The organism is Streptomyces sp. NPDC090108, from assembly GCF_044747185.1.
Lineage (GTDB): Bacteria > Actinomycetota > Actinomycetes > Streptomycetales > Streptomycetaceae > Streptomyces.
The window spans coordinates 342,868-537,911 of sequence record NZ_JBIVDQ010000006.1 but is presented as its reverse complement, the minus strand read 5'-3'; the positions used below and the strand labels follow the sequence as shown (position 1 = coordinate 537,911).

Annotated in this window: 183 protein-coding genes, 1 tRNA gene, 1 pseudogene and 1 riboswitch; of the genes and pseudogenes, 98 read left to right on the top strand and 87 right to left on the bottom strand. The window is 71.9% G+C overall.

The window, feature by feature from the left end:
- Nucleotides 1–106: 106 nt before the first annotated feature.
- Nucleotides 107–655: a cysteine hydrolase family protein gene (locus tag ACIPRD_RS24045; RefSeq protein WP_401565778.1), complete on the bottom strand. Its 549-nt coding sequence runs from the start codon at nt 653–655 to the stop codon at nt 107–109.
- 86 nt (nt 656–741) lie between these two features.
- On the opposite strand from ACIPRD_RS24045, the gene ACIPRD_RS24040 reads away from it, so the two are divergent.
- Nucleotides 742–1,302, top strand: a complete 561-nt coding sequence (locus tag ACIPRD_RS24040) for a GNAT family N-acetyltransferase (RefSeq protein WP_356411941.1) — start codon at nt 742–744, stop codon at nt 1,300–1,302.
- 12 nt (nt 1,303–1,314) lie between these two features.
- Here ACIPRD_RS24040 and ACIPRD_RS24035 read toward each other — a convergent pair whose 3' ends face one another.
- From ACIPRD_RS24035 to ACIPRD_RS24005, 7 genes are all read right to left on the bottom strand, one after another.
- The gene (locus ACIPRD_RS24035; RefSeq protein WP_401565776.1) at nt 1,315–2,925 is read right to left on the bottom strand and encodes a TraM recognition domain-containing protein; all 1,611 of its coding nucleotides are present in this window, start codon (nt 2,923–2,925) and stop codon (nt 1,315–1,317) included.
- A 48-nt stretch (nt 2,926–2,973) separates the two neighbouring features.
- Nucleotides 2,974–4,389 (bottom strand): ATP-binding protein, encoded by a 1,416-nt coding sequence (locus tag ACIPRD_RS24030; protein ID WP_356411946.1) that lies wholly within the window; start codon nt 4,387–4,389, stop codon nt 2,974–2,976.
- Nucleotides 4,390–4,398: 9 nt separating this feature from the next.
- Entirely contained in the window at nt 4,399–5,958 is a 1,560-nt protein-coding gene (locus ACIPRD_RS24025; RefSeq protein ID WP_356411949.1) for an SCO6880 family protein, read from the bottom strand.
- On the bottom strand, nt 5,955–7,283 hold the full coding sequence (locus tag ACIPRD_RS24020) for a hypothetical protein (RefSeq protein ID WP_356411952.1): 1,329 nt from the start codon (nt 7,281–7,283) through the stop codon (nt 5,955–5,957). Before ACIPRD_RS24020 ends, ACIPRD_RS24025 begins: the two co-directional genes overlap by 4 nt.
- On the bottom strand, nt 7,273–8,094 hold the full coding sequence (locus ACIPRD_RS24015; protein ID WP_401565774.1) for a hypothetical protein: 822 nt from the start codon (nt 8,092–8,094) through the stop codon (nt 7,273–7,275). Before ACIPRD_RS24015 ends, ACIPRD_RS24020 begins: the two co-directional genes overlap by 11 nt.
- A gap of 172 nt (nt 8,095–8,266) precedes the next feature.
- Nucleotides 8,267–8,575 (bottom strand): hypothetical protein, encoded by a 309-nt coding sequence (locus ACIPRD_RS24010; RefSeq protein WP_014673544.1) that lies wholly within the window; start codon nt 8,573–8,575, stop codon nt 8,267–8,269.
- Between the two features lie 294 nt (nt 8,576–8,869).
- Nucleotides 8,870–9,487, bottom strand: coding sequence for a TetR/AcrR family transcriptional regulator (locus tag ACIPRD_RS24005; RefSeq protein WP_401565773.1), 618 nt, complete (start codon nt 9,485–9,487; stop codon nt 8,870–8,872).
- Between the two features lie 80 nt (nt 9,488–9,567).
- Between ACIPRD_RS24005 and ACIPRD_RS24000 the strand changes: the two genes are divergently transcribed.
- The 5 genes from ACIPRD_RS24000 (at nt 9,568) to ACIPRD_RS23980 (ending at nt 14,243) form a co-directional block, all read left to right on the top strand.
- Nucleotides 9,568–10,485: an oxidoreductase gene (locus tag ACIPRD_RS24000; protein WP_356411960.1), complete on the top strand. Its 918-nt coding sequence runs from the start codon at nt 9,568–9,570 to the stop codon at nt 10,483–10,485.
- A 176-nt stretch (nt 10,486–10,661) separates the two neighbouring features.
- Nucleotides 10,662–11,066 carry a VOC family protein gene (locus ACIPRD_RS23995; protein ID WP_356411963.1) on the top strand — a complete coding sequence of 135 codons (405 nt, stop codon included), beginning with the start codon at nt 10,662–10,664 and terminating at the stop codon, nt 11,064–11,066.
- A gap of 275 nt (nt 11,067–11,341) precedes the next feature.
- Nucleotides 11,342–12,118 (top strand): trypsin-like peptidase domain-containing protein, encoded by a 777-nt coding sequence (locus tag ACIPRD_RS23990; protein WP_356404377.1) that lies wholly within the window; start codon nt 11,342–11,344, stop codon nt 12,116–12,118.
- Between the two features lie 183 nt (nt 12,119–12,301).
- Entirely contained in the window at nt 12,302–13,309 is a 1,008-nt protein-coding gene (locus tag ACIPRD_RS23985; protein ID WP_356404379.1) for a bifunctional lytic transglycosylase/C40 family peptidase, read from the top strand.
- A gap of 232 nt (nt 13,310–13,541) precedes the next feature.
- Entirely contained in the window at nt 13,542–14,243 is a 702-nt protein-coding gene (locus ACIPRD_RS23980) for a phosphatase PAP2 family protein (protein ID WP_401565770.1), read from the top strand.
- A 63-nt stretch (nt 14,244–14,306) separates the two neighbouring features.
- On the opposite strand, the gene ACIPRD_RS23975 is transcribed toward ACIPRD_RS23980, so the two are convergent.
- Nucleotides 14,307–15,887, bottom strand: coding sequence for an FAD-binding oxidoreductase (locus tag ACIPRD_RS23975; protein WP_401565767.1), 1,581 nt, complete (start codon nt 15,885–15,887; stop codon nt 14,307–14,309).
- 414 nt (nt 15,888–16,301) lie between these two features.
- Between ACIPRD_RS23975 and pstS the strand changes: the two genes are divergently transcribed.
- From pstS to pstB, 4 genes are all read left to right on the top strand, one after another.
- Nucleotides 16,302–17,426, top strand: coding sequence for a phosphate ABC transporter substrate-binding protein PstS (gene pstS / locus ACIPRD_RS23970; protein WP_356404841.1), 1,125 nt, complete (start codon nt 16,302–16,304; stop codon nt 17,424–17,426).
- 146 nt (nt 17,427–17,572) lie between these two features.
- The gene (pstC, locus tag ACIPRD_RS23965) at nt 17,573–18,580 is read left to right on the top strand and encodes a phosphate ABC transporter permease subunit PstC (protein ID WP_356404385.1); all 1,008 of its coding nucleotides are present in this window, start codon (nt 17,573–17,575) and stop codon (nt 18,578–18,580) included.
- Entirely contained in the window at nt 18,577–19,632 is a 1,056-nt protein-coding gene (pstA, locus tag ACIPRD_RS23960; RefSeq protein ID WP_401565765.1) for a phosphate ABC transporter permease PstA, read from the top strand. Before pstC ends, pstA begins: the two co-directional genes overlap by 4 nt.
- Nucleotides 19,633–19,678: 46 nt before the next feature.
- Entirely contained in the window at nt 19,679–20,455 is a 777-nt protein-coding gene (pstB, locus tag ACIPRD_RS23955) for a phosphate ABC transporter ATP-binding protein PstB (RefSeq protein ID WP_356404389.1), read from the top strand.
- Between the two features lie 162 nt (nt 20,456–20,617).
- On the opposite strand, the gene ACIPRD_RS23950 is transcribed toward pstB, so the two are convergent.
- Nucleotides 20,618–21,616, bottom strand: coding sequence for an inorganic phosphate transporter (locus ACIPRD_RS23950; protein ID WP_356404391.1), 999 nt, complete (start codon nt 21,614–21,616; stop codon nt 20,618–20,620).
- A 7-nt stretch (nt 21,617–21,623) separates the two neighbouring features.
- Complete coding sequence (locus ACIPRD_RS23945) at nt 21,624–22,244, bottom strand: DUF47 family protein (RefSeq protein WP_351927054.1); 621 nt, start codon at nt 22,242–22,244, stop codon at nt 21,624–21,626.
- 204 nt (nt 22,245–22,448) lie between these two features.
- Here ACIPRD_RS23945 and ACIPRD_RS23940 point away from each other — a divergent pair, with 204 nt between their 5' ends.
- Nucleotides 22,449–22,754: a metal-sensitive transcriptional regulator gene (locus ACIPRD_RS23940; protein WP_356404394.1), complete on the top strand. Its 306-nt coding sequence runs from the start codon at nt 22,449–22,451 to the stop codon at nt 22,752–22,754.
- A gap of 21 nt (nt 22,755–22,775) precedes the next feature.
- Here the strand turns inward: ACIPRD_RS23940 and ACIPRD_RS23935 are convergent, their stop codons facing one another.
- Nucleotides 22,776–22,943, bottom strand: a complete 168-nt coding sequence (locus ACIPRD_RS23935) for a hypothetical protein (RefSeq protein WP_356404864.1) — start codon at nt 22,941–22,943, stop codon at nt 22,776–22,778.
- Between the two features lie 110 nt (nt 22,944–23,053).
- Complete coding sequence (locus ACIPRD_RS23930) at nt 23,054–23,968, bottom strand: hypothetical protein (RefSeq protein WP_401565762.1); 915 nt, start codon at nt 23,966–23,968, stop codon at nt 23,054–23,056.
- A 220-nt stretch (nt 23,969–24,188) separates the two neighbouring features.
- On the opposite strand from ACIPRD_RS23930, the gene ACIPRD_RS23925 reads away from it, so the two are divergent.
- Nucleotides 24,189–24,362: a hypothetical protein gene (locus ACIPRD_RS23925; RefSeq protein WP_356404398.1), complete on the top strand. Its 174-nt coding sequence runs from the start codon at nt 24,189–24,191 to the stop codon at nt 24,360–24,362.
- A gap of 27 nt (nt 24,363–24,389) precedes the next feature.
- Here the strand turns inward: ACIPRD_RS23925 and ACIPRD_RS23920 are convergent, their stop codons facing one another.
- From ACIPRD_RS23920 to ACIPRD_RS23870, 11 genes are all read right to left on the bottom strand, one after another.
- Nucleotides 24,390–24,803 (bottom strand): NUDIX hydrolase, encoded by a 414-nt coding sequence (locus ACIPRD_RS23920; protein WP_401565759.1) that lies wholly within the window; start codon nt 24,801–24,803, stop codon nt 24,390–24,392.
- Between the two features lie 20 nt (nt 24,804–24,823).
- Nucleotides 24,824–25,975 carry a CHAD domain-containing protein gene (locus tag ACIPRD_RS23915; RefSeq protein WP_401565758.1) on the bottom strand — a complete coding sequence of 384 codons (1,152 nt, stop codon included), beginning with the start codon at nt 25,973–25,975 and terminating at the stop codon, nt 24,824–24,826.
- Nucleotides 25,956–28,310 (bottom strand): RNA degradosome polyphosphate kinase, encoded by a 2,355-nt coding sequence (locus ACIPRD_RS23910; RefSeq protein ID WP_401565756.1) that lies wholly within the window; start codon nt 28,308–28,310, stop codon nt 25,956–25,958. Before ACIPRD_RS23910 ends, ACIPRD_RS23915 begins: the two co-directional genes overlap by 20 nt.
- A gap of 318 nt (nt 28,311–28,628) precedes the next feature.
- A complete protein-coding gene (gene mshD, locus ACIPRD_RS23905; protein ID WP_401565755.1) occupies nt 28,629–29,555 on the bottom strand; it encodes a mycothiol synthase in 927 nt (308 codons plus the stop codon).
- A gap of 194 nt (nt 29,556–29,749) precedes the next feature.
- Nucleotides 29,750–30,523: a PH domain-containing protein gene (locus tag ACIPRD_RS23900; protein WP_401565752.1), complete on the bottom strand. Its 774-nt coding sequence runs from the start codon at nt 30,521–30,523 to the stop codon at nt 29,750–29,752.
- A gap of 241 nt (nt 30,524–30,764) precedes the next feature.
- The gene (locus tag ACIPRD_RS23895) at nt 30,765–32,162 is read right to left on the bottom strand and encodes a sensor histidine kinase (RefSeq protein ID WP_401565815.1); all 1,398 of its coding nucleotides are present in this window, start codon (nt 32,160–32,162) and stop codon (nt 30,765–30,767) included.
- Nucleotides 32,163–32,212: 50 nt separating this feature from the next.
- A complete protein-coding gene (locus ACIPRD_RS23890) occupies nt 32,213–32,947 on the bottom strand; it encodes a response regulator transcription factor (protein WP_401565750.1) in 735 nt (244 codons plus the stop codon).
- An 88-nt stretch (nt 32,948–33,035) separates the two neighbouring features.
- Nucleotides 33,036–33,272 carry a hypothetical protein gene (locus ACIPRD_RS23885; RefSeq protein ID WP_356404412.1) on the bottom strand — a complete coding sequence of 79 codons (237 nt, stop codon included), beginning with the start codon at nt 33,270–33,272 and terminating at the stop codon, nt 33,036–33,038.
- A 122-nt stretch (nt 33,273–33,394) separates the two neighbouring features.
- The gene (locus tag ACIPRD_RS23880) at nt 33,395–34,333 is read right to left on the bottom strand and encodes a S1C family serine protease (protein WP_401565747.1); all 939 of its coding nucleotides are present in this window, start codon (nt 34,331–34,333) and stop codon (nt 33,395–33,397) included.
- A 328-nt stretch (nt 34,334–34,661) separates the two neighbouring features.
- Nucleotides 34,662–35,687, bottom strand: a complete 1,026-nt coding sequence (locus ACIPRD_RS23875) for a LacI family DNA-binding transcriptional regulator (RefSeq protein WP_356404416.1) — start codon at nt 35,685–35,687, stop codon at nt 34,662–34,664.
- Nucleotides 35,688–35,771: 84 nt separating this feature from the next.
- Nucleotides 35,772–36,551 carry a response regulator transcription factor gene (locus ACIPRD_RS23870; protein WP_356404418.1) on the bottom strand — a complete coding sequence of 260 codons (780 nt, stop codon included), beginning with the start codon at nt 36,549–36,551 and terminating at the stop codon, nt 35,772–35,774.
- A gap of 177 nt (nt 36,552–36,728) precedes the next feature.
- On the opposite strand from ACIPRD_RS23870, the gene ACIPRD_RS23865 reads away from it, so the two are divergent.
- The 8 genes from ACIPRD_RS23865 (at nt 36,729) to ACIPRD_RS23830 (ending at nt 42,351) form a co-directional block, all read left to right on the top strand.
- Nucleotides 36,729–37,601: an alpha/beta hydrolase gene (locus ACIPRD_RS23865; RefSeq protein WP_401565743.1), complete on the top strand. Its 873-nt coding sequence runs from the start codon at nt 36,729–36,731 to the stop codon at nt 37,599–37,601.
- A 51-nt stretch (nt 37,602–37,652) separates the two neighbouring features.
- A complete protein-coding gene (locus ACIPRD_RS23860) occupies nt 37,653–37,907 on the top strand; it encodes a MoaD/ThiS family protein (RefSeq protein WP_330458578.1) in 255 nt (84 codons plus the stop codon).
- A 4-nt stretch (nt 37,908–37,911) separates the two neighbouring features.
- A complete protein-coding gene (locus ACIPRD_RS23855; protein ID WP_401565741.1) occupies nt 37,912–39,291 on the top strand; it encodes a hypothetical protein in 1,380 nt (459 codons plus the stop codon).
- Between the two features lie 299 nt (nt 39,292–39,590).
- A complete protein-coding gene (locus tag ACIPRD_RS23850) occupies nt 39,591–40,328 on the top strand; it encodes a DUF2993 domain-containing protein (protein ID WP_356404425.1) in 738 nt (245 codons plus the stop codon).
- Nucleotides 40,329–40,583: 255 nt separating this feature from the next.
- A complete protein-coding gene (locus tag ACIPRD_RS23845; protein ID WP_356404427.1) occupies nt 40,584–40,691 on the top strand; it encodes an Ms5788A family Cys-rich leader peptide in 108 nt (35 codons plus the stop codon).
- A gap of 128 nt (nt 40,692–40,819) precedes the next feature.
- A complete protein-coding gene (locus tag ACIPRD_RS23840) occupies nt 40,820–41,665 on the top strand; it encodes a sulfurtransferase (RefSeq protein WP_356404429.1) in 846 nt (281 codons plus the stop codon).
- A 44-nt stretch (nt 41,666–41,709) separates the two neighbouring features.
- The gene (locus ACIPRD_RS23835; protein WP_004986406.1) at nt 41,710–41,997 is read left to right on the top strand and encodes a DUF1416 domain-containing protein; all 288 of its coding nucleotides are present in this window, start codon (nt 41,710–41,712) and stop codon (nt 41,995–41,997) included.
- Nucleotides 41,998–42,036: 39 nt separating this feature from the next.
- Nucleotides 42,037–42,351, top strand: coding sequence for a DUF3099 domain-containing protein (locus tag ACIPRD_RS23830; RefSeq protein WP_356404845.1), 315 nt, complete (start codon nt 42,037–42,039; stop codon nt 42,349–42,351).
- 31 nt (nt 42,352–42,382) lie between these two features.
- On the opposite strand, the gene ACIPRD_RS23825 is transcribed toward ACIPRD_RS23830, so the two are convergent.
- Complete coding sequence (locus ACIPRD_RS23825) at nt 42,383–42,745, bottom strand: DsrE family protein (protein WP_356404431.1); 363 nt, start codon at nt 42,743–42,745, stop codon at nt 42,383–42,385.
- Between the two features lie 257 nt (nt 42,746–43,002).
- On the opposite strand from ACIPRD_RS23825, the gene ACIPRD_RS23820 reads away from it, so the two are divergent.
- The 3 genes from ACIPRD_RS23820 (at nt 43,003) to ACIPRD_RS23810 (ending at nt 45,063) form a co-directional block, all read left to right on the top strand.
- A complete protein-coding gene (locus ACIPRD_RS23820) occupies nt 43,003–43,578 on the top strand; it encodes an FABP family protein (RefSeq protein WP_356404437.1) in 576 nt (191 codons plus the stop codon).
- Between the two features lie 71 nt (nt 43,579–43,649).
- Complete coding sequence (locus tag ACIPRD_RS23815; protein WP_356404439.1) at nt 43,650–44,087, top strand: transcriptional repressor; 438 nt, start codon at nt 43,650–43,652, stop codon at nt 44,085–44,087.
- A 10-nt stretch (nt 44,088–44,097) separates the two neighbouring features.
- Nucleotides 44,098–45,063, top strand: a complete 966-nt coding sequence (locus tag ACIPRD_RS23810) for a folate-binding protein (RefSeq protein WP_356404441.1) — start codon at nt 44,098–44,100, stop codon at nt 45,061–45,063.
- 358 nt (nt 45,064–45,421) lie between these two features.
- Here the strand turns inward: ACIPRD_RS23810 and dtd are convergent, their stop codons facing one another.
- Entirely contained in the window at nt 45,422–45,847 is a 426-nt protein-coding gene (gene dtd / locus ACIPRD_RS23805; RefSeq protein WP_356404443.1) for a D-aminoacyl-tRNA deacylase, read from the bottom strand.
- 159 nt (nt 45,848–46,006) lie between these two features.
- On the opposite strand from dtd, the gene ACIPRD_RS23800 reads away from it, so the two are divergent.
- The 7 genes from ACIPRD_RS23800 to ACIPRD_RS23770 all read left to right on the top strand — a co-directional run bounded on the left by ACIPRD_RS23800 (nt 46,007) and on the right by ACIPRD_RS23770 (nt 54,106).
- A complete protein-coding gene (locus ACIPRD_RS23800) occupies nt 46,007–46,642 on the top strand; it encodes an aerial mycelium formation protein (RefSeq protein WP_356404445.1) in 636 nt (211 codons plus the stop codon).
- Between the two features lie 65 nt (nt 46,643–46,707).
- Entirely contained in the window at nt 46,708–47,946 is a 1,239-nt protein-coding gene (locus tag ACIPRD_RS23795) for a GNAT family N-acetyltransferase (RefSeq protein WP_401565736.1), read from the top strand.
- Nucleotides 47,947–48,318: 372 nt separating this feature from the next.
- Nucleotides 48,319–49,227, top strand: coding sequence for a GntR family transcriptional regulator (locus tag ACIPRD_RS23790; protein ID WP_401565734.1), 909 nt, complete (start codon nt 48,319–48,321; stop codon nt 49,225–49,227).
- Nucleotides 49,228–49,386: 159 nt separating this feature from the next.
- Nucleotides 49,387–50,268: a winged helix-turn-helix domain-containing protein gene (locus tag ACIPRD_RS23785; RefSeq protein ID WP_356404847.1), complete on the top strand. Its 882-nt coding sequence runs from the start codon at nt 49,387–49,389 to the stop codon at nt 50,266–50,268.
- On the top strand, nt 50,268–50,987 hold the full coding sequence (locus ACIPRD_RS23780) for an HAD-IA family hydrolase (RefSeq protein WP_356404452.1): 720 nt from the start codon (nt 50,268–50,270) through the stop codon (nt 50,985–50,987). The genes ACIPRD_RS23785 and ACIPRD_RS23780 overlap by 1 nt, the downstream gene beginning before the upstream one ends.
- A 219-nt stretch (nt 50,988–51,206) precedes the next feature.
- Nucleotides 51,207–53,495: a phosphotransferase gene (locus ACIPRD_RS23775; RefSeq protein ID WP_401565731.1), complete on the top strand. Its 2,289-nt coding sequence runs from the start codon at nt 51,207–51,209 to the stop codon at nt 53,493–53,495.
- Between the two features lie 122 nt (nt 53,496–53,617).
- Nucleotides 53,618–54,106: an HAD domain-containing protein gene (locus ACIPRD_RS23770; protein ID WP_401565729.1), complete on the top strand. Its 489-nt coding sequence runs from the start codon at nt 53,618–53,620 to the stop codon at nt 54,104–54,106.
- Nucleotides 54,107–54,307: 201 nt separating this feature from the next.
- Here ACIPRD_RS23770 and ACIPRD_RS23765 read toward each other — a convergent pair whose 3' ends face one another.
- Nucleotides 54,308–55,375: an RNA polymerase sigma-70 factor gene (locus ACIPRD_RS23765; RefSeq protein ID WP_356404458.1), complete on the bottom strand. Its 1,068-nt coding sequence runs from the start codon at nt 55,373–55,375 to the stop codon at nt 54,308–54,310.
- A 269-nt stretch (nt 55,376–55,644) separates the two neighbouring features.
- Here ACIPRD_RS23765 and ACIPRD_RS23760 point away from each other — a divergent pair, with 269 nt between their 5' ends.
- The gene (locus ACIPRD_RS23760; protein WP_356404460.1) at nt 55,645–56,523 is read left to right on the top strand and encodes a peptidase S1; all 879 of its coding nucleotides are present in this window, start codon (nt 55,645–55,647) and stop codon (nt 56,521–56,523) included.
- An 865-nt stretch (nt 56,524–57,388) separates the two neighbouring features.
- Here the strand turns inward: ACIPRD_RS23760 and ACIPRD_RS23755 are convergent.
- Both ACIPRD_RS23755 and ACIPRD_RS23750 read right to left on the bottom strand, forming a co-directional pair.
- Nucleotides 57,389–58,501, bottom strand: a complete 1,113-nt coding sequence (locus ACIPRD_RS23755; protein WP_401565726.1) for a DUF262 domain-containing protein — start codon at nt 58,499–58,501, stop codon at nt 57,389–57,391.
- Entirely contained in the window at nt 58,494–59,093 is a 600-nt protein-coding gene (locus tag ACIPRD_RS23750) for a hypothetical protein (protein ID WP_388512221.1), read from the bottom strand. The genes ACIPRD_RS23755 and ACIPRD_RS23750 overlap by 8 nt, the downstream gene beginning before the upstream one ends.
- Nucleotides 59,094–59,815: 722 nt before the next feature.
- Between ACIPRD_RS23750 and ACIPRD_RS23745 the strand changes: the two genes are divergently transcribed.
- Nucleotides 59,816–61,147 (top strand): hypothetical protein, encoded by a 1,332-nt coding sequence (locus ACIPRD_RS23745; protein WP_401565723.1) that lies wholly within the window; start codon nt 59,816–59,818, stop codon nt 61,145–61,147.
- A 128-nt stretch (nt 61,148–61,275) separates the two neighbouring features.
- Here ACIPRD_RS23745 and ACIPRD_RS23740 read toward each other — a convergent pair whose 3' ends face one another.
- From ACIPRD_RS23740 to ACIPRD_RS23720, 5 genes are all read right to left on the bottom strand, one after another.
- Nucleotides 61,276–62,256, bottom strand: a complete 981-nt coding sequence (locus tag ACIPRD_RS23740; protein ID WP_401565720.1) for a TniQ family protein — start codon at nt 62,254–62,256, stop codon at nt 61,276–61,278.
- A 3-nt stretch (nt 62,257–62,259) separates the two neighbouring features.
- Entirely contained in the window at nt 62,260–63,312 is a 1,053-nt protein-coding gene (locus tag ACIPRD_RS23735; RefSeq protein WP_401565719.1) for an AAA family ATPase, read from the bottom strand.
- Nucleotides 63,309–65,312, bottom strand: a complete 2,004-nt coding sequence (locus ACIPRD_RS23730) for a Mu transposase C-terminal domain-containing protein (protein WP_401565717.1) — start codon at nt 65,310–65,312, stop codon at nt 63,309–63,311. Before ACIPRD_RS23730 ends, ACIPRD_RS23735 begins: the two co-directional genes overlap by 4 nt.
- Nucleotides 65,313–65,356: 44 nt before the next feature.
- A complete protein-coding gene (locus ACIPRD_RS23725; RefSeq protein WP_401565714.1) occupies nt 65,357–66,109 on the bottom strand; it encodes a TnsA-like heteromeric transposase endonuclease subunit in 753 nt (250 codons plus the stop codon).
- Nucleotides 66,110–66,506: 397 nt separating this feature from the next.
- Nucleotides 66,507–70,163: a hypothetical protein gene (locus ACIPRD_RS23720; RefSeq protein ID WP_401565712.1), complete on the bottom strand. Its 3,657-nt coding sequence runs from the start codon at nt 70,161–70,163 to the stop codon at nt 66,507–66,509.
- A gap of 776 nt (nt 70,164–70,939) precedes the next feature.
- Here ACIPRD_RS23720 and ACIPRD_RS23715 point away from each other — a divergent pair.
- From ACIPRD_RS23715 to ACIPRD_RS23705, 3 genes are all read left to right on the top strand, one after another.
- The gene (locus tag ACIPRD_RS23715; protein ID WP_356404462.1) at nt 70,940–71,476 is read left to right on the top strand and encodes a helix-turn-helix transcriptional regulator; all 537 of its coding nucleotides are present in this window, start codon (nt 70,940–70,942) and stop codon (nt 71,474–71,476) included.
- A gap of 84 nt (nt 71,477–71,560) precedes the next feature.
- Nucleotides 71,561–72,166 carry a hypothetical protein gene (locus ACIPRD_RS23710; protein ID WP_356404464.1) on the top strand — a complete coding sequence of 202 codons (606 nt, stop codon included), beginning with the start codon at nt 71,561–71,563 and terminating at the stop codon, nt 72,164–72,166.
- 110 nt (nt 72,167–72,276) lie between these two features.
- Nucleotides 72,277–72,603, top strand: a complete 327-nt coding sequence (locus ACIPRD_RS23705; protein WP_401565811.1) for a DUF2516 family protein — start codon at nt 72,277–72,279, stop codon at nt 72,601–72,603.
- A 29-nt stretch (nt 72,604–72,632) separates the two neighbouring features.
- On the opposite strand, the gene ACIPRD_RS23700 is transcribed toward ACIPRD_RS23705, so the two are convergent.
- The 3 genes from ACIPRD_RS23700 to ACIPRD_RS23690 all read right to left on the bottom strand — a co-directional run bounded on the left by ACIPRD_RS23700 (nt 72,633) and on the right by ACIPRD_RS23690 (nt 76,645).
- Nucleotides 72,633–73,937 carry a fused response regulator/phosphatase gene (locus ACIPRD_RS23700; protein ID WP_356404466.1) on the bottom strand — a complete coding sequence of 435 codons (1,305 nt, stop codon included), beginning with the start codon at nt 73,935–73,937 and terminating at the stop codon, nt 72,633–72,635.
- 430 nt (nt 73,938–74,367) lie between these two features.
- Nucleotides 74,368–75,498 carry an NlpC/P60 family protein gene (locus ACIPRD_RS23695; protein WP_401565709.1) on the bottom strand — a complete coding sequence of 377 codons (1,131 nt, stop codon included), beginning with the start codon at nt 75,496–75,498 and terminating at the stop codon, nt 74,368–74,370.
- 358 nt (nt 75,499–75,856) lie between these two features.
- Nucleotides 75,857–76,645: a class I SAM-dependent methyltransferase gene (locus ACIPRD_RS23690; RefSeq protein ID WP_401565809.1), complete on the bottom strand. Its 789-nt coding sequence runs from the start codon at nt 76,643–76,645 to the stop codon at nt 75,857–75,859.
- Between the two features lie 339 nt (nt 76,646–76,984).
- Here ACIPRD_RS23690 and mshA point away from each other — a divergent pair, with 339 nt between their 5' ends.
- The 3 genes from mshA (at nt 76,985) to ACIPRD_RS23675 (ending at nt 79,794) form a co-directional block, all read left to right on the top strand.
- Entirely contained in the window at nt 76,985–78,361 is a 1,377-nt protein-coding gene (gene mshA, locus ACIPRD_RS23685) for a D-inositol-3-phosphate glycosyltransferase (RefSeq protein ID WP_401565706.1), read from the top strand.
- Nucleotides 78,354–78,854 (top strand): YbjN domain-containing protein, encoded by a 501-nt coding sequence (locus ACIPRD_RS23680; RefSeq protein ID WP_401565703.1) that lies wholly within the window; start codon nt 78,354–78,356, stop codon nt 78,852–78,854. The genes mshA and ACIPRD_RS23680 overlap by 8 nt, the downstream gene beginning before the upstream one ends.
- A 139-nt stretch (nt 78,855–78,993) precedes the next feature.
- Nucleotides 78,994–79,794 (top strand): hypothetical protein, encoded by an 801-nt coding sequence (locus ACIPRD_RS23675; protein ID WP_401565700.1) that lies wholly within the window; start codon nt 78,994–78,996, stop codon nt 79,792–79,794.
- A 164-nt stretch (nt 79,795–79,958) separates the two neighbouring features.
- On the opposite strand, the gene ACIPRD_RS23670 is transcribed toward ACIPRD_RS23675, so the two are convergent.
- Nucleotides 79,959–80,831, bottom strand: coding sequence for a helix-turn-helix domain-containing protein (locus ACIPRD_RS23670; RefSeq protein ID WP_401565699.1), 873 nt, complete (start codon nt 80,829–80,831; stop codon nt 79,959–79,961).
- Between ACIPRD_RS23670 and ACIPRD_RS23665 the strand changes: the two genes are divergently transcribed.
- The gene (locus ACIPRD_RS23665) at nt 80,830–81,255 is read left to right on the top strand and encodes a DUF2000 family protein (RefSeq protein WP_401565696.1); all 426 of its coding nucleotides are present in this window, start codon (nt 80,830–80,832) and stop codon (nt 81,253–81,255) included. The two genes, ACIPRD_RS23670 and ACIPRD_RS23665, sit on opposite strands and share 2 nt — an antisense overlap.
- Nucleotides 81,256–81,329: 74 nt before the next feature.
- Here ACIPRD_RS23665 and ACIPRD_RS23660 read toward each other — a convergent pair whose 3' ends face one another.
- Nucleotides 81,330–82,757, bottom strand: coding sequence for an MDR family MFS transporter (locus tag ACIPRD_RS23660; protein ID WP_401565806.1), 1,428 nt, complete (start codon nt 82,755–82,757; stop codon nt 81,330–81,332).
- Between the two features lie 350 nt (nt 82,758–83,107).
- Here ACIPRD_RS23660 and ACIPRD_RS23655 point away from each other — a divergent pair, with 350 nt between their 5' ends.
- Nucleotides 83,108–83,869, top strand: coding sequence for a phosphoglyceromutase (locus tag ACIPRD_RS23655; protein WP_401565694.1), 762 nt, complete (start codon nt 83,108–83,110; stop codon nt 83,867–83,869).
- Between the two features lie 394 nt (nt 83,870–84,263).
- Nucleotides 84,264–84,371 (top strand): annotated as a pseudogene (locus tag ACIPRD_RS23650) (ATP-binding protein); the annotation flags it as partial.
- Here ACIPRD_RS23650 and ACIPRD_RS23645 read toward each other — a convergent pair.
- Together ACIPRD_RS23645 and ACIPRD_RS23640 are read right to left on the bottom strand one after the other, a co-directional pair.
- Nucleotides 84,337–84,531, bottom strand: a complete 195-nt coding sequence (locus ACIPRD_RS23645; protein WP_401565691.1) for a hypothetical protein — start codon at nt 84,529–84,531, stop codon at nt 84,337–84,339. The pseudogene ACIPRD_RS23650 and the gene ACIPRD_RS23645 sit on opposite strands and share 35 nt — an antisense overlap.
- Nucleotides 84,532–84,902: 371 nt before the next feature.
- The gene (locus ACIPRD_RS23640; protein ID WP_401565688.1) at nt 84,903–85,082 is read right to left on the bottom strand and encodes a transposase; all 180 of its coding nucleotides are present in this window, start codon (nt 85,080–85,082) and stop codon (nt 84,903–84,905) included.
- 199 nt (nt 85,083–85,281) lie between these two features.
- Here ACIPRD_RS23640 and ACIPRD_RS23635 point away from each other — a divergent pair, with 199 nt between their 5' ends.
- Together ACIPRD_RS23635 and ACIPRD_RS23630 are read left to right on the top strand one after the other, a co-directional pair.
- Complete coding sequence (locus tag ACIPRD_RS23635; RefSeq protein ID WP_401565685.1) at nt 85,282–85,767, top strand: DUF4265 domain-containing protein; 486 nt, start codon at nt 85,282–85,284, stop codon at nt 85,765–85,767.
- A gap of 542 nt (nt 85,768–86,309) precedes the next feature.
- On the top strand, nt 86,310–86,993 hold the full coding sequence (locus ACIPRD_RS23630) for a calcium-binding protein (RefSeq protein WP_356404492.1): 684 nt from the start codon (nt 86,310–86,312) through the stop codon (nt 86,991–86,993).
- Nucleotides 86,994–87,071: 78 nt separating this feature from the next.
- On the opposite strand, the gene ACIPRD_RS23625 is transcribed toward ACIPRD_RS23630, so the two are convergent.
- On the bottom strand, nt 87,072–87,542 hold the full coding sequence (locus ACIPRD_RS23625) for an SMI1/KNR4 family protein (protein ID WP_401565683.1): 471 nt from the start codon (nt 87,540–87,542) through the stop codon (nt 87,072–87,074).
- A gap of 124 nt (nt 87,543–87,666) precedes the next feature.
- Between ACIPRD_RS23625 and ACIPRD_RS23620 the strand changes: the two genes are divergently transcribed.
- Together ACIPRD_RS23620 and ACIPRD_RS23615 are read left to right on the top strand one after the other, a co-directional pair.
- Entirely contained in the window at nt 87,667–88,263 is a 597-nt protein-coding gene (locus ACIPRD_RS23620) for a hypothetical protein (protein WP_401565680.1), read from the top strand.
- A gap of 75 nt (nt 88,264–88,338) precedes the next feature.
- The gene (locus ACIPRD_RS23615) at nt 88,339–89,193 is read left to right on the top strand and encodes a hypothetical protein (protein ID WP_401565678.1); all 855 of its coding nucleotides are present in this window, start codon (nt 88,339–88,341) and stop codon (nt 89,191–89,193) included.
- A 261-nt stretch (nt 89,194–89,454) separates the two neighbouring features.
- On the opposite strand, the gene ACIPRD_RS23610 is transcribed toward ACIPRD_RS23615, so the two are convergent.
- Complete coding sequence (locus tag ACIPRD_RS23610; RefSeq protein ID WP_356404501.1) at nt 89,455–89,610, bottom strand: hypothetical protein; 156 nt, start codon at nt 89,608–89,610, stop codon at nt 89,455–89,457.
- 313 nt (nt 89,611–89,923) lie between these two features.
- Nucleotides 89,924–90,613, bottom strand: coding sequence for a phosphate signaling complex protein PhoU (phoU, locus tag ACIPRD_RS23605; protein ID WP_356404503.1), 690 nt, complete (start codon nt 90,611–90,613; stop codon nt 89,924–89,926).
- 233 nt (nt 90,614–90,846) lie between these two features.
- On the opposite strand from phoU, the gene ACIPRD_RS23600 reads away from it, so the two are divergent.
- Nucleotides 90,847–92,094 carry an ATP-binding protein gene (locus tag ACIPRD_RS23600; RefSeq protein WP_356404506.1) on the top strand — a complete coding sequence of 416 codons (1,248 nt, stop codon included), beginning with the start codon at nt 90,847–90,849 and terminating at the stop codon, nt 92,092–92,094.
- Complete coding sequence (locus ACIPRD_RS23595) at nt 92,091–92,771, top strand: response regulator transcription factor (RefSeq protein ID WP_046419660.1); 681 nt, start codon at nt 92,091–92,093, stop codon at nt 92,769–92,771. The genes ACIPRD_RS23600 and ACIPRD_RS23595 overlap by 4 nt, the downstream gene beginning before the upstream one ends.
- A 76-nt stretch (nt 92,772–92,847) precedes the next feature.
- On the opposite strand, the gene ACIPRD_RS23590 is transcribed toward ACIPRD_RS23595, so the two are convergent.
- Nucleotides 92,848–93,534, bottom strand: a complete 687-nt coding sequence (locus tag ACIPRD_RS23590; RefSeq protein ID WP_356404508.1) for a DUF461 domain-containing protein — start codon at nt 93,532–93,534, stop codon at nt 92,848–92,850.
- Nucleotides 93,535–94,198: 664 nt separating this feature from the next.
- Here ACIPRD_RS23590 and ACIPRD_RS23585 point away from each other — a divergent pair.
- The 7 genes from ACIPRD_RS23585 (at nt 94,199) to ACIPRD_RS23555 (ending at nt 101,182) form a co-directional block, all read left to right on the top strand.
- On the top strand, nt 94,199–94,681 hold the full coding sequence (locus tag ACIPRD_RS23585; RefSeq protein WP_003953493.1) for a CarD family transcriptional regulator: 483 nt from the start codon (nt 94,199–94,201) through the stop codon (nt 94,679–94,681).
- A gap of 407 nt (nt 94,682–95,088) precedes the next feature.
- Nucleotides 95,089–95,853: a 2-C-methyl-D-erythritol 4-phosphate cytidylyltransferase gene (gene ispD, locus ACIPRD_RS23580; RefSeq protein ID WP_356404510.1), complete on the top strand. Its 765-nt coding sequence runs from the start codon at nt 95,089–95,091 to the stop codon at nt 95,851–95,853.
- Nucleotides 95,843–96,337 (top strand): 2-C-methyl-D-erythritol 2,4-cyclodiphosphate synthase, encoded by a 495-nt coding sequence (gene ispF / locus ACIPRD_RS23575; RefSeq protein WP_401565673.1) that lies wholly within the window; start codon nt 95,843–95,845, stop codon nt 96,335–96,337. Before ispD ends, ispF begins: the two co-directional genes overlap by 11 nt.
- 52 nt (nt 96,338–96,389) lie before the next feature.
- The gene (locus ACIPRD_RS23570; protein WP_356404515.1) at nt 96,390–96,794 is read left to right on the top strand and encodes a PPOX class F420-dependent oxidoreductase; all 405 of its coding nucleotides are present in this window, start codon (nt 96,390–96,392) and stop codon (nt 96,792–96,794) included.
- A 103-nt stretch (nt 96,795–96,897) separates the two neighbouring features.
- Nucleotides 96,898–98,301 (top strand): cysteine--tRNA ligase, encoded by a 1,404-nt coding sequence (gene cysS / locus ACIPRD_RS23565; RefSeq protein WP_356404517.1) that lies wholly within the window; start codon nt 96,898–96,900, stop codon nt 98,299–98,301.
- Nucleotides 98,302–98,387: 86 nt separating this feature from the next.
- Nucleotides 98,388–99,329: a 23S rRNA (guanosine(2251)-2'-O)-methyltransferase RlmB gene (rlmB, locus tag ACIPRD_RS23560; protein WP_356404519.1), complete on the top strand. Its 942-nt coding sequence runs from the start codon at nt 98,388–98,390 to the stop codon at nt 99,327–99,329.
- A 128-nt stretch (nt 99,330–99,457) separates the two neighbouring features.
- Nucleotides 99,458–101,182: a DoxX family protein gene (locus tag ACIPRD_RS23555; protein WP_401565669.1), complete on the top strand. Its 1,725-nt coding sequence runs from the start codon at nt 99,458–99,460 to the stop codon at nt 101,180–101,182.
- Between the two features lie 329 nt (nt 101,183–101,511).
- Here ACIPRD_RS23555 and ACIPRD_RS23550 read toward each other — a convergent pair whose 3' ends face one another.
- The 4 genes from ACIPRD_RS23550 to ACIPRD_RS23535 form a co-directional block, all read right to left on the bottom strand.
- Nucleotides 101,512–102,243: a nucleotidyltransferase family protein gene (locus ACIPRD_RS23550; protein ID WP_356404523.1), complete on the bottom strand. Its 732-nt coding sequence runs from the start codon at nt 102,241–102,243 to the stop codon at nt 101,512–101,514.
- Nucleotides 102,244–102,328: 85 nt separating this feature from the next.
- Nucleotides 102,329–102,790 (bottom strand): hypothetical protein, encoded by a 462-nt coding sequence (locus ACIPRD_RS23545; RefSeq protein ID WP_356404525.1) that lies wholly within the window; start codon nt 102,788–102,790, stop codon nt 102,329–102,331.
- Nucleotides 102,791–102,943: 153 nt separating this feature from the next.
- Nucleotides 102,944–104,083 carry a sn-glycerol-3-phosphate ABC transporter ATP-binding protein UgpC gene (locus ACIPRD_RS23540; protein WP_356404527.1) on the bottom strand — a complete coding sequence of 380 codons (1,140 nt, stop codon included), beginning with the start codon at nt 104,081–104,083 and terminating at the stop codon, nt 102,944–102,946.
- 354 nt (nt 104,084–104,437) lie between these two features.
- Nucleotides 104,438–105,823 (bottom strand): RNA-guided endonuclease InsQ/TnpB family protein, encoded by a 1,386-nt coding sequence (locus ACIPRD_RS23535; protein WP_401565665.1) that lies wholly within the window; start codon nt 105,821–105,823, stop codon nt 104,438–104,440.
- 193 nt (nt 105,824–106,016) lie between these two features.
- On the opposite strand from ACIPRD_RS23535, the gene ACIPRD_RS23530 reads away from it, so the two are divergent.
- Nucleotides 106,017–106,092 (top strand) — tRNA-Thr (locus ACIPRD_RS23530).
- Nucleotides 106,093–106,152: 60 nt separating this feature from the next.
- Here ACIPRD_RS23530 and ACIPRD_RS23525 read toward each other — a convergent pair.
- Nucleotides 106,153–107,802, bottom strand: coding sequence for an FAD-dependent oxidoreductase (locus tag ACIPRD_RS23525; protein WP_401565662.1), 1,650 nt, complete (start codon nt 107,800–107,802; stop codon nt 106,153–106,155).
- 201 nt (nt 107,803–108,003) lie between these two features.
- On the opposite strand from ACIPRD_RS23525, the gene ACIPRD_RS23520 reads away from it, so the two are divergent.
- From ACIPRD_RS23520 to ACIPRD_RS23490, 7 genes are all read left to right on the top strand, one after another.
- Nucleotides 108,004–109,086 (top strand): SchA/CurD-like domain-containing protein, encoded by a 1,083-nt coding sequence (locus ACIPRD_RS23520; RefSeq protein WP_356404534.1) that lies wholly within the window; start codon nt 108,004–108,006, stop codon nt 109,084–109,086.
- 73 nt (nt 109,087–109,159) lie between these two features.
- Nucleotides 109,160–109,633, top strand: a complete 474-nt coding sequence (locus ACIPRD_RS23515) for a cupin domain-containing protein (protein WP_356404536.1) — start codon at nt 109,160–109,162, stop codon at nt 109,631–109,633.
- Nucleotides 109,630–110,889 carry a beta-ketoacyl-[acyl-carrier-protein] synthase family protein gene (locus ACIPRD_RS23510; RefSeq protein ID WP_356404538.1) on the top strand — a complete coding sequence of 420 codons (1,260 nt, stop codon included), beginning with the start codon at nt 109,630–109,632 and terminating at the stop codon, nt 110,887–110,889. Before ACIPRD_RS23515 ends, ACIPRD_RS23510 begins: the two co-directional genes overlap by 4 nt.
- A gap of 8 nt (nt 110,890–110,897) precedes the next feature.
- The gene (locus ACIPRD_RS23505) at nt 110,898–112,163 is read left to right on the top strand and encodes a ketosynthase chain-length factor (protein ID WP_356404540.1); all 1,266 of its coding nucleotides are present in this window, start codon (nt 110,898–110,900) and stop codon (nt 112,161–112,163) included.
- A complete protein-coding gene (locus ACIPRD_RS23500) occupies nt 112,160–112,411 on the top strand; it encodes an acyl carrier protein (protein ID WP_356404542.1) in 252 nt (83 codons plus the stop codon). The genes ACIPRD_RS23505 and ACIPRD_RS23500 overlap by 4 nt, the downstream gene beginning before the upstream one ends.
- A gap of 1 nt (nt 112,412) precedes the next feature.
- The gene (locus ACIPRD_RS23495) at nt 112,413–112,892 is read left to right on the top strand and encodes an SRPBCC family protein (protein WP_356404544.1); all 480 of its coding nucleotides are present in this window, start codon (nt 112,413–112,415) and stop codon (nt 112,890–112,892) included.
- Nucleotides 112,893–112,927: 35 nt separating this feature from the next.
- Nucleotides 112,928–113,251, top strand: a complete 324-nt coding sequence (locus ACIPRD_RS23490) for a TcmI family type II polyketide cyclase (protein WP_356404546.1) — start codon at nt 112,928–112,930, stop codon at nt 113,249–113,251.
- Between the two features lie 85 nt (nt 113,252–113,336).
- On the opposite strand, the gene ACIPRD_RS23485 is transcribed toward ACIPRD_RS23490, so the two are convergent.
- Nucleotides 113,337–114,365, bottom strand: coding sequence for a methyltransferase (locus tag ACIPRD_RS23485; protein ID WP_356404548.1), 1,029 nt, complete (start codon nt 114,363–114,365; stop codon nt 113,337–113,339).
- A gap of 59 nt (nt 114,366–114,424) precedes the next feature.
- Nucleotides 114,425–115,501 carry a right-handed parallel beta-helix repeat-containing protein gene (locus ACIPRD_RS23480; protein WP_356404550.1) on the bottom strand — a complete coding sequence of 359 codons (1,077 nt, stop codon included), beginning with the start codon at nt 115,499–115,501 and terminating at the stop codon, nt 114,425–114,427.
- Nucleotides 115,502–115,957: 456 nt separating this feature from the next.
- Here ACIPRD_RS23480 and ACIPRD_RS23475 point away from each other — a divergent pair, with 456 nt between their 5' ends.
- Together ACIPRD_RS23475 and ACIPRD_RS23470 are read left to right on the top strand one after the other, a co-directional pair.
- Nucleotides 115,958–116,623: a rhomboid-like protein gene (locus ACIPRD_RS23475; RefSeq protein ID WP_356404552.1), complete on the top strand. Its 666-nt coding sequence runs from the start codon at nt 115,958–115,960 to the stop codon at nt 116,621–116,623.
- Nucleotides 116,624–116,633: 10 nt separating this feature from the next.
- Nucleotides 116,634–118,040 carry an FAD-dependent oxidoreductase gene (locus tag ACIPRD_RS23470; RefSeq protein WP_356404554.1) on the top strand — a complete coding sequence of 469 codons (1,407 nt, stop codon included), beginning with the start codon at nt 116,634–116,636 and terminating at the stop codon, nt 118,038–118,040.
- Nucleotides 118,041–118,095: 55 nt separating this feature from the next.
- Here the strand turns inward: ACIPRD_RS23470 and ACIPRD_RS23465 are convergent, their stop codons facing one another.
- Complete coding sequence (locus ACIPRD_RS23465; protein WP_401565654.1) at nt 118,096–119,610, bottom strand: MFS transporter; 1,515 nt, start codon at nt 119,608–119,610, stop codon at nt 118,096–118,098.
- A 362-nt stretch (nt 119,611–119,972) separates the two neighbouring features.
- Here ACIPRD_RS23465 and ACIPRD_RS23460 point away from each other — a divergent pair, with 362 nt between their 5' ends.
- The gene (locus ACIPRD_RS23460; RefSeq protein ID WP_401565652.1) at nt 119,973–120,713 is read left to right on the top strand and encodes a pentapeptide repeat-containing protein; all 741 of its coding nucleotides are present in this window, start codon (nt 119,973–119,975) and stop codon (nt 120,711–120,713) included.
- 19 nt (nt 120,714–120,732) lie between these two features.
- On the opposite strand, the gene ACIPRD_RS23455 is transcribed toward ACIPRD_RS23460, so the two are convergent.
- Entirely contained in the window at nt 120,733–121,233 is a 501-nt protein-coding gene (locus ACIPRD_RS23455; RefSeq protein ID WP_356404563.1) for a hypothetical protein, read from the bottom strand.
- 108 nt (nt 121,234–121,341) lie between these two features.
- Between ACIPRD_RS23455 and ACIPRD_RS23450 the strand changes: the two genes are divergently transcribed.
- On the top strand, nt 121,342–122,763 hold the full coding sequence (locus tag ACIPRD_RS23450) for a M1 family metallopeptidase (protein ID WP_401565648.1): 1,422 nt from the start codon (nt 121,342–121,344) through the stop codon (nt 122,761–122,763).
- A 128-nt stretch (nt 122,764–122,891) separates the two neighbouring features.
- Here ACIPRD_RS23450 and ACIPRD_RS23445 read toward each other — a convergent pair whose 3' ends face one another.
- Together ACIPRD_RS23445 and ACIPRD_RS23440 are read right to left on the bottom strand one after the other, a co-directional pair.
- Complete coding sequence (locus ACIPRD_RS23445) at nt 122,892–123,458, bottom strand: GNAT family N-acetyltransferase (RefSeq protein WP_401565645.1); 567 nt, start codon at nt 123,456–123,458, stop codon at nt 122,892–122,894.
- Between the two features lie 161 nt (nt 123,459–123,619).
- On the bottom strand, nt 123,620–124,195 hold the full coding sequence (locus ACIPRD_RS23440) for a TerD family protein (RefSeq protein ID WP_356404569.1): 576 nt from the start codon (nt 124,193–124,195) through the stop codon (nt 123,620–123,622).
- 150 nt (nt 124,196–124,345) lie between these two features.
- On the opposite strand from ACIPRD_RS23440, the gene arfB reads away from it, so the two are divergent.
- Nucleotides 124,346–124,783, top strand: a complete 438-nt coding sequence (gene arfB, locus ACIPRD_RS23435; protein WP_356404571.1) for an alternative ribosome rescue aminoacyl-tRNA hydrolase ArfB — start codon at nt 124,346–124,348, stop codon at nt 124,781–124,783.
- 177 nt (nt 124,784–124,960) lie between these two features.
- Here arfB and ACIPRD_RS23430 read toward each other — a convergent pair whose 3' ends face one another.
- Nucleotides 124,961–125,533 (bottom strand): flavin reductase family protein, encoded by a 573-nt coding sequence (locus ACIPRD_RS23430; RefSeq protein WP_356404573.1) that lies wholly within the window; start codon nt 125,531–125,533, stop codon nt 124,961–124,963.
- Between the two features lie 310 nt (nt 125,534–125,843).
- On the opposite strand from ACIPRD_RS23430, the gene cdgB reads away from it, so the two are divergent.
- Together cdgB and ACIPRD_RS23420 are read left to right on the top strand one after the other, a co-directional pair.
- Nucleotides 125,844–127,502, top strand: coding sequence for a diguanylate cyclase CdgB (cdgB, locus tag ACIPRD_RS23425; RefSeq protein WP_356404575.1), 1,659 nt, complete (start codon nt 125,844–125,846; stop codon nt 127,500–127,502).
- A 117-nt stretch (nt 127,503–127,619) separates the two neighbouring features.
- Nucleotides 127,620–128,522 (top strand): carbohydrate-binding protein, encoded by a 903-nt coding sequence (locus ACIPRD_RS23420; RefSeq protein ID WP_401565642.1) that lies wholly within the window; start codon nt 127,620–127,622, stop codon nt 128,520–128,522.
- 114 nt (nt 128,523–128,636) lie between these two features.
- On the opposite strand, the gene ACIPRD_RS23415 is transcribed toward ACIPRD_RS23420, so the two are convergent.
- From ACIPRD_RS23415 to ACIPRD_RS23400, 4 genes are all read right to left on the bottom strand, one after another.
- On the bottom strand, nt 128,637–128,984 hold the full coding sequence (locus tag ACIPRD_RS23415; RefSeq protein WP_401565639.1) for a peptidase inhibitor family I36 protein: 348 nt from the start codon (nt 128,982–128,984) through the stop codon (nt 128,637–128,639).
- A gap of 143 nt (nt 128,985–129,127) precedes the next feature.
- A complete protein-coding gene (locus ACIPRD_RS23410; protein ID WP_401565637.1) occupies nt 129,128–130,045 on the bottom strand; it encodes a 1-phosphofructokinase family hexose kinase in 918 nt (305 codons plus the stop codon).
- 115 nt (nt 130,046–130,160) lie between these two features.
- Nucleotides 130,161–131,288, bottom strand: a complete 1,128-nt coding sequence (nagA, locus tag ACIPRD_RS23405) for an N-acetylglucosamine-6-phosphate deacetylase (protein WP_401565635.1) — start codon at nt 131,286–131,288, stop codon at nt 130,161–130,163.
- Nucleotides 131,289–131,416: 128 nt separating this feature from the next.
- Nucleotides 131,417–132,361, bottom strand: coding sequence for an ROK family protein (locus ACIPRD_RS23400; RefSeq protein ID WP_401565632.1), 945 nt, complete (start codon nt 132,359–132,361; stop codon nt 131,417–131,419).
- Between the two features lie 145 nt (nt 132,362–132,506).
- On the opposite strand from ACIPRD_RS23400, the gene ACIPRD_RS23395 reads away from it, so the two are divergent.
- Genes ACIPRD_RS23395 through otsB form a run of 3 tightly spaced genes read left to right on the top strand, consistent with a single transcriptional unit; the run spans nt 132,507 to nt 134,932 of the window.
- A complete protein-coding gene (locus ACIPRD_RS23395; RefSeq protein ID WP_401565629.1) occupies nt 132,507–133,751 on the top strand; it encodes an ABC transporter substrate-binding protein in 1,245 nt (414 codons plus the stop codon).
- 35 nt (nt 133,752–133,786) lie between these two features.
- The gene (locus tag ACIPRD_RS23390; protein ID WP_356404588.1) at nt 133,787–134,011 is read left to right on the top strand and encodes a DUF3263 domain-containing protein; all 225 of its coding nucleotides are present in this window, start codon (nt 133,787–133,789) and stop codon (nt 134,009–134,011) included.
- Nucleotides 134,012–134,065: 54 nt separating this feature from the next.
- Complete coding sequence (otsB, locus tag ACIPRD_RS23385; RefSeq protein ID WP_356404590.1) at nt 134,066–134,932, top strand: trehalose-phosphatase; 867 nt, start codon at nt 134,066–134,068, stop codon at nt 134,930–134,932.
- Nucleotides 134,933–135,008: 76 nt separating this feature from the next.
- Here otsB and ACIPRD_RS23380 read toward each other — a convergent pair whose 3' ends face one another.
- On the bottom strand, nt 135,009–136,436 hold the full coding sequence (locus ACIPRD_RS23380) for a trehalose-6-phosphate synthase (RefSeq protein ID WP_401565625.1): 1,428 nt from the start codon (nt 136,434–136,436) through the stop codon (nt 135,009–135,011).
- Nucleotides 136,437–136,596: 160 nt separating this feature from the next.
- Nucleotides 136,597–137,541 (bottom strand): glucosyl-3-phosphoglycerate synthase, encoded by a 945-nt coding sequence (locus tag ACIPRD_RS23375; protein WP_356404595.1) that lies wholly within the window; start codon nt 137,539–137,541, stop codon nt 136,597–136,599.
- A 209-nt stretch (nt 137,542–137,750) separates the two neighbouring features.
- Nucleotides 137,751–137,894: riboswitch (SAM riboswitch) on the top strand.
- Between the two features lie 17 nt (nt 137,895–137,911).
- On the opposite strand from ACIPRD_RS23375, the gene thrC reads away from it, so the two are divergent.
- The 5 genes from thrC to ACIPRD_RS23350 all read left to right on the top strand — a co-directional run bounded on the left by thrC (nt 137,912) and on the right by ACIPRD_RS23350 (nt 143,393).
- The gene (gene thrC / locus ACIPRD_RS23370) at nt 137,912–139,195 is read left to right on the top strand and encodes a threonine synthase (RefSeq protein WP_356404597.1); all 1,284 of its coding nucleotides are present in this window, start codon (nt 137,912–137,914) and stop codon (nt 139,193–139,195) included.
- Nucleotides 139,192–139,467, top strand: a complete 276-nt coding sequence (locus tag ACIPRD_RS23365; protein WP_356404599.1) for a MoaD/ThiS family protein — start codon at nt 139,192–139,194, stop codon at nt 139,465–139,467. Before thrC ends, ACIPRD_RS23365 begins: the two co-directional genes overlap by 4 nt.
- Nucleotides 139,468–139,907: 440 nt before the next feature.
- Entirely contained in the window at nt 139,908–140,111 is a 204-nt protein-coding gene (locus ACIPRD_RS23360; RefSeq protein WP_009189266.1) for a cold-shock protein, read from the top strand.
- A gap of 305 nt (nt 140,112–140,416) precedes the next feature.
- Nucleotides 140,417–142,039, top strand: coding sequence for a chaperonin GroEL (gene groL, locus ACIPRD_RS23355; RefSeq protein WP_356404602.1), 1,623 nt, complete (start codon nt 140,417–140,419; stop codon nt 142,037–142,039).
- Between the two features lie 226 nt (nt 142,040–142,265).
- Nucleotides 142,266–143,393: an NADH:flavin oxidoreductase gene (locus ACIPRD_RS23350; protein ID WP_356404604.1), complete on the top strand. Its 1,128-nt coding sequence runs from the start codon at nt 142,266–142,268 to the stop codon at nt 143,391–143,393.
- Between the two features lie 76 nt (nt 143,394–143,469).
- On the opposite strand, the gene ACIPRD_RS23345 is transcribed toward ACIPRD_RS23350, so the two are convergent.
- The 5 genes from ACIPRD_RS23345 to ACIPRD_RS23325 form a co-directional block, all read right to left on the bottom strand.
- A complete protein-coding gene (locus tag ACIPRD_RS23345; protein ID WP_401565619.1) occupies nt 143,470–144,057 on the bottom strand; it encodes a hypothetical protein in 588 nt (195 codons plus the stop codon).
- A 177-nt stretch (nt 144,058–144,234) separates the two neighbouring features.
- Nucleotides 144,235–144,459 (bottom strand): hypothetical protein, encoded by a 225-nt coding sequence (locus ACIPRD_RS23340; protein WP_401565617.1) that lies wholly within the window; start codon nt 144,457–144,459, stop codon nt 144,235–144,237.
- 94 nt (nt 144,460–144,553) lie between these two features.
- Nucleotides 144,554–146,101: a PTS transporter subunit EIIC gene (locus ACIPRD_RS23335; protein WP_401565614.1), complete on the bottom strand. Its 1,548-nt coding sequence runs from the start codon at nt 146,099–146,101 to the stop codon at nt 144,554–144,556.
- A 15-nt stretch (nt 146,102–146,116) separates the two neighbouring features.
- Nucleotides 146,117–147,046 carry an N-acetylmuramic acid 6-phosphate etherase gene (gene murQ, locus ACIPRD_RS23330; RefSeq protein WP_356404613.1) on the bottom strand — a complete coding sequence of 310 codons (930 nt, stop codon included), beginning with the start codon at nt 147,044–147,046 and terminating at the stop codon, nt 146,117–146,119.
- Between the two features lie 166 nt (nt 147,047–147,212).
- On the bottom strand, nt 147,213–148,121 hold the full coding sequence (locus ACIPRD_RS23325) for a MurR/RpiR family transcriptional regulator (protein ID WP_356404615.1): 909 nt from the start codon (nt 148,119–148,121) through the stop codon (nt 147,213–147,215).
- 55 nt (nt 148,122–148,176) lie between these two features.
- On the opposite strand from ACIPRD_RS23325, the gene ACIPRD_RS23320 reads away from it, so the two are divergent.
- Both ACIPRD_RS23320 and ACIPRD_RS23315 read left to right on the top strand, forming a co-directional pair.
- Nucleotides 148,177–148,572 (top strand): hypothetical protein, encoded by a 396-nt coding sequence (locus ACIPRD_RS23320; RefSeq protein ID WP_356404617.1) that lies wholly within the window; start codon nt 148,177–148,179, stop codon nt 148,570–148,572.
- A 7-nt stretch (nt 148,573–148,579) separates the two neighbouring features.
- The gene (locus ACIPRD_RS23315) at nt 148,580–148,858 is read left to right on the top strand and encodes a DUF4031 domain-containing protein (protein ID WP_356404619.1); all 279 of its coding nucleotides are present in this window, start codon (nt 148,580–148,582) and stop codon (nt 148,856–148,858) included.
- Here the strand turns inward: ACIPRD_RS23315 and ACIPRD_RS23310 are convergent.
- Together ACIPRD_RS23310 and ACIPRD_RS23305 are read right to left on the bottom strand one after the other, a co-directional pair.
- On the bottom strand, nt 148,840–149,916 hold the full coding sequence (locus ACIPRD_RS23310) for a GNAT family N-acetyltransferase (RefSeq protein ID WP_401565610.1): 1,077 nt from the start codon (nt 149,914–149,916) through the stop codon (nt 148,840–148,842). The two genes, ACIPRD_RS23315 and ACIPRD_RS23310, sit on opposite strands and share 19 nt — an antisense overlap.
- 27 nt (nt 149,917–149,943) lie before the next feature.
- Nucleotides 149,944–150,594: a hypothetical protein gene (locus ACIPRD_RS23305; protein WP_401565608.1), complete on the bottom strand. Its 651-nt coding sequence runs from the start codon at nt 150,592–150,594 to the stop codon at nt 149,944–149,946.
- Between the two features lie 177 nt (nt 150,595–150,771).
- Between ACIPRD_RS23305 and ACIPRD_RS23300 the strand changes: the two genes are divergently transcribed.
- Nucleotides 150,772–151,464 carry a copper homeostasis protein CutC gene (locus ACIPRD_RS23300; protein ID WP_356404625.1) on the top strand — a complete coding sequence of 231 codons (693 nt, stop codon included), beginning with the start codon at nt 150,772–150,774 and terminating at the stop codon, nt 151,462–151,464.
- An 11-nt stretch (nt 151,465–151,475) separates the two neighbouring features.
- Here ACIPRD_RS23300 and ACIPRD_RS23295 read toward each other — a convergent pair whose 3' ends face one another.
- Nucleotides 151,476–153,527: a HelD family protein gene (locus ACIPRD_RS23295; protein WP_401565606.1), complete on the bottom strand. Its 2,052-nt coding sequence runs from the start codon at nt 153,525–153,527 to the stop codon at nt 151,476–151,478.
- Nucleotides 153,528–153,806: 279 nt separating this feature from the next.
- On the opposite strand from ACIPRD_RS23295, the gene ACIPRD_RS23290 reads away from it, so the two are divergent.
- Complete coding sequence (locus ACIPRD_RS23290) at nt 153,807–153,989, top strand: hypothetical protein (RefSeq protein WP_401565604.1); 183 nt, start codon at nt 153,807–153,809, stop codon at nt 153,987–153,989.
- Between the two features lie 43 nt (nt 153,990–154,032).
- Here the strand turns inward: ACIPRD_RS23290 and ACIPRD_RS23285 are convergent, their stop codons facing one another.
- Both ACIPRD_RS23285 and ACIPRD_RS23280 read right to left on the bottom strand, forming a co-directional pair.
- Complete coding sequence (locus ACIPRD_RS23285; protein ID WP_356404631.1) at nt 154,033–155,676, bottom strand: DNA repair helicase XPB; 1,644 nt, start codon at nt 155,674–155,676, stop codon at nt 154,033–154,035.
- Between the two features lie 135 nt (nt 155,677–155,811).
- Nucleotides 155,812–158,607 carry a helicase-associated domain-containing protein gene (locus ACIPRD_RS23280; protein ID WP_401565600.1) on the bottom strand — a complete coding sequence of 932 codons (2,796 nt, stop codon included), beginning with the start codon at nt 158,605–158,607 and terminating at the stop codon, nt 155,812–155,814.
- 157 nt (nt 158,608–158,764) lie between these two features.
- On the opposite strand from ACIPRD_RS23280, the gene ACIPRD_RS23275 reads away from it, so the two are divergent.
- On the top strand, nt 158,765–159,847 hold the full coding sequence (locus ACIPRD_RS23275) for a hypothetical protein (RefSeq protein WP_401565597.1): 1,083 nt from the start codon (nt 158,765–158,767) through the stop codon (nt 159,845–159,847).
- A 321-nt stretch (nt 159,848–160,168) separates the two neighbouring features.
- Nucleotides 160,169–160,795, top strand: coding sequence for a haloacid dehalogenase-like hydrolase (locus tag ACIPRD_RS23270; RefSeq protein ID WP_356404637.1), 627 nt, complete (start codon nt 160,169–160,171; stop codon nt 160,793–160,795).
- Here the strand turns inward: ACIPRD_RS23270 and ACIPRD_RS23265 are convergent.
- A complete protein-coding gene (locus ACIPRD_RS23265; protein WP_356404639.1) occupies nt 160,771–161,022 on the bottom strand; it encodes a hypothetical protein in 252 nt (83 codons plus the stop codon). The genes ACIPRD_RS23270 and ACIPRD_RS23265 overlap by 25 nt on opposite strands.
- Before the next feature lie 163 nt (nt 161,023–161,185).
- On the opposite strand from ACIPRD_RS23265, the gene ACIPRD_RS23260 reads away from it, so the two are divergent.
- Complete coding sequence (locus ACIPRD_RS23260) at nt 161,186–161,569, top strand: cold-shock protein (protein ID WP_356404641.1); 384 nt, start codon at nt 161,186–161,188, stop codon at nt 161,567–161,569.
- Between the two features lie 58 nt (nt 161,570–161,627).
- Here ACIPRD_RS23260 and ACIPRD_RS23255 read toward each other — a convergent pair whose 3' ends face one another.
- The 4 genes from ACIPRD_RS23255 to ACIPRD_RS23240 form a co-directional block, all read right to left on the bottom strand.
- Nucleotides 161,628–162,476, bottom strand: a complete 849-nt coding sequence (locus ACIPRD_RS23255; RefSeq protein WP_401565593.1) for a 1,4-dihydroxy-6-naphthoate synthase — start codon at nt 162,474–162,476, stop codon at nt 161,628–161,630.
- Nucleotides 162,466–163,185, bottom strand: a complete 720-nt coding sequence (locus tag ACIPRD_RS23250) for a futalosine hydrolase (RefSeq protein WP_401565590.1) — start codon at nt 163,183–163,185, stop codon at nt 162,466–162,468. Before ACIPRD_RS23250 ends, ACIPRD_RS23255 begins: the two co-directional genes overlap by 11 nt.
- Before the next feature lie 17 nt (nt 163,186–163,202).
- Nucleotides 163,203–163,685 carry a DUF2771 domain-containing protein gene (locus tag ACIPRD_RS23245; RefSeq protein ID WP_356404647.1) on the bottom strand — a complete coding sequence of 161 codons (483 nt, stop codon included), beginning with the start codon at nt 163,683–163,685 and terminating at the stop codon, nt 163,203–163,205.
- A 62-nt stretch (nt 163,686–163,747) separates the two neighbouring features.
- Nucleotides 163,748–165,139 (bottom strand): MFS transporter, encoded by a 1,392-nt coding sequence (locus tag ACIPRD_RS23240; RefSeq protein ID WP_356404649.1) that lies wholly within the window; start codon nt 165,137–165,139, stop codon nt 163,748–163,750.
- Nucleotides 165,140–165,561: 422 nt separating this feature from the next.
- Here ACIPRD_RS23240 and ACIPRD_RS23235 point away from each other — a divergent pair, with 422 nt between their 5' ends.
- The 5 genes from ACIPRD_RS23235 (at nt 165,562) to ACIPRD_RS23215 (ending at nt 173,177) form a co-directional block, all read left to right on the top strand.
- Nucleotides 165,562–166,488 (top strand): DUF3027 domain-containing protein, encoded by a 927-nt coding sequence (locus tag ACIPRD_RS23235; protein ID WP_356404651.1) that lies wholly within the window; start codon nt 165,562–165,564, stop codon nt 166,486–166,488.
- Nucleotides 166,489–166,980: 492 nt separating this feature from the next.
- A complete protein-coding gene (locus ACIPRD_RS23230) occupies nt 166,981–170,199 on the top strand; it encodes a sacsin N-terminal ATP-binding-like domain-containing protein (RefSeq protein ID WP_401565586.1) in 3,219 nt (1,072 codons plus the stop codon).
- 148 nt (nt 170,200–170,347) lie between these two features.
- Nucleotides 170,348–171,127 (top strand): DUF5707 domain-containing protein, encoded by a 780-nt coding sequence (locus ACIPRD_RS23225; RefSeq protein ID WP_356404655.1) that lies wholly within the window; start codon nt 170,348–170,350, stop codon nt 171,125–171,127.
- Nucleotides 171,128–171,265: 138 nt separating this feature from the next.
- Nucleotides 171,266–172,174 (top strand): hypothetical protein, encoded by a 909-nt coding sequence (locus tag ACIPRD_RS23220; RefSeq protein ID WP_356404657.1) that lies wholly within the window; start codon nt 171,266–171,268, stop codon nt 172,172–172,174.
- Between the two features lie 220 nt (nt 172,175–172,394).
- Nucleotides 172,395–173,177 (top strand): hypothetical protein, encoded by a 783-nt coding sequence (locus ACIPRD_RS23215; RefSeq protein ID WP_356404659.1) that lies wholly within the window; start codon nt 172,395–172,397, stop codon nt 173,175–173,177.
- Between the two features lie 34 nt (nt 173,178–173,211).
- Here ACIPRD_RS23215 and ACIPRD_RS23210 read toward each other — a convergent pair whose 3' ends face one another.
- From ACIPRD_RS23210 to ACIPRD_RS23200, 3 genes are all read right to left on the bottom strand, one after another.
- Nucleotides 173,212–175,608 carry an HAD-IC family P-type ATPase gene (locus ACIPRD_RS23210; RefSeq protein ID WP_401565582.1) on the bottom strand — a complete coding sequence of 799 codons (2,397 nt, stop codon included), beginning with the start codon at nt 175,606–175,608 and terminating at the stop codon, nt 173,212–173,214.
- A 142-nt stretch (nt 175,609–175,750) separates the two neighbouring features.
- A complete protein-coding gene (locus ACIPRD_RS23205) occupies nt 175,751–178,093 on the bottom strand; it encodes a GH92 family glycosyl hydrolase (protein WP_401565580.1) in 2,343 nt (780 codons plus the stop codon).
- Between the two features lie 170 nt (nt 178,094–178,263).
- Complete coding sequence (locus tag ACIPRD_RS23200) at nt 178,264–178,539, bottom strand: DUF2530 domain-containing protein (RefSeq protein ID WP_356404665.1); 276 nt, start codon at nt 178,537–178,539, stop codon at nt 178,264–178,266.
- A 333-nt stretch (nt 178,540–178,872) separates the two neighbouring features.
- Here ACIPRD_RS23200 and ACIPRD_RS23195 point away from each other — a divergent pair, with 333 nt between their 5' ends.
- Nucleotides 178,873–180,324 carry an NCS2 family permease gene (locus ACIPRD_RS23195; protein WP_356404667.1) on the top strand — a complete coding sequence of 484 codons (1,452 nt, stop codon included), beginning with the start codon at nt 178,873–178,875 and terminating at the stop codon, nt 180,322–180,324.
- A 79-nt stretch (nt 180,325–180,403) separates the two neighbouring features.
- On the opposite strand, the gene ACIPRD_RS23190 is transcribed toward ACIPRD_RS23195, so the two are convergent.
- Nucleotides 180,404–180,586 (bottom strand): ribbon-helix-helix protein, CopG family, encoded by a 183-nt coding sequence (locus ACIPRD_RS23190; protein ID WP_015659639.1) that lies wholly within the window; start codon nt 180,584–180,586, stop codon nt 180,404–180,406.
- Between the two features lie 153 nt (nt 180,587–180,739).
- Here ACIPRD_RS23190 and ACIPRD_RS23185 point away from each other — a divergent pair, with 153 nt between their 5' ends.
- Nucleotides 180,740–181,177, top strand: coding sequence for a MarR family transcriptional regulator (locus tag ACIPRD_RS23185; protein WP_356404669.1), 438 nt, complete (start codon nt 180,740–180,742; stop codon nt 181,175–181,177).
- Between the two features lie 25 nt (nt 181,178–181,202).
- Nucleotides 181,203–182,564 (top strand): MFS transporter, encoded by a 1,362-nt coding sequence (locus tag ACIPRD_RS23180; RefSeq protein ID WP_356404671.1) that lies wholly within the window; start codon nt 181,203–181,205, stop codon nt 182,562–182,564.
- A gap of 36 nt (nt 182,565–182,600) precedes the next feature.
- Here ACIPRD_RS23180 and ACIPRD_RS23175 read toward each other — a convergent pair whose 3' ends face one another.
- Entirely contained in the window at nt 182,601–183,116 is a 516-nt protein-coding gene (locus ACIPRD_RS23175; protein ID WP_356404673.1) for a GNAT family N-acetyltransferase, read from the bottom strand.
- Nucleotides 183,117–183,156: 40 nt separating this feature from the next.
- Between ACIPRD_RS23175 and thpR the strand changes: the two genes are divergently transcribed.
- A complete protein-coding gene (thpR, locus tag ACIPRD_RS23170; protein WP_401565575.1) occupies nt 183,157–183,729 on the top strand; it encodes an RNA 2',3'-cyclic phosphodiesterase in 573 nt (190 codons plus the stop codon).
- 210 nt (nt 183,730–183,939) lie between these two features.
- Here the strand turns inward: thpR and ACIPRD_RS23165 are convergent, their stop codons facing one another.
- Nucleotides 183,940–184,935: an aldo/keto reductase gene (locus tag ACIPRD_RS23165; RefSeq protein ID WP_401565572.1), complete on the bottom strand. Its 996-nt coding sequence runs from the start codon at nt 184,933–184,935 to the stop codon at nt 183,940–183,942.
- A 106-nt stretch (nt 184,936–185,041) separates the two neighbouring features.
- On the opposite strand from ACIPRD_RS23165, the gene ACIPRD_RS23160 reads away from it, so the two are divergent.
- Nucleotides 185,042–186,160, top strand: coding sequence for a hypothetical protein (locus ACIPRD_RS23160; protein ID WP_401565569.1), 1,119 nt, complete (start codon nt 185,042–185,044; stop codon nt 186,158–186,160).
- Between the two features lie 133 nt (nt 186,161–186,293).
- On the opposite strand, the gene ACIPRD_RS23155 is transcribed toward ACIPRD_RS23160, so the two are convergent.
- On the bottom strand, nt 186,294–186,977 hold the full coding sequence (locus tag ACIPRD_RS23155; protein WP_401565567.1) for an SGNH/GDSL hydrolase family protein: 684 nt from the start codon (nt 186,975–186,977) through the stop codon (nt 186,294–186,296).
- Between the two features lie 117 nt (nt 186,978–187,094).
- Here ACIPRD_RS23155 and ACIPRD_RS23150 point away from each other — a divergent pair, with 117 nt between their 5' ends.
- Nucleotides 187,095–188,093, top strand: coding sequence for a WD40 repeat domain-containing protein (locus ACIPRD_RS23150; protein ID WP_401565564.1), 999 nt, complete (start codon nt 187,095–187,097; stop codon nt 188,091–188,093).
- Between the two features lie 66 nt (nt 188,094–188,159).
- On the opposite strand, the gene serC is transcribed toward ACIPRD_RS23150, so the two are convergent.
- Entirely contained in the window at nt 188,160–189,278 is a 1,119-nt protein-coding gene (gene serC, locus ACIPRD_RS23145) for a phosphoserine transaminase (protein WP_356404685.1), read from the bottom strand.
- Nucleotides 189,279–189,434: 156 nt separating this feature from the next.
- Here serC and ACIPRD_RS23140 point away from each other — a divergent pair, with 156 nt between their 5' ends.
- The 3 genes from ACIPRD_RS23140 (at nt 189,435) to ACIPRD_RS23130 (ending at nt 194,687) form a co-directional block, all read left to right on the top strand.
- A complete protein-coding gene (locus tag ACIPRD_RS23140) occupies nt 189,435–192,587 on the top strand; it encodes an FAD-binding and (Fe-S)-binding domain-containing protein (RefSeq protein ID WP_401565562.1) in 3,153 nt (1,050 codons plus the stop codon).
- Nucleotides 192,588–192,628: 41 nt separating this feature from the next.
- Nucleotides 192,629–193,426, top strand: coding sequence for a metallophosphoesterase family protein (locus tag ACIPRD_RS23135; RefSeq protein WP_401565803.1), 798 nt, complete (start codon nt 192,629–192,631; stop codon nt 193,424–193,426).
- A 139-nt stretch (nt 193,427–193,565) separates the two neighbouring features.
- A complete protein-coding gene (locus ACIPRD_RS23130) occupies nt 193,566–194,687 on the top strand; it encodes a lipid II:glycine glycyltransferase FemX (RefSeq protein ID WP_401565559.1) in 1,122 nt (373 codons plus the stop codon).
- Between the two features lie 88 nt (nt 194,688–194,775).
- Here ACIPRD_RS23130 and ACIPRD_RS23125 read toward each other — a convergent pair whose 3' ends face one another.
- A complete protein-coding gene (locus tag ACIPRD_RS23125; protein WP_356404694.1) occupies nt 194,776–195,021 on the bottom strand; it encodes a helix-turn-helix transcriptional regulator in 246 nt (81 codons plus the stop codon).
- Nucleotides 195,022–195,044: the final 23 nt, after the last annotated feature.

The following is a 195,044-nucleotide window of genomic DNA, read 5'->3' as shown; positions in this document are numbered from 1 at the left end:
TGCAGGGGGGACCCTGTGGGAGAGTAGGACGCCGCCGAACAAATTTTAGGGAAAACCCCCGCATCGTTGATGCGGGGGTTTTCTGCGTTACGGACTCATTCGGGAATCAGAAAGCGACCTCGGCCGTCGTGACCGTGCCGCCCCGCCGGCCGGGAGCGGTCTGTCCGCTCCAGTACAGGTTGGTGTGGGCGATGACCTGCTCCGGTGCCGGCGCTCCGTACGCCGTGAGGTCCTCCGTGGTGTGGGCGTCGGCCACCAGCACCGCGTCGTACCCGCGGACCAGCGCGCCGTTCAGGGTCGAGCGGACACAGAAGTCGCTCTGGGCTCCCGCGACGATCAGCCGGCCCACCCTGTGCTCGGCCAGGACGTCCTCCAGGTCGGTGTCCTCGAAGGAGTCCCGGTAGGTCTTGTGGACGAGCGGCTCGGCATCCTCCCGCGTCAGTTCCGGTACGTACGCCCAGGGTTCGCTGTCACGCTTCAGTTCGTCGTCGTGGTGCTGCACCCAGATCACGGGCACGCCCTCCCGGCGGGCCTTGTCGACGAGGGTGCTGATGTTGGCGATCACGCCGTCACGGTCGTGGTTGTCCTCCACCACGCCGTTCTGGACGTCGATGACGAGCAGCGCGGTGGTGGGACGGTCGGTGAGTGTGGTCATGCGGTCACCGTAGGACATGTCAGTGACAAGGAGGAGCGCGCCCTAATCCGGGTGAGAGACGGGGCGAACGGGGCTACGGTGCCGTCATGAGCACCCTGACCGGCGACTCCTACGTCGTCCGCGCCATACGCCCCGACGAGTGGGCCGCCGTACGGCAGCTCCGTCTGGACGCGCTGCGGGATCCTGTCGCGTCCATCGCCTTCCTGGACACCTACGAGGCCGCCGTGGAGCGGCCCGACTCCTTCTACCGGGAACGCGCCGTCGGCTCCGGTGAAGGATCCACCACCGCCCAGCAGTTCATCGCCGAGGCTCCGGACGGCACCTGGGCGGGCACGCTCACCGTGCTCAAGGAGGAAGCCGGCGCGAAGGACTGGAGCGGGCGGTCCGTCGAGCGGCACCAGGCCCATGTCGTCGGGGTGTTCGTGCGGCCCGAGCACCGCGGGAAGGGGCTGATCGAGGCCCTGTTCCGCTCCGGTGTGGCCTGGGCGTGGGAGCAAGGGGCCGAGCGGGTGCGCCTGTTCGTCCACGTCGACAACCCGCGGGCCCAGGGCGCCTACCGCAAGGCCGGGTTCGGGCCCAGCGGGCTCATGGTGTCGTTCTCCGAGGGTGAGCCCGAGAACGAGCTGGAGTTCGTCCTGGACCGGTGACCCGCGTGCCACCTACGGGCGAGGTCGGACGGGAAGTTCCTGGTGCGGCCAGCGGGCCCTGGCCTGCTCCCGGGAGCGGAGCAGGGCCACGGCGGTGAGGCCCTGACGGGCTCCGGTGGCGAGCAGCTCGGGCAGCTGCGGGAGAGGGGCCACCGCCGCGACGTCGTCGAGGACCAGGGTGAGTGGTGGGTCGAGCCGACCGGAGGATGACCGTTCGGCCATGCGCCGGCCGTGCTCGACCACGTGTGAGACGAGGGCCGTCAGCAGGGGCATCGCGCCCGGGCTGGTCCTGGGGTCCTCGATGGATTCACCGACCACATAAAGCGTGCCCCCTTCATGGACGAAGGAATCCAAGGCGAGTGCATCAGTTCGGTTCGGGGTGCACGCCTCGCGGATGTTGACCGTGGAGAGGGCGGCCAGGGCCCGGCTCGTCAACTCCTGGGCCATGTCACGGCGTTCGGGATGCGCGGTGAGGGCCGCCTCCAGCTCGCCCGCGGCGCCGGGAGCGGCCTGCGCATGGGTGCGCAGGGTCCGTACCGCGTCCTGGATCTGGCTGCCCTGCGCCCAGCGGTGGACATGGCGGACGGTCCGCGCGTCCAGGGCCGCCGCGTGCAGGTAGCTGCGCAGCAGGGTCGTGGCGGTGTCGGCGACGGCCTGGTCCAGCCTGGCGGCGGGCCGGACGGGGCCGAGGAGTGCCGTCGCGCGGCTCAGCGCGGTCTCCCGGTCCTCGCAGCCGGCGGTGGGGGACCAGTGCAGCCGGGCGGGAGTGTCGCAGCGGTGGGTGGGGTCGTAGAGGAGGACGGGGCCCAGCTTGGCCCTGGCGTCCTTCGTCTCCGCCCACAGCGCCGGGTTCGAGGTGAGGACCAGGACGGGTCCCGGGGCGTCCCGTACGGCGCCGGCCGCGACGGCCTTGCGGGCCGCGGGCGCGTCGTAGCGCACCGCACGGGCGGTGCCGGCGGCGTGGTCCGCCGTACGTCCGTCCACGCGCTCGGCGGCGCCTGGGAGGCCCTCCAGGGGCTCCTGCGGGGCGATTCCCTCGGCCGGCCCGACACGTGGCTCGGGGACGGGTACGGGGTCCGGGACCGGCACCTCGTGACGCGCCGGTGCGGAGGCGGGCGCCGCCGCGGGCACGCGCCCCGCACGCGCCTGCCGCGGCTCCGTGTCTCCCGTGTCCTCCCTGTCCCCCGCGTATCCCGTGGTCCCGGTGTTCTCCGCGGCTCGCGCCGCCTGTGCCGCTCGTGCCTTCTGCCGCGCACGTCCCGTCCGCCAGCGCGCCAGCGTGCCCATGGCGAACACGGTGAGCACGAAGAGGATCATCAGCTGGCCGATGAACAGCCCCCAGAACAGCCCCCATCCGGGCAGCCGGCCCGCCGGGGTGTCCGGCCAGGCGCCGGCGATGTCGTGCGGCCGGCCGATGAGGTGGCGCATGGCCAGCGGGGTGCGGACGAAGGTGACGGCGTCGGGCCAGGCGCCCCGGGAGAAGAGCGCGGCCAGCCCGGTGGCCGTCCACACCAGCAGGGTCATGCCGAGGAGGAAGGCGAGTATGCCGATCAGCAGACCGTCAGGGATGCCGCCCTGCCCCTCCCGCCGGCCGTCCCGGCGGTCGTGATCGTCCGGTCTCACGCTGCCTCGCTCTCTCCCGTGCCCGCTGCCGCTCCCGGCGCCCCGCCCCTACGCGACCGTCGACTCGGAGTCGCCGAGGTGCTGCTCCATGAAGGCCGCGGCCCGCTGCTCGGCCTCCAGCTCGGCGGCGCGCAGCACGTCGTCGGCGGCCAGGTGGTCGCTGGAGGATTCGGTCATCGCGCGGTCGGTGAAGACCAGAGGGCGTTCCGTCTCGGTGATCAGGTGCTTGACGACCTGCACGTTGCCGTTGACGTCCCAGACGGCGATGCCCGGGGTGAGGGTCGGGATGATCTCCACGGCCCACCTCGGCAGGCCCAGAACCCGGCCCGTGGCCCGTGCCTCGTCGGCCTTCTGGGCGTAGACGGTCCGTGTCGACGCCATCTTCAGGATCGCCGCGGCCTCCTTGGCCGCCGCCCCGTCGACGACGTCCGAGAGGTGGTGGACGACCGCCACGAACGACAGGCCGAGCCGCCGCCCGAACTTCAGCAGCCGCTGGAACAGCTGCGCCACGAACGGGCTGTTGATGATGTGCCAGGCCTCTTCCACCAGGAAGATGCGCTTCTTGCGGTCGGGGCGGATCCAGGTGTGCTCCAGCCACACGCCGACGATCGCCATGAGGATGGGCATGGCGATGGAGTTGCGGTCGATGTGGGACAGGTCGAAGACGATCAGCGGGGCGTCGAGGTCGATGCCGACCGTCGTCGGGCCGTCGAACATGCCCCGCAGGTCACCGTCGACCAGCCGGTCCAGCACGAGGGCGACGTCCAGGCCCCAGGCCCGTACGTCGTCTATGGCGACGTTCATCGCCTCGGCCGACTCCGGTTCCGGGTGGCGCAGTTGCTCCACGATGTCGGTGAGGACGGGCTGGCGGTCGACGATCGTCTCGTTGACGTAGGAGTGCGCGACCTTCAGGGCGAAGCCGGACCGCTCGTCCAGGCCGTGGCCCAGCGCGACCTCGATGATCGTGCGGAGCAGCGCGAGCTGGCCCGTCGTGGTGATCGCGGGGTCGAGCGGGTTGAGGCGGATGCCGTGGTTCAGGGCCGCCGTCGGGTCGAGCCGGATGGGAGTTATCCCCAGCTCCTCCGCGATCAGGTTCCATTCGCCGACGCCGTCCTCGCCCTGCGCGTCCAGGACGACGACCTGGCGGTCCTTGAAGCGCAGCTGACGCAGCACGTACGTCTTCTCCAGCGCGGACTTGCCGTTGCCGGACTCGCCGAGGACCAGCCAGTGCGGGGCCGGGAGCTGCTGGCCGTAGAGCTGGAAGGGGTCGTAGATGTAGCCCTTCCCGGAGTACACCTCACGGCCGATGATGACGCCGGAGTCGCCGAGACCGGGCGCGGCGGTCGGCAGATAGACCGCCTGGGCCTGGCCCGTGGAGGTGCGCACCGGCAGCCGGGTCGTCTCGACCTTGCCGAACAGGAAGGACGTGAAGGCTTCGGTGAGGACGGTCAGCGGATCCCGCATGTGGAGCCCCTACCTTCGGATGCCGGTGGCGAACGGGAGGGTGTTCACGAACGCGCGGTGGTGCTCTCTGTCGCACCACTCCAGCTTCAGGTACGACTTTCCTGCCGAGGCCCTTATCGTCCGCTTGTCGCGGTTGAGGGCCTCCGGTGAGCGGGAGGAGACGGTGATGTAGCCGACCAGGTTGACGCCGGCCGCGCCGCTGGCGAGGTCCTCGCCGCGCTGGTCGAGCCGGGAGTGGGCGGCCACGTCCCGCGGGTCGACCGTGCGGTTCATCTTGGCGGCGCGGGAGGCGTCGGCCTCGTCGTTGGTCTTCTCGGTGAGCATGCGCTCGATGGCGATCTCGGTGGGTTCGAGGTCCATCGCCACGGAGACCGTGCGGATGACGTCCGGGGTGTGGACGAGGAGCGGGGCGAGGAAGTTGACGCCGACCGGGGTCATCGGCCACTCCTTCACCCAGGCGGTGGCGTGGCACCAGGGGGCGCGGGTGGAGGACTCGCGGGTCTTGGCCTGGAGGTAGGTGGGCTCCATGGCGTCCAGCTCGGCCGGCCAGGCGTTCCGTTTCGTCATCGCCTGGATGTGGTCGATCGGGTGGTCGGGGTCGTACATGGAGTGGATGAGGGAGGCGAGCCTGCCCTGCCCGAGGGGCTGGCGGACCCGGATGTCGGCCTCCTGCAGGCGCGAGCAGATGTCGGTGAGCTCGCGGGCCATGACGACGGCGAGTCCGGCGTCCCGGTCCAGCTTGCGCCCGGACCGCGGCCGCGCGGCGCGTGCCATGGCGTTGGCCTCGGCGGCCAGGTCGCGGTTGAAGTGCATGCAGGCGACCAGGTAGGCGCGGTGCTGCTCGCTGCTGGTCGACACCATCGACTGGAGCTGGTCGTAGGAGCGCTGGAGCCACTCGGGGGAGCGGCCGTCGCCGCGCAGGACGACGTCCTTGGCGTGCGCGTCCGGGTCGGCCGGGAGGGTGCGGGCGAGCATCTGGAGCCGGGTGACGAAGCCGTCGCCGTTGGCCACGTGCTTGAGCAGCGTGCCGAAGCGGTCGACGAGGGCCTCCTGGTCCTCGGAGTCGCGCAGGCCGACGCCCGGTCCCTCGATCTCGATCGCGGCCGTGACCGTCTTGCGGTCGGCGTGCAGCAGGACGGCGATCTCGTCGGGGCCGAAGGGCGCGGCGAGCCAGCTGATCCGGCCGATGCCCGGCGGCGGCCCGATCTCGACCTCGCGCCCGTCCAGCCGGGTGCCGGCCTCCACGGCGGTGGAGCGGTACACGGCGTTGCGCTTGACCGTGCGCCGGTACGAGCGGTTGATCTCGAACCACTTGTAGAAGGTGCGGCGTTTGTACGGCACGTACACCGCGGCCAGCGCGAGCATCGGGAAGCCGGTGAGCAGCACGATCCTGAGGGAGAGGGTGGGGACGAGGAGCCCGCACATCATGCCGAGGAAGGCGCCGACGACGATCAGCGCGATCTCTCCGGACTCACGGTTCCTGCCGATGATCGCGTTCGGCCGCGCACGGCCGATGAGATACGTACGGCGGGGCGTGACCGGATGGGACAGGTGGGACTCGGTCGTCAACGCCCTTCACCTCCAGAGCGGTTGCTGTTGCGTGTGTTGCTGGCGTGCGGGGTGTTGGCCGGGCTGGGCGCGCGCGGCGCGGGCGTGGCGGAGGGGACTGCTCCGCCTCCCTGGGGGGTACGGCCGCTGTGCGCGGCGACGCCGCCGGAGGCCGGGTTGGCGGGGCGCGGGCCGCCGCCGCCCTGGGCTCCGCCGCCGTTGTTGTCGGCGCGGGCGCTGTGCGTCTTGATGCCCTGGGCGACGAGGGTGGCGGGCGAGCTGATGACGGCCGCGGCCTTGCCTTCCGCGCCCTGCATGATGCGGTTGCTGCGGCTGTTGGCGATCTCGTCGCCGAAGCCGGGGACGAAGCGGTAGATCATGCCGCTGGCGAAGATGGCGAGGAGGATGATGGCCAGGCCGGAGACGATCGCGGCGAGCGAGTCCGGTCCCTTGTCGGTGGCCAGGGCGCCGGCCAGACCCAGCACGATCACGATCACCGGTTTGACGAGGATCACCGCGATCATGATCCCGGCCCAGCGGCGGACGTGCCCCCACAGGTTCTTGTCGACCAGGCCCGCGTAGACGACGACGCCGAGGAGCGCTCCGACGTACAGCAGGACCGCGCGGAGGAACATCTCCAGGTAGAGGACGCCCGCGGCGAGGATCGACACCAGCGACACCAGGATCAGCATGATCGGGCCGCCGCCGATGTCCGTGCCCTTCTTCAGGGCCTCGGAGAACGCGCCGAAGAACGTGTCGGTCTGGTCGCCGGTGCCCTTCGCGATCACCGCTGTGACCCCGTCCGTGGCGGAGACGACGGTGTACAGGATGAGCGGGGTGAAGGCGGAGGCCAGCACGGTCAGCCAGAGGAACCCGACGGCCTCGGAGACGGCGGTGGTGAACGGCACGCCGCGCACGGCCCGCTTGGCGACCGCCAGGAGCCACAGCACGAGGGTCAGGATCGCCGACGCGGCGAAGACGATGGCGTACTGCTGGAGGAACTTCGGGTTCGTGAAGTCGACCTCCGCCGTCCCCTTCACGGCCTTGCTGAGCACGTCGACGGTCCAGGAGGCGGCGTCGGCGCACCCCTTGGCGAGGGCGCTCAGCGGGTCGAGGGTGGCGGTGAGGGGATCGGTGGTGGTGCCACCGGAGATGCCTTTGTGTGAGCCGCCGTTGTCCTGCTCGCAGAAGTCGCGCGCAGCGCCGTGGATCAGGTCGCAGGGATCGCCGCTCTTCGTCGGCGAGGGGCGGGGCGCGGCGATGGCTCGCGTGGCGGCGAGGATCGCAGCCGCCTGGAGCGCCGTAACGGCACTGACCAGGCTGAGTGCACGGCGACTAGCGGGCATAAGTGAACCCTCCGTACTCCTGGATGACCTTCGACATCTCGTCCGAGCTGGAGGCCTTGTCGTCACCGGGAACAGGCGCCGGACCGTCCTTCTGTGAGTGCGCGACGATCTTCCAGTCATCGGTTGACCACTCGAGTTTCATCGTGATGGTGAACCAACCGTTGGTGACTGGATTGGTCGACTTCTCGCCTGCGAGACCGAGCAGCCCGCTGCACCAGACCTCGACTGTGGCGGTGTCGGAGTTCGAGGCGGTGACCTTGGTGCCGATGGGGCTCGTCCGCGAAACGAAGGTGTAGCCCGTCGGTGCGGATCCGTCCTTGCTCAACCCGAGAGTCTGGTTGAAGGAGGGGGTGTATGCGCCGTCCATCGCAGTCTCCGAATCAGCCACCCGGGACGGTGCCATGACGGCCTGGAGGATCGTGTCACGTTTCGTCTTGTTGAACATCTCCGCCGACCCCAGTGCCACCGCGTAGTTCGCCGCGGCGCTTTCCGCTCCCTCTCGGGTGTGGGGGAAGCCGGAGGGGAGGCCCGCGGTTCTGGTCCGCACCGGGCGGGAGCCGCTCGCCGCGGTCGGCGACGTCTTCGGCCGGTTCTCCTTGCCGCCCGCGGATCCGCCCGAGGGCGCGCCGTCGCCGCGGTTGGCGAAGGCGATGGCCGCGACGAGGAGGGCGACCACGCCGACCACGGTGATCAGGCTCCGGGAGGAGGAGCGGCCGCCGCGGCGGGGCGCGCCGCCGTAGGGGTCGCCCTCGGGCAGCCGGGTCCGCGTGTGGCCGGCGTCCGTGTATCCCTGTTCGTCTCCGAGACTCATGCCGCGTACGCCCCCTCGACCTCGTAGACATACGACGGTAGCCGTGCTGGTTCCCGCGCGGGCGCGGAGTGATGACTCGACATCAGGGAGACGCAACCTCAGCCGGTGGGCACGACGGAACGGGAACGGAAGCGGGAGGGGAGCGGGAGCGGCGTGGAGCGGTGAGGGACCGTCAGACGGCCATGCCGTAGACGATGGTGAACAGGGTGCCGAGGGAGCCGATGATGAACACCCCGGTCAGGCCCGCGATGATGAGGCCCTTGCCCTGCTCCGCGCTGAAGGTGTCCCGCAGCGCCGTCGCGCCGATACGCTGTTTGGCCGCGCCCCAGACCGCGATGCCGAGGCAGAGCAGGATGGCCACGGCCATCACCACCTCGATCATCACCTTGGCCTCGTTGCCCAGGCTGCCGAAGGGGCCCCAGTCCGGAGCGATCCCGCCGATGATGGTGTTGATGTCTCCCTTGTCGGCCGCAAAGAGCATGTAAGTCACCGCCCCTGGTGGGTAGTTCCGAGAAGCCTCCGCGGTGTGCAGAGGTCGGTCTCATTCTCGCTGACGACACCGCTGTCGTATGTCGACTTGGCGTCATTGACTGGCGGGTTCCGTACGAATCCTTCGTACGGTCACTCTGTGTATCACGGCAGGTCACGCCGGGCAATGACGCGGGAGCGGAACCTGTGCGTGGTTCCGTCGTTGACCCCTTCTACGGCCGGGCAGGGTTTCTGACGGCCGGTCGGGTGAGGCGTCGAGACGATGTTCTCACGGGCGGGCGCGCGTTCAGCGGGGCTTGAGGCCGTTCAGGAGCAGGTGGACGTGTTCGTCCAGGCCCGCCAGCGCCTCGTCGGCGTCCAGTGCGCAGCTGGCGATGAGGGCGGCCAGGCCGTGCAGGCTGGAGGCCGCGACGAGGGTGAGGCGTTCGAGGTCGCCCTGGACGATCTCCCCGCGCCGCTGGGCCTCGGCGAAGGTGCGGGTGAGGGAGCCGAGCGACCGGTCGACGGCCGCCGCGAGGCGGTCGGAGCTGCCGGGGTCGTGCTTGCGCGCGAACATCAGCTCCAGCAGCTCGGGGTTCTCGACGGCGAAGCCGAGGTAGGCGCGGGCCAGCGCCGCCATGTGGCCTTCGAAGGCCGGTTCCGGGAGCCCGGCGGCGGCCGTCGCGGCGGCGGTCAGGGTCCGGTCGAGGCGCTCGTAGCCGTCCAGGGCGAGGGCGTCGAGCAGGGCCTGCTTGTCCTTGAAGTGCCGGCCCGGGGCCGCGTGGCTCACTCCGGTGTCGCGGGCCAGCTCGCGCAGCGAGAGCGCTCCGGCCCCCTTCTCGCGCAGGGTGCGCTCGGCGCTCTCGAGCAGGGCGGCGCGCAGGTCTCCGTGGTGGTACGGGCGACTGCTGGACATGCGCGGCATGCGGGCCATCGTAACCCGATGTTGTCGACGCCACCTTTGTTGTCATTGACAGCATTGTTGGCGATGCCTACTTTGGGGTCATGGCTGAGACGACCGCAGCGCGCGGCACGCGCAAGTGGAACGCGACCCACCTTCCCGACCTGAGCGGCCGCACGGCCGTGGTGACGGGTGCCAACAGCGGCATCGGCTTCATCGCCGCCGAGGCGCTGGCCCGGGCCGGGGCGCACGTGGTGTTCGCCGTACGGGACCCGGCGCGGGGCGACGCCGCGGCCGAGCGGGTCGACGGCAGTACGGAGGTGCGCCGGCTGGACCTGGCGGACCTGGACTCGGTGCGCGAGTTCGCCGCCGGGTGGGACCGCCCGGTGGACCTGCTGATCAACAACGCGGGCGTGATGATGCTGCCGGAACTGCGCACCGCGCAGGGCTTCGAGATGCAGTTCGGCACGAACCACCTCGGGCACTTCGCCCTGACTAACCTCCTGCTGCCGCACCTCACGGACCGGGTGGTGACCGTGGCCTCCGCCATGCACCGCGGTGGCGACGGCCGGATCCACTTCGAGGACGTGAACCTGCGCGGCCGCTACTCGCCGACCCGCGCCTACGCCCAGTCCAAGCTGGCCAACCTCCTGTTCACGCTGGAACTCCAGCGCCGTCTGACCGAGGCGGGCTCCCCCGTCCGCGCCCTCGCCGCGCACCCCGGCTACGCGGCCACCAACCTCACGAGCCATGTGGCCAACCCCGTCACGCGGGCCTTCATGGCCGTCAGCGACAGGGTCTTCGCCCAGGGGGACACGGCCGGCGCCCTGCCCACCCTCTACGCCGCCACCCAGGACCTCCCGGGCGCCTCGTACGTCGGCCCCGACGGGCTCGGCGAGATGCGCGGCGGCCCGACCCTGGTGGGCCGCAGCCGTGCGGCGAGCGACGCGGAGGCGGCACGGCGGCTGTGGACGCTGTCCGAGGAACTGACCGGGACCGGCTGGGGACTCGCCGGGGAGTGAGCGTGCCCGCCCCGCCCCTCATCGCCCCGCCCCTCACCGCCCGGCACCTCACGAGCCGGTCCTAGGACGCGGCCCTAGGACCAGCGTCCGAGGGATACACGGGACCACCGCCTGATGGGCGCGCGATCATCCGCTCCCTAGGGTCGGTGTCATCCATCTGCCAGGAGGGTGACGGGATGCCGGCTGACGCCACGGCTCATGTACGTATCGCTCGTCCGTCGCGGGATCTCGCGACGGCCGAACGCTTCTGGACCTCGGGGCTCGGCCTCGAGGTGCTGTACCGGCACACCGCGGACGGTACTCCCGGCGAGGCGTCCCTGCTCATGGTCGGCTGGCCCGCGGCCGCCTGGCACCTCGAACTCGTCCAGGATCCCGCCGCCCCCGTCGAACCCCGGCCGACCGCGGAGGATCTGCTGGTGGTCTACCTCGGCGAGCCGGTGCCCGACTCCCTGCTGGAACGGCTCGAAGAGCACGGCGGCCGGCGCGTGCCCGCCCACAACCCGTACTGGGACACCTGGGGCGTGACCGTCCAGGACCCGGACGGCTACCTCCTGGTGCTGTCCACACGCACCTGGCCCTAGGGGGCGTCTCCCCGATCTTCGTGGGTCCGCGACGTCCGGCACGGCACCTCGCCGCACGGCCGAACCGCCCACGTACGCCCAGTACGAGGGCGGTCCGGCCGCACGCCGAGGCACCGCACCGGACGCCGCGGCCTGATCCACGAAGATCGAAGAGACGCCCCCTGGTGCGTCTGACCACGGATCAGTTCGTCCGATGGGGGCAGAAGAGGTTTCACAGCAAAATCTCAGAGAAGTCGCAGCGGGTTTCTCACCTCCATGGGGAAAAGTGGAGCCTGATGAAGCGCACCTCACGCATCTTCCGCACCTCGGTCACCTCCCGTCCGGCGTTGCTGGGCGCGGTGGTGATGCTGGCCCTGACCTCGGCGTCGGTGGCGTCCGCCGACGCGGGTCCCGGGCCGCTCGGCGTCACCGCCATGGCCGCCGTGAGCACGCACAGCGTGCGGGTGGGGGCGCTGTTCGGCGCGGACCGCGCGGGGACTCTGACGGGCGGTCACTTCTGCACCGCGTCGGTCGTGCACAGCCCCGCGCACGACCTCATCGTCACCGCCGCGCACTGCGTGACCGGTGTCGGCGGCCCCCTGGTGTTCGTGCCGGGCTACCGGGACGGGAGGGCGCCTTACGGGGTGTGGAAGGTCGGGCGGCGGTTCCTGGCCGACGGGTGGGCCGAGGACCAGGACGAGGACAGCGACCTCGCCTTCGCGCATGTCGGCGCGCTGGACGGCAAGGAGGTCGAGGACGTCGTGGGCGGCAACCGCTTCACGACCGGCACGGCCACCGGCGCCACCGCCGTCACGGTCACCGGCTACCCCGACTCCCGTGAGACCCCCATCAGCTGCACCAACAAGCCGGCCCCGCACAGCAGGACCCAACAGCGCATCGGCTGCCCGGAGTTCACGGGCGGCACCAGCGGCAGCCCGTGGATCAACGGGGACGGCCAGGTGGTCGGGGTCCTGGGCGGCCACGAACAGGGCGGCTCGACGGCGGACGTCTCGTACAGCGTGGTGCTGGGGCGCGGGGCGGCACAGCTGTACAGCGCCGCCCTCGCCCCCTAGGGCGTGTCGGGCGTCTCCCTTTCCCCCTAGGCCCTGTCGGGCGTCTCCCTCTCCCGGGCTCCGAACCTCGCCCCCCGGCCCGTCCGTGTCGACTTCAGGACGAGGCGTGTCCGAGATTCTCGTCCCGCGGCCGATGGGCTCATACACTGCTGATCCGGTGGACTGCGCGGTGGCGAGGGGCGGTTGACGGTGCGTAAGGCGTGGATCGTCGGTGGGGCCCTCGTCGGGGGCGGGCTGGCCTTCGTCATGGTGCTCGTCGTCGGGGTGTACCTCGTCGCCGGGAACCTCGTGGGCGGGGTCGCCACCGGAGCCCGGGGACTCGCCAAGGGAGCGGTGCCGGCCGCCTACAAGTCGCTCGTGCAGCGGTGGGGCAACCTGTGCCCGGCGCTGAATCCCGCGCTGCTCGCGGCCCAGCTGTACCAGGAGAGCGGCTGGAACCCGACGATCGTCAGCCCGGCCGACGCGCGCGGCATCGCCCAGTTCATCCCGGGCACCTGGGCCACGCACGGCATCGACGGCAACGGGGACGGCAAGCGCGACATCTGGGACCCGGCCGACGCGATCCCGTCGGCGGCGTCGTACGACTGCGAGCTCGCGAAGTACGTCAAGGACGTGCCCGGGAATACGGGCGACAACATGCTCGCCGCCTACAACGCGGGTGCCTACCGGGTCATCAAGGCGGGCGGGGTTCCCGCCATCAGTGAGACGCGCAACTACGTGAAGCGCATCCGCTCCCTGGAACAGAGCTTCGCCGCCCCGGTCACCCGGATCGACCCCACCCGGCAGGCCGCCGGCGCCATCGACTTCGCCCAGAAGAAGCTGGGCACCCCCTACCTGTGGGGCGGCAACGGAGGTCCCGACCAGGACGGCCGGTTCGACTGCTCGGGACTGACCAAGGCGTCCTACGCGAGCGTGGGCATCGGCCTGCCCCGCGTGGCGAACGACCAGTACAACGCGGGACCGCACCCCTCCCGCGACCAGCTGCTCCCCGGCGACCTGGTCTTCTTCTCCCACGACCTCACCGACTCGCGGGCCATCCACCACGTGGGGATCTACGTCGGCGGCGGCTACATGATCGACGCTCCGCGCACCGGGGCCGTGATCCGGTTCGACCCGATCGACACCTCGGAGTACTTCGGGGCGACGCGGGTCACCGAAGATGGCGCGAAAGCACTTCCCACGAACGTGTGAACGAGGCCCGAAATCGCCTCCTGAGCTGGGACGATGAATCTCTCTTCGGTAACGTCTGCGTGATCATTCGGTGGAGAGTGGAACGTATTGATGGGTCACGTGCGTTCCTGTTGACGTAGCCGAGCGGACGTGTGTGCGCAGTGCAGCGGAAGCGGATCTACACACCACGGGGGTGGTCAGGCGCGACGCACACGAGGTGCGTCCGGAACAACGACGAAGGGGCCGCAGCACCATGGCTGTACTCGCCGAATCCGGATCGAACCCCGACGTCGGCCTGCTCTACGACATCAACGGCATGGCCAAGGCCGCGCCGCACTGGATCGACCGGATCATGGAGTTCGTCGGCGAGTACGGACTGCTGCTCGCCATGGGGCTGCTGGTGCTGTGGTGCTGGGCGACCGTGCGCCGGCGCGGCGGCCAGGACGCCGCGGCCTCCGTGGCCGCGCTGGTCTGGGCGCCCCTCGCGGCCGCCGTCGCGGTCCTGGTGAACGTGCCGATACGCGGTTTCGTGAAGCGCCCCCGGCCCTTCGTCGACCACCAGGGTCTGGACGTCCTCGTCTCCGGCAAGAGCGACTTCTCGTTCGTCAGCGACCACGCGACGCTCACCATGGCCATGGGCGTCGCCCTGTTCGTCGCCAACCGCCGCTTCGGCATCGCCGGTATCGCCGTCGCCCTGCTGGAGGGCTTCTGCCGCGTGTACATGGGCGTGCACTATCCGACGGACGTCGTGGGCGGGTTCGCCCTCGGCACCGCCGTCGCCCTGCTGCTGTCGCCCCTGGCCATGGCACTGCTCACCCCGCTGTTCAAGGCGGTGGAGCGCTCGCCCCGGGCCGGCTGGATCGTACGGGCGCCGGGATCCGGGACGCGGCGGGACACGCTGGTCCCCGGTGCCCGCACGCCCCTGGAGTCCGAGGAGCGCGACCTGGCCGCGTGACCCCGGGGTCCCGCCCCAGGCCCGTTCCCGCCCCGAACCCGCTCGCGGCCCGGCCCGGTCCTCCTACAGCCCCTGCGCGTAGGAGAAGAACCGCGCCGGGTCGTAGCTCTTCTTGACCTGGGCGAGCCGTCCGGCCGCGTCGCCGTAGTAGGCCTTGCGCCAGCCGCTCAGCGTCGGGTCCGTGTAGTTCTGGTAGGCGGCGCCCGAGGCGTACGGCGCCATCGCCCCGTGGGCCGACGTCAGCCAGGCCTGTGCCGTCGTGCCGGAGGCGCCCGCGCCCCAGGACACGATGTACTGCGCCAGCATCCGTGAGCGGCGGTGGACGAAGGCCGTCGCGGTGGGGGAGACGCGGTTGACCGCGCCGCCCAGCGCGGTGAGCGCGACGCTGCCCGCGCCGCCGCGGACCGAGCCGATCTGCTTCAGCAGGGTCTGGACGCCCGCCGAGGACAGTGAGCGGTCGAAGAAGTCCGAGCGGGCCGCGTACGTCTCGCGGCCCAGGGCGCCGTGGGTGGAGCGGCCGGGGGTGGAGCCGGGCAGATGGCACTGGGCGTCGGTGGAGAAGGAGGAGCAGCCGGCGTAGATCTCCATCGCCTCCTCGTAGCCCCGGCGCTTCAGGGTCACGCTCCTGGCGTTCGCGCCGGCCGCGTGCGCCAGGCGGTCCACGGCGTTCTGGAGTCCGCCGTAGGTGCCGAGGGAGAAGCAGGAGACGGAGACGGCGGGGCTGCCGCCCGGGGTGTTCGACAGGTGCAGCGCGGACCAGATCTCGTCGGGCTGCGAGGGGCCCCACTCCTGCCATGCCTTGACCACCGCGGCCGCCTTCGACCAGGGCCAGGTCAGATAGGCGGTCACCGCCTGAGGTGCCGCGTGGGTCTTGAAGTGCAGCTCCGTGACGACGCCGAAGTTGCCGTTGCCCGCGCCGCGCAGGGCCCAGAACAGGTCGGAGTGGGTGCTCGCGTCGGCGGTGATCTCGGTGCCGTCCGCCGTGACGACGGTCGCCTGGGTGAGGCTGTCGCAGGTCAGGCCGTAGGCCCGGGAGGCGACACCGTGGCCGCCGCCGAGGACCAGGCCGGATATGCCGACGGTGGGGCAGGAACCGGCGGGTATGGTCACGCTCTTCGCGGCCAGGCCCCGGTAGACGTCGATGAGTTTGGAGCCGGCGCCGACCACGGCCTGCCCGCCGGAGACCCGGATCCGGTTCAGCCGGGACACGTCCAGGACGAGCCGGCCGTCTCCTGAGGAGTAACCGGCGTAGGAGTGGCCGCCGTTGCGTATCGCCACCTTGATCCCGTGGGCGTGGGCGTACGCGAGGGTCGTGCGGATGTCACCGGCGTGGGACACGTAGGCGACCGCGGCGGGCTTCAGCCCGTCGAAGCGGGTGTTGTACAGCTGGTGGGCCGTCGTCCAGGACGCGTCGCCCGGACGCACCAGGGTGCCGTCCAGATCGCGGGCCAGGGCGGCCCAGTTGGCGGCGGCGGCCTGCCCGGCCGTCGTCATCGCCGTACGGGAGGACACCGTGCCGGTGGCCGTGGTGCCGACGGGGCCCGTGCCGGCCGGCCCTCCCGCGGTCGCGCCAGGACCGCACGCGGTCAGCGCGGTGGTCGCCAGGGCCGCCGCCCCGCCCGTGATGAACGTACGCCGTTCCATGTCCGTCGCCTTTCCCCCGGCCCGCTCACCGGCTCTCTCCGGTCTCCCTGGAACGAGACGACGACCCGCGCACAAGGGTTCCCTCCGGGCGCCCCGCATGTGCCGCGCGGCCGCCGGGGCGGGGCCGGAACGCGCGCGCCGCGCCGGATCCTGAGGGGGCGTCGGCCGGTACCTCCACGGCTTCTCCGCGCGTTCCCCCCGTGAGCGCCACGTGCCCTCCCCGTGAGCATTCCGTGACCTAACCGGGCCGACGGCAGGGGTTCACTCCCCGTTCACTTCCGGCCATCGGCCGCTTCACCTGTTCTGCCTAATTTCGGCCTTACCCGGTGCGGGGTGCGGCGATAGATGCACTCACGCACCTCGACGACCTCGCACGCCGCCGCTCGCGGCGGCTCCTGGAAGGAATTCCCGAAAGTGATGCTTCAGCGCAAGAACCGGCTGCGGGCCCTCTCCCTCGGTGCTCTCGCCGTCTCCGGCGCCCTGGCGCTGACGGCGTGCGGCTCGGACGACACGGGCAAGAAGGCGAGCGACGGTTCCTCGTCCTCCACCAGTGCCTCCTCGGTCAAGTGCGACAACGCCAAGGGCCAGCTCCTCGCCGACGGCTCCTCCGCCCAGAAGAACGCGATCGACGCCTGGGTGAAGACCTTCTCCCCGGCCTGCGGCGTGCAGATCAACTACAAGGGCGCCGGTTCCGGTGCCGGTGTCACCTCCTTCAACCAGGGTCAGATCGCGTTCGCCGGTTCCGACTCCGCGCTGAAGCCCGAAGAGGTCGCCGCCTCCAAGAAGATCTGCTCCGGCGGCCAGGGCATCGACCTGCCCATGGTCGGCGGCCCGATCGCCCTCGGCTTCAACGTCCCGGGCGTCACCGACCTGGTCCTGGACGCCCCGACCCTCGCGAAGATCTTCGACAGCAAGATCAGCAAGTGGAACGACCCGGCGATCAAGAAGCTGAACCCCTCGGCGAAGCTCCCGGACCTGAAGATCCAGGCCTTCCACCGCTCCGAGGACTCCGGCACCACGGACAACTTCACCAAGTACCTGATCGCCACCACGCCGGACAACTGGAAGTACTCCGGCGGCAAGGCCTGGCAGGCCAAGGGCGGCCAGGCGGCCTCCGGTTCCGCGGGTGTGGCCCAGGGCGTCAAGCAGAACGCCGGCGCCATCGGTTACTTCGAGCTGTCCTACGCCAAGGACATGACCACCGTCTCGATCGCCACCGGCGCCAAGGCCCCGGTCAAGCCGTCGGTCGAGTCCGCCACGGCCGACATCGCGGCCGCCAAGGTCGTCGGCACCGGCAGCGACCTGTCGCTCAAGCTCGACTACAACACCAAGGCCGAGGGCGCCTACCCGATCACCCTGGTCACGTACGAGATCGTCTGCGACAAGGGCAACAAGGCGGAGACCCTGCCCGCCACGAAGGCCTTCCTCAACTACATCGCCAGTGAGGACGGCCAGAAGGTCCTCGCCGAGAACGACTACGCGCCCATCCCCGCCGACATCATCGCCAAGGTCCGCACCACCATCGCCGGCCTGAGCTGAACCGATCCGAGTGTGCGGTCCGGTCCCACGGGTTCCCCGAGGACCGGGCCGTACCGTCCGGTGCACCGCCGCCCGGAGCCGCGCCCCGAAGCGGAGCGGCTCCACCGAGCCGCCCACACCGCGGCTCCGCAGACCGGAGAACTCCGATGGACATATCGACACAGAAACCTGACGCAACTCCCCCCGCGCCCCAGCAGCACGCGGCCGGCCACAAGCGCATCGCCCGCGGCCCCGGACGTCTCGGTGACCGGGTCTTCCTCGGCCTGTCCCGCGGCTCCGGCATCCTGCTGCTGGCACTCATGGCCGCGATCGCGGTCTTCCTGGCCTACCGCGCGTCCCTCGCGATCAGCAAGGACCACGGGAACTTCCTCACCACCTTCGAGTGGAACACCAACGCCACCCCGCCGGTCTTCGGCATCGCGGTGCTCGCCTTCGGCACGATCGTCTCCTCGGTCATCGCCATGGCGCTCGCGGTCCCGGTCGCGGTGGCGATCGCGCTGTTCCTCACCCACTACGCCCCGCGCAGGCTGAGCGGCCCGGTCGCCTACGTGATCGACCTGCTCGCCGCCGTGCCGTCCATCGTGTACGGCCTCTGGGGCGCGATGATCCTCCAGCCGCACCTGACGGGCCTGTTCGGCTGGCTGAACGACTTCTTCGGCTGGACCGGCGTCTTCTCCTGGGACGAGGGCGCCCCGCGCTCCATGCTCACCGTCGGCATCCTGCTGGCGATCATGATCCTTCCGGTCATCACCAACGTGAGCCGCGAGGTGTTCCGCCAGGTCCCGCGGATGCACGAGGAGGCCGCGCTCGCCCTCGGCGCCACCCGCTGGGAGGTCGTGCGCATGTCGGTGCTGCCCTTCGGCCGCTCCGGCGTCATCTCCGCCTCGATGCTCGGCCTCGGCCGCGCCCTCGGCGAGACGATGGCCGTCGCCACCGTGCTCTCCCCGAGCTACGACATCCAGGCCAGCCTGCTCAACCCGGGCGGCGGCACCTTCGCCCAGAACATCGCCAGCAAGTTCGGTGAGGCCACCGAGCAGGGCCGCGACGCGCTGATCGCCTCCGGTCTCGTCCTGTTCGTCATCACCCTGCTGGTCAACGGTGCGGCCCGCGCGATCATCGCCCGCCGCAAGGAGTACTCGGGGGCCAACGCATGAGCACCGCAGCCGCCTACGCCAAGGCCCCCAGCAACCTGCGGGCCGCCAGCCTCCCGAAGTGGTCCTCGTGGGCCGTCGCGGCCGGCGCGATCGCCCTGGGCGTCGGCATCAGCTTCGCCGCCGGCCTGCACAGCAGCATCCAGTGGGCCCTGATCGCCGCGATCCTCCACGTCCTCGGCACCTACGGCGTCGCGGCCCGCGTCGAGGGGCGCCGCCAGGCCAAGGACCGGGTCGTCACCTCGCTGGTCTGGGTCGCCTTCCTGCTCGCCCTCGTACCCCTGGTCTCCCTGGTCTGGGTGACGGTGGCGCGCGGCGTCAAGGTCCTCGACCCCTACTTCCTCAGCCACTCCATGGGGATCGTCCAGGACTCCGAGACGGGCGGCGGCATCTACGCCGCCGTCATCGGCAGCCTGGAGCAGGTCGGCCTCGCCACGGTGATCGGCGCTCCGGTCGGCATCCTCACCGCCATCTACCTGGTGGAGTACGGGCGCGGCAGGCTCGCCAAGGCCGTCACGTTCTTCGTCGACGTGATGACCGGCATCCCCTCGATCGTCGCGGGTCTGTTCATCCTCAGCCTGATGCTGATCTTCGACATGCAGCCGTTCGGGTTCGCTGGGTCGCTGGCGCTGGCCATCCTGATGATGCCGGTCGTCGTGCGCTCCACCGAGGAGATGCTCAAGCTCGTCCCGAACGAGCTGCGCGAGGCCTCCCTGGCGCTCGGCGTGCCGAAGTGGCGGACCATCCTGAAGGTGGTCGTGCCGACGTCCATCGGCGGCATCACCACCGGTGTCATGCTGGCCATCGCCCGTGTCGCGGGCGAGACCGCGCCGGTGCTGCTGCTGGTGTTCGGCAACCCGTTCATCAACAACAACCCGTTCGAGGGCGCGCAGGCGTCGCTGCCGCTGTACATCTACCAGCAGTACGCCTCGGGCAACGATCCCGCGTTCGACCGCGCGTGGGCGGCCGCCCTCACGCTGATCGCCTTCGTGATGATCCTCAACCTGGTGGCCCGCGGCATCGCCCGCTGGAAGGCCCCGAAGACCGGTCGCTGACGCGGCCATCGGCGACTGATCAAGACTTATCGGAAGTGAAGCAGACATGGCCAAGCGAATCGACGTCAGCGGACTCACCGCCTACTACGGCTCCCACAAGGCGATCGAAGACATCTCGATGACCGTCGAGCCGCGCTCGGTGACGGCGTTCATCGGCCCCTCGGGCTGCGGCAAGTCCACCTTCCTGCGGACCCTGAACCGCATGCACGAGGTCACCCCCGGCGGCCGCGTCGAGGGCAAGGTGCTGCTGGACGACGAGGACCTGTACGGCGTGGGCATCGACCCCGTGTCGGTGCGGCGCGAGGTCGGCATGGTCTTCCAGCGCCCGAACCCCTTCCCCACGATGTCGATCTTCGACAACGTGGCGGCGGGCCTGCGCCTGAACGGCAGCCACAAGAAGAGCGAGCTGAACGACATCGTCGAGCGCTCGCTCAAGGGCGCCAACCTCTGGAACGAGGTCAAGGACCGGCTGAACAAGCCGGGCTCGGGCCTGTCCGGCGGCCAGCAGCAGCGTCTGTGCATCGCCCGCGCCATCGCGGTCGAGCCGAAGGTGCTGCTCATGGACGAGCCGTGCTCCGCGCTCGACCCGATCTCCACGCTCGCGATCGAGGACCTGATCGGTGAGCTGAAGGAGCGGTTCACCATCGTCATCGTGACGCACAACATGCAGCAGGCGGCGCGTGTCTCGGACCGCACGGCGTTCTTCAACCTCGCCGCCGTCGGCCAGCCGGGCCGGCTGATCGAGATCGACGACACCGAGCGGATCTTCTCCAACCCGTCGGTCCAGGCCACCGAGGACTACATCTCCGGCCGCTTCGGCTGATCCCCCCGACCCCTCGCGGTGTTGCATGGCGGTGCCGCCGCGAGGACGCAAAGGGCCCGCCCCCGGATCGGGGGGCGGGCCCACTGCGTTCGGCTCCGGCCGGCTGCCCCGCCCAGGGGGCGAAGCCCCCGCCGGGGTCCGGGGCGGTGCCCCGGGCAGGACCTACAGCACCGTGACGTTGATCAGCGCGAACGCGCCTGCCGCGACCAGCGCCGCGGCCGGCATGGTGATGAACCAGCCCAGGACGATGTTCTTGGCCACGCCCCACCGCACGGCGTTCACCCGCTTCGTCGCGCCGACGCCCATGATCGCCGAGGTGATGACGTGGGTGGTGGAGATCGGCGCCTTGAACAGGTACGCCGTGGTGAACATGATCGACGCGCCGGTCGCCTCCGCGGCGAAACCCTGCGGCGGGTCGAGCTCGATGATCTTGCGGCCCAGGGTGCGCATGATGCGCCAGCCGCCCGCGTACGTGCCGAGCGACAGCATCAGCGCGCAGACGATCTTCACCCAGACCGGGATGGGGTCCTTGTAGGTCTCGTGACCCGAGATGACCAGGGCCATCATCACGACACCCATCGTCTTCTGGGCGTCCTGCAGACCGTGGCCGAGGGCCATGCCCGCCGCCGACACCGTCTGCGCGATGCGGAAGCCCCGCTTGGCCTTGTGCGGATTGGCCTTGCGGAAGATCCAGAGGATGGCCGTCATGACCAGGTAGCCGACGACCAGGCCGACGACCGGCGACAGGAACATCGGGAGGATGATCTTCTCGACGACGCCGGACCAGAGGACCGCCGTACCGCCCGCCAGCGCGGCGCCCACCAGGCCGCCGAACAGGGCGTGCGAGGAGGACGAGGGCAGACCGAAGTACCAGGTGACCAGGTTCCAGACGATGGCGCCGGCGAGAGCCGCGAAGAGGATGGCCATCCCCTTGGACCCCACGGGCGTCTCGATCAGGCCCTCGCTGACGGTCTTGGCGACCCCGTTGCCGAGGAAGGCACCCGCGAGGTTCATCACGGCCGCCATCGCCAGCGCGGCACGCGGCGTGAGCGCCCGGGTCGACACCGAGGTCGCGATCGCGTTCGCGGAGTCGTGGAAGCCGTTCGTGTACGTGAAGAAGAGCGCGACCGCGACGGTCACGATCAGAGCGAAGGTGTCCATCGACGCCTCAGGACTCCTTGACGGCGATGGTCTCCACCGTGTTCGCCACGTGCTCGAACGCGTCCGCCGCCTCTTCCAGGACGTCCACGATCTGCTTGAGCTTGAGCACCTCGATCGCGTCGTACTTGCCGTTGAAGAGGTGGGCGAGCAGCTTGCGGTGGATCTGGTCCGCCTGGTTCTCCAGCCGGTTGACCTCGATCCAGTACTCGGTGAGGTTGGCCATGGTCCGCAGGTTCGGCATCGCCTCGGCCGTGAGCTCGGCGGCCCGCGCCAGCACCTCGATCTGCTGCTCGACGCCCTTCGGCAGCTCCTCGACGTTGTAGAGGACGACCAGGTCGACGGCCTCCTCCATGAAGTCCATGATGTCGTCGAGGGACGAGGCCAGGTTGTAGATGTCCTCGCGGTCGAACGGCGTGATGAACGAGGAGTTCAGCTGGTGGAAGATCGCGTGGGTGGCGTCGTCACCGGCGTGTTCCGCTGCCCGCATCCGCTCCGCGATCTCGGCCCGGGCGGAGGAGTCCGCCCCGAGCAGTTCCATCAGGAGCTTCGAGCCCGTGACGATGTTGTCCGCGGACGCGGCGAACATGTCGTAGAAGCTCGTCTCCCTGGGGGTCAGACGAAAGCGCACAAGGGGTCCTCGGGGTGCATGGGTTTCGGTCATCTGATGCTAAGCGCATCATTCGGCCACGGCTAAGGGGCCATCCCCCAGTGTCGCCCATCAGGCACAGTGGTCGGCACAGGGGAGGACCAAGGGCCCCTTACCCGGCGAAGTTCGGTACCATATACCCACCAGGGGTATGTATCCGCCGCTCGTCCCAGAGGGAGGCCAGTGATGACGACGACCGAGGCCGGCGCCACGCACGGCTACCACGACCAGAAGGACGAGCACCTCAAGCGGCTGCGCCGGATCGAGGGCCAGATCCGCGGCCTCCAGCGCATGGTCGGCGAGGACACGTACTGCATCGACATACTCACGCAGGTCTCGGCCTCCACGAAGGCCCTGCAGTCCTTCGCGCTCCAGCTGCTGGAGGAGCACCTGCGGCACTGCGTCGCCGACGCGGCCCTCAAGGGCGGCGACGAGATCGACGCCAAGGTGGACGAGGCGACGAAGGCCATCGGCCGGCTGCTGCGCACCTGAGCCCCGGCACCGCGTGCCGGGCTACGCCGTGGCGGCGATGCGCTCCTCGGTCACCCGCAGCACCTCGTCGATGCTCTCCAGGCTGAGCCGTTCGTCGGCGGCCGAGGCGGCGATGATCAGGTCTCCGCACAGCTCGATCTCGGCGAGGGCCACGTTGTCCTGAACCGCGGTACCGCCGAGCGGAGCCACGCGCCTCACCTCTTCTCTGCCTCACCGGGTGCCGTCGGCTTCCTAGAGTAGGGAGCGCTCCGCACGCCGCGCATGGCACGGAAGGGCTACTTCGGGGGTGGCGTCCCTGACTAGTGCGACGGCTGGTTCCCGCTCCCGCCCTCTTCGGTGCCGGTACCGGTGCCCGTGCCCTCGTTCTCGGCGATGCGGCCCGCGTAGATGTCCCGCGGGCGCGGCAGTGTCACGTCGACGGGGGTGCCGAAGCCGTACAACAGGGTGGTCGAGGCGACCGCGACCGGACCGGACCGCGTGCTGTTGACGAAGCTGAAGTGCTGCCGGAGCTTGCGGACGCGCCCCTCGTCGTCGAGGTAGGCGTCGAACGGGACCTCGGCCGTGGCGAACCCTTTCGCCGCCGCCGCCAGCGACGCCCGGTTGCCCGCGGAGGCGCTCCGTGCCGCGTCGGCGAGGTCGGCGGTGCCCCGGTAGTGCCGCACCGGCGTACCGCCCACCTCGGTACGGCCCAGGTACGCGGCGGTGCGCGTCCCGCGCAGGATCTCGGCGGCGGCGTACGGATCGGTCGCGCCGCCGGTGACCAGATTGCCGTCGGACATGCTCGCGGTCTCCACCCGCACCCATTTGTCGGCGGGCACCCCGGCCCCGCGGTTCTTCATGAACAGGGCGCCGGGGGCGAGGAGTTCGGTGATGGGGCGGTGCTCGGAGACGCCCCTCGGGTCCTCCGGGAGCACCACGGTGAGCCGGCCGGTCCTGCGGCGGTAGTCGTAGACGCCCGTGCCGCGGATGGTGACCCGGGTGCCGCCGGTCGCCATCTCCATGGAGGTGCCGGCTCTGGAGCTGCCCGCTCCCAGCAGCACGTCGGCGGCCTGGCGGAGGGTGACCACCGGGTCGGACCCGTTGCCGTTCACCCCTTCCGCGGCGGCCCCGCTGCCGGAACACCCCGCGGTGCCCACCGCGAGACCCACCGTGAGACCCATGATCCCCACCGCGGCGGCCGTCCTGCCCGTCCGCGTGTGCTGCCGCCCATCCATGGCCTGCCTTACCCCCAGCCGGTCCGTCCGTCACGGGCCCCCCGTCGCTTCGGTTAACGACGGGTAGGGAGCGCCGTCACGCGCGCCACGCGGGACGGCGGCGAGAGAAGAGAGCGGAGGGTCGCGCAGGATCGCGGAGAGCGCGGGGCGCGGCGCGGGTGTGGGCGAGAGGGGAACGTACGTGCGTACCGGTGGCGCCGGGCTCGGTACCGTGGGCCCTGTGACGCAGCAGGACGGGCCGCAGCGGGCCCGGCAGGGGAACGAGCACCTCACCACGACGACCGAACAGGGCCGCTTCTGCGTGGCCCGGTGCAGCTGCGGCTGGCGCGGTCCGGCCCGCAGGGCCCGCAGCCAGGCGAGGACCGACGCGGACGCCCACCTCACGGACCCCTGACCTGCCCGCCCCTTCCGCCGGGGGAGGCTACGGGTGTTCCAGGCTCCGGGTCAGGGCGTCCACCAGGTCCCGGTCGCGGGGCTGGGTGAGCCGCTCGCGGGCGGCGCCGGGGGAGAGCCACAGGACGCGGTCCACCTCGTCGCCCGGGACGAAGCGGCCCCCCGCGGCCTCGGCCGCCCAGTAGCGGACCTCTTTGGGGCGCCCGGCCACCGGGTACCGCAGCGTCGGCAGTTCCGCGCCGGGCTCGGCCCGCTGCCCGGTCTCCTCCGCGACCTCGCGCAGGGCGCCCGCGAGCGCGTCCTCACCCCGCTTGAGCTTGCCCTTGGGGTGGGACCAGTCGCCGTACCTGGGCCGGTGGACCAGACAGATCTCCAGGCCGCCGTCCCGTGGCGAACGGCGCCACAGGACGCAGCCGGCCGCTCGTACGGTGGTGTCGTCCACGTCGCCTCCTCGGCCCGTGCTCAGGGTGCGCCGACCGTCTGCTTCTGCCAGGCCCGCTGGAAGGCGAACCGGGCCGCCTCCACCTCGTGCCGCTGGTCGGCGTGGAGCACGCCGAGGGCGTACGCGGTCGCGGGTGCGATCCGGGGGGTGCGCGCGGCCTGCGCGGCGGCGGACGCCGCCTCGGAGGCGTCGCGGTGCCGGTTCAGGGCGTGGCCGGCCGCCCGCAGCCGGGTGTCGGCGGGCGGGCCGCCGCCGTCCAGCACCTCCTGGGCGTACCGGTGCAGGCGCAGCAGCAGGCGCACCTGGTGCCAGGGGCCGTCCTGCGGGTGCGGGGACGGCTCCGGGGACAGGCCGTGGACCAGCGCCTCCGCGTTGTACGGATGGCCCGCCGTGACCAGGGGCAGCGCGGCGACGGCGTGCGTGAGGCGTTCCTCGGCCGCGGCGGCCGGCGGCCGGGGGTCCGCGGCCGGGGCGGCGGGGGCCAGGGGCACCTCGCTGGCGAGCACGGCGACCCGGTCGGCGACCGCGTGGAAGCGGGAGGAGCCGAGCGCCTGCAGCGCGGTGGAGTGGGCCCGGGTGCGGGCGAGGGTCAGCCGGCGGTCCAGCAGGGCGCCGGCCTTGGCCGCGCCCACGGTGAGCGGGCCGCGCTCCGGCGCCGGGAGGCCGGTGCCCGGGGCCGGGACGGTCGCCGCCGTCAGGGGCCCGGCCGCGGTGACGGCCCGGCCGGGCAGCGCGGAGGTGCCCGAGAGCCGGTGCAGGGCCAGCAGCAGCCGCTCCAGCCGGGCCTCGTAGGCGTGTTCCAGGCCCAGGGTGCCCGAGACCCAGGCCAGCTCGGGGCGCATCTCGTCGGACCACTCGGTGTCAAGGAGCGCGCGGAAGGTGTGCAGGCCGGCGCTGATCCGGCGGGCCGAGCGGCGCAGGGCGCGCGCCGCGTCGGCCGGTTCCGCGGCGCCGGCGGCCGCCGCGCCCCCGGTCTCCCGGTGCAGGCGCAGCGCGCGGAGGAACTCCGTGGCCTGGGCGCGCAGATAGACCGCGACGGCCTCCCCGGTGGGAGCGCTCGCCCGCTCACGGGCGTCCCCCCGCCCCGGCGGTGCCGGGAGCGGGGGAACGGCCGGGAAGCCGGCGGGAACCTGGTCCGGGGAGCCCGTCGGGTCAGGGTGTCGCTGTGCCACGCCGGCGCCTCCGGGCGTCTATGAGCATCTCCTGGACGTTGCGCAGCGGCTGGCCGTCCGCGTCGGTCGCGTGCCGGGTCCATTCGCCGTCGGGGCCGAGGTGCCAGGAGGCGGTGCTGTCGGACATGCCGGTGTCGAGCAGCCGGTTCAGGGCCGCCCGGTGGCCGGGGTCGGTGACCCGGACCAGGGCCTCGATACGGCGGTCGAGGTTGCGGTGCATCATGTCGGCGCTCCCGATCCACACCTCGGGCTCGCCGCCGTTGCCGAAGGCGAAGACCCGGGAGTGTTCGAGGAAGCGCCCGAGTATCGAGCGGACCCGGATGTTCTCGGACAGCCCCGCGACGCCCGGCCGGACGGCGCAGATGCCGCGCACCCAGACGTCCACCGGCACGCCCGCCTCGGAGGCCCGGTACAGCGCGTCGATGACCGCCTCGTCGACCATCGAGTTGACCTTGATGCGGATGAAGGCGGGGCGGCCGGCGCGGTGGTGCTGGATCTCCTTGTCTATGCGGGAGACCAGGCCGTCGCGCAGGGACTTGGGGGCCGTCAGCAGGCGGCGGTAGGTCTCGCGGCGGGAGTAGCCGGAGAGCCGGTTGAAGAGGTCGGAGAGGTCCGCGCCGACCTGCGGGTCGGCGGTGAGCAGGCCGAGGTCCTCGTAGAGGCGGGCCGTCTTCGGGTGGTAGTTGCCGGTGCCGACGTGGCTGTAGCGGCGCAGGGTCTCGCCCTCCTGGCGGACCACCAGCGACAGCTTGCAGTGGGTCTTCAGGCCGACCAGGCCGTAGACGACGTGGCAGCCGGCCTCCTCCAGCTTGCGCGCCCACTTGATGTTGGCGTGCTCGTCGAAGCGGGCCTTGATCTCGACCAGGACGAGGACCTGCTTGCCGGACTCGGCGGCGTCGATGAGGGCGTCGACGATCGGCGAGTCGCCGGAGGTGCGGTACAGCGTCTGCTTGATCGCGAGGACGTCCGGGTCCTGCGCCGCCTGCTCCAGGAAGGCCTGGACGGAGGTGGAGAAGGAGTCGTACGGGTGGTGCAGCAGCACGTCGCGCTGGCGCAGGGCGGCGAAGATGTCCGGCGCGGACGCCGACTCGACCTCGGCCAGGTCGCGGTGGGTGCCGGCGACGAACTTCGGGTACTTCAGCTCCGGCCGGTCCAGGCCGTGGATGCGGAAGAGGCCGGTGAGGTCCAGCGGGCCGGGCAGCGGGTACACCTCGGCCTCGGAGATCTTCAGCTCGCGCACCAGGAGGTCCAGCACCTCGCGGTCGATGTCCTCCTCGACCTCCAGGCGCACCGGCGGGCCGAAGCGGCGGCGCATGAGCTCCTTCTCCAGGGCCTGGAGCAGGTTCTCGGCGTCGTCCTCCTCGACCTCGAGGTCCTCGTTGCGGGTGAGCCGGAAGGCGTGGTGCTCCAGCACCTCCATGCCCGGGAACAGCTCCTCCAGGTGCGCGCCTATGACGTCCTCCAGCGGGACGTAGCGGCCGGGCGCGGCCTCCAGGAAGCGGGTCAGCAGCGGGGGGACCTTCACGCGGGCGAAGTGCTTGTGGCCGCTGACCGGGTTGCGCACGACGACGGCCAGGTTCAGCGAGAGGCCGGAGATGTACGGGAAGGGGTGCGCGGGGTCGACGGCGAGCGGCGTGAGGACCGGGAAGATCTGGTGCCGGAAGAGCGTGAAGAGGCGTGCCTGCTCCTTCTCCGTCAGCTCGTTCCAGCGCAGGATGCTGATGCCCTCGTCGGCGAGCGAGGGGGCCACGTCCTCCTGGAAGCAGGCGGCGTGCCGGGCCATGAGTTCGCGGGAGCGGGCCCAGATCATCTCCAGTACCTCGCGGGGCTGGAGACCGGAGGCGGAGCGGGTGGCGACACCGGTGGCGATGCGGCGCTTCAGGCCGGCCACCCGGACCATGAAGAACTCGTCCAGGTTGCTGGCGAAGATCGCGAGGAAGTTGGCGCGCTCCAGCAGCGGGGTGTTCGGGTCCTCGGCGAGTTCCAGGACGCGCTCGTTGAAGGCGAGCCAGCTGCGTTCACGGTCCAGGAAACGTCCCTGCGGGAGCGGTGCCCCCTCGCTGTCGGACTCCTCGTAGGCGTCGAGGTCCGCGTCGATGTCGGGTTCCAGGTCGGAGACGGCCGCCGCCACCGTGTGCGGGCGGTGGGCCGCTATGGAGCCCACGGGGGGCTGGACGTGCTGGACCTCTGCCTGGGCTTCTCGCTGACTCATGAACCCATTCTTCCGCGCCAGGAGCGTCACAGGCGCGTCGGAACGTGCGGGCGGGAGCGGCAGGGCCCCGTTCCCCGCGGGCCCCTCGGGGGGCGGCGAAGGCTCTGGCACGGCGGGCTTCATTGGCTGAGCGTCGCAAGTTCGTCTGAATCGATGGTTACGAAGACATGACGTACGGGATAGCGGGGGGCGACCCGCGGGGATCATGGGCCGCAGGGGACGGCCGGGCAGCGGGTGCGGAGCCGGGAAACCACCCGGCCCGGGCCCCCGGGGACATCCGGGGGCGCCGGTCCCGTACGGCCCCGCCCGCCGACTGCGAGGCCGTACCGGACCTATGGCGGTACCGGACCTATGGCGGTACCGGACCTATGGCGGTACCGGGCCTACGGCCGTGCCGGGCCTACGGCCGTGCCGGGCCTATGGCCGGACCGGCGGGTCCGGTCACGTCTCGCTGCGGTACATCAGGTCGGTCTCGTGCGTGCCGAAGCCCAGCCGCTCGTACACCGACACCGCCGCCTTGTTGTCCGCGTCGACGTAGAGCATCGCGGTGGGCAGCCGCTGTCCCGCCAGGTGGCGCAGGCCGATGGCGGTCAGGGCCTTGCCGAGGCCGCCGCCCTGCCGGCCGGGGAGCACCCCGAGGACGTAGACCTCGCCGAGCCCCTCCTCGGCGTGCTCCTTGGTCCAGTGGAAGCCGATCAGCTCCCCGCGCAGCTCGGCGAGGAAGAAGCCGGCCGGGTCGAACCACTGCTCGGCCTTGCGGTCGTCCAGGTCGCGCTGGGTCAGGGAGCCCTGTTCGGGGTGGTGGGCGAAGGCCGCGGCGTTGACGGCGAGCCAGGCCGCGTCGTCCTTGCCGGGCACGAAGGCGCGCACGGTGACCCCGGCGGGCAGCACCGGTTCGGGCAGGTCCAGGTCGTCCAACGAGCGGCGCATCTGGCGCAGTTCGCGGAACAGGGTCAGGCCCAGCACCTGGGCGAGGTGCCGGGCGGCCGGGTGGCCGCCGTGCGCCCAGACCCGCAGCCGCTTGCCGGAGGCGGCGAGCAGCGCCGAGCCGAGCGCCCGGCCGTGCCCGCGTCCCCGGTGCGCCGGGTGGACGACGAGCTCGGCGGCCGGTGCCTCCACCGGGTCGGTGTCCTCCAGCTGCGCGTAGCCGACGAGTTCACCGCCGACGTGCAGCAGCAGATGGGAGACGCCCGCGCGGGTTCCCCCGCGCAGTTGGAGCCGCCCCTGCTCGGACACGGGCTGCTGGCCGTCGACCCGGGCGGCCTCGGCGAGCAGTCCGAGCACCTCCTCGGCCTGGTCCGGGGTGAGTTCGGAGTGCGTCTCGATGGAACGGGAAGGGAAGGGCCGCAGGGCGTCGTCGCTGCTCATGCGTACGAGGGTACGGGGCGGCCGGGGAGAAGTGCCGTCACCGCAGCGGTGAAGGGGACCGGCCGGCGGAAAGCGGCAGGTGGCGGTGAACCCCCGGTGACCCGGGGCGCGTTGGCGTGCGGCCCGGCGTTCCCGTGGCGGCCGCGCCGCCCGCCGACCGTCGCTCACCCGGCCCGGTCCCGTGGCTCCCGGTCTCAGGCTCCCGGCCTGGGGCCCTCTCGGCCGGCGCCCGGGGCCGAGGGCCGCTCGGGTGGCGCCAGGGACTCCCCGCGCCAGTGGTACAGGGCGGCGATCAGGACGAAGACGCCCAGCGGTACCCAGAGCAGCGTGGTGAATCCGGGCGGGTGGTCCGAGGTGGCGGTCAGCACCGCCAAGAGCAGGAACACGCCGATGAGCGTGAAGGCCGCTCCGAAGAACGCCCAGGTCCAGGCCTTGCGGTGCGCGGCCCGGCGCCGGATCAGCGCCTCCGTCTCCGGCCGGGGCGTCCACGCCGTGCCGCGGTACCGGGCGACCGCCGTCCGCAGGCGGGCGACCTCGGCCGGCGGGTCGTCCAGCTGCCAGTCGTCGAGCTGGGGCAGCAGGAACCGCCGGCCGCGGGTGTCGTACAGGTAGGTGAGCTGCTTGCGGACGTGGTCCCGGTCGTCGGGGACGGTTTCGACGCGGATGTCGTAGACGTCGGCCCAGGCCCATGTCCGTCCGGTCAGGGCTCGCCGGACCGAGATGCCGTCGGGCCCGGTCAGCGTGCGGCCCCGCCACAGCAGGAGGGCCGTCCGGGCGGTGGCGAGCAGAGCGGCGCCCAGCGCGCAGCCCCCCGCGAGCCGGAGGGGCAGCCCGCTGTGCGTCAGCCCCCGCAGCCCGAGGACGGCCAAGGGGATCAGGAGCCCCAGTCTCCGGCCCTGCGTCTCTCTGCGTTTGCGGTACTCCCGCTCGATGCCGCCCTCGTCCGACGCTGCGACGTGCCTGTCCACCTGCGCGCTCCCCGCCCCTGGCGCACGAACACGTGCGCGACTGGGCAGAGAATAGGACCGGGTTCCCGCCCGGCCCGCGGCGGGTGCCGGTCAGGGGCACCGGTACGACGCCCCCGCTCGTCCACGGCGCCCCCACCGAGCCGTGGCGCCCCGCCGGTCCGTGACGCCCCGCCGGTCCGTGACGCCTCGCCGGTCCGCGACGGCCGCACGCCCCGAGGCGTCGAGGCCCCGGAGCCCGGCGCTACATCGTCTCCGGCGGAGCCGTGGGCGCGCCGGGCAGCCGTACGGTGGCGACCGTGCCGCCGCCGGTGGCGCGGGAGAGGGTGACCCTGCCGCCCGCCTGCTGGACCGTGCGGGCCACGATGGACAGGCCGAGACCCGAGCCGGGCAGGGCGCGGGCGCTCGGGGACCGCCAGAAGCGGTCGAAGACGTGGGGGAGCTCGTCGGCGGGGACGCCGGGGCCGTGGTCGCGGACGGTCAGGACCCCGTCGGCCAGCCGCACCTCGATCGTGCCGCCCTCCGGGCTGAACTTCACCGCGTTGTCGAGGATGTTGACGATGGCCCGCTCCAGCGCGGTGGGCTCCGCGCGGACGAACCAGGGATCCAGGTCGGCCGTGATCGTCAGTTCCGGGCCGCGCAGCCGGGCCCGGCGCAGCGCGGCCTCGACGGTGTCCTGGAAGGACACCACCTGCACGCGCTCGCCGTGCTGCCCCTCGGAGCGGGACAGTTCCTGGAGGGAGCCGATGAGCGAGGCCAGCTCCGTCATCTGCGCCGTCACCGAGGCGAGCAGGGCCTTGCGGTCCTCCGGCGGCAGCGGGCGGCCGGTCTCCTCGCTGCGGGTGAGCAGCTCGATGTTGGTGCGCAGGGAGGTGAGGGGGGTGCGCAGCTCGTGTCCCGCGTCGGCGATCAGCTGCTGCTGGAGGTCGCGGGAGCCGGCCAGGGCGGTGGTCATGGAGTTGAAGGAGCGGGACAGGCGGGCCACCTCGTCGTCGCTGTCGTTCTCCACGGGGATGCGGACGGCCAGGTCCTCGGTGCGGGCGATGTGCTCCACCGCCTCGGTCAGCTTGTCGACGGGCCGCAGTCCCGCGCGGGCCACGGCGAGACCCGTGGCGCCCGCGCCGACCACGCCGACGCCGGAGACGAGCAGGAGGATGAGGGCGAGGTCGCTCAGCGTCCGCTGGGTGTCCTTCAGGGAGACGGCCACCATGACGGCCACCTCGGGGTACGGCTGGACGTCGGGGCCGCCGCCCACGGGCACCGCCACGGTCATCACCCGGACGTCGTTGCCCTCGGTGTCGGTGCTGGTGTGGAAGATGCGTCTGCGCAGCGTGGGGTTGCGGGCCGCGGCCCGGTCGATGTCCGTGACCTTGACGACGCCCTGCGCGGACGGCACCACGCAGTCGCGGCCGTTCGCCGTGACGACCTGGAGGTAGTAGTAGTAATAGTTCGGCCGGTCGTCGTCGGTGTTCGGGGTCTGCGGGCAGGTGAGCAGCAGCGTGGTGACCACGTCGCTGTCCAGGGGGCGGCCCATGCTCGCGAGCCGGTCGTTGACCTCGTCGTAGGACTTCTTCTGGACGATGAACCAGCAGGTGACGGACACCGCGGCCACCGCGAAGGCCACCGCGGCCGCCACCAGCATCGCCAGTCGCGCCCGCAGGGGCAGTGCCCGGTAGCGGCGTGCGAGCCCCCTCACTCCGCGCCGCCCTGCCGCAGGACGTACCCGACTCCGCGGACCGTGTGCACCAGGCGCGGCTCGCCCCCGGCCTCGGTCTTGCGGCGCAGGTACATCACGTAGACGTCCAGGGAGTTGGACGACGGCTCGAAGTCGAAGCCCCACACGGCCTTCAGGATCTGCTCCCGGGTGAGGACCTGGCGGGGGTGGGCCATGAACATCTCCAGGAGCGTGAACTCCGTGCGGGTCAGTTCCACCGGCCGGCCGCTCCGGGTGACCTCGCGGGTGGCGAGGTCCATGCGCAGGTCGCCGAAGGTCATCGCCTCGTCCTCGGGGACCTCGGCCGCCTCGCTGCCGGTGTAGGAGCTGCGCCGCAGCAGGGCGCGGACCCGGGCGAACAGTTCGTCCAGCTCGAAGGGCTTGACGAGGTAGTCGTCGGCGCCCGCGTCCAGCCCGGTCACCCGGTCGCCGACCGTGTCGCGGGCGGTGAGCATCAGTATCGGAGTGGTGTCGCCCGTCCCCCTGATGCGGCGGGCGGCGGTGAGGCCGTCCATGCGGGGCATCTGGATGTCCAGGACGAGCAGGTCGGGCCGGTAGGCGGTGGCCTTCTGCAGTGCGTCCGCGCCGTCGACGGCCACCTGCGTGTCGTACCCCTCGAAGGCGAGGCTGCGCTGGAGAGCCTCGCGCACGGCCGGCTCGTCGTCGACGATCAGGATGCGCTGGGGGTCACGGTCGCCTTCGGCGGGGCTCATCGCTCGCGTTCCTCGGGGGTGCGGTGGGGCGTGGACGGGGCGCCTCTCAGCGTCGCACGTTTCGGTACGGCCGGGGGCGATGCCGGGGTCAGACCGCGACCGCGGCGAGCCGGTTCAGCGCGGTGAGGCGGTTCAGCGGGACCTTGCGGCGGTGCGGGCGGTCGGCGGAGGTGCGCAGGCCCATCAGGTGCGGGGCGGCCGGGGCCGGCAGCTCGGGCAGGCGGGGGGAGGAGTCGGGCGCGTGCAGCTCGTGGGCGACCTCGAGGGCGAGGACGATGCCCGCCGGACGGATGACGGACTGCTCGTGAGCGACCTTCTTGATCATGACGTTCTCCCTGCTGTGCGGTGCCGTTCTTCGTTGCGTTGCGGTGCCGTGGGGTGCCATGGGGTGCCGGGTGCCGGTGCGGGACCGGCCGGGGCCTGTCCGCCGGCCGGTGGAGCCGGGCGTCAGCCGGTGGAGCCGGACCGGAGCCCGGCCAGGTCGGACTTGACGGTGTCGGCGGGGATCGCGAAGCCGAGGCCGATGCTGCCCGCGGCCGCGGACGAGGACGCCTGTGAACTCGACGAGTACATCGCGGAGTTGATGCCGATGATCCGGCCCGCAGCGTCGATCAGCGCGCCGCCCGAGTTGCCGGGGTTGAGCGAGGCGTCGGTCTGGATCGCCTTGTAGGTGGTGGTGGACGAGCCGGTGTCGCCGTTGAACTGGTGGCCGCCGAACTGGAACGGCCAGCCGCCGTCGCCGCCCGGGTCCTGCTGCTGGTTCTCGTCCGTGGAGACGGTCACGTCCCGGTCGAGCGCCGAGACGATGCCGCTGGTCACGGTGCCGGTCAGGCCCTCGGGGGAGCCGATCGCGACGACCGGGTCGCCGACCTGGACGCCCGAGGAGTCGCCGAGCGAGGCGGCCTTCAGGCCGGAGGCGCCCTTGAGCCTGATGAGCGCCAGGTCCTTGGAGCTGTCGGTGCCGACGACGTCGGCGGTGTAGCTCCGGCCGTCGCTGGTGCGGACCTTGACCGAGTCGGCGCCGGAGACGACGTGGTTGTTGGTGACGATCTCGCCCTTGCCGGTGACGATCACGCCGGAGCCGGTGGAGGTGCCGTTGCCGAGGGTGGCGGTGATCTCGACGACGCTCGGGCTGACCGCGGCGGCGATCGCCGCCACGTCGCCCTTGCGGCTGGAGGGCAGCACCATGTGGGTGCTGGTGGCGGCCGCGTCCGTGTTCTTCCCGGCCAGTTCCTCGAAGGCGTAGGCGGTGCCGCCGCCGATCGCCGCCGCGACGAGGGCGACCGCCGAGAGCAGGGCGATCGGGCGCCGGGGGCGCTTGTGCGGGGCAGCCGCCGGGCCGTACGGCGGCGGGGGCGGCCACTCGGGGTTCACGGGTGCGGTCATGTAGGAAGCTTTTCCCGTGACCATGAGAGCTTCCTGAGTGCACGCTGAGAAGCCCGGCAGAACCTCGTTCGCCCGATATGAGGAAGGCTCCCGCCCGGCGCCCGGAACAGCGCCGCGGCGACGGGAAAACCCCAGCTCACAGGCGGGTGAAGGAACCTCTCATGGAGCGGACGGACACCGCTCGGGGACTCCCCGGTACCGCCCCCGGGACCCCTCTGTACCGCTCCAGGACTCCTCTGTACCCGCCCCGGGACGCTCCCCCGCACCCGCCCCGGGACTCCCCGGTACCGCTCCAGGACTCCCCTGTACCGCCCCGGGACCGCCGCTCTCAGCCCACGCAGCCGCAGCTGGTGCGGACCACGAGCCGGGACGGGAAGGTCTTCAGCCGCTCGCGCCGGGACCCCACCACGCGCAGTCCGTCGTCCAGGACGAGGTCGACGGCCGCGCGGGCCATCGCCGGGCGGTCCGAGGCGACGGTGGTCAGCGGCGGGTCGGCGAGCGCCGCCTCCTTGATGTCGTCGAAGCCCGCCACCGCCAGCTCGCCCGGCACCTCGATGCGCAGCTCGCGGGCGGCCCGCAGCACGCCGAGCGCCTGGTCGTCGGTGGAGCAGAAGACCGCCGGCGGCCGGTCGGGCCCGGCCAGCAGCTCCAGGGCCACGCGGTAGGCGTCGTAGCGGTTGTACGGCGCCTCGAACAGGCGGCCCTCGGTGGACAGGCCCGCCTCGGCCATGGCCCGCCGCCAGCCCTCGACGTGGTCGGAGACCGGGTCGCCGACGGCCGGGGTCATGGGCGTGCCGCCCACGCAGGCCACGTAGTCGTAGCCGTGCTCCAGCAGGTGGCGCACGGCGAGCTGGGCGCCGCCCAGGTCGTCCGTGACCACGGCGACGTCGTCGATGGCCTCGGGGCGCTCGTGGAGCAGCACCACGCGGGCGTCCCAGGCGTCGATCTCGGCGGCGGCCTGGTCGTTCAGGGCGTGCGAGACGAGGATGAGGCCGGAGACCCGCATGCCGAGGAACGCGCGCAGGTAGTGGACCTCGCGCTCGGCGATGTAGTCGGTGTTGCCGACCAGCACCATCTTTCCGCGCTCGGAGGCGGCCTGCTCCACCGCGTGCGCCATCTCCCCGAAGAAGGGCTGGCGGGCGTCGGGGATGATGAGGCCTATGAGGTCGGTGCGCCGGGAGGCCATCGCCTGCGCGACCCGGTCCGGGCGGTACCCCAGCTCGTTGATCGCGGCGAGGACACGCTCGCGCGTGGCCGGTGCGACCGGCCGGGGTCCGTTGTTGATGACATAACTGACGACGGCTGTGGAGGTTCCAGCCAGCCGTGCCACGTCATCCCGAGTCACCTTGGCCACGCGCGGAGTCTACGCGGATGGACCCCCTGCGGGCAGGGCGAATCGGGCGCCGTTCCGCGGGGGAGACACTCCGCCCGGCGAGGGTCAGGCGTCCGCCGCGACCTCGGCGCCGTCCCGGACGGCTGATGCGTCCGCATCTTCCGTCTTTGCCCGGTCCGCCTTGGCCTTCGCGCTCTCCATGCCCCGGTCGGGCTTCTCGGGGGTAACGAATCGATAACCGACGTTCCGCACGGTGCCGATCAGCGACTCGTGCTCGGGGCCGAGCTTGGCGCGCAGCCGCCGTACGTGCACGTCCACGGTCCGGGTGCCGCCGAAGTAGTCGTACCCCCACACCTCCTGCAGCAGCTGGGCGCGGGTGAACACGCGGCCGGGGTGCTGGGCGAGGTACTTGAGGAGCTCGAACTCCTTGAAGGTCAGGTCCAGGACCCGGCCCTTGAGCTTGGCGGAGTAGGTGGCCTCGTCCACGGAGAGGTCGCCGTTGCGGATCTCCATGGGGGAGTCGTCGTTGACGATCTGCCGGCGGCCCATGGCGAGCCGGAGCCGGGCCTCGACCTCGGCCGGTCCCGCCGTGTCGAGGAGGACGTCGTCGATCCCCCAGTCCGCGGTGACGGCGGCGAGACCGCCCTCGGTGACGACGAGGAGCAGCGGACAGCCGGGCCCGGTGGAGCGCAGCAGCTGGCACAGGCTGCGGACCTGCGGCAGGTCGCGGCGGCCGTCGATCAGGATGACGTCGGCGCCCGGCGTGTCGATCAGGGCGGGGCCCTCGGCGGGGGCGACCCGCACGTTGTGCAGCAGCAGGCCGAGCGCGGGAAGCACCTCCGCCGACGGCTGGAGGGCGTTGGTCAGGAGCAGCAGAGAACTCATATGTCTGGTTCCTCCTCGGTCCTGCGAGGACGTGTGCGGTGCGGCACTGTTCTGCGGTCACGGGGGCCCCGTACACAACACGTCTGCGGTCTCCCGCGTCGTATACAACGCTTCCGAAAGCACAAAAGGACCCGGGGGCTTCGCTGCCCGAGTCCTCTGCCCAGCAGAATAGCCCACATGAGCAATCGTCCGGCAGGTCATGGGGTGGGTTCCACCGTTCGTCCGAATTCCGAGACAGGCGAGCGGGCCCCTATCCGGACGTTTCTGCACACAGCCGACGGAATTCCGATCGATTCCGTATACGACCCGGGTGCGGCCGTATACGGAACGGCGTCCGGTGCCTCGGACGACCGGGATGCCGCTGGTCCGGCGCCGTCCTCCGGCCTGGTGTTCGTGATCGCCCACGGTTTCACCGGGGACGTGGACCGGCCACACGTACGAAGGGTGGCGGGCGTGCTCGCCCGTTACGGCGCCGTCGTCACCTTCTCCTTCCGCGGGCACGGCGCCTCCGGCGGCCGCTCCACGGTCGGCGACAAGGAGGTGCTCGACCTGGCGGCCGCGGTGCGGTGGGCGCGCGGCTTCGGGCACGCGCGCGTGGTGACCGTCGGCTTCTCCATGGGCGGCTCCGTGGTGCTGCGGCACGCGGCCCTGCACCCCGGCACGGTCGACGCCGTCGTCTCGGTGAGCGGCCCCGCCCGCTGGTACTACCGGGGCACCGCGCCCATGCGCCGCCTGCACTGGATGGTCACCCGCCCCGCCGGCCGCCTGGTCGGCCGGTACGGCTTCCGCACCCGCATCCACGACCGCGACTGGGACCCGGTGCCGCTCTCCCCGGTCGAGGCGGCCGCGCGCCTCGCGCCTGTCCCGCTGCTCGTCGTGCACGGCGACAGCGACCTTTATTTCCCGCTCGACCACCCCCGGATGCTCGCCGAGGCGGCCGGTGAGCACGGCGAACTCTGGCTGGAGACGGGCATGGGCCACGCGGAGAACGCCGCGGGCGAGGAACTGCTGGCCCGGATCGGGGACTGGGCCCGCTCCAGGACGCACTAGCCTGGGAACACCGTCCTTCCTTTGATTTCCTGCCGTCGATTGAGGAACCAGATGCCCAAGGTCACGGTGCGCTACTGGGCCGCCGCCAAGGCCGCGGCCGGGGTCGCCGACGAACCGTACGACGCGGACACGCTCGCCGAGGCGCTGTCCGCCGTGCGGGAGCGACACCCCGGTGAGCTCACCCGCGTGCTCCAGCGATGCGCCTTCCTCATCGACGGTGATCCCGTCGGTACCCGCGCGCATGAGACGGTACGGCTTGCCGAGGGCGGCACGGTCGAGGTGCTCCCGCCGTTCGCAGGAGGATGAGGCAGTGAGCGACCAGCCGTACGAGGGTGGCCCCTACGAGGGGTACGACCCGTACCAGCAGCAGGACCCGCGGCAGCCGCAGGCGTGGCCCGGGCAGCCCCCGGCGGGCGCCAACCCCTACGCGGGACCGGCGGCACCCGCCGCGAACCCGTACGCGGGGCCGGTGCCTCCGGGCGCGAACCCGTACGCCACTCCCACCCCGCCCGCCGCGCCGGCCGCGAACCCCTACGCGGGGCCCGCCGCCCCGGCCGGGTACGACGCGCAGCCCGCGCAGCAGTGGCAGGGCCACACCTGGGAGACCCAGGCCCATGCGGTCGTACCGGACGCCGGGGAGACGGCGTACCTCCCGGTGCAGGACCCGGCCGCTCAGCCCCAGCCGCAGCCCCACTCCCCGCCCCACCCGGGGGCTCCGGGCGCCATGCCCGCCGCCGCGCAGGCCCTGCCGGCGTACGGCGCCCCCGCGCAGCCGTACGCCGCCTCGGCGCAGCCGTACGCCGCACCGCAGTCGCAGTCGCAGTCGCCGGTTCAGCCGCAGCCGGTGTCGGCGCCGGTCCCCGGCGCGGAGGGCGGCTCCGGTGCCGAGGACGGTTCCGGATACGGCCCGTCCACGCTCGCCGGCAACGCCCGCATCACCGACGCCCAGCGGGCCCGTCTCGAGGGCCGGTCCCCGATCATCGAGCCCGGCATGCAGCCGGCGGCGCTCACCGCGGTGCTGGGCCTGCTGCTCGCGGCGGCCGCGCCCCTCGGCTCCTACGCCCTGCTCGTCCCGCTGGTGCTGCTCCAGGCCGTGACGGCCGCGGGCTGGTTCCGGCTGAACGGCATGTGGCCCGCCCGGCAGGGCATCGCGCTGGCCTTCCTGGGCGGCCTCGCCGCGGACGGGGCCGTGCTGATCGCCGGCCGCGACCACGCCCCGGCCGCGATCCTCGGCCCGCTCGGGGTCTGGGTCCTGCTGTCCCTGGTGCTCCAGCTGCGCTCGCACGCCTCGCCCGACGAGCGGATGTACGGCCTGATGGCCACGGTCGCCTCCTCGGCGCTCACGGTCCTCGCGACGGGCTACCTCGGCGCCGGATCCGGCGCGGTGTCCGTGGGCGCGGCGGCGGTCGCCGCGGCCGTCCTGGCCCGCGCGCTCCCCCTGCCGACCCCGGTCTCCGTCGTGGTCTCCCTCCTCGCCGCGGCGGGCGCGGGGATCGCGGTGGGCGGGATGACGGACTACGGCGCGAAGGGTGCCGCCCTGGGAGCGGCCGCCGCGGTCTGCGCGCTCGTCGGCCACCGTGTCGCCAGTTACGACTACCCCTCCCGCTTCGTGCACTTCACCGCCGGTGTCGCCCTGCCGCTGTCGGCGGCGGCCCCGGTGGTGTGGGTGCTGGGACGGGCGCTGGGCTAGCCGCTGCTTCTGCGGGACACCCTCTGGCGGCTGTCCTCCAGGTCCTCGCGGGCCCGGATCCGGGAGTGTTCCCGGGTCCGGGCCCGTTCCCGTTCCCGGCGTGATCGCAGGTCCGGGCCCGTTCCCGTTCGCGGTGTGATCGCGGGGCCGTTCCCGTCACCGTCCCGGGTCCCCGCGGGCACCGCGCGAGGCCGCCCCCGTCCTGTCACAAGTGATCCACAATTCCCTCTCGGCCGTGTCCCGCGGGGTTACCGTGGCGCTCTCCAGCCATCACCACTGCCGACCCAGGGGATCCCCACATGCGCGCCCTGCGAATACTTCTGATCGTCGTCGTGATCCTGGGCGGCCTCTTCACGGTCGCGGACCGGCTCGCCGTGCACTTCGCGGAGGGCCAGGTCGCGGACAAGCTGAAGGCGAGGCAGGGGCTCCCCACGAGCCCCGACGTGGACATCAAGGGCTTCCCCTTCCTCACCCAGGTCGCCGGCGGCTCCCTGGACGACGTCGAGGTCGGCATCAAGGACTACGAGGCGGACACCGGCTCCCAGGGCCGGACGGTCCGCATCGACGATCTGACGGCCGACATGAAGGACGTCAGGTTCTCCGGCGACTACAGCTCCGCCACCGCCGCCTCGGCCACCGGCAGCGCGACGATCGCCTACGACCAGCTGCTGAAGGCCGCCAAGCCCGAGCCGACCGCCATGGGGCCCGGCGTCACGGCCCGCGTCGTCGGCCTCGCCTACGGCGGCGGCGACAAGATCAAGGTCGCGCTGGAGGTGTCGGTCCCCGCGCTGGACGTGAAGCAGACGGTGCGGATGCTCAGCTCGGTCACCGTCAAGGACGGCAGGATCCAGGTGCACGCGGACAGCATCCCCGCCCTCGGCCGCGTGGACATCGCCGAGAACCGCGTCCGTGAGATCACCGACTTCCAGCAGGCCCTGGACCGGCTGCCGGGCGGGATCAGGATCGACCAGGTGCACGCGACCCAGGCCGGCGTGGAGGTCGGTGTGGCGGGTTCGGACGTCCGTCTGGCCGGGTAGGACCACGGGCGGGCCCCGTGGGTCCGCCGCCGTTCCGTGTCAGGCCGCGCCCGCGGCCCGTGCCCGCCGGTTTCCACCCGCGTCCGCCAGGCGAGACGCCGTGGTCCGAACAGCAGATGATCGGCTCGAATCCGAGCGCCCGGAACCCCGCGACGGGGGGCCGGGCGCTTCTTTCGTCCCGGGATGCGGACGATCGCGTCTCATCATCCGACACACCGGTGACACGGCCGTCCGGCCGTCCCTACGATCGACCCCATGCAGTGCTCGACAGGTGTCCTCCGGTCGCGGGGACAGGCGGATCTCACGAAGCGGCGGGCAGTCGACCTGTGCCGCGTCGCCGCCATGCTCTGTCGCCCCTTCTGAGCGGAACTCCACGCTTTTCCGCATCTCTGTGCCGCCCTGCTGGAAGGGCACCCGTGCGCCGCCCGCACCTCGGGCGCGCCCCCTCTGTCTCGCACGCCCCGCCGTATCTGCCCCGGAGGAGAAAGCGCATGAGCCGCAGCGACGTCCTGGTCGACGCCGACTGGCTGCAGGACCGCCTGGACGACCCGTCGATCGCCATCGTCGAGGTCGACGAGGACACGTCCGCCTACGAGAAGAACCACATCAAGAACGCGATCCGCATCGACTGGACCAAGGACCTCCAGGACCCGGTCCGCCGTGACTTCGTCGACCAGGAGGGCTTCGAGAAGCTCCTGTCGAAGAAGGGCATCGCCAACGACACCCTGGTGATCCTCTACGGCGGCAACAACAACTGGTTCGCGTCGTACGCCTACTGGTACTTCAAGCTCTACGGCCACGACAACGTCAAGCTCCTCGACGGCGGCCGCAAGAAGTGGGAGCTGGACGCCCGCGAGCTGGTCGACGGCACCGAGGTGCCCGAGCGCGCGGCCACCGACTACCGGGCCGAGCCGCAGGACACGTCCATCCGCGCGTTCCGCGACGAGGTCGTCGCCGCGATCGACTCGCACAACCTGGTCGACGTCCGCTCGCCCGACGAGTTCAGCGGCAAGCTGCTCGCCCCGGCCCACCTGCCGCAGGAGCAGTCGCAGCGCCCGGGCCACGTCCCGAGCGCCCGCAACATCCCGTGGTCGAAGAACGCCAACGACGACGGCACCTTCAAGTCGGACGACGAGCTCAAGGAGCTCTACGCCGAGGAGAACGTGGACCTCGCCCGGGACACGATCGCCTACTGCCGCATCGGTGAGCGCTCGGCCCTGACCTGGTTCGTGCTGCACGAGCTGCTGGGCGTGGCGAACGTCAAGAACTACGACGGCTCCTGGACCGAGTACGGCTCCCTCGTCGGCGTGCCGATCGAGCTCGGCGCCGGCAAGTAGCCCATCCGACCGACCTTCTGGTCAGACCCCTTACGGAGACAGACATGTGTGGAGCGAAGGCCGGCGGCCCGGACGCCTCGACGATCAAGCCCGGGGAGACCACCATCCAGGGGCAGGTGACGCGTGACGGCGAGCCGGTGACGGGCTACGTCCGCCTCCTGGACTCGACCGGCGAGTTCACCGCGGAGGTCCCCACCTCCGCCACGGGCCAGTTCCGCTTCTACGCGGCCGAGGGCACCTGGACCGTCCGCGCCCTCGTGCCCGGCGGCACCGCCGACCGCACGGTCGTCGCCCAGCAGGGCGGTCTCGCGGAGGTCGCGATCGCGGTCTGAGCGGATCCGGTACGGCGCGAAGGGCCGCACCCCCCGGGGCTGGACGCCTGGGGTGCGGCCCTTCGCCGTGTCCGGACCTACTCTGGAGGCATGTACGCCCGGCGCCGCCGCTGGTACTTCGCCATGATGGGCACCTGCATCGTGCTCTTCGTCCTGGCCTGGGCCGTCGTGCGCCTGTGGTCGGTCCCGGCGGCGGTCGCGCTGTGCGTGGTGGCGATGATCATCCCGCCCGCGGCCGCGGTCGTCGCCAACCGGCGCGGCCCCGACGACCGCTGGTGGGACGCGCCCTCCGGGGACCCGCAGTCCGACGAGTGGTGGGACGAGCTGGACGGCAGGAAGCGCCCGCGGAAGTAGCCCCGCACGGCTCCCGGCGCCGCCGCCCGGGTCAGTAGACGAGCGCCTGCGTCCCGTCCGCCATGATCTCCTGGACGAACACCTGCGCGCCCGCGATCCGCACGCCCTCCAGGACGTCCTTCTCGGTGATCTCGCGCCGGGCGGCGCACTGCGTGCACAGGGTGACCCGGCCCGCCGCGAGGACCGAGTCGATCAGGTCCGGCAGCGGCGCCGCGTGCGGCAGCTCGAACTCCGCGGCCCGCCCCGGCAGCGCGAACCAGGACGACTCCCCGGTCAGCCACAGCGACACCTCGACCCCGCTGGCCACGGCCACCGCCGCCACCGTGAATGCCTGGGAACACCGCTCGGGAGCGTCCGCCCCGGCCGTCACCTTGATCACGAGCTTCTTCGCCATGACCGAATCGTAAGGCGGCGGGCGGCTGATCCACTGAGACCCACCTCGCCAGGAGAGCCGGGCCCGGGCCGCGTAAGCTGGGGCCCGGCTCTGTCGTACGCCCACTTCCGCTCAAGGAGCACCCGTGGAGATCTTCTTCGAAACCCTGCTGGTCCTGGTCTGCGTCGGCGTCCTCGCCTTCGCGGGACTGACCGTGAAGAAGCTGTACCAGGGCCAGCGCTGAGCTCTCCCCAAGAACCGACCAGGAACGGCCGCTCATGATCGAGATCCCGTCAGACCTGCACAAGGACCTCGTCCCCCTCGCCTTTCTGCTGGGCAACTGGGCGGGCGCGGGCGTCCACGACTTCCCCGGCTCGGAGAAGTGCAACTTCGGTCAGGAGGTCAGCTTCAGCCACGACGGCCGTGACTTCCTCCAGTACGCCTCCCAGACCTGGGTCCTCGACAACGACGGCAACAAGGTCCGTCCGCTGGAGTCGGAAGCCGGTTTCTGGCGCATCGACGCGAACCGCAAGGTCACGGTGACGATGACCCGCGACGACGGCGTGGTCGAGATCTGGTACGGCGAGATGGCGGACAAGAAGCCGCAGATCGACCTCGTCACGGACGCGGTGGCGCGTACGCCGGACTCCCCGCCCTACAGCGGCGGCAAGCGTCTGTACGGCTACGTCAAGAGCGACCTGATGTGGGTCGGCGAGAAGCAGACCCCCGAGGTCGAGCTGCGCCCCTACATGTCCGCCCAGCTCAAGAAGGTCGTCACCCCGGAGGACGTCGAGCGCTGGGCCAAGGCCCTCCCCGACGACATGCCCGACGACGGCATCGCCTTCTTCAAGTAGGCCTGTCCGGGCCCGTCCCCGGCAGGTCCGCTTCCAGGGAGTCCGGAGCTCATTGGCTCTAGACTTCGAGTGTGGTGAGCACCGACTGGAAGAGCGACCTCAGGCAGCGCGGCTACCGGCTGACGCCGCAGCGGCAACTCGTGCTCGAAGCCGTGGACACCCTGGAGCACGCGACCCCCGACGACATTCTCTGCGAAGTGCGCAGGACCGCGTCGGGGGTCAACATCTCCACCGTCTACCGCACGCTGGAGCTGCTGGAGGAACTGGGCCTGGTCAGCCACGCCCACCTCGGGCACGGCGCGCCCACCTACCACCTCGCCGACCGCCACCACCATCTGCACCTGGTGTGCCGCGACTGCGAGAACGTCATCGAGGCGGACGTGGCCGTGGCCGCCGATTTCACGGCCAAGCTGCGCGCGCAGTTCGGGTTCGACACCGACATGAAGCACTTCGCGATCTTCGGCCGCTGCCAGGACTGCTCCCGGAAGAGTGCGACCGGCACGTCGTAGGCTTGCGCGTATGAAGAGCCCCCTGCTGTCCCTGCCCGGCGCCGTCCCCGCCGAGGGTGTGGACGAAGGCGTCGCCGCCCACTACGGCGACCTGTTCCGCGAGCAGCGCGCCCTCGCCGAGGGAGCCGGTTTCGTCGACCTCTCGCACCGCGGTGTCCTCGCGGTCACCGGTGAGGACCGGCTGAGCTGGCTGCATCTGCTGCTCACCCAGCACGTCAGCCAACTGCCCCCGGGTGAGGCGACCGAGGCGCTGATCCTGTCCGCGAACGGACACATCGAGCACGCGCTGTACCTCGTGGACGACGGCACCACCGTCTGGGCCCACGTGGAGCCCGGCACCCGGGAGGCGCTGCTGGCGTACCTGGAGTCGATGAAGTTCTTCTACCGCGTCGAGGTCGCCGACCGCACGGACGACTTCGCCGTGGTGCACCTGCCGGCCGGCTCGATCGCCGAGGTGTCCGAGGGCGTGGTCGTGCGCGAGACGCCGTACGGCCGGGATGTGTTCCTGCCGCGGGCGGACCTGGAGGACTTCGCGGCCGCGCACGGGCCGGCGGCCGGTCTGCTGGCCCATGAGGCGCTGCGTGTCGAGCAGCACCGGCCGCGTCTCGGCTTCGAGACCGATCACCGCACCATTCCGCACGAGCTGGGCTGGATCGGCAGCGCCGTGCATCTGCAGAAGGGGTGCTACCGGGGGCAGGAGACGGTCGCCCGGGTCCAGAACCTCGGCAAGCCGCCGCGCAGGCTGGTCTTCCTGCACCTGGACGGCAGCGATGTGCATCTGCCGGCGCCGGGCACCGAGATCAGGGTCGCCGAGGACGGTCCCGACGGGCGGAAGATCGGGTTCGTGACGACGTCCGTGCGGCATCACGAGCTGGGGCCGATCGCGCTCGCGCTGGTGAAGCGGAACGTGCCTGTCTCTGCGAGGCTTCTGGCCGGGGATACGGCTGCTGCGCAGGAGGTCGTGGTCGAGCCGTAGTCCCTGCGGGGGCTTGGCGGTCGGGCTCCGGGTGGTTCGTGGGGTGCGGGTGCGTCGTGGCTGGTCGCGCAGTTCCCCGCGCCCCTGGGTGGGGTCTGGCGCCCGGTGCTTGTGTGGCGCCGGGCGCTTTCGTGTATGGGGCTCCGGGTGGTTCGTGGGGTGCGGGTGCGTTGTGGCCGGTCGCGCAGTTCCCCGCGCCCCTGGGTGGGGTCTGGCGCCCGGTGCTTGTGTGGCGCCGGGCGCTTTCGTGTGCGGGGCTTCGGGTGGTTCGTGGGGTGCGGGTGCGTTGTGGCCGGTCGCGCAGTTCCCCGCGCCCCTGGGTGGGGGCGGTGCCCGGTGTTCGAGTGGCGCCGGGGGGCTAGATCTCCAGTAGGACCGTGAAGGGGCCGTCGTTCGTGAGGGAGACGCGCATCTGGGCGCCGAAGCGGCCCGTCGCGACCGTCGCGCCCAGGGCGCGCAGCTGGGCGACGACCTCGTCGACCAGGGGCTCGGCGACATCGCCGGGCGCCGCCGCGTTCCAGGTGGGCCGGCGCCCCTTGCGCGCGTCGCCGTACAGGGTGAACTGGCTGATGACGAGCAGCGGCGCGTCGAGGTCGCTGCACGACCTCTCGTCCTGCAGCATCCGCACCGACCAGAGTTTGCGGGCCAGTTGGGCCGCCTTCTCCTTGGTGTCCTCATGGGTCACCCCGACGAGGACGCACAGCCCCTCGCCCTCGATCGCGCCGACCGTCTCGCCGTCCACGACGACACTCGCGCCGTCCACTCTCTGCACCACCGCTCGCATGGGACCCATCATGCCGGGCGGACCGCGCGTCCTCACGGCGGGCCCATTAATGATCCTTAAGCCCCTATCTGGGCCGTTCGGGGGCACTCGGTCACATAGCGGCCACTTGGGGTGGCACGATGCTTCCCACATGCCGGGCGAGGGGACGGTCAGGAGCAGATGAGCACACCGAGTACCCGTGGGTGGCTGGGGACGCGCCGGCCGCCCGCGCAGCGCGCCGAGGGCCTGTCCGGCCCGGCGGCGCCCGCGGAGCCCGCCCCGGACCCGGCGGGCGGGGGCTGCCTCCCGCCACCCGGCCTGGCCCCGCTGAGCCTGCCCGAGCTGCGCTCTCTGCGCCGCGACGCCCAGCGCGACGAGGCCGACCTCAGCTATGTGCGGCGTCTGCTCCAGGGGCGGATCGACATCCTGCGCGCGGAGCTGGCCCGGCGCGGGCGGGCGACCGTACCGGCTCCCGCGCCGGCCCCCGCGGACGCGTCCGTGGTGGCGCGGCTGGCGGAGATCCTGACCGACGGCCCGGCCCGGCACCGTTCCTCGGCCCGGCACGTCACGCTCGGCACCCCGCACAACGAGGAGTTCGGGCGGCTGGCCGCGGAGATGCTCGCCGAGGTCGAGCTGTCGGACCTGCAGGCGCGCACCGACTCCGAACTCACCGCCGCCATGGGGCGCCTGGTCCGCTACGAGCAGGAGATCTCCGGGCGCAGGCAGGGCCTGCAGCGCACCGCCGACGACTGCAGCGGGGAGATCGCCCGGCGGTACCGGGTGGGCGAGGCGCAGGTGGACGACCTGCTGACCTGACGCGGCCGGCCCCGGAGCGGGAAAAGCGCGGGACGCCCGCCGCGCCGCGCCTCTACCGTGGCCCCATGACCGACGTACGGGCTGTCACCGAGGACGATTTCGAGGACTGGCAGCGCGCGCTGCGCACCGGTTTCCTGCGGGAGCCGGTGCTGACCGCCGAGGAACGGGCGGCCGGACGACGGCAGTTCGTGCCCGGCCGGCTGCTCGGTGCCTTCGACGGCGGCCGCTGCGTGGCGACCTTCCGCTCCTTCGCCCAGGAGGTCACCGCGGTGGGCGGCGCGTTCGTGGCCGCGGACGCCGTCTCGAACGTCACCGTCTCGCCCACCCACCGCCGCCGCGGGCTGCTCACGCAGATGATGGGCCGGGATCTGGCGGCGGCCAGGGAGCGCGGTGACGTGGTCGCCACGCTGATCGCCGCCGAGTACCCGATCTACGGCCGGTACGGCTTCGGTCCGGCGACCTGGACGCGCGAGTGGACCGTCGAGGTCACCCGCTCCGGTCTCGACCCGCGCTGGTCCGGCCCCGCCGGCGGCGGCCGGATCGGCCTCGTGGACGGCGCGGACGTCCGAAAGCTCGGTCCGGAGCTGCACGAGCGGGTCCGCCGCGAGCGGCCCGGCATGGTGAGCCGCGGCGAGCTGTGGTGGGAGACCGAGACCGGCGTCGTGCGCTTCTCCAGCGAGTGGACCGAACCGTTCTACGCCGTATACCGCGCGCCCACCGGCGAGGTCGAGGGCCTGGTGTCGTACGAGACCGGGGGCGACTGGCAGGGCAAGCAGCCGTGTGTCACCGCGGAGGTGAACTGGCTGCTCGCCGCGACCCCGGCGGCCGAGGACGCGCTGTGGCGCTTCCTGTGCTCGATCGACTGGGTCACGAAGGTCAGGAGCGGCCGGCGCGGCCCCGGTGACCTGCTGCCGTTCCTGCTGCCCGACCCGCGCGCGGCCCGGATCACCGAGCACGCCGACTGGCTGTGGGTGCGGATCCTGGACGTCGCGGGGGCCCTGGAGGCGCGGACGTACGAGGGGTCGGGGTCGGTGGTGCTGGAGGTCGTGGACGAGGCCGGGTTCGCCGCGGGCCGGTACCGGCTGGAGGTGTCCCCGCAAGGGTCGTCCTGCACCCCGGCGGGCGGTGCGGCCCCCGATCTCACCCTGCCGGTGAACCAGTTGGCGGAGGTATGGCTCGGAGACGGGTCCCTGGCGCGCGGGGCCGCGCTCGGCCGGGTCCAGGAAGAGCGAGAGGGCGCCGCCCGGAAGGCCGACGCCCTGCTGCGCACGTCCGGGCGGCCGTGGTGCCCCGACGTCTTCTGACCGCTCCTCCCTGCTGCTCGCCGTGTGCCCGGCGTCCTCCGGTGGTCCGGTCCGCCGGGTCCCGCTGAACTGTTCTTCCGTAGCGTGCTGTTCGGTTGTTCTGCCGTGTCTTCAGTTGTGGCTGTGCGCTGCCGGTGTTCGGTTGTGGCTGTGCGGGATGTTCAGTTGTGGCTGTGCGCTGCCGGTGGCCGTCCCCTGCCCGGGCTCCCGGCTCCCCTCCGGAAGGGAGCCCGGTCGGCCAACCACTGGGAAGCTCGACCATGTCGACCAAGTTGGCTACCAACTTCACTCCTCTTATCTCCGCCTGGAAGCGGCTCATAACCACCTTTCCCCGAACTGCCCCAAGATGGCGGGAAGTTGTACTGTTTCAGGGTGGACCCGGAACACGCCTCCGCCAATGGGCGGAAGAGCTCACAGCGGCCACGTACGTCACACCGTGAAGTGGCCGACGTTCTGCGCACCCGGATCACCTCAGGCGTGCTCCGGCCCGGCCAGCGCCTGCCCACCCAGGCCGAGCTGGCCGACGAGTTCGGTGTGGAGCGGGCGGCCGTACGGCAGGCGCTGAGCATCCTGCGGTCGGAGCGGCTGCTCGCCGACGTGTCCCGAGGCAGGCCCGCCACCGTGGCGCCCGGGTCCGGCCCGGACCGGGACGGCGGCGGGCCCGCGGCGCCCCCGCGGCCGACCATGGTGGGCCTCGCGCCCCGCGTCGCCGACGCCTTCGCCGCGCCCCATGTGGAGATCGACGCCCTCTGTCTGACCTCCGTCTCCCTCACGCTGGCGGTCGGCGAGCCGCTGCGGCAGATCCACGCGGGCCTGCTGAAACCGGCCAAGATCGACGTTCGGCTGCTGCTGCCCGGCCGCAACATCGAGCTGGCCTTCCCGGCCCCGGCCGGCGTGCCCGACGGAGGTCTGCTGCACCGCAGCTGGCTCGCCCAGCGCAACGCCCAGGGGCAGGTGCTGCGCAACAACCTGCTGGCCCTGCGCACCACGCACGGCATCGACGTGCACGTCTCCTTCCGCGCGTTGCCCTTCACCCCGCCGGTCAAGCTGTACCTGCTCAACCGGGCCGAGGCGCTGTTCGCGTACTACACGCTGACCCGGCGCGAGCGGGAGATCGAGCACGAGCACCTGACCCTGTACGACTCCGACGGCACGCGCTCGATGCTGTTCGGCTTCGGGCAGGGCGCGGGGCGGCGGGACAGCACCTTCGTGGAACAGTCGCGGCTGTGGTTCGACGCGCTGTGGGGGACGATCAGCTCGGAGCTGGTGCTGACGCCGTGACCCACGGTGGCGCGGTGCGGCGAGGACGCGGCAAGTCCCCCGCCCGGTGAGCCAACTCGACGACGCCGGCGACCAACTCGGCTGCGTTTCGCTTCACTTGGTTGCCAGCTGCGGACAACTTTCGAACAACTCCCCTGAGATGGACCCAGGTTGTAACGTCTGGTTGTGACCCAGGAGAACGTGGCAGTGAACGACAGAAGGCTCACGCACCGGGAGATCGCCGACATCCTGCGGGAGCGGATCCGCACCGGCGACCTCAGGGCGGGCGACCGGCTGCCCACCCAGGCCGAGCTGGCCGAGCACTTCGGCGTCGAACGCGGAGCCGTACGCCAGGCCCTGCGCGCGCTCCAGGACGACGGGCTGCTCAGCGACGTCAGCAAGGGCAGCCCGCCGCGGGTCGCCGAGCCGGCTCCCGCGCTCGACGAGCCCCAGCCCACCATGGTGGCCCTCGCCCCCCGGCTGACCGAGGCGTTCTCCGCGCCGCGCGTCAGCATCGACGCCGTGTGCCTGACCGCGCAGAGCCTGATACCCGCGCTCGGGGAGCCGCTGCGCCTCATCCACGAGGGCCGGGTCCGTCCCGAGCGGATCGACGTCCGCATACTCCTGCCGTCCCGGGACATCGACCTCGCCTTCCCGGTCTCGGTCGACGCGCGGGGCGAGGACGACGACCCGGTGCACCGGCGCTGGCTGGCGATGCGCAACGCCCAGGGGCAGGTCCTGCAGTACAACCTCCAGGCCCTGCGCGCCACCCACGACATCGACGTGCACGTCACCTTCCGCGCGCTGCCCTTCACCCCGCCGGCGAAGCTGTACCTGCTCAACGGCGTCGAGGCGCTGTACGCGTACTACATGGTCACGCGCCGGGAGGAACCCACGGACAGCGGCGGCACGCTGGAGATGTACGACACCCTGGGTTCCGAGTCCCTCCTGTTCTCCTTCGAGAGACGGGCCGGACGCCGGGACACCGCGTTCGTGGAGCAGTCCCAGAAGTGGTTCGACGCCCTCTGGGAAACCATCACCACGGACCTGACACTCTCCTAGTGACTTCTGAGACGAAGACTGACACCACGCGGCGGCTGCGGGAACTGACGGGCGACGCACGGGTGATCCTCTGGGACTTCGACGGTCCGATCTGCCGGCTGTTCGCCGGCCACTCCGCGGAGCGGGTCGCGGCCCGGCTGGTGGAGTGGCTGGAGGGACGGGGCCTGCACGGCCTGCTCACCGAGGCCGAGCGGGACTCCCTCGACCCGCACGTCGTCCTGCGCGCCGTCGACCGGCGCCACCCGGGCAGCGATCTCGTGGCCGAGCTGGAGGAACGCCTGACCCAGGAGGAACTGCGCGCCGCGTCCTCCGCGATGCCCACCGTCTGGGCCGACCCCCTGATCCGCACCTGGCGGGCGGTGGGCGCCCGGCTCGCCGTCACGACGAACAACTCGCCCCGCGTGGTGCGCGCCTACCTGGACCACCGGGGCCTGACCGGCTGCTTCGCCCCCCACATCTACGGCCGCACCGCCGACCTCAGCCACCTCAAGCCCGACCCCCACTGCCTCAACCGGGCCCTCCAGGCCACGGGGGCGGCCCCCGCGGCCGCCCTGATGATCGGTGACACCCCCTCGGACTGCGCGGCCGCCCACCGCGCCGGTGTCCCCTTCCTCGGCTTCGCGCGCAACGAACGCAAGGCCAAGCTGCTGCGCGAGGCCGGCGCCGGGGACGTGATCGGATCCCTCGAACCCCTGCTCCACGTGTTGCGCGGCAGGTGAACGGCGGCCCGTCCGATAGCATCCGCGGCATCGGCCGAGCCACCGCTCGGACGCGTAGGCACGGGACGGCGAACGAGCCGTACCGGCGACCGGGTACATCTGTGCGGCCGGCCATCCGTTGGGATCACTTCACGTGGCGCCGCCCACCGCTCACGCATAACGTTCACCCCACCCTTCCCCTCTGCGCGTTCCCCGCGCGGTCGAACCACGGAGCCGCCAGTGGGCGCACCACCCGTCCCCCGCGCGGTCTTCGGGGGGCTCGCCGGCCGTGCCCGGCCGCAGGCCGTCTGGCGGTCGTTCGCGGAACTGGCCGTGCGGAAGGGGGAGCGGCGCAGGGGGTACCACCACGACAACCACGTGCTCGCGCTGACCGAGCCGGTGGCGCGCCTGGCCGGCCGGGAGCCGGGAACACCGGTGAACGTGCGGGTGCCGCGGCGGGACGTGCTGCCCGTGGTGGTCCGCACCTGGCCGGACGAGGCCGGCATCCTGCGCGCCCTCCAGGGCTTCCTCGCCAACGTCCCCGCATGCCTGGCCGAGGGCGACGGTTTCGCCGTCCTCAGCCATGTGGAGGGCGTGGCGCTCTCCAGCGTCTGCGCCGACGGCAAGCCCGTGGACGACCTGCTGATAGGGGCACTGGGGGATCTGCTCGCGGAGAACGCCCAGGTGCGCGGGTCCGCGCTGCCGCCCCTGCCCTCCTCGTGGCCCCGCGACCACACCGACAGCCGGGGCTTCCTGCGGACGCTGGCCCGGCTCGCCGACCAGCGGATCCGGCAGCCCAACTGGGCCTGCTTCGGGGGGCTGTTCACCGCGTTCGGCATTCCCGAGGACGCCCTGCTCCAGTTCGCCGGACGCGTTCCCGCGATGTCCCGGCGGCCGTACAGCCTGCTCCACACCGACCTGCACCGCGACAACCTGATCATGTCCACGGAGGAGGGCCGCCCGCCGCTGGTCCGCGTCGACTGGGAACTCGCCACCTACGGCGACCCGCTGCACGACCTCGCCACGCACCTGGTGCGCATGCGCTACCCCGACCACCAGTGGGACGCGGTCGTCCAGGCCTGGGCCCGCGCGATGCGTGCCGTGCGGCCGGCGGCCGTGGGCGGCTCGGCCAGGGACCTGCGGCACTACGTGGCCTTCGAGCGGGCGCAGTCGGTGTACCCCGACGTGATGCGGGCCGCCCGGTCGCTGGAGAAACGCTTCGACCCGGAGCGCCTGGCGGCCGCGACGGCACGGGTGCGGGGCGCCCTCGAAGCGGCCGCGGAGCCGCTGCTGCTGTCCCGCGTACCGGAGGAGCGGGAGATCGAGCGGGCCCTGGTCCGCTGGGCCTCCGCACGGCCCGGCGGACCGGTCCGGCCGGGCTCCGGCGCCGTTCCCGTCAGCCCGGGACACCCCCCGGCGGAGCGCGCGATCGACTGGACTCCGGACCCGCGCGTCCCGGAGCACCCCGACTTCCCGTACACGGCCGTCGGCGCGGCCCTGCTCCGGGAGGGCGCGGCCCCGGCCGACCGGGTGTTCCGGGGCACCGCGCACCTCAACTCGGTGCTGCGGGTGCCGGGCGTCCCCTTCGCCGTGGTGGTGCGCCGCAGGAGCCCGGGGGTCACCCGGCGCGAGCGCAGTTTCCTCAGCGAGCACGCGGTGCTCACGGCGATCGAGGCGTCCCGGGTGGCGGTGGCCGCGCCCCGGATCCTGGCCCTCGGGGAGAGCCACCCGTACGGGAGTTCCGGCCCCCGGACCGCCTCGGACGACGTGTTCGCCGTCCACACCTACGAGGGCGCGCACGACATCGGCCGCGGGCCCGACCACCCGGTCGACGGCCTGCGCCCGCACGAGGCGGACGCCCTGGCCGCCCAGCTGGCCGCGCTGACCGAGGTCGACTCCTGCCAGGTCGACCCCCTCGCCGGCCGCCCCGAGTTCTACGGCTGGCTCAGCGAGCAGCTGGTCGCCCTGGTCGGAGGCCTGCCCAAGGAGTCCCAGCAGCTCGCCCGTTTCCTCGGCCTGCCCGACGCCCCCCGGCTGCGCGAGATCCTCGCCCGGCACCGGGTCACCCCCCGCGCCGAGGCCCTGCTGCACGGCGACCTCAACCCCTGGAACCTGGTGCGCCGCGACGACGCGCTCGCGCTCACCCTGATCGACTGGGAGATGGCCCTGGTCGGCGACCCCCTCTACGACCTGGTCCGGCACATGCACCTCACCCCGACCCGGCCGGAGATCCGGGACCGCATGTTCCGCCGCTGGGAGAGCCGGCTGCCCGAGCGGTACACGAGGAACTGGCGCCAGGACTGGCGCGTGTACCGGTGGATCGAGATCGTCCGGTCCGCGTACGTCGACCTCGACCGGCTGGTCACCGGGGCGAGCCTGGACGCCCCCAACGTGCGCCGCGCGCTGGACTCGTACGCCATGACCCTCGCGGCCGCCACCGCCTCGCTCGGCCTCGCGGCGCCGCGCCGGGCGAACCCGCATCTGGAACGGGCACTGGCCCGCATGATCCGTTCGGGCGGCACGGCTTAGCGTGGGGCGGTACGGCACAGGGCGGTCCGGGATGGCGTCACGGCGCGGGGCGGTACCCGCGCGGGGCGTATTGGTCGGGTGGGGTGGGCCGGGACGGGCGGTATGGCGGATCCTGTGAGGTGATGCTGCTCTTCCTCGACGTCGACGGCCCGCTCATCCCCTTCGGGGCGGACCGCGCGTATCCGGTGTACGGCCACGGTGTCGCCGCGGTGCGGGACTGTGCCGAGAGCGTCCTGCTGAACCGGGTCGACCCGGCGCTGGGGCGGCGGCTCGCGGCGCTGGGCTGCGAACTGGTGTGGGCCACCACGTGGATGGAGGACGCCAACGACTGCCTGGCCCCGTGGCTGGGGCTCCCGCCGCTGCCGGTCGTGCAGTGGCCGGACGAGGACGAGCCGCCGGGCCTGCTGCACTGGAAGACCCGGCCGCTGGTGGCCTGGGCGGCCGGGCGCCCCTTCATCTGGGTCGACGACGAGATCACCGAGGCCGACCGCGCCTGGGTCGCCGTCCACCACCGGGGCCCGGCCCTGCTGCACCGCGTCGACCACCGCCACGGCCTGGCGGAGGCCGACTTCACGGCCCTGCGGGCCTGGCTGGCCGCGCAGCCCGGTTGAGACCCGGCGGAGCCCCGGACGGCCTCGCCGCCCGGAGCGACGGCACGCGCCGGCATCGGTCCGCCGACGGGCCACCGCCGGGACCGGTCCCGCGGTGACGGCATGCGCCGGCATCGGTTCGCCGACGGGCCACCGCCGGGGCCGGCCCCGCGGCGCGCGCGCCTTCCCGCAGGCGCGGGGGAGCGGAGCCGGGCCGGGTCGTCATACGGTCCGCGGCGGGCGGGCCCTGCTCGCCTCGCGGGTGATGGCCCAGGCGTCCGCCACCGGGCCCAGGTGCCCGAGCTTGTCGGGGTTGAGGACGGAGCGGATCGTCCGGATGCGGCCGTCGAGGAACTCCAGCGACCAGGTCGCGATGACCTTGCCGTCCCGGTCGCGCAGGACCGCGCCCGGCCGTCCGTTCACCTCGTGCGGCTCCACCGCCGCGCCGATCCCGGTCAGCGCGGTGGTCATCGTGGCGAGCATCCGGGCCACCCGCTCGGCGCCCCGCACGCCTCCTGGCAGCTGCGGGGCCTTGCCGCCGCCGTCGCCGAGCAGATGGACGTCGGCGGCGAGGAGTTCGCGCAGTCCGTCGACGTCCCCCTCCTTGAAGGCGTCGAAGAAGCGCCCGGCGAGTTCCGCGCGTTCCCTGCGGTCGGCCTCGAAGCGGGGCCGGCCCTCGTCCATGTGCCGCCGCGCCCGCACCGCGAGCTGGCGGCAGGCCGCCTCCGAACGGCCGACGGCCGCCGCGACCTGGGGGAAGCCGAAGCCGAAGACCTCGCGCAGCACGAAGACCGCGCGCTCCAGCGGGGTCAGCCGTTCGAGCAGGAGGAGCGCCGCCATCGACAGGGAGTCGGCGAGCTCGGCGGAGCGCTCGGGGTCCTCGTAGGGGTCGGCGAGCAGCGGCTCGGGGAACCAGGGACCGGTGTACCGCTCCCGGCGGACGCGGGCGGAGCGCAGGACGTCGATGGATATCCGGGTGACCACGGCGGAGAGGAAGGCCTTCGCCGACCTGGGCCGTGTGGCGGAGCCGGCCCAGCGCAGCCAGGTCTCCTGGACCGCGTCCTCGGCCTCGCCGACGCTGCCGAGGATGCGGTAGGCGATCGAGAACAGCATCGGCCGCAGCTCCTCGAACTCCCCGGGCTCCCGCGGCTCCCGGAGGTTTCCGGCCGCCCCGGCCCCGGCCGCCCCGTCGGTTCCGCCGGTGCCGGCCTCCTCGTCCGCGCCGACAGCCCCCGCCCCGACCCGCCCGGCCGTCCCGTACGCCGTCGCGTCCGCCCCGTGCTCCCGCATGACCCTCGCCTTCCCGCCGCCGTGACGCCTCTGGCCGTGACGCCTCTCACCCCTGATGACGGCAGAGCGCCCTCTTCCGTGACATCCCCCGCCGACGAGCCCCGCCCGCGGGGCCGCGGGCCCCTCCGATGGCGGCTACGGCGTCGGCCATCGCGGTGATACCGGGCGGGACGCGCGGCGGGAGACGCGTGAGAGGGGCGGAACGAGGTCGACTGGCGTCGCCAGTCCCCACACTCTGTGCACGGGAGAGAAAAGTGAAGAAAAGGGTTATGCCGTTCCTCGCGGTCGTGGCGGCGGGTGCCGCGGTGGCCGGCGCGGCGGCGACGGGTGCGGTCGCGGCTCCCGCCACGGTCTCCGGTGACGGCGGCGACCGGATCGGGATCGTCAAGGGCACCGGTGACGCCTTCGCCAAGGCGGGCCCCCTCAACGCGCTGTGGACCAGCGAGGCCGAGCACATCAAGCAGATCGTGCTGTCGGGCCGCCGCATCGGCGTGCTGAGGGACGACGGCAACGCCTACGTGAAGGACGGCGCGCTGGACGCCCCCTGGAGGTGGCAGGCCGACCACGTCAAGCAGATCGCCCTCGACGGTGAGCGGTTCGGCATCGTCAAGGGCACCGGGACCGCCTACGTCAAGGTCGGCCGCCTGGACGCCCCGTGGAAGGGCCAGGCGATCGACGTCAAGACGCTGGAGCTGTCCAGGAACCGGATCGGCATCGTCAAGGGCAACGGCGTCGCCTACGTCAAGGAGGGCGGTCTCGACGCCCCGTGGCAGCTCCAGGCCGGTGAGGCCGTCGACATCGACCTCAACGGCAACCGCGTCGGCATCCTGAAGGGCGACGGCAACGCCTATGTGAAGGAGGGCTCGCTGGACGCCGCCTGGAAGTGGCAGGCCGACCATGTTTTGCAGCTGGAGCTCTCGGGCAGCCGCATCGGTGTACTGAAGGACGACGGCGTCCTTTACGCCAAGCAGGGCGGTCTTTCCGCCCTGTGGCACCGGCAGGCCGACCACACCATCCAGTTCGCCCTCTCCGGCACCCGCGTCGCCTACCTCGCCGACACCGGCGTGGCGTACGCCAAGCAGGGCGGCGTGAGCACCACCCAGTGGCTCCGCGAGGCCGACCGGGTCACCGAGATCGCCCTGTCCTGACGGCCGGTCACTCCCGTGCGGGGCGCCGGCGTCCTTCCGACGAGGCCCGGCGCTCCCGCCGCGGGCGGCCCGGCCCCCTGCCGGTGGCGGGCCCCTGCCGGGAGGCGGCTGTCCGTTCCCAGAAGAAGTGAGCAGACGGGCCTGTTCTGATAAGGGAGTTGTCACCTTTGGTGGGACGGTTTCAGGCCGGGGCGTCCCAGCGAAGTTGTCGGGACGACTCTGATCTCCTGTTGCGCTTTCAGGAGCCCCGCGCATTGTGGTATTTGGCGGCGGCCGTGACTTGGCCCAGTTCAGTTCTCCTGGGACGGCAGTGTCGTTCCCGCGCGGCGCCCGAAAGAAGAAGGGCAGACGTGGTGCGTCGTGCTCGGTCAGATCCAGCGCGACGCCAGGCCACTCGAAGGGCGTGCGTGCGGGCTGGCAACGGATGGGAGCTTTGGGACCTTCATGCCAAGCGCCATTCTTGCCTCTCTACCTGACCGACCGCAGTTTCTGAACTGGCCCCGATGCGCGATGGAGACAGGTGTTGGCCAACCGTAGGCGGGTACGTGGATTGGCCCCAGCGGCTCGTCACCGATGTGATCGACGACAACGGTGTCCGACTGGTCCCCTCAGGCAGGCACAGGCAGTCCAAGGTCACAGAGCGTAGAGAACTCGGTGATCACGGATGTCCGTGCCTGCTCTGCAGTGGGCCCGCCCGACGCGACGTCAGGAACCGGGCATCAGCCGAATACGCCGAAGCCATATTGCACCTGTGGCGGGGTGAAAGATTAGACGAAGGCGGTCTTCATGCCCGACGAATTCCCGTCCGAGTGATCCAATTCAGGCATCGTTCGAGATCGAGACCTAAAGAATAAGCCTATGTTGGTCAGCTCTGCAGCTTCATTGTAAGAACAAACGTCAGCTGCTGGGAGCGGACTCGGCGTGAGCCCAGGTCGGACGAGTTCCGAATACCCGAAGTGTACTCTTCGACGGCATTTTCGACTTGCTCGGTCGTCATGTTGGTCATGGCTGCAAGAGATGCCAAGAGGCCAGCAGTTTCATCGCTACCGGCATTGCGCTTCCTGTCTGAGACTGCGCGCTGGAACAGATCCAGAAGGTCCCTAATCTGTTTTTTCTGGTCCGGGTCGGCGTTGCCTAGTTCCCTGCGCAGTCCCCAGGCGACATGTAGAAGCGTGAACATGTCGACGATGTTCGACCACCTGGTTCGGCCAACCCACTTTACGGTACTGCTGAGGAGCGTCAGTAGTTCTAGAAATTCCCCTGAACGGCCCTGGTAGTCTTCGAAATCTGCGGAAATCTTGTCGTAGCGTTCGTTAAGTTCGGTCTTTTTGTTGGATAGCCCGAAGATGCAGGTGCCGAAGACCTCGGCGTAGAACTCCAAATCGCCCCCTCGTTTACGTCGCTCACCACTGAAGACGCCTGATTCTGTGCTTAGCTGATGAGCCGCGCAATCTTTGAGGAAGTCGTTGAACGGGCCAGGTAGCAAAGCGTTTCTGAGCTCTTGTTCCGTCAGTACCATGTTGACCCTGTTGACGCGTGCGAAAACTGCGCGTACAAACTCGTCGGCAAGGTTGGATAGGCGCCGAATCGGGAATCGGTATTGGAAGAACTCTTGACGCACGTCGTCGGGTAGCTCTTTGAAGAGCTTCCCCTCGAAATTCTCGCGTAGCCTCTCGTCCTCCAGACCGTCCAGAGGGAACTTGTTTTTCAGAAAATCAAGCAAGGAGGTGAGTCGCTGCTGACCGTCGACAACGGAAGCGGTCTGCTCCCCTTCCGGCGATGTCTCGTACGCGAGGTAGATCTCCGGGATCGGATACCCGAGGAGGATGGTCTCCATCAAGGACACCTTGGCGCGTTCGGGCCAAACGGCCTGGCGCTGGTACTCAGGCTGGAGGATTAGCTCGCCGGACTTGTCCAGCGACCGGAACTCCGCCACCGTTTTCGACTCGATCTCGAACTTGAGTCCGTGATCAGCCATGGTGTACGCCCTCCTCGATAGCGCGATCGCGCGCGATGTTCACACTTTTTACCTGATAGCTTCTGAGCGATCTGTGATTCCGGTACAGGCGGTAATTGACCTCGCAGTTCCTGAAGGCGCCACCGAGATCCTGGATGAAGAGATCTCTGGACCGTGACCACTGCTCGCCGAAGGACAGCCGCGGCAGCACGATGTCTAGGGCGATGCACTCCTCGAAAACCAGCTTGCGCAGGTAGTTCTTCTTCTGAGAGAAGAGCTCATCCTCTATGATTTCTCGGAGCTCAGCCCATGCCCTGTCGAACAACTCTGGTGAGATCACCGCGATGTCCAAGTCCGAGTCTTCCTGGAACTTCCTAAAGTTCTTCCTCGGGTTTATGGAGTAGCCCAGACGTGCGCTGCCGACTAGCTGGACGGCCATCGGGTCCACGCCCAGCTCGGTTGCAACCAGATGTCGCCATTTGATGTAGTTGATTTCTTGAGGCCATACCGCGGGCGTTCCGTCGAACAGTCGGGCGGTCACAAAGTAGTCAACTTCCTGCCCCAGAGAACTGAACTCCTTCCAGAATTCGGGTAGCCCTGAAACATCGTCCATCGTGTCCCCTCGGCGAGCGTCGAGCTGAGCATGCACGTGCTGCAGCCGTTCCATCTGCGCCGCACTGGGTGAAAGTGATGAAGCCGGAACCACCACCTCGGCCGTGCGGTCACCATGCGACGTCTCAGCAATCGTCCGAAGATCCTAGCGCGTTTCATCACCCCAGAGGTCTGATCGGTTCTGGCTGTCCCCGTCGCCCGCCGCCCCGCAGGTGGAGACCTGTCCAACCTGCTTCCAGCCGTTGTTGGGCACAATCGCCGACCTGGGAGGACCGTCGTCGCCAGCGACGCCATGCAGACCCAGCGCGAGCACACCGACCCTCTTCGGCCAGGCTGCCCACTAAATTATGATCATCAAGGGCCACCTGAAGAAGCTGCATCCACGATTCACTGGATCAAGGTCACCACCGTGGACAGCCTCCTCTTTCCTCACAGCCCACCAGGCCGTTCAGATTAAGTACCGGCGCACCGAACGAACGACCGGCGAGACCACCGTCAAGACGGTCTACGCCGTCACCAGCCTGGACGATCGAAGCCCTGTGCCACGTCCGCGGCACCGGCTTCGTCGGGGACTCCTCTCAGCTGCGGACCGGCAACGGGCCCTGCGCGATGGCCACCTGGCGCAACCTCGCCATCGGGACACTCCGGGCAGTCGAAGCAAGTCCTTTGAGGATTGCTTCAAATTCTCGGCGCGGTCGGGCACTGCATCACTACCGTGGCTGTATGGCCACGACGAGCACGCCCGCAGCCGGCCGACCACTCGCGCCTGTCTATCCATACAACGAACCGAGCCAGGCTGTCCTTCTGTACGACGGCCCGATCAGCGGGCTAGGAGAAACTGACCTTCCTGGCCGCGTCGAGTTGATCTGTTCAAACGGCCTCAGCTTTGAGTGGAAGATGGGAGAAGGGGCATCGCCAGCCTTCGCGAACCGCGACGAGGTTGCCCTGACTCTCCATCGTCCGATGGGCGACATGATCATGCCTGGAGTGTCGCGGAACACTGGCGGAGGATGGTCGAACGGGGCCTCGTTCGGGAACCCCGGGGCTCCATTGAGTCGACTCGTCGTTCATTGGTTCAACTTGCCAAATTGGCATGGCCCGCTAGGGCTGGTGGCGAAGACGGCCGGCGGAGAGCAGGAGTGGTCAGGCCGTTGGGTGCATCAAACGAGCGGCTGGAAGATCACGTTTGATGTTCGTCCTGATCACCAGAGGGTTTGGCGCGATCTGCACCAGACTGATGTGTACGTGATGACGCACGTAATGGAGGTGTGTCGTACCGACGGCTCGCACTTTACAGCCGACGAGGTGGATCCCGTGCTGACAGCGATGCACGTCGGGGTCTCGTTCGCGCTCGGCCGATGGGCCGCTCCCATGCTGTCAGTCGGCGAGGACAGCGGCGGTTGCGTGGCGTGGGAGCAGTGGGGAGCTGCTCACTGTGACCCGGCGCGCGGGAGCAGTGATGGTTGGTGGTACGACCAAGATCACCAGTCGCTCGGCGACTTCTTGAGCCTTGTGATTGACGCCTTTGCTGACCCTGACCGACTGGTGCCGCTGCGCTTTCAGATGATGTACGCCATCTCCGCCATGCGGAGCCGTGACTTCGTCGAGCCTCGGATCATCATGGGTACAGCTGGCCTGGAACACCTCATGTGGGAGAGCCTTGTCCTCAACGGCGTTCTGGCCAAGCAGCAGTACAAACAGCGCCCGGCGCATGAGTTGCTACGCAAGGTGCTGCTGAGTGCCCAAATCCCTGTCGACATCAACCCTCATCTCCTGCCGGCGGCCGCACAGTACGCCGCGGATGTAAAGAGGGATGAGAACAAGGACATCGACGGGGCTGACATCGTGACCTGGGTCAGGAATCGACTGGTGCATCCGCAAGAATCGCAGGAGCCGGTTTACCGATTGGATGGCTTGACGAGGGATGCGTGGCTTCTCGCTCGCCATTACCTAGTGCTGCTGATTCTGAACTCGCTGAGATATAACGGCAGTTATAGGGACCTCACGCGCATCCGCGGCTGGGTGGGCGACGTGGCTGAGGTGCCCTGGGCCTGATCAGCCTGATATCGGCGTTCGCGTAAGGCGCTCCGTGCGGCGAGATAGCCGGGAGGCGTTGGGGGCTCGGCTTGCGCAGGTAGTCTGCCAGGCCGATTGAGGCTTGCCCGACGTTTGTGGCGAGTTCGTCAGTTCTGCTGGAACTCATCGCGAAGGGCTTCGTGGTCCTCCGGGGACATCACCAGCATCAGCGACCTTCCCAATGAGTCGGTCCAGCGGAAGAGGGCGTCGTTGAAGAAGGTGCGTGAGTGGCGATTCTCGCGGAGAGAGGGGACGTTGAGCCGGTGCTCGGCTTCTGCGTAGGCAGCGTCGATCGTGCGCCGGTGCTGGCTGAGGTTCACCCATCGGCGAGGCGCCCGTCGTGCTCGCCAAGCAGGGTCGGCCACCATGCCGAGCATGGCGACGAACTCCGGGTAGGTGGCGATGTACTCCCGCTCGTCGACGCGTTGCCTGATGATGTTCTCGTAGGCGGCCTCCTTGGGAGGGAGCTGAGCAAGACGGTCGTTCCAGCGTGAGAGCAGATGGGGCTGCTTCTTGTTCAGAAGCCAGGACCGGACCATGTGCTGCGCTTCCTTTGTGGCTGCTTCCAGGGTGTCGGGGAAGCGGCGGGCGATTCGCCGATGCCGGTGTTGAGCGGTGACAAGTTCTGGCAGGTGGCCGACACAGTATTGGCGGTTGCCGTCGAGCCAGATGCCGTGCCGATGGCAGAGCTGGAGGTCGGCGGGGCGATGCGCGAGGACTGGTCCGGTGATTCCACGGCGGTGCATGCAGTGTGAGCACGCGACGTAGAGACGCCGCCGGTAGCGGATCACCTCGCCTTGGGTACGCGCCTCAATCCGGGAGATCGCTGGCAGCAGCATCCGAAGGGTCTCGGGAGCGAGACCCGTTAGGAGTGCCAGCCGCGGCAGAACCATCGGAGTCCAGCGCCACAACGTGTCCGTCCGCCTGCCGATCAGCGCGTTCTTGAACGGCGTCAGGGTTTTTGCCAGTTGGCCCGACGTCACGTGGTTGGCGGCGGCGAGGCGGTGCAAATACCAGCCGAAGACCTCCCCGTGGACAGGCGGCAGAGGAAGTGGCAGGAGCCGGACCGGGGCTTCCCAGGGTTCCATCACTCAGGCGGCCTTCGGCCTGCGGGCGTACTTGGCGCGGGGGCGATCGGGCCGGGACTTCTGGACGGCGTGGTCGAGCTCGATCTCGTCGAGCATGCGCTTGGTGATCTGTTCTGTTCCGGTGTCGATGGCGTCGACCGCGGCTTCTCGGATGAGCTGGGAAAGACTGCCGATCAGCCCGCCGGTGCGCTCGTGGAGGTAATCGGTCATGGCGGCCAAGGTGCCAGGACGATGGGCGTGTAGTCGTAGGGAGTCCTCCATGGTCACCACCAGGGCCTGCCAGCTCTCCTTGTCCGCGCGGTTATTGTGGCCGAAGGGCCGGGAGGGAATGACCGTGTAACGGCCGGCGATCTGCTGTCCGCGAGTGCCCTGGAACAGGCTGCTGATCTCGACGTCAAGACCAGCAAGCACGAACGTGGCCGCAATCCGTTCCGAGAGGTACTTCAGCTGATCGGATGCCTCGGCACCGTTGCGGGTGGTCAGGTCGAGGTTGTGGATCTCGTCGACCAGGACGAGCGTGGTGCCGAGCTTGCCGAGCAGGTCACAGACGGCGTTGGTGATCTGGACCTGGCTCATGCGGTGCTCCAGCGGGACGCCAAGAAATCGGGCGAACTCGCCCGCGAGCATCTTCGGGGTAGCCGCCGGGGGAACGGTGACGAAGACGACCGGCAGTCCGCCGACGGCGGCGGGGTTGCGCCGCCGGGTGATCTGTTCGACGTTCTTGCCCAGCTGGGTGATTGCTGTGGTCTTGCCAGTGCCGGCCGAGCCGGACACGATCAGGCCGCGACGGGCGGAGACTTGGTGCCGGTTGAGCACGATGCGTTTGCGGCCCGTGGTGACGACGCCGCGGATCGTGGGGGTGTTCACGATGACGGATCGTGTGTGGTAGTCGATCCGGGCTTCCCTATAGGACTCCAGCTCGTCCTCGTCCAGGACGGTGCCGGACGGGAGCGACAGCGGGGGATCAGGGTTCTCGTCGACGAACGCCCGCCAGCCTTCCTTCGTGGTCAGTGACATCTGCGGATTGGCGATGTCCTGTGGCGGGGCCTCGCTCACAGGCGGCTCCCGTCGGTGAAGGCGTCGAAGACGCCGAAGGGAATGACGTTCGCTGGCTGGGCCAGGACGGTGGTCTCGTCCTCGGCGTCTTCCGGAGCCGGTGTCGGCGGCAGCGCAGGGACGGGCCGAGCGGGCTCCAGAGCGGCGCGGGTGCGGGCCGCAATTCGGCGGTCCGGGCCGCTTTCCGCCCGCGTCAGCAACTGGTCGACTGCGGCGGCCACAGCAGCTTGGTTGGTGTCGTCCTTGCCCCGCATCGTCAGCAGATCCCGGGCCCGGCGCCAGGTGAAGTCAGCGAACGGTGCGGAGACCAGGTGCCGGTGCGTCCACGGAACAGTGATCCACTCTCCGGTGCGCGCGTCGCGTACCCAGATCTGGGACAGGTCGTAGGGGTCGTAGTGGACCTCCCAGAGACCGCCCTTGGCAGTCACTCCCGAGGAGCGGCGCCGCAGCGGGTTCAGCCCGGGGCAGTTGTAGGTGCGGTGGTCGACGCGGATTCCGTAGTCGTTGACCGAACGCCAGAGCGCCGGCAGCAGTTCCAAGTAGTCGGGGCCGCTCAGTGGCATGGGCAGGTAGCCGGTACGGGAGACCAGCAGGGCGTATGCGTCGTTGGGAGACATCGGCCGGCCCGGCAGGAACGGGCTCCGCAGTCCTTCGTGTGGCCGCTGCTGCCAGCAGGCCACGATCCATTCCTGCAACAGGTCGTCCAGTTCCGCGAGCGTCCAGATGGCCTCGACCTCGGCCCCTCGGCGGGTCGTGTTCGAACCGGTGTAGCCGGGGATGTGCTGGCAGAACAGTGTGTTGATCGAGGAAAACGTCCGCTCGACGATTCCCTTGTCGGTCGGGGTCGCAGGGCGGGATGGCTGGACGGAGACGCCCAGTGTCCGACAGGCGGTCAGGAAGGTGTTGGAGACGAACACCTTCCCGTGATCGATGCCGATGGTCTCTGGCACGATCACCGGCTTGGCGGCCGCTTGCTCTAGGCGTGCGTCGATCTCCAACAGCCTCCGGTGGGGGATCAGCGTCGTCGACATCGCCAGCGCTTCCGACCAGCCGGGCCTCAGCGGCTCCGGGACCAGCATCTTGGCCAGCAGCAGGGCGGCGTCCACGGCCTTGGTGCCTGCTGGTCGCAGCACCGCAGCGCAAATCGTCCTGGTTGCCACGTCGACGGCGATCGTAAGTTCGGGGCGTCCGCTCACCCCGTCCTCCAGGACCACCAGCACGTCCAGCGGTGTCGTGTCGATCTGCACCATCTCGCCGGGACGGCAGGCCGAGGAAGGGGTGAACGCTCCTTGCGGACGGCGAGCCGCTGACCTGCGGGACGTGGCCTCGCCGAAGGCATGGGTGCCCTCGCTCATCGTCTCGGCGAGTCGGTAGAACGCCGACTTCGACGGCATCGCCACCGTTCCCGGGCCGTGCCGCTCAGCCAGCAGCGCCTCCACCCGTCGGCGCAGTCGGCCGCGGGTGCCGGTGGACTCGTTCGTTGTCGAAGCGAGGATCTCCGCGATGGCGGAAACCACCCGGTTATCAGCCCGCCCCGTCGGCGAGGACACCCGAGTTTTGCGGTGATCGACCAGCCCCCACAGACCCTGCTCGCGGTAGCGCCTGCGCATTCGCTGAACGGTTCCCGCACTCGCCTGCCAGCCTATAGCCCGCAGTTCCGCGGCCTTGGTCGCCACACGCTCTTCCACTGTGTGGCTGGCCGGGTCGTATTCAGGACGAGGCGGAGTCGTGGGGTCAGCATCCAGAGGCTTGCCGAATTCCACCTCGGTCACATGCCGTTCCCAGGCCGTCGCCTTCTCCGCTTCCCGCTCCGGCACCGTATCCAGCAGTGCGAACGGCGGCATGAGGACCCGCTCGGCACCCTGGCCGATGAGCTCAAAGCCTTCCGAGGCCAGCAGATGCGACAACAACTCCAGGCTCGCATACCCGGCTTCGTCGAGGAGCCGCACCGTGGTCCCGGACAGGCCGACGACCGTGTGCAGCCGGTCGTCCAGACGCACCCGATCCCCGACCCGCAACGCCGTCCGTGGCCCAGGGCGCCCGCTCACCGGGTCTCCGCCGACGACACCAGCGTGGCATCCGACAGGGGCCGTGACAGATCCGCGGTCAGCCGTCCCAGCCAGAGCAGATGGAACACCGCCGGCAACACCGCGATCGGATCACCGAGCAACGCGGCCTGCGTCACCAGCGGCGACGGCCCCGAGAACAGTGCCACCAACCGGGCCACGAGCCCCTCGTCAGCTCCGTGCCGCGGATGCCGGTATCCCGCCAGCCAGCGAACGTTCACCATCCGCACCGGATCCACCTCGCCGACCATCCGGTAGCCCCACCCCACCGCCTCACAGGCTGTGCGCGTCGACGTGAACTTGGCTGCCGACCGTGCGTCGATTCGGTCCAACGGCCGACAGTCCACCATCAGACCCCGCCCGTCCTCGAACCGAGCGAAGTAGTCCGGAGCATGCGAGATTCGCTTGCCCCGCTCGTCCTTCCAGAACAGCCACAGAGGCTGCGACAGCAACCCCGTCACATCCGGCGTGAAGTCGAGCAGTATTGCGTGATCCCGCTCCAGCCAGGACTCGAACCCCACGTGCGTACTGGTCGTTGCGGCCCAATACAAGCCGGGGAAGTTCCGCTGCCCCCGGTACGACGGGAACCCACGCACTGGGAGCCCCGCCTCGAACTCCACTGAGGCCGCATCAGCCAACGGCCGCCGATGCTCACCTTCGTCATCCCGCCACCCGACCTCGAAACCGTCCACTCGCGACGGTGTTACCCCTTCCAGCACACGAAGCCCCATGACGGCCACTGTGCAGTTCCACAGGGACTGAGAGGACCGAATGGGACCAAACCCCTCCTCCGAGTGAACATCAGGAGCACGACGGCCAGCACTGAGGTGTGGCATTGAGGCCGTCGGCGTAAGGGAGCGCGAAGGTCAGTTGGCGATTTGGTCCCGTCGAAGTTCGGCGGGTAGAGCCCCGACGACCCATTGGCAGGTTTCCATCTCTGCGTTCGCGGAGGTCCTTGATCGTCTCGCCAGCCTCGGCCTTGGTGATGGTGAGAAGCGCCTCGGGCTTGCTTCTCTTGCTGACCAAAGCCACGGTATGGATCACGGGATCGGGAGTCGTCTCGGCAGAATGAGAGCGTTGCCATCCCCGGCAATCGCGATGGGCCGTGGCCGGACGCTCCCTTGGCCTTCACCAGTCGCGGCCGTCCGGAGGGAGCTCGTCTGTCACGTCCTGTATACGGTGCAGGGCAGAGTCCGCGAGGTCGCGGTAGAACTGTTCCTCGACGCTACCGCTGGTGCATCCGTCAGCCAGCTCACTGGCCTTTGTGTGTTGCTCGACATCATCAGGGTAGGGCTGGCCGGGTGTCCCCCAGCGCGTTCCGCCGATCCCGGCGCCGTACAGAGCGCCCCTGACGCTTTTTAGGCTGTCCTCTCCGTGGCGGTCCGCGGCACGCAGACAGCGGCGAACGAACTCGACGTCCCAGACGAGCGTCCGCTGGGCCTTGGACAGCATCGCCGCGACGACCTTGATCTTCACGGGGTCGCTGTCGTCCAGATACTCGTCGATCACGTCAGTGACCCGGGCGTCGTAGGGCCCGGCTACAAGCTTGAAGAGGTAGGCCCCCAGGAAGCGCTTGCGGGCGGATTCTGGATCGGCGGCGATCCAGTCGCGGATCTGACGCAGCAGGTCCGGGAAGTCGTCGTGATCGCGGAACGGTGGTGTCACATGCCAGCGGAAAGGCAGGGGGGAGTGCCCACTCGTCTCTCGGTATGGCACGGACTCCAGTCTGGCTTCGAGCAGTTCAACGACGGCAAGGGGTTCGGTGCGGGTGAGTTCTGCGAGGAACCGGCCGATCTCGTAGCCGTCGATGGACGGTGCGGCAGCCAGGGCGGCTAGGAAGGCCCCCTGATGTTCCTTGGAGAGATCCGACCAGGACAGCTCGCTAAATGGGGGACCTGCTATGGCCAGGGCGAACGCCTCGAAGTCCGCTGTCTCTGCGGCGAGCGATACGGTGAGCAGTTCAACGGCCAGATCCTTGTGCTGCGCGGCGATGGCATGCACGGCGCCGAGAGCGGCCCTGCGCACGACGCTGTCCCCGTGGGCGGTGAGTTCCCGCAGTAGGTCCCCCTCGCCATCTAGCAGATCGCCGCGCCCGCGCTGGATGCCAAAGGCGTACGCCACTTCCCGGGTGAGGGCGGTGTTCTGGTATTCCATGAGCGTCCGGCCCCAGTGGATCGCTTGGACGCCAGCAGCATGCCCCATCGCAGCGAGGGCGACCGACACCAGCGACGCCAGCGAACCCTCGGGCGCAGCCTTGGCCTGCTCGCAGATGGCTTCGCCGACGGACGGGCGGTGGGTGACCAGCGTCCAGATGAATGGCCGAGCAAGTCCGTTATCCGTGCCGAACACCCTCTCGTTCTCGCTGAGCAACGCATCGACGTGCGCGGCGATCCCGTTGTCTGCCCAGTCAGCGAAAGCGGCCATCACGTCGCTGAACAGAGCGTCTTGTGCCGCACGCCAATCCGAGACGCCGGAGTGCAAAGCCGGGTCGGCCGGGCCGCCGTGCAGCGCTCGGGCTAGCTCGTTGTCCGGTGAGGTGGGAATCGCGCTCAACAGATCCTCAGCGGGGCGGCGAAGGCCGTCGGGGCCATACTTCGCAAGCCAGCGCAGCTCGGTGCGCACGGCGACCAGAATCGCCGGTGACAGGGTGTGCTCGACGATGTAGCGGTGCAGCCGATCGACGGTGCTTGCGAGGTGCGGGATCCACATCTGGCGCATGGTGTCCGTCACCGTCAGGCCAAAATTGCCATGTGGCAGGCTGAGTGCATTGCCGATCAGAGAACGAGCCTCCGAGGCTCGTTCGAGCTGCGGGTGTCCCAGCTCCTCGAACGCCAGGTCCAGTGCCGCGCCACGCATGTCCAGGACTTCCGGGGCGGGGGGCAGCGCGTAAGGGCGGAAGCTAAGGGTCCAAGTGGTGGGCGTCCACACCTCGTCATGACCCTCGGTGGCCAACAGCGGGGCGAGCACGCTCAGTGGCTGGTGGACGGACGGAGTGGCAGGTGCGCGGCTCAGCCAGCGCTCGACCTGGCAGATGAGTATTTGCTGGTACTTGGTTGGTCCCCAGCGGGTGTACTCGGCCAGTTCCGTCAGAATTCGCAGGGGATGGGAAGGGTGTTGAGGCAAGCCGCGTTGGTCGTCGCGCCCTAGGTTCCACAGGAGGGTGGCCGCCTGTGTAGTGAACTCCAAATGATGGGCGATGGCTTGGAGGACAGGGGCCAAGGCGCGGCGTACTTCTGTGTCAGTCCACGTGTGAGTAAATCCGAGCCCTACGTCTGTCGTGACAGGGTCACACGGGTTGTCCACGGCCCACGTGGCTAGGTTGAGGGCGCGTCGTGGCTGGAAGAAGGCGATCTTCGCCACGATCTCCAGCAGGCTTACCCGCGCCCGCGCGTCTGCGGCGCGGAACGCTGCAGCGATCTGCTCCCATAGGGGCTCGATCAGGCCGCCGGTGGCGGTGCCCTGTTGCTGCTGTTGCCAGTCCACACGGCCGGTGTTCACCACCAGGTTGGCTAGCGCGCTGCCCTGTCCGGCTTCCATGGCTCTGGCGAGGTAGCCCGTGGGGAGGCCTGTGCCTGAGTGCCGCGCCGCTTTGACGAGCAGGGCATCGCCCAACAGGTCCGGAACCAAGCGCACCGCGGTGCCGTGGCTCAGCACGACCCCGGCCTCCTCAAGGGTCGCCAGATGCTGCGTGCAGAGGTCGAACGGCAAGCCGGTAAGGGCTTCCAATGACACGCGGACCTCCGGTTCCGCGAGACGCACAGGCTGGAACGACGCGAGCGCGGAAAGCAGTTCCTGAGGTACCTGGCCGGATACCGGATCAGCGGTCAGAGCCTCGGCAAGCCGGTCCGTGAGTTCTAGATGCAGTTGCTCGCCACCCTCGAATCTTTGCGGATCCAGTGCGCCAGCGTTGATCAGCGCCGCGCCGGTGACGATCAGCAGCGGGCAATCCCGTGCCGCTGCAGCGAGCCTCGGTGCGTGGCGCTGTACCGCTTCGTCCAGAATCTCGCTGGCCAGGGACAGGGCGTCGTCGAACTCCAGGCCCCCAATCTCGACCACAGTGGCCTCGCTCACGTGTAGGCCGGCCCTAGCCAGCGCGCGGCGGGCGTGGGTCATGCCGTAGGGCCGCAGGGAGAGCAGCACGTTGGCAGAGGCGTTGACGCTGCGGACCCCGGAGACGATCTTTTCCAGAGGGAGGGTGGCGTCGTGTGCGTCGTCCACGATTACCAGCAGCGTGCCTGTGCTCGGCAGTTCCCTGAACGCGCCCGGGCCGATGGCGGAGTCGGGGCCGAGCACCCGTACCTCGACGGCGGGCTCTGCGTCGGGCAGCGCTTCGCACAGAGCCGTCACGATCTTCGTTTTCCCGACTCCGCCCCGGCCGACGAGAAGCGCTACGCGTCCCTGTTCGTTCCGGGCGAACGGTACGAGGCCGACCATCGTCTGCGTACGTCCGACCAGTTGCCAACGGTGCGTGTAGACGGAGCCCTTATTCACCTGACGGAGGTAGTCGTCGGGTTTCATCCAGGGATCCGGCTCCGCGATCCCGTGTACCAGTGTGTTGATGTACATGTAACCGGTGTTGGCGATTCCGCCCCCGGCGGCAGTCGCTTGCCCGGTGTGGGACAGGCGTACCGGGGCTTGAGGGGTGTGGCCAGATCCCGGAGCCGGGCCGCGGTAGCCGGTCACGGCCGTGCCTTCGCTCGTGGCGTGGGCGTCGCCGGTGTCCGTCACGGTTACGGATGGCTCGGGCGCCTCGTCCCGCGCTTTGTCTGAGGGTGCTTTCGCCATGGGCGCGCGGGTCCTAGTTCGAGTAGTCGATGCCAGAGACGGAGTTCTTGCCGCTGGCCTCTCCCGTACGTTCGGCTGTGGCCGCGCCACGCCCCCGGCCGCCCGGCCGTCTGATGCCGGTGACGCCGCCGCCAGTGGCCTTCCCAGTCCGGCTAACCCTGTCTGCGGGGCCGGCCGGGGACGGGTGCTGGAACAGGGCCCAAACCAGGGCCACAATGCCGACGGCGGCTTGGATGGAGGCACCGGCCAGCGCTCCTGCGCCGGGGCTGTTCAGCAGCCAAAGCAACGGCGTGGAAACGATCCCCAGCACTGCTAGCACGATGACTGTGATCTTTCGACCCTGCGTCATGCCGGTCCTCCCAGTGTGCTGCCAGGACGGCGATCCGCCCATCCGTGCGATCTCGCCACATCTTCGTCTGTCCTAAGGAACGCGCTCTGTATCCGCTGTGGTTCCTCGGATCCTCACACGGCATGAGCATCGCCCACGGTGCCGCACAGTGACGGGGGACCTTCCTCGGGCACGTCAAGCGTTACCGGCCCAGCTGCCTGCACTCCCGACAGGGGGATGACCTGGGCTAAACGGGATCCGTCGCTAGCTGGCCAATGCTGCATTTTTGGTGGGACTCGATCACAATGCCGATCAGATCCAGAGGGACTGCTCACCTTTGCTGGGAACGGACAGCGGCGGCCCGCCCGGGTGAACGCCCCGCACCGCGCGGCACACTTTTGCAAGCAGGTGCTTGCAATTGTTAGCAAGGGTGGGGCATGGTGGAGACATGGCATCGCTCAACGTCGGCAATCTCGGTGAGTATCTGCGCGAGCAGCGGCGCAACGCCCAGCTGTCGCTGCGGCAGCTCGCCGACGCCGCCGGAGTGTCCAATCCGTACCTGAGCCAGATCGAGCGCGGGCTGCGCAAGCCCAGCGCGGAGGTGCTCCAGCAGGTCGCCAAGGCGCTGCGCATCTCCGCCGAGACGCTCTACGTCCGCGCCGGCATCCTCGACGCCGAACGGGACGGGGAGGAGCGCCTCAGGGAAGGCGCGACGCACGCCGTCATCCTCGCCGACCCCTCGCTGAACGAGCGGCAGAAGCAGGCGCTGCTCCAGATCTACGAGTCCTTCCGCAAGGAGAACGGATTCGGGACCGGCGAGCCGGAGAAGGCGGCCGGCGAGGCGGGGGACGCGGAGGAGGACACGCGGGACCGGTCCGGTGAGGCCGGCGTACCGCACGACGCCGCAGGCCCGAGCGGCACCGCCGTACGCGGTGACCGGGAGGGCGGCGGAAGTGATGCCGGTCCGCGGCGGGCGGCCGGATAGGCGGGACCTCCACAAGTCAGCCCACGGCCGCACACCGCGGACACAAGACCCTCAGCCGAACGCGAATCCGGGAGGAACACCACCATGGCCATCAGCGACGACCTGCGCAAGACCTTCAGCGACCCGACTCCGTTCTACTTCGCCGCGGGTACCGCCGACCTCGCCCTCCAGCAGGCCAGGAAGGTTCCCGCGCTGGTCGAGCAGCTGCGTGCCGAGGCTCCGGCCCGCATCGAGAAGGTGCGCGGCACCGACCCGAAGGCCGTGCAGGAGCGGGCCACCGCCCGCGCCAAGGAGGCGCAGGAGAACCTGCAGACCAAGGTCAACGAGTTCATCGGCACCCTCGACGTCGACCTGAAGAAGCTCGGCGAGAACGCCCAGGACCTCGCCCTGCGCGGTGTGGGCGTCGCCGCCGAGTACGCGGTCAAGGCCCGGGAGACCTACGAGAAGGTCGCCGAGCACGGCGAGCAGGCCGTGCGGACCTGGCGCGGCGAGGCCGCCGAGGAGATCGAGGACCTGGCCATCGCCGTCGAGGGCAGCCCCGCCCCCGCCCCCGCGCCGGCCCCGGTCACCGATCCCCGTCCGGTCGAGGCGCAGTCGGGGGAGAGCGCCGCGGCGAAGAAGCCCGTGGCGAAGAAGTCCCCGGCCGCCCGCCGGACCGCTCCGGCGAAGAAGACGCCGCCGGCCAAGTGAGGCACGACGGCAGGACGTACGACGGGCCGGGCACCCTGGGGGTGCCCGGCCCGTTGTACGGGTAGCGTGGCTGTACAGGCGAGCCGAATCTGGTGGTGGACGTTGTGCTGATGCAGGGCTTCGACTCATTCATGGGGCTGCTCTACCTCGCCATCATGGTGCTGGCGGTGGTGGCGTTCGTGATGGCCGTCTTCTTCCGCGACGACGCCTACCGCGCCGCGGACAAGCAGAACAAGATCTTCTGGCTGATCATCCTCGGCATCGCCGTGGTGGTGAACCTCGTGGTGCCGATCCTGTTCCTGCAGATCGCGGGGCTCATCGCGTCGATCGTGTTCTTCGTGGACGTCCGCCCGGCCCTGCAGCGGGTCTCCGGGCGCCGCCGGGGCGGCGGTTCCAGCAGCGACGGCCCGTACGGCCCGTACAACGGCGGCCGCTGAGGCGCTGCCCTCCGGGCCCCCGCACCCTCCTAGAGGGCGCTGTCCAGCAGGACCACGGCCACGTCGTCCGTCAGCTCGCCGCCGTTGAGATCGCGGACCTCGCTCACGGCGGTGCGCAGCAGTTCCTCGCCGCGCAGCCCCGCCGCCAGCTGGCGGGTGATCATGTCCACCATGCCGTCCTGGCCGAGCCGGTCCCCGTCGGTGCCGACCCGGCCCTCGATCAGGCCGTCGGTGTAGAGCATCAGGCTCCACTCGGCGCCCAGCTCCACCTGGGTCCGCGGCCAGCGCGCGCCGGGCAGCAGACCGAGGGCGGGGCCGTTGTCGTCGTACGGCAGCAGGTGCGGGACCCGGCCGGGGGCGGCGAGCAGCGGGGAGGGGTGGCCCGCCAGGCACAGTCCGGCGCTGCGGCCGTCCGGGGCGATGTCCACCGTGCACAGCGTCGCGAAGATCTCCTCGTCCGAGCGCTCGTGCTCCAGCACCTCCTGGAGCGTGCCCAGCAGCTCGTCGCCGCTCAGCCCGGCCAGCGTCAGCGCGCGCCAGGCGATGCGCAGCTCCACGCCGAGCGCGGCCTCGTCCGGGCCGTGCCCGCACACGTCGCCGATCATCGCGTGCACGGTGCCGTCCGGGGTGCGGACGGCGTCGTAGAAGTCGCCGCCGAGCAGGGCGCGCGAGCGGCCCGGCCGGTAGCGGGCGGCGAACCGCAGCGCCGAGTCCCCCAGCAGCGGCGTGGGCAGCAGGCCGCGCTCCAGGCGCCGGTTCTCCTGTGCGCGCAGCCGGCCCTCGGCCAGGCGCCGCTCGGCGGTGTCGGACCGCTTGCGCTCCACGGCGTAGCGGATGGCGCGGCTGAGCAGACGGCCGTCCAGCTCGTCGCGGAACAGATAGTCCTGGGCGCCCACGCGCACGGCCTCGGCGCCGCGCTCGGCGTCCTCGGAGGCGGTCAGCGCGAGCACGGCGTGCCGGGGCGCGAGCGCGAGCACGTGCCGCAGCACGGCCAGCTCGTCGGCGTCGTCGCCGTCGGCGCGGCCGGGGGCCGGGAGCGCGAGGTCGAGCAGGATGCAGTGCACGTCGTCGGTGAGCAGCCGCTCGGCCTCGGTGAGGTTGCGGGCGGTGCGCACGCGGATGGGCTTGCCGGAGGCGTCCAGCAGCTCGGGCACGAAGGCGCCCGCCGGGTCGTCCTCGATCAGCAGCAGGGTGAGCGGGGCGCTGACGGCGCCGTGGACCGTGGCGGCTCGCTGAACCTCTTCCTTGAGGGGGCCGCCGGCAGCGGTGGCAGTCTGCGCCTGACCACTCTCCACGGCCGGGATCGCTCTCTGCCGCGGTATGGGTGCGGGCATCGTCCTGGGTTCCTTCCCTCCCCCCGAGGGCACGGCGGGCTCGAGGGACCTCGACCCACCGTCCGGGACCCTAGCGGTACAGGCCGCCCGGACGGAATGGTGTGAGCCACGTCGCTCCTGCTCAGGCCACTGTCATATGCCGCGATCCGTACCTCAGTTGGACAGGTCGGCGGGGGAGCGGGGATGACGAAGCTCACGTACGGGCCGCGGGCGGGCGGGGGTTGGCCGTGCGGTGGGTCACACGGGCCGCGCGGCCACGTGCGGCCGCCGGAACGCGTGCCGGAACGCGTGCCGGAAGGGGGCGCCCGGAGTGGGTGCCGTCACATGACGCCGGTCACGCGTCCGGCCGCCCGGTGCGAAGGGGCCGCGCCTCCGGCCGCCCGGCACGACGGATCCGCGCCCCCGGCCTCGGTGAGCCAGGTGCGTCCGGTCACGCGTCCGGGCGTACGACGCCCAGGATCGGCATCGAGCCCGCGCCCGCGACCGTCACCGTGCGTCCGGGGCGCGGGGCATGGATGATCTTGCCGTCGCCGATGTACATCGCCACGTGGGTGGCGTCGGCGAAGTAGATGACGAGGTCGCCGGGGCGCATGTCCGCGACGGGGACGTGCGTGAGCTGCTTCCACTGCTCCTGCGAGGTGCGCGGGATCGGGTGGCCGGCCTTCGCCCAGGCCTGCGAGGTCAGGCCGGAGCAGTCGAAGGAGTCGGGGCCCTCGGCGCCCCAGACGTAGGGCTTGCCGAGCTGGGCGGTGGCGAACGCGACCGCCTCGCCGCCCTGGGTGGAGGCCTTGCCGGTGGCGGTCCTGAGGACACCGCTGCCGAGCCACGCGGTCTGCGCCCGCCGGGCGGCCTGCCGCTCCAGGAACGCGAGCCGCTCCTTCTGCTTCTTCTCCAGCCGGGACTCGAGCTTCTCGGCGTCGTCGATCCGCTGCCGGATCTCCTTCCGGGCCGCCTCCTTCGCCTTGCGGTCGGCCTCCAGCTTCTCCATCTGCGCGGCGGCCTCGTCGGTGTACTGGCCCAACTGGCGCTCGGTGCGGCCCACTTCGGCGATCAGCTTCTTGGTGGCCCGCTGGCCGTTCAGTACCGTGCCGGCCCCGTCGACGACCTGCTGGGGGTCGCCGCTGAGCAGGAACTGGGCCGTGGGGGTCAGGCCGCCGTTGCGGTACTGGGCCCGCGCGGACGCCCCGGCCTGGTCCTTCAGCTTCGCCAGCCGCCGCTGGACCTCGGCGGTCCGCTTCGCCAGGTCGGCGAGCTGCGCGGACTGCGCCTTCGTCCGCTCCTCGGCCGCGTTGTACGCGTCGGTGGCGACGGCCGCGTCGTGGTAGAGCCCGTCGAGCCGCGCGCGGACCCGCTCAAGGTCCTTGTCGGGCAGGGGAGTCGGCAGGGAGCCGGGGGCTCCGGGAGTGGCGCCGGGTGCCGCGCCCGGTGCCGTGCTCGTGGCCGGCGTGGGGTCCGGGACGCGGCTCGCGTTCGCGAACGCCGTACCGGGTGCCGCGAGAACGGTGACCGCGCAGACCACGGTCACGGCGGTGGCGAGCAGGCCGCGCTTGCCCATTCCCATTCCTCTGCCCCCAGATTGATCAACCGTCAGTAACACGCGGGTGTCCGGGGGATCCTGTCACGAACGTGCACAGAACGACAGAGGTCGTGACAAGTCGGATGTACGTGCCGCTCGGCGTACTCGGCGACCTGCCGCTCCCTCACCGCACTTCCCCCTCGCCCCGCCGGTTACGACGATCTCCCGCCGATGTGACGAACGACGCACGGAGATCGTTCCCCGCAGGCGGGAGGCCGTTCGGGGGCCATCCGGGGTTCGCCCGGGGGTCGTTCAGGGGCGGCGGAGGCAGGGGCGGGGCCGTGCGGGGGCGTTCCGGAGTGCGTCCGGAGGCGGACCGTCCGGGGGTCGTGCGGACGGGCGCTCAGCGGGCGCCGGGCGCCAACGCCTCCCACGCCAGGGTGATTTCGCCCTGCCGCCAGCGGGACGGCCCGTCGGTCACCGGCCAGTCGGCCCGCAGGTCCCGCACCGTACGGATCCAGCGCTGGCGTGCGCCGTAGGAGGCGTACGGCGCGGCGGCCGCCCAGGCGCGGTCGAAGTCGCGCAGGAAGGCGTGCACGGGCTCACCCGGCACATTGCGGTGGATGAGCGCCTTCGGCAGGCGTTCGGCCAGGTCGGAGGGGCGCTCCAGCGAGCCCAGCCGGGTCGCGAAGGTCACCGTGCGCGGCCCCTCGGGGCCGAGCGTCACCCACACGTGCCGCCGCCCGATCTCGTCGCACGTCCCCTCGACCAGCAGTCCGCCGCGCGAGCCGTCGCCGGCCGGGGCGAGCCGTGCGCACAGCCGCTCCCACACCGCGGCGACCTGGTCCTCGTCGTACTGGCGCAGCACGTTCGCCGCCCGGATGAGCGCCGGGCGGCCGGGTACGGGGACCTCGAAGCCGCCGTGCCGGAAGGTCAGGCCCTCGCGCTCGTACGGCCGGGCCGCCGCGACGCGCTCCGGCTCGATCTCCACGCCGACCACGCGCGCGCGGGGAGCCACCGTGCGCAGCCGGACGAGCAGTTCGACGGCGGTCCAGGGCGCGGCGCCGTACCCGAGGTCCACGGCCACCGGGTCGGCGGCGCGCCGCAGTTCGGCGCCGTGCGTGGCGGCGATCCAGCGGTCCATGCGGCGGAGCCGGTTGGGGTTGGTGGTGCCGCGCGTCACCGTTCCCACCACGGGGGCCCGGCCGGCCGATCGGGGCCGGGAGCCGGGGAGGGGTGTCGGGCGGGCTGTCATGCCTCCGAGGGTAAGCGGGAGCACGGGGGTCCCCGCCCCCGCGCCGCCCGGCCCCACGTCCCCTCTGCGCTGCCCTGCCTCCCGCGCGCGCTCCCCGGCCACCCCTGGCCACTCCGGCCCCACGCGCAGGTGGCTCGAACGGTTGAGCGAGGCAAGGTCATGATTCGGTAAAGCCGCTTGATCGGGAAATGGCAGGGCACCCGTTCGCTGTTGCACTCCCATGGAGGGCCCGGACGACCCTCCGGCAGGCATGCCCGCAGCGAGGAGGAACGCCACGTGAGCCAGTACGTCAGCAGGCTCGGGCGTCGCTCCCCCGCGGCCCCCGCCCGGCTCCGGCTGCTCCGCAGGCCCCGCCGGGTCGCGATGCTCTCCGTGCACACCTCGCCGCTCCACCAGCCGGGCACCGGCGACGCGGGCGGCATGAACGTCTACATCGTGGAGCTGGCCCAGCGGCTGGCCGCGATCAACATCGAGGTCGAGATCTTCACCCGGGCCACGGCCGGCGACCTGCCGCCCACGGTCCAGCTCGCCCCGGGCGTCCTCGTCCGGCACGTCGACGCCGGGCCGTACGAGGGGCTGGCCAAGGAGGACCTGCCCGCCCAGCTGTGCGCCTTCACGCACGGCGTGATGCAGGCCTGGGCCGGTCACCGCCCCGGCTACTACGACCTCGTCCACTCGCACTACTGGCTCTCCGGCCACGTCGGCTGGCTCGCCGCCCAGCGCTGGGGCGTGCCCCTGGTGCACGCCATGCACACCATGGCCAAGGTCAAGAACGCCAGCCTGGCCGACGGCGACACCCCCGAGCCCGCCGCCCGCGTCATCGGCGAGACCCAGATCGTCGCCGCCGCCGACCGGCTCATCGCCAACACCGCCGAGGAGGCCGGCGAACTGGTGCACCACTACACGGCCGACCCCGCCCGGGTCGCCGTGGTCCATCCCGGGGTGAACCTCGACCGCTTCCGTCCCTTCCCGCACGGCCCCGCCCCGGAGACGGAGGGCGCCTCGACGGACGCCCGCGCCGCCGCCCGCGCCCGCCTCGGACTGCCGAAGGACGCCCTGATCCCGCTCTTCGCGGGCCGCATACAGCCCCTGAAGGCCCCGGACATCCTGCTGCGGGCGATCGCCGTCCTGCTGGAGGAGCGTCCCGAGCTGCGCTCCCGGATCGTCGTACCGGTCGTCGGAGGCCCGAGCGGCAGCGGCCTCGCCAAGCCGGAGGGGCTCCAGAAGCTCGCCGCGCGGCTCGGCATCGCCGACGTCGTACGGTTCCGGCCGCCGGTCGGCCAGGAGCAGCTCGCCGACTGGTTCCGGGCCGCCTCGGTGCTGGTCATGCCCTCCTACAGCGAGTCCTTCGGGCTGGTCGCGATAGAGGCCCAGGCGGCCGGCACCCCGGTGCTCGCCGCCTCGGTCGGCGGGCTGCCGGTGGCCGTGCGCGACGGCGTCACCGGCTACCTCGTCGACGGTCACGACCCGGCCGACTACGCGCGCGTGCTGCGCCGCTTCGCCGACGATCCCACCCTCGCGACGACCATGGGCGCGGCCGCCGCCCGGCACGCGCGGTCCTTCGGCTGGGACACCTCGGCGGCCGCGACCGCCGACGTCTACACGGCCGCGACCCAGGCCCACCGCCGTCGCGTACGCTCCCAGCATGGGTGATGCGGAGAAGACCGCGCAGGTCGTCGAGGGCGCGCTGAACGACGCCGGACTGGAGTGGGAGAGCCCGGAGAGCGGCAACTACGTCGTCAGGCTCCCCGGCACCCAGAAGCTCTCCACGACCGTCTCGTTCCTCGTGGGCCGCCACACCCTCTCCCTCAACGCCTTCGTCGTCCGCCACCCCGACGAGAACGAGGCGGGCGTCCACCGCTGGCTGCTGGAGCGCAACCTCAAGCTGTACGGCGTCGCTTACGCCGTCGACCGGCTCGGCGACGTCTACGTCACCGCCCGCCTCCCCCTCGCCTCCGTCACCGCCGAGGAGATCGACCGTCTCCTGGGCCAGGTCCTGGAGGCCGCGGACGGCGCCTTCAACACCCTGCTGGAGATGGGCTTCGCCTCCGCGATCCGCAAGGAGCACGCGTGGCGGGTGTCCCGCGGCGAGTCCACCGCCAACCTCGACGCCTTCAGCCATCTGATCCGGCGCTCGGCGGACTGATCCGGCGCTCGGCGGACCGAGCGGGCGACCTGTGCGGTCCAGGGGGCCGAACCGCCCCTTCGGTGTGCCCTGTTAACCTGCGGCGATCCACATCTCTTACCAGACCCTTACCGGTCTCTCACCAGTGAAGAGGTCGCGCATGCGCACAGGCAGAACCGGCTCCGCGGCCGTGCTCGCGGGAGCGCTCGCCCTGGGGGCGTTCGCCGCACCGTCCGCGGAGGCGGCGGACACCGGCGTCAAGGTGTCGAACCTGGTCGTGAACGGCGGCAAGCCGATCGTGGTGGGCACCACCGCCGAGGTCACCCCGAAGTTCAGCTTCCACATCGCCACTCCGTCCGGCACCAAGGTGTCCGACGTGACCCCGTTCCCGTTCCTATACCACGACACCACGCCCGCCAAGGCGATCGACTCCGGCGGCATCTACACAGGCTTCACCGAGTGCGGGGACGGCCCGCGCGCCGCCGACTGCACCGGCGAGCTGACCGTCGACCCCCGCTACCGGCTCGACTCCACCAACGACGCGACGGCCTGGAAGGTCGCCGTCTGGATCCGGGTCTGGACCGCCGACGACAAGCTGAAGGGCGAGCAGTTCCTGACCGGCTTCGGCACCGCGCAGGTCAAGCGCGCGGCGAAGGTCACGGTCGACGCCTCGCCAGAGCCCGTCGCCAAGGGCGGGAAGCTCACCGTCACCGGCAGGATCACCCGGGCCGACTGGGCACGGCACACCTACACCGGCTTCGCCGGCAAGGCGGCCAAGCTGCAGTTCCGCAAGGCCGGTACGAGCACCTACTCCACCGTCAAGACGGTGAGCGCGGACTCCGCGGGCGCGCTCAGGACCACGGTCACCGCCGCCGCGGACGGCTACTGGCGCTGGACCTTCGGCGAGACGTCGACGACCGGCGGCGCGACCGCCGCGGGGGACTACGTCGACGTGAAGTGACCCCGGCCGTCGGGGGAGGGGCGCGGACGTGAGGCGACCGCGCTCGCCGCGAGGGGCCGGATCGACGCGAGGCGAACCCCGGCCGCCGGGGGAGGGGCGCGGACGTGAGGCGACCGCGCTCGCCGCGGGGGAGTGCTGAGATGAACCGCGGGCGGGCAGCGGCGTCAGGTGACGTGACGCCGCTGCACCCGCGGCCCGGCGCGGTAGCGCCCCGGGGGCACGCCCACCAGCCTCTTGAAGTGCCGCGTGAGATGGGCCTGGTCGCAGAACCCGGTCACGGCCGCCACCTCCCCGGGCGCCATGCCGTCCAGCAGCAGCCGGCGCGCCCGCCCGATCCTGCGTGACGTCAGGTACTGGTGCGGGGGGATGCCGTAGGCGGAGCTGAACGCCCGTACCAGGTGCGAGGGATGGGCGTTCAGCAGCCGTGCGGCCTCGTCCAGCGCGAGTCCCTCGGCGACGCGCGCGTCGAGGAGTTCGCGCAGCGAGCGCGCGAGTCGGGGATCGCGCCGGAACTCCGCCGTGTCCACCCGCCCCAGCAGATGCTCCCGCAGCCGCTCCCCGACGAGCGCGAGCCTGCTCTCGGCCTCCAGCTCCTCGCCCGGCAGCGCGAGCGCCCGGTGCAACTGCCCGACACGCGCACGGAGTACGGGGTCGCGCAGACCGGGGCCGTCGACCGCGCGCCCGATGAGGTCGTGGCTCAGCCGGGTGGCGTCGAGGTAGACGACGCGCTTGCGGAAACCGTGCTCGGTGACGGGGGAGCCGTTGTGCGGCACGTGCGGCGGCAGCAGCGAGACGGTGTCGTACGGGGTGCCGTGCTCGTGCCGGTCCAGGTCGTACCGTACGGCGCCGTCGTCGACGATCAGCAGCGTCCAGGCGTCGTGCACGTGCATCGGGTACGCGTACGCGGTGAAGCGGGCGTGGAAGACCTCCACGACACCCGGGACACGCGGGCGCCATGCGGACACTTCGGGGTGTTCGGCGGCCACGCAAAGAACGTACAAGACCCCGGCGGGCGGCGGTCGGCAGTCTCGGTGCATGAACGCACACACCCCGCGCTTCGACACCAAGATCGCCGCCCTGCTCCGCGAGGACCTCGAACCCTGGCAGCGCCTGAACGTCACCGCCTTCCTGGTCAGCGGCCTCGGCAGCCAGGTGCCCGAGGTGGTGGGGGAGCCGTACGAGGACGCGGACGGCATCTCCTACCTGCCGATGTTCCGCCAGCCGGTCCTCGTCTTCGAGGGGGCGAAGGAGACCCTGAAGGCGGCCCACACCCGGGCCCTGTCCCGGGCGCTGCCCCGCGCCGTCTTCACCGCCGACCTCTTCGCCACCGGCCACGACGAGGCCAACCGCGCGGCGGTGCGGGCCGTGCCGACGGCCGACCTCGACGTCGTGGGCCTCGCGGTGTACGGCCCGAGGAGCGGGGTGGACAAGGTGCTCAAGGGGGCGCGGATGCATCCGTGAGGCCGGGGCGGGGCGGGGCGGGGCGGAGTCGGCGCCTGTGACCCGGGCCGTAGCGGCGTCACCCCCCCAGGAGTTCAGCCCTGGGGGACCGCTCGGCCCGCGCCGACGACGGTCTCGGCGGTGTTCCCGTCACCGATGCCACCCGCGCCACCCGCGGCCGCGGAGTCGGAACCCGAGCCGGAGCTGGAGCTGGAGTCGGCCGTGGAGCCGGAGCCGGGGTCGGCCGTGGAGCCGGAGTCGGAGCCGGATGCGAAGCCGGAGTTGGAGTCGGACGCGGTGCCGGCCATGGAGCCGGAGCCGGTGCCGGACGCGGAGCCGTTTCCGGCACCCGCGGGGCTCCCCGCCGGACCCTCCTGCGGCAGCCCCCGCATGAGGACCGCGTACCCGACGCCCGCCACGGTGCCGACGGCCGCGCACAGACCCCACAGCCAGTCCGCCCCGAGGTGGTCGATGACCGTGCCGGACATGAGCGGGGCGATGAGGGCGGCCGCCGACCAGGACAGGCTGTACATGCCCTGGTAGCGCCCGCGCCCGTGCACCGGGGACAGCCGTACGACGAGCCCGGTCTGGGTCGGCGCGTTGACGATCTCGGCGAGGGTCCACACGCACACGGTCAGCGCGAAGACGCCGACCGACCCGGCGAAGGCGGTGAGCCCGAAGCCGTAACCGGCGAGGACCGAGGAGACGACGAGCAGCCTGCGCGGGTCGCGGTGCTCGATGAACCGGGTGACCGGGATCTGGAGGGCGACGATCAGGACGCCGTTGACGGCGACGGCCAGGCCGTAGTCGGCCGGGGTGAACCCGGCGCGGCCCATGGCGACCGGCAGTCCGACCGAGCCCTGCTGGAAGACGAGGGCGACGAGGAAGGACAGGCCGACGACGGCCATGTACCGGCCGTCGCGCAGCACGGTCCCGAGCCCGCCGTTGTCGCCGCCGGTGCCCTTGGCCGCCGGGGCCGGCCGCGACTCGGGCAGCTTGAGGAAGACGAGGATCGCGCAGACCAGTGTCATGCCGGCCTCGATGAGGAAGCCGGCGCGGTAGCTGAACTCCGCGATGAAGCCGGCGGCCATGGAGGAGACGGCGAAGCCGAGGTTGATCGCCCAGTAGTTCAGCGAGAAGGCCCGCACCCGGTCCTCGGGCCGGACGATGTCGGCCATCATCGCCTGCACGGCGGGCCGGGAGGCGTTGGAGGCCAGGCCGACGAGGAAGGCGACGGCGGCGATGGCGACGGGGTCGTGCACGAAGCCGAGCGCCGCGACGGCACCGGCGGTGCAGACCTGGGCGACGAGGATGGTCGGGCGCCGTCCGAGCCGGTCGGCCATCACCCCGCCGCCCAGCGAGGAGACCACGCCGCCGAGCCCGTGCAGGGAGGCGACGAGACCGGCGTACGAGGCGCTGTAGCCCCGGTCGAGGGTCAGGTACAGCGCCATGAAGGTGGCGACGAAGGCGCCGAGCCGGTTGACGAGGGTGGTGGTCCACAGCCACCAGAACTCCCGGGGCAGCCCCGAGACGGTGTCCCGCGCGGCTCTGCGGAGACGCCCGGCCGGCGAGGCGGCCGTGACGGACGCGACAGATCCACCGGTCGGGAGGGCTGCACCGGGTGGTACGGAACCGGATGAACCGGAGCAATCTGCCGGATCTGCGGAATCAGCGGATTCGACGGGCATGGACGAAAGACCCCCCACGGGTGCGCGGCACCGTCGTCACACGGCGCCGAGTAAGTGGCTCAAGCGGCATGCGCAACTTACCTCTAGGGATCCGCGGGGGGCCACCGGATTAACGGACGCCGTCGGACGTCCGCCCCTCGGGCGCCCCGGACAGCGCGCCGAATGCGTCGATTACGCTCTCAGTCATGGCCGACGCACCGTACAAGCTGATCCTCCTCCGCCACGGCGAGAGCGAGTGGAACGCGAAGAACCTGTTCACCGGCTGGGTGGACGTCAACCTCAACGAGAAGGGCGAGAAGGAGGCGGTCCGCGGCGGTGAGCTGCTCAAGGACGCCGGCCTGCTGCCCGACGTGGTCCACACGTCGCTCCAGAAGCGCGCGATCCGCACGGCCCAGCTCTCCCTGGAGGCCGCGGACCGTCACTGGATCCCGGTCAACCGCAGCTGGCGCCTGAACGAGCGCCACTACGGCGCCCTGCAGGGCAAGAACAAGGCGGAGACGCTGGCCGAGTTCGGCGAGGAGCAGTTCATGCTCTGGCGCCGCTCGTACGACACCCCGCCGCCGGCGCTGCCCCGCGACGCCGAGTACTCCCAGTTCAACGACGCCCGCTACGCGGACCTCCCGCCGGAGCTGCGCCCGCAGACGGAGTGCCTGAAGGACGTCGTCGTCCGCATGCTCCCGTACTGGTACGACAGCATCGTCCCGGACCTCATCGACGGCAGGACCGTCCTGGTCGCCGCCCACGGCAACAGCCTGCGCGCGCTGGTCAAGCACCTGGACGGCATCTCGGACGAGGACATCGCGAGCCTCAACATCCCGACGGGCATCCCGCTCTACTACGAGCTCGACGCCGACTTCAAGCCGGTCACCCCGGGCGGCCAGTACCTCGACCCCGAGGCGGCCGCGGCAGCCATCGAAGCGGTCAAGAACCAGGGCAAGAAGAAGTAACACGACACCGGTAAGCCCCCGACCTGCGACTTTCTCGCGGGGCGGGGGCTTCTTGGTGGGGTTGGGCCGTCTCTGGGCCGTCAGGTGCGACGACGCCAGCGGCGGACCCGGGTGTCGAGGACGATCAACAGTGCCGCGGGGGCGGCGATCTCGACGGGGAGCGTTGGCCCAGGGGGCGAGTGCACCATCAGCTGTGCCTGTGAGCGTGAGCGGCAGATCCTGGCCGTCGTACCGCAGTGCGCGGTAGCACGCGCCCCCTGACGTTCGTCGTACGCCCGGAGCCACCCTTTAGGAGGTCCACCAAGGCGTAGGTCTCGATGGCCTCACTTACCAGCTCCTGGACCTCGAATCCGCCCCCTACGACCTTGCTCTGGCACGGCGTCCCGAACGTGTCTTAGTCGGCGCGATCGCCCACCGAGTCGTCGTCCACGACAGCGAGGCCGGCCACACCATCACCGCGGAGCTCTTCACCGACGTACGCCGAGGAGGGCACCCGTGCTGAAGGCGACGACCAGGCCCGGCTTCTGGTGCGAGTGCTGGACCCAACGGCTGGACGGACGACGCCCCCCGATGCTCTTCGGATCCTTCGACGCGTACTCGGCGGTCGAGGCGAACAACTGGGTGGCGACGATCCTGCGCACCATCTCACCCGCACTCGACACGGCTGCTTCGCAGAAAGCGTGGACGCGACTCCAGGACGACCGCATCGACACGAGACGAGCCCTCTTGCGCCGGGAGCCTAGGAGGGTGTCCATCACGCACGTCAGCACGCGCATCACGTGGACGGTTCGACCAGCGCTCTTCCTGCCGATGGCGCACCGTCGGATCAGGGAACTTCCCTCGTGCGCGTACGACTTCAAGCCTCACAGGCCCCGTGTGGCCGACTGAGTTACAACTTTCTCTACTGGTTCAAGGCGGCTCGCTCCGCTCCCCGCGCGCGGCCCGGCCCCCGGCCGGGCCTGCGCTCCTGCCTCCGTCCCGCTCCAGCCCGGCCGGCGCCCGGACCGCGCTCAGAGCAATCACCCGCCTGACGTCAGAGAAGGGGTGAGCCGTAGCTGGAGCGGTCGAGCCCAAAGGGGCGCATCCACTTCCACAACGTCATCGGATGGACCCCGAAGTCGGTGGCCACCTGCTCCACTGTCACGCCCGGGCCGCGGTTCCTCGCGACCCGCACGACGTCCTGACGGAACTCTTCGGGATAAGGCTTGGGCACAGCGACATCCTTCCCACCCGCCCCACAGGGCAAGCCAGTTCAGATGTCACCCGATCGTGCGGCAGACCCGTCGGCGCGCCCGCCGTCGTGGCTGGCTGTCGCCGGCTGAGGCGCAGACGAACCCATGTCCCCACTCTGAGCAGACGTCTCCGTTCACCCACCTACGTCAGGCGCGGCAGGACTGTGCATCCTGGGCACCATGACGAATCCCGCGGGCCCGTACGTGAAGGTGCACTTCCGGCTTGAGATCGAGGACGACTGGCCTCCGGCATCGGTGGAGAGCCTGTGGGCCGTCGACCAGGGCGATGGCACCGCGCGGCTCGACAACATCCCGTGGTTCGTTCGGGGCATCGCGTGCGGGGACGTCGTGGCTACCGAGCCAGACGAGGAGGGCGTGCGATGGGTCGGCGAGGTGGTTCGGCGTTCCGAGAACTGCACCATTCGCCTCATCGTGCTCCGTGACGGCGGCTCGGGGGCCGCACGGCAGAGCGTGCTCAATGCCTTTCACGAACTCGGCGTCTGCGGCGAGGGCATAGAACGGTTCCGCATGGTCGCCCTGGACGTCCCGCCCACCGCCGATCTCGCCAAGGTGCAGAAGCTGCTCAACCACGGTGTGGCCAAGGAGTGGTGGGACATGGAAGAAGGGTGCATCACCGCGCAATGGCGAGCCGCCTCCTCCGGCTGACGCCGTCCACGCGACCCATGGCTGGGCCGTCCCTGGGCCGTCCGAGGCCGCTCGACAGTGGCCAAGGACGACCAACGACGACCACCAAGCGCACGAGCCCACCGGCTCTGACCAGCAAGAACCCAGCTCACCAAGATCCCCGGCAAGACCCAGGGCAAGAAGAAGGAAACCCCACGTTTCAAGCCCCCTGCCTATGGATTCTCCGCCAGTGGAGGGCTTGTTGATGTCCTGGGGCTGGTGCTTGGTGGCCAGGTGCTTGGGCGGGGTGGGGCCGGTGTCGCGGCGACGGCGTGGGATGTCGGATGTGCCCGCGGTGAAGGCCGGTGTAGGGGACTTGCTCGGGTACCGGCATCCCCGCGCCGACCTGCCCGCGGTCGGCTTGCGGGTGGGCCTCTACACTCCGCACACCTGTTCAACATCCCGCCGTCGGTGATCGGGCGGTGGGCTTGCCCTGTGGGGGTTTCATGCGCAAGCTTGCCGTCGGCGTCCTGTTGCCGTGTGCCGTGGCGCTATCGGCTCTGACCGCTCCGGTTGCCCAGGCCGTGACCGGGAACGGAGATCTGAAGATCACGAAGGTGTCGTTCAACGGCGGCAAGTCCGTCGTGGTCGGCGCCACGGCGAAGAAGACCTTCATCCTGGCGATCACCGCCACGGACAGCTCCGGAATCCACGCGGCCTACTCCGACATCTGGAGCACGGCGACCGCCACCGGTTTCGGGTACCACGACAACCTCGGCTGTAAGGCCGTCAACGCCACCACCGCCACCTGCTCGATGAGTTACGTCATGGACCCGGGCCACTACGGGCTGGAGAACGCGCAGGCGGGGGCCTGGCAGGCGTACGTGGACATCAGCTCCAAGGACCACGACGTCGTCACGCGGAACTGGCCGGACAAGTTCTACGTCAAGCGCTACGCCGAGCTCACGACCGACGCGTCGCCCGAACCGGTGCGCAAGGGCGCGTCCCTGACCGTGACGGGCAAGCTCAGCCGTGCCAACTGGGACGACAACGCGAACCACGGGTACGCCGGCCAGTCGGTGAAGCTGCAGTTCCGTAAGGCGGGCACCAGCACCTACACCACGGTCAGGACCGTCACGACGAACGGCACCGGCAACCTGAGGACCGCCGTCACCGCTTCCGCCGACGGCTACTGGCGCTACGCCTTCGCGGGCACCACCACGACGGCCTCCGCCACCGCTGCCGGCGACTACGTCGACACCAAGTGATCGGCAGGTGATCGGCGGGCGCCGACCCGACGGCCACGGTCGGCGTCGGCCGGAACTCGGCCGGCCGGGACACCCGGTCTACGCAGTGGGCTCGCTCTCCAGCAGTGAATGCACCGTCAGGGTTCCTGCCAGCGCGCCGGCCAGCCATTCCGCGAGGGTGATCCCCTGAGGCCAGCGCTCGCCCTGGTGGGTGCACCACATGGCGCCCGCGGGGTCGCGGAAGTCGACCAGCGACCATATGGTGCATCCCCAGTCGTAGATCAGTACGACACCGGCCGGGATGTGGCCGGAGGGGTCGGGGCCGTCCTCGTACAGCTCGGCGATGTCCCTGAAGTTGCCCTGCGCCGCTCCGCCACGCACTCCCAGGATTCCTTCGGCCGGGCCGAATCCGCCGTTGGCGACCTCCAGGTACAGGCGCCGCAGAAGGGGAGGCACGGGGAATCCGATGGTCTTCTCCGCTGCGGCGACGGCCTCGGGTGTCGCGGGCGGTGGCCATGTCCCCGCTCGGGCCGCGGTCCGCAACGCCTCGACCATCTCGTCATCAGTCACCGGCCCAGGCTCTCAGCACGAAGCGGTCGGGGGAGAGGAACGTCCTTTGTCCATGTCGGTTCTTTATCCGGTTCGTGAGGACTTTCCCGATGCGGGGAGTGCGTTGGCGCGGGCGCGGGTGATCATGCGGGATCTGGCTGAGTGGAAGGGTGTGCCCTGGCCCCGGCTGGAGATGGTGACTACGGGCGAGCAGTATCTGCATGCTGTGCGCAACTTCGGTACGGCGCTGGTTTCCTGGGACTGGGACTTCCCCGGGTTCTGGGCCGTCCGGGACGAACTGCGGCGCCGTGGTGCTGTGTTCGACTGGGAGGAGAGGTCCTCTCTGTTCCTCGCGGAGATGCGGCTGCGCCCGGACTTGGCCGACTTGTGGCCGTTGCCCGAAGGCATGTCCCTGTCCCTGAACGGGACTTCGCCGTTCGGCGGGCCGGACAGCGAGCCCGAGGACGACTGCACCGAGGAGGAGCTGGACCGGATGGTCGCCGCGCTCGGGCCGCTGAACATGAACGCCACTTGGGACTGCGGCTGGCGGGGGCTGTCCGATTCCAAGGGCTGCGGCGTCGAGCTCTGCCTGAACAGCGTCTGGGTCAATCAGCACGCCGAGCCCGCGCCGGGTGAGTTCGGGGTCCTGGTCTCCCTCGGCTCCCGGGTCGCCTGGACCCCGGCCGGCCAGGCCTGGGTGCGTGACTTGGGACTGTCGCTGGGGGAACCCAGGATCGGCTAGTGGGTGCCGTCGGGACGGTCTGAACACGGGCCCCGCGCAATGTGGTTGTCCAGGGCACCTTGTTAGGGTGCGCGCGTGAGCGAAGCGCACAAGGGGACGGGTGACGAACTGTGGGACGAGTTCGTCAGGGAGCTGGAGAAAGGCGCCGGGGTTCACGAGCCGAGCGCCGCTGAACGTGCGGCCGCTGGTCCTCGGCCGCCCGGCCCGGCGCGCCAGCGGCGCCGAGGGGCCGTGGCGGTCGCCGTCGCGCTCGGCGTCGTGGCCGCCGTGGTCGGGGCCGGGCTGTGGATGGGCGGGTGGCATCGCGCGCCGGGCACCCCGCAGGCGGGCTCCTCGGCCAGGCCGACCGCCACCGCCACCACCGACGGGGCGGCGAAGGCGGCCAGCGGCCCGGCAGGTGAGACCGGGGGCCGGTCCGGCGAAGAGGCGTCCGCCGCGCTGCCCATGGTCAGCGCCGATCAGGCGTTCCCCGCCCACGTCGGCGGCTTCACCAGGGTCAAGAAGTCCGGCGGACCGAACTGCACCGGCTCGGGCATGGTCGGCCCCTCCCTGACCTCGCTGATCCGGCGGAGCAAGGGGTGCCGAGGGGTCGTCGGCGCCCTGTACAAGGACGCGGAGGGCAACCAGTACACGATGGTCGCGTTCGCGATGAGGGACCCGGGCGACACCGCTCACCTGGTCACCGCGCTGAGCGCACGCCCCACGGACTACGAGGTCGGCGTACTGCTCCCGCCCACCGGATCCGGGCTGCGTCCCCTGCCCGCGGACAGCGGACTGGTGCAGTCCTTCGCGGGGACCGGCAAGGTGCTGGTCGTCGGCCTGGCCCAGTGGTCGGACGGGCGCAGCAAGGACTTCGACGAGCTGAGCGGGAAGCTCCGGCCGCTGGTCACCGCGGTGACCGAGGCGGTCGGCCGCCACGACCACGGCTGAGCACGCGCCGACGCCGACGCCGGCTGTCTGGCCTCGCCTCTCGTGGCCGCCGCTTCCGCCGCTCCCGCTGGTGTCCGGCCTGGGGCGACCTGAATCGGCCTGGACCAACCTGGCTCGGCTCAGATCGTTCCGGCTCGGCTCGGCTCGGCTCGGGTCACTACAGGTTCGAGCCTGCCCGGCCCGCCTCAGTGCCGGCGGCCTGCCGGAACCCACGCCGAGGGGCCCCGGACAGCTCCGGGGCCCCTCGGCACGCGTACGCCGTCAGCCGCACTGGCACGGAGCGCCCGACTGGCACCCGCACCCGCAGCCCGAGCCGCAGCCGCACGCGGCCGCCAGCGGCAGGCTTCTGATCGGCGCGGGCTGCTCGGTCTGGCGTTCCTGGGTGGGGTCGGGCGTGGTGCTGGGGGATTCGGCCATGGGTCCCTCCTCGACACTGGGCGTGTGCCCTCGCCCATCTCATGCCCACTTATCCGGGCGCATCAACGGCGCACGGAGGCGCCCGCACTCCCGCGCCGGAGACCTTCGAGCCCCTCGTCCCGCCCCAGGCCCTCCGCCCTCCGGCGCAGCAGCCTCAGGACCGCCGCACCCGGCTCAGCCCCCGCAGAGCCTCGCCTCACCCCTCGTAGGACCGCCGTCCCCCCAGCTCAGCCCCACAGGGCCTCAGCCCTAGCAGAGCCTCAGCCCCCACAGGGCCTCAGCCCCGCAGAGCCTCACCCCCCGCAGGGCGGCCTCAGCCCCCCTCGACCCCCGTCACCGGCTGGATGTCCTGCTGGAGATCGTCCGCGTGCTCGCCGGTGACCAGGTAGACGACGCGCTTGGCGACGGCGACCGCGTGGTCGGCGTAGCGCTCGTAGTAGCGGCCGAGCAGCGTCACGTCGACGGCCGTCTCGATGCCGTGCTTCCAGCGCTCGTCGATGAGGTGCTGGAACAGGGTGCGGTGCAGCAGGTCCATCTCGTCGTCGTCCTGCTCCAGCTGGAGCGCGAGGTCGACGTCCTTGGTGATGATGACCTCGGCGGCCTTGGCCATCAGGCGCTGCGCGAGCTGGCCCATCTCCAGGATGGTGGCGTGCAGGTCCTGCGGGACCGCGCGCGCGGGGAAGCGCAGCCGGGTCAGCTTCGCGACGTGCTGGGCCAGGTCGCCGGAGCGCTCCAGGTCGGCCGACATGCGCAGCGAGGTGACGACGATGCGCAGGTCCGTCGCGACCGGCTGCTGGCGGGCCAGCAGGGCTATCGCGCGCGCCTCCAGGTCGTGCTGGAGTTCGTCGACCTTCTGGTCCGACTCGATCACGCTCTCGGCCAGCTTCAGGTCGGCGTCGAGGATGGCCGTCGTGGCTCGCCCGATCGCCGATCCGACGAGCCGGGCCATCTCCACCAGACCGTCGCCGATCGAGTCCAGTTCCTCGTGGTACGCGTCCCGCATCAGGGCTCCCTACTCATACGTGTGCTTCGGGGTTCCGGGGGCCGTGATCGCACGCGCCCCCTGGTGTGACCGGCGGTGCGAACCCCACGCTGCCACGTTCTGCCTCGTACGCGTCCGTTTCGGCCATCAGGAATGAACCGTCACTGGCCTCCAGGTGAACTCTGGGCGACGAGTGTTCGAGCTGAGACCGCCGTGGGTGTGGTCATGTCGTACGGCATGCCTAACCTGGTGACATGGACGTGAACGCGGCGGTCGCCGCAGCTGCAGCGATCGCCGGGGTGCTGACCGGCGTCATCGCCATGCTGGCGTTCCGCTGGAGCGAACGCGACCAGAAACGCCCCACCCGCACCTCTCTGCACACCGATCCCGTGCTGCCGCCCGGCGTGGACACCGTGCTCTCGGTGCTCCGCTCCTCGGCGGTGGTCCTCGACGAGGCCGACGCCGTGGTGAAGGCCAGCTCGGCCGCCTACGCCCTCGGGCTGGTCCGCGGCGGCAAGCTGTCCGTCGAGCCGATGCTGCAGATGGCCCGGGACACCCGGCGGGACGGCGAGATACGCCAGGTCGAGCTGGACCTGCCGCGGCGCGGCACCGGGCGCGGCGAGGCCCTGGCGGTCTCCGCGCGGGTGGCGCCGCTCGGTTCCCGGCTGGTCCTGCTGCTGGTCGAGGACCTGACCGAGGCCCGCCGGATCGAGGCGGTACGGCGTGACTTCGTGGCCAACGTGAGCCATGAGCTGAAGACCCCGGTCGGCGCGCTCTCCCTGCTCTCCGAGGCCGTGATGGACGCCTCCGACGACCCCGAGGCCGTCCAGCGCTTCGCCGGCCGGATGCAGATCGAGGCGACCCGGCTGACCAACCTGGTGCAGGAGCTCATCGACCTCTCCCGGGTGCAGAATGACGATCCGCTGGAGGACGCCGAGCCCGTCCGGGTGGACGAGCTGGTCGCCGAGGCCGTCGACCGCTGCCGGCACCAGGCCGGTACGAAGCAGATCACGATGGCCGCGGGCGGTACCGCCGACCTGCACGTCTGGGGCAACCGCGGCCAGCTCGCGGCCGCCCTCGGCAACCTGGTCGAGAACGCGGTCAACTACTCGCCCGCCCGCACCCGCGTGGGCATAGCCGCCCGCAGGATCGCGGCGCCGGGCGGCGACCTGATCGAGCTCGCCGTCACCGACCAGGGCATCGGCATCTCCGACAGGGACAAGGAGCGCATCTTCGAGCGCTTCTACCGCGTCGACCCGGCCCGCTCCCGGGCCACCGGCGGTACCGGTCTGGGTCTCGCCATCGTCAAGCACGTGGTCGCCTCGCACGGCGGGGAGGTCACGGTCTGGAGCGCCGAGGGCCAGGGCTCCACCTTCACCCTCAGACTGCCGGAGGCGGGCGCGGCCCGCGACCGCGCACAGCAGCACCCCGACCTCGACGACGAGGCGGGCGCAGAGCCATCCCCGTACGAACCGCTTCCCGCCCCGGAGGTCCTTCCGTGACCCGAGTGCTCGTCGTCGAGGACGAGGAGTCCTTCTCCGACGCCCTGTCGTACATGCTCCGCAAGGAGGGCTTCGAGGTCGCCGTGGCGGCGACCGGCCCCGACGGACTCGACGAGTTCGAGCGCAACGGCGCCGACCTCGTCCTCCTCGACCTGATGCTGCCGGGTCTGCCCGGTACGGAGGTGTGCCGTCAGCTCCGCGGCCGCTCCAACGTCCCCGTGATCATGGTGACGGCCAAGGACAGCGAGATCGACAAGGTCGTCGGCCTCGAAATAGGAGCCGACGACTACGTCACCAAGCCCTTCTCCTCACGCGAGCTGGTCGCCCGCATCCGGGCCGTCCTGCGCCGCCGGGGCGAGCCGGAGGAGGTCACCCCGGCCGCGCTGGAGGCGGGCCCGGTCCGCATGGACGTCGACCGCCACGTGGTCACGGTCGCCGGCGCCAAGGTCGACCTGCCGCTGAAGGAGTTCGACCTCCTGGAGATGCTCCTGCGCAACGCGGGCCGCGTCCTGACCCGCATGCAGCTGATCGACCGGGTCTGGGGCGCCGACTACGTCGGTGACACCAAGACCCTCGACGTCCACGTCAAGCGCCTCCGCGCCAAGATCGAGCCGGACCCGGGCGCCCCGCGCTACCTGGTCACGGTCCGCGGCCTGGGCTACAAGTTCGAGCCGTAGGCCGTTTCCGGCCCCGTACGCCGAAGGGCGGCGCCCCTTGTCAGGGGTGCCGCCCTTCGTGGCGTCGTACGACCGCTCAGTGGCCGGCGGCCGACTGCGAGGCCGAGTCGCTCGGGGTGGCGCCGGCGGGCGCCGTCTGCGAGGCGCTGGCCTTGCCGCCCGCGGCGGGCTTGCCGCTGCTGGAGGCGGTGGCACCCGCGGCCGCGGAGGCGGAGGAGGCGGGCGCCGAGGGGGTGGCCGGGGCGGACGGGATCTCGCTCGGGCCCCACGTGCTGAAGTAGCTCGTGGCCGGGACCACGAAGGCGCCCAGGCTCACCTGGCCGGTCTCGCTCAGCGTGAAGGTGATCTTCTGGACGTTGCCGTCCTTGACCGCGGCGCGGCCGCTGGCGAGCATCGCGGAGGCGTTGTCCTTGCCGCCGATGACCAGGGAACCGTGCGCCGGGACGGTCAGGCTCTGCCCCTTGGCGGGCTTCAGCGCGGCCTTCTCGCCGCCACCCGCGACGGCGACCGCCTGCAGGGTCTGGGCCTTGGCCCCGCTGTTGAAGAGCGTCGCGGAGATCGCGGCGGGGCCCGCAGACTTCAGGTCGGGCTGGGTGATGACCAGAGCGTTCTGGACCTTGATGGCGCCGACGCTGGTGGCCGCGTTGTCCGGCTTGATCTCCAGGGTCTGCGCGTTGTTGCCGGCCCCGCAGGCGGCGAGCGAGGCGATCGAGAAGGCGATGGTCGAGGCGGCGAAAGCGCCGCGTCGAAGGCTGCTGCTCACGGCGGCGGCAACTCCTTGAACGCACGGGCGGCTCACCTTGATAAAGCCGCCCTAAGTGTCTGTCAGCGGGCTTAGGCTACCGAGCCGCGCCCGCGCCGCCACACCCGACCCTCCCCTGACGCCGAGCTTCCCTCCGCGCGGGGGTACCGCGCCTTCCACGAGCGAGCCGGTGAGCCGCTCCGGGGGGACACTTGTCCGCCATTCGCATAACGCGCTTCCCGCACCACCGGCCGCGCCCCCGGAACACGCCGCGCAGATTTTCCGCGAAGGAATGTACGGCCACCTCGGATATTGATCAGTCACAGGATCATCAGAGGCATCATCCGCCCCATGAACCACTCCTGATCCGGGCCCTGTGATCAATTCCGGATTCGCCCCGCACCCGGCTCCAGGTACCGAACGGAGTAGCGGAAGTCGTACGCTTGGAAGGGGACAAAACGGGATGTTCATCCACTTGGAAGCGGTCCCCGAAGTGTGTAACGTACGCGTTTCTCCCTGCCCGCAGAGCCGCTCCGACCTGCGAATACCCGCTTCCGCGGGCCCCTCGCAGCACGTCCGCGTCTCTGTTGTCAAGCCCCGAGATATGCCCTGACCTGCGAAAACGCCATTCAGAAGACGCCGTATCCGTGTTACCCTTGATAGCCACGGAAGGGGTACCTGTCACATGACGTTCAAGGTTGGCGACACCGTGGTCTATCCCCATCACGGGGCCGCGCTGATCGAGGCCATCGAAACTCGCCAGATCAAAGGCGTGGACAAGACCTACTTGGTGCTGAAGGTCGCCCAGGGCGACCTGACGGTACGTGTGCCAGCGGACAATGCGGAGTTCGTCGGCGTGCGTGATGTGGTCGGTCAGGACGGGCTGGACCGGGTCTTCGAGGTGCTGCGCGCGCCGTATGCCGAGGAGCCCACGAACTGGTCGCGTCGCTACAAGGCAAACCTGGAGAAGCTCGCCTCCGGCGATGTCATCAAGGTCGCGGAAGTCGTCCGTGACCTGTGGCGTCGTGAGCGTGAGCGCGGACTCTCCGCCGGCGAGAAGCGCATGCTCGCCAAGGCACGCCAGATCCTGGTGAGCGAACTCGCTCTCGCGGAGAACACCAACGAGGACAAGGCCGAGGCCCTGCTCGACGAGGTTCTCGCCTCCTGACGCCCTGCAGGCAGCATCCCCTGCTTGCTGTGGAGCACGCTGAGCACAGCGCACTGCCGCGGTGCCCGATGACACTGATCCTGTCGCCGGGCGCTGCGGCATGTTCGTATCCGGTGATCCCCCGTTTCCGCGAAGCCCCCGCAGTCCTCCCCCGTCACCCCGGTCGCACGAGTGCTCCGGGGTGTTCCGGCAGTCGTCCCCGGCCCTTGCCCGCCGGGCCCGGCGCGTCGCGACGGCCGTCGCCACGCCTGCCGTACATCTCGGAGACGATCCCCCGATACTCGGTGTGCCGGGCCCGGGCGGAAGGCTCGACCGGTGTCACGGAAAGGGTCCGGTCAAGGCGTCGCGCCCGGCACTCCTCCAGGCCATACCCACCCAGGCCGAGCACACAAACCTGACAGGAACCGATGTCTGACGATTCGCGTCCTTCACCCGCCGAGGCCCGTGCCGACAGCCGTGTCGCCGCCGTCATCCCGGCCGCCGGCCGGGGCGTACGCCTCGGACCGGGCGCCCCCAAGGCGCTCCGCACGCTGAGCGGCACGCCGATGCTGATCCACGCGATCCGCGCCCTGGCGGCCTCCCGGCACGTCTCCCTGGTGATCGTCGTCGCCCCGCCGGACGGCGCCGCCGACGTCAAGTCCCTGCTCGACGCGCACGCGCTGCCCGAGAGGACCGACTTCCTCGTCGTCCCCGGCGGTGACAGCCGCCAGGAGTCGGTCCGGCTCGGCCTCGACGCGCTACCGCCCGAGTACGACGTCGTCCTGGTCCACGACGCGGCCCGCCCGCTCGTCCCGGTCGACACGGTCGACGCCGTCGTCGAGGCCGTACGCGCCGGCGCGCCGGCCGTGGTGCCCGCGCTCCCGCTCGCCGACACCGTCAAGGAGGTCGAGCCCGCGGCCGTGCCCGGCGAGCCCGAGCCGGTCCTGGCCACGCCCGAGCGGGCGCGGCTGCGCGCGGTGCAGACGCCCCAGGGCTTCGACCGGGAGACCCTCCTGCGCGCCCACGCCACCGTCACCGAGAACGTCACCGACGACGCGAGCATGGTCGAACAGCTGGGCCTGACGGTCGTCACCGTCCCCGGTCACGAGGAGGCCTTCAAGGTCACCCGTCCCCTCGACCTCGTCCTCGCCGAGGCGGTCCTGGCCCGCAGGAGGCTCAACGATGGCTTCTGAACCGATGCCGCTGCCCCAGGTCGGCATCGGCACCGACATCCACGCCTTCGAGGAGGGCCGCGAGCTGTGGTGCGCGGGCCTGAAGTGGGAGGGGGAGGGGCCCGGCCTGGCCGGGCACTCCGACGCCGACGTCGTCGCCCACGCCGCCTGCAACGCGCTCTTCTCCGCGGCCGGCCTCGGTGACCTCGGACAGCACTTCGGTACCGGGCGCCCCGAGTGGTCCGGCGCCTCCGGCATCACGCTGCTGACGGAGGCGGCCCGCATCGTCCGCGCGGCCGGGTTCACCGTCGGCAACGTCGCCGTCCAGGTGATCGGCCCCCGCCCCAAGATCGGCAAGCGCCGTGACGAGGCGCAGAAGATCCTCTCCGAGGCGGCCGGCGCGCCGGTGTCGGTGTCCGGCGCCACGACGGACGGGCTCGGCTTCCCCGGCCGCGACGAGGGGCTCATGGCCGTGGCCACGGCGCTCGTCGTGCGGGTGGGCTGAGGGCGTGCGAGGGTACCCGCAGAGTTCGACGCCGACCTCAGGAGGTACCCCCATGTCCGCCGCCCTGTCCGACCGGCTCAAGGCCCTGCTCGACAGCCCGGTCTTCATCGTCGTCGGCACCGTGCAGCCCGACGGCAGCCCGCAGATGTCCCCGGTGTGGGTGAAACGGGACGGCGACGAGATCCTCTTCTCCACGACGGTCGACCGCCGCAAGAAGAAGAACCTGGACGCCGACCCGCGCGTCACGGTCGTCGTCCTCGACCCCGCGATGCCCTACGAGTACGCCGAGATCCGCGGCACCGCCTCGATGACCACCGAAGGCGGCCAGGAGCTGATCGACGGACTGTCCCTGAAGTACACCGGCAAGAAGTACGCCGAGTTCAACCCGGCGTCGGTGGACGACGCCGAGCGGGTGGTCGTGCGGATCACGCCGCGCAAGGTGGTCGGCGCGCTCTGAGCCGCCGCCCCCGGCGGTGGCCGGGACGGCCCGCCGCGACAGCGCCGGACCGCTCTCGACGGTAGGGCGCATGGCACTGCCATGCGCCCACTACCCTGGTGTCGTGACTATTCGCCTGTACGACACCAACGCCCGGCAGATCCGCGACTTCACCCCGGCCGAGCCGGGCTGTGTCTCGATCTACCTGTGTGGTGCCACCGTGCAGAGCGCACCGCACATCGGGCACATCCGCTCGGGCCTGAACTTCGACATCATGCGCCGCTGGTTCGCCTACCGCGGCTACGACGTGACGTTCATCCGCAACGTCACCGACATCGACGACAAGATCATCGCCAAGGCCCACGAGCAGAACCGCCCCTGGTGGTCGATCGGCTACGAGAACGAGCGCGCCTTCAACGACGGCTACACCGCTCTCGGCTGCCTCCCGCCGACCTACGAGCCCCGCGCGACCGGCCACATCACCGAGATGATCGAGATGATGCAGGGCCTCATCGAGCGCGGCCACGCCTACGCCGCCGACGGCAACGTCTACTTCGACGTGCGGTCCTTCCCCGGCTACCTGGAGCTGTCCCGGCAGGAGCTGGACAACCTGCTCCAGCCGTCCGGCGACGGCGAGACCGGCAAGCGGGACCCGCGCGACTTCGCCATGTGGAAGGCCGTCAAGCCCGGCGAGCCGAGCTGGCCCACGCCCTGGGGCCCCGGCCGCCCCGGCTGGCACCTGGAGTGCTCGGCCATGGCGCACAAGTACCTCGGCCAGGTCTTCGACATCCACGGCGGCGGCCTGGACCTGATCTTCCCGCACCACGAGAACGAGATCGCCCAGGCCAAGGCCTTCGGCGACACGTTCGCGCGGTACTGGGTGCACAACGCCTGGGTCACCATGGCCGGCGACAAGATGTCCAAGTCGCTGGGCAACAGCGTCCTGGTCTCCGAGATGGTCAAGCAGTGGCGCCCGATCGTCCTGCGCTACTACCTCGGCACCCCGCACTACCGCTCGATGATCGAGTACAGCGAGGAGGCGCTGCGCGAGGCCGACGCCGCGTTCACGCGGATCGAGGGCTTCGTCCAGCGCGTGACGGAGATGGCCGGCCGCACCGTCGAGCCGGCCGCCGAGGTCCCGCTCGCCTTCGCCGAGGTCATGGACGACGACCTGGGCGTCCCGCAGGCCCTCGCCGTCGTGCACACCACCGTCCGCCAGGGCAACAGCGCGCTCGCCGCCGACGACAAGGACGCCGCCGTGGCGCGCCTGGCCGAGGTGCGGGCGATGCTCGGTGTCCTCGGTCTCGACCCGCTCGACCCCCACTGGTCCGGCGACGGCGCCGACCGGGGCGAGGACCTCCACGAGGTGGTCGACCACCTCGTGCGTCTCGTCCTCGACCAGCGCGAGTCGGCCCGCTCCCGCAAGGACTGGGCCACCGCCGACGCCATCCGCGACCAGCTCAAGGAGTCCGGACTCGTGATCGAGGACAGCCCCCAGGGCACGCGCTGGAGCCTCGGCCAGCGCTAGCCCGAATCAAGATCGACTGTGCCGCCCGGCTCTCCGGGCGGCACACTGCATACATACGTACGAACGCTCAGAGGGACGGGTATCTCATGGCCGCGAACAACCGCCGCATGTCCGGTAAGAAGGGTGCGCAGGTCGGAAGCGGCGGCCAGCGACGCCGCGGCCTGGAGGGCAAGGGTCCGACCCCGCCCGCCGAGATGCGCAAGGGCCACGCCAAGCAGCGCGCCGCAGCCGCCAAGGTCCGCCGCGCCCAGGGCCGCACGCCGCAGCGCAAGGGCGGCGGCCGCTCGACCTCCGAGCTGGTCGTCGGCCGCAACCCGGTGGTCGAGGCGCTGCGCGAGGGCGTCCCCGCCTCGACGCTGTACGTCCAGCAGTTCATCGACAACGACGAGCGGGTCCGCGAGGCCCTTCAGCTCGTCGCCGAGCGCGGCGGCATCAACCTCATGGAGGCGCCGCGCCCCGAGCTGGACCGCATGACCAACGGGCTCAACCACCAGGGCCTGGTCCTCCAGGTCCCGCCGTACGAGTACGCCCACCCCGAGGACCTCGCGGGCGAGGCCTACGACAAGCACGAGGACCCGCTGATCGTCGCCCTCGACGGCGTCACCGACCCGCGCAACCTCGGCGCCGTCGTCCGCTCCGCCTCCGCCTTCGGCGGCCACGGCGTGGTCGTGCCCGAGCGGCGCGCGGCCGGCATGACCGCCGGTGCCTGGAAGACCTCCGCGGGCGCGGCCGCCCGTATCCCGGTCGCCCGTGCCACCAACCTGACGCGGGCCCTGGAGGGCTACAAGAAGGCCGGCATCACGGTCGTCGGCCTGGCCGCCGACGGCGAGGCCGAGATCGGCGACCTCGAGGCCCTCGGCGGCCCCGTCGTCATCGTGGTCGGCAGCGAGGGCAAGGGCCTGTCCCGCCTGGTCAGCGAGACCTGCGACTACCGGGTCCGGATCCCGATGCCGGGTGGCACCGAGTCGCTCAACGCCGGTGTCGCCGCGGGCATCGTGCTCTACGAGGCGGCACGCCGCCGCTCCTGAACACCCGTCCGTAACCTCACCCGTACGGGGTAATTCCGGGGCTCGTCCGGCCGTCCGGACCGCTTTGACGCGGTCCGGACACATCCGGCCGGGCGAGGCAGTGTCCAAACACCATGTCACTCGGTTAGATGAGTGTGGACACCAGAACACCCCGCACACCCACGGGGGACCGCTCGTCGGGATTCGACGACGCTCCCGCGCTGAGCATGGTGAAGGTGCCGAGCGATCCGGCGCAGGTCATCGTCAATCACGCCAGCTTCCGCGTGCAGCTGGGCGCGACGGCCAAGCGCGGTCAATCCCCGAGGATCGCCCGGCACCTGAGCGCCACCCAGGACCCGTCCCGCACGCCGGCCGCCGCCGCAGCGGCCCGGACCGGAGCCGCCGCCGGCCGCCGCCGGCCCGTCGTCTGGAGCGGCAGGTCCGCCCCGGACGACACCGGTGCGCACCGGCTGCTCCAGGCCGTGCGGGCCGGTGTCCGCCACGCCGACGAACCCACCGCCGAGGCGGGCGCCACCCAGGTCATCCCGCGGGTCGGCACCGCCTACGACGGCCCCGGCCACGCCGGTGCCGGATACGCCGACCCCGGGTACGCCGACACCTACGACCAGCTCGACCAGACCGTCGAGACCCCGGTCGTGGGCCACCAGCGCACCGGCCCCGACGGAGGCACCCGCCTCCTTCCCCACATGCGCACGGTCGGCAGCGCCTACGACGAACCGCCTTACGACGACGAAGAGTTCGACAGCTACGAGGAGACCTCCCCGGTCCGCGGCGACCGTTCCGGCCGACGGGGCGACGACCCGGCCCGGCACGCCTACTACCCCGGCCGCCGCCTGAACCTCGGCGTCGTCCTGCTGCCCCTGCGCATCTTCCTCGGCTTCATCTCCATCTACGCCGGCATGGGCAAACTCTGCGACCCCGTCTACTTCGACGGCGGCGAGCGCGGCTCCATGGTCAAGTGGCTCAACACGCTCCACCCGTGGGAAGTCGCCGAGCCCCTGCGCCAGTTCGCCCTGCACCACCCCATCGGATCCGGGCTGGTGCTCGCGTTCCTCCAGGTCGTCGTCGGCGTCCTGACCATCCTCGGCTGCTGGCAGCGCGTCGCCGCCGCCGTCGGGGCCCTGCTCTCCGCGGCCCTGATCGTCACCGTCAGCTGGAAGACCGTCCCCGCCTACGACGCGCCCGACATCATCTACCTCGCCGCGTGGTCCCCGCTGGTCATCGCCGGCGCGCCCGTCTACTCCGTCGACGGCCGCCTCGCGGGCAGTGCCTGGCGCACCCTCGGCCCCCGCGCCCACATCTGGGACCTGCGCCGGTACGTCCTGCGCCGCGGCGCCCTCATCACCGCCGTCACCATCGGCCTCACGCTCCTCGTGGGCTCCCTGCTCGGCGGCGCCGTGCGCGACTCCAGCCGCGTCGTCGTCCCCGGACCCGGTGAGGCCCCCCGCAACAACCTGCCCGGCTCCCCGCTCCCGCAGGACCCGGCCCGCAGGCACCAGCAGCGGACCCCGTCCGCCCCGAGCTCGCCCACCGGCGGCGCCACCGCGGGCACCAGCCCCACCGGGGCGGCCACGACCCCGGGCGCCGCGCACAGCGCCGGCGGCACCACCACCACGCCCCCCAGCCAGACCCAGGGCGCCACCGGCCAGGTGCCGCCCCGTCAGTCCGCCCCCGCCGGCGGTGCCCCCAGCACCACCGCGGGTCCGACCGGCACCGGAACCGGCGCCGGTCCGGCCGGCGGCGCCCCCAGCTCCACCGGCGGCAGCAGCACCGGCACCGGTGGCACCGGTGGCACCGGCGGCTCCTCCACGGGCCGGCCGGGCCTGGTGGGCGGCCTGCTCGGCGGCGGCTGAGCACACGGAACGCGGCGCCTCGCCGCGCGGGACGACACGAAGGGCCCCGTACCGGGAAAGGTACGGGGCCCTTCGGGCGCGCGGGGCGGGGGCGTCGGTGCCGTGTCGCGGGCGGGGCGGCGGCCCAGGTGCGGCGGCCCGGCCGGTCAGGCCGGCGGTACGCAGGCCCGGTCGGCGGTGTGTCGGTGATGCCCCTTGGGCCGACCCGGTCGGCGGTGTGCCGGTCATGCCTGCGGTGGGGCTGCCCGGTCGGCGGTGTGCCGGTCCGGTCGGCGGGTCGGCGTGCACGCGGGTGGTGGGCCGGTCCGTCCAGCGGGCCGGCGGCGCGGTCAGCGGCCCAGGGTGGCCAGTTCCCTGGCCGCCTCCGTCAGGTCCTTGGCCGTGTCGATGGCCCGCCAGTAGGCCCCCTGCGGAATGGGGAACCCGGCCAGCTTCCGCTCCCGGGCGAGCCGCGGGAACGTCGTCCGCTCGTGGTCGCCCCGCTCCGGCAGCAGCGTGGTGAACTCGGGCGAGAACACGTACACGCCCGCGTTGATCTCGAACGGGGACGGGGGCGCCTCGATGAAGTCCGTGATGTGCCCGAACCCGTCGGTCTGCACCGCACCCCAGGGCAGCCGGGGCCGGGCCAGGGCGAGGGTCGCGACGGCGTCCCGCTCGGTGTGGAAGTCCGCCATGTCCCGCAGGGAGAAGCGGGTCCAGATGTCGCCGTTGGTGGCGTACCAGGGGCGGTCCGGGCGCGGCAGATGCGCGGCGGCGTACTTGAGGCCGCCGCCGCGGCCGAGGGGCTCCGGCTCCACGACGGTGGTGACGGACACGGGCAGGTCGGCCGAGTCCAGCCACTTCTGCAGGACGTCGGCGAGGTGGCCGCAGGAGACCACCACGTCCGTCACGCCCTCCTCGGCCAGCCAGGTCAGCTGGTGGCCGATGATGGGAGTTCCCGTGCCGGGGATCTCGACCATCGGCTTGGGCCGGTCGTCGGTGTACGGGCGCAGCCGTGAACCCTGGCCACCGGCCAGGATGACGGCTTGAGTGGGGCGCGACGCGGCGCTCGGATGGGTCATGGTCCGAACTGTACGTGGCGCCCCGGCCGGCGTTCCGGCCGCGACAGGCTCCGCCCGGGAGCCGGCACCGGCTTTCCCGCCGGGCTCAGCCGCGTGCGGCCAGCACCCCGGTGGCGAAGGACGTGTCGCAGACCGGGCGGGCGTACGCCTGCGCGCGCGAGGCGCCGTAGATGCGCACCGCGGCACGGCCCAGGGCACGGGCGATGGACGTGCAGTGCCGGGCGAGCGAGGGGCGTCCGTTCACGGCCTGCTGGAGGTGGGTCAGGACCACCGCCGGGCTCTTGTCCTGGAGCTCGGACATCAGCCGGTCGCGCAGGACGTCCTGCGGGGCGTGGGGGGCCGTCCTGGACGGCACCTCCGCCGAGGACACGTCCGAGGCGGTGAGCACCGAGCTGGCGGGGCTCCCCGTCCAGTTGACCCGGGTGACCGCGAGGGTTCCGGAGAGCACCAGGACGACGGGCAGGACGAGGGCGAGAGTGCGGCCGATCCGGCGGGCAGGGCCGCCCCGGTGGCCGCTTCGCGTCTGAGGGATGTGGGAGTGCTTCACGCGTGTGAGGGTAGCGCCCGGTAATGATTTGGCGACATTTAGTCACCCTAATGGGGGATGAAGCGGCGCCTCTTTCTGGGTAAGGGGTTGACCGGACGGCCGACGGGGCCCCGCGGCGATCGGCCGCGAGGCCCCGTCGGGGTTGTGCTCCGCTCAGTCGGAGAGCCGCTCGCCCGTGGAGGTCGCGAACACGTGGATCTCACCCGGCCGCGGTACGACGTGCAGGGTGGCGCCCTTCTCCGGCACCTGACGGCCGTTCACACGCACGACCAGGTCCTTGAGCTCGCCGCCGACCTCGGCGCTGCCGTACACGTACCCGTCGGCGCCCAGCTCCTCGACGACGTTCACGGAGACGGCCAGACCGGCCGGGGCGTCCGCGCTGTCCTTGGTCAGCGACTTGGCGGCGGCACCGCCGCCCAGCTCGACCACGTCGAAGTGCTCGGGGCGCACGCCCACGGTCACCGTGGTGTCGCCGCGGTCGGCGGCGGCGCTCAGCGCGTCCCGGCCGACCGGCACCACGCTGTTGCCGAACTTCACGCCGCCGTCGGTGATCGGGACCTCGACCAGGTTCATGGCCGGGGAGCCGATGAAGCCCGCCACGAAGAGGTTCGCCGGCTTGTCGTACATGTTGCGCGGCGAGTCGACCTGCTGGAGCAGACCGTCCTTGAGCACGGCCACCCGGTCGCCCATGGTCATGGCCTCGACCTGGTCGTGGGTGACGTACACGGTGGTGATGCCGAGCCGGCGCTGGAGCGAGGCGATCTGCGTACGCGTCGACACGCGCAGCTTGGCGTCCAGGTTGGACAGCGGCTCGTCCATGAGGAACACCTGCGGCTCGCGCACGATCGCGCGGCCCATGGCGACACGCTGGCGCTGACCGCCGGAGAGCGCCTTCGGCTTGCGGTCCAGGTACTCGGTGAGGTCGAGGATCCTCGCGGCCTCCTCGACCTTCTGCCGGATCACCGCCTTGCTGACGCCGGCGATCTTCAGGGCGAAGCCCATGTTGTCCGCGACGGTCATGTGCGGGTAGAGCGCGTAGTTCTGGAACACCATCGCGATGTCCCGGTCCTTGGGCGGCAGATGGGTGACATCACGGTCACCGATCCGGATGGCGCCGCCGTTGACGTCCTCGAGCCCCGCGAGCATCCGCAGCGAGGTGGACTTGCCGCAGCCCGACGGTCCGACCAGGACGAGGAACTCGCCGTCCTCGATCTCGATGTCGAGCCCGTCGACGGCGGGCTTGGTGGAGCCCGGGTAGACCCGGGTCGCCTTGTCGAACGTGACAGTGGCCATGCTGAACGGCCCCCTTCTACCGGCAGGAACGTGCCGGACGATCCGTTGCAGGAAGGTGGTTGGTGCGGCCCGAACGGGTGGACCGGGTCAGGACGGTACCCGGGAGCCACCAGGTCTGTCAGCAGGTGGAAGGCTGCGAGTTGCGGGGAAATTCCCGGCGGGACGGAGAGCCGCTCTGCCGGCCTCGCTCCCGGGGGAGGCCGAGCAACGCTCTTTTGGCCTTGCTCCACGGCTTCCTGCTTCTTCACCCACCGCCGTTCACGCCCACCCCTGAGGGGTGAGCCCGAACGGTCTGACACGGGCTCCACAGGCACCCGGCCGACGGCCCGTCGGTCCGTACAGCACCGACCGCTGCTACGCGGCCGGCAGACACTCCTCCAGCAGCTCGGACGCTCTGATCTCCGTGGGTGCCGTCCTGCCCGGTGGCAGTCCGGCAGCCACCAGCCAGTACAGCCGCATGCCCTCGTCCCGCAGGTTCACGGCAGCGTTCACGTCCCGGTCGTGCGCCACCGCGCACTCGGGACACGTCCACTCCCGCACGGAGACGTCCATTTTCGGTCCTGCGGAGTGACAGGCCGAGCACCGCCGAGTCGATGGGAAGAAACGGTCGACGATCACCAGGGTCCGCCCGTACCACTCGCACTTGTACCGCAGCTGTCGTAACAGCTCACCCCAGGAGGCGTCCTGGATCGACCGGTTCAGCCCCGCCTTCCGGCGTCTCCCCCTGCCAGGTGCCGCACGCAGCAGGGTCATGACGGACAGGTCCTCCACCACGAGCACTTGGTTCTCGCGCACGAGGCGGGTGGTGAGCTTGTCCAACAGGTCCTTGCGCACGTCATGGATCAGCGCGTGGAGGCGGGCGATCCGCTGCCTGGTCCTCCCCCGGTTCTTCGAACCCTTCACCCTTCTGTGCAGCTCCCGCTGCAATCCCGCCAGCTTCTCCGCGTACCGCTTCAGCAGGCGCGGATGATCGACCTTCGTCCCGTCGTCCAGAGTCGCGAGCGAGGCCAGCCCCAGGTCCACTCCCACCGCCCTGGGAGTCCGCGAACCCGGTACGAAGACCTCGGGCAGCGGAGCTGTTCGCTCCGCCACCAGGGTGGACACGAAGAAGCGCCCCGCCCGGTCCCGTGTCACCGACAGCCGGACCGGCACCGTCCCGGCAGGCAACGCGCGCGACCAACGGATGTCCAGCGGCTGCGACTGTTTGGCCAACGTGACCAGACCCGTGCCGGGCCGCGTCGGATCCTCGGCCCACCGGAAGCCCGTCCGCACGTAGACCGCCGCATCGCGCGACCGCCCCCTCTTCTTCCGCTGAGGATGTTTCGCCGCCCCCTCGAAGAACCGCCGGTACGCCTGATCGAGATTGCGCAACGACTGCTGAAGAACGGTCGAGGACACCTCCCTGAGCCACGCCCGTTCCTCGGCCTGCTTCCAGCCCGTCAGCGCCCGGCAGGTCTCCGCGAAACCCACGCTCACCCTGTGCTGGTCCCAAGCCGTCCGCCGCAGGGTCAGTCCCTCGTTGTAGACCCAACGGCACGCCCCGAAGGTCCTGTGCAGCTGTTCCGCCTGCTCCTCCGTGGGATAGAAGCGGAAGCGGTACAGGCGGTGACGCATGTCCGGCTCCTTGGCATGCGCCTTCAGCGGATCCGCCCTGCGGGTGTGGTGCTTTCGTCGGTCGCCGATGCCGAGGGCCTCCCGCTTGATGCGCCCGGCCTCTTCGCCCGTCACCGCCTTCGGCATCCTCGCCGACTCCCCCATGGACCCCTCCCGACGATCCGATCTTCGGAACAGCACGTCAGACCGATCAACGAACGGATGCGCGGAAGGTCACGCGCAGTGCTGGGATCGCAGCGGCGCTCACGTCGTGGCTTTGGGAAACGGGCTCTGTGTACAGTGGTGCCCCCCTTCGCGTACGGCGTTACCGTCGCGCGATGCCGCCTTAGCTCAGTTGGTAGAGCACCGGCTTTGTAACCCGAAGGTCGTCGGTTCGATTCCGACAGGCGGCTCCATGGATCAGGGCCACGCGCAGTTCTCTGCGCGTGGCCCTGATCGTTTTCGCAGTCAGCAGGTCAGCCGGTGCTCAGGAGCTGCTTGAGCACCTCGCGGAGCGCCCCCTCCGGGTCTGGTGCCGCGGTGGTGGTGCGCCAGGCGATGAAGCCGTCCGGGCGGATCAGGACCGCGCCGTCGGCCGTCGTGCCGTGCAGTTCGGCCCAGTCGGTTTCCGGGGGGTTCCCGGTGTCGTAGGTGAGGTCCGCGTCCGCGCCGGGGCCGACGCGGTAGGCGTCGAGGGGGACGCCGTCCTCGGCGGCGACGCGCAGGGCCGCCGCGTGCCAGCCGGCGTCGTCGGGGGAGTCGGCGAGCAGGACGAGGGAGCGCTCGTACAGGTCGAGGGTGGACAGGCGTCGGCCCGCGCGGCGCACCCACAGGTGCGGGGCGCGGGACCCGGGGCTGCCGTCCAGGCACAGGGTGTCCGGCAGGACGGGGCCGCCGGGGTCGGTGCCGAGGACGGCGCCGTCCGGGTAGCGGTAGCCGAGGACCACGTCGAGGAGGCCGCCGCGCCGGGCGCCGCCCACGCCGGGGGCCGGGGCGAAGCCGGGGTGGCTGTGCTCGACCGAGCGGGCGGAGGCGCGGGCGCTGGTGGCGAGGGCGACGGGGCGGCGCTCGGTGCCGTACGTCTCCAGCAGGCCGGGGCCGGCCCAGCCGTCGAGGACGGCGGCGAGCTTCCAGGCGAGGTTGTGGGCGTCCTGGATGCCGGTGTTGGAGCCGAAGGCGCCGGTGGGTGACATCTCGTGCGCGGAGTCGCCGGCGAGGAAGACGCGTCCGGCGCCGTAGTGGTCGGTGACCCGTTCGGCGGCGCGCCAGGAGGCCATGCCGGTGATTCTCACGTCGAGGGTGTCGCTGCCGACCGCGGCGCGGATGTGGTGGCGGAGACGTTCCTCGGTGAACTCGTCGATGGATTCGCCGCGTTCGGGGTGCCAGGGGGCGTGGAAGACCCAGTTCTCCTTGTTGTCGACGGGCAGCAGGGCGCCGTCGGCTCCGGGGCGGTTGAGGTAGCAGCAGATGAAGCGGCGGTCGCCGACGAGGTCGGCGAGGCGCGCGGAGCGGAAGGTGACGCTGACGTTGGCGAAGAGTTCGCCGGGTCCGCCGTGGGTGATGCCGAGGGCGTCGCGGACCGGGCTGCGGGGGCCGTCGGCGGCGACGAGGTAGTCGGCCCGGACGGTGTAGGTCTCGTCGGTGCCGCGGTCGCGGACGACGGCCGTCACTCCGTCGGCGTCCTGTGCGAAGGACTCCATCCGGTGGAAGTAGCGGAGGTCTCCGCCGAGTTCGCGGGCGTGGTCGACGAGGACGGGTTCGAGGTCGTTCTGGCTGCACAGGCACCAGTTGGTGGGGCTGAAGCGGGCGAGGCCGCCGCCCGGGTCGATGTGCCGGAAGAGCCATTCCCCGGTGTCACCCGCAAGAGTGGGTGTCTGGAGGATGCCGTGGTTGTCGGCGAGGAGTGAGGCCGCGGCCCGGATGCCGGGTTCGGCGCCGGCGACCCGGAACAGCTCCATCGTCCGGACGTTGTTGCCGCGTCCGCGGGGGTGGTGGGAGGTCCCGGAGTGCTTCTCGACGAGCAGGTGCCGCACGCCGAGACGGCCCAGGAACACGGACGCGGACAGTCCCACCAGTGAGCCGCCCACGATGAGGACGGGCACCCGGTGGTCGGCTTTCTGATGCATCGAAGCCTCCAGTGGCTGGGGCGGGGCGTGCGGGGCGTCTGTGACTTCTCATGCCCGGTGGTGCCTCGTCCGCGTGCCCAATCACCCGCGTGGTTCATACGAGTCGCGAGCGTCTGGGGTCCGTCACAGGATCAAGGCACGCTGCCGTCGCTTCCCCCGCGGCGGGCGCCGGTTCTGCCCCCCGAAGGAGATGTGTGCAGGATGACCACGACGTCTGAACGACTTTCGGAAACGCTCACCCGCGAGGTGTCGAAGCGTGTCTCCCAGTCCGTGTTCGACGGTTCGCCGCTGCGGGTCGTGCTTCTGGTCGATGTGTTCGACGGCGCGCAGCAGCAGTTCCTGGAGGCGTACGAGCAGCTGTGCGCGCAGGTCGCGTCGGTGCCGGGTCACGTGAGCGACCAGCTGTGCCAGTCGATCGAGAACCCGTCCCAGTGGCTCATCACCAGCGAGTGGGAGAGCGCCCCGCCGTTCCTCACCTGGGTGAACAGCGAGGAGCACGTGCGGATGGTGGAGCCGCTGCACAGCTGCGTGCGCGACACCCGTTCGCTGCGCTTCCACATCGTCCGTGAGACGTCCGGGGCGTCGGCCGCCGAGAAGTCCGCCGACCGCCGCCTCCAGGCCCACCCGCGCATCGGTGACGGTGTGACCCGGCACGCGCTGACGTTCACGGTGAAGCCGGGCAGCGAGGAGAAGGTCGCGAAGCTGCTCTCGGACTACGAGTCGCCCGAGCCCCAGGTGGACGGCTCGACGCGGCTGTGCCGTACCTCGCTCTACATGCACGGCAACCGCGTGGTGCGGGCCATCGAGGTCCGCGGCGACCTGCTGGCGGCGCTGCGGCACGTGGCGCAGCAGCCCGAGGTGCGGGCCGTGGAGGAGGCGATCAACCCGTACCTGGAGCAGGACCGGGACCTGGACGACCAGGAGTCGGCCCGGCTGTTCTTCACCCGTGCGGCGCTGCCCGCGGTGCATCACGTGAGCGCGGCGGAGCGTCCGGAGGACACGCGGCTGGCGCTGTTCTACCCGGCGCTGCCGGGTGAGGGGATGCGGCTGGCGGAGCTGCTGGCGGCCAGCGACCAGGCGGCGTCGCAGGACCCGTCGAGCCAGGTGCTGCGCAGCACGGTGTTCCAGCGGGACGACGTGGTGGTGCGGCTGGTCGACGTGCGCGGTGTGGACGCGGACGCCCTGCCGCGGGACGCGGCCGCGGCGGCCGAGGCCAGGAAGCTGCTCGCGGGTGAGGCCTCCCGGATGGATCTCGTCACCGACCGTCGCTCGCCGGAGGTCTGATCCGGTGGGCTCGTCCCTTCCCGTAAGCGCCGGCACGGCAGAGCCGGCGGTGGCACAACCAACGGAGGAAGTTGTGGTCAAGCCCCGTCCGAAGATCGTGGACCTGTGCGACACCGAGCCGAACACGCGGCGCGGCGGTGACCTGCGCGCCATGCTGACGCCGGCGACGGTGGGCGCCACCAGCGGTTTCATGGGGGTCGCCATCGTGCAGCCCGGTGACCGCATCGGTGAGCACTACCACCCGTACTCCGAGGAGTTCGTGTACGTCCTGTCCGGCCGGCTGGAGGTCGACCTGGACGGTGAGCCGGTCGCGCTGAAGCCGGAGCAGGGTCTGATGATCCCGGCGCACATGCGGCACCGGTTCCGCAACGTGGGTGACGTGGAGGCGCGGATCGTCTTCCACCTGGGCCCGCTGGCCCCGCGTCCGCAGCTGGGCCACGTCGACACCGAGGAGACGGAGGTCATCGGGGCGGCGGCCGTGATGACCGAGGCGGGTCAGGCGGGTGCGTGCTGCGCGACGGCCGCCAAGGACCAGGTGCCGTCATGACCCGGCGGGTGGCGGTCACCGGCATAGGCATCGTCGCCCCGGGCGGCATCGGCGTTCCGGCGTTCTGGGATCTGCTCGCCAACGGGCGGACCGCGACGCGGGGCATCACGTTCTTCGACCCCTCGGGTCTGCGGTCGCAGATCGCGGCCGAGTGCGACTTCGATCCGACGGCGTACGGGCTGGACGCGCGGCAGGCGGAGCGGGCGGACCGGTACATCCAGTTCGCCCTGGTCGCCGGCGACGAGGCGGTGCTGGACTCGGGTCTGGACCTGACCCAGGAGGACCCCTGGCGGATCGCGGTGTCGGTGGGCACCGCGGTCGGCGGGACCACCCGGCTGGAGCACGACTATGTGCTGGTCAGCCATGGTGGGAAGCGCTGGGACGTGGATCACCGGCAGGCGGAGCCGCAGCTGCACCGGGCGTTCTCGCCCAGCACGGTGGCTTCGTCGGTGGCCGAGCGGTTCGGCGCGCGGGGTCCGGTGCAGACGGTGTCGACGGGCTGCACCTCGGGTCTGGACGCGGTGGGGTACGCCTTCCACACCGTGCAGGAGGGCCGGGCTGACATATGCCTGGCCGGTGCCTCCGACTCGCCGATCTCGCCGATCACGATGGCGTGCTTCGACGCGATCAAGGCGACGTCCCCGAACAACGACGATCCGGCGCACGCCTCGCGGCCCTTCGACAACAACCGTGACGGGTTCGTCATGGGCGAGGGCGGGGCGGTGCTGGTCCTGGAGGAGCTGGAGCACGCGCGGGCCCGGGGTGCGCACGTGTACTGCGAGCTGAGCGGTTACGCGACGTTCGGCAACGCGTACCACATGACGGGTCTGACCAGTGAGGGTCTGGAGATGGCGCGGGCGATCGAGACCGCGCTGGACCAGGCCCGGCTGGACCCGACGGCGATCGACTACGTCAACGCGCACGGCTCGGGCACCCGGCAGAACGACCGCCATGAGACGGCGGCGGTGAAGCGGGCGCTGGGCAGTCACGCGTACGACACCCCGATGAGCTCCATCAAGTCGATGGTGGGTCACTCGCTGGGGGCGATCGGGGCGATCGAGGTGGTGGCCTGTGTGCTGGCGATGGCCAAGCAGGCGATACCGCCGACCGCCAACTACGAGGTCCCCGACCCCGAGTGCGATCTGGACTACGTCCCGCGCACGGCCCGGGAGCGGAAGCTGTCCGGCGTCCTGTCGGTGGGCAGTGGGTTCGGCGGTTTCCAGTCCGCGGTGATCCTGACGCGGCCGAGGGAGTGAGGAACACGATGAGCGCACCGCACGAACGGCGCGCGGTCGTCACCGGAATCGGTGTGATCGCGCCCAACGGGACCGGTACGGACAGCTTCTGGAAGGCCACGCAGGAAGGCGTGAGCGTGCTCGACCGGATCACCCGGGAGGGCTGTGAGGACCTTCCGCTGAAGGTGGCCGGCGAGGTCCGCGCGTTCGACCCGGCGGCGGTCGAGGAGCGGTTCCTGGTGCAGACGGACCGGTTCACGCACTTCGCGATGGCCGCGGCCGACCTGGCGCTGGAGGACGCGCGGCTGGGGCAGGCCGATCTGGCCGCCGACCCCTTCTCCATCGGGGTGGTGACGGCCTCCGGTTCCGGTGGTGGCGAGTTCGGCCAGCGCGAGCTCCAGCAGTTGTGGGGCAAGGGGAGCCGGTTCGTGGGGCCGTACCAGTCGATCGCTTGGTTCTACGCGGCGAGCACCGGTCAGATCTCGATCCGCCGCGGGTTCAAGGGCCCCTGCTCGGTCGTCGCCTCGGACGAGGCGGGCGGTCTGGACGCGCTGGCGCACGCGGCGCGTGCCGTGCGGCGGGGCACGGACGCGATCGTGGCGGGTTCCACCGAGGCGCCGCTGGCGCCGTACTCGATGGTCTGCCAGCTCGGTTACGACGAGCTGAGCCTGGAGCCCGATCCGTCGCGGGCCTACCGCCCGTTCACGGACGCGGCGTGCGGGTTCGTGCCGGCCGAGGGCGGCGGGATGCTCGTGATCGAGTCCGAGGAGGCCGCGCGCAGGCGTGGTGCCGAGGTCCGGGCGGTGGTCGCGGGCCATGCGGCGACCTTCACGGGCGCGTCCCGCTGGGCGGAGTCCCGGGAGGGGCTCGCGCAGGCGATCCGCGGGGCGCTGGACGAGGCCGGCTGTGCCCCGGAGGAGATCGACGTGGTCTTCGCCGACGCCCTCGGGGTGAAGGAGGCCGACCGGGCGGAGGCGCTGGCGCTGGTGGACGCGCTGGGCGTGCACGGGACCCGGGTGCCGGTGACGGCGCCGAAGACGGGCACCGGGCGCGGTTACTGCGCGGCGCCGGTGCTGGACTGCGCCGCGGCGGTGCTCGCGATGGAGCACGGCCTGATCCCGCCGACGCCGAACGTGTTCGACGTCAGTCAGGACTTCGACCTCGTGACCGGGCGTGCCCGGGTCGCCGAGCCCCGTACGGCGCTGGTGCTCAGCCGGGGGCTGATGGGGTCGAACTCGGCGCTGGTGCTGCGGCACGGCGCTTCGCAGGCGAACAGGAAAGGAGCAAGCGCATGACTCAGATCACCGTGGTGGAGCTGGCCGCGCTGATGAAGAAGGCCGCCGGCGTCACCGCCTCCCCGGAGGTGCTGGAGCTGCCGGAGACCGCTTTCGAGACGCTGGGCGTGGACTCGCTCGGTCTGCTCGGCATCGTGGGCGAGCTGGAGAACCGGCACGGTACGCCGATGCCGGTCGACGCGGAGCGCTGCAGGACGCCCCAGGAGTTCCTTCAGCTCGTCAACAGCACTCTGATGGCAGGAGCCTGAGATGGCAGGACACACGCAGAACGAGATCACGATCGGTGCTCCGCTGGAGCTGGTCTGGGAGATGACCAACGATCTGGAGAACTGGCCGCAGCTGTTCAGCGAGTACGCCTCGGTGGAGGTGCTGGAGCGCGAGGGCCGCAGGACGACGTTCCGGCTGACCATGCACCCCGACGAGAACGGGACCGTGTGGAGCTGGGTGTCGGAGCGCGAGCCCGACCCGGCCACGCGGACGGTGAAGGCGCGCCGGGTGGAGACGGGTCCGTTCGCCCACATGGACATCCACTGGGCGTACGAGGAGGTGCCCGCGGGGACGCGGATGGTCTGGACGCAGGACTTCGCGATGAAGCCGGAGGCTCCGGTCGACGACGACTGGATGACCGACAACATCAACAAGAACTCCAAGATCCAGATGGCTCTCATCCGGGACAAGATCGAGAAGGCGGCGGCCGGTCAGCGGCCCGCGCCGGCCGCGGCCGGTTGAGCCGGCGCCGGGAGAGGGACGAAAGGGAACAGCGCATGCACCAGGCACTGATCGTCGCCCGGATGGCTCCGGGGTCGGCCCAGGACATCGCGAAGATCTTCGCGGAGTCGGACCGGGGCGAGCTGCCGCACCTCATCGGGGTGCGCCGCCGCAGTCTCTTCCAGTTCGGCGATGTGTACATGCACCTGGTCGAGTCGGACCGTGAACCGGGCCCGGCCATCGCCAAGGTGACGGACCACCCCGAGTTCCGGGGGATCAGCGACCGTCTGTCGTCGTACGTCAGCGCGTACGACCCCGAGACGTGGAGGTCCCCCAAGGACGCGATGGCGCAGCGCTTCTACCTGTGGGAGCGCGACTGAGCCGTACGGCTGCCGCCGGACGGCCACCGGCCGCCGGGCCCGCGACTCTGCGGGCCCGGCGGCCGGTGCTCTGTGCGGGTGTACGTCACCCGGGGACGTGGCAGTCGAAGGCGTGCAGGTAGGGGTTGACGGGGCTGATGTCGTCGATGACCAGGCCCGCCGCGGTCAGCCGGCCGCGCATGCTCTCGGTGGTGTGCTTGGCACCGCCGACGTTGAGCAGGAGCAGCAGGTCCATGGCGGTGCTGAAGCGCATGGAGGGGGTGTCGTCGACGAGGTTCTCGATGACGATGACCCGGGTGCCGGGGCCGCCGGCCGCCACCACGCCCGCGAGGGTGCGGGCGGTGGACTCGTCGTCCCACTCGAGGATGTTCTTGATGACGTAGACGTCGGCCTCGACCGGGATCCCGGCGCGGACGTCGCCGGGCACGATCCGGGCGCGGGAGGCGAGGTCGCCGCCCTCGCGGAGCCGGGGCAGGGCGTTCTCCACGACGCGGGGCAGGTCGAGCAGGCTGCCGTGCATCGCCGGGTACTTGTCCAGCAGACAGGCGACGACGTGTCCCTGTCCGCCGCCGATGTCGGCGACCGACTTGGCGCCGGTGAGGTCGAGGAGGGCCGCGACCTCGCGCGCCGACTGCTCGCTGGAGCGGGTCATGGCGCGGTTGAAGACGTCCGCGGACTCGGGGGCGTCCTCGTTGAGGTAGGTGAAGAACTCCTTGCCGTAGAGGTCCTCCACGACGTTCTTCCCGGTGCGGACGGCCTCGTCGAGCTTCGGCCAGGCGTCCCAGGTCCACGGCTCGGTGCACCACAGGGCGATGGCCCGCAGGCTGCCCGGGTCGTCCTCGCGCAGCAGCCGGGACATCTCGGTGTGCGCGAAGGTGCCGTCGGGCCGCTCGGCGAAGACGCCGTAGCAGGACAGGGCGCGCAGCAGCCGGCGCAGCGGCTTGGGCTCGCTCTTCACGGCGGCCGCGAGGTCCTCCACGGCCATCGGTTCGTCGTCCAGCGCGTCGGCGACGCCGAGCCGGGCGGCGGCCCGGACGGCGGCGGCGCAGGCTGCCCCGAACACCAGCTCGCGGAGCCGCATCGGGGGCGGTGGGGCTGTCTCAGCGGTCGTCATCTGCCGCCCTTTCTCGTTCTTCGGCCTTCGTCGGTCCTTCAGGGGGAGCGGGCGGGCGGTCAGCACAGGCCCGCGGGCTTCGAGGCCCGGCAGGAGTTGCGCTGGAAGGTGTTGCTCCTGCCCGGCTCGGTGTTCACGAGGTCCGCCGGGGCGTTGTCCGCCAGCGTGTTGTCCTCGATGCTGTTCATGTCGTTGGTGGCACCGACGAAGCTCTTGAACAGGACGATGCCGCCCGACAGCGGGGAGTCGCCGGTGTTGCCGGTGACCAGGTTGCCGCTCACCCGGGTGTGCTCGGCGCCGGTGAGGACGATGCCGGAGCCCTGGATCGCGGGCAGCCGGTCCGTCTTGGCGCACGACTTGTTGTTGCTGACGACGCGGTTGCCGGTGACGCTCACGTCGCCGGCCTTCGGCGTGTTCTCGTCCCCGACGACGAAGACACCGGCGCAGTTGCCGCTGATGCCGTTCTGGTCGACGGTGACGCCGCGCAGCCGGCGGACGGTGACGCCGATGCGGTTGCCGTCGAGCCTGTTGTGCGCGACCAGCGTGCCTTCCGCGTCGTAGGCGCCCGCTTCCTCGGTGATGGTGTTGGCGAGGATCACGCCGGCGTCACCGTTGCCGTGGACGTAGTTCTCCCTGATGACGCCGCGCACGGACCGCTCCTGGGCGATGCCCCACACGCCGTTGTCCACGGCGTACACGTGACGGACGGTCAGGTGGTCGGTGCCCATGCCGAACACGCCGGTGCGGCTGAAGCCGGTGGCGGTCAGGTCGGCGACGGTGACGTCCTTGACGTTCTCGTCCTTGGTGCCGATGACACAGATGCCGTTGCCGCTCTCGGCGCAGCCGGCGTGGGCCCGGGCGGCGGCCTTCGTGCCGGCGGCGGCCGGCATGAGGACCGTCCGGGCGCCGACGCCGCGCAGGGTCACCTCGGGCGTGCCGATGGTGACGCTCTCGTGGTAGGTGCCGGCGAGGACGAGGACGGTGTCGCCGGGCTGTGCGGCGTCCACCGCCTTCTGGATGGACTGGCCGGGGTTGACCACCAGGACCTGGTGGGCGGCCGACGCGGGTGTCGCGCCCAGTCCCGCGCCGACGAGGGCGGCGGTGCACGCGAGATATGCGAGATGACATCTCTTCATACCGCGTACGGTATGACCTGTTTATCCGGGTACGCCGGGATACGCCGTCCGGCGGCGTGTCAGTGCCCGCCCGCGCCCCGGCCGCCGTCCGCCGCGCCCCGGTCGCCGTCCGCCGAGCCCCGGCCGCCGTCTGCCGTCCGCCGGCCGCCGTCTGCCGTCCGCCGGTCGCCGTCCGCCGTCTGCCGAGCGCTCCCCCGCCGTCCGCCGAGCGCGGTCCCGTCGGCCTCCGTCCGCCGTCCCGCACGTACGCCGTCCGGTTGTACGTGCGGCGTGCGCGGCCCGTCCGCCGGTGCCCCGGACCTCGGTCGTGCCGTCACCCGGTCGGCGCAGCCGGGGCGGAGGGGAGCGGTGCGGGGGCCGGGCGGGCGGTACGGCGACGCGGGCCGCTCGAATCTCTCCTGAGGAGCCGCCGGCTCGCCAGGCAGCGCGATCACCTTGCCGACCATACTGACGGACATGGACCGGATCACAGGGTTTCGGCGTGGGCTCCGGGCGGTCGCGGACTACGTCCGGGCCGCGCCGGGCACCTACCTGTGGCTGACGGTCCTGTTCTTCACCACGGTCGCCCTGCACCACATGTCACCGGCCTTCGAGCACGACTTCCTGCGGCAGCGCTCCACCAACATCCACGAGCTGTCGCGGAACCCGGTCCGGGTGCTGTTCACCAGCGCGATGTGGATCGACGGCGGGCACTGGCTGCCGTACGCCGCGCTCTACAGCCTCTTCCACGCCCAGACCGAACGCTGGCTCGGCACCGCGCGCTGGCTCGCGGTGTGCGCCGCCGCGCACGTGTTCGCCACGCTGATCAGCGAGCTGGCGCTGCTGAAGGCGATCCGCGACGGACACGCCCCGCACTCGGCCGTCGACACGCTCGACATCGGCGTCAGCTACGCGCTGGCGGGGGTGATGGGGGTGCTCACCTACCGCATCGCGGTGCCCTGGCGGTACCCGTACCTGGCCGTCCTGGCCGCCGTGTACGCGATACCGCTCGTCACCGGCCGCACCTTCACCGACTTCGGCCACGCGCTCTCCGTGGCCATCGGGCTGGCGTGCGCGCCGCTGGCCGGGGGCCGCGGAAGACGATGGAATCCGAAGGAGACACCGGCCGCCCTCAGGGGTTAACGTCCCGCGCATGACAAGCGCGGCGAGCGGCACGGTCAACGGCGGCATCTCCTACTGGTACGCGCACGACGGCCTGCCCGCGGTGCGCGAGCCGCTGACCGGGGACGCGTCGGCCGACGTGGTGATCGTCGGCGGCGGCTACACGGGACTGTGGACCGCCTACTACCTGAAGAAGGCCGCCCCCTTCCTGCGGATCACCGTCCTGGAGCAGAAGTTCTGCGGTTACGGCGCCTCCGGCCGCAACGGCGGCTGGCTGTACAACGGTGTCGCCGGCCGCGACCGGTACGCCGCGCTGCACGGCCACGAGGCCGCGGTCCGCCTCCAGCGCGCCATGAACGACACCGTCACCGAGGTGATCGCGGTCGCCGGGGCGGAGGGCATCGACGCCGACGTGCACCGGGGCGGGGTGCTGGAGGTGGCGACCACCCCCGCCCAGCTGGCCCGGCTCAAGGCGTTCCACGCGCACGAGCTGTCGTACGGCGAGAAGGACCGCGAGCTGTACGGCGCCCGGGAGACCGCCGCGCGGATCCGGGTCGCGGACGCCGTCGGCGCGTCCTGGACCCCGCACGGGGCCCGGCTGCACCCGGGCAAGCTGGTGAAGGGGCTCGCGGCGGCCGTCGAGGCGCTCGGGGTCACCGTCCACGAGTCGACCCCGGTGACGGAGATCCGCCCCCGGCACGCCGTGACCCCCTACGGCACGGTCCGCGCCTCCTACGTCCTGCGCTGCACCGAGGGCTTCACCGCGTCCCTGAAGGGCCAGAAGCGCACCTGGCTGCCGATGAACTCCTCGATGATCGCCACCGAGCCGCTGACCGAGGCGCAGTGGGCGGCGATCGGCTGGGAGGGACGCGAGACCCTGGGCGACATGGCGCACGCCTATATGTACGCCCAGCGCACCGCCGACGGCCGGATCGCGCTGGGCGGGCGCGGGGTGCCGTACCGCTTCGGCTCGCGCACCGACAACGACGGCCGCACGCGGGCCAGGACGGTCGAGGCGCTCGGGGAGATCCTGGTCCGCTTCTTCCCCGCCCTGGCCGGGGTCCGGATCGCGCACGCCTGGTCCGGCGTCCTCGGCGTGCCCCGCGACTGGTGCGCCTCGGTCTCCCTCGACCGGGCCACCGGGCTCGGCTGGGCGGGCGGTTACGTCGGCTCCGGCGTGGCCACCGCCAACCTGGCCGCCCGCACCCTGCGCGACCTCGTCCAGCGGGACTCGGGCCAGGCGGGCGGCACCGAGCTGACCGCACTGCCCTGGGTGGACCACCGGGTGCGCCGATGGGAGCCGGAACCCCTGCGCTGGCTGGGCGTGCAGGGCATGTACGCCACCTACCGCGCCGCCGACGAACGCGAGCGCCGCCGCCCCGCCACGGCCTCCTCCCGCCTGGCCCGCGCGGCGGACCGCCTGGCGGGCCGCCACTGAGGCGGGGACGCGCCGGCGGGAGCGCTCCTGCCGGGGCGTCCGTCTACCCGCGGGCTCAGCCGACCGATTCCGTCACCGGGGTGCTGGCCCGGGTGCTGTGGCCGGGGGCCTTGGCCGTGATCAGGAGGGCCGCCGTCAGGGCCGCCGTCAGCATGACGCCGGCCGCCCACCAGATGGCCACCGTGTAGCCGTGCACCACGCCCTCGGGGAGGACGACGGCCCGGTCGGCCGGGCGGCGCACGTGCGCGGCGATGTAGGCGGCGCTGCTGGTGGTGGCGATGGTGTTGAGCAGGGCCGTGCCGATGGAGCCGCCGACCTGCTGGGCGGTGTTCACGGTCGCCGAGGTGACCCCGGCGTCGCGCGGGGCGACACCGGCGGTGGCGGTGGCGAAGATCGGCATGAAGGTCAGGCCCATGCCGAGCCCGAGCAGCAGCAGGGAGGGCAGGATCTCGGTGGTGTAGGAGGAGCCGACCCGCATCCGGGTGAGCAGCAGCAGTCCGGCGACGGCCAGGAGCAGGCCGGGCACCATGAGCAGCCGGGGCGGCACGCGGCCCAGCAGGCGGGCCGATATCTGGGTCGAGCCGGCGATGATCGCGGCGGTCAGCGGCAGGAACGCGAGACCGGCCCTGACCGGCGAGTAGCCGAGGATGACCTGGAGGTAGTAGGTCATGAACAGGAACAGCCCGAACATGCCGATCACCGCGAGCGTCATGGTCAGGAAGCAGCCCGCCCGGTCGCGGTCCCTGACGATGTGCAGCGGCAGCAGCGGGCTGGGCGCCCGGGTCTGCCACCACACGAAGGCGGCCAGCAGCAGCGCGCCGCCCGCGAACAGGGCCAGGACCAGGGGGTCGGTCCAGCCGCGCGGCTCGGCCTCGCTGAAGCCGTAGACGACGGCCACCAGGCCACCGCAGCCGAGGAGCACGCCGGGCACATCGAGCCGGGCACCGCGGGCGCCCGGCCGGTCGCGCAGCAGGGCGAAGGCTCCGGCGACCGCGAGGACCGCGATGGGCACGTTGACGTACAGGCACCAGCGCCAGTTCAGGTACTGGGTGAGCAGCCCGCCGACGATGAAGCCGATGGCCGAGCCGCTGCCGGCCAGGGCGCCGTAGACGCCGAAGGCCTTGCCGCGTTCCCGCGGGTCGGTGAAGGCGGTCGTCAGCAGGGACAGCGCGGAGGGCGCGAGGACGGCGGCGAAGGCGCCCTGGAGGGCGCGGGCGCCGAAGAGCATGGCGGGGCCGGTCGCGCCCCCGCCGAGCGCGGAGGCGAGCGCGAAGCCGGTCAGGCCGATGACGAAGGTGCGCTTGCGGCCCACCAGGTCGGCTATCCGGCCGCCCAGCAGGAGCAGACCGCCGAAGGCGAGCGAGTAGGCGGTGATCACCCACTGCCGGTTGCCGTCCGACATGTGCAGATCATGCTGTGCGGAGGGGAGCGCGATGTTCACGATCGTCGCGTCCAGGACCACCATCAGCTGGGCCAGCGCGATGACGACGAGGGCCCACCAGCGGTGTGGATCGGGTGCCCCGGCCTCCGTGCGCGGCTGGGGCTGATCACTCGTCCGGCCGTCGTCCATCTGGCCAGAAGACCACGGATCGGGACGTACTGCATCCGGGTGAAGAGGGGTGCGGGACTGCTTCTCCATGGTGCGGCGCCGCCTTTCCAACGACGTGCGGTGCCCCCGTGAGCGACCGCGTTCTCGCAGGACGGACGACAGGGCGGCCGGGACTGTGACATCCCGGTCCGCGCCGCCGGAAATCCCGGTCCGCGCCGCCGGAAATCCCTGTCCGAGCCACCGGAAATCCCTGTCCGAGCCACCGGACGTCCCGGTCCGCGCCGCCGGACGTCCCGGTCCCCGCTCCTGCCCGTGGGGCGGCGCGGGCGGCGCGGGCGGGGCGGGCCGGACGCGTTGTCGGTGGCGGGGTGCAGCATGGGGCCATGGCGAGGCGAGCGACGGGTACGGGCGGTGCGGCGGTGCGGACGGACACACGGGCGGGTGCGCGGACCGGGGTGAAGGGTGCGCGGACCGGGGTGAAGGGCGCGCGGCGTCCCGAGCTGCGGCTTCCGGAGCTGCGGCCCTGGGCGGACGGGGAGCTGGAGCCCGACGGCGACTACGACGGACTGGAGCTGCGGGAGGCGGACCTGGCGGGGCAGGACGGGGCGGGCGCCCGGTTCATGGACTGCGCGCTGACGGGCTGCGCGCTGGACGAGACGGCCCTGGGCCGGGCCCGGTTCCTGGACTCGGTCCTGACCGCCCCCAAGGGGGTGGGCACCCATCTGGCCGAGGCCACGTTCCGTGACGTCGAGGTGGCCGACGCCCGCCTGGGCGGCGCCCAGCTCCACGGCGCCGTGCTGGAACGCGTGGTCTTCCGGGGCGGCAAGCTCGACTTCCTCAACTTCCGCGAGGCCCGGCTGAAGGACGTCGTCTTCGAGTCCTGCGTGCTGGTCGAACCGGACTTCGCCGGTGCCCGTCTGGAACGGGTGGAGTTCGTGGACTGCGCGCTCAGGGAGGCCGACTTCGGCGGGGCCGTCCTGAAGGACGTGGACCTGCGCGGGGCCGCGCCCCTGGAGATCACCCGGGGCCTCGGCCGGCTGGCCGGAGCGGTGATCGGCACCGGGCAGCTGCTGGATCTGGCGCCGGCCCTCGCGGCGGAACTGGGGATCAGGGTGGAGGACTGAGCGGCGCCCGCCCGCGAGCTCAGGGCAGGCGGGGGAAGCGGGCCTGGAGGTCCCAGATCACCGGGTTCTCCGCCAGCTCCTCGTGCAGATCGGTCAGGTCCGCGATCAGATCGTGGAGGAAGTCGCGGGCCTCGCGCCGGAGTTCGGCGTGGGAGAAGCTGAGCGGCGACTCCTCGGCCGGGAGCCAGTCGGAGGCGATGTCCACCCAGCCGAAGCGGCGCTCGAAGAGCATCCGGTCGGTGGACTCGGTGAAGTCCAGCTCCGCGTGCTGCGGGCGCGCGGCGCGCGAGCCCATGGGGTCCTTGTCCAGCTGCTCCACGATGTCGCACAGCGCCCACGCGAAGTCCAGCACCGGCACCCATCCCCAGGCTGTGGACAGTTCCCGGTCCGTCTTGGTGTCGGCGAGATAGACGTCCCCGCAGAACAGGTCGTGCCGCAGCGCGCGGGCGTCGGCGCGGCGGTAGTCCGTCTGCGGCGGGTCCGGGAAGCGGTTGGCGAGGGCGTAGCCGATGTCGAGCACGCAACAGATGGTGTCACGCCCGGCTCCCCCCTACCTTCCGCACCCCGGGGCCCCGACGCCGCGGCCTGATCCACGGAGACCGGCATGCCACCCCCTAAGATCGCCGGCATGTCCGGATCCGCGCGCCCACGGGAGGGCTCCCCGAGGAGACGCCCCCTGGTCCGAGCCGCCGCGGTGCTGTGCGCGCTCGTCCTCACCGGCACCGCGTGCGACGGCGGTGTCCACGGCACCCCCGGCGGCTCCGGTCTGCGCGACCCGTACTTCCCGAGGGCGGGCAACGGCGGGTACGACGTCGGCCACTACGCCCTCACCCTGGACTACACCCCGGCCGACCGCCGTCTCGCCGCCACGGCGGTCGTCACCGCCCGCGCCACCCGCGGCCTGTCCGCGTTCGACCTCGACCTCACCGGGCTGCGCGTCGAGAAGGTCACCGTCGACGGCAAGGACGCCCGCTGGAACCGCACCGGCCAGGAACTCACCGTCCGCCCGCACGACGACCTGCGCGCGGGCGAGACGTTCCGCACCACCGTCCGCTACTCCGGCACCCCGCAGACCCTCACCGACCCCGACGGCTCCAAGGAGGGCTGGCTGCGCACCGCCGACGGCGCGCTCGGCCTCGGCGAGCCGGTCGGCTCCATGGCCTGGTTCCCCGGCAACCACCACCCCTCCGACAAGGCGTCGTACGACATCACGGTCACCGTCCCCCGCGGACTGGAGGCTGTCTCGGGCGGCGAACCGGCCGGCCGCTCCACCGCGGGCGGCCGCACCACCTTCGCCTGGCACGCGCCCGAACCCATGGCGAGCTACCTCGCCACGGTCGCCATCGGCCACTACGGCATGGCCCGCACCACCGGCCCGCACGGCCTGCCCGTCATCACCGCCGTCGACCCCGCCGAGGCCGCGGCGGCCGGGCCCGCCCTCGCGAAGATCCCCGGCGTCCTCGCGTGGGCGGAGGGCCGCTTCGGGCCGTACCCCTTCTCCTCCGCCGGGGCGATCGTCGACCGCCCCGGTGACGCCGGGTACGCCCTGGAGACCCAGACCCGCCCCGTCTTCCCCGGCGCCCCCGACACCTCCACGCTCGTGCACGAACTCGCCCACCAGTGGTACGGCGACTCGGTGACCCCGCGCGGCTGGCAGGACATGTGGCTGAACGAGGGCTTCGCCACCTACGCCGAGTGGCTGTACATGGAGGACCACGGCGGCCGCAGCGCCCAGCAGGCCTTCGACGACCTCTACCGCGGACACGACGACTCCCTGTGGGACTTCCCGCCCGCGAATCCGCCCGGCGCCGCGTTCATCTCCGGCACCCCCGTCTACGGGCGCGGGGCGATGGTGCTGCAGAAGATCCGTCAGAAGACCGGTGACCGCGCCTTCTTCGCGCTCCTGCGGGGCTGGGCCGCCGCCCGCCGGCACGGCAGCGCGAGCACCGCCGACTTCACCGCCTACGTCGGCGGGAAGGCGCCGGGCGTGGACTTCTCGCAGATCTGGAAGGTCTGGCTGTACGGGGAGGGCAAGCCGTCCCGTCCGTGACCGGCGCCCGGGGAAGCGCGGTTCGGGGAATCGGGGTTCAGCGAAACAGGGTTCAGCGAATCGGGGTTCAGGGAATCGAGGTCCGGGGGGACTGCCGTGTTCCCGGTCGCACACCGGTGACCGCGCTCTCAGAGGTCCGTTCCCGGCGCGCGCAGCGGTTTGCGCAGGACGGTGCAGGGGCGGCCGAGGGCACGGTCGGGGCGGTGCGCGACGGCCCGGTAGCCGAGGGCGGTCCAGAAGGCGGTCCCCCTGGTGTTGCCGTCGAGGACGGCGAGCCGTACGGCGTCGCGGCCCGCGGCCCGGAAGCGGTCCTCGACCAGGGTGGCCACCGTGCGGCCGTAGCCCCTGCGCTGCTCGGCCGCGCCGACCATCAGCAGCCCGATCCAGGGGTCCGGGTCGGCCGGGTCCGGGTGGTGGGCCAGCGTGACGGCGAGGGCGACCAGCCGCTCACCGGGAGGGGCGTCGGTCGCCGGGTCCGGGCCGGGATCCGGGACGTGCGCCAGCAGCACCTCCGCGTCCGGGTGGGCGAGTTCACCGGCGAGGGCCGCCTCGACCTGCTCCGGGCGGATGTCCGAGGGGTCGGGGAAGTCGCCGCTGAGGGCGTGGAACTCGGCCTGCGAGGCGTACAGGGCGGTCAGTTCGGCGAGCAGCGGGGCCGGCAGGGCGCCACCGCGCGGCAGAGGGCGCAGGATCACGCGGGCACGGTAGCGCGGGCCGGCGGTGGCCCGGCAGTGGCCCGTGGCGCGGACCGGCGTGGGCCCGGGGGCCGGACGGCGGACCGGTGGCCCGCCGTCGCGCGCGGCGGGGTCCCGGACGCGCCGGCGTCCGGGAGCCCCTGCGGTCGCGCGGACGTCCGTCAGACGTTGACGCCGAAGTCCTGGGCGATGCCCACCAGGCCCGAGGCGTAGCCCTGGCCGACGGCGCGGAACTTCCACTCGGCGCCGTTGCGGTACAGCTCGCCGAAGATCATGGCCGTCTCGGTGGCCGCGTCCTCGGAGAGGTCGTAGCGGGCGATCTCGGCGCCGCCGGCCTGGTTCACGATGCGGATGTAGGCGTTGCGGACCTGGCCGAAGTTCTGGCCGCGGTTCTCGGCGTCGTAGATGGAGACCGGGAAGACGACCTTGTCCACGTCGGCCGGGAGGGCGGCCAGGTTGACGTTGATGGCCTCGTCGTCGCCGGCGCCCTCGCCGGTGCGGTTGTCACCGGTGTGGACGATCGTGCTGTCCGGGGTCTGCTTGTTGTTGAAGAACACGAAGTGGGCGTCGGAGTAGACCTTGCCCTGGGTGTTCACCGCGATGGCGGAGGCGTCCAGGTCGAAGTCCGTACCGGTGGTGCTGCGGACGTCCCAGCCGAGGCCCACGGTGACGGCGGTCAGGCCCGGAGCCTCCTTGGTGAGCGAGACGTTGCCGCCCTTGGACAGGCTTACAGCCATGATGGGAGTCCCTTCCCTTTTGGGTGTCTGTGCCGACGAAAGTACCGTCACCGGGTTGAACGTCGAGGGGGGTGCCGGTGGTTCCGGGCTCCTTTACCTTTTTTACCCGCCCGGAAATCGGGGTGACGCGGGACCGTCCGGACCGGGAACATGGGAGGTATGTCCGGCCCTCATCTCATCCGTGGTTCGGTCTCGCTCCCCGAGGCCGAGCTGACGTGGCGTTTCTCCAGGTCCTCCGGTCCAGGAGGACAGCACGTGAACACCAGCGACTCCCAGGTGGAGCTGCGCTTCGACCTGGCCGCCACCGAGGCGCTGCCGCCGGTGTGGAAGGAGCGGGCGCTGGAGCGCCTGGCGTCCCGTCTGGTGGACGGGGTCGTGGTCGTACGGTCCTCCGAGCACCGCTCGCAGTGGCGCAACCGTGAGGCGGCCGCCGTACGCCTGGCGGCCCTGCTCGCCGAGGCCACCGCGCCCCCGCCCAGGCCCCGCCGCCCCACCCGCATCCCGCGCGGCATCAACGAGCGGCGGCTGCGTGAGAAGAAGCAGCGCTCGGACACCAAGCGGGGCCGCTCCGGGCGCGGCTGGACGTAGCCACCGCGCGGCTCACGGCCCGCGGCCGCGGGGCGGCGGTGCGGCGGGACGGTGCCACGGCGGTGCACGGCGGGGACGGTGACACAGCCGTGCACGGCGGTTCTGCGGGGCGGTGGCACGGTTCTGCGGGACGGCGGTGCGACGGCGCGGCGGGACCGTGTCGCGCGTGACGTCCGGTCACCCCAGCTGCCGGTACCGCCCCCGGAAGTACACGAGCGGTCCGCCCTCGGTGGCCGGTACCCGGGCGGTCAGGACCCGGCCGATGACCAGGGTGTGGTCGCCGGCCGGCACGCGCTGCTCGGTGCGGCACTCCAGGGTGGCCAGCGCGCCGTCGATCAGCGGGGCGCCGCTGACCTCGCCGCGCACGTGGGGGAGGTCGGCGAAGAGCAGACGGTCGCTGATGCGGCCCTTCATCGCGAAGCGGCCCGCGATCTGCCGCTGGTTCTCGGCGAGCACCGAGACCGCCCACAGCGGCTGTTCGGCGAGCAGGTCGTCCATGCGGGAGCCCTCGCGCAGGCTGACCAGCACCAGCGGTGGGTCCAGGGACACCGACATGAAGCCGGTGGCGGTCATGCCGGCGTCCTCCATGCCCGGCGCGTGCGGGTCGTCGGGGTCCAGCGACGGCTCCTGCGCCGTCACCAGGACGACACCGTCGGCCAGCCGGGACAGCGCGCCCCGGAACTCGTCGTTGCTCACCCCTTCAGCATGCCCGGAAGCAAGGGTGGCGGTGGGGGAGGAAGTGTTCAGCACGCCGGAAACGCTAATCTCCCGTCCGCACGCGCCGCATCGGGCCTTCGCCCGAAGCGGGTCCTAGGACCAGCGGACCAGTGGTGTGGACGATTCGCGCATATTGTGCGCACGATCACAAACCTTGCGTTCGGGAAACGCACAGGGAAAGCGCGGAAACTCCACTCAATTGTTCATGTTCTGCTGTGACTTGAGTCACAAGGGGCAGGAATTGTTGACCCTGTGTACCGAGTGGGGAGCGCGCTGTGATTCAGTGGCGGAGAGGCCGAAGAGGACCCTTGATTCGCTGCGAGGACTCGGGGGGAGGGCAAGTATGGAGACCGAGTCGGAACCGTATGTCCGTCTTGCGTCCCTCCGGCAGCTGCACCAGGTCATGGCCGACATGAACACGGCGCGCAGCCTGGCGGACACGCTGCAGACGGTCGCCGACGGCGTGGTCAACGCCCTCAACTACGAGATGGCGTGCGTCAACCTGGTGCGGCCCGACGGCGACCTCGTCGTCGCCGCGTTCTCCGGGAACTCCGCTGCCGAGGCCCTGATCACCGGCCGTGTCGGCTCCCGCGAGTCCTGGGACCGGCGCCTCGCCATGGGCGAGGAGTGGGGCGACCTGGTCTTCATTCCGCACACCGAGGGCTGGGTCCTCGACGACGACGACGTCCCGCAGTGGTTCACCGAGGGGCCCGAGCCCCGCTTCGAGGACGAGTGGCACCCCGCGGACCGTCTTTTCGCGCCGATGTTCACGCCCGGCGTGCACGGCGGCGGTTCCTCCGGGGAACTGCTCGGGGTCATATCCGTCGACCGGCCGCGGGGCGGCCGCCGCCCCGGCGCCTGGGGCCGCGAGGCCCTCCAGATGTACGCCTTCCAGGCCGCCATCGCGATCAGCAACGCGCGGCTGCGGTCCAACATGCAGCGCGCCCTGGTCCGCCTGGAGCGGGACCAGCAGGCCCTGCGCGCCAGTGAGGAAAGCTTCCGGCAGGCCTTCGAGTACGCCCCCTCCGGCATGGCCATCGCCGAGATGGGCGGCGACCAGCACGGCCGCATCCTGCGCACCAACGACGCCCTGTGCCGGCTGCTGGGCCGGCCCGCCTCCGCGATGCGCCGCTACTCCTTCTCCGACCTCGTCCACCCCGAGGACGTCGGCACCCTGCTGCGCACCTCCGCCGAGGGCGGCCGGGCCGAGCTGCGCCTCGGCCGCCGTGACGGCAGCTATGTCTGGGTGTCGCTGCGCAACTCCGTCGTCGCCGACGCCGCCGACGGACCCCGCTTCCTGCTGACCCACGTCGAGGACATAGAGGAGCGCAAGCGCCGCGAGCTCCAGCTCGCCCACCGCGCCTCCCACGACTCCCTCACCGGCCTGCCGAACTCCGCCGAGCTGCGCTCGCGCCTGTCGGCCCGGCTCTGCCGGCGCTCGGCCCGGCCGGGTGACCTGGACTCCCTGGACGCGGCCTACGGCCACCCCGCCTTCGACGCGCCCGCCGGCCACGGCTTCGACTTCGCGCCCGGCGCGGAGGCTCCCGGCGCCTTCGACCACCACGTCCACACGGTCGCCCCCGAGGACGGCCGCGACGACGGCACCAAGGGCCTGGCGGTGCTCTTCTGCGACCTGGACGGCTTCAAGTCGATCAACGACCGGTTCGGCCACAACGCCGGCGACGCGGTCCTCATCGAGGTCGCCCATCGCCTCAGCCGGGGGGTGCGGGACGGCGACACGGTCGCCCGGCTCGGCGGCGACGAGTTCGTGATCCTCGCCGACGGCCTCGGCAAGGCCGACGCCCAGGACCTCGCGGTGCGCCTGCGCAACGAGATCATCCAGCCCATCCGGGCCGAGGGCCGGGCCGTCCGGGTGGGTGCCAGCTTCGGCATCGGCTGGGCGCACTGCGGGATGACTGCGGACGAAGTGTTGAAGTCCGCTGACGAGCGGATGTACGTAGAGAAACGATCTCGTCCCAAACAGCATCGGCGTGCCGGATGATGTGCAGGTCAGCGGGTTGAAGCGAGTTGAGTCACCTGTTCGGGTCACTCAATGGGGGTAGGCTCGCCATTCCACACGCTTACCCGCATCCGCCCGCACTGCTGAGGAGTACAAGGGATGACGTCCGGCGACAACGGCGCCAACACGCCTGAGGACGACGACCCGTTCGGCTACCTCTACGCCGACGGACAGGCCAGGGGTGCCCAGCCGCCTTCCGGTGGCTACGGCTATCCGAACGCGGTCAGCCGGGTGCGCACGGTCGGTGAGCGCCAGTACGGCCAGCAGCCGCCCGCCCCGCAGCAGCAGGGCGCCTACGGCCGGCCGAACAGCGCCCCCTACCAGGCCCCCGAGAACCCGGGCGGCGGTGCCCCGTCGGGCCGGCGCGCCATGGCCCCCGCCGGCGGCGGCCGCCGCGGCCCCAACACCAAGGGTCTGCTGATCGGCGCGATCGCGGTGGTCGCCGCCGTCGTCATCGGCATCAGCTTCGCGATGATGGGCGACGACTCGGACGGCGACAAGTCCGGCGACCAGGCCGGTGCTGACCCGAGCCAGTCCCAGAGCGCGGCCCCGAGGGCGTCGAGCAGCAGCGCGGCCCCGGCGGGTGAGCTGCCGAAGACAGACGCCAAGGACCTGAAGCTGGACGGCGGTGCCATCCAGACGTCGGAGTTCAAGGGCTCCAAGGCGGTGGGCGGCACGTATGTGTCGGGCTTCAACCAGGTCGGGGCGAAGGCCACGTGGACCGTCAACGGCATCGAGAAGGCCGGTACCTACCGCCTGTACGTGCGCTATGGCGTTCCGGGTGCGGATGCCAACGCGACCCTGCTGGTCAACGGTGAGGCGAACACCCAGCCGCTGAACATGAAGAACTTCGGCGGCACTCCCGCGGGTGACTGGGAGAAGGGCTGGAAGACCACGTGGGCCAACGTCAATCTGACGAAGGGCACCAATACGATCGTGGTCGCCTGCAATGATGGCAACCAGTGCAACGCCGTCCTGGACCAGTTCTACATCACCAAGTAGAAGTACGACAGCCGCCGGAGGCGTTGGCCTCCGGCGGCTGTCGAGCGTTCCCGGTATCGCATCAGGCACCCCGCACGGCCGTTCCTGCCACGGGCGGAGCGCTGCTGCCGTACCTCAGCCGTAGATCTCGACCGAGTTGGCGCTGCCGGGGTTGTCCGAGTAGGTGCCCGGCTTCAGGGTGACCAGCTTGCTGCCCGTGGCGCAGCCGAGGGTGGCGTGCCAGAAGACCAGGGTGTAGGAGGTCTGGTTCGAGACGGATTTGGCGATGTGGTCGAGGGGGATACAGCCCGGCGTCTCGGAGTAGACGGTCCTGGTGCCGGTCCTGTTCGTCCCCGACCATCCGCAGAACTTGCCCTTCGGGCAGGTGTTCGGATCAGCCGCTGCGGCCGGCGTGGCGAAGGCGCCGCCCAGCAGCGCGGCGGCCACGGCCACCGTGGTCAGAGTCTTCTTGAATGTGATCATGGAGTCCCCGATTCTGAGTTCTGTTCGCTCTTGGTCAATGCGGCGAACAAGTGTTCATTCGATCATCCAGCCGTCATGACGGGGTAGGGCGTTTCTCGGCCAGACCGCTGTTCCAGGCGTGTGCGGCGAGGGCCGCACGGCCTTCACGCAGCCGTCGCCGCCACGCGCACCAGGAGTTTCTCGTAGACCGCTCGGTCGAACTCTCCGGCCGCCGGTGCCGGTACGGCCGCTGCCGACAGTGCGGCGGCCCGGGCCAGGCGGGTCGGCCAGGGCAGGTTCTCCACCAGGCCGGACAGCAGGCCCGCGACCGCCGCGTCCCCCGCTCCCGTCGGGTTGCCGCGAAGGCGGGTGGGCGGGGCCGCGCGCCAGTGGCCCTCCGGGGTCACCGCCAGGAGGCCGTCCGCGCCCAGCGAGGCCACCACCGCGTGGGCCCCCCGGCGGCGGGCGTCCTGGGTGGCGCGCAACGGGTCGTGGGCGCCGGTGAGTTCGGCCAGTTCTTCCGTGTTCGGCTTGATGATGTCGGGGCGGGCCGCCACCCCGCGGCGCAGGGGTTCCCCGTCGGTGTCCAGCAGGACCGGGACGCCGGCGGCCCGCGCGGTGCGTATGAGGCCCGCGTACGCGCCCACCGGGACGCCCGGCGGGAGGCTGCCGGAGAGGGCCACCGCCGAGGCGGAGCGCAGCAGTTCGCCGTAGAAGCCCTGGAAGGCGGCCCATTCGGCCGGACCGATCTGCGGGCCCGGCTCGTTCAGCTGGGTGGTGTCGCCGGAGAGCGCGTCCACGACGGCGATCGTGCGCCGGGTCGTGCCGGCGACCGGCATCAGCGCGTCCGTCAGCCCCGGTGTGTGCGCGAGCCGCTCGCGCACCTGGTCGCCGGTGACGCCGCCCACCAGCCCGGTGACCGTCACCTCGTGCCCGAGCGCGGCCAGCACCCGGGCCACGTTCACCCCTTTGCCGCCGGGGCGTTCGGCCACGTCGGAGACGCGGTGCGAGGCGTGCGGCCGCAGGGACCGCACGCGGTAGGTGATGTCGAGAGCGGTGTTCAGCGTGACCGTGAGGATCACCGGCCCTGCCTCCCTCGCATGACGTGCTTCGGTTCCCGAAGGCCCGATCATGCCAAAGACGGAGCGGCCGGCCCAGTGCGCGGTCCGGCCGGCGCCCGGTGAAGTGGCGTACGGATCAGGGCAGTCGGGGCGCAATCACCCATTCGCCCCTGCGCATCACGCCCTTGAGGTCGAAGTTCTCGTCGACGAGGACGAGGTCCGCGTCCTTGCCCGGTTCCAGGGAGCCCACGCGGTCGTCCAGGCCGAGCACGCGGGCCGGGGTGGCCGAGAGGGCCGTGACGGCGTCCTCCACCGGCAGCCGGTCGACCGTCACCGCCCGTTTGAACGCCCGGTCCAGGGTCAGCGTCGAGCCCGCGATCGAACCGTTCTCCACCAGCCGCGCCACCCCCTCGCTGACCTCGACCTCCAGCGGTCCGAGCAGATAGCGCCCGTCGCCCGAACCGGCCGCGTCCATCGCGTCGGTGATGAGCGCGACCCGGCCGGGACCCGCGTGACGGAACGCCAGCTTCAGCGCCGCCGGGTGCAGATGGGTGCCGTCGTCGATCAGCTCGACGGTGACCCGCTCGTCCTCCAGCAGGGCCGTGACCGGCCCGGGGGAGCGGTGCCCGAGGACGGGCATCGCGTTGAAGAGGTGGGTGGCGACCGTGGCGCCCGCGTCGATGGCCTCGGCCGTCTGCTCGTAGGTGGCGTCGGTGTGCCCGACCGCCGCGATCACCCCGGACTCCGCGAGCAGCCGTACGGAGTCGATGCCGCCCGGCAGTTCGGTGGCGAGGGTCACCATCCGGGCCTGGCCGCGCGCCGCGTCGAGGAGCTTGCGGACCTCGGCCGGGTCCGGTTCGCGCAGCAGCGACTCGGAGTGCGCGCCCTTGCGGCAGGGTGAGATGAACGGCCCCTCGAAGTGGATGCCGGCGATCTCCCCCTGCTCGGCCAGCTCGCTCAGCAGGCCCGCCTGCCGCACCAGCAGGTCCATCTCGTCGGTGACGGTGGAGGCCACCAGCGTGGTCGTGCCGTGCGCGCGGTGGGTGCGGACGGCGGTCAGCACGTCCTCGGCGCTCCCGGAGAAGGAGGCCCCGCCGCCGCCGTGGCAGTGCAGGTCGACGAAGCCGGGCAGCACCCAGTACCCGGACACGTCGGTCACCCGGGCGCCGGCCGGGGCGGTGGCGGCGATGCGGCCGCCGTCCACGGCCACCTGGCCGCCCGTCACCGTGCCGGTGGGAAGCACCACCTTCCCGCCGGTGAGCACCTGCGGCCCGGTGTGACCGGCCCAGGTGCGACCGGGCCCGGTGCGTCCCGGGCCGGTGGGGGCCGGTCGCGCGGTTCCCCGCGCTCCGGGTGACGCCCCGGTGGCTTCGCCGTGCCGTTCGCTGCCCATCAGGTGCTTACCTCCGAGGTCGTAGGGGTGGTCGTCAGCAGGTCCCGGGCCAGCAGGCCCGCGCCCAGGCAGCCCGCGCCGTCACCGAGGGCGGCCGGGACGACGGCGGGCATCCGCTGGAAGGTGACCCTGCTGTCCAGGGCCTCCCGCAGCGGACGGAACAGCACGTCCCCCGCCTCGGCCAGGCCACCGCCGACGATCAGGGTGCGCGGGTCGAGCAGGGTGAGGGCGGTGACCACGCCGTCGGCGAGCGCGTCCACCGCCCGCCGCCACACCCGCGACGCGTCGGGGTCGCCCGCGGCGACGGCCTCGGCGCAGCCGGCCGCGTCCGCGCCCGGCTCCCCGCGGGCCGCCGCCCAGGCCTCGCCGACGGCGGCGGCGGAGGCGTACCGCTCCAGGCAGCCGCGCTGTCCGCAGGGGCAGGCGAGGCCGCCGGGCCGTACGACGATGTGCCCGATCTCGCCCGCGAAGCCGTGCGCGCCCGCCTCCACCCGGCCGTCCAGGCCGATGGCGCCGGCGATCCCGGTGCCCAGCGCGACGAACAGGAAGCGGTCGGCGCCCCGGCCCGCGCCGAGCCGGCCCTCGGCGAGGCCGCCGGTGCGCACGTCGTGGCCGAGGGCGGCGGGCATGCCGAGCCGCCGCGCGAGCAGGTCGCGCAGGGGCACGTCCTTCCAGCCGAGGTTGGCCGCGAAGACGGCGACGCCGTTCTCCTCGTCGACGATGCCGGGGACCGCGAGGCCGGCCGCGGCGGCGGGCCCGCCGTGGTGCTCGACGCCGTACGCGCGCAGTTCGGCGGCGAAGCCGAGGATGTTCCCGACCACCGCCTCGGGTCCGTGCTCGCGGCCCGTGGGCCGGCGGGCACGGTGCAGCGGCGTGCCGTCCTCGCCGATCAGGGCGGCCTTCATCCCGGTGCCGCCGACGTCCAGGGCGATGACATGTCTCACGCGCCCAGTGTGACCCCCTACCCGCGAGAGGTCTAGTCCACTCTCTTGGTGTAGACCTTAAGGGTCCGGATAGCGGACAGTCGTACAGCAGAACAGCAGAACTGGGGATTTGACGGTGCGTCGGGGAACGGCAGGAACGATCGCGGTGGTGTCCGCACTGGGCATGGCGGCGACTCTCGGAGGCTGCGGGAGCACGGGGTCCTCCGACGTGACCCTGAAACTGGTGGCCGCCGACTACAGCAGGCTGACGTCCGACAGCACCCAGAAGTACTGGGACTCGCTGGTCGGTGCCTACGAGGCCAAGCACCCCGGCATCAAGGTCCAGGTCAGCGTCTACTCCTGGAGCGACGTCGACCGCAAGGTCAAGGAGATGGTCGACGCCGGCCACGCCCCCGACATGGCGCAGATGGGCTCCTACGCCGACTACGCGTCCGAGGGCAAGCTCTACCAGGCCTCCGACCTGCTCTCCATCTCCACCCAGGGCGACTTCCTGTCCGAGCTCGCCGACGCGGGCCGCTGGAACCACGAGCAGTACGGCATGCCCTTCGCCGCCTCCACGCGCGTGCTCTTCTACAACAGGTCCCTGTTCGACAAGGCCGGCATCACCCCGCCCAGCGACTGGGACGAGCTGGCGTCCGACGCCCGCGCGCTCAAGCAGCAGGGCGTCAAGTACCCGTTCGCGCTGCCGCTCGGCCCCGAGGAGGCCCAGGCCGAGACCATGCAGTGGATGCTCGCCGGCAGCAGCGGCTACACCGACGACATCGGCACCTACACCCTCGACTCCGTGCAGAACACGCGGACCTTCACCTGGCTCAAGGACGAGCTCGTCGACAAGGGCCTGACCGGTCCGGTCGCCCCCGGCAAACTCAACCGCGCCGCCGCCTTCGCCGCCTTCACCGACGGCCAGGTCGGCATGCTCGACGGTCACCCCATGCTGATGCAGGAGGCCGAGGCGAAGGGCGTGAAGTTCGGCACGGTCCCGCTGCCCGGCCGCACCGGCGCGCCCAAGTCCTCGATGGGCGTCACCGACTGGATGACCGCCTTCAAGCAGAACGGGCACGCCGAGCAGATCGGCAGCTTCCTCGACTTCGTGTACGACCAGAAGAACGTCCTCGACTTCTCCCGCGAGTTCGGCCAGCTTCCGGTCACCAACTCGGCGTCCAGCGCCCTGAACGCCTCGGAAGCGCCCAAGGACAAGGCCCTGCGGCCCTTCCTCGCGCAGCTGCCCGGCGCCCAGCTCTACCCCACCGGCAAGACCTCCTGGTCCGAGGTCAGCGCGGCCGTGAAGCAGGACATGGGCCAGGCCTTCAGCCCCGGCGCCAGCCCCGCCGGCCTGCTGACCCGCCTCCAGGCCCAGGCGACCACCGCGGACAGCAGCGCGGTCAACTGAGCCGGCTGTCGGTGTCCGGCGTTACGGTGGGCCGCATGGAACTGGGCAGCCGGGAGAAGGCGATCCTCGCGCTGGAGCGCCGGGGCTTTCCCGGCCCCGGCGCGAAGGAGCGGGCGATCCGCGAGGAGCTGGGCCTCGCCCCGGTCCGCTACTACCAGCTGCTCAACGCGCTGCTGGACGACGAGCGGGCGCTGGCACACGATCCGGTGACGGTGAACCGCCTGCGCCGGGTCCGTGACGCACGCCGTTCCGAACGCTGAGACAGCGCCGGCAACCCGGGCGTAGGGGCGGCACCGCGCGGATAGTGTCGCCCCATGGGCATCCATGTGACGGACTCGACCAACCCGGTGGATCCACTGCCGGTCCCCGTGACCCAGGCCGGCCGGGACGGACTGCGGGCGCTGCTCGCGGAGCCGCGCACCGCGGCGGTCGGCCTCGACTTCGACGGCACGCTCGCCCCGATCGTCGCCGATCCCGACCAGGCCCGCGCCCACCCCGGCGCCGTGCCCGCGCTCGCCGAGCTCGCCCCGAAGGTGGCCTCCGTCGCCGTGGTCACCGGCCGCCCGCCCGGGGTGGCGGTCCGGCACGGCGGCTTCGCGGGCGTCCCCGGCCTGGAGCACCTCGTCGTCCTCGGCCACTACGGCGCCGAACGCTGGGACGCCGTCACCGGTACCGTCACCGCCCCCGCCCCGCACCCCGGGGTGGCCGCCGCCCGCGCCGAACTGCCCGGCTTCCTGGACAGCGTCGGCGCCTGGCAGGGCACCTGGATCGAGGAGAAGGGCCGCGCCCTCGCCGTCCACACCCGCCGCGCGCACGACCCGCAGGCCGCCTTCGAGGCGTTGCGCGAACCGCTCGCCGGTCTCGCCGCCCGGCACGGCCTGATCGTGGAGCCCGGCCGCCTGGTCCTCGAACTCCGCCCGCCCGGCATGGACAAGGGCGTCGCCCTGATCGACCACGTCCGGGCCGTCGGCGCCGAGTCCGTGCTCTACGCGGGCGACGACCTCGGCGATCTGCCCGCCTACGCCGCCGTGGAAAAGCTCCGCTCCGAGGGCGTCCCCGGTCTCCTCGTGTGCAGCGGCAGCGCGGAGGTGACGGAGCTCGCCGAACGGGCCGACCTCGTGGTCGACGGACCCGGCGGTGTCGTGGCGCTGCTGCGCGCCCTGGCGGCCCACATGGAGTGAGCCGCCGTACGGCCCGCCCGGGCGTGCGGGCGCCGGGCGCGGGCCGGCGGCGTCCGCGCCGGGGCGCGCCGGGCCGTCACCGGCCGAGCGCCTCCAGCTGGTCCAGGAACCACCGGGCCGGGGGCAGCGCGGTGCCGGCCGCGGCCAGCCGCTTCGAGCGCTCGGCGCGTTCCCCCGCGGGCATGGCCAGCGCCTCGTGCAGCGCCTCGGCCGTGCCCGTGATGTCGTACGGGTTCACCACGACCGCGTCGTCGCCCAGCTCCTCGTACGCCCCGGCCTCCCGGGAGAGCACCAGCGCGCACCCCTCGTCGGAGACGACCGGCACCTCCTTGGCGACCAGGTTCATGCCGTCCCGGATGGGATTGACCAGGGCCACGTCGGCCAGCCGGTAGGCGGCCAGGGAGCGGGCGAAGTCGTCCTTGACGTGGAGGACGACCGGGGTCCAGTCCGGGGTGCCGTACTCCCCGTTGATCTCCTGCGCCACCCGTCGCACCTCGTCCGTGTACGCGCGGTACACCGCGAGGTCCTGCCGCGAGGGGTAGGCGAACGCGACGTGCACGACCCGCTCGCGCCACTCGGGGTGGTCCGCCAGCAGCTGCCGGTAGGCCAGCAGCCCGCGCACGATGTTCTTGGACAGCTCGGTGCGGTCCACCCGCACGATCGTCCGGCGCCCCTCGCCGATCTCCTCCCGGAGCGCGGCCATCCGCTCCGCCACGTCGGCCCGGTGCGCGCGCTCGCGCAGGAAGTCCGCGTCGGCTCCGAGTCCGTGCACCCCGATCCGCGTCCCCGAGGGGATGCCCGGGCCCAGTACGTCGTGACAGCAGGCGGTGAAGGCGTCCGCCCACCGGCGGGTCAGGAACGCCGCCCGGTCCGCGCCGAGGATGCCGGTCAGCAGCTCGGCCGCGATGTCGTCGGGCAGCAGCCGGAAGTAGTCCGGCGGCGCCCACGGGGTGTGCGAGAAGTGCCCGATGCGCAGGTCGGGCCGCAGCTGCCGCAGCATCCGGGGGGCCAGGGCCAGGTGGTAGTCCTGGATCAGCACCGCCGCGCCCTCGGCGGCCTCCTCGGCGAGCGCCTCGGCGAAGGCCCGGTTGTAGGCGCGGTAGGACTCCCACCGCCGGCGGAACTCCGCGTCGAAGACCGGCTCCAGCGGGGTCTGGTAGAGCATGTGGTGGACGAACCACAGCGCCGAGTTGGCGATGCCGTTGTAGGCGTCGGCGTACACGCCGGCGTCGATGCCGAGCATCCGCACCCGCTGCCCGCCGGTGTCCTCGGCCGGCAGCAGCCCGCCCGCCGCACGCCGTACGGCCTCCCGGTCGCCGTCGCCCAGCGCGGCGCACACCCATACCGCGTCGGTGTCCGGCCCGATGGCCGACAGCCCCGAGACCAGACCGCCGCCGCCGCGCCTGGCGCGCAGCGTCCCGCCGTCGCCCTCGGGGCTCAGCTCGTACGAAACCGGGCCGCGGTTGGACGCGACCAGCACCTCTGCGCCCTGTGTGGAAGCCATGGTCCTCAACCTAGCCCGGCCCGGAAACGCTCAAACGTACGCTCCGCGCCGAAGGGGGGCTTGTATACGGCCAGGCCGGGCGTTCACCCGACGGCTCGCGCGACCGGGCCGTCGTCCGCACCACCGTCCGCACCCCTCGTGCCACCGCGGGCACCCCGGCTCACGCCACCCGGCGCGCGGCGTACTCGGCGATCTCCGCCATCGGCGGCCGCTCCTCGGTGTCGACCGAGTAGGTGCGCGGCTCGAACCCGTCCGCTCCCCGCTCGAACTGGGTGAGGGCGGGCCGCACCAGGTGGCCGCGGGCGAGCCTGAGCTGCGCGGTCCGGTAGATCGCCGCGGCCATCCGGCCCAGCGCCTGCCCGTCCTGGTGCCGGTGCTTGCGCACCCCGACGTCCACCTGGGCCAGGGCGTCCAGGCCCACCAGGTGCAGGGCGTCGACCAGCATGCCCAGCTCCACGCCGTAGCCCACCGGGAACGGCAGCTGCTCCAGCAGCGAGCGGCGGGCCGCGTACTCGCCGCCCAGCGGCTGCACGAAGCCGGCCAGCTGCGGCCAGTGCATGTTGAGCAGCGGGCGGGCCATCAGCTCGGTGACCCGGCCGCCCTGCCCGGCGGCGCCGGCCAGCGGACGGTCGTACATCGCCTTGACCAGGTCGACGTCCGGGTCGGTGAGCAGCGGGCCCACGATGCCGAGGACGAAGTCCGAGGAGAACTCCTTCAGGTCGGCGTCGACGAAGCAGACGATGTCCCCGCCGGTGACCAGCAGGGAGCGCCACAGCACCTCGCCCTTGCCGGGGACGGCGGGCAGGCGCGGGAGTATCGCGTCGCGGTGCACGACCCGCGCGCCGGCGGCGGCCGCGACCTCGGAGGTGCGGTCGGTGGAGCCGGAGTCGACGACGACGATCTCGTCGACCAGCGGGATCTGCTCGACGAGGTCGTGCCGGATGATCCGGACGATCTCGCCGACCGTCTCCTCCTCGTCCAACGCGGGCAGGACGACGGAGACGGTCTGGCCGGTGCGCTGCTTCGCGGCCAGGACGCGGTGCGGGGGGCGGTCGGCCACGGACCAGGAGCGGGTGGCCAGCCAGCGCTCGACTTCTTCCAGCACGGTCGGTGGCTCCTCACTGTCGTGATCTGTCGTGATCGGGGGCGTGATCAGGTGTCCTGCCCGGGGGCTGTGATCACACACGGGAATCCGGGTGATCCATCTCGCGGTTCGGACGGCTCTCTCCACTGTCCTGGCCTTCGGTTACAGTCTTGAGCAACGCCGATGACCATCGCATGTCGGGGGTCAAGAGCGTTCACACAACCACATACCGCTCATCCAGAGGGGCAGAGGGACACGGCCCGATGAAGCCCCGGCAACCCTCCAGCCGGTCACTCGTTCACCCCGCGAGGCTCCCGGCTAGGGAAGGTGCCAAATCCGTCTCGCGGTGAGATGCGCCGCGAGGAAGATGAGGAGAAAGGGCCTCGCCTCCATGGCTGTGCAGACCGTTGCCACCCCCAGCAGTCCCACCGTCGACCTCGGCCCCGCGACAGCGCTGAGCTGCCGCGAGTGCGGCCACCAGGTCCCGCTCGGCCCGCTGTTCGCCTGCGACGAGTGTTTCGGCCCGCTCGAGATCGCCTACGACTTCTCCGCGTACGACGCGAAGGAACTGCGCGCCCGGATCGAGTCCGGCCCCGCGAACATCTGGCGCTACGCGCCCCTGCTGCCCGTCCCCGCCGACGTGGCCGGCAAGCCCAACCTCAACCCCGGCTGGACCCCGCTCGTCGAGGCCCGCAATCTCGCCCGGGAGCTGGGCGTCACCGGCGGGCTGTACGTGAAGGACGACTCCGGGAACCCGACGCACTCCTTCAAGGACCGTGTCGTCGCCCAGGCCCTGGAGGCCGCCCGCGCCTTCGGCTTCACCACCCTGTCCTGCTCCTCCACCGGCAACCTCGCCGGAGCGGTCGGCGCCGCCGCGGCCCGCGCGGGCCTGCGCTCCTGCGTGTTCGTCCCGCACGACCTGGAGCAGGCCAAGGTCGTCATGGCCGCCGTCTACGGCGGTGAGCTGGTCGGCATCGAGGGCAGCTACGACGACGTGAACCGCTTCTGCTCCGAGCTGATCGGCGACCCGGCCGGCGAGGGCTGGGGCTTCGTCAACGTCAACCTGCGGCCCTACTACGCGGAGGGCTCCAAGACCCTGGCGTACGAGATCTGCGAGCAGCTCGGCTGGCGGCTGCCCGACCAGATCGTGGTCCCGGTCGCCTCCGGCTCCCAGCTCACGAAGATCGACAAGGGGCTGAAGGAGCTGATCGCGCTCGGTCTGGTCGAGGACCGGCCGTACCGGATCTTCGGGGCGCAGGCCGAGGGCTGCTCGCCGGTGTCGTCCGCGTACAAGGCGGGCCACGACGTCGTACGGCCGCAGAAGCCGGCCACCATCGCCAAGTCCCTCGCCATCGGCAACCCGGCGGACGGCCCGTACGTCCTCGACATCGCGCGGCGCACCGGCGGTGCGGTGGAGGACGTGACGGACGAGGAGATCGTGGCCGCCATCCGGCTGCTCGCCCGCACGGAGGGCGTCTTCGCCGAGACGGCGGGCGGTGTGACGGTCGGCGTCACGAAGAAGCTCATCGACAGCGGCGTGCTGGACCCGGCGCTGACCACGGTCGTGCTGAACACCGGCGACGGCCTCAAGACACTCGACGCGGTGGCCGGCACCGGTCCGACCGCCGTCATCCGCCCGACCCTGGACTCCTTCCGAGAGGCTGGCCTCGCATGAGTGTGACCGTTCGCATCCCGACCATCCTGCGCACCTACACCGGCGGCCGGGCGGAGGTCGCCGCCGAGGGGGCGACCCTTGCCGAGGTCATCGACGACCTGGAGAAGAACCACACGGGAATCGCCGCCCGGGTCCTGGACGACCAGGGAAAGCTGCGCCGTTTCGTCAACGTGTACGTCAATGACGACGACGTGCGTTTCGAGCGGGGCCTGGAGACGGTCACGCCGGACGGCGCCGGCGTCTCCATCATTCCGGCGGTCGCCGGCGGCTGACCGCGCCCGGTATTACCTTCGGTAATCGAGGTGACGGGCTGTTCATCGGATGGCCCCCTCCGTGAGAGAAGCGGAGGGGGCCATTCTGAGTGATTGAGCGCGGTAAGGTTGGGGAACGCGCTCCTCGGCCACCGGCCGGGGGCCCTTGGATTCATGCCGCGCGCCCGACAAGAAGTAGCCAAAATGCCCGGGTTGTTTGCGGCTTTTGTTGTTTTTATGGGGCCCGACTTGCCCTGGATTCAGCCGAATTCCCCTCACATTCCGGACCGCCCGCGTCCAGAATTCTCGTCCGATTGACCTGTTGCAGACGGCAGTTGGGCAGATACATTCAGCCGCGGTCGACGCGTTCCGGCGCACGCCCCCGTCCGATGGGGGGTGAGGTCTGACCCGGGTCCGCGAAGGGTGGATCTGTGCAAGGGCCAGTAATAGGGGAGTTAGGCATGGCTCAGGGCACCGTCAAATGGTTCAACGCGGAGAAGGGCTACGGCTTCATCGCGGTCGACGGTGGTGCGGACGTCTTCGTCCACTACAGCGCCATTCAGATGGACGGCTACCGCAGCCTGGAAGAGGGCCAGCGGGTCGAGTTCGAGATCTCGCAGGGCCAGAAGGGTCCGCAGGCCGACATGGTTCGCGTCACCGCCTGAACGTTTTCGCAGCGAAGGGCCCGCACCGGCACAGGGTGCGGGCCCTTCGCCGTGCCCGGCCGCGGCGCGCGCGGTGTTCGCGGGTGGCTGACGCTCCCTCCGCGAACCCCCAAGGCGCTTGCACTCGACCATGCCGAGTGCTAATCATTGCGTTAGCACTCTGAAGGTGAGAGTGACAACGAGGACCGGGTCGGTGAGGCCCGCAGGCCGGGTGGGGCAAGGAACCACGAGGCCGGCGAGCCGTCCGTCGCGGGCGCGGGCGCGGTCCGAAGGAATCACCCCCAGTCCTGGAGGGACCACTTCACATGGCCAAGATCATCGCGTTCGACGAGGAGGCGCGGCGCGGCCTCGAGCGCGGCATGAACCAGCTCGCGGACGCCGTCAAGGTGACGCTCGGCCCCAAGGGTCGCAACGTCGTCCTCGAGAAGAAGTGGGGCGCCCCCACGATCACCAACGATGGTGTCTCCATCGCCAAGGAGATCGAGCTCGAGGACCCGTACGAGAAGATCGGCGCCGAGCTGGTCAAGGAAGTCGCCAAGAAGACGGACGACGTCGCCGGTGACGGTACGACCACCGCGACCGTTCTCGCCCAGGCCCTGGTCAAGGAAGGCCTGCGCAACGTCGCCGCCGGCGCCAACCCGATGGCCCTGAAGCGCGGTATCGAGAAGGCCGTCGAGGCCGTCTCCGCCGCCCTGCTGGAGCAGGCGAAGGACGTCGAGACCAAGGAGCAGATCGCCTCCACCGCGTCCATCTCCGCCGCCGACACCCAGATCGGCGAGCTCATCGCCGAGGCGATGGACAAGGTCGGCAAGGAAGGCGTCATCACCGTCGAGGAGAGCAACACCTTCGGTCTGGAGCTCGAGCTCACCGAGGGCATGCGCTTCGACAAGGGCTACATCTCCGCCTACTTCGCGACCGACATGGAGCGCATGGAGTCGGTGCTCGAGGACCCCTACATCCTCATCGCCAACTCCAAGATCTCCTCGGTCAAGGACCTGCTCCCGCTGCTGGAGAAGGTCATGCAGTCGGGCAAGCCGCTGCTGATCATCGCCGAGGACGTCGAGGGCGAGGCCCTGTCGACCCTGGTCGTCAACAAGATCCGCGGCACCTTCAAGTCCGTCGCCGTCAAGGCCCCGGGCTTCGGCGACCGCCGCAAGGCCATGCTCGGCGACATCGCCATCCTCACGGGCGGCGAGGTCATCTCCGAGGAGGTCGGCCTCAAGCTGGAGAACGCGACCCTGGACCTCCTGGGCCGCGCCCGCAAGGTCGTCGTCACCAAGGACGAGACCACGATCGTCGACGGCGCCGGCTCCTCGGAGCAGGTGCAGGGCCGCGTGAACCAGATCCGCGCGGAGATCGAGAACAGCGACTCGGACTACGACCGCGAGAAGCTGCAGGAGCGCCTGGCGAAGCTCGCCGGCGGTGTCGCGGTCATCAAGGCCGGTGCCGCCACCGAGGTGGAGCTCAAGGAGCGCAAGCACCGCATCGAGGACGCCGTCCGCAACGCCAAGGCCGCGGTCGAGGAGGGCATCGTCGCCGGTGGTGGCGTGGCCCTGCTCCAGACCTTCCCGGCCTTCGAGAAGCTGGACGTCGAGGGTGACGAGGCGACCGGCGCCAACGCCGTGAAGCTCGCGCTCGAGGCCCCGCTGAAGCAGATCGCCGTCAACGCCGGCCTCGAGGGCGGTGTCGTGGTGGAGAAGGTGCGCAACCTGACCCCGGGCCACGGCCTGAACGCCGCGACCGGCGAGTACGTCGACCTCATCGCCGAGGGCATCATCGACCCGGCGAAGGTGACCCGTTCCGCGCTGCAGAACGCCGCCTCCATCGCCGCGCTGTTCCTCACCACCGAGGCCGTCATCGCCGACAAGCCGGAGAAGGCCGCCGCGCCTGCCGGTGGCGGCATGCCGGGCGGTGACATGGACTTCTGATCGGCCTCACGGCTGGTCCACGTCCTTGCCGAGGGCGGCACTCCCCGTACGACGGGGGGTGCCGCCCTCGGGCGTTTCCGGAAGCCGGACCGGGGCCCGCGCGAGCCGGACCGGGGCCCGCGCGAGGCGCGGAATGCGGGGGGTCGTACTCTCGTTTACTTAAGGAAGTGCACCAATGCGCGTGCACATACCAATCGGTTTCACTCCACTCACGAGGAGCCCCCGCGTGACCGACACGACGACCGCCACCTCCCGCGCGGCCCAGATCCTGTCCCGCCCGATCGCCCTGGGCGGCCTGACCGTCCCCAACCGGATCGTCATGGCGCCGATGACCCGCATGTTCTCCCCGGGCGGCATCCCCGGTGAGGACGTGGTGTCGTACTACTCCCGCCGCGCCGCCGCCGGCGTGGGCCTGATCATCACCGAGGGCACCTACGTCGGCCACGACTCGGCCGGCCAGAGCGACAGCGTGCCGCGCTTCCACGGCGAGGAGCAGCTGGCGGGCTGGGCCGAGGTCGTCGAGGCCGTGCACGCGGCGGGCGGCACGATCATGCCGCAGCTGTGGCACATCGGCATGGTCCGCAGGCAGGGCGAGCCGCCGTTCGCCGACGCCCCCGCGATGGGCCCGTCCGGCATCCACAAGGAGGGCGCCGAGCCCAAGGGCAAGGCCATGACGCAGGAGGACCTGGACGACGTCGTCGCCGCGTTCGCCGAGGCCGCGGCCGCCGCCGAGCGCATCGGCATGGACGGCGTGGAGATCCACGGCGCCCACGGCTACCTCGTGGACCAGTTCCTGTGGGAGGGCACCAACCGCCGCACCGACGCCTACGGCGGCGACCCGGTGGCCCGCACCAAGTTCGCGGCGGAGATCGTCGCCGCGGTCCGCGCGGCCGTCTCCCCGGACTTCCCGGTGCTGTTCCGCTTCTCGCAGTGGAAGCAGCAGGACTACACCGCCCGCCTCGCCGAGACCCCGGAGGAGCTGGAGGCCATCCTGGCGCCGCTGGCCGCCGCCGGCGTCGACGCCTTCCACGCCTCCACGCGCCGCTACTGGCTGCCCGAGTTCGAGGGCTCCGACCTCAACCTCGCGGGCTGGACGAAGAAGATCACCGGCAAGCCGGTCATCACCGTCGGCTCGGTCGGCCTCGACGGCGACTTCGTCAACGCGTTCGCGGGCGAGGGCTCCCCGGTCAAGGGCATCGACGACCTCCTGGACGGCCTGGAGAGCGAGCAGTACGACATGGTCGCCGTCGGCCGCGCGCTGCTCCAGGACCCGGAGTGGGCCGCCAAGGTCCTCGCCGACCGCTTCGACGAGCTGAAGCCGTACGACGCCGCCGCCCTGGCGACGCTGAGCTGACCCGGAACCCGGGAACACGAGGGCGGCATCCCGCGGCGCACGGGGGTGCCGCCCTCACCCGTACCCGGCGGGGCGGCTACAGGTTGCCCAGGGGTTCGATGTCGACCCGGACCGGCGTGCCCCAGATGCGGAGCACCTCGTAGTCGGTGAACTCGTGGACCAGCCGGTAGGCCATGCCCGAGCGGGGTGCCCTGCGTTCGGCGGACAGATAGCGCTCCGCCTCCTGGCGGTCGCGGCGCGGGGTGCCGCACAGCTGCCAGGTCTGGCCGTTCCAGACCTCCGGGAGCCAGCGCTGCTGGGGGTGCGGGCGGTCCGCGCTCACGCCGTAGCGGGACATCGCGCGCTCGGGCGCGTCGGCCTGGCCGCGGTCCCTGGGGCGCGCGTACGCGTCGTTCATCTCGCCGCGGCGCGCGGTGCGCCGGCGGGTCTCGCACAGCAGGCACAGGTCCGGTGCGTCGGCGTCCACCGGGCCGCCGGGGTGCTCGGCGCAGCGGGTCGTGGGCGCCGCCGTCGTCACGGCGTCGTCGAGCAGGTCCAGGGCCCGCTTCAGGTCCGCCTTGACCTCGTGCAGCTTCGCGTCGGGTGTGTCGGCCGTCAGGTTCTCCCCGTGCTCGCCGAGTACGCGGAGGGCCCGGCCGAGGGCGGTGAGCTGGGCGTGATTCATGCCTTCGACGGTAGCGGTGCGCGGGGCCGGGCGGGCACCCGGCCTCCGGCCGCCGCGCGCGAACGCCTGCGTGCGCGTCCGCCCGCCCGCGCTCAGACCGCGCGCGTCCGCCCGCCCGCGCTCAGACCGCGCGCGTCCGCCCGCCCGCGCGTCCGCCCGCCTCGTGGGCGTCCGGGGTCAGTGACCGTTGCCCTGGTGCAGGAGGCTTCCCTCGCCGCACTCCGGGGCGCCGGGGGACAGCGGCAGCGGGGAGACGGCCTTGAGGGCCGGGACCACCGCGAGGCCGGCCGCGCACTTCGTGGTGCCGGTCGCGGTCCAGTGGTCGTCGGCGTGCGCGGGGGCGCCCAGGGCGGCGGCAGCGGAGGCCGCGAGGGCGGCGGTGGCGAGAACCTTCTTCATCATGCCCGGGAAACGACAGGCCCGGACCACGCGTCACGCGGTCGCGGTGACATCCGGGCCGTGCGTCACGCGGCCCTTGCGGCATCCGGGCCGTGCGTCACGCCGCCTCGGCGACGTCGGGGCGGCGCGCGAGACCGAAGAGGTACGTCGCCGCGAAGCCCACCGCGTAGCCGGTGAGCAGCCCGCCCGCGTAGACGGCGACCGCCGCGCCCGGGCCTCTGTTCCCCGTCAGCAGCGGGAACAGCGCCCACCCGGACGGGCCGATCGCCGTCGCCCCCACCTTGGTGCCGAGCGTCGCGAAGAACCCGACGAACGCGCCGCCCGCCGCCCCGCCCGCGCACGCGGTCACGAACGGTCGCCCCAGGGGCAGCGAGACGCCGTAGATCAGGGGCTCGCCCACGCCGAGCAGCCCCGCCGGGAGCGCCGAGCGGATCGTGGTGCGCAGGCCGGTGTCGTGGCGCAGGCGGACGTACACCGCGAGCGCGCCGCCGACCTGGCCGGCGCCCGCCATCGCCAGCAGCGGGAGCAGCACGGTGTAGCCCTGCTGCTCGATCAGGGTGGTGTGGATGGGGATCAGGGCCTGGTGCAGGCCCAGCATGACGAGCGGGAGGAACAGACCGCCGAGGACCAGCCCGGCGAACGGGCCGGCGGTCGACAGCAGCCGGTCCGCCCCCGCACCGATGGCCGTGGCCACGGCGCCGGCCGCGTACATCAGGCCGTACAGGGTGGCCAGACCGGAGACGAGGACGGTCACGGTCGGGGTGAACAGCACGTCGAGGGCGCCCGGCAGCCGGCCCCGGCACCACTTCTCCACCCGGGTCGCCAGCAGCGCGGCCGCGAGCGCCCCGAGGACACCGCCCTGCCCGGGCGCCAGCTGCGTCCCGAACGCCGTCACCTTCGCCACGCCCGGATACACGACCACGGCCGCCACCGCGCCGCCCAGGACCGGTGTGCCCCCGAACTCCTTCGCCGCGTTGTACCCGACGAACACCGCGATCAGCGCCATGAAGCCGGACGCGACGGCCGTCAGGGCCGGAGTCAGCCACGGCAGCCAGTGGGCGTTCAGCAGCAGCCCGTTGAGCCCGGCGAGGATGCCGCAGCCGATCAGGGCGGGGATCAGCGGGACGAAGACGGCGGCGACGCGGCGCAGGGCCCTCTGGAGCGGGGACGCCCCGCGCCGCCCCCGGCCGAGCCGCACCGGCTCCGTCGGCAGGCCGGTTTCCGGGGCGGCCGTGGAAGCGGCGGCCGGGTGTACGGCGGCCGGGTCCAGGGCGGATGGTTCGGCTGGTGCTGGTGCTGGTGCTGGTCCCGGGGCCGGGTACGTGCCCGGTGCCGGAGTCGCGGCGAGGGCGGGGGCTGCGGCGGGGGCCGGACCGGCCTCCACCCGTCCCCGCGCCACCGCCGCCTCGAACTGTGCCGTGACCTCGCCGACGACACCCGGGCCGAGCACGATCTGCCAGGCGGCGCCGTCCTCCACCACCCCCAGCACCCCGGCGGCCGCGCGCAGCCCCGCCCCGTCCACGGCCGCCGGGTCGGCGACGGTCAGCCGCAGGCGGGTCATGCAGTGGGTCACGGAGGTGATGTTGGCGGGGCCGCCGGTCAGGGCGAGGAGGCCGGCTGCGGTGAGGGCGGGGTCGTGGCGCACACGTCGAGCGTGCGGTCAGCCGGCCGCCGCCGCCAGCGCGGCGCGCAGATGGCCGTCGGACTCCTCCAGAAGGCGGGCGGCCGTCGGGCCGTCGACCCCGGCGAGGACGACCAGGATGGCGGTCTTCACCTCGCCACCCGACTCGGTGAGCGCCCGTTCGATCTCCGGGTCGGACGCCCCGGTCGCCAGGGAGACGATGCGCCGTGAGCGGGCCCGGAGCTTGTCGTTGGAGGCGCGGACGTCGACCATCAGGTTCCCGTACGTCTTGCCGAGCCGGATCATCGTGATCGTCGACAGCATGTTCAGGACCAGCTTCTGCGCGGTGCCCGCCTTCAGCCGGGTGGAGCCGGTCAGCAGCTCGGGGCCGACGACCACCTCGATGCCGTGCTCGGCGGCGGCCGCGAGCGCGCTGTGCTCGTTGCAGGACAGCCCGACGGTCAGCGCGCCCAGGGCGCGGGCGTGCTCGACGGCCGCGACGGCGTACGGGGTGCGGCCGGACGCGGAGACACCGACGACCGTGTCCAGGGGGCCGGGTTTCCACGCGTCCAGGTCGGCGCGGGCCAGTTCCGCGGAGTCCTCGGCGCCCTCGACGGACGTCACCAGGGCCTCCGCACCGCCCGCGATCAGGCCGACGACCTGGCCGGGCGGGCTGTTGAAGGTGGGCGGGCACTCGGAGGCGTCCAGCACCCCGAGCCGGCCCGCGGTGCCGGCGCCGGCGTACATCAGCCGTCCGCCGCGGGCCATGCGCCCGGCCACGGCGTCGATGACGGCGGCGATCTCCGGCAGCCGCGCGGCGACGGCCGCCGCGACGGTCGCGTCCTCCCCGTTCATGAGGCGTGCGAGGGCGAGGGTGGGCAGTCGGTCGATCTCGGCGAGTTCGGGCCGGAACGCCTCGGTGGTCAGGGCGGCGAGTTCGGTCCGGAGGTCAGAAGGATGCGAAGTCATGAACCACGGCTCTTTCCAGTGGGGGGTCCTGCAGTTCCCGGCGTGAGCGCGCAACTCTGCTCGATCGCGGCTCCGCCGCGGGGCGCGACCCGCCCGGGCGACCGGGCGGACCCGCGGATCCCCGCGGAGACCGGTCCCGCGGGCCCGCGAGGATCGGGGGCACGACCTAGCGCGGGGACGCGCTCCGGTGCCGGTGCGCCAAGGCCTCGTACGACGCGGCCAGGGCCGGTGCCGCGCTCTCGTACGTCCGCTGCGCCACTCCCACGAACAGGCAGTCCACCACCAGCAGCTGACTGGTCCGGGAGGACATCGCGGCGGGCCGCAGCTCGGTCTCCCGCGACGTCGACGTGGTCAGCACGTGATCGGCGTACTGCGTCACCGCGGAGTCGGGCCGGCCGGTGATCGCGACGGTGGTCGCCCCGCGCTCGAAGGCGGCCCGCAGCGGTTCGATGACATCGCCCGTGGATCCGGAGTGGGTGATGGCGATGGCCACGTCACCGGCGCGCAGCTGCACCGCGTTGGTCACCGCGAGGTGCGGATCGCTGTGCGCGTGGGCTATGAGGCCTATCCGCAGCAGCTTCTGCGTGAGGTCCTGGGCGACCAGGCCGGACGCCCCGATGCCGTACACGTCGGTGCGGCGGGCGCCCGCCAGCGCGGCGACGGCCGCGCCCAGCTGGACGGTGTCGAGTCCGGCGGCGGTGTCGGCGAGGGTCTGCTGCTCCTCGTAGGCGAGCTTGGCGACGACGTCGGCCAGGGGATCGTCCACCGCGATGTCGGTGGTGATCGCGGGCGCCCGCCCGGACTGCTGCTGGGCGGCGAGTCCGGCGAGGGCCAGCCGCAGATCGCGGTAGCCGGGGTAGCCCAGAATGCGGGCGGTGCGGACGACGGTCGCCTCGCTGGTGCCGGTGAGCTCGGCGAGGCCGGTGACGGTGAGGGCGGCGCAGCCGGCGGGGTCGTTCGCGACGGCCTCGGCGACGCGTTGCATGGACCGGGTCATGGACGGTGCGAGCGTGCGCACCTTGGCGGCGAGCGAGCCGCCCGGGCTGCCGAAAATTTCCTTCACGTCCTGGGGCACACCTGAAAGATATTTTCGTTTCGGTGCCGGGGTCAAGAGTGCGCACAATGGACGCATGGACCCCCTCAGCCCCCTTGAGCAGGCGTTGCACTCGGCCCGTGCGCTGGTGCTCGCCGACCTGGTCGCCGGAGACGTCGCGGAAGCGGACGTGGTCTCGCTGGTGGAGGAGTCCCTCTCCCAGCGGCGCTGGTGGGTCGAGCAGTGGCCCGACGGCGTCGACTACCTCCCCGGGCTGGTCGCCCAGGACGTGCAGGACGCGCTCCTGGAGCGCAAGGGCCGCTGGCCGCTGTGCCCGGTCTGCGGCTCGGGCGACCCGCACGCGCTCGACGTGGAACCCGAACTCGGCCCCGATCCGCAGTGGGTGTGCCACAAGGCGGGCGTGCGGGTGGCCGCGGTGGGCGCGCTGGGGGAGGCCTCGGGCGGCGCTCCGGGCGGGCCGGAGCACGCGTGAGCCCACGGTGACGGTGTACATCGACCCGCCGGCCTGGCCCGGGCACGGACGCATGTGGTCGCACCTGGTGAGCGACGTGTCGTACGACGAACTGCACCTGTTCGCCGAAGGACTGGGCCTGCCCCGGCGGGCCTTCGAGCGTGACCACTACGACGTCCCCGCCCACCGCTACGCCGACGCCGTGGCCGCCGGCGCGGTGGAGGTCCGCAGCCGCGAGGTGGTGCGGCTGCTGACGGCCTCCGGGCTGCGCCGGCGCAAGAGGACCGCTCAGGGCCGCAGTTCGTAGGCCAGTTCCGCGCCCGCCGCGTCCTCGTGGGCGACCGGCACGAACCCGGCGCGGGTGACGACCGCCTGGGAGGGCGTGTTGGTCCGCTCGACGGTCGCCAACACCGAACCGACGTCGTCCCGGGCCAGCGCCCACCCGGTCAGCGCGCGCAGCGCCTCGGTGGCGTAACCCCGGCCGCGGGCGCCCTCGGTGAGGTCGTAGCCGATCTCCACCCTGCCCTCCTCGTCCGGGGCGCCGTGGAAGCCGATGCCGCCGACGGCGCGGCCGTCCTCGTGCCGTACGAGGGCGAACACCCCGAACTCGGGCCGGTGCACGCCCGCCTCGTAGGCCTTGACCATGAAGCCGGCGGCCTCCCGGGTCCCCTCGTACGGGCCGCCCTCCAGCCACGTGAAGCCGCCGTCCCCGCCCAGGGCCAGGTCGCGGGCGACGGCGGGGCGCAGTCCGGTGAGGGTGAGGCGCTCGGCGGGGATCACCAGGTTGTTGCGCCAGCGCCACCCGGTGACGGGGGCGCGGCCGGGCAGCTCGCCGCGGCCGGTCGCCCACAGCAGGGTCGGCCAGGGCGCGGGGCCGGGCTGGACGTGCGGGAAGAGCCAGTCCAGGACGGACTCGGCGAGGTCCGCGGACGGCTCGTAGGCGACGCCGAGACCCTGGGCGATGTCGTGGGTGTGCAGCAGCGCCTCGGCGACGCCCATCGCCGCGAAGCCCTCGCGGTCGGCGCTGCCGAAGGGGTACGGGTGGAAGGCGCGGACCCCGGGCGGCGCGGTGCGCACGGCCGCGGCGAGCAGGGCGCCGGTCGTCTCGATCACGTGCAGCAGACCCGCGTTGCCGGTGCCCGCGTCGAGGGTCAGCTCGAACGGCACATAGGCGTCCCGCGCGCGTCCGGCCAGGTTGGCGGCGTAGGAGAGGAGATCGTCGGCGAGGTGCACGGCGGTGGCGTGGCAGTCCCACTCCAGGCTCCCGGCCCGTACGGCCCCCCAGTCCCGCTCCAGTGCCCCGCCCAGCACCGCCGCGCACCCGGCCACGGCCTCGGTCAGATGGTCCCCGCTCATCGCTCGCATGGGCGGCACCCTAGATCGCGGGGCTTTTCACGGCGACAGCATTTCCAGTTCGGCGCCGAGGTTGTAGCGGGCCGTCGGCTCCCAGTTCTCCCGGCCGTACGGGGTGCGGAACAGGTGCGGGAGGTCCAGGAGTTGGCGCAGGATCGCCGAACGGCCGATGCGGAAGGCCGTGTTGGGCACGAAGTGGTACTCCTCGCGGACCTCCGCGGTGTAGGCGGCGTAGGCCGCCGGGGGCGCGGCGAGGATCGCGAGGTCGGCGTCGCAGAGGACCTGGCCGTCGCGGTCGTCGTCGGCGGGATCGTGGGTCACGGTGAGCCGGACCAGGCGGGCCACCTCCGCGACCTTCTCCCCGGGCACCCCGGCCTCGGTGAGCGCCCGCTCGGCGAGATGCGCGGACCGCTCCTCGTTCTCGGACCGCTCCGGCAGGTACACCGCGTCGTGGAACCAGGCGGCCAGCCGTACGGCGTCCGGGTCGCAGGCGTGCTCCGCCAGCAGGTCGATCCGGTCGAGGACCGCCGCGAGGTGGGTGACGGTGTGGTACTTGCGCTGCGGCTCCTGCCAGCGGGCGAGCAGGTCGTCGGCGTAGCGGGCGGGGTCGGGACCCCCGCCGGGGGTGCGGGCGCCCTCCAGGGCGTCGGCGAAGCGGAGGCGCAGGGCGGCGGGGTCGAGGTCGGCCATGGGTCCATTCTCGCGTCCCGCGGCGGGGGTTCCTCCCCGGCGGGGGTGTACGGCGTAGCCTGAATTGGACTAGACCTGTACGGGGTCCTGCCGGTAAGCCGGGGTGGGACCGGCGCTCCCGCCGGTCCGTGTCCCGCGAGGTCGCCACGACCTGTCGCCGCCGACGAATGGGGTGTCATGAGCAAGCGTGCAGTCCTGGAGGTGATCGCGCTCGACGTGCGGGACGCGGTCGCCGCCCAGGCCGGAGGCGCGGACCGCCTGGAGCTGGTCACCGAGATGGCGGCCGACGGACTGACCCCGGCGGCGGCCACCGTCGCCGGTGTCCGGGCGGCCGTCGGCATCGACCTGCGCGTGATGCTGCGACTGGCGGACGGGTTCGCGGCCGGTGACGTGGACCGGCTCGTCCGGGTGGCGGGAGAGCTCCGGGACGCGGGCGCGGACCAGTTCGTGCTCGGGTTCCTCGGCGCGGACGGCTGCGTCGACCTGGCGGCCGTCGAGCGGGTCGTCGGCGCGCTCGGCGGCTGCCGGTGGACCTTCCACCGGGCGATCGACCGAGCCGCCGACCGTGACGCGCTGCGCAGACGGCTCGCCGGCCTGCCCGGCCTCGACACCTTCCTGACCGCCGGGGCGGCCGGAGGCGTGGACGACGGGCTGCCGACGCTCGCAGCCGAGGCCGCGCACGGCGGCCGCCCCGGGTACGAGCAGCAGATCCTCGTCGGCGGCGGCCTCCGCCTCGACCACGTGCCCCGGCTGCGCGCCTGCGGGATCGAGGCCTTCCACATCGGCGGCGCCGCGCGACCCTCCGGCTGGTCGGGCCCTGTCTCGGCGCGGGCGGTGGCCGCCTGGCGGGAGCTGCTGGACGCCCCCTAGCGGGCCGCGGTTCAGCCCAGCTGCTCGGGCAGCGGGGCCGTGTGCGTGACGATCAGGCCGGAGACCGCCCTGGTCAGGGAGACGTACAGGCGGCGCAGCCCGGTGCGTTCGTCGGGTTCGCCGTCGACCACGGCCCCGGGCTCGTCCAGCACCACGTAGTCGTACTCCAGGCCCTTGGCGAGAGAGGCGGGGACCAGGGTCAGCCGGGTCTCCCGGGTGGTCTCCTCGCCGGGGGCCAGGTAGCCGATGCCCGCGGCGGTCAGGGCCTCGGCGAGCAGCGGGATCCGGGCGTCCGCGGCGATCAGGCCCGTCGAGCCCTCGTTGTGCAGGGACTCCTCGCAGGCCGCGACCACTTCGCCCGTCTCCGCGATCGTGCGCACCTCGAAGAAGCCGGGGTTCTCCCGGACGGACGCGACGGGGGTGAGGCCCGGGGCGATGTGGGGCAGCAGCCGGGAGGCGTACGTGATCACATCGGTGGGGACGCGGAAACCCGCCGTCAGCTCCTCGATGACGCCCTCGCCCTTGCCGAGGTGGTCCAGCGCCTCGTCCCAGCTCCGCGTCGCCCAGGGCGTGGTGCCCTGCGCGAGGTCGCCGAGCACGGTCGCGCTGCCGGTCGTGCAGCGGCGGCCGACGGCCCGGTACTGCATGGGGGAGAGGTCCTGCGCCTCGTCGAGGACGACATGGCCGAGCGAGTGCGTGCGCTGGATCAGGTCGTGGGCCTCGTCGATCAGGACGGCGTCCGCCGCCGACCACCTGGCCGACTTCACGCTGCGCACCGGCCTGTCCCACAGGATCGTCTTGCGCTCGTCCTCGTCGAGGATCCCCTCGGCGTGCTCGGCGAGGAAACCGGCGTCCGTCAGCAGGCGCAGCACGAGCTTCGCCGGGTCCACGGCCGGCCAGATCTCCTTCACGGCCGCCTTCACCGCGCCGCTGCGCGCCACCGCGTCCTGCACCCGGTCGTCCGGGGCCTCCCCCGACCGTTCCATCTGCACGAGCACCGCGTGCGCGATCCGCTGCGGCAGGGCCTCGCGGGCGGCGCCGTAGCGGATGTCCCGTTCCAGCAGCTCGCGCACGATGTCCTCGAGCTCGTACGCCGGCACCCGCCAGCGCCGCGAACCGCGCACGATCACGGCCGGCTCGGTGGGCATCGTGACGTGCGCGTACAGGGCGCGGCGCAGCACCTGGGCCAGCCGGGCGTCGCCCTTGACGACCGCGGCGGCCGCGTCGTCCGTCCCGCGCACCTCCACGTGCGCGACCAGGTCGTCCACGGTCGCCTGCTGCACGCTCAGCTCGCCGAGCGCCGGGAGGACCTGCTCGATGTAGTGGAGGAAGGACTTGTTCGGGCCGATGACGAGCGTGCCGGTCCGGGCGAGCCGCTCGCGGTGGGCGTAGAGCAGGTAGGCGACGCGGTGCAGGCCGACGGCCGTCTTCCCGGTGCCGGGGCCGCCCTGCACGCAGACCGTGCCGGAGAGACCGGAACGGACGATCTCGTCCTGCTCGGGCTGGATGGTCGCCACGATGTCGCGCATGGGGCCGACGCGGGGCCGCTCGATCTCCTGCTGCAGCAGCTTGCTGGTGGCGGCCGTCTCGGCCGGGTCCGACAGGTGCTCGTCCTCGTACGCGGTCAGGTCGCCGCCGGTGTAGCCGAAGCGGCGGCGCAGCCCGATGTCCATCGGGTCCTTCTTGGAGGCGCGGTAGAACGGCTGCGAGACCGGGGCGCGCCAGTCGATGACCATGGGGTCGCCCTCGGCGTCGTGCACGTGCCGGCGCCCGATGTAGAACCGCTCGCCCCCGGCGCCCTCCGCCTGTTCGGCGCCCGGGGCGTGCAGATAGTCGAGGCGGCCGAAGAAGAGCGGGGTGTCGCTGAGGTCGGCCAGGGCCTTGATGCGCTCGTCGATCTGCCGGGCGAGCACCTGGGCGTTGACCCAGTTCGCCGCGACGTCCTTGATGTCCAGCGCTTCGGCGTCCTCGCGCATGGCGCGCAGGGCGGAGCGGGACGAGGAGAGGTGGGAGCGCTCCCGGCCGAGGGGGTCGTCGAGCGGTTCGTGGGCGGGCGTGGACAAGGGGGTGCCTCCGGGTGGGCCTGATCCGTGCGGTACGCGGCTACGACGAATGCCGTCCGGTTTCCGACCGGACGACGGCACTCCGAGAGGGAGGCGGGCAAGAGCGGAGATTGTAGGTGGGGCGGGCCGTCGGAGGCCAATGGATTTTCCCCGGCCTTTATGTACCGTTACGTCCAGATATGCCCCTGCACCCCTAGGGGGCCGGGTGTGCCGGGTGTAGGGGGGAGGTCCACCCGGGGACCTATGCCGGATTCCCGCCCGAAGTACCACCATGGAGACATGAGCGCAGCATTCATCTCCCCGGCCCCTGTCCGGCCGCCGTCCGGAGCGACAGCTGTGGACGGCCCCCACCACCACTTCCTCGGCAACGCCCTGCGCGCGGCCAAGGTGTACCTGGAGGCCGCCTTCAGCGTGGTGATCCTCGGTGAGTACGCCGAGGAGGCGGGCATAGGCCGCAGGTAGCCCCGCTTCGGGGCTCCCTGTCGTCGGCGTGCTCCCCGGGATCTCAGCCCTCGGCGAGCAGCTCGTCCGCGTCGACGATCCGGTAGGCGTACCCCTGCTCGGCCAGGAACCGCTGGCGATGGGCGGCGAAGTCCTGGTCGATGGTGTCGCGGGCGACGACCGAGTAGAAGTGCGCCTGGTGGCCGTCGGCCTTCGGGCGCAGCACGCGGCCGAGGCGCTGGGCCTCCTCCTGACGTGAGCCGAAGGTGCCGGACACCTGGATGGCGACCGTGGCCTCGGGCAGGTCGATGGAGAAGTTGGCGACCTTGGACACGACCAGCACGCTGATCTCGCCCTCGCGGAAGGCGTCGAAGAGCTTCTCGCGCTGGGCGTTGGAGGTCTCGCCCTTGATCACGGGGGCGTTCAGATGCTCGCCCAGTTCGTCGAGCTGGTCGATGTACTGGCCGATGACGAGGATCTGCTGCCCGGCGAACCGGCGGACGATCGCCTCCGTGACCTTCCGCTTGGTGGCGGTGGTGGCACAGAAGCGGTACTTCTCCTCGGTCTCGGCGGTGGCGTAGGCGAGCCGCTCGGACTCGGTGAGGTTGACGCGGACCTCGACGCAGTCGGCCGGCGCGATGTAGCCCTGCGCCTCGATCTCCTTCCAGGGAGCGTCGAACCGCTTGGGCCCGATGAGGGAGAACACGTCGGACTCGCGGCCGTCCTCGCGCACGAGCGTCGCGGTCAGGCCGAGACGCCGGCGCGCCTGGAGATCGGCGGTGAACTTGAAGACGGGAGCGGGAAGGAGGTGCACCTCGTCGTAGAGGATCAGACCCCAGTCACGCGAATCGAACAGCTCCAGGTGCGGGTAGACACCCTTCCGCCTGGTCGTCAGCACCTGGTAGGTGGCGATGGTGACCGGACGGATCTCCTTCCGGGTGCCGCTGTACTCGCCGATCTCGTCCTCGGTCAGCGAGGTCCGCTTCACCAGCTCGTGCTTCCACTGCCGGGCGGAGACGGTGTTGGTGACGAGGATCAGCGTGGTCGACTTGGCCTGCGCCATCGCCCCGGCGCCGACCAGCGTCTTGCCCGCGCCGCAGGGCAGGACGACCACGCCGCTGCCGCCGTGCCAGAAGTTCTCCACCGCCTGCTTCTGGTACGGGCGCAGGGCCCACCCGTCCTCCTGCAGCTCGATGGGGTGCGCCTCGCCGTCCACGTATCCGGCGAGGTCCTCCGCCGGCCAGCCCAGCTTCAGCAGCGTCTGCTTGATCTGGCCGCGCTCCGAGGGGTGCACGACGACGGAGTCGGGGTCGATGCGGGCACCGACGAGCGGGGCGATCCGCTTGGACTTCAGCACCTCCTCCAGCACCGGCCGGTCGGTGGTGGTGAGCACGAGACCGTGCGCGGGGTGCTTGGAGAGGGTGAGGCGGCCGTAGCGGTCCATGGTGTCGGCGATGTCCACCAGCAGCGCGTGCGGCACCGGGTACCGGCTGTACTCCACCAGCGCGTCGACGACCTGCTCGGCGTCGTGCCCGGCGGCCCGCGCGTTCCACAGGCCGAGCGGGGTGACCCGGTAGGTGTGGATGTGCTCGGGCGCCCTTTCCAGCTCGGCGAAGGGGGCGATGGCCCGGCGGCATTCGTCGGCCCGCTCGTGGTCGACCTCCAGCAGCAGGGTCTTGTCCGACTGGACGATCAGCGGTCCGTTCACCTGGCACTTCCCTTCCGCACGGCCAAACGTCCAGTGTGCCCTACCGGCGGTCGATCGTGGCGGGTCCACCGGGTCTGCCGGGTCCGTCGGGTCCGCCAGGTCTGCCGGGTACGGGGACGGGAGGCGACGGGCGTCCTACTCGTCCGCCAGCTCGGCGACTCCCGTGATCCGGTGCAGGGGATAGGTGCGCACCTCGTCGGCCGTGTGGTCGTACGCCGTCACGAAGCCGCCCTCGACCCGGATCGGGGCGACGACACGCTGGCTGGCGGCTCCCTCGGCGTTGACGTAGCCGATCCACACGGAGTCCCCGGTCATGACGGCCGCCTGCATGGTGGCCAGGGTGTCGGCGGCGCTGGTGCGGGGCAGCTCGCCGCCGGCCAGCGGTGCGCCGGTGCTCTTGCGCGGGGTGGTGGCGGCCAGGTCACCGGCCCGGATCGCGCGGACCGCCGCCGCGAGGAGGGTCGTGTCGGGCGGCGGCGGGCCGTCCGGCACCGGCTCGGGCGCGGTGCGCGGCGGGGAGCGGTGGGCGTCGGCGCGGGTGATCAGGACATCGCCCTCGGCCGACTCGCCGGCCGGGGCGTACCCCATCGAGCGCAGGCCCTCCAGGAGGGTGGCCGGGTCGCACTGGGCGGCCATGACGGTCGGGGCGAGGCGGCGCAGACGCAGGGCGCCGGCGCGCTTGTCGGCGAGGATCTCGTTCAGCAGGGAGTCGTCGTCGCAGCGCACATAGGCCGAGGCCGCGCCCACCCGCAGGTGGCCGTGCTTGCGGGCCACGTCGTCGATCAGATAGGCCAGCGGCTGCGGGACCGGCGTACGGGAGTGCGCGGTGAGGAAGGCGTGCAGGTCGGAGGCGCTCCGGCCGGCGTCCAGGGCACGGCGGACGGATCCCGGGGTGAACCGGTACACCGTCGCGCCGCCCTTGGACTCGACGTCCGCGAGCACCCCGAGCACGTCGGCGAGCGGGCGCTCCAGCGGGCCGGGCGCCACCGCCGTCAGGTCGGCCTGGAGCAGCACGTGGTCCAGCGGTTCGGGCAGCAGCGGGGCGAGGAGCCGGGCCGCCGCGGCGATGCGGGCGGCCGCCTGTCCGGGGGGACCCGGACGCGCGGGGGAGCCGGCGTCCCCGGCCGTCCCGGCGGGGGACAGGGGCTCCGCGGGCGGGACGGGATGGTGGTGGAAGGGGAGCTTGTCACCGGGACCCCCGGCGGCCGCGGGACCGGCCGTGGCGGCGGGGCCGGAGGCACCGGAAGCGGCGGGGGTGCCGGAAGTGGCGATGGCGCCGTGCGCGCCGGTGGCCTCCGGGAGCTCGCCCGCACCCGAACCGGCACCGGCACCCGTGCCCGCACCGGCACCCGTGCCCGCACCCGAACCGGCACCAGCAGCCGCACCGCTGCCCGTGCGCGAGCCTGTGTCCGTGCCCAGGCCGGCCGGGGGCGACGGTTCGGCCGGAGGGGTGCCGAGCAGCGCGCGGCCGTGCGCGGACAGCGCGCCGCGGCCGGTGACGCCCAGCAGTTCGGCCTCCGACAGGGTCCAGCGGGCGAGCCGGGAGCGCAGGTCGTCGCCGTCCTGTCTGGGTCCGCGCAGCGGGCGTTCCCAGCGCAGCCGGGCGAGCACCGAGTCGGCGGCCGGGGCGGCGCCCTCCGGGAGTCCGGCCAGCAGGGTCAGCACCCGCAGCCGTACCTCGGGTGCGGCCGACCGGTCGAGTCCCTGGCCCAGCGCGGAGAGCGCGCGGTCCTTCGCGTCGCGTCCGCCGATCAGCCCCGAGGTGCGGGTGGCCGTCAGCCAGGCCTCGGCCAGGCCGGTCCAGCGCTCGGCGGCGGGCCGCTCCAGCCACGCGTCGTAGGCGGGGGTGGCCGCGTACCGTTCGTCGGCCTCGCCGTCGGAGGCGAGCAGCCCGGCCGCGTAGGCCAGCTCGACCCAGAACGCGGCGACCGGCTCGGACACGTCGAGGGCGACGGCGGTCCGCTTCAGGTCGCGCACGCTCAGGCCGCCGGCCCGCAGCACGGCCGGGCCGCCCTCGTCCCAGTCCTTCAGCAGTTCCTCGACCGTGGCCAGCGCGGTGTACGCCTGTCCGGCGGCCGTCGCGTCCACCACCCGGGAGCCGTGCGCGGCGGCCGGTTCCACGGCCGGGGGCAGCGGTTCGGGCGTCCGGTGCGCGCGGCCCTCCCGCAGATGCAGGGCGACCTCGCGGGGCAGGACGACCGTGCCCGGCGTGGTCGGCAGCAGCAGACCGCGGTCGAGCAGCCAGCGCAGATGGGCGGCGGGCTCGGCGGTGACCTGGCCGTACGGCGGTCCCCACACCAGCCTCGACAGCACCTCCAGGGAGGGCTGCGGCGCCCCGTCGAGCAGCGCGGTCATCGCCTTGCGGTCGGTGAACAGGCCGGTCAGCGCGGCCACCGCCGACACCGAGTCGTGCGTGGAGGACAGCCCGGCGGTCGCGACGATGTCCTGTATCCGCCCCGGCGACATGCCCGCGGTGGCCTCCCGCACGCTCGGTCCGAGACCGGTCGGGGAGGGGTGCTGCGGGGACGGCGCGAGCACCTCCTGCGCGGTGCGCACCAGGCGCAGCCGGTCGTCCTCGCCCCACACCAGGGCCTGTTCGCGCAGGGTGGCGACGGCGCCGGGCAGCGCGGCGGCCACGGTCGCCTCCCCGGCGTCCCCGGCGAGCAGACCGAGCAGCGTCTCGTACGACGCCGGGTCCGGGGCCACGGCCAGCGCCTCCGCCGTCTGCAGCGCGAACCGGTCCAGGCGCTCCAGCGCGCGCAGGACCGAGGCGCGGGTGCCGGCCCGGGTCGCCAGCTGGGTCAGGTCGGTGGGGACCGGGGTGATGAGATCGGGTCGGCTGCGCAGGAGCGCGGCCAGCGAGGCGTCGTCCCGTGCGCGGAGTGCCTCCGCGAGGGACCGGGGTGCCGCCGGCTTCTCCTCGGTGCTCATCTGACTCACGTTAGCGGGTGCCGCCGACAAGAGCTGCGCCCCGGAAGCCTCTTCGGGCCGAACGGCCCCGCCTCCACGCCGGACGGTCCGTTCGGCCCCGGTCTGCGCTACCTTCCTCACGGGGTCGTGCCGCCGTCGCCCCGGAGAGGTTTTTCCGTTGGGGATCGAAAGCGATCAGGTCGTCTACGCATACTTGAGCCGCGTCGGAGACATCGCGCACCAGCGGCAGTTGCCGTCGTCCACGCGGATGCGGCTCGTGTCGGAGCTGCGCAACGAGATCGACCGGCACCGGGCCAGGGTGACGGTGGACAGTCCCGCCGCCGTCCGCCGCATCCTCGACGGGCTGGGTACCCCGGACGAGGTGGTCGACGCCGCCGGTGGCGGTGCCGGTGGTGGTGCCGGTGGCGCGCGGAGCGGTCCGGCCTCGGCCGCCGTGCCGCTCCAGCCGGCCTTCGGCGAGCGCGAACCCGGGACGCCCGAGGCGCCGAGGACGGGTGGGCTCCGCGGGAGCCTGCGCAAGGCCGTACCGCGCCCGCGTCCCGCCGAACCGGCTCCCCCCGCCGACGCGCCCTCCCCGCCCCACCTCGCGCCGGCGCACGAACTCGGCAACAGCCTGGCGGAGCCCGACTGGTGGCGTGTGGAGGGCAGCCCGCTCGGGCCGTCGGCCACCGATTCGGTGCCCGGCTTCGTCGGCGGCGTCGAGATCCCCGCGATGCTGCGGCGCCCGGCGGCGGAGACGGCGGACAAGGACGGCGGCGCCGGGCAGGACGGGACCGCCGGGAACACCGGCAAGGAGGCGGTGGCCGGGACGGACGGGTCCGCGGTGCCGACGGAACAGGAACCGGCGCGGGCCGATCCGAAGGCCACCCGCTTCTCCCGCCGCCTGCTGCCGCGTCCCGCGGCGGGCTGGACCAACCCCCTGCTTCTGCTGGCGGCCGCCGCGCTGGTCGCGGGCGCGGTGCTCGGCAACTGGTTCGCCCTGATCCTCGGCTACCTGATCGCCTACGGCTCCCGGCGCCTGAGTCCCGCGGAGACCAAGTGGGCCGTCCTGATCCTGCCGGGACTGGCGCTGACGTCCGGCTTCGTCTGGCTCTGGGGCCGCGACAACGGCCGCTGGGGCGCGGCCATCGCCCAGGACCACATGAACGAGGCGCTCACCCAGACCTGGCCCTGGGTCGTCCGAGGCGCAGCCGTCGCCTCAGCCCTCTTCCTCCTCTGGCGCTCCCAAAAACCCCGCTGACCCCACCCAGAGCCGCACCCACCCACGCACCGCCCCCCGCCCCCCCCCAGGGGCGCGAGGAACTGCGCACTCAGCCACATGGCACCCGCACCCACCCACGCACCGCCCCCCACCCCCCCAGGGGCGCGGGGAACTGCGCGCTCAGCCACATGGCACCCGCACCCACTCACACACCGCCCCCACCCCCCAGGGGCGCGGGGAACTGCGCGCTCAGCCACACCCCACCCGCACCCATCCACCCAGACCGCCCCCCCTCACCCCCCTCACCCCCCCCATCCCCCACCCCCCAACCCCGCCAAAGCGCCGCAGGCACCCTGCACAATGGCCCCCATGACTCTCACCGTCGGCTTCGACCTCGACATGACCCTGATCGACTCCCGGCCCGGCATCCGGGCCTGCTACCTCGCGCTGTCGGAGCGGACGGACACGTACATCGACGCCGACCTGGCGGTGACACGCCTGGGACCGCCGCTGACGGAGGAACTGGTCAACTGGTTCCCGGCGGACCAGGTCCCGGCGATGGCCGACCTGTACCGCGAGATGTACCCCTCGTTCGCGATAGCCGCGACCCCCGCCATGCCGGGCGCGCCGGAGGCGATCGCCGCGGTGCGCGCGGCCGGCGGCCGGACGATGGTGGTCACGGCGAAGTACGAGCCGAACGCCAAGCTGCACCTGGCCCACCTCGGCATCGAGCCGGACGTGGTCGTGGGCGACCTGTGGGCCGAGCAGAAGGCCGCCGCGCTGCGCGAGCACGCCGCCGGTGTGTACGTCGGCGACCACGTGGGGGACGTGCGCGGAGCCCGGGCCGCGGGCGCGCTGTCGGTCGCCGTGGCGACGGGCCCGTGCGACGGCGGGGAACTGCGGGCCGCCGGGGCGGACGTCGTGCTCGACGACCTGTCCGCCTTCCCGGCGTGGCTCGACGGCTACCGCATGGCGGCGCGCGCCTGACGCCGGCCCGCCGCGACGGAACGCAGCACCCCCGCGCCGGCGACGAGGAATCCGACGGCCATGAGCATGCTCAGGCCGTACATGAACGTCGGAAATGGTTTCGCGCCGAGGAACAGCGGAACCACCGTGATGAGGGTGGCCACCACCCCGAGGAAGAACACGATGACGCCGGCCCGGATCAGCCGGTCACCGGGCGCGGCGGAATTCGTCTGGGTTTTGTCACGCACCGGACCAGGGTAGTTCCCTGCCCGAGAGAACAACCGGGGGACGTCTTGTCACCCGCGCCAAGACCATTAGCCTTGGTAGCGGCGGGTCACGGTCGACCCGCTCTCTGCTATCAAGAGCAGTTCCCGATGTGTTTTTCCGACGAGTACGAGGACGAGGACAGACGTGCCTACCGGCAAGGTCAAGTGGTTCAACAGCGAGAAGGGCTTCGGCTTTCTCTCCCGCGACGACGGCGGTGACGTCTTCGTCCATTCCTCGGTTCTGCCCGCCGGAGTCGATGCGCTCAAGCCGGGACAGCGGGTGGAGTTCGGTGTCGTCGCCGGTCAGCGCGGTGACCAGGCCCTTTCCGTGGTCGTCCTCGACCCGACCCCCTCGGTCGCGGCCGCTCAGCGCAAGAAGCCCGACGAGCTGGCCTCCATCGTGCAGGACCTGACGACGCTCCTCGAGAACATCACGCCGCAGCTGGAGCGCGGCCGCTACCCGGAGAAGACCGCCGGAAAGAAGATCGCCGGCCTGCTGCGCGCGGTCGCCGACCAGCTCGACGTCTGATCCGCGGATCCGCGCGCGCCGCCGTGCTCCCGCGGTGGTCTCCCGCGCCGTTCTCCCGTCAGGGGAAGGCGAGGGCGTCCGGGCCGAGGGGCGGGACGAGTCCCTCGGCCGCCGCGCGGGTGAGCAGCCCGCGCACCGCCGCGTAACCGTCCTCGCCGAGGCCGTCGGTGAACTCGTTGACGTACAGCCCGATGTGCTGGTCGGCGACGGCCGGGTCCATCTCCTGGGCGTGCGTCATGACGTACGGCCGGGAGGCCTCGGGGTCGGCCCAGGCGGCCCGCACGGAGGTGCGGATGGCGTCCGCGAGGCCCTGGAGGGTCTCGGCGCCCAGCGACCGCTTGGCGATGATCGCGCCGAGCGGGATCGGCAGCCCGGTGGTGCGTTCCCAGTGCTCGCCCATGTCGGCGAGCTTGTGCAGACCGTAGTTCTGGTACGTGAAGCGGGCCTCGTGGATGACGAGTCCCGCGTCCACCTTGCCGTCACGGACGGCCGGCATGATCTCGTGGAACGGCATGACGACGATCTCGCCGACCCCGTCCGGCAGCGTGTCCGCGGCCCACAGGCGGAACAGCAGATAGGCGGTCGACCGCTCGCTCGGCACCGCGACCGTGCCGCCGGCGAGGTCCGCGCCGGCCTCCCGGGTCAGCACCAGCGGGCCGCAGCCCCGGCCCAGCGCACCGCCGCAGGGCAGCAGCGCGTACGCGTCGAGGACGTACGGCAGGACGGCGTACGACACCTTCAGCACGTCGTGCTCGCCCCGCTCGGCCATCCCGTTGGTGATGTCGATGTCGGCGAAGGTGACGTCCAGGGCGGGCGCCCCGGGCACCCGGCCGTGGGCGACGGCGTCGAAGACGAAGGTGTCGTTGGGGCAGGGCGAGTACGCGATCTGCAGGGACTCAGCTGTCATGGGTGTTCCAACTCTCCAGTGCGGGCGCGAGCTTCCCGAAGCCCTCGGTGAGAGCGGCGAGGGCGTCGCCGATGCGCCAGGCGGCGCGGTCGCGCGGGCCCACCGGGTTGGACACCGCGCGGATCTCCAGCACGGGCACGCCGTGCGCGGCGGCCGCCTCGGCGACCCCGAACCCCTCCATGCCCTCGGCGAGGGCGTGCGGGTGACGGGCGCGCAGTCCGGCGGCGCGGGCGGCGGTGCCGGTCACGGTGGAGACGGTGAGGACGGTGCCGCACGGGGCGCCGGTGGCCGCGCGGGCCGCCCGTACGAGTGATTCCGGCGGGCGGTGGGTGACGGTCCCGAAGCCGAGTTCGGTGACCGGGAGGAAGCCGTCGGCGGTCTCGGCGCCCAGGTCGGCCGCGGTGATCGCGTCGGCGACGACGAGCGAGCCGACCGGTGCGTCCGGCGCGAAGCCGCCGCCGATGCCCGCCGAGACGACGAGCGCGTACGGGGCGCCTTCGAGGGCGGCCCAGGTGAGCGCGGCGGCGGTGGAGGCGGCGGCGAGGGCGGGCCCCACACCGGCGGCCAGCAGGTCGTACCCGGCGGCGGTGCGGTGCACGGACGCGCCCGGCAGCGGCACTTCCCCGGCCGGGCCCGGGAACGCCCGTGCCACCGCGTCCCGTTCGGCGGGGACGGCGGTGGCGACGAGGATGCGCGGGCGGTCGTCCACGCGGCCGGCGGACGTGGTCAGAAGCCCTTCTTGACCTTGAACGACCACAGGCCCTTGGCCGGGCTCTTGCCGTCACCCGTCTCGATGGTGATGGTGTTGGTGGTGCCCTGGGTGCCGTACTGCTCGCTGAAGAACGCGCCGCTCGGCATCGACCGGTAGGTCTGCTTGCTGACGTCGCTGAAGGGACGGCCGTTGACCAGGATGATCCAGCCGTCGTCGGCGATCTTCGGGTCGACGCCGATGCGGACCGTCTCGTCCTGGCCCAGCTCGATCGTCTTGGCGTCGCCGGCCTTCTTGGCGCAGTCCTTCAGCGACGCGGCGTCGAGCGCCTTGCCGTCGTTGTAGCAGAGTGCCTCGGAGTTGACCGAGCTGTCGCCGACGGTGACGGTGGCGACGGGCGTCGGCTTGTCACAGGCCGACAGAGCGAGCAGCCCGGCGGAAACGGCACCGGCGACGGCGACGGCGCGGCGGCCTCGCGAGGCGGATTGCAGCATGGTCATGGCCGAAGGCTATCGGGCGGTCCACAGCCGCCGCCCACGTGGGGTGCGGCGTGCCCGGTTCGTTACGCCACCCGCGCCCGGGGACGGCCGCCGTGCCGTGCGGAGGCCAGCAGGCCGCGCAGCGTGGCGGCCCAGCCGAGGGCCACGAACGCGGCGCCCACCGCGAGGCCCAGGGTGCCGTTGAGGGGCATCACGATGCCGACCGCGCCGCCGAACACCCAGGCCATCTGCAGCAGCGTCTCCGAGCGCGCGAACGCCGAGCTGCGCACCGCCTCCGGCACGTCGCGCTGGATCAGCGCGTCCAGGGACAGCTTGGCCAGGGCCTGCGCGAAACCGGCCACCGCGGCGAGGCAGGTCACCAGGAGGGCCCCGAAGAACACGGCGGCCACGATCGCGGTGCCGAGGACCACCGCGACCACGGTCACGATGATGACCTCGGGGGCCTTCGACCTCAGCCACGCCCCGACCGCCGTGCCGAGCGCGTTGCCCGTGCCCGCCGCCACGCCCACGATCCCCAGGGAGACCGCCGCGCTCTCCCCGGTCAGCGGGTGCTCGCGGAGCAGGAACGCGAGGAAGAAGATCAGGAAGCCGGACAGGCAGCGCAGGGCCGCGTTGGCGCCGAGGGCGTGGGTGACGGCGGGGCCGACCGTGCGCAGTCCCGGGCGCCGGCCCGGTTTCGGCCCCGCCCCGTCCGGCTGGTCGTCGGCCGCGAGCAGCGCCCGGTCCTCGCCCTTGGCGGAGTCCACCACGGGTGGCAGGGAGAAGGACAGGAACATCCCCGCCACGAAGATCACGAAGGCGCCGTACAGCGGCCAGGGGTCGCCCACGGCGTGCAGTCCCGCCGCGACCGGCGCGGCCACACCGGTGGCCAGCAGCCCGGCGAGGGTGACCCGGGAGTTGGCCTTCACGAGCGAGAAGGCCGGCGGCAGCAGCCGGGGCACGACCGCGCTTCTGACCACGCCGTAGGCCTTGGAGGCCACCAGCACACCGAGCGCGGCCGGATACAGCTCCAGGCTCCCGCTCGCCACGGCACCCGAGATGACCAGGGCGAGCAGCGCGCGGGCCAGCATCGAGCCGGCCATCGCGGCGCGCCGGCCGTGCGGCAGCCGGTCGAGCAGGGGGCCGATGACGGGGGCGAGGACCGTGAAGGGTGCCATGGTGATGGCCAGGTAGAGCGCGACCCGGCCCCTGGCCTCGTCCGTGGGCACCGAGAAGAAGACGGTGGAGGCCAGCGCCACGGTGATCATGACGTCGCCGGCGCCGTTCACCGCGTGCAGTTCGATCAGCTTGCCCAGGCCCGACTCGCCCGCCCCGTGCGCGTGCGTCGCCCTGCGGATCCCCCGGGCCGTTCCGGTCACCGGGAAGTGCAGGGCACGCCCGACCGTGCGGACGGCACCGCCGACCCGGCCCGAACCACCACCGCTTCCCCTGTCCGCGGCTGCCACGTGGTTCATAGTGCCCCGAGAGCCTCTCCGATACCGCGATTTCGGCCCCGGCCGGACCGAATGCCCCCGCCGCTTCCCCCGGCTCACCCCCTTTCACTCCCCCGGCGGGCACCGCCGGGACAGTGCCCCGGGCCGCCCGGAGACACCCTTCCGGCGGCGGCCGCTGACCCGCCCGGAGCGGCCCGGTCCACGCTCCGGGCGGGCCGGTGGTCGGGTGGGAAACGTCGCCGCGAAGCGGCGGACTGTCCCCCACCACCGGCGACGGGGTAGCGTGCGTATCTCAGCCATAACGCAGAATGGATGGCAGAGGTGCGCCCGAGCGCGATCGGACGCGGACGTCGATGCGGCCCACAGGTCCGCTCCGTCCGCAGAACCGCTTCACCGCCGGAGGCATCCGTACTCGTAGACGGCGTAGGAGAGAAGCGATACCCGTGAGCGCAGCGACAACGCGAAGCCGCACCCCCGACCGCCTGTGCGCCGAGGCTGTCGACCTCGCCCGCGCCGCAGCCGAGGAGGCCGCCGCGCCCGGCGTGGTCGGCGAGCACGTCGGCGTGCTGGTGGACGGCGACCGTGTTGTCACGCACTTCTTCGAGTGCAAGGAGATGGGCTACCGCGGCTGGCGCTGGGCGGCGACCGTGGCCCGTGCCTCGCGCGCCAAGCTGGTGACGCTCGACGAGGTCGTGCTGCTCCCCGGCCCCGACGCGCTGCTCGCCCCCGAGTGGGTCCCGTGGAGCGAGCGGCTGCGCCCGGGCGACCTCGGTCCCGGCGATCTGCTCCCCACCGACCAGGAGGACCTGCGCCTGGAGCCCGGCTTCACGGGCGAGGAGGAGCCGCCGCCGAACTCGGTGCTGTCCCAGGAGATGGCCGACCTCGCGGAGGCGGAGGACGCCGACGTCACGCCCGGTGCGCCCGCCGCGCAGCAGACGGCCCCCACCCGCGGCTCCATCGCGGCGGTGGCCGCGGAGCTGGGCATGCGGCGCGCCCGTGTGCTGTCCCGCTACGGCCTGCACGTGGCGGCGGACCGCTGGGAAGAGGCGTTCGGCCCGAAGACCCCGATGGCCCAGGCCGCTCCGGCCACCTGCGCCAGCTGCGGTTTCCTCAACCCCATCGGCGGCTCCCTCGGCCAGGCCTTCGGTGTCTGTGCCAACGAGTTCTCCCCGGCCGACGGCCGCGTGGTCTCCCTGGCCTACGGCTGCGGCGCCCACTCGGAGGCCGCGGTCATGCCGAAGCCCCCGCAGCCGGCCGAGCCGGTCGTCGACGAGACCCTCGTCGACCCCTTCCCGCTGCGCCCCGCCCGCGACTCGGGCTCGGTCCCCGAGGCGGGCGACGACGCGACGGCGGAGCTGGGCCACTCCTGACGCCCGGAACCCCCGGCTGACCTCCCGGCGGCACAGCCGTACGCCACGGAAGGCCGCCGCCGCTCCGACCGGAACCGGAACCGGCGCCCCCGGTACCCGGTCGGGCCCGCCCTGACCGGGGAAGCCCCTAGGGGGCGTCTCCCCGAGCCGCGCCATGAGGCCGACCTCGACCGCGAGCCCCGCCCTGCCGACGGCCGCGCCGCCGCACGGTGGCGGCCCGCACGGCGCCCGGGGCGTGGCCGTCCGCTTTCGTCCGTCAGGTCGGCGTGCCCGGGGGCGTCGTACGCCTCCCTGTGCCGGTCGCGTCGTCGCGGGCGCGGCGTCGGTCCGGACGGCGGCCGGGTGTGGCCGTGTCCTCGTGGCCGCGGGCCCGACCCGCCGTCAGGCCGGCGGGCCCGCGCCGCCGTCGCGGCGTACCGCTTCGCGTGCTCGCCGCGCGGCCGCGTGCCCACGGGGCGGTACCTTCGTCCTCAGCCGATGAGGAGAGTGAACGTGAGCAAGTACGTCCGGCCGGCCGCCGAAGGCGCCGACCCCTTCGGCACCGCCCGACTGCGCCGTGGCGTCCTCGACGCCTGGGCCACCAGCCCCGCCCGCTTCCGCGAGGACGCCAACGCGGAGGAGGACCTGGTCCTCGGCGGCTACCGGGACCGGCTCGTGGTCGAGCTGGCGCAGAACGCCGCCGACGCCGCCGCGCGCGCGAAGACGCCGGGGCGGCTGCGGCTCACCCTCCGCGACGGCGTGCTGGTGGCCGCGAACACCGGCGCCCCGCTCGACGCGGCCGGCGTCGAGTCGCTCTCCACGCTCCGCGCCTCCGCCAAGCGCGAACGCCACGACGAGCACGCAACGGTCGGCCGGTTCGGTGTCGGCTTCGCGTCCGTCCTCTCCGTCACGGACGAGCCCGCGCTCGTCGGGCGGCACGGGGGCGTGCGCTGGTCCCTCGCCGAGGCGCGCGGCCTGGCCGCCGACACCGCCCGGCACAGCCCCGGCCTCGGTGACGAGGTGCGCCGCCGCGACGGACACGTGCCGCTGCTGCGGCTGCCGTTCGCCGCCGAGGGCTCGGCGCCCGAGCCGTACGACACCGCCGTCATCCTGCCGCTGCGCGACACGGCCGCCGCCGACCTCGCCGAGCGCCTCCTGCGCGCCGTGGACGACGCTCTGCTCCTCGCCCTGCCGGGACTCGAGGAAGTGATCGTGGAGGTCGGCGACGCGGCCCCCCGCGTCCTGCGCCGCCGCACCGAGGACGGCGTCACCGTCGTCGAGGACTCCAGGGACGGCACGACCCGCTGGCGCACCGTCACCGCGCACGGGCCGCTCACCCCGGAACTGCTCGCCGACCGCCCGGTCGAGGAGCGCCTGCGTCCGCACTGGTCGGTGACCTGGGCCGTGCCGGCCGACGCGCAGGGGCGGCCGGTCCGCCCCCGCACCAGCCCCGTCGTGCACGCGCCCACCCCGAGCGAGGAGCCGCTCGGTGTGCCCGCCCTGCTCATCGCCTCCTTCCCGCTGGACACCACCCGGCGGCACGCCGCCCCCGGCCCGCTGACCGACTTCCTGGTGCAGCGCGCGGCCGACGCCTACGCCGAACTGCTCGCCGCCTGGCGCCCGGTGACCGACGGCGCCGTGGACCTCGTGCCCGGACCGCTCGGCAAGGGCGAACTGGACGGTGCGCTCCGCCAGGCCGTCCTGGAGCGGCTTCCCCGGACCGCCTTCCTGCCGCCCGCCCTCCCGGCCGAGGGGGCCGAGAACGCAGAGAACGCAGAGGGCACAGAGAACGCAGAGGGCGGGGAGTACGCCGAGGACGACGGGGGACTGCCCCGGGCGCTGCGTCCGCGCGACGCCGAGGTGGTGGAGGGCGCGGGTGCGGAGACCGTGCGCGTGCTCGCCGAGGTGCTGCCCACCCTGCTCCCCGCGGGGCTCGAACGCCGGCCCGAGCTGCGCACCCTCGGGGTCGCCCGGATCCCGCTCGCGGACGCCATCGACCGGCTCGCCGGCCTGGAGAAGGACCCGCAGTGGTGGTGGCGGCTCTACGACAGCCTCGCCGGGGTCGACCCCGACCGGCTCTCGGGGCTGCCGGTGCCGCTGGCCGGGGGCACCGGTCAGGGCTTCGGCGCCGGGGGAGCGCGCACCACCATCGGCCCCCGCCAGGTCCTGCTGCCCACCGCGGGCTCCGCTCTCGACCTGGACGTCCTGGCCCGGCTCGGGCTCAAGGTCGCCCACGAGGACGCCGCGCACCCGCTGCTGGAGAAGCTGGGCGCGCTGCCCGCGACCCCGCGCGCGGTGCTGACCACCCCGCAGGTGCGGGCCGCCGTCGCCGCCTCGCTCGACGACGAGGGCGGGGCGCTGTGGGAGGAGGACGCTCCGGACGCCGAGGAACTGGCCGACGCCGTCCTCGCGCTCGTCCGTGACGCGGGCCTGGAGCCGGGCGAGGAGCCCTGGCTCGGCGCGCTCGCGTTGCCCGACGAGGACGGCGAGCTCGCCCCGGCCGGCGAACTGGTCTTCCCCGGCAGTGCCTTCGCCCGGGTGATCCGTGAGGGTGAACTCGCCTCCGTGGACGCCGAGCTGGCGTCCAGGTGGGGCGAGCAGCCGCTGACCGCCTGCGGCGTCCTCGCGGACTTCGCGCTCGTCCGTGCCACCGACGTCGTCCTCGACCCGGACGAACTGGAGCCCCGTGAGGGCGACTTCGCCGAGCCGGACGACGCCGGACTGCTCGACGCGGTCGACGTGTGGTGCGAGGACATCCTCGACCGCTTCCCCGACAGCCCCGTGCCGCCGGTCGCCACCGAACTGGTCGCCGTGCGCGACCTGGACCTGGTCGACGACGACCACTGGCCCGAGGCTCTCGCCCTGCTCGCCCGTCCGCCGCTGCGCGACGCCCTCACCCAGCCGGTCCGGATCCTGCTGCCCGACGGCACCCACGAGGTCGTACGGCCGTACACCGCCTGGTGGCTGCGCGGGCACCCCGTGCTCGACGGCCGCCGCCCGGCGGGCCTGCTCGCGGCCGGCGGCGACCCGCTGCTGCGCGGTCTGTACGACGAGGCCGACGCCACCGGGTTCGGGGACGAGCAGGTGCTGCGCGCCCTGGGCGTGCGCACCTCGGTCGCCGCCCTGCTGGACGAGCCCGGCGGCGCGGCCGAACTGCTGGACCGCCTCGCGGACCCGGAACGGACCGTCACCGCACCCCAGCTGCACGGCCTGTACGGCGCGCTGGCCGGTCTCGACCCGGAGCAGGTGACCCTGCCGGAGGACGTGCGGGCCGTGCTGGACGGCGAGGCCGCGGTGGTGGACGCCGCCGACGCGGTGGTCGTCGACTCGCCCGACCTGCTGCCGTTCACCTCCGGTGTCCCGCTGCTGCCCGTCCGCCCGTCGCGGGCCGCCGAGCTGGCCGAGCTGTTCCAGGTGCGCCGGCTGAGCGAGTCCGTCACCGGCGACGTCTCCTCCGAGGGGTCCGAGCACGACGTGCCGGAGCCGGTCCGGGTGCTGCTCGGCCCGAGCACGCCCGCCACCTACGTCGAGCACGAGGAACTGGTCGTGGACGGCACCGGGATCGACTGGCGGCTCACCGGCGACGGGGTGCTGCACGCGGCCACGCTGGAGGGCGTCGCCGCCGGTCTGGCCTGGGCGGCCGGTCAGTGGCCGCGCCGCTTCGAGGTGGCCGCCCTGCTGGAGGACCCGTCCCGCACGGAGGAACTGGCCCGGGACCGCTGGTTCGACTGACCTCGGGCGAGCCCGCCGGACCCTCGCCCGGGGCCCTCGAAAATTTTTTCACCGAATTCGCACAACCCCTGCAACTGTTTCCCCTCGTGCTCTGTCTGATCAGTTGGAGTCACCGGACTCCCTGGTCACTTTGCACGCAGGGGAACACATGCACATGCGAGTCGTCGGAGCCGCCGTCACCGGTGCTCTGGCTCTGACCACCTTCGCCGCCACCGCCGCTCACGCGGACGAGATCCACGGGGACACCAAGATCTCGAACGTCGTGGTGAACGGCGGCAAGTCCGTCGTCGCCGGCGCGACCGGGAGCAAGACCTTCAGCGTCTCGTTCACGGTCACGGACAACTCCGGTGTCAGCTTCGGCCAGGCGATCCTGTACCACGGCACGGACATCGACAACGCCGACAGCGGTGCCGTCGCGAACACCTCCGACGGCCGGTCCAAGTGCACCAAGACCTCCGCCACCACGTCCGACTGCACGGCCACGTACACGGTCGCGGGGCGGCAGAACCTCATCAACTCCGTGGCCGGCACCTGGAAGGTCTGGGCGATCGCCCAGGGCAAGGACAACAACTACGTCCAGCGTGACAACGCCAAGTCGTTCCAGGTCCAGCGTCTGTCCAAGCTGACGGCCGACGCGGCGCCGGAGCCGGTGAAGAAGGGCAAGACCCTCACCGTCACGGGCGCGCTGACCCGCGCCAACTGGGACGCCGCCAAGTACTCCGGGTACGGCACCCAGTCGGTGCAGCTGCAGTTCCGCAAGAAGAGCTCCAGCAGCTACACCACGCTGAAGACCGTCAAGACGGACTCCAAGGGCAACCTGAAGACGACGACCACGGCGACGGCGGACGGTTACTACCGCTTCGTCTTCGCGGGCAACTCGACCACCCCGGCGGTCAGCGCCGCGGGTGACCTCGTCGACGTGCGCTAGTCCGGCGTGACACGGTCCGGGAAATCTCCCGGATCACTCGTACAACCATTCGTCCACTGCACGGGTCTGATCGTTCGAGTCACCGGACTCAACGATCACTTGGACCTCGTGTCCATCTTTCTCCACTCGGGGGAACGCATGCGTATTCGTGTCACCGTGGCCGCCGTCTCCGGCGCCCTGGCCCTGTCCGCCCTCGCGGCGCCGTCGGCCCTGGCCGCGGATTCCGGCTCTTCCCACAAGCTGGACCTCCTCAAGACGGCTCAGGCGGCCATCGGGCACACCGCCTCCGGCAAGAGCTCCTTCAGCGGCGCGGCCGCCGATGAGGCTCCCGTGCTGGACGCGACCTTCTCCAACTTCAAGATCGCCAAGGCGATCAAGGTCGGTACGACCAACCACGTCACCGCGGCGGCCTCGTACACGATCACCCACGGTGCGGACGTGGACGTCACGTCCGACGACTTCATCACCATCCCGGCCCTCTACCGGGGCTCCTTCGACGAGCCGGACAACGTCCTTGTTCCGCAGAACGAGCCTGGCGTCTGCAAGGTGGTCTCGGCCACTGTCGCCAACTGCAGCGCGAAGATCGACATCTACCCGCTCGACGGCGATCTGATCAGCTCGGACGCGGGCACCTGGCACGCCGCCGGGATCGCGGCGAACTTCGACGAGAACGACCCGGAGAACTCGCCGGAGGTCGTCCAGGGTTCCCTCGGGACCACCCTCGTCCAGCGCGTCTCGCGCCTGACGGTCAACGCCTCCCCGGAGCCGGTGAAGAAGGGCGCGACCATCACGGTCACCGGTGCCCTCACCCGCGCCAACTGGGACGACAACAAGTACCACGGTTACACCGGCCAGTCGGTGCAGCTGCAGTTCCGCAAGAAGAGCTCCAGCACCTACACCACCGTCAAGACCATCAAGACGGACTCCAAGGGCAACCTGAAGACCACGGTCAAGGCCTCGGCCGACGGCTACTTCCGCTACAACTTCGCGGGCACCACGACCACCCCGGCGATCGTCGCCGCCGGTGACTTCGTCGACGTGAAGTAAGCGGTCCCGCAGTACCCGCAGTACCCGCAGTGTCCGGCCCCGGAAGCAGCCAGCTTCCGGGGCCGGAAACGTTTCTTCAGGCGTGTTCCATGAACGGGCAATGCGCAGTCAAAATCCGGCCACGCGGGACGCCGCTCGTACAACTTTCCGCATCCGTCGCGGATCTGATCATGCGAGTCGACCGACTCACCACTTACTTCTCCCATCAGGGAACACACCTATGCGCATCCGTGCCACCGTGGCCGCCGTCACCGGCGCCCTGGCCCTCTCCGCATTCGCCGTCCCCGCCGCGCAGGCGGCCACCACGGCCCCGGACGTCACCTTCTCCAACGTGAAGGTCAACGGCGGTGCCGCCGTCAACCTCGGTGCGACCTCCTCGGCCACGCTCAAGGTGACCTACACCGTGACGCACCCCTCCACGCAGTCCATGAGCGGTGTCGAGACCGGCCCGGTGCTCTACCGCGGGGCCTCCGTGTCGGACCCCGACACCGGCATCTCCCCCGACGGCCCCGGTACCTGCACCACGGTCAACTCCACGACCCTGAACTGCTCGGACACCATCACCCTCAAGGCCTCCGAGCTGTACAACTCGGACGCCGGCACCTTCACGGTGGGCGCCTTCGCCTACGACACCAAGAGCGACGCCGAGAAGGACCAGGGCAGCCTGGGCACCCTCCCCGTCCGCCGCTTCTCCAAGCTCACCACGGACGCCGCCCCCGAGCCGGTGAAGAAGGGCAAGACCCTCACCGTCACCGGCACGCTGACGCGCGCCAACTGGGAGGACGGCAAGTACCACGGCTACACCGGCCAGTCGGTGAAGCTGCAGTTCCGCAAGGCCGGCACCACCACCTACACGACGCTCAAGACCGTCACCACCTCCTCCACGGGTGGCCTGAAGACGACGGTCACGGCCGGCTCCGACGGCTACTACCGCTACAGCTTCGCGGGCACCTCGACCACCACGGCGGTCTCCGCCGCGGGTGACTACGTCGACGTGCAGTAGCAGCAGATCCCGGTGACGCCGCACGCACGGCGTCTCACACCGGGAAGCGGCGGCCGACCCATCTCCACAGGAGTTCCAGGGCGGCCGCCGCCACCACCGCGATCCCCACCGCCGTCCACGGCATCGTGACACCCACCAGTTTCAGCGCGAAGAAGCGCTGCAGGGCCGGCACGGCGAGGACGAACAGGAACGCCGCCGCCATCGACGCCACCAGCACCACCCGCCACCAGGTGTACGGGCGGGCGATGATCACCAGGACCCACATGGAGATCAGGAACAGCGTCAGGGTGGCCGCGCTGGTCTCGGCGTCCAGCGCTCCCGGACCCGTGTAGTGGTGCCGGGCGAGCAGATACGTCGCGAACGTCGCCGCCCCGGCCAGCACGCCGCCGGGTATCGCGTACCGCATGACCCGCCGCACGAAGTGGGGCCGGGCGCGCTCCTTGTTGGGGGCGAGCGCCAGGAAGAACGCGGGGATGCCGATGGTCAGCGTGGACAGCAGCGTCAGATGCCGGGGCAGGAACGGGTACTCCACCTGCCAGCACACCACCAGCACGGCCAGCAGCACCGAGTAGACGGTCTTCACCAGGAACAGCGTCGCCACCCGGGTGATGTTGCCGATGACCCGGCGCCCCTCCCCGACGACGGAGGGCAGCGTGGCGAAGCTGTTGTTGAGCAGCACGATCTGCGCCACCGCCCGGGTCGCCTCCGAGCCCGAACCCATCGAGACACCGATGTCGGCGTCCTTCAGCGCGAGGACGTCGTTCACCCCGTCGCCGGTCATCGCGACCGTGTGGCCCTCGGACTGCAGCGCGCCGACCATCTCCCGCTTCTGCCGCGGGGTGACGCGCCCGAACACGGTCGCCTCGGCCAGTGCCCGGGCCATCTCCGGCCGGTCCTCCGGCAGCCGCCGCGCGTCCACCGCCGCACCGCTCAGCCCGAGCTTGGCCGCGACCGCACCGACGGACACCGCGTTGTCACCGGAGATGACCTTGGCCCGGACGTCCTGGTCGGCGAAGTAGCGCAGGGTGTCGGCGGCGTCGGGACGCAGCCGCTGCTCCAGCACGACCAGGGCGGTGGGGCGGGCGCCCCGGGCAGGCTCGGACGCCTCCAGGTCGCGGGTGGCGCGGGCCAGCAGCAGCACCCTGAGACCCTGCTCGTTGAGCCGCCCGGTCTCGGCCAGGGCCGGGTCGTCGGGGGCGAGCAGCACGTCGGGGGCGCCGAGCAGCCAGGTGCTGGTCTCGCCGTCGCCCTCGCTGAAGGTGGCCCCGCTGTACTTGCGGGCGGAGGAGAACGGCAGCGACTCCACGCAGCGCCAGTCGTCGCTGTCGGGATAGGCGTCGATGATGGCCTGGAGCGAGGCGTTGGGGCGCGGGTCGGACTCGCCGAGGGCGCCGAGCACCCGGCGCACGTACGCCTCGTCGGCCCCGTCCAGCGTGCGCAGGCCGGAGACGTCCATGCCGCCCTCGGTGAGCGTGCCGGTCTTGTCCAGGCAGACGGTGTCGACGCGGGCCAGGCCCTCGATGGCGGGCAGCTCCTGCACCAGGCACTCCTTGCGGCCCAGCCGGATGACACCGATGGCGAAGGCGACCGAGGTGAGCAGCACCAGCCCCTCGGGGACCATCGGGATGATCCCGCCGACCGTGCGCGCCAGGGCGTCCTTCAGGTCGTTGTTCTTCACCACCAGCTGCGTGACGACCAGGCCGATCGCGGCCGGGACCATCATCCACGTCACGTACTTGAGGATGGTGGAGATGCCGCTGCGCAGCTCGGAGTGGACCAGGGTGAAGCGGGACGCCTCCTCGGCGAGCTGGGCGGCGTAGGCCTCGCGGCCCACCTTGGTCGCCCGGAACGCGCCGCCGCCCGCGACCACGAAACTCCCCGACATCACCGGGTCGCCGGGGCGTTTGACGACCGGGTCGGCCTCGCCGGTGAGCAGGGACTCGTCGATCTCCAGCCCGTCCGCCTCGACGACCACCCCGTCGACGACGATCTTGTCGCCGGGGCCGGTCTCCACGAGGTCGTCCAGGACGATCCGGCCGGTGGCGACCTCGGTGGATCTGCCGTCCCGGCGGACGGTGGGCCGCGCCTCCCCGATGACCGCGAGCGAGTCCAGGGTCTTCTTGGCCCGCCACTCCTGCACGATGCCGATGCCGGTGTTGGCGAGGATGACGAAACCGAAGAGGCTGTCCTGGATCGGCGCGACGAACAGCATGACCAGCCACAGCACGCCGATGATGGCGTTGAACCGGGTGAACACGTTCGCGCGGACGATCTCCCCGAGCGAACGGCTGCTGCGCACCGGTACGTCGTTGACCTGTCCCCGGGCGACGCGCTCGGCGACCTCGGCACTGCTCAGTCCCGGCGCCGGCCCCCCGGGCAGCGCGACCGGATGCACGGGGTCCAGTTCGGACCCCGCGTCGATGTGGGTCATGCATTCGACGGTACGTGGGGATGGGCGGCTTCACCTGCCGAGTGGCGGGAAATCCGGGTCGGACGAGGGGCGCCCCCGAGCGTGTGCTCAGGGGCGCCCCTGGCTGTGTCCTGCTGTGTTCCTCAGCGTTCCTCAGCGTCCCTCAGCGCAGCGCGGGCGGTGCCGCGTCCGCCGAGGTCCCCCAGTCCGAGGGCCGCGGGCCCACGGTGAGCGACAGCGAGCGGTGCGCGCGCAGTTCGGCGGTCGTCAGGTACGTCCGCCCGTACGGCGCCCCGTCCACGCGGGCCGCCTGGATGTAGCGGTCGGTGCCCGAGGTGCCGGGCGCGGTGATCGTGAGCCGGCCGTGCGGGTGGTACCGGCGGTCCAGGGTGAGGTCGACCCGGTCGAAGACCGGCGTGGACAGGCCCCAGGTGTCGTAGCCGGGCTGCACCGGGAAGACGCCGATCGAGGACAGCACCATCCAGGCGGACATGGTGCCGAGGTCGTCGTTGCCGGTCATGCCGGTCGGCGCGTCGGTGAACAGGGTCAGCGCGGCGTGCACGACGTCGGTGGTCTTCCAGGGCTGGCCGGTGGAGAGATAGGTGTAGGGGGCGATCAGGTCGGGTTCGTTCTGCGGGTTGTACTTGTCGGCGTTGTAGTAGGCGTACGGCCCGTTCACCCACACCTCGCGCGCGGTCTTCGCCGGGTCGGCGAGCAGCCGGTCGTAGGCGAAGAAGGAGTCGAGGCGGGCGTTCGCGGCCGCCTGGCCGCCGATCAGGCCGACCATTCCGGGGATGTCCTGCGGGACCAGCCACTGGTACTGCCAGGACGTGCCCTCGTGGAAGCCCTCGCTCTGCGCCGGGTCCGCCGGTCCGGTGAAGGCGCCGGAGGCGTCACGGGCGCGGAAGAAGCCGGTCGAGGGGTCGAAGACCTTCCGGTAGTTCTGGGCACGGGCGGCGTAGCGGGCCGCGTCGGCGCGGTGTCCGAGGTCCTCGGCCATCCGGGCGAGCATCGCGTCGGAGAGGGCGTACTCCAGCGTGGCGGACGCCCCGTGGTCGTAGTCGGAGTCGCCGGGCTTGGCGTGCGGGCGGCCCTTGACGTAGGGGGCGAAGCCGTTCGCGAGGTACTCCCGGTTCGCCTCGCGGCCCACGGCCGGCGAGTCGGCGGGCGGCACCCCGTCGGCGTTCTTCCGCAGCGCCCGGTACGCCCGCTCCTCGTAGCCGCCCAGCAGCCCCTGCTGGTAGGCGTTGGTCAGGAACGGGGTGACCGGGTCGCCGGTCATGATGTTCGTCTCGACCGTGCCGTAGCCCCACTTGGGCAGCCAGCCGCTCTCCTCGGCGATGTGGACGACGGAGACCGCCATGTCGCGCGCCTCGCGCGGGGCGAGCAGCGACAGCAGCTGGGACTGGGTGCGGTAGGTGTCCCACAGAGACCAGTTCTGGTAGTAGGTGAAGCCCTGGGCGCGGTGGATCCGCTGGTCCCAGCCGGTGTAGCGGCCGTCGGCATCGCTGCCGATGTTGGGCGCCAGGAACGACCGGTACAGCGAGGAGTAGAAGGTCCGCCGCAGGCCGTCGGCGCCCCCGCGCACCCGTACGTCGTCGAGGCGGTCCTCCCAGGCCCTGCCCGCCGCGCGGCGCACGGCGTCGAAGGACCGGCCGCCCTCGGCCCGCAGGTTGCCGGCCGCGCCGCGCGCGTCGACGTAGCTGAGGGCGGTGGTCGCCTCGACCGTGCGGTCCTTCGTCGTGTCGAACCGCACGTAGGCCCCGTCGGAGCCGCTCCGCGCGCCGTCGGTGACGGTGGAGCCGTCCCAGGTGCCGTACGCGGTGAAGGGCCGGTCGAAGTGCGTGATCGTGTGGAGGGTGTAGGCCTTGGTGTCCTGGCAGAAGCCGCGGCCGGTCAGGGTGGTGCGCACGGTGTGGTCGTCGAGGATCTCGACCTTCGTGGCCACCTTGGCGTGCAGCGACTGGCCCGCGTTCAGCAGGACGTCGGCCTTGGCGGTGGCGGGGAAGGTGTAGCGCTGCACGCCGGTGCGGGCGGTCGCGGTCAGTTCGGCCTCGATGCCGCTGTCCAGGCCCACCCGGTAGTAGCCGGGGCTCGCGCTCTCGTCGTCGTGGCCGAAGCCCGCCGCGTAGCGCGCGTAGTCGGTGGTGGTGACGTCCCCCGTGACCGGCAGTACCGGCAGGTCACCGCCGAGGCCGCAGCCCACGCCGGAGAGGTGGACCAGGGAGAAGCCGCGGATGTGGTCCTGGGCGTAGTCGTAGCCGGTGTTGTGCCCGGTGTCGGGGGAGAGCTGCACCATGCCGAAGGGCACGGCGGCGCCGGGGTAGGTGTTGCCCTCGTTCTGGGTGCCGATGAACGGGTCGACGAGATCGGTCAGGTGCGCGGCGGCGGACGGTCCGGCCTGTGCGCCGGACGGTGCGTCCTGAGCGGTGGCGGGGGCGGTGAGCAGCGCGGTCGCCGCCAGCGTCCCTGCCAGACCTAGGGCAAATTGCCGTGTCCATGTCATATAGACCTCTGTGGTCGGACGGTTCCGGGGATCGTTCCGGGGTCAGGAAAACGTTGTCATGGGTCAGCAGTGGGCATGACAACACGGAATCCGGCGGCCGTCCAGAGGTACGGCAGGGGGTGTTCGGCCCCTCGGGGTGGGCCGGGTCGTGGGCGCGGGCCCCGGGCGGGTCAGTCCGCCCGGACGGGCTCGCCCGGCTCGGCGGCCTTCGCGCGCTTGATCGCGGCGTCCCGCTTGCGGACGTACCAGATGCCGATCAGGCCGAGGCCGGCCCCGGCCAGGCAGGTCCACACCCACCAGGCGCGGCCGTGGTCGTGGAACCAGCCGTAGAAGGGCAGCTGGACGAGGAAGAGGACGAACCACACGATCGTGCCGCCGGTGATGGTGGCTACCACGGGGCCCTCCAGGGGCTCCGGCGCTTCGTGCTGGGGGGTCCACTTCGTCATGGGGGACAGCTTACGAGGCGGTCGCGGCGGCATGAAAAGTGGGCGAGAGTGGACGAAAGCAGCCAGAATCGGACCGGACCACCCGCTCTGACCGCCTGCCCGGACCACCCCGACCGTTCGGGCGGGGCCGGCCGGCGGGTGCGCGCCGCGTGACCGTGGCCGGAGAGGGCGGCCGGATTTTCGCGTCGTGAGAAATCTACGCGCGGAGATAGCGTGAGGGCCGTTCATACGTTCATACTGAAACCGTTTGCGTATGTCCACTTCCGTTCGTATGAAACTCCAAGAGAGACGCCGGCGGGGCTCGGGGGAACCCTGACGGTGATGAGGTCTTGCATGTCCACCTCGGCTCCCGCCAAGGTCCCCGCCCCCGAACAGCCGGGCGGTACGCCGTCCCTCGGCGCCCTGGACCGCTACTTCAGGATCACCGAACGCGGCAGCACTGTCGCCCGGGAGATCCGCGGCGGCTTCGCGACGTTCTTCGCGATGGCCTACATCATCGTGCTGAACCCGATCATCCTGAGCAGTGCCAGGGACATGTACGGGCACCACCTCGACAACGGGCAGCTCGTCACGGCCACCGCGCTCACCGCGGCCTTCACGACGCTGCTCATGGGTGTGATCGGCAACGTCCCGATCGCGCTCGCCGCCGGCCTCGGTGTCAACACCGTCGTCGCGCTGCAGCTCGCCCCCCGCATGTCCTGGCCGGACGCGATGGGCATGGTGGTGATCGCCGGCTTCGTCGTGATGCTGCTGGTGGCGACCGGCCTGCGCGAGCGCGTGATGAACGCGGTGCCCTACGGCCTGCGCAAGGCGATCTCCATCGGTATCGGCCTGTTCATCATGCTGATCGGCCTGGTGGACTCCGGCTTCGTCAGCCGTATTCCGGACATCGCCCACACCACCGTCCCGCTCCAGCTCGGCGGCGACGGTCACCTCAACGGCTGGCCGGTCCTGGTCTTCGTCCTCGGTGTCCTGCTGACCCTGGCGCTGATCGTGCGCAAGGTCTCCGGCGCGATCCTGATCTCCATCGTGTCGATGACCGTCCTCGCGGCGATCATCAACGCCGTCGCCAAGGTGCCGTCCTGGGGCCTGACCACCCCGAAGTGGCCCGGCAACCCGGTCTCCACCCCCGACTTCGGCCTGATCGGCCAGTTCAGCCTGTTCGGCGGATTCCACAAGGTGGGCGTGCTGACCGGCGTCCTCTTCGTCTTCACCGTCCTGCTGTCCTGCTTCTTCGACGCCATGGGCACGATCATGGGTGTCAGCGACGAGGCGAAGCTGACCGACGCCCAGGGCCAGATGCCCGGCATCAACAAGGTCCTGCTCGTCGACGGTCTCGCCGTCGCCGCCGGCGGTGCCAGCTCCTCCTCGGCCACCACCTGCTTCGTGGAGTCCACGGCGGGTGTCGGCGAGGGCGCCCGCACGGGTCTCGCGAACGTCGTCACCGGCGCCCTGTTCGCCGTCGCGCTGTTCCTCACCCCGGTCGCCACGATGGTCCCGTCCCAGGCCGCCACGCCCGCGCTGCTCGCGGTCGGCTTCCTGATCCTGGCCGGTTCGGTCCGGGAGATCGACTGGTCGGACTTCACCATCGCCATCCCGGCCTTCATCACCATGGTGATGATGCCGTTCACCTACTCGATCACGAACGGCATCGGCATGGGCTTCATCACCTTCGTGGTGCTGCGCCTGGCCGCCGGGCGCGGCCGCGAGATCCCGGTGGCGATGTACGTCGTCGCCGCGGTCTTCGGCTTCTACTACCTGATGCCGGCCCTCGGCCTGACCTGACCGGTCCGGCTCGGCCGCCCCTGGGCGCGGCCCGGCCGGCCGGTCCGGAGAGCCGGACGACGCGGGGTCACGTGAACCGTCACGTGACCCCGTAGAACTTCTCCGTCTCCTCGACGGCGGTCTGGAACCGCTCGTCGAAGTCGTCCCTGATGAGCGTGCGGACCACATAGTCCTGCACGCTCATTCCTCTTTTCGCCGCGTGGTGCCGGAGCCTTTCGAGCAGCTCCCCGTCTATCCGCAGGCTGAGCACACTGGTCCCCATGCGTACGAGGGTCGCCATATCAAGCCACCCCGCGTGTCGCTTTCGGGAACCGGCTCACTCTTACGGGTGACCAAATGATTCAGTGGCACGCGTCACGGGCATCCCGGCGCGTCCGGTTGGTCTTTAGTCAGAGTAATGAGTTACGCTAAAGACATGTCGGACCTCACCCATGGCGACGATGTTGCCGCCGTGAACTCCCTCCGCTCCGCCGTGATGCGGCTGTCCCGTCGGCTGAAGCACCAGCGCGTCGACGAGTCGCTGAGCCCCACCGAGATGTCGGTGCTCGGCACCCTGTCCAACTGCGGACAGGCCACGCCGGGCGAGCTCGCCCGCAAGGAGCACGTCCAGCCGCCGTCGATGACCCGCATCGTCGCGCTGCTCGAGGCCAAGGGACTGGTCCGGCTGGAGCCGCACCCCGAGGACCGGCGGCAGAAGGTCGTCACCCGGACCGAGCAGGCCGAGGCGATGCTCGAGGAGAGCCGCCGCAAGCGCAACGCGTTCCTGGCCGGCCTGGTCGAGGGCCTCGATGAGGACGAGTGGGCGAAACTGCGCGCCGCCGCCCCCGTGCTGGAGAAGCTCGCACATCTGTAAGGCGCACCACGAGGAGGCGAACCTTTTGAGTACGGGATCCGGAGCAGCTTCCGCCCCCGCACCGATCACTACGACCCCTGTTTCCCGCAGATCCTCCAGATCCTCGATGTTCGGCTCGCTGAAGATCCGCAACTACCGGTTGTTCTTCATCGGCCAGGTCGTCTCCAACACGGGCACCTGGATGCAGCGCATCGCCCAGGACTGGCTGGTCCTCAGCCTCACCGGATCCTCCGCGGCCGTCGGCATCACGACGGCCCTGCAGTTCCTGCCGATGCTGCTGTTCGGCCTCTACGGCGGCGTCCTCGTCGACCGGCTGCCCAAGCGACCCACGCTGCTGGCCACCCAGTCGGCCATGGCCCTCACCGGCCTCGCGCTCGCCGCCCTGACCCTCTCCGGACACGTGCAGGTCTGGCACGTCTACGTGGCCGCGTTCGCCGTCGGTCTCGCGACCGTCCTGGACAACCCGGCACGGCAGTCCTTCGTCTCCGAGATGGTCGGCCCCGACCAGCTGCAGAACGCGGTCAGCCTGAACTCGGCGAACTTCCAGTCCGCCCGGCTCGTCGGGCCCGCCGTCGCCGGCCTCATGATCACCGGCGTGGGCACCGGATGGGCGTTCCTGTTCAACGGGGTGTCCTTCGTGGCGCCCCTCGCCGGTCTGCTGCTCATGCGCGCCCGTGAACTGCACGTGGTCGAGCGCGCGCCGCGCGGCAAGGGCCAGCTCCGCGAGGGCCTGCGGCACGTCGCCGGGCGCCCGGAACTCGTCTGGCCGATCGTGCTCGTCGGGTTCATCGGCACCTTCGGCTTCAACTTCCCGGTGTGGCTGTCGGCCTACGCCGACGGCGTCTTCCACGCCGGTGCCGGGGCGTACAGCCTCTTCAACACCCTGATGGCCGTCGGCTCCCTCGGCGGCGCGCTGCTCGCCGCCCGGCGCGGCACGGCCAGGCTCCGGGTGCTGATCGGCGCCGCGCTCGCCTTCGGCGCGCTGGAGACCATGGCCTCGCTGGTGCCGTCGTACTGGCTGTTCGCGCTGCTCATGGTGCCCATCGGGGTCTTCGGCCTCACGGTCAACGTCACCGCGAACACCGCCGTGCAGATGGCCACCGACCCGGCCATGCGCGGCCGGGTGATGTCCCTGTTCCTGATGGTGTTCATGGGCGGCACGCCCCTCGGCGCACCGGTCGTCGGCTGGATCACCGACACCTACGGCCCCAAGGTCGGCTTCGCCTTCGGCGGCATCATCTCGGCCGTCGCGGCCGGCGTCATCGGCCTGGTCCTGGCCCGCGTCGGCGACCTGCGGCTCTGGGTGGGCTGGCACCACGGCCCGCGGGTGCGGTTCGTCCCGCGGGAGCGTGAGCGCGAGCGGGAGGCGCTGGCCGCGGTGGCGTGACGGGCCGGGCCGGAAGGGTGTTCTCCGGGGGGTGTTCTACAGCACCCTCCGGGCCAGCACCTGTCCCGGCCACGCGTCCTCGCCGAAGGTGAACGGCTCGGTCGCGATGAACCCGTTGGCCTCGTAGTAGGCGACCAGTCCGCGGTCGTCGCCCGCGTAGCAGTCCACGCGCAGCAGGGAGATCCCGGCCCGGCGGGTCTCCTCGGCCGCGTGGGCGAGCAGCGCGGCACCCGCGCCGCGGCCCTTGAAGCGGCGGTCCGAGGCGAGCAGGTGGATGTACCGCTCGGGCTCGTCCGCGGGCTCCAGATAGCTGCCGGGCCGGTCGTCGAGGGTGAGCGTGGCGGCCGGGACACCGTCCACCTCGGCGAAGTACGGGGTGCCCGTCGCCACGTACCGCTCGACCGTCTCTACCGCGCGCGGGTTCCGCGACCAGGGCTCGGTGCCCCACTGGCGGGTCCGGCCCTGTGAGACCAGCCACTCCACGGAGCTGTCGAGCATGCCGAGGATCAGGGGTACGTCCTCGGTGCCGCCCTTCCGGATGATGATCGACATGGGCCCATCATGCCCGGCCGGCGTCTGCGAGGGTGGGCACATGAGACTCTTCGCCGCAGTCCTCCCGCCGGACGCCGTCGCGGACGAACTCGCCGCCGAGGTGGCCCGGTTGAAGCGGCTGCCCGGTGCGGACCGGCTGCGCTGGACCGGCCGTCCCGGCTGGCACTTCACGCTCGCCTTCTACGGCGAGGTGGCCGACGAGCTCGTGCCCGGCCTGTCGGAGCGCCTGGCCCGCGCGGCGGCCCGGACGGATCCCTTCGCGCTCGCGGTCTCGGGCGGCGGCCAGTTCGGGCACGGCCGGGCCCTGTGGGCGGGTGCCTCCGGCGATCTGGAGAGCCTGCGGCTGCTGGCCGGACGCGCCGAGGCCGCGGCCCGCAGGGCGGGCCTGCCGATGGAGGAACACCGGCGCTACAAGGCCCATCTCACCGTGGCCCGCAGCCGGGACGCGGTGGACCCGCACCCTTACGTCGAGGCCCTCGCGGACTTCACCGGCAGCCGCTGGACGGTCACCGCTCTGACCCTGGTCCGCAGCAACCTGCCGCACTCGGGTGTGCCCGGCGAGCAGCCCCGGTACGAGGCGGTCGGCCGCTGGGCACTGGGCGCGGCCGGTTAGGCTCGTTCACGTGGACCCGAAAACCCGGAACCGGATCATGGCCGGTGCGCTTGTGCTCATGCTGGTGGTCGTCGCGGTGGCGGCGGCCGTCAGGTAGGGCTCGGCCGGCAGGGAGCGGGGAACCGTACGCGGTCGTCCGGCCGTGGGCCGGTGCGACCGGCCGTACGGCTCCCCGTTCCCCCTTTCGGGGCGTTGCGCGCGGGCCCGTGACTACCAGGCGAAGGCCTCCGGGGACGGCCCCGGCCCCGGGAAGATCTCGTCGAGGGAGCCGAGCAGCTCCTGGCTCAGCTCCAGCTCCGAGGCCCGCAGGGCGGACTCCAGCTGCTCCGCGGTGCGCGGGCCGACGATCGGGCCGGTCACCCCGGGCCGGGTCAGCAGCCACGCCAGGGCCACCTCGCCGGGCTCCAGGCCGTGCTTGTCCAGCAGGTCCTCGTACGACTGGATCCGCGCGCGCTTCTCCGCGTCGGCCAGGAAGTCCGCGGCGCGGCCGGAGGCGCGGCGCCCGCCCTGCACCTCCTTCCTGATCACTCCGCCGAGCACGCCGCCGTGCAGCGGGGACCAGGGGATGACCCCGAGGCCGTAGTCCTGCGCGGCCGGGATCACCTCCATCTCGGCGCGGCGCTCGGCCAGGTTGTACAGACACTGCTCGCTGACGAGGCCGATGGTGTTGCCGCGCCGGGCGGCGGTCTCGTTCGCCTGGGCGATCTTGTAGCCGGGGAAGTTGGAGGAACCGGCGTACAGGATCTTGCCCTGCGCGACGAGGACGTCGACGGCCTGCCAGATCTCGTCGAAGGGGGTGTTCCGGTCGATGTGGTGGAACTGGTAGACGTCGATGTAGTCGGTCTTCAGCCGCTTCAGGCTCGCGTCCACGGCCCGCCGGATGTTCAGCGCGGAGAGCCTGTCGAAGTTGGGCCAGACGTTGTCGCCCTCGGGCCCCATGTTGGCGTACACCTTGGTGGCCAGCACGGTCTTCTCGCGCCGGTCGCCGCCCTTGGCGAACCAGCTCCCGATGATCTCCTCGGTGCGGCCCTTGTTCTCACCCCATCCGTACACGTTGGCGGTGTCGAAGAAGTTGATGCCCGCGTCCAGCGCCGCGTCCATGATCGCGTGGCTGTCGGTCTCGTCCGTCTGCGGGCCGAAGTTCATGGTGCCGAGGACGAGTCGGCTGACCTTGAGTCCGGTGCGTCCTAGCTGCGTGTACTCCATGACCACTCAGCCAACGTCCTGGAGTGCGCTCAAGGCAAGCGTGTCGGGGGAGTTGTCGGTGGCGCGCCGTAGGGTGCGGGCAGTAGTGAACCCCAGGGAGACCTCCGTGCCCGTTCGTGCCCGGCTCTGTGCCACCGTTCCCGCGTCCCTGCCGCCGGAGGAGGGAGACGTCCCCGAGCTGTGCGGCCCGCCGGGACGCCGGCTGCTCGTCCGGCGCGGCGACGACGCGCTCGTGGTCCAGGCGCTCGACGACGGCTTCGCGCCGGTCGGCGGGCCTGTGCGCGTGCCCGCGCCCTGGCCCCGCCGGCGCGGCGGGTACGCGGTGTCGCCGGACGCGGGTCTGGTGGTGTTCGCGGGCGTCCACGCGGTACGGGCGGTGGAGCCGTCGGGCGCGACGCGGTGGGAGGTGCGGCACGGCTGCTGGTCCGGCCCCTGCCAGGAGGCGCACTCCTCCTACGACGACTACGCCGGACGCGACGACCACCGCTACCCCAAGCGCGGCTCGGCCGGGTTCTCGGCCGACGGGAAGACCGTCTGGGCGCATGTGAGCGGCCCGCTGTCCACGGACGGGCCGGGCGCGCAGGGGTACGAGGAGTGGCTGCTGCTGGACGCCGGTGACGGCCGGGTGCTGGCCAGGGCCGACACCCTGTCCGCGGCGGAGGGGAGCTTCCATCTGCCGCACCCCGCCGATCCGGCGCGGATGTGGCTGACCATCGGGGAGGGCCAGGACGGCTCGCCGCTGCGCGCGGGCCGCTTCGACGGCGAGGAGCTGGCCGTCGACCACATCGACGAGGACCTGGCCCTGATGAGCGTGAGTCCGTCGGGCGCGCGTCTGATGACCGTGGCCCACGACCAGGGCGCACTGGCCGTGCGGGACGGCCGCTGCCTGCTCCTGGACGGCCTGGAGTGGGACGCCTGCGTCGTCCCCCGGCATCCCGGAGCCGAGCCCGGCAACGACGAGGTGGAGGCGTTCTGGGACTGGGCGGGCGGCTTCCTCGACGAGACCACCCTGATCTGCTCGACCGTCGAGAGCGACGAGGAGTGGGGCGAGGGCCGGCACTGGATCGTCGCCACCACGGGCGGCGCGGGTGCGCCCGCCCTGGTCGAGTACCCGGTCCCGGTCGGCACGCGGGGCCCCACCGCCCTGGGCGACGGCCGCTGGTGGACGCTGTCGGACGCGGGCGACGAGCTGCTCGTGTGGGCACGGGAGCAGCCCGGGGAGTAGCCCGGGGGATGCCGGACCGGCCGGGGGCGCCGGAATGGCCCGGGGGCGGCGGACCTGCCGGGAGGCGGCGGACCGGCCGGGGGATGCCGGACCGGCCGGAGGACGGCGGACCGGCCCGGGGGACGGCGGGTGGTCAGTCCGTTCCCGCCGTGTACGGCCCGCCGATTCCCCACGCCTCGTGCATCGCCCCCGCGAACGCCTCCGCGATCCGGTGCTCCCCGCTCGCGTTGGGGTGCGTGCCGTCGTAGGTGTCGCTGTGGATGTCGTACGGCTCGGGCGGGGACGCCAGCAGCAGGGGGGAGCCGGGGGTGTCCAGGTCGGCGACCGTCTTGGCCAGCAGGGTGTTGAACAGGGCGACCTGCTCGGCGAAGGAGGGGTCCAGCTCGGCCCGGGTGTTCGGGATGACGGGCAGGAGCACCATGCGCACGCGCGGCCTGGCGGTGCGGGCGGCGTCGATGAAGGCCCGTACGTTCTCCGCCGTCTGCTCGGCGTTGGTGTAGAAGCCCAGGTCGATCAGGCCGAGGGAGACGAGCAGGACGTCGGCGCGGTGCCGCCGTACCGCCTCGCTGATCAGCGGGGCCATGTGCTGCCAGCCCTCGCCCCAGCCGGCCAGGTGGCCGCGGGGGAAGTCGGGGTCGGCGTACTCGTGCGACGTCGGAGCGTCCGCCGCCTTGTCGTACAGCGTCTCGCGGGGCCCGACGATCTGGAACGGGCCCTCGCAGGTCGCGCGCAGGTGCTGCCACATCCGGTAGCGCCAGGTGTGTTCACCCGCGCTTCCGATCGTCATGGAGTCACCGACGGGCATGAACCTGAGCATCCGCTCATGATGGACGATCTCCGAGGCGGCCCGCGACGGACGGAGTTGTGAGGCCCGCCACTGGCCCGGGTCCCGGCACCGCCCGCGAAGCCCGCGGCCAAGTGGGAGGCTTGGCGCATGCGCCGACCGTTCGCCCTGCTCGCCGGGGTCCTGCTCGCGGGGGCCTGTGCGCTGCCCGCTTCCGCCGCCGACGGCGGCTCTCCCGGGGACCAGGGATTCACCATCAAGGACCCGAAGATCACCGAGTCCAGCGGCCTGGCCGCCTCCCGCCTGCACCCCGGCGTCTACTGGACGCACAACGACAGCGACGACGGACCGTACATCTACGCGGTCGACAGCCGGACCGGGAAGACCGTCGCCACGGTGACCCTGCGGGGCATCGGCTCCCCGCGCGACGTCGAGGCCATCTCCGTCGGGCCGGACGACCAGATCTACGTCGGCGACATCGGTGACAACCTCGGCGGCAAGTGGCCGTACGTGTGGATCTACCGGCTGCCCGAGCCGAAGGTGCTCGAGGACCGCACGGTCACGGCGACGCAGTACGTCGTCAAGTACTCCGACGGGCCGCGCAACGCCGAGTCGATGGTCGTCGACCCGAAGACCGGGCGCGTGTACATCATCGACAAGAACGAGGACGGCGGACACCTCTACGAGGGCCCCGAGCGGCTCTCGGCCTCCGGCGCGAACATCTTCCGGCCCGTCGCCCCCGTCGACCTCTGGGCCACCGACGCCGCCCTCTCGCCGAACGGCCGGCAGCTCGCCGTGCGCGGCTACTTCGGTGGCATCTACTACGACTGGAACGGCGGCCGCATCAAGCGCGAGGGGCGGCTGAACGTGCCCCTCCAGGGGCAGGGGGAGTCCGTCTCGTACTCCCCCGACGGGACCCGGCTGCTGTTCGGCAGCGAGGGCGCCGACAGTGCGGTGCAGGCCCAGGACGCGCCCGAGGGGGCGGCGACCGCCTCCGAGTCCCCTTCCGCGAGCGGGAGTTCCGCTCCGGGTGGCGGCAGCGGCGGCCTGGGCGGCGGCGGGAACGTCACGACGGGCGCCGTCGTCGTCGCCGTCGGGGTCGCGGTCCTGTTCGGGGTACGGCGGCTGCGGCGCCGGGGGCGGGGATAGGGCGGCCCGGCACGCGAGAGGGCGCCCCGTGCGGTACGGGGCGCCCTCTCGTCCGTCAGCGGGAGGTCAGAGCTTCTCGATCACGTAGTCGACGCACTTCGTCAGCGCCTCGACGTCCGCCGGGTCGATCGCCGGGAACATCGCGACGCGCAGCTGGTTGCGGCCGAGCTTGCGGTACGGCTCGGTGTCGACGATGCCGTTGGCGCGCAGCGCCTTGGCGACGGCGGCCGCGTCGATCTCGTCGGCGAAGTCGATCGTGCCGATGACCTGCGAGCGCTCGGCCGGGTCGGCGACGAAGGGGTTGGCGTACTTGGACTCCTCCGCCCAGGTGTACAGACGGGTCGAGGAGTCCTTGGTGCGGGCCGTGGCGAAGTCCAGGCCGCCCTGGCCGTTGAGCCACTCCAGCTGCTCGTTCAGCAGGAAGAGGGTCGAGAGGGCCGGGGTGTTGTACGTCTGGTTCTTGCGGGAGTTGTCGATCGCCGTGGGGAGCGAGAAGAACTCCGGGATGTGCCGGCCGGAGGCGTGGATCCGCTCGGCGCGCTCGATCGCGGCCGGGGAGAAGACGCCGATCCACAGGCCGCCGTCGGAGGCGAAGGACTTCTGCGGGGCGAAGTAGTAGACGTCGGTCTCGGCGATGTCGACCGGGAGGCCGCCCGCGCCGCTCGTCGCGTCGACGAGGACCAGCGCGCCCTCGTCGGCCCCGGCCACGCGCGCGATCGGCATCGCGACACCGGTGGAGGTCTCGTTGTGGGTGAAGGCGTAGACGTCGGCGCCCGCCTCGGCCCGCGCCTGCGGGTGGGTGCCGGGGTCGGAGGTGATGACGGTCGGTTCGTCCAGCCACGGCGCGAGCTTCGCGGCCTTGGCGAACTTGGAGGAGAACTCGCCGAAGGTGAGGTGCTGGGACCTGTTCTCGATCAGGCCGGCCGTGGCGACGTCCCAGAACGCGGTCGAGCCGCCGTTGCCGAGGATCACCTCGTAGCCGTCGGGGAGGGAGAACAGGGAGCTGATGCCCTCGCGGACCCGGCCCACCAGGTTCTTGACCGGAGCCTGCCGGTGGGAGGTGCCCAGCAGGGAACTCCCGGTGGCGGCGAGCGCCTCCAGTGCCTCCGTGCGCACCTTGGAGGGGCCCGCGCCGAAGCGTCCGTCGGCGGGCATGATGTCAGCGGGGATCTCGATGTCGGCCACGATCCGGAGCGTATCGGCTGCGCGAAACCGGGCGAAGCCGTGTCCGTCGGATGAGACGAGATCGCCGAGTCCTGGACTTGTCGGGTTGTACGACGATTCCGGTCGGCTTGTGGACAAGTCCGGGTGACGGTGTGTGATCGGATGCATGCTGGACGCATGACGGATCACTCGGGGTTCGAAGCGGTCCGCCCGGCACTCGAGGCGGAGCTGCGGGCGGCCGTCCGGGGCGAGGTCGGCTTCGGCGCCACCGCCCGGGCGCTCGTGACGATGGACGCGTCCAACTACCGGCGGGTCCCGGCCGGGGTGGTGGCCCCGAGGGACGCCGACGACGTCGCGGCGGTGCTGGAGGTGTGCCGGGCGCACGGGGTGCCGGTGGTGGCGCGCGGCGGCGGTACGTCGATCGCCGGACAGGCGACCGGCACCGGGGTGGTACTGGATTTCACGCGGCACATGAACCGTCTGGTGGACCTGGACCCCGCGGCGCGCACGGCGGTGGTCCAGCCCGGTCTGGTCCTCGACCGCCTCCAGGAGGCCGCCGCCCCGCACGGCCTGCGCTTCGGTCCCGACCCGTCCACGCACGGCCGCTGCACCCTCGGCGGGATGATCGGCAACAACTCGTGCGGCGCCCACTCGGTCGCCTGGGGGACCACCGCGGACAACGTGCTCGGGCTGTCCGTGCTCACCGCGCGCGGTGAGCGGCTGCGGCCGGGCCCCGACTGGGCGGGCGCCCCCGACGGCCTGCGCGCCCTGGCGGAGAGCGAACTGGCCCGGCTGCGCACCTGCTTCCCCGACCTGCCCCGCCGCATCTCGGGTTACGCGCTGGACGCCCTGCTGCCCGAGCGCGGTGCCGATGTCGCCCGCTCCTTCTGCGGCTCCGAGGGCACCCTCGGCCTGCTCACGGAAGCGGTCGTCCGCCTGGTGGCGGACCCTCCCGCGCGCGCCTTGGCCGTGCTGGGGTACGCGGACGAGAGCGCCGCCGCCGAGGCCGCCGCCGGACTGCTGCCCTACGGTCCGCTCACCGTGGAGGGCATGGCGGCCGACCTGGTCCGCGCGCCGGCGCGGCTGCCCGGGGGCGGCGCCTGGCTGTTCGTGGAGACCGGCGGGCCCTCCCCCGCGCAGGCACGCGCGGACGCGGAGCGGATCGTGCGCGCCGCCGACGCGGTCGACGCGGCCGTGGTGACGGATCCGGCCGCCATGCGGGCCCTGTGGCGCGTCCGCGAGGACGCGGCGGGTACGGCCACCCGGATGCCGGACGGCTCGGAGGCGTGGCCCGGCTGGGAGGACTGCGCGGTGCCGCCCGCCCGGCTCGGCGCCTATCTGCGGGACTTCCGTGCCCTGCTCGCCGCCCACGGCCTGCGCGGCACTCCCTACGGCCACTTCGGGGACGGCTGCATCCACGTCCGCATCGACTTCGACCTGCTCACCGGGGCAGGCGTCGGCCGCTTCCGCCGCTTCTCCGTCGAACTGGCCGACCTGGTCGTCGCCCACGGCGGCTCGCTCTCCGGGGAGCACGGCGACGGCCAGGCCCGCGCGGAGCTCCTGCCGCGCATGTACGGCGAGGAGACGGTCCGGCTCTTCGAGCGGGTCAAGGCCCTCTGGGACCCCGAGGACCTGCTCAACCCCGGCATGCTGGTCCGCCCGGCCCCGCTGGACGCGAACCTGCGCTTCGCGGTGCTGCCGCGCCGCCCGGTGGACGTGGCCTTCGGCTACCCGGCCGACGGCGGCGACTTCCGCGCGGCCGTCCGCCGCTGCGTCGGCGTCGCCAAGTGCCGTACGACGGAGGCCACCGGACCCGCCGTCATGTGCCCGTCGTTCCGGGTGACCGGAGAGGAGGAGCACTCCACCCGCGGCCGTGCCCGCCTGCTGCACGAGATGCTCGCGGGCGAACTGATCACCGGCGGCTGGCGCTCCCCGGAGGTCCGTGACGCGCTGGACCTGTGCCTGTCCTGCAAGGGGTGCCGCTCGGACTGCCCGGTCGGTGTCGACATGGCCACCTACAAGGCGGAGTTCCTGCACCACCACTACGTCGGCCGGCGACGCCCGGCCGCCCACTACAGCATGGGCTCGCTGCCGGTGTGGCTGGCCGCCGTGGCCCGCACGCGGACGGCGCGACTCGTCAATCGGCTCGCGTCGGTGCCCCCGGCGGCGGCGCTGGGCAGACGGCTGGGCGGGATCGCGGCCGAGCGGGAGATCCCGCGGATCGCGACGGAGACGTTCAGCCGGTGGTGGGCGAAGAGGGCGCGGGACGGGAGCGGGCCGGGGAAGCCGGAGCGGTGGACGGGCGCGGGCGGGAACGGGGTCGGGTCCGGTGGGGGAACAGGCGGGCACGGGGCGGAGGTCGGTGCGGGAGGTGACGGGCAGGGGGCGGAGGTCGGTGCGGGAGGGGACGGGTACGGGGCCGGTACGGGGGAGCGGGCCGGGGAGCTGGTCGTGCTGTGGCCCGACACCTTCACCGAGCATCTGTCGCCGTCCGTCGGCCGCGCGGCCGTCCGGGTGCTGGAGGCGGCCGGGCTGCGCGTGGCTCTCCCGCCGACGCTGCTGCCGGGGAGGGGGCGGATCGGGGACGGCGGATCGAAGTCGGCGGCCGCGCTGTTCACCTCCCGCCGCGGCCGGGTGTGCTGCGGACTGACCTACCTCTCCACCGGCCGGCTCGACCGCGCCCGCGCGGTCCTGCGGCGCACCCTCGACCTGATGGAACCGGTGCTGGCGGCCGGGGTGCCGGTCGTCGTGCTGGAACCGAGCTGTGCGGCGGCCCTCCGCTCCGACCTGCCCGAACTGCTCGGGGACGACCCCCGGGCGGCCCGGCTCGCGGCGGCGGTCCGCACCTTCGCCGAGACGCTGGAACGGCACGCCCCGCACTGGACCCCGCCCGTCCTGGACCGTCCCGTCGCCGGTCAGACCCACTGCCACCAGCACGCGGTCCTCGGTGACAGCGCCGACCGCGGACTGCGTGAGGCGGCGGGCCTCACCGGTGAACTGGCCGGCGGCTGCTGCGGCCTCGCGGGCAACTTCGGTTTCGAGAAGGGGCACTTCGAGGTGTCCCGGGCCTGCGCGGAGGAACGACTGCTGCCCTCCGTACGGGACGCGCCCCCGGAGACGGTCGTCCTGGCGGACGGCTTCTCCTGCCGCACCCAGCTGGAGCAACTGGCCGGAGCGCGCGGACGGCACCTGGCGGAGGTCCTGGCGGAAGGCCTGGACCGGGCGGACCGGGCGGACCGCGTGGACCGGGCGGACACAGCGGAGGGGGCGGCAGGGGCCGAGGAGGACGGGGAGAACGGAGCGAGCGGAGCGGAGGGGGCGGAGAAATGAGCGGGCGTGAGGCGGGCGGGGGCGAAGTGGGCGGGGACCAGATGGCCCGGGACCGGGCGGCGGAGGACCGGCCGGGTGAGGAGTACGGCAGGCTGGCGGTGCTCTCCGACATCCACGGGGTGCTGCCGGCCCTGGAGACGGTGCTGGCGGAGCCCGAGGTGGCCGCCGCCGACCGGATCGTCCTCACCGGCGACATCGCGGCCGGACCGCAGCCCGCCGAGGTGCTGGACCTGCTGTGCGGGCTGGGCGAGCGGGTGCTGTGGATCGGCGGCAACGCGGACCGGGAGCTGGTGGAGTACCGGCGGGGGCTGCGCACGGAGATCCCGGACCCCATCGGCCCGTTCGCCGCGAGGGCCCTGCGCGAGGACCAGGTGGAGCTCCTCGCCGCCCTGCCGCGGACCCGCACCCTGCGCGTCCGGGGCCTGGGGGAGGTGCTGTTCTGCCACGCGACCCCGCGCGACGACGAGGAGATGGTCCTGGTCGACTCGCGCCCGGCCCGCTGGGCCGAGGTCCTCGACGGCGTGCCTCCCGGCATCGGGACCGTCGTCTGCGGCCACACCCACATGCCGTACGTCCGCCTGGCGCGGGGCCGCCTGGTGGTCAACCCGGGCAGCGTGGGCATGCCGTACGGCCGCCCCGGCGCCCACTGGTGCCTCCTCGGCCCCGGCACCGACCTGCGCGTGACGCCGTACGACATCCCGGCGGCGATCGCCCGTGTCACCGCCGGGTGCGCCTACCCGGACATCGCCGAATGGACCGGTTACTTCCTGCACGCCCGCGCGACGGACACGGAGGTGCTGGAGGCCTGGGGCCCGAAGGACGGGAGGGAAAGAGCCTAGGTCCTGTCGTCGCAGAGCAGGCGGGAGTTTGACGACAGGGTCTAGAGGGGTGTCTCTCCCGGACGCCGCGGCCTGATCCACGAAGATCGAAGAGACACCTCCTGGGGTGACCAGGAGGCGACCCCGGAGGAGTGCGCGCATGACCCTGACCCTGCGGCCCATCACCCGCGCCGAGCACCTGGACTTCGTGGCCGGGCTGCCGTCCGTCAGCCATATGCAGGTGCCGTCGTGGGGAGACGTGAAGCCCGACTGGCAGGCGGAGAGCCTCGGGTGGTTCGAGGCGGACGGCCGGCTCGTCGGGGCGGGGCTCGTGCTGCTGCGGCCGCTGCCCAAGGTGAAGCGCTACCTGGCCTATCTGCCGGAGGGCCCGGTCATCGACTGGCACGCGCCCGACCTCGGGCGCTGGCTCGACCCGCTGCTCGCCCACCTCGAACGCCGGGGCGCCTTCTCGGTGAAGATGGGGCCGCCCGTGGTCCTGCGGCGGTGGAGCCCCGAGGCGGTCAAGGCGGCGATCGCCGACCCGGCGGCGCGCAGGCTGCGGGACGCCGAGGCGACGTCGCACGAGCCGCGCGCCGGGGAGCTGGAGAAGCGACTGAGCCGGTTGGGCTGGCGGCAGGCCGGGCCCGGCGGCGAGGAGGGGTTCGCGGCCGGACAGCCCCGGTACGTGAGCCAGGTCCCGTTCGCCGGGCGCACGCTGGAGGACGTGCACCGCGGGCTCAACCAGCAGTGGCGGCGCAACATCAAGAAGGCCGAGAAGGCGGGAGTCACCGTCGAGCGCGGGGGCTACGACGATCTGCCCGTCTTCTACGGCCTCTACCAGGAGACCGCCGAGCGCGACCGGTTCGTCCCGCGCCCGCTGCCGTACTTCCAGCGCATGTGGACGGCGCTGGCCGCCGAGGACCCGGACCGGATGCGGCTGTACCTGGCCCGGCACGACGGCGAGGTGCTGGCCGCGGCGACGATGCTGATCGTCGGTGGCCACGTCTGGTACTCCTACGGCGCCTCCACCAGCCGCAGGCGCGAGGTCCAGCCCAACAACGCCATGCAGTGGCGGATGATGGCCGACGCCCACGAACTGGGCGCCCACGTCTACGACTTCCGCGGTATCACCGACACCCTGGAGGAGTCGAACCACCTGCTCGGACTGCTCCGCTTCAAGGTGGGCGCGGGCGGCGAGGCGGTGGAGTACGTGGGCGAGTGGGACTACCCGATCAACCGCCTGCTGCACAAGGCGTTCGAGATCTACATGGCCCGCCGCTGAGCGTCCCGCCCCGGCGCGTCCCGCCCCCGCGCCTCGCGCGCGTCCGGTGCGTCACGCCGGTCCCGGGCGTCTTGTGGGCCCCGCCGTCTCACCGGGACGGTCCCGCGGCGGGCACTCCGTGGACCCGGCAGGCGACGACCGCCAGCTGGACCTGGTTGGTCGCGCCGGTCTTGGCCCGGATGCGCCGCAGGTAGGTGTCCACGGTGTGCCGGCTCAGCTGGAGCCGGCGGGCGATGGCCGCGTAGCCGGCCCCCTGGACGAGGAGTTCCAGGATCTGCAGCTCCCGGGGGCTGAACACCGTTTCGGCGGGGGCGTCGGCGATTGCTCGGGACATCGGGGCGTCTCCTTGGCGTAGGG

What these genes read in the sequence shown, in the direction of transcription:
- ACIPRD_RS24010 (WP_014673544.1), bottom strand. Translation starts at nt 8,575, where the DNA reads ATGCTCTTTGCGGCCGACAAGGGAGACATCAACACCATCATCGGCGGG.
- ACIPRD_RS23240 (WP_356404649.1), bottom strand. Translation starts at nt 165,139, where the DNA reads ATGAACCACGTGGCAGCCGCGGACAGGGGAAGCGGTGGTGGTTCGGGC.
- ACIPRD_RS23280 (WP_401565600.1), bottom strand. Translation starts at nt 158,607, where the DNA reads ATGAGCACCGAGGAGAAGCCGGCGGCACCCCGGTCCCTCGCGGAGGCA.
- ACIPRD_RS23620 (WP_401565680.1), top strand. Translation starts at nt 87,667, where the DNA reads ATGCGGGATCTGGCTGAGTGGAAGGGTGTGCCCTGGCCCCGGCTGGAG.
- ACIPRD_RS24040 (WP_356411941.1), top strand. Translation starts at nt 742, where the DNA reads ATGAGCACCCTGACCGGCGACTCCTACGTCGTCCGCGCCATACGCCCC.
- ACIPRD_RS23825 (WP_356404431.1), bottom strand. Translation starts at nt 42,745, where the DNA reads ATGGCGAAGAAGCTCGTGATCAAGGTGACGGCCGGGGCGGACGCTCCC.
- ACIPRD_RS23910 (WP_401565756.1), bottom strand. Translation starts at nt 28,310, where the DNA reads ATGAAGCCCGCCGTGCCAGAGCCTTCGCCGCCCCCCGAGGGGCCCGCG.
- ACIPRD_RS23420 (WP_401565642.1), top strand. Translation starts at nt 127,620, where the DNA reads ATGACGTCCGGCGACAACGGCGCCAACACGCCTGAGGACGACGACCCG.
- ACIPRD_RS23535 (WP_401565665.1), bottom strand. Translation starts at nt 105,823, where the DNA reads ATGCCGAAGGCGGTGACGGGCGAAGAGGCCGGGCGCATCAAGCGGGAG.
- ACIPRD_RS23820 (WP_356404437.1), top strand. Translation starts at nt 43,003, where the DNA reads ATGATCGAGATCCCGTCAGACCTGCACAAGGACCTCGTCCCCCTCGCC.
- ACIPRD_RS23190 (WP_015659639.1), bottom strand. Translation starts at nt 180,586, where the DNA reads ATGGGGACCAGTGTGCTCAGCCTGCGGATAGACGGGGAGCTGCTCGAA.
- ACIPRD_RS23380 (WP_401565625.1), bottom strand. Translation starts at nt 136,436, where the DNA reads ATGGCTTCCACACAGGGCGCAGAGGTGCTGGTCGCGTCCAACCGCGGC.
- ACIPRD_RS23670 (WP_401565699.1), bottom strand. Translation starts at nt 80,831, where the DNA reads ATGCACCGAGACTGCCGACCGCCGCCCGCCGGGGTCTTGTACGTTCTT.
- ACIPRD_RS23810 (WP_356404441.1), top strand. Translation starts at nt 44,098, where the DNA reads ATGAAGAGCCCCCTGCTGTCCCTGCCCGGCGCCGTCCCCGCCGAGGGT.
- ACIPRD_RS23720 (WP_401565712.1), bottom strand. Translation starts at nt 70,163, where the DNA reads ATGGCGAAAGCACCCTCAGACAAAGCGCGGGACGAGGCGCCCGAGCCA.
- ACIPRD_RS23885 (WP_356404412.1), bottom strand. Translation starts at nt 33,272, where the DNA reads ATGATCAAGAAGGTCGCTCACGAGCAGTCCGTCATCCGTCCGGCGGGC.
- ACIPRD_RS23490 (WP_356404546.1), top strand. Translation starts at nt 112,928, where the DNA reads ATGCACCAGGCACTGATCGTCGCCCGGATGGCTCCGGGGTCGGCCCAG.
- ACIPRD_RS23450 (WP_401565648.1), top strand. Translation starts at nt 121,342, where the DNA reads ATGTCCGGATCCGCGCGCCCACGGGAGGGCTCCCCGAGGAGACGCCCC.
- ACIPRD_RS23700 (WP_356404466.1), bottom strand. Translation starts at nt 73,937, where the DNA reads ATGCCCGCACCCATACCGCGGCAGAGAGCGATCCCGGCCGTGGAGAGT.
- ACIPRD_RS23995 (WP_356411963.1), top strand. Translation starts at nt 10,662, where the DNA reads ATGCCGGCTGACGCCACGGCTCATGTACGTATCGCTCGTCCGTCGCGG.
- ACIPRD_RS23245 (WP_356404647.1), bottom strand. Translation starts at nt 163,685, where the DNA reads ATGACCATGCTGCAATCCGCCTCGCGAGGCCGCCGCGCCGTCGCCGTC.
- ACIPRD_RS23890 (WP_401565750.1), bottom strand. Translation starts at nt 32,947, where the DNA reads ATGAGCCCCGCCGAAGGCGACCGTGACCCCCAGCGCATCCTGATCGTC.
- ACIPRD_RS23390 (WP_356404588.1), top strand. Translation starts at nt 133,787, where the DNA reads ATGGAACTGGGCAGCCGGGAGAAGGCGATCCTCGCGCTGGAGCGCCGG.
- ACIPRD_RS24045 (WP_401565778.1), bottom strand. Translation starts at nt 655, where the DNA reads ATGACCACACTCACCGACCGTCCCACCACCGCGCTGCTCGTCATCGAC.
- ACIPRD_RS23340 (WP_401565617.1), bottom strand. Translation starts at nt 144,459, where the DNA reads ATGATGAAGAAGGTTCTCGCCACCGCCGCCCTCGCGGCCTCCGCTGCC.
- ACIPRD_RS23485 (WP_356404548.1), bottom strand. Translation starts at nt 114,365, where the DNA reads ATGACGACCGCTGAGACAGCCCCACCGCCCCCGATGCGGCTCCGCGAG.
- ACIPRD_RS23470 (WP_356404554.1), top strand. Translation starts at nt 116,634, where the DNA reads ATGACAAGCGCGGCGAGCGGCACGGTCAACGGCGGCATCTCCTACTGG.
- arfB (WP_356404571.1), top strand. Translation starts at nt 124,346, where the DNA reads ATGGGAGGTATGTCCGGCCCTCATCTCATCCGTGGTTCGGTCTCGCTC.
- ACIPRD_RS23540 (WP_356404527.1), bottom strand. Translation starts at nt 104,083, where the DNA reads ATGGCCACTGTCACGTTCGACAAGGCGACCCGGGTCTACCCGGGCTCC.
- ACIPRD_RS23655 (WP_401565694.1), top strand. Translation starts at nt 83,108, where the DNA reads ATGGCCGACGCACCGTACAAGCTGATCCTCCTCCGCCACGGCGAGAGC.
- ACIPRD_RS23220 (WP_356404657.1), top strand. Translation starts at nt 171,266, where the DNA reads ATGCGTATTCGTGTCACCGTGGCCGCCGTCTCCGGCGCCCTGGCCCTG.
- ACIPRD_RS23320 (WP_356404617.1), top strand. Translation starts at nt 148,177, where the DNA reads ATGGACCCCCTCAGCCCCCTTGAGCAGGCGTTGCACTCGGCCCGTGCG.
- ACIPRD_RS23525 (WP_401565662.1), bottom strand. Translation starts at nt 107,802, where the DNA reads ATGCATCAGAAAGCCGACCACCGGGTGCCCGTCCTCATCGTGGGCGGC.
- ACIPRD_RS23740 (WP_401565720.1), bottom strand. Translation starts at nt 62,256, where the DNA reads ATGGAACCCTGGGAAGCCCCGGTCCGGCTCCTGCCACTTCCTCTGCCG.
- ACIPRD_RS23725 (WP_401565714.1), bottom strand. Translation starts at nt 66,109, where the DNA reads ATGGGGCTTCGTGTGCTGGAAGGGGTAACACCGTCGCGAGTGGACGGT.
- ACIPRD_RS23930 (WP_401565762.1), bottom strand. Translation starts at nt 23,968, where the DNA reads ATGGATGGGCGGCAGCACACGCGGACGGGCAGGACGGCCGCCGCGGTG.
- ACIPRD_RS23835 (WP_004986406.1), top strand. Translation starts at nt 41,710, where the DNA reads ATGTGTGGAGCGAAGGCCGGCGGCCCGGACGCCTCGACGATCAAGCCC.
- ACIPRD_RS23440 (WP_356404569.1), bottom strand. Translation starts at nt 124,195, where the DNA reads ATGGCTGTAAGCCTGTCCAAGGGCGGCAACGTCTCGCTCACCAAGGAG.
- otsB (WP_356404590.1), top strand. Translation starts at nt 134,066, where the DNA reads ATGGGCATCCATGTGACGGACTCGACCAACCCGGTGGATCCACTGCCG.
- ACIPRD_RS24015 (WP_401565774.1), bottom strand. Translation starts at nt 8,094, where the DNA reads ATGAGTCTCGGAGACGAACAGGGATACACGGACGCCGGCCACACGCGG.
- ACIPRD_RS23155 (WP_401565567.1), bottom strand. Translation starts at nt 186,977, where the DNA reads ATGCTCAGGTTCATGCCCGTCGGTGACTCCATGACGATCGGAAGCGCG.
- ACIPRD_RS23495 (WP_356404544.1), top strand. Translation starts at nt 112,413, where the DNA reads ATGGCAGGACACACGCAGAACGAGATCACGATCGGTGCTCCGCTGGAG.
- ACIPRD_RS24000 (WP_356411960.1), top strand. Translation starts at nt 9,568, where the DNA reads ATGGCTGAGACGACCGCAGCGCGCGGCACGCGCAAGTGGAACGCGACC.
- ACIPRD_RS23990 (WP_356404377.1), top strand. Translation starts at nt 11,342, where the DNA reads ATGAAGCGCACCTCACGCATCTTCCGCACCTCGGTCACCTCCCGTCCG.
- ACIPRD_RS23165 (WP_401565572.1), bottom strand. Translation starts at nt 184,935, where the DNA reads ATGGAGTACACGCAGCTAGGACGCACCGGACTCAAGGTCAGCCGACTC.
- ACIPRD_RS23585 (WP_003953493.1), top strand. Translation starts at nt 94,199, where the DNA reads ATGACGTTCAAGGTTGGCGACACCGTGGTCTATCCCCATCACGGGGCC.
- ispD (WP_356404510.1), top strand. Translation starts at nt 95,089, where the DNA reads ATGTCTGACGATTCGCGTCCTTCACCCGCCGAGGCCCGTGCCGACAGC.
- ACIPRD_RS23980 (WP_401565770.1), top strand. Translation starts at nt 13,542, where the DNA reads ATGGCTGTACTCGCCGAATCCGGATCGAACCCCGACGTCGGCCTGCTC.
- ACIPRD_RS23505 (WP_356404540.1), top strand. Translation starts at nt 110,898, where the DNA reads ATGAGCGCACCGCACGAACGGCGCGCGGTCGTCACCGGAATCGGTGTG.
- ACIPRD_RS23880 (WP_401565747.1), bottom strand. Translation starts at nt 34,333, where the DNA reads ATGACCGCACCCGTGAACCCCGAGTGGCCGCCCCCGCCGCCGTACGGC.
- ACIPRD_RS23175 (WP_356404673.1), bottom strand. Translation starts at nt 183,116, where the DNA reads ATGTCGATCATCATCCGGAAGGGCGGCACCGAGGACGTACCCCTGATC.
- ACIPRD_RS23270 (WP_356404637.1), top strand. Translation starts at nt 160,169, where the DNA reads ATGGCCCCCATGACTCTCACCGTCGGCTTCGACCTCGACATGACCCTG.
- ACIPRD_RS23975 (WP_401565767.1), bottom strand. Translation starts at nt 15,887, where the DNA reads ATGGAACGGCGTACGTTCATCACGGGCGGGGCGGCGGCCCTGGCGACC.
- ACIPRD_RS23600 (WP_356404506.1), top strand. Translation starts at nt 90,847, where the DNA reads ATGGACGTGAACGCGGCGGTCGCCGCAGCTGCAGCGATCGCCGGGGTG.
- ACIPRD_RS23950 (WP_356404391.1), bottom strand. Translation starts at nt 21,616, where the DNA reads ATGGACACCTTCGCTCTGATCGTGACCGTCGCGGTCGCGCTCTTCTTC.
- ACIPRD_RS23795 (WP_401565736.1), top strand. Translation starts at nt 46,708, where the DNA reads ATGACCGACGTACGGGCTGTCACCGAGGACGATTTCGAGGACTGGCAG.
- ACIPRD_RS24020 (WP_356411952.1), bottom strand. Translation starts at nt 7,283, where the DNA reads ATGCCCGCTAGTCGCCGTGCACTCAGCCTGGTCAGTGCCGTTACGGCG.
- ACIPRD_RS23760 (WP_356404460.1), top strand. Translation starts at nt 55,645, where the DNA reads ATGCCGTTCCTCGCGGTCGTGGCGGCGGGTGCCGCGGTGGCCGGCGCG.
- ACIPRD_RS23610 (WP_356404501.1), bottom strand. Translation starts at nt 89,610, where the DNA reads ATGGCCGAATCCCCCAGCACCACGCCCGACCCCACCCAGGAACGCCAG.
- ACIPRD_RS23310 (WP_401565610.1), bottom strand. Translation starts at nt 149,916, where the DNA reads ATGCGAGCGATGAGCGGGGACCATCTGACCGAGGCCGTGGCCGGGTGC.
- rlmB (WP_356404519.1), top strand. Translation starts at nt 98,388, where the DNA reads ATGGCCGCGAACAACCGCCGCATGTCCGGTAAGAAGGGTGCGCAGGTC.
- ACIPRD_RS23800 (WP_356404445.1), top strand. Translation starts at nt 46,007, where the DNA reads ATGAGCACACCGAGTACCCGTGGGTGGCTGGGGACGCGCCGGCCGCCC.
- cdgB (WP_356404575.1), top strand. Translation starts at nt 125,844, where the DNA reads ATGGAGACCGAGTCGGAACCGTATGTCCGTCTTGCGTCCCTCCGGCAG.
- ACIPRD_RS23870 (WP_356404418.1), bottom strand. Translation starts at nt 36,551, where the DNA reads ATGAGTTCTCTGCTGCTCCTGACCAACGCCCTCCAGCCGTCGGCGGAG.
- ACIPRD_RS23200 (WP_356404665.1), bottom strand. Translation starts at nt 178,539, where the DNA reads ATGACGAAGTGGACCCCCCAGCACGAAGCGCCGGAGCCCCTGGAGGGC.
- ACIPRD_RS23770 (WP_401565729.1), top strand. Translation starts at nt 53,618, where the DNA reads ATGCTGCTCTTCCTCGACGTCGACGGCCCGCTCATCCCCTTCGGGGCG.
- ACIPRD_RS23150 (WP_401565564.1), top strand. Translation starts at nt 187,095, where the DNA reads ATGCGCCGACCGTTCGCCCTGCTCGCCGGGGTCCTGCTCGCGGGGGCC.
- thpR (WP_401565575.1), top strand. Translation starts at nt 183,157, where the DNA reads ATGAGACTCTTCGCCGCAGTCCTCCCGCCGGACGCCGTCGCGGACGAA.
- ACIPRD_RS23695 (WP_401565709.1), bottom strand. Translation starts at nt 75,498, where the DNA reads ATGGGAATGGGCAAGCGCGGCCTGCTCGCCACCGCCGTGACCGTGGTC.
- ACIPRD_RS23210 (WP_401565582.1), bottom strand. Translation starts at nt 175,608, where the DNA reads ATGACCCACATCGACGCGGGGTCCGAACTGGACCCCGTGCATCCGGTC.
- ACIPRD_RS23750 (WP_388512221.1), bottom strand. Translation starts at nt 59,093, where the DNA reads ATGGACGATGTTTCAGGGCTACCCGAATTCTGGAAGGAGTTCAGTTCT.
- ACIPRD_RS24005 (WP_401565773.1), bottom strand. Translation starts at nt 9,487, where the DNA reads ATGCCGCGCATGTCCAGCAGTCGCCCGTACCACCACGGAGACCTGCGC.
- ACIPRD_RS23135 (WP_401565803.1), top strand. Translation starts at nt 192,629, where the DNA reads ATGGCCCGGGACCGGGCGGCGGAGGACCGGCCGGGTGAGGAGTACGGC.
- ACIPRD_RS23305 (WP_401565608.1), bottom strand. Translation starts at nt 150,594, where the DNA reads ATGGCCGACCTCGACCCCGCCGCCCTGCGCCTCCGCTTCGCCGACGCC.
- pstA (WP_401565765.1), top strand. Translation starts at nt 18,577, where the DNA reads ATGAGCACCGCAGCCGCCTACGCCAAGGCCCCCAGCAACCTGCGGGCC.
- ACIPRD_RS23205 (WP_401565580.1), bottom strand. Translation starts at nt 178,093, where the DNA reads ATGACATGGACACGGCAATTTGCCCTAGGTCTGGCAGGGACGCTGGCG.
- dtd (WP_356404443.1), bottom strand. Translation starts at nt 45,847, where the DNA reads ATGCGAGCGGTGGTGCAGAGAGTGGACGGCGCGAGTGTCGTCGTGGAC.
- ACIPRD_RS24030 (WP_356411946.1), bottom strand. Translation starts at nt 4,389, where the DNA reads ATGCGGGATCCGCTGACCGTCCTCACCGAAGCCTTCACGTCCTTCCTG.
- murQ (WP_356404613.1), bottom strand. Translation starts at nt 147,046, where the DNA reads ATGACTTCGCATCCTTCTGACCTCCGGACCGAACTCGCCGCCCTGACC.
- ACIPRD_RS23710 (WP_356404464.1), top strand. Translation starts at nt 71,561, where the DNA reads ATGGCCATCAGCGACGACCTGCGCAAGACCTTCAGCGACCCGACTCCG.
- pstC (WP_356404385.1), top strand. Translation starts at nt 17,573, where the DNA reads ATGGACATATCGACACAGAAACCTGACGCAACTCCCCCCGCGCCCCAG.
- thrC (WP_356404597.1), top strand. Translation starts at nt 137,912, where the DNA reads ATGGCTGTGCAGACCGTTGCCACCCCCAGCAGTCCCACCGTCGACCTC.
- ACIPRD_RS23865 (WP_401565743.1), top strand. Translation starts at nt 36,729, where the DNA reads ATGAGCAATCGTCCGGCAGGTCATGGGGTGGGTTCCACCGTTCGTCCG.
- ACIPRD_RS23215 (WP_356404659.1), top strand. Translation starts at nt 172,395, where the DNA reads ATGCGCATCCGTGCCACCGTGGCCGCCGTCACCGGCGCCCTGGCCCTC.
- ACIPRD_RS23415 (WP_401565639.1), bottom strand. Translation starts at nt 128,984, where the DNA reads ATGATCACATTCAAGAAGACTCTGACCACGGTGGCCGTGGCCGCCGCG.
- ACIPRD_RS23675 (WP_401565700.1), top strand. Translation starts at nt 78,994, where the DNA reads ATGCGCACAGGCAGAACCGGCTCCGCGGCCGTGCTCGCGGGAGCGCTC.
- ACIPRD_RS23255 (WP_401565593.1), bottom strand. Translation starts at nt 162,476, where the DNA reads ATGACAGCTGAGTCCCTGCAGATCGCGTACTCGCCCTGCCCCAACGAC.
- ACIPRD_RS23185 (WP_356404669.1), top strand. Translation starts at nt 180,740, where the DNA reads ATGTCGGACCTCACCCATGGCGACGATGTTGCCGCCGTGAACTCCCTC.
- ACIPRD_RS23225 (WP_356404655.1), top strand. Translation starts at nt 170,348, where the DNA reads ATGCACATGCGAGTCGTCGGAGCCGCCGTCACCGGTGCTCTGGCTCTG.
- ACIPRD_RS23860 (WP_330458578.1), top strand. Translation starts at nt 37,653, where the DNA reads ATGCCCAAGGTCACGGTGCGCTACTGGGCCGCCGCCAAGGCCGCGGCC.
- ACIPRD_RS23705 (WP_401565811.1), top strand. Translation starts at nt 72,277, where the DNA reads ATGCAGGGCTTCGACTCATTCATGGGGCTGCTCTACCTCGCCATCATG.
- ACIPRD_RS23510 (WP_356404538.1), top strand. Translation starts at nt 109,630, where the DNA reads ATGACCCGGCGGGTGGCGGTCACCGGCATAGGCATCGTCGCCCCGGGC.
- ACIPRD_RS23940 (WP_356404394.1), top strand. Translation starts at nt 22,449, where the DNA reads ATGACGACGACCGAGGCCGGCGCCACGCACGGCTACCACGACCAGAAG.
- ACIPRD_RS23360 (WP_009189266.1), top strand. Translation starts at nt 139,908, where the DNA reads ATGGCTCAGGGCACCGTCAAATGGTTCAACGCGGAGAAGGGCTACGGC.
- ACIPRD_RS23850 (WP_356404425.1), top strand. Translation starts at nt 39,591, where the DNA reads ATGCGCGCCCTGCGAATACTTCTGATCGTCGTCGTGATCCTGGGCGGC.
- ACIPRD_RS23140 (WP_401565562.1), top strand. Translation starts at nt 189,435, where the DNA reads ATGACGGATCACTCGGGGTTCGAAGCGGTCCGCCCGGCACTCGAGGCG.
- ACIPRD_RS23465 (WP_401565654.1), bottom strand. Translation starts at nt 119,610, where the DNA reads ATGGACGACGGCCGGACGAGTGATCAGCCCCAGCCGCGCACGGAGGCC.
- ACIPRD_RS23520 (WP_356404534.1), top strand. Translation starts at nt 108,004, where the DNA reads ATGACCACGACGTCTGAACGACTTTCGGAAACGCTCACCCGCGAGGTG.
- ACIPRD_RS23195 (WP_356404667.1), top strand. Translation starts at nt 178,873, where the DNA reads ATGTCCACCTCGGCTCCCGCCAAGGTCCCCGCCCCCGAACAGCCGGGC.
- ACIPRD_RS23840 (WP_356404429.1), top strand. Translation starts at nt 40,820, where the DNA reads ATGAGCCGCAGCGACGTCCTGGTCGACGCCGACTGGCTGCAGGACCGC.
- ACIPRD_RS23290 (WP_401565604.1), top strand. Translation starts at nt 153,807, where the DNA reads ATGAGCGCAGCATTCATCTCCCCGGCCCCTGTCCGGCCGCCGTCCGGA.
- ACIPRD_RS23895 (WP_401565815.1), bottom strand. Translation starts at nt 32,162, where the DNA reads ATGCTGGTGGCGGCCGCGGTGGCCTTCGCGGTGGCCGCGGTGTCCGTC.
- ACIPRD_RS23755 (WP_401565726.1), bottom strand. Translation starts at nt 58,501, where the DNA reads ATGGCTGATCACGGACTCAAGTTCGAGATCGAGTCGAAAACGGTGGCG.
- ACIPRD_RS23475 (WP_356404552.1), top strand. Translation starts at nt 115,958, where the DNA reads ATGGACCGGATCACAGGGTTTCGGCGTGGGCTCCGGGCGGTCGCGGAC.
- ACIPRD_RS23480 (WP_356404550.1), bottom strand. Translation starts at nt 115,501, where the DNA reads ATGAAGAGATGTCATCTCGCATATCTCGCGTGCACCGCCGCCCTCGTC.
- ACIPRD_RS23130 (WP_401565559.1), top strand. Translation starts at nt 193,566, where the DNA reads ATGACCCTGACCCTGCGGCCCATCACCCGCGCCGAGCACCTGGACTTC.
- ACIPRD_RS23745 (WP_401565723.1), top strand. Translation starts at nt 59,816, where the DNA reads ATGGCCACGACGAGCACGCCCGCAGCCGGCCGACCACTCGCGCCTGTC.
- pstB (WP_356404389.1), top strand. Translation starts at nt 19,679, where the DNA reads ATGGCCAAGCGAATCGACGTCAGCGGACTCACCGCCTACTACGGCTCC.
- ACIPRD_RS23665 (WP_401565696.1), top strand. Translation starts at nt 80,830, where the DNA reads ATGAACGCACACACCCCGCGCTTCGACACCAAGATCGCCGCCCTGCTC.
- ACIPRD_RS23680 (WP_401565703.1), top strand. Translation starts at nt 78,354, where the DNA reads ATGGGTGATGCGGAGAAGACCGCGCAGGTCGTCGAGGGCGCGCTGAAC.
- phoU (WP_356404503.1), bottom strand. Translation starts at nt 90,613, where the DNA reads ATGCGGGACGCGTACCACGAGGAACTGGACTCGATCGGCGACGGTCTG.
- ACIPRD_RS23460 (WP_401565652.1), top strand. Translation starts at nt 119,973, where the DNA reads ATGGCGAGGCGAGCGACGGGTACGGGCGGTGCGGCGGTGCGGACGGAC.
- ACIPRD_RS23365 (WP_356404599.1), top strand. Translation starts at nt 139,192, where the DNA reads ATGAGTGTGACCGTTCGCATCCCGACCATCCTGCGCACCTACACCGGC.
- ACIPRD_RS23570 (WP_356404515.1), top strand. Translation starts at nt 96,390, where the DNA reads ATGTCCGCCGCCCTGTCCGACCGGCTCAAGGCCCTGCTCGACAGCCCG.
- ACIPRD_RS23300 (WP_356404625.1), top strand. Translation starts at nt 150,772, where the DNA reads ATGAGCAAGCGTGCAGTCCTGGAGGTGATCGCGCTCGACGTGCGGGAC.
- ACIPRD_RS23125 (WP_356404694.1), bottom strand. Translation starts at nt 195,021, where the DNA reads ATGTCCCGAGCAATCGCCGACGCCCCCGCCGAAACGGTGTTCAGCCCC.
- ACIPRD_RS23345 (WP_401565619.1), bottom strand. Translation starts at nt 144,057, where the DNA reads ATGAATCACGCCCAGCTCACCGCCCTCGGCCGGGCCCTCCGCGTACTC.
- mshD (WP_401565755.1), bottom strand. Translation starts at nt 29,555, where the DNA reads ATGAGCAGCGACGACGCCCTGCGGCCCTTCCCTTCCCGTTCCATCGAG.
- ACIPRD_RS23550 (WP_356404523.1), bottom strand. Translation starts at nt 102,243, where the DNA reads ATGACCCATCCGAGCGCCGCGTCGCGCCCCACTCAAGCCGTCATCCTG.
- ACIPRD_RS23500 (WP_356404542.1), top strand. Translation starts at nt 112,160, where the DNA reads ATGACTCAGATCACCGTGGTGGAGCTGGCCGCGCTGATGAAGAAGGCC.
- ACIPRD_RS23635 (WP_401565685.1), top strand. Translation starts at nt 85,282, where the DNA reads ATGACGAATCCCGCGGGCCCGTACGTGAAGGTGCACTTCCGGCTTGAG.
- ACIPRD_RS23845 (WP_356404427.1), top strand. Translation starts at nt 40,584, where the DNA reads ATGCAGTGCTCGACAGGTGTCCTCCGGTCGCGGGGACAGGCGGATCTC.
- ispF (WP_401565673.1), top strand. Translation starts at nt 95,843, where the DNA reads ATGGCTTCTGAACCGATGCCGCTGCCCCAGGTCGGCATCGGCACCGAC.
- ACIPRD_RS23555 (WP_401565669.1), top strand. Translation starts at nt 99,458, where the DNA reads ATGAGTGTGGACACCAGAACACCCCGCACACCCACGGGGGACCGCTCG.
- ACIPRD_RS23715 (WP_356404462.1), top strand. Translation starts at nt 70,940, where the DNA reads ATGGCATCGCTCAACGTCGGCAATCTCGGTGAGTATCTGCGCGAGCAG.
- groL (WP_356404602.1), top strand. Translation starts at nt 140,417, where the DNA reads ATGGCCAAGATCATCGCGTTCGACGAGGAGGCGCGGCGCGGCCTCGAG.
- ACIPRD_RS23765 (WP_356404458.1), bottom strand. Translation starts at nt 55,375, where the DNA reads ATGCGGGAGCACGGGGCGGACGCGACGGCGTACGGGACGGCCGGGCGG.